Genomic DNA, 229,180 nt, shown 5'->3' with positions numbered 1-229,180 from the left:
TCTCCGCCGGCGCGCGGCCGTTCCCGCTCGGCGCGCCTTCGCCCGTGGGCGCCACCTGCAGGCAGAAGTCGCCGTCGTAGTGGCGGTTTCCGGTCAGCACCGCCTGCTCCACGATCTCCGCGCTCTTCTCCTCCCGCCGGATCATCGGGTCGCTGCGGAGGTCCTTCGCCAGCGCCACGCACAGCACCACCATCACCAGCGCGAACGGCGCCGCCGCGATGATCGTCAGGTTCTGCAGCCCGGTGAGCGCCTCGTCGCCACCGCCGCCGACCAGCAGCATCACCGCGGCCACCCCACCGGTCGCCACGCCCCAGAACACCACCAGCCACCGCTTCGGCTCGATCGCGCCGCGTTGCGACATCGACCCCATCACCAGCGACGCGGCGTCCGCGCCGGAGACGAAGAAGATCGCCACCAGCACCATCACCAGCACGCTCGCCACGGCGGCCAGCGGGAACTGGTCGAGCACCCCGAACATCTGCGACTGCGCGCTGCCCGCGCTCGCCAGATCCGCGCCACCGCGCTGGAGCGTGATCGCCGTACCGCCCATGATGCTGAACCACACCAGGCTCACCACGGACGGAACGAGGATCACGCCGATCACGAACTGCTTGATCGTGCGGCCGCGGCTGATCCGCGCGATGAACATGCCCACGAACGGCGTCCACGAGATCCACCACGCCCAGTAGAAGATCGTCCACGACGACAGCCAGCTCTCCATGTTCTCGCCGCCGGAGGCGCCCGACCGCGAGATCATCTCGCCCATCTCGCGGAAGTAGTCGCCGATCGTGGAGGGCACCAGGTTGAGGATGAAGATCGTCGGCCCGACCACGAAGACGAACACCGCGAGCACGGCGGCCAGCACCATGTTGATGTTGGACAGCCACTGGATGCCCTTCGCCACCCCGGACACCGCGGAGGCGACGAACGCCACCGTCAGCACCGCGATCACGCCGATGAGCAGGCCGGTGCCCGGGTTGTCCGACAGCCAGCCCCGCTGCACGAGCCCGCTGCCGATCTGCAGCGCGCCCAGCCCGAGCGACGCGGCGGACCCGAACAGCGTCGCGAAGATCGCCAGGATGTCGATGAGCCTGCCCAGCGGCCCCTCGCTCACCCGCTCGCCGAACAGCGGCGCGAACGCCGAACTGATCAGCTGCTTGCGGCCGCGCCGGAAAGTGCCGTAGGCGATGGCCAGCCCGACCACCGCGTACATCGACCACGGGTGGATGGCCCAGTGGAACAGCGAGGTCGCCATCGCGGTCTCCACCGCCGCGTCGGTGCTGCCCGCGACCGTGCCCGGCGGCGGCTCCACGAAGTGCGACAACGGTTCGGCGACCCCGTAGAACATGAGCCCGATGCCCATGCCCGCGCTGAACATCATCGCGATCCACGACACCGTGCGGAACTCCGGCCGCTCGCCGTCGTGGCCGAGCGGGATCTTGCCGTACCGGCTGAACGCCAGCCAGATCGCGAACAGGACGAACCCGGTCGCGGCGAGCAGGAACGCCCAGCCGGTGTTCCGGATCAGCCAGTCCAGCACCCCCGCGGACACACTGGACAGGCTGTCGGTCGCGAACACGCCCCAGGCCAGGAACGCCGCCGCGACCACCGCCGCCACGACGAACACCACGCGATCCATCCCGCCGCGCGCTCTGGGTTCCGCGGGTTTCCGGGTCGATGCTTCCGTACTGGGCACGACGCTCACCGCCTCTTGCTCGAGTTGGTTGTCCGGTTGCCCCCCTGCGCTCTGCGAGATGGTCACCGCGTCACCGCCCGCCGGCCAGTGTCCGCTCGACCCACTCGTGGAATTCGCCGATGTGGTGTTCCGAGGGCACCAGGACCCCGCCGCGGGCGTAGGCGCGCGAGGACATCGCGGGCTGGCAGCGTTCGCAGGCGTCGAAGTCCTGCTGGTTCACGCGGTGGAACAGCTCGACCGAATGTGACACGTCGCGGCCGGAGTCCACCACTTCGCGGGCGTAGAGCCAGTCGCATTCGACGATCGTGCGGTCGACCGCCATCGGGAACATCCGGTGGATGATCACGTGGTCGGGCACGAGGTTGACGAACACCTGCGGCCGCACGGTGATCGCGTAGTAGCGGCGGTCCTGGTGCTCGTCCACCCCGCCGAGCCGGTCGAACCCGGCGCTGCCGTCCACCGTGAACCCGCTGACGTCCTCGCCGAACTCCGCGCCGTGGCCCACGTAGTACTGCGCGGCGTAACCGTCGGCGAACTCCGGCAGCACCTCGGTCAGCTCGGGGTGGATCGTCGCGCAGTGGTAGCACTCCATGAAGTTCTCGATGATGAGCTTCCAGTTGGCCTTGACGTCGTAGGTGATCCGCCTGCCCAGGGCCAGCTCGTCGATGCCGTAGTTGCCGATCGCGTCCAGCTGCCCGAGCCGGCCTGCCACGTCCGCCTGCACCGTCTCCTCGAACGAGGGCGGCTCCTCGGCCAGGCACAGCCAGGCGTAGCCGAGCCACTCCCGCAGGTGCACCGGCTTGAGGCCGTACTCGGTGCGGTCGATGTCCGGCATCGAGGTCAGGTTCGGCGCCGCGACGAGCTTGCCGTCCAGGCCGTAGGTCCACGCGTGGTAGGGGCACTGGAAGTTCCGCTTGACCGTGCCGCTCTCTTCCACGCACAGGCGGGCACCGCGGTGGCGGCAGATGTTGAGGAAGGCCCGCAGGCCACCGTCCCGCGACCGGGTCACCAGCACGCTCTCACGGCCGATCTGCACCGTGCGGAAGTTGCCGGGTTGCGGCAGGTCCGCGCTGCGGACCGCGCAGAACCACATCTGCTCGAAGATCTTCTCCTGCTCCAGGGCGAAGATCGTCTCGTCGGTGTAGGTGATCCCGCCGAGGGTGGGGATCAGGCTCGACGGAAGCCCGGGCTGGTCGGTGGACGGCGCGGTGGTGGTGTTCTCGGTCAACGAACGCTCCGTGGTGGTGTGAGTGACCGGGGACTGGTTGTTGCTTCTTCCGCAACACCTGCGTGATGTGCAACTGCGACGCGGACCACAGTGCGGCCTGCACACCGGCCCTGTCAAGACCTGAACCGGGGGTGCCGCGGAGTTTTCCTCCCGGCAACACGAAGCGCGAAATCCCTGCGACACAAGGGACTCACGAGTAACAAAGGTTCGCCGGAATCGGCTCTTGACCCCGCCGGACGCCGAGCCGTAGCGTGACGGCCAGTTGATATATCAGTCGGCGAACAGAGGTATGAGACCGGGAGGCAGCATGTCGGTGGCCATCGGCCGCGCTGGCGCACTCAGCCCCCAGCGAGTGCTCGGGCGTTCCCTGCCGGAAACCGATCCGGAGGTGCACGCGGCGATCGGGCGCGAGCTCGGCCGCCAGCGGGACACCCTGGAGATGATCGCGAGCGAGAACTTCGCGCCGCTGGCGGTGATGCAGGCGCAGGGGTCGGTGCTGACCAACAAGTACGCCGAGGGCTACGCCGGCCGCCGCTACTACGGGGGCTGCGAACACGTCGACGAGATCGAGACTCTGGCCATCAACCGGCTCACGGCCCTCTTCGGCGCGGAGTACGCGAACGTGCAGCCGCATTCCGGCGCCCAGGCCAACGCCGCCGCCATGGCTGCGCTGCTGGAGCCCGGCGACACGATCCTCGGCCTGGACCTCGCGCACGGCGGGCACCTGACGCACGGGATGAAGCTCAACTTCTCCGGCCGCCTCTACGACGTGGCGGCCTACCACGTGCGCGCCGGGGACCACCGCGTCGACATGGACGAGGTCGAGCGGCTGGCCAGGGAGCGCAGGCCGAAGCTGATCGTCGCCGGCTGGTCGGCCTACCCGCGTCACCTGGACTTCGCCGCGTTCCGCCGGATCGCCGACGAGGTGGGCGCGTACCTGATGGTCGACATGGCGCACTTCGCCGGCCTGGTCGCGGCGGGCCTGCACCCCTCCCCCGTGCCGCACGCGCACGTCGTCACCTCGACCACGCACAAGACGCTCGGCGGCCCGCGCGGCGGCGTGATCCTGGCCGAGCGGTCGCTGGCGAAGAAGCTCAACAGCAGTGTCTTCCCCGGCCAGCAGGGCGGGCCGCTGGAACACGTCATCGCGGGTAAGGCGGTGGCGTTCAAGCTGGCCGCCGAGCCGGAGTTCCGCGAGCGCCAGGAACGCACGCTGCAGGGCGCGAAGATCCTCGCCGACCGGTTCCTGCGCGAGAGCGGGATCGGGGTGCTGACCGGCGGCACCGACGTGCACCTGGTGCTGGCCGACCTCCGGGAGTCCGAATTGGACGGCAAGCAGGCCGAGGACCGGCTGCACGAGGTCGGGATCACCGTCAACCGCAACGCCGTCCCGTTCGACCCGCGCCCGCCGATGATCAGCTCGGGCCTGCGGTTCGGCACGCCCGCGCTGGCCGCCCGCGGGTTCGGCCCCGACGACTTCGCCGAGGTCGCCGACATCGCCGCGCTGGCCCTGCGCCCGGACGCCTCCACCGCCGACCTGGACAAGCTCGCCGCCCGCGTCGCCGACCTCACCGCCCGCCACCCCCTCTACCCGGAGCTGACGGCATGACCACCCCCCAGCCCCCTGGCGCGCACCTGCCCGACCACCCGGACTTCCTGTGGCGCAACCCGGAACCGAGGCGCAGCTACGACGTCGTGATCGTCGGCGGCGGCGGGCACGGCCTGGCCACCGCGCACTACCTCGCGCGCAACCACGGCATCACCAACGTCGCCGTGCTGGAGCGCGGCTGGCTGGCCGGCGGGAACATGGCCCGCAACACCACGCTGATCCGCTCCAACTACCTGTGGGACGCCTCCGCGGCGATCTACGAGCACGCCCTGAAGTTGTGGGAAGGCCTCGAGGACGACCTCGGTTACCCGATCCTGTTCTCCCAGCGCGGCGTGCTGAACCTGGCCCACACCGAGCAGGACGTCCGCGACAGCGTGCGGCGGGTGGAGGCCAACAAGCTCAACGGCATCGACGCCGAATGGCTCTCCCCCGACGAGGTCGCCAAGGTCTGCCCGATCGTCAACGTCTCCGGCGACATCCGGTACCCGGTGCTGGGCGCGACCTACCAGCCGCGCGCCGGCATCGCCAAGCACGACTACGTCGCCTGGGGTTTCGCGCGCCGGGCCGACGAGGCCGGGATCGACCTGATCCAGGACTGCGAGGTCACCGGGTTCACTGTGGACGGTGACCGGGTGACCGGGTTGCGCACCAGCCGCGGCGACATCGGCTGCGGCACCGTCGCGCTGTGCGCGGCCGGGCACACCTCGGTGCTGCTGGACCAGCTGGGCGTGCGGGCGCCGCTGCAGTCGCACCCGCTGCAGGCCCTGGTGTCCGAGCTGCTGGAGCCGGTGCACCCGACGATCGTGATGTCCAACGCCGTGCACGTGTACGTGTCCCAGGCGCACAAGGGCGAACTGGTGATGGGCGCCGGGGTGGACTCCTACAACGGGTACGGCCAGCGCGGCGCGTTCCACATCATCGAGCGGCAGATGGCCGCCGCGGTGGAGCTGTTCCCGGTGTTCGCCCGGGCGCACCTGCTGCGCACCTGGGCCGGGATCGTCGACGTCACGCCGGACGCCTCGCCGATCGTCGGCCGCACGCCCTACGACAACGTCTACCTCAACTGCGGCTGGGGCACCGGCGGTTTCAAGGCCACCCCGGGCCTGGGCTGGTGCCTGGCCGACACCATCGCCAACGGCGAGCCGCACCCGTACGTGGAGCCGTTCGGCCTGGACCGCTTCGTCACCGGCGCGCTCGTCGACGAGCACGGCGCCGCCGCCGTCGCCCACTAGGAGCCACGCATGCAACTCATCACCTGCCCGTGGTGCGGGCCGCGCGAGGAAGTGGAGTTCCACTACGGCGGCCAGGCCCACCTCGCCTACCCGGACGACCCCGCCGCGTTGTCCGACGAGGAGTGGGCGCACTTCGTCTTCTTCCGCGACAACCCCAAGGGCCCGTTCGCCGAACGCTGGAGTCACGCCGCCGGCTGCCGTCGCTGGTTCAACGCGGTCCGCGACACCCGGACCTACGAGTTCCTGGACGTGTACCCGATGGGCCAGTCCGCACCGGAGGTGGCGTCATGAGCCGCATCAAGGGTTACGGCCGGATCGACCGCACCCGCACCGTCGCGTTCACCTTCGACGGGGTTGCCTACACCGGCCACCCGGGCGACACGCTGGCCTCGGCGCTGCTCGCGCAGGGCGTGCACGCGGTGGGCACGAGCGTGAAGTTCGGCCGTCCGCGCGGGATCGGCGCGGCGTGGGTCGAGGACCCGACCGGGCTGGTGCAGATCGAGGAGCCGTTCCCGGAGCCGATGCTGCTCGCCGCGACCGTGGAACTGACCGACGGGCTCGTGGCGCGCGGGCTCGCCGGGCAGGGACGGCTCGCGGAGGTGGCCGACACCGCCCGGTACGACCGCAAGCACACGCACTGCGACACGCTCGTCGTCGGGGCGGGCCCGGCCGGATTGCTGGCCGCGCGGTCCGCGGCGCGGCGCGGGGAACGGGTCGTGCTCGTCGACGACCGGGCCGACGCGGGCGGTTCGCTGACCGGCACCGAGGTGATCGACGGGCGGCCGTCGCGCGAGTTCGTCGCCGAGGTGGTGGCCGAGCTGGCCGCCGCCCCGGAGGTGCTGCACCTGCAGCGCACCACGGCGTTCGGGCAGTACGACGACGGGTTCGTGCTGGCGCTGGAACGGCGCACCGACCACCTGGGCACCGCCGCGCCGCGCAACCTCTCCCGCCAGCGGGTGCACCGGATCCGTGCGCGCCACGTCGTCGTCGCGACCGGCGCACACGAGCGGCCGGTGGTGTTCGCCGACAACGACCGGCCGGGCATCATGCTCGCCTCTGCCGCACGCGACTACCTGCACCGCTACGGCGTGCTCGCCGGGCGCGAGGTCGTCGTGTTCACCACCAACGATTCCGCCTACGCCGCCGCGCTCGACCTGGAGCACGCCGGGGCGCGGGTCACGGTCCTCGACGCCCGCCCGAGCGCGCCGGAGCACTGGGCCGCGCTGTGCCGGGAACGGTCGATCGCCGTGCGGCCGGGCAGCGCCGTCGTCGGCACCACCGGCGACCGGCGGATCACCGGCGTGGACACGGTCACCGCGGGCAAGGCGGAGTCGCTGCCGTGCGACCTGCTGCTGACCTCCGGTGGCTGGAACCCCGCCGCGCACCTGTTCAGCCACGTCCGCGGCGCATTGCGGTACGACCCCGCGCTGGGCGCCTTCCGCCCGGCCGAGCCGGTTCCCGGGGTGTCGGTGATCGGCGCCGCGAACGGCACGTTCGACCTCGCCGGCTGTCTGCGCGACGGCGCCGGGGACGACGCACCTGCCACGCTTGCGGAGCCGGAGACGGCGCCGCTGGTGCTGTGGCGCACCGAGGGCGACCCGGCCCGCCAGTTCGTGGACATCCAGCGCGACGCGACGGTCGCCGACATCGAGCGCGCGGTGGGCGCCGGGCTGCGGTCGGTGGAGCACATCAAGCGCTACACCACCATCGGCACCGCCCACGACCAGGGCAAGACGTCCGGGGTGATCGCGTCCGGCATCGTCGCCGAGCTGCTCGGGAAACCGGTCGAGGACACCGGCACCACGACGTTCCGCCCGCCCTACACCCCGGTGGCGTTCGCCGCGCTGGCCGGGCGCGAGCGCGGGAAACTGTTCGACCCCGAGCGGATCACCTCGCTGCACAGCTGGCACGTCGCGGCCGGGGCGGTGTTCGAGGACGTCGGGCAGTGGAAGCGGGCCCGCTACTACCCGGCGCCGCACGAGAACATGGACGCCGCCGTGCTGCGCGAGTGCGCCGCGGTCCGCGGCGGGGTCGGCATCCTGGACGGCTCCACCCTGGGCAAGATCGACGTGCAGGGCCCGGACGCCGCCGAGCTGCTCGACCGGCTCTACACCAACATGATGAGCACGCTCAAGGTCGGGCGCGTGCGCTACGGCGTCATGTGCGGCAACGACGGCATGGTGTTCGACGACGGCACCGTGCTGCGCCTGGCCGAGGACCGGTTCCTGGTCGTCACCACCACCGGCGGCGCGGCGCGCGTGCTGGACTGGATGGAGGAGTGGCTGCAGACCGAGTGGCCGGACCTGCGCGCGCACCTGACCTCGGTGACCGAGCAGTGGTCGGTGTTCCCGGTCGTCGGGCCGCGCTCGCGCGACGTGATCGCCGCGGCGTTCCCGCACCTGGACGTGTCCAACGAGGCGTTCCCGTTCATGTCCTGGCAGGACACCGAAGTCGACGGCGTGCCGGTGCGCATCGCCCGCATCTCGTTCTCCGGTGAGCTGGCCTTCGAGGTCAACGTGAACTCGTGGTACGCCAGGGCGATGTGGCTGCGCCTGCTCTCGGCAGGCGCGCGCTGGAACATCACCCCGTACGGCACGGAAACCATGCACGTGCTGCGCGCCGAGAAGGGCTACCCGATCGTCGGGCAGGACACCGACGGCACCGTCAGCCCGCACGATCTCGGCCTGGGCTGGGCGGTGTCGAAGAAGAAGCGGGACTTCGTCGGCAAGCGCTCGTTCTCCCGCCCGGAGAACACCAACCCGGAGCGCAAACAGCTCGTGTCGCTCCTGCCCGCCGACGCCCGGACCAGACTGCCGGAGGGCTCCCAGGTCGTGGAGTTCCGCCCGGACGGCACCCTGCCCCCGCCGCCGGTGCCGATGCTCGGCCACGTCACCTCCAGCTACCACAGCGCCGAGCTGGGCCGTCCGTTCGCGCTGGCCCTGGTCAAGGGCGGGCAGTCGCGCATCGGCGACACCGTCCACGTCCCGGTCGACGGCGCACTGGTGCCCGCCGAGATCGGCGGGATCGTGCTGGTCGACCCGGAAGGAGCACGCCGCGATGGCTGACCCCCGCCTCTACCCCACGCATCCGCTGCAGCAGTGGATCCCGTCGCTGGCCGCCGCGTCGCGCAACGCGACCGGCCTGAACCTGGAGGCCGAGCCGCCGGTGGCCGCGGTCGACCTGCGCGTCACGCCACCGGCGGACGTGCTCGGCACCCCGCTGCCCACCGAGCCCGGCACCTGGGTCTACGCCGACGACGGGCAGATCGTCTGGCTCGGCCCGGACGAATGGCTGGTCACCAGCACCGCCGTGCAAGGGCATGAGCTGGAGGCGCGGCTGGGCGCCGTGGTGCGGCCGCGCGGCGGGGCCGCCACCGACGTTTCCGCGCAGCGCACCGGAATCCGCGTCAGCGGACGGCACGCACGGGACGTCCTGGCCACCGGCTGCGCGCTCGACCTGCACCCGCTGGCGTTCCCCGCCGGGAGCGCCGCGCAGACGACGCTCGGACAGGCCCCGGTGCTGCTGCTCGCGCTCGGCGCGGGCGAGGACTTCCGCGTGTTCGTGCGGCCCTCGTTCGCCGGATACCTCGCCGACTGGCTTCTCGACGCGGCGCTGGAGTTCCAGCCCGCCGGGGCCACCTCGTAGACCACAGACAGGAGACCACGATGAGCACCACACCCCGGGTTGTCATCATCGGCGCCGGCATCGTCGGCGCGAACCTGGCCGACGAGCTGACCGAGCGCGGGTGGACCCGGATCACGGTCCTCGACCAGGGTCCGCTCCCGCTGACCGGCGGCTCGACCTCGCACGCGCCGGGCCTGGTGTACCAGACGAACCCGTCGAAGACGATGACCGAGTTCGCCACCTACACCGTCAACAAGCTGTCGAGCCTCGACGTCGACGGCGCCTGGTGCTTCAACCAGGTCGGCGGCCTGGAGGTGGCCACCACCCCGGAGCGCCTGGCCGACCTGCACCGCAAGCAGGGCTGGGCCACCTCGTGGGGCGTGCCCGGCGAGGTCGTCGGTCCCGAGGAGTGCGCGCGGCTGCACCCGCTGCTCGACCCCGAGCAGATCCTCGGCGGGTTCCACACCCCGACCGACGGGCTCGCGAAGGCCGCGCGCGCCGTGGTGGCCCTGCGGCGGCGCGCCGAATCCCGCGGCGCCGAGTTCCGCGGCAGCGTCCGGGTCACCGGCATCTCCCACGCCGGCGGACGGGTCACCGGCGTGCGCACCACCGCCGGTGATTTCCCCGCCGACATCGTGGTGTCCTGCGCCGGGTTCTGGGGTCAGGCGATCGGCGAGATGGTCGGCATGCGGGTGCCGCTGCTGCCGCTGGCGCACCAGTACGTGCGCACCGGCCAGGTCGCGGACCTGGTGGGGCGCAACGACGAGCTGGCCGAGGCCGGGCTGCCGATCCTGCGGCACCAGGACCGCGACCTGTACTACCGCGAGCACGTCGACTGCCTCGGCATCGGCTCCTACGCGCACCGCCCGATGCCGGTGCGCCTGTCCGACCTGCCCGAGGTCTCCGACGACGACCTGACCGAGGCGGCGATGCCGTCGATGCTGCCGTTCACCGAGGAGGACTTCGCGCCCTCCTGGGAGCACAGCAGGCAGCTGCTGCCGTCGCTGCGGTCGGCGAAGATCGAGACCGGGTTCAACGGGATCTTCTCCTTCACCCCGGACGGCGGCCCGCTGATCGGCGAGTCGCCCGACGTCGCCGGGTTCTGGATCGCCGAGGCGGTCTGGGTGACGCACTCCTCCGGCGTGGCGCGCTCGGTCGCGCAGCTGCTGGTCGACGGCCGCAGCGAGATCGCCCTGCACGGCTGCGACGTGCACCGGTTCGACGAGATCGAGACCACCGAGGCCTACGTCGACGAGACCGCGCAGCGCAACTTCGTGGAGATCTACGACGTGGTGCACCCGCTGCAGCCGAAGCTGTCGCCGCGGGACCTGCGGGTGAGCCCGTTCCACGCGCGGCAGAAGGAGCTCGGCGCGTTCTTCCTGGAGGCGCACGGCTGGGAGCGGCCCCACTGGTACGAGGCGAACGCGCACCTGGTCAAGGACCTGCCGCCGGAATGGCAGCCGCCGTCGCGGGACGCGTGGTCGGCGATGTTCCACTCCCCGATCGCCGCGGCCGAGGCGTGGCAGACCCGCACCGCGGTCGCCCTCTACGACATGACCCCGCTCAAGCGACTGGAGGTGTCCGGGCCGGGCGCGCTGGCGTTCCTGGACCGGCTCACCACCGGCAAGATGGACAAGTCGGTCGGCTCGGTGACCTACACGCTCGCCCTGGACGAAGCCGGCGGGATCCGCAGCGACCTGACGGTGGCCCGGCTGGGCGAGGACCGCTTCCAGGTCGGCGCGAACGGCAACCTCGACCTGGCCTACTTCCGGTCCGAGGCAGGCGGTGACGTGCAGGTCCGCGACATCACGGGTGGCACCTGCTGCATCGGCGTGTGGGGTCCGCTGGCGCGCGACCTGGTGCAGCCGCTGAGCCGGGACGACTTCTCGCACGAGGCGCTGAAGTACTTCCGCTGCATGCCCGCGCACATCGCCGGGATCCCGGTCACCGCGATGCGACTGTCCTATGTGGGCGAACTCGGCTGGGAGATCTACACCAGCGCCGAGTACGGGCAGCGGTTGTGGGACGTGCTGTTCGAGGCCGGCCGCCCGCTCGGGGTGATCCCCGCGGGCCGCGCCGCGTTCAACAGCCTGCGACTGGAGAAGGGCTACCGGTCGTGGGGCGCGGACATGACCACCGAGCACAACCCGTACGAGGCCGGGCTCGGGTTCGCGGTGCGCAAGCAGAAGGGCGACTTCGTCGGCCGGGACGCGATCGCCGAGGTCACCGACGAGACCGTGACTCGCCGGCTGTCGTGCCTGACGATCGACGACGGCCGCAGTGTGGTGCTGGGTTCGGAGCCGGTGTTCCTCGACGGCGACCCCGCCGGGTACGTCACCTCGGCCGCGTTCGCGCACACCCTGGGCGTGCCGATCGCCTACGCGTGGCTGCCCGCCGCCGCGACGCCCGGCACGGCGGTCGAGATCGGCTACTTCGGCCGCCGGGTGCGCGCGACCGTGGCCGCCGAACCCCTGGTCGACCCCGAGATGCTGCGCATCCGGCGCTGAGGACGGACACCGATGCGCACATCCACCCTCGAAGCGTTCCTCGACGCGCTCGCCGCCCGGGTGCCCGCCCCGGGCGGCGGCGCCACCGCCGCGCTGCACGCCGCCCAGGGTGCGGCGCTGGTCGCGATGGTGGCCCGGTACAGCGACGGCGAAAAGTACCGGCAGGACGCCGACGCGATCGCGCAGATCCGGGCCAACGCCGACGATCTGCGCGCCCTCGCCCTGGCACTGGCCGAAAAGGACGCGGCCGCCTTCCAGGCCGTCGCCCGCGCCTACGCGCTGCCGAAATCCACCGAGCGCGAGAAGGTGGCCCGGTCGCGGGCGATCGGCGCGGCCCTGGTGGAGGCCGGGCGGGTCCCGGCCCGCGTCATCGCGGTCGCCAAGCAGATCGTCAACCTCACCGAACGGCTCCAGCTGATCGGCAACCGCAACGTGATCAGCGACGTCGCCGCGGCGGCCGACGCGGCGCGGGCGGCGCTGTCCACGGCCAGGGTGAACGTCGAGATCAACTTGTCCGGCATCGGCGAGGGCCCGGCCCGCGACGAGCTGACCGCGGCGATCGCCACCGTGGACCAGGCGATCGCCCGCGCCGACGACGTGACCACCGCCGTGCGGAAGCGGATCACGCGATGACGGCCGTCCTCAGTGGAACCGAGCTGGGTCGGCACATCCGGGCCGAGGTCTCGGCCGAGGCCGCGGCCCTGTCCGAGCGGGGCGTGCACCCCCGCCTGGCCGTCGTGGTCGCCACCGACGACGAGTCCAGCGCCTGGTACGTGCGCTCGATCGCCAAGACCGCGGCCCGCAGCGGTGTGCAGTGCGATGTCGTGGACCTCGGCGCGGCCGCCACCCCGGCCGGGATCACCGCCGAGCTGGCGCGGCTCAGCGCCGATCCGGCGGTGCACGGGATCATCCTGCAGACCCCGCTGCCCGGCGGCGCCCGGCTGGAGGAGCTGGCCACCGCCATCGACCCGGCCAAGGACGTCGACGGCGCGAATCCGCTGTCGCTCGGCCGTCTCACCGCCGGTTTGCCGGCGCACCCGCCGGCGACGGCCGCGGCGGTGCTGGCGCTGCTCGACCACTACGCGGTGCCCCTGGCCGGGCGCCGCGCCGTGGTGGTCGGCCGCTCCACCGTGGTCGGCAAGCCCGCGGCGCAGCTGCTGCTGGCCAGGGACGCGACCGTGACGATCTGCCACCGCCACACCGCGGACCTCGCCGCCTGCACGCGGGAGGCCGACGTCCTCGTGGTGGCCGTCGGCAGGGCCGGACTGATCACCGCCGAGCACGTCGCCCCGCACGCGGTGGTCGTCGACGTGGGCACCAACCCCACCCCGGACGGCGGCCTCGCTGGGGACGCCGACGCGCGGTCGCTGTCCGGCCGCGTCGCGGCGCTGACGCCGGTGCCGGGCGGGGTCGGACCGGTGACCACCGCGCTCCTCCTCCGGCACACCATCACCGCTGCGTCCCGTTAGGACAATCATGACCGGGAACCCCCTCGCCGTCCGGACACCGGTGCCGGAGCTGCTGACCGAGCCACGCACCCTGGTCTGCGGCATCGTGAACGTGACGCCGGATTCGTTCTCCGACGGCGGCCTCTTCCACTCCCACGCGGCCGCGGTCGAGCACGGGGAACGGCTGGCGGCCGAGGGAGCCGACCTGCTCGACGTCGGTGGTGAGTCCACCCGGCCCGGCGCCCATCCGCCCACCCCGGCCGAGGAGCTGGACCGGGTGGTGCCGGTGATCGCCCGGCTGGCCCGCGTGGTGGACGTGCCGATCTCGGTCGACACGTCGCGCCCCGACGTGATGCGTGCCGCGGTGGACGCCGGGGCCGCGATGATCAACGACGTGCGCGCGCTGCGGCACCCCGGCGCTCTGCGGGCCGCGGCCGGGCTCGGCGTGCCGGTGTGCCTGACCCACATGCTCCGGCCCCCGCACCTGATGCAGCGCGATCCGCGCTACACCGACGTGGTCGCCGAGGTGCGGAACTTCCTGCGGGCCCGCATCGAGACCTGCCTGGCGGCCGGCATCCCGGCGGAGCACCTGATCGCCGATCCCGGGTTCGGCTTCGGCAAGACGCTGGAGCACAACCTGGCCCTGCTCGGCGCGCTGCCTGCCTTCCGGTCGCTGGGCGTACCGGTGATGGTGGGGCTGTCCCGCAAGGCGATGCTCGGTCAGGTCACCGGCCGTCCGGTCGGGCAGCGCACGGTCGCGTCGGTGACCGCCGCGGTGCTGGCCGCGCAGCGCGGCGCGAAGATCGTGCGGGTGCACGACGTCGCCGCCACACGCGACGGCCTCGCGGTCCTGGAGGCGCTGCCGTGAACCGGTCAGATGATCGCGCGGATCGCCTTCTCGAAGCCGGTGACGTGCACGAGGGCCAGCTCGGCCGCGGTGTCCGCGTCGCCGTCGGCGATCGCCCGCAGCAGGGCGGTGTGCTCGCCGACGTGCCGGTCGAAGTGCGGCATCCGGTCCAGGAACAGGCAGAAGATGCGGGTCGCCAGGTTGTCGTAGCGGACCAGCGTGTCCTCCAGGTGCGGGTTGCCCGCCGCGCGGTAGATCGCGCGGTGCACCCGCAGGTCGCAGCGCATCAGCTCGGTGCGTTCGAGCGCCCGCACGTCCAGGTCGGCGACCTCGTCGGCGAGTTCGGCGAGCTCGGACTTCACGCCAGGGCCGGCGGTCTCGGCGGCGCGCCGGGCGGCGAGGGGTTCGAGCTGGACGCGGATCTCCGAGATGTAGGCCAGGTCGGTGATGTCGACGCCGGTGGCGAACGTGCCGCGACGCGGGTAGGACACGACCAGCCGGTCGACCTCGAGGCGTTTGAGCGCCTCCCGCACCGGCGTGCGGCCGAGCCCGAGCGACGCGGACAGCGCGGTGTCGTCGATCGGCGCCATCGGCGGGATGTCCAGCATGATCAGCCGGTCCTGGATCGCCGTGTAGGCGCGCTCGGCCAGGGAGACCGGCGGCCCCTCGAGTTCCTGCTGTCGAACGGTCACGAACGCCATCCTATCCGCTGAAAACCACGATCCGTCATTCTGGTATATCAACCCTACATCAGGAGGGACCATGACGGTCTCCGTCTTCGACCTCTTCAAGGTCGGCATCGGTCCGTCCAGTTCGCACACGGTCGGCCCGATGCGGGCCGCATACCTGTTCGGCTCCCGCCTGGCGGAGACCGGGCTCCTGCCCCGCACGGCGGGGCTGCGCTGCGAGCTGTTCGGCTCGCTGGGCGCGACGGGACACGGGCACGGCAGCGTCAAGGCGGTCGTGCTGGGGCTGTCCGGGGAGCAGCCGCACCTGGTCGACCCGGTCGCCGCCGAGCCCGCGGTGACCGCGGCCAGGGCGGACAGCGCGATCTCGCTGCTCGGCAAGCACCGGATCGCCTTCTCCGTCGACGAGGACATCGTGCTGCACCGCCGGAAGCGGCTGGACTTCCACAGCAACGGGATGGTATTCACGGCGTTCGGTGACGGCGGCGAGGTGCTCGACCGGCGGGAGTACTACTCGGTCGGCGGCGGTTTCGTGCTCGACCAGGACGAAACCGGCCGCCGGGCGCTGGTGCCCGATCCCACCCCGGTGCGCTATCCGTTCACCACCGCCGACGGGCTGCTCGCGCACACGCGCGAAACGGGCCTGCGCATCAGCGATCTCATGCTGGCCAACGAGTTGTCCTGGCGGGGCGAGGCGGAGATCCGCGCCGGGCTGCTGCGGATCTGGTCGGTGATGCGCGAGTGCGTGCACCGCGGCACACACACCGGCGGCGTGCTGCCGGGCGGGCTGAAGGTGCGCCGCCGCGCCAGCGACCTGCGGGAGCGGCTGGAACACGACTCGGGTGAGCCGGACGCGCTGCACGCCATGGAGTGGGTCACGCTGTTCGCCCTCGCGGTGAACGAGGAGAACGCGGCGGGTGGCCGGGTGGTCACCGCGCCCACCAACGGCGCGGCCGGGATCGTGCCCGCGGTGCTGCACTACGCGGACAAGTTCCTGCCCGCCTTCGACGACGACGCGGCCGTGCGGTTCCTGCTCACCGCCGGGGCGATCGGGTCGCTGTTCAAGGAGAACGCCTCGATCTCCGGCGCCGAGGTCGGGTGCCAGGGCGAGGTCGGGTCCGCGTGCTCGATGGCCGCGGCCGGTCTCGCGGAGATCATCGGCGGGACCCCGGAGCAGGTGGAGAACGCGGCCGAGATCGGCATCGAGCACAACCTCGGCCTGACCTGCGATCCGGTGGGCGGGCTCGTGCAGATCCCGTGCATCGAGCGCAACGCGATCGCCTCGGTCAAGGCGATCACCGCCGCGCGGATGGCGGTGCGCGGCGACGGCCGCCACCACGTGTCGCTGGACAAGGCCATCAAGACGATGCGCGAGACCGGCGCCGACATGAAGGACAAGTACAAGGAGACCGCCCGCGGCGGGCTGGCTCTCAACATCGTGGAATGCTGAGGAGACAACCGATGACGCGCTCGTTCACGCTCACCCTGGACTGCCCGAACCGGACCGGGATCGTCCATGCCGTCAGCGCCTACGTCGTCGAGCATGGTGGCAACATCGAGGAGTACCAGCAGTTCGACGACCCGGTGCGCAAGCGGCTTTTCCTGCGCACCAAGGTCACCACCGACACCGAGGTGGACCTCGGCGAGCTGTCCCGCGGTTTCGAGCCGGTCGCCGCGGACTTCGCCATGTCGTACGCGTTCCACCCGGACCGCAACGCGCGCGTCCTGGTGATGGTGTCCAAGCAGGGCCACTGCCTCAACGACCTCATCTTCCGCTGGCGCGCGGGCAGTCTGGGCGCGGACATCGTCGCGGTGGTGTCCAATCACGACGATCTGCGTCCGATGGCGGAGGCGGCCGGGTTGCCGTTCCTGCACATCCCGGTGACGCCGGAGACCAAGCCCCAGGCGGAGGCGCGGCTGCTGGAGGTGGTGGAGGAGTACGAGGCGGAGCTGGTGGTGCTCGCCCGGTACATGCAGGTGCTGTCCGACCAGCTGTGCAAGGCGCTGCACGGCCGGGCGATCAACATCCACCACTCGTTCCTGCCCGGGTTCAAGGGCGCGAAGCCCTACCACCAGGCCTACGACCGGGGAGTGAAGCTCGTCGGCGCGACGGCGCACTACGTGACGCCCGACCTGGACGAGGGCCCGATCATCGAGCAGGAGGTCATCCGCATCGACCACACCTACGACCCGCGCGCACTGCAAACGGTAGGCCGCGACGCGGAGGCGCTGGCGCTGTCCCGGGCGGTCCGCTGGCACTGCGAACGCCGCGTGCTGCTCAACGGCAACAGCACCGTGGTCTTCCCCTGACCCGCGACGCCCGCGAACCGGCCGCGCCGTGCACTGTGGACAGCGGACCCACCGAGCCGCACCCGAGCGGGCCGCGATGCCGAGGCACCGCCGCGCCCGAGCATTCCGCCGGCACGCGGCCATCCGGCAACGCCCGCGAACCGGCCGCGCCGCGCACTATGGACAACGGACCCCGCCGAGCCACAACCGAGCGGGCCACAATGCCGAGGCGCCCCCGCCCCCGAGCATTCCGCCGACACGCGGCCATCCGGCAACGCCCGCAAACCGGCCGCGCCGCGCACTATGGACAACGGACCCCGCCGAGCCGCACCCGAGCGGGCCGCGATGCCGAGGCACCGCCGCGCCCGAGCATTCCGCCGGCACGCGGCCATCCGGCAACGCCCGCGAACCGGCCGCGCCGCGCACTATGGACAACGGACCCCGCCGAGCCACAACCGAGCGGGCCACAATGCCGAGGCGCCCCCGCCCCCGAGCATTCCGCCGACACGCGGCCATCCGGCAACGCCCGCAAACCGGCCGCGCCGCGCACTATGGACAACGGACCCCGCCGAGCCACAACCGAGCGGGCCACAATGCCGAGGCGCCCCCGCCCCCGAGCATTCCACCGGCACGCGGCCATCCGGCAACGCCCGCAAACCGGCCGCGCCGCGCACTATGGACAACGGACCCGCGGACCACCCGTCACCGCGGGCCGAGGTAGCCGACGCGGAAGCTGATCTCCTCGGCCCCGGCGACGATCTTCTCCGCGATGTCCGGATAGGACGACGGCTCCATCCGGTACGCCGGCCCGGAGACCGACAGCGCCGCGATCACGTCCCCGTTCGCGGCGCGGATCGGGGCGGCCACCGCGTTGAGGCCGACCTCCAGCTCCTCCACGGTGCACGCCCAGCCGCGCTCGCGGACCTGCTCGAGCTCCTCGGCGAGCTTGTCCCGGTCGGTGCGGGTGTTCGGCGTGAACGCGGGCAGCTCGGCCAGCGCGGACTCCCGGTCGTCGTCGCCTGCCCAGGCCAGCAGGACCTTGCCGCTGGAGGTGGCGTGCAGCGGGGGTGCGCTGGCCGATCCAGTTCCGCGCCGTCACCGCCGCCGAGCCGTACACCTGCATGATGTTGGTCGCCTGACCCTGGTCCACCACGGCGACGTTCACGGTCTCGTCGAGTTCCGCGGCGAGCCGCTCGCACACCGCGCGGCTCTCCCGCGACAGGTCGAGCCGGGCCGTGGTGGCGCCGGCCAGGCGCACGATGCCGAACCCGAGGCGGTACTTGCCGCGCTCGCTGACCTGTTCCACCAGCTGCCACGCCTCGAGCGCGCCGACGAGGCGGAACGCGGTGGATTTGTGCACGTCCAGTTCCTGGGCGATCTCGGTGACGCCGGCCTCGCCCCGTCTGGCCAGGATGTCCAGGATGGCGATCGCCCGGTCCACCGACTGGACCTGACTCGCGGACCCGTTCGTAGAGCGCTCGTTGTTCCGCATACCGCAACTCTACTCACATGACACAATTTCCCACTTCCAGGCCTTGACCGCTCCCCCCGCACTGCCGCACTCTGTTGCGGATAGCACGTGTAGTTGTGCATTACACAACGGAGCCGCCTCATGATTCCCGTCTGCGCTCTCCAGGACCTCCCCGTCGGCGAAGCCGTCCGCATCGAAGCCGAAGTGCCGATCGCGGTGTTCAACGTCGACGGCACGCTGTACGCGATCGACGACACCTGCACCCACCAGGACGCCTCGCTGGCCGACGGCTGGCTGGACGGCTGCGCGGTGGAGTGCCCCTTGCACGCCGCCTGCTTCGACCTGCGCACCGGAATGCCGAGCGGGCCCCCGGCCAAGAAGCCGGTGCGCACGCACGAGGTCGTCGTGGTCGACGGGCAGATCTACGTCAACGTCAACGCGCCGCAGCGGATGGGGGTCTGATGCGCGTGATCGCCATCGCCGGCGCGTCGCTGGCCGGCCTGTCCACGGCGCGCGCGCTGCGGGAGGCCGGCTTCGACGGGCGGGTGGTCGTCGTCGGCGACGAGCCGCACCGGCCCTACGACCGGCCGCCGCTGTCGAAGGAGTTCCTCGCGGGCACGATGTCCGCGGCCGAGCTGGCGCTGGAGAGCGACGACGAGGCCCTGGACGTGGACTGGCGCCTGGGCGCGCGGGCCGTGGCCCTGGACCCGGCGCTGCGGACGATCGTGCTCGACTCGGGCGAGCGGATCGTCTGCGACGGCGTGGTCCTGGCGACCGGCGCGCGGGCCCGCCGCCTGCCGGGCTCGCCGCTCGCCGGTGTGCACACCCTGCGCACCCTGGACGACGCGATCGCGCTGCGGGCGGAGCTTGTTGCGGGCGCGCGGCTGGTGGTGATCGGGGCCGGGTTCATCGGCGCCGAGGTGGCCTCGACCGCCCGCGGGCTCGGCCTGGCGGTCACGGTGGTCGAGCAGCAGGCCGTGCCGCTCGCCGGACCGCTCGGCGCCGAGCTGGGCGGCGTGTGCGCGGCGCTGCACGGCGAGCACGGGGTCGAGCTGATCACCGGCGTCGGCGTGGCCGGGCTGACCGGCGCGGACCGGGTGCGGTCGGTGCACCTGACCGACGGCCGCGAACTGGCTGCGGACGTCGTGGTCGTGGGGGTCGGCGCGGTGCCGAACACCGAGTGGCTGGCCGGGTCCGGTTTGGACGCGGAGCGGGGCGTGCGGACGGACGCCCGGTGCGCGACCGGCATCCCGTCGGTGGTGGCGGTCGGCGACTGCGCGGTGTCGCACAACCCGTTCGCCGGCGCCGAGATCCGGCTCGAACACTGGACCAACGCGCTCGAGCAACCGGCCACCGCCGCGGCGACCCTGCTCGGTCAGGAGCAGCTGCCCAGCCCGCGCGCGCCCTACTTCTGGTCCGATCAGTACGGGGCGCGCCTGCAGTTCGCGGGCCACCGCCGCGACGGCGACCGGATGGAGGTCGTCGACGGCGACCCGGCCGCGCGCCGGTTCAGCGCCGTGTTCCGGCGGGGCGACCGTCCGGTGGCCGTGTTCGCGATGAACCAGCCGAAGGTGTTCGGCCGCTGGCGCCGCGAGCTGCGCGCCGCCGCTCCGGAGCCGGTATGAACGGCCCATTCATGCCGCGATGACGGGGTCTGTGGTCGTGGATGAACGGTCCGTTCATCCCTTCGCGAGTGGGTGGACCGGTGGCGCCTCGATGAATGGTCCGTTCATCGGTTCGGCGGTGGGCCAGTCGCGCGTCGATGAATGACCGGTTCACGCCTTCGCGAGTGGATGGGCCGGTGGCGCCGCGATGAACGGTCCATTCATCCCTTGAGAGCAGGTCAGCATGTCATGGCTTGATGAATGGTCCGTTCATGCTGCCACCGCGAGGTCTGTGGTGGGTGGATGAACGGTCCGTTCATGCCTTCGAGCCGGTGGGCATCTCGCGCCCCGATGAATGGTTCGTTCATCGGTTCACCGGTGGCCCAGTCGCGCGTCGATGAACGACCCGTTCACTCCTTCGCGAACGGGTGCGCCGGTGGCGCCGCGATGAACGGTCCATTCACCCCTTGAGAGCGGGTCAGCATGTCATGGCTCGATGATTGGCCCGTTGATGCTGCCGCCACGCGGTCTGTGGTGGATGGATGAACGGCCCGTTCATGCCTTCGCGAGTGGCTGAGCATGTCGCGCCCCGATGAACGGTACGTTCATCGATTCGCCGGTGGGCCAGTCGCGCGTCGATGAACGACCCGTTCACTCCTTCGCGAACGGGTGCGCCGGCGGCGCCGCGATGAACGGTCCATTCATCCCTTGGGAGCCGGTCAGCATGTCATGGCTTGATGAATGATCCGCTCATACCGCCGCCATGGGATCTGTCGCGGCTGGATGAACGGTCCACTCATGCCTCCGAGCGAGTGGGCATGTCGCACCCCGATGAATGGTCCGTTCATAGGTCTGCGGGGCCGACCAATCGTGCCTCGATGAACGGTCCATTCATCGCCGGCCGGAAAAGGCTCAGCAGGCAGGACCGGCGATCGCGCGGCGGAACAGCGCCTCGATGTCCGAAGTAGAGGGCGTGCCGTCCGCGATCGCCAACTGCATCAGCAGACCGCAGAACAGTCCGGCGAGCAGGCGCCCGGTCAGCGGGTCCGTCCGGGAGCCGAACAGCTCGATCAGCGCGTCGTCCCACGCCGCGCTCACCGGGCGCAACCGGGGGCGGTGCATGGCCGCCACGTAGAGGTCGTACTCGACCACCGTGTGCGGCCCCTCGTCCCGCACGTACCGCATCACCAGCTCCGCCAGCGCGCCCGCGAAGTCCGCGTCCGGCGGCACGCCGCGCTCCCACTCCCGCAGGCGGCGGACGTTGTCCTCGGCCGCCTGGCTCAGCGCGACCTCGAGCAGGTCGTCCAGCGTCCGGAAGTGGTACGTCGTCGAGCCCAGCGGCACCCCCGCGGCCGCGGCGACCGCCCGGTGGGTAAGCCCGTCGATTCCCCGCTCGGCCACCACGTCGATGGCGGCGCGCGCGATCTTCGTGCGCCGTCCGGGATCGTTGGGACGCTGCCGGCGCGATCCGGCCGCCTGCCCTGACACCACCGCGCACACCCCTCACCTGCGAATACTCCCGGTTAACACGATCGTAGCCGACGAGTATGGACATCCGTACGCACTCTCATGTACAAATGTACGCACTGACGTGCCGCGCATCACATTCCCCGCGCCGGCGTTGCCCGCTACCGCATCGGAAAGGGCTCATGAAGGACCTGTACATCGACGGGAACTGGACCGAGGGGCGCGACGGGTCCCGCACCGACGTCCGCAACCCCTACGACGCCTCCGTCATCCAGACGGTCGCCGTCGCCGGCCCGGAGGACGTGGACCGGGCCGTCACCGCCGCGCGAGCGGCGTTCCGCCCCGGCTCGCGGTGGCGCCGCACCACCGCGGGCGAGCGCGCCGAACTGCTCCGCCGCATCGCCGACCTGCTGGTCCGCGACCGCGAGGACATCGCCCGCACGGAAACCCTCGACACCGGCAAGACCCTCGCCGAGGGACGCATCGACGTCGACGACGTGGTCGCCGTGTTCCGCTACTACGCCGCGGCGATCGCGCAGGAAGCCGGGCGCGTGGTGGACACCGGCAGCCCGGCCGCGATCAGCCGGGTCGTGCACGAGCCGGTGGGTGTCTGCGCGCTGATCGCCCCGTGGAACTACCCGCTGCTGCAGATCTCCTGGAAGATCGCCCCGGCGCTGGCGGCGGGGAACACGATGGTGCTCAAGCCGAGCGAGCTCACCCCGCTGACCACCATCCGGCTCGTCGCGCTCGCCGAGGAGGCCGGTGTGCCGCCGGGCGTGGTGAACCTGCTGCTCGGCCCGGGCGCGGTCGGCGCGGCGATGGTCGAGCACCCCGGGGTCGACCTGGTGTCGTTCACCGGCGGGCTGGCGACCGGCGAGAAGATCATGGCCGCCGCGGCGCGCGGCGTCCGCCGGGTGGCGCTGGAACTCGGCGGCAAGAACCCCAACGTGGTCTTCGACGACGCCGACTTCGACACCGCCGTCGACCACGCCCTCAACGCCGCGTTCGTCCACTCCGGACAGGTCTGTTCGGCGGGCGCGCGGCTGATCGTGCAGGACGGGATCCACGACCGGTTCGTCGACGAGCTCGCCCGGCGCGCCGAGCGGATCCGGCTGGGCAACGGGCTCGACCCGGACACCGAGTGCGGTCCGCTCATCTCCGAGCAGCACCGCGCGAAGGTCGAGGGTTACATCGCCGGGGCGATCGCCGACGGCGCCACCCTGCGCGCCGGCGGCACGCGACCCGAAGATCCCGCGCTGCGCAACGGTTTCTTCCTCCGGCCCACGGTGTTCAGCGACTGCACCCGCGACATGGCCGTGGTGCGCGAGGAAGTGTTCGGCCCGGTTGTCACGGTGGAACGGTTCGGCACCGAGGCGGAGGCCGTCGAGCTGGCCAACGACACCGACTACGGACTCGCCGGCGCGGTGTGGACCTCCGACGCCGGCCGCGCCCAGCGCGTGGCCGGGGCGCTGCGCCACGGCACGGTCTGGATCAACGACTACCACCCGTACCTGCCGCAGGCGGAGTGGGGCGGCTTCGGCAAGTCCGGCATCGGCCGCGAACTGGGCCCGTCCGGCCTGCACGAGTACCGCGAGACCAAGCACATCTACCACAACATCGATCCCCGGCCGCAGCACTGGTTCAAGGGCTGACCGGGACTCCCCTCTCCACGCCGCAGTACTGAAGAGGAGGCGCGCGTGAGCACCAGCAACGACCACGGACTGTCCGAGTTCGGGTACCGGCAGTCCCTCGACCGCAGCATCGGCAAGTTCGCGAGTTTCGCCGCCGGGGTCAGCTACATCTCCATCCTCACCGGCACGTTCCAGCTGTTCTACTTCGGCTTCGGCACCGGCGGGCCGGCCTACTGGTGGTCCTGGCCGATGGTCTTCGTCGGGCAGATCGCGGTGGCACTGTGCTTCGCCGAGCTGGCCGCCCGCTACCCGGTCGCCGGTTCGGTCTACAACTGGTCGAAGAGACTCGCCGGTCCCACCACGTCGTGGCTGGCCGGCTGGATGATGTTCACCGCCTCCGTGGTCACCCTGGCCAGTGTGGTGCTGGCCTACCAGGTCACGCTGCCGCAGCTGTGGTCCGGCTTCCAGCTGGTCGGCGACGGCAGCGGCGCGCACGACTTCGGGATCTCCGCGGTGATCTGGGGCGCGGTGCTGATCCTGTTCACCACGCTGGTCAACGCCTTCGGCGTGAAGCTGATGGCGCGCATCAACAGCATCGGCGTGTTCATCGAGCTGATCGCCGCGGTCCTGCTGGTCGTCATCCTCGCCGTGAACGTGGTGCGCGGCCCCGGTGTCTTCGTCGACACGCACGGGCTCGGCGAGGGGCACACCGGCGGCTACGCCGGCGTGTTCCTGGTGGCCGCGATCGCCTCCGCCTACGTCATGTACGGCTTCGACACGGCGAGCTCACTCGGCGAGGAAACGGTCAACCCGCGGCGCACCGCGCCGGTGGCGATCCTGCGCGCGGTCATCGCGTCGTTCGTGATCGGCGGGCTGATCCTGCTGTTCGCCATCATGGCCGCGCCCGACCTGGCCGATCCGCGGCTGGGCACGTCGTCGGGCGGGCTGCAGCTGATCGTGCTGCAGGTGCTCGGCGGGCCGCTGGGCAAGGTGTTCCTGTGCTGCATCGTCGTCGCCATCACGGTGTGCGCGCTGGCCGTGCACACCGCCGGCATCCGGCTGATGTTCGCGATGGCCCGCGACAACGCGCTGCCGTTCGGGGTGCGGCTGGCCCGGATCAACGCCAAGACCGGCACCCCGGTGGTCCCGGCGATCCTCATCGGCGCGGTCGCGGTGGCCATCCTCCTGGTCAACATCGGCACCCCGCAGATCTTCACCGCGGTCACCAGCGTCGCGGTGGTGATGATCTACCTGGCCTACCTGCTGGTGACGGTGCCGATGCTGGTCAAGCGGCTGCGTGGCGGGTGGTCGGGCCGGGACGCGGGCGGTCACTTCTCGCTCGGGCGGTTCGGGCTCCCGGTCAACGTCGTCGCCGTGCTGTGGGGCGCCGGGATGTCCGTGAACCTGGCGTGGCCGCGCGAGCAGATCTACGGCGGCGGGGTGCTGCGCTGGATGGCCCTGATCTTCATCGGGATCGTCGCCGCGATCGGCCTGGCGTGGTTCCGACTCCGGGGCCGCCACCGCCTCGGCACGCTCCCCGAACACCAGGCCGACCGTGGCGACCGGCTCGTCGACGAGCTTTCCTGAGGAGGACGAACGTGAGCACCGAGAACTACGACTTCATCATCGTCGGCGGCGGCTCGGCCGGGTGCGTGCTGGCCAACCGGCTGTCGGCCGATCCGAAGGTGAAGGTGCTGGTGCTGGAGGCGGGCCGGTCGGACGCCAAGTGGGACGTGTTCGTGCACATGCCCGCCGCGCTCACCTTCCCGATCGGCAGCCGCTTCTACGACTGGGGCTACCGCAGCGAGCCCGAGCCGTTCATGAACCGGCGGCGCATCTACCACGCGCGCGGCAAGATCCTCGGCGGGTCGAGCAGCATCAACGGCATGATCTTCCAGCGGGGCAACCCGATGGACTACGAACGGTGGGCCGCCGACCCGGGGATGTCCCAGTGGGACTACGCGCACTGCCTGCCCTACTTCCAGCGCATGGAGAACTGCCTCGCCGATCCGCCGGACGGGCGCTGGCGCGGGCACGACGGCCCGTTGGAGCTGGAACGCGGACCGGCGTCGAACCCGTTGTTCCAGGCGTTCTTCGACGCGGCGGAGCAGGCCGGGTACCCGCGCACGGACGACGTGAACGGCTACCGGCAGGAGGGGTTCGCGCCCTTCGACCGGAACGTGCGCCGCGGCCGCAGGCTCTCCGCCGCCCGCGCCTACCTGCACCCGGTGCGGCACCGGAAGAACCTGACCGTGCAGACGCGCGCGTTCGTGTCGCAGGTCCTGTTCCGCGGCAACCGAGCCATCGGGGTCGAGTACTCGACCGGGCGGAGCGCGCCACGCGAGGTGTACGGCAAGGAGGTCGTGCTGTGCGGCGGAGCGATCAACACGCCGCAACTGTTGCAGCTGTCAGGCGTGGGCAACGCGGCCGAGCTGCGCCGGCTCGGCATCGACGTGGTCCACGACCTGCCCGGAGTCGGTGAGAACCTGCAGGACCACCTCGAGGTGTACATCCAGTACGCCTGCAAGGAACCGGTGTCGATGCAGCCGCACCTGGCGACGTGGAAGCGCCCGCTGATCGGCGCGCAATGGCTGTTCCTGCGGTCCGGTCCGGGCGCCACGAACCACTTCGAGGGCGGCGGTTTCGTGCGCAGCAACGACACCGTGGCCTACCCGAACCTGATGTTCCACTTCCTGCCGATCGCGATCCGCTACGACGGCTCGGTGCCCGCCGGCGGGCACGGCTACCAGGTCCACGTCGGACCGATGTACGCAGACACCCGGGGCAGCGTGAAGATCACCTCGACCGACCCGCGGCGGCACCCGGCGCTGCGGTTCAACTACCTGTCCACGGAGAACGACCGGCGCGAGTGGGTGGAGGCCGTGCGGGTGGCCCGCAAGATCCTCAACCAGCCCGCGCTGGACCGCTACAACGGCGGCGAGATCTCCCCCGGCCCCGGCGTGGAGACCGACGAGCAGATCCTGGACTGGGTGGCGAAGGACGCGGAGACCGCGCTGCATCCGTCCTGCACGGCGAAGATGGGCGTCGACGACATGTCCGTCGTGGACCCCGGGTCGATGCGGGTGCACGGCACGGAGGGCCTGCGGGTCGTGGACGCCTCGGTGATGCCCTACATCACCAACGGCAACATCTACGCGCCGGTGATCATGACCGCGGAGAAGGCGGCGGACCTGATCCTCGGCAACACGCCGCTCGCGCCGATCAAGGAGCCCTTCTACCGGCACAGCGCCGGCTGAGACAGCGACAGGTGCGGCGCCAGCGCGCGCAGGAAGTCCGGCGCGTCGAACGCCGCGCCCGCGGAGAGCACGCCGGTCGCCCTGGTCCGTCCACTCAGGATCCGGGCGACGGCCTCCACCGCGAGCGGCGCGCTGATCGCGTAGATGTCCTGCCCGGCGGCGGAGATCCGGCGCTCCTCGGCACCGCGGCGGACGACGACGTCCACGACGAAGGTCTGTGCCGAGCGGCCCCGCTCGTCGACGGCGGACGGGGCCGTGGCGCCGGGCGCGGCCAGGTCCGCCGCCGCCTTGGCCGTCATGTAGGTGCGCACCTCGGGCACGTCCAGGTGGGTGGGGACGGTGACGATGTCGGCCATGCTGAACTCCCCGATGACGTCCTGTGGCCCGAGTGGCGCGGGGAACTCCCACTCCAGCGCCGGCAGGGCGTCGTCGTGGTACTCCAGCCGTCCGCCGGTGTAGCGGACGCGCCGGTCGTCCCGGCGCTGCCGCGACACCGCGCCCGCGGCGAGGGTTCCGGCGGTGGGGTGCCAGCTGCTCAGGCCGTAGGCGATGTGCACCTCGTCGGCCGCTGTCCAGTCCCCCATGGCGGCGGTGACCAGCAGGTCGCCGAGGCCGCCGAAGAACGCCATCGCCGGGACGACCACCTTGTCCCCGGCCCGCTCCGCGAAGTGCGCGAAGGTGTCGGCGTTCGCCTCGATTTCGGCGGCCACGTCGACGTACGGGATGCCCGCCCGTAGTGCCGCCTCGACCAGCGGGGCGGCGGTCGTCGCGAAGGGCCCCGCGCAGTTGATCACGGCGTCCGCCCCGGCGAGGGCGCGGTCCAGGGCAGCCGGGTCGTCGACCGCCGCCGGCCGCACCTCGAGGTCCGGCTGCGCCACCGCCAGCAGCTTCTCCCGGTCGCGGCCCAGCAGCAGCGGGACGTGCCCGCGCTCGCGCAGCTCCGCGACCACGAACCGCCCGGTGTGCCCGTACGCCCCGTACACCGCAACCCGTCCCATGCCTGCTCCCACGTGCTCGAAGTGATCCACTGCGGACAATCCTGTCCGGCCGGGCCGCCGCTGCCCAGTGTCCGGAACGACACGACCCGTACACTTTCGGACATGAACTCCGTCGCCGTCGCCACCACCGACGGCATGCTGCACTTCGAGCTGGCGCTGGCCTGCGAGGTCTTCGGCTCGCCGCCGGATGCCGTACGCGTCCCGTGGTACGACCTCAGCGTGTGCGGCCCGCGCCCGGTGCGGGCCGGCCGGTTCCGGGTCGAGCCGGACGGCGGTTTCGACCGGCTGGCCGAGGCGGACACCGTGATCGTCCCCGCGCTGGCCGACGTCGACGAGGACCCGCCCGCCGACCTGGTCGACGCGGTGCGCGCGGCTCACGAGTCGGGCGCGCGCGTGGTGTCGCTGTGCACCGGCGCGTTCGTGCTCGCGGCGGCCGGCCTGCTGGACGGGCTGCGCGCGACCACCCACTGGGCCCACACCGACGAACTCGCCGCGCGCTACCCGCGGATCGAAGTGGACCCGGACGTGCTCTACGTGGACAACGGCCGCGTGCTCACCTCCGCGGGCAAGGCGGCGGCGATGGACCTGTGCCTGCACCTGGTCCGGCTCGACCACGGTTCGGCGATCGCCAACGTGGTCGCCCGCCGCCTGGTCGTGCCGCCGCACCGGGAAGGCGGGCAGGCGCAGTTCGTCAGCACGCCGGTGCCGGAGGACGACGGCCATCCGCTGGCCGAGCTGCTGCCGTGGGTGATGCGGCGGCTGGACCAGCCGTTGACGGTGGAGGACCTGGCCCGCCAGGCGAACCTGAGCTCACGGCACCTGGCGCGGCACTTCCGCGCCGTCACCGGCACCACCCCGCTGCGGTGGCTGCTCGCGCAACGGATCCGCCGCGCGCAGGAGCTGCTGGAGAGCACGGACGACAGCATCGACGCGATCGCCGCCGCGGCGGGCATGGGCACCGCGACGACGCTGCGCCGCCACTTCCACCGCGCGGTCGGGGTGCCGCCGGACACCTACCGCCGCACGTTCCGCGCCTGACGTTCGGACCTGGCGATCAGCCACCACGCGCCGGCCGCGCCGGCGAGGTAGGCGCCGCCGAGGAGCAGGAAAGACAGGCCGGGGCCGCGGTTCCAGTCCGTGACGGTGCCGAGCACGACGCTCATCGCCGCGACGCCGACCAGCGTGCCGATCTGGCGGTTGGCGTTGAGCACGGCGCCCGCCACGTTCGCGTGTGCCACCCCGGCGAACTCGACCAGCGCGGCGGTCATCCCGGGCGAGATGATGCCCGCGCCGACGTTGGCCACCGCGACGGCGACGGCCAGCACCCAGTACGGCGTGTCGGTCGACATTCCGGCCATGGCGAGCGACGCGACGCCGGCGACCAGCAGGAAGACCGTCAGCAGCACCCCGTTCGGGATCCGGCCCGCGATGCGCGAGTAGACCAGGTTGCCCAGCGGGAACCAGATCGTCATCGGCAGCAGCTCCAGCCCGGCGAGGAACGGGCCGGCGCCGCGGGCGTGCTGGAAGTACAGGCTGAGCATGAACATGCCGCCGTAGACGGCGAAGTTGAACGCGAAGCCGACCAGGTTCGCGCCGGTGAAACCCGCGCCGCGGAACAGGTTCCACGGCATGACCACGTGCTCGGCCCGCCGTTCGCGGGTGACGAGCGCGGCAGCGGCGAAGCCGAGCACCACGTACGCGGCCAGCACCGGGCGGGCCAGCCAGCCCAGCCGCGGGCCTTCGATGAGCACGAAGCTCAGCGCGGCGAGCGCCGCGATCCACAGGACGTGCCCCGGCACGGCCAGCCGGACACGGCGCCCGCCGACCGGTGGGATGCAGCGCCGGGTCAGCAGGATGCCGGCGACGCCGATGGGCAGGTTGAGCAGGAAGATGCTGGGCCAGCTGAAAGCGCTTACCAACAGGCCGCCGAGGGTCGGCCCGAGCGCGGCCGAGGTGGCGACGATCGCCGACCAGAGCCCCAGCATCCGAGTGCGCTGGCGCTTGTCGGGGAACGAGAACACCAGCAGGGACAGGGAACTCGGCATGAACAACGCGGCGCCCGCGCCCTGGACGAGCCGCGCGGCGATGAGCACCCCGGCGGTGGGCGCGAGCGCGCAGGCGAGTGAGGCGGCGAAGAAGACCGCCATGCCGGCCAGGTAGACGGCCCGCGCACCGAAGCGGTTCGCCAGGCCGCCGGCGAGCATCAGCAGCGACGCGAACACCAGCACGTAGCCGTCGACGATCCAGGTGAGCTCGGACAGCGAAGCGTGCAGTTGCTGCTGGATCGCGCTGCCCGCGACGTTGACGACGGTCACGTCGAGCGAGGCCATGACGAAGCCCGTGGCGAGCGCGGCGAGTTTCAGACCAGAGGAGTCACGCACGGTTAGTACGATAGCCATCAAACTTCATGGTGGTCAAACTTCGACGATCATCGTAATATGGGTGCCGTGACGGACCGGATCAACGACCACCCCGCCGCGGAGGACATCACGCTGCAGGGCGTGCTCGACGCGCTGACCGACCCGGTGCGGCGCAGCATCGTGCGGCAACTAGCCGATTCCGGCGAGGACATGGCGTGCGGCACGTTCGACATCAACGTCACCCGGTCGACCAGCACGCACCACTTCAAGGTCCTCCGGCAGGCCGGGATCATCCGGCAGCACTACCAGGGCACGGTGAAGCTGAACGAACTCCGCCGGGCCGACCTGGAACGCGCCTTCCCCGGCCTGCTGGACACGATCATCGAGTCCGCCCGCCGGGAGGCAGGCCGTCAGCGCGCGTCCGCCTGACCGCCCGGTGCGGGGCGGTCCCCGCGCAGGTACCGGGTCACCATGGCCACCAGCTCGTTCTCCAGCGCCTCGATCCCGGTGGTCCGCGGGTCGGCCATCGCGCGATGCGTGTTCGTCTCCACGGTGAACACGATCAGCTCCGCCGCCGTGTCCAGGTCCCGGACACCCACGTCCGGGTGACGGGCCAGCAGGTCGCGCACCTGCCCGACGCGCATCTTCCCGTGCCGGTCGATCGTGTCGAGCAGGTCCCGCGAAACCGGCGCCTGCTCGATCATGATCCGCAGCAGCTGGGGATCGTCGCGGTGGTTGTCGATCGCGTCCCGGACGAGAGCCCGGACCAGCGCTTCCAGCGTGCCCGGCGACAGGTCGAGCTGGTCGGCGGACGTCCACCGACCGCGGTCGATGTGCCGCACCAGCAGTTCGGCGAGGATGGCGTCCTTGTTCGGGAAGTACTGGTACAGCGAGCCGATCGAGATGCCGGCGCGCTCGGCGATGCGGTTGGTGGTGCCGGCGGCGTAGCCGTGCTCGGCGAAAACGTGAGCAGCGGCGGTGAGGATGCGCTCGCGGGTCAGCTCCGCGCGCACCTGCCGGGGCTTGCGACGTGCTTGAAGACGACGGTCGTCCGACGGCATCGCGCATCCTCCTCCTGGCGCGAAAAGCGAGTAGCCAAAAAGCTGAGCTATTGCTCAGAATAGTGGCATGACCTGCGCTGATGCACCACACCAGCTCACCACGGCGGACGAGGTCGAGTCCGTCGTCGGGCGCCCGGCGCCGATGATCACGCTCAAGCAGATCTCCGCCCTCGACGAGGGGTGCCGGGCCGTCCTGGCCCGTTCGCCGATCGCGGCCGTCGGCTACCGGGACGCCGACGGCGCGAGCCGGACGACGTTCCTCGGCGGCGCGCCGGGGTTCGTGCGCGTCCACTCGGCCACCCGGATCTCGTTCACCCTGGACGGCGACGCGCGGGGCGCGATCTCGTTCTTCTTCCTCCTGCCGGGTGTCGGGGAGGTGTTGCGTGTCAACGGTTCCGTGGCCAAGCGGAAGGGCGAGCGGATCTTCGCCGACGTCACGGAGGCCTACGTCCACTGCGCGCAGGCCATCCTCCGGTCCAGGCTGTGGCAGCCCCGCGATCCGGCCGGGCCGTCCGCCGCGCCCGGAGGAGACGGTCCGCTGCGCGGGGTCGCCGAGTTCCTCGCCGCGGCGCCGTTCCTCGCGCTGTCCACTTGGGACCCGGCTGGCGGGAGCGACACGAGCCCGCGCGGGGACCGGGAGGCTGTGGCGCGGATACTGGACGGCCGCACGCTCGTCATCCCGGACCGGAAGGGCAACAAGCGCGCCGACGCGCTGCACAACCTGCTGCAGGACGACCGGCTGTCGTTCGCCGCGCTCGTCCCGGGCCGCGACGAGGTGCTGCACGTCCGCGGACGGGGCGCGATCACCGTCGATCCGGCGCATCTGGAGCCGCTTGCGCTGCGCGGAAAGCCACCGCACGCGGCGCTGCTCGTCACCGTCGAGGACGCCGAGATCGCCGTCAACAACGCGGTGGTGGACGCGCAGCCGTGGAACCCCGGCGTCGACCGGGCACCGGTGCCGGATCTCCTTGCCGTGGCGGGAAAACACGTGGCCGCGAACTCGGCGACGGCCGCGGGCGGCGCCTTCCTACTCAAGGCGGTCCCCGGTGCGACCCGGCTGCTGCGCCGGGTGATGGACCGCACCTACCGCTCTGGCCTGCGAAAAGAGGGCTACGACGAGCCGCCCCGCTGAGCCGGGTTACGCGGTGAATCCGCCGTCGATGTTGAGGCTGGAGCCGGTGATGTACGCGGCTTCCGGCCCGGCGAGGTAGGAGACGAAGGCGGCGACCTCGGCCGCGGTGCCGTACCGGTCCGTCGCCATGACGCCGAGCATGGCCGGCGCGAGAGGCCCGTCAGCTGTCGGCGTGGAGCCAGCAGGCCGGGCTCGATGCCGCGGCGACCGCGAACCCGAGCCCGTGGCACGGCGTCACATCGGCCGACACGTTCGACGAGGGCGGTCGCATGGAGCTGCCCTCCGCAGGGCTGCCTGATGGCCAACAGCGTCGCAGCACTGAGCGCGCAGGACGAAGACGTGCGAACCCGCGCGTGCCCGCTGTACGACGAAACGCTCGCCCTATTCACCCGGCGGATCACCGAAGCGCGCGACAGCGGCGAGATCGACGAGGACATCGACCCGGAGTCGACCGCACGCGCCCTGATCGCCGTCAGGCAAGGAATCGAATTCCTGCACAAGGCGGGCCTCAGCGCGGAGGAGTTGCAGCGCGCCAAGAACGCCGCGCTGGAGATGATCGAGCGCTCCGTCGGCCGCTGACAACGTCGTGGACCAGCTGTGAAAACGATCGGCATCACCCGCACCGGCGAGGCTGGCATTCCCGCACTCAGGCAGGAAGACAGAGCACCAGTTGCGCTAGAAGCAATTGCGACCCCGGCACTGTGCAGGTGTGGCAGAACGAGCGGACACTGGACAAGGTTTCTGTCCCACCCCACCTCGATCTCGGATTTCCGCAGTCCGGTCCCGAGGAAGCCCGCTCGCCTTGGCTCCAGAGCCAGCAGGCTACACCGGCGAGACTTTGACCTGCGGAACCGAGAACCATCCGCGCAGGCAAACCGAGTGGGGACGGTGATGGTCCGGGTTCAAGACTCGAACCTGCCGCGCTCCAGACTTGCTCCCGCTCGGCGGAGCCACTTGGTCAACTGCTGCAACATGCCCCATCCCCGTCGGCTGCAACCCGTCAACCTCCCCATGATCCAACCGCCGGCTGACCAGCTACTCATTCCGGACCGTCCAGACCGACAGCAGCGGGGCTCGCGTCGTCCGGGTTCGCCACGCCGGACATCTCGGTCATCGGCGCGATGCTACCGCTGCTCGTCTACAACCCCCGGCACCCATCGGTCAGTGTGGTACCCCGGGTACTGAAGCGGGCAACGAACGTTCATTCAAGCAGTACGATCGGGCTATGGGGAACTCCACAGCGCGAACCACCGCGGCCGACCGCGTCCGTGCGGCGGCGATCGACCTGTTCTTCGAGCAGGGCTACGACCGCACCAGCGTCCGGCACATCACGGCGGCGCTGCGACTCACCTCCGGCGCGCTCTACAACCACTTCCGCTCGAAGGAAGAACTGCTCTACTCCATCATTTCACGCACACACTCCGAGGCCGAGCGCGTCACGGCCGACGCGATCCTGCGCGCGGGCGAAGACCCGGCCCGCCAGCTCGCGGAAGTGGCCCAGGCGTTGACCACGTTCTCGGCCACCTACCGCAAGGAGACCTCGATCAGCCACGCGGAGTGGCGCAACCTCCCCGAGCCGCAGGCAGCCGAAATCCGGGGCAGCCGTCTGCGGCTCGGTCACCTCGTCGAGCGGCTGCTGGAACGCGGCATCCGCACCGGCGTCTTCCAGCCGACGGCCGACAACGCCCTGCTCGCGAAGGTGCTGCTGAGCACGTGGACCGAGGTGGGCCGCTGGTACCACCCCGGCGGCCACTTCAGCGTGCCGGACCTCGCGGACGAATTCGCCGTGCTCGCGCTGCGCACGGCCGGTGCGGCAGCGCCCATCAGTGTTGAGCGATTCGCTCCTGCTTGACCCGTAGCCCGGCGGCCTCCCGGTCCCACGTGTCCGCGGTGACGCCGGCCGACCGCAGCCGGTGCTTTTCGATCTTGCTCGTGGGCGTCTTGGGCAACTCGTCGAGCACCCGGATGTAGCGCGGCACCATGAAGTGCGCCATCCGGTCGGACAGGAACACCAGCAGCTCCGCCGGATCGATGACGGCCCCCTCGACCGGTGCGACGACGGCCAGCACGTCGTCCTCGCCGTGCGGGCTGGGCACGGCGACGACCGCCGCTTCGCGCACCGCCGGGTGGGCCAGGATCTCCGCCTCCACGTCGAACGACGAGATGTTCTCGCCGCGCCGCCGGATCGCGTCCTTGACGCGGTCGACGAAGAAGTACTCGCCGTCGGGGCTGCGGCGGAAGGCATCCCCGGTGTGGAACCAGCCGTTCCGCCACGCTCGCGCCGTCGCCTCGGGCATGCCCCAGTAGCCGGAGTTCATCGCCCAGGGCCGGTCGGTGCGCAGCACCAGCTCGCCTGGCGTCCCGTCGGGGACTTCCCGGTCGAACTCGTCGACGAGCCGTGCCTGCACGCCGCGGCGAACCCGGCCGCAGGTCCCGGGGGTCGTCGGATCGTCCTCGGAAATGATCGGAATCGACGTCTCGGTCATGTTGAACAGCGCCGTCACACGGACGCCGAAGCGACGGGCGAAACCGGCCACGTCGTCGTTCAACGGCACCATGAACACGTGCCGCAGGGGGTGGTCGCGGTCGCCGGGCGCGGGCGGCTGCTTGGCGAGGAAGGTCGCCATCACGCCGAGCAGGGTCACGTGGGTGGTCCCGGTCGTGCGCACCAGGTCCCAAAAGCGGGCGGTGTCGAACCGGTCGACGACCGCGATCGACGCGCCCTTCAGCAACGCCGCGTAGCAGCCGATCGTGCCGCCGGCGTGGAACAGCGGCAGGTTGATCATGTACCGGTCCTGCTCCCCGAACCGTTCGTCGAACGCCGCCGCGGCGGTTGTGGCGACGTGCGTGTAGGAGCACACCACGCCCTTCGACGGCCCGGTCGTCCCGGACGTCAGGATGATCGCGTAGGGGTCCCAGGGCTGGATCGGCGCTTCGGGAACCACCTCCGGTCCGGCGTCCGTCCACTCGCGACTGGTCAGCGGCACCACGTGGTCCAGTTGCCCGCCCTCCAGCGTGGCCAGACGCGGTACCAGGTCCGGGTGAGCGACCATCACCCTGGCGCCGGACAAGCGGATCGCGTGCTGGAGCAGACCGCCGCGGTAGGCGGGGTTGAGCGGCATGTAGATCGCGCCGAGCAGGTTGGCGCCGTACCAGACGCGCAGCGCGTCCGGACCGTTCGGCAGCCAGGACAACACGCGGTCGCCGTGCCGGACGCCGAGCGCGGCCAGTTGACGGGCAACCGCGTTCGCCGCCCGCCAGGTCTCGCCGTAGGTCCAGCGGCTGCCGTCCTGGAACACCGCGTGCACGGTGTCCCCGCGCTCGCGGGCGTGCCGCCGCAACAGCAGCCCCAGCACGCACTCCTCCGGCCCGGGCACGGCCGAACTCCACCAGTCCATGTCACTGCCTCGCTTCCGTCGGATCAGCGGGGTCGCCGGACGGGCTCCCCCCAGCGAACGCCCCCAGGTACGCCTGGCGCAAGCCGGGACCGCGCAGCAGGTCCGGACCGGGCCCTTCGGCGACGATGCGTCCGTTCTGCATCACGAAACCCCGGTCGGCGATGCTCAGCGCCCGCTCGACCACCTGCTCGACCAGCAGGAGGCTCAGCCCTTCGGCGCGCAGCACCTCGATCGTGTCGAAAACGCGGTCGACCATCACCGGCGCCAGCCCGAGGGAGGGTTCGTCGAGCAGCAGCATCCGCGGCTCGCGCATGAGGGCCTGCCCGATGACCAGCATCTGCTGTTCACCACCGCTGAGTACTTCAGCCTGCGCGGACAGCCGGGCGCGCAGGAACGGGAACAGCCCGAGCACCCGGTCCAGCCGGTCGCGTTGCTCCGGCTTGCCGAGACCGGACCGCCACAGCCCGAGGTCGAGGTTCTCCCGCACGGTGAGCCCGCGGAAGATGCGCCGTCCCTCCGCCACGTGCACGAGTCCCCGTCGCACGACGGTCTCCGGCGCCGCGTGGCTCAGGTCGGCTCCGTCGAAGGTGATCCGGCCGCGGCTGGGGTGCCGCAGACCGGAGATGGTGCCGAGGAGCGTGCTCTTGCCCGCCCCGTTCGCGCCGACGAGCGCGCAGACCTGGCCCGGCTCGACAGCCAGGGTGATGTCTTCGACCACCGGTGCCGATCCGTAGCCGGCGGTGACCTCGGACAGTTCGAGGAGAGGAGTCATCAGCGCCCCAGGTAGACGTCGAGAACACGGTCGTCGGTCAGGGCCGTCGCCGGCGGCGCCGACAGCAGCGTCACGCCCTCGTGCAGCACCGTGACCGCGTCGGCCACCTCGGCGACGAGTTCGATGTGGTGCTCGATGAGCACGACGGTGACGCCGTCGGCGCGGATCTCCCGCAACAGCCGTCCCAGCGCGTCGAGTTCGGTCATCGACAGGCCGGCGGCCGGCTCGTCGAGGAGCAGCAGGCTTGGACGGGCCATCAGCGCGCGGCCGATCTCCAGCAGCCGCTGCTTGCCGTGCGGAAGCGCACCTGCCTGCTGCCCCGCGACGTCGCCGAGCCCGACGAACCGCAGGTAGGCCATGGCTTCGGCGGTGAGCGCGGCGACCTCGCGGCGGGCAGGCGGCAGGCCCGCCGCGATCACCACCGCGGCCGACCGCTCCCGCGCGTAGGCGCCGAGGAGGACGTTGTCCAGCGCGCTCAGTTCCGGCAGCAGGCGCGGCGTCTGAAAAGTGCGGCCGACGCCGGCGCGGGCCATCCGGTCGGGCGACCGCCGGGCCATCGCCCGCCCTCCGATCCGCACGGTGCCGTCGTCGGCGCGGACGTAGCCGGTGATGGTGTTGAGCAGAGTGGTCTTGCCGGACCCGTTGGGCCCGACCACCGCGTGGATGGTGCCGGCGGGTACCGCCAGATCGGCGGACCGCAGGGCACGGACACCGCCGAAACCCTTGACCAGGCCACGGGCGGTCAGGCTCAGCGCGTCCCGCCGCGGCGGCCGGGGCGGATCCGGGAGGCACCCGGCCACCGGGGCCGGGGGCCGGCGGGAGCGCCACCAGCGCGACCAGGCGCCGGCGATCCCGTGCGGAGCGTAGACGGCGACCACGAGCAACGCCGCGCCATAGACAAGCAGGCGCCATTCGGCCAGCGCTCCCAGCAGCTCGGGCAGCACGAAGAACGCCAGCACGCCGACGACCGGACCGCCCAGCCGTCCCGCCCCGCCGACGATCACCACGAGCAGGAAGAAGACCGAGAAGTCGATGGTGAAGTCGTCCGGTGTCACCATGCCCTTGAGCCCCGCGAGCAACGCGCCCGCCGCGCCGGCGAGGACCGCGCTGAGGAAGAACGCGAACACCTTGAGCCGCACCGTGTTCGCGCCCGCCGAGCGGGCCGCCTCCTCGGCATCGCGAACGCTGATGAGCGCGCGGCCGACTCGTGAGCGCACCAGGTTCCGCAGCACCAAGTACGTGACGACGACGAAGGCGAGCACGAGCCAGAAGAAGCCCGCGTCGTCCAGCGGCAGCCCGCCTGCCTCCGGTCGCGGCACGCCGAAGATCCCGGAAAAGCCACCCGTGATCGCCCGCATCTCGACCAGCAGGCCGTTGACGACCATTCCGAACGCCAGCGTGATGAGGGCGAGGTACCAGGCGCTCAGGCGCAGTGCGGGCAACGCCATCAGGCTGCCGACCAGTCCCGCGCCGAGCATCGCGACCGGCAGGGCGGCCCAGAACGACCACTCGTGCGCCGTGGTCAGCACCGCCGCGACGTAGGCGCCGACGGCGACCAGCGCGCCGTGGCCGAGCGAGACCTGCCCGGCGTAGCCGAACAGCAGGTTCAGCCCCATCGCGACAAGGACGTAGATGCCCACCAGCGTCGCCAGGTACACGACGAACGGGTCACCGGCGACCAGGGGCAACGCCGCCGCGGCCCCCGCGGCGAGCGCGATCCCGGCTGCCCTGGCCCGCGGCCCGCCGGCCACCCAAGGCCGTCGTGCGGCCAGTGTCGCGTCAGACATGGCGCAGCACCCCGCCCGCACGCCGGAGCCCGGTGGGCCGGACCATCAGGACGACCACGACGACTCCGAAGAGGACCGCGGTCTGCATGCCCGGCGAAACGTAACGCGCCCCGGCAGCTTCGACGACGCCGAGCAGCCAGCCCGCGACCAGCGCGCCCCGGTGGTCGCCGACGCCGCCCACGATGGCCGCGAAGAACCCGCGGATGAGCAGGCCGAACCCCATGGTCACCGAGGCCAGCAGCAGCGGTGCGGCGAGCACCCCGGCGAGCCCGGCCAGCGCGCCCCCGGCCAGGAACGAGATGCGGCCGATCCGGTCCGGCCGGATCCCCTGCAGCCGCGCCGCGTCGCGGTCCGCGGCGACCGCCCGCACCGCGCACCCGAACCGCGTCCGGTCCCCGAGTTCGAGCGCGACGACGAGCACTACGACCACGCCGATCACCACGAGCTGGTAACTGCTGATCTGCAGCCCCAGCAAGTCGATCGGCCGCAGGGACAACGGCTCGGGTGGCGCCACCGATCGCGGTTCCGCGGTCCAGATCCGGCCCGCGACCTGGCTCAGGACCAGCGAGAAGGCGAGCGTGGTGATGACCCAGCCCGCGGCGTGACTGGACCGGCGCAGCACGGGCGCGACGGCCAGCCGTTCCTCGAGCAGCGCGACCAGGCCGACGACCACCACCACGCAGACGAGCGCGATCGGCCACGGCAGGCCCCCGAGGCCGGTCGCGGCCATCAGCATCGCCCCGACCATCACCAGGTCGCCCTGCGCGAAGTTGAGCACGTTCGTCGGCCGGTAGAGCACGTTGAACCCGATCGCGACGAGCGCGTACAGGCTGCCGAACGTCAGCCCGGGGACGAGGACCTCGCTGACCGGGTTCACGAGGCCAGCTCCCGGAAGATGCCGCCCGCGGACGCCTCGTCCCGGGCCGAGAGCAGCGTCGCGATGGCGATCGCGTCGTCACCGATTCCACAGTGGTCGGTCTCGGTGAACGAGATCGGTGCCCGCACGCCCGGGTAACCCCGCACCCGGTCGAAGGCGGCCCGCAGCCGCTCCGGGTCCGTCGTTCGCTCCTGCTCCACCGCCGTGGCCAGCAGTTTCAGGAAGTCGTAGTACGGGCTGTTGGCGGCGGAGAACGCCAGCTGCCCGGCCTCGGCCCGGATCTTGGCCGCGTACTCGACCGCGGGGCCCGACGGGGCACCACCCCGGGGGTAGGTCAGCGAGCGGTAGGCGGTGCCGTAGAAGTTGCGCAGCAGCTCGACCGGGATCTCGTTGTAGGCGTCGATGTAGTTGAGGTCGTGGGCCACGATCACCGGCGCGAAGCCGCCGTTGACCATCGCCCGAAGGGACAGGACGGCCGCCTGCGGTTGCCCGCTGAACATGCCGAGCCCCTCGACCCCGGCGCGGGCCAGCTGGTTGAGGTAGGGCGTCACGTCCGGGGCGTTCGGCTCGAACACCTGCACCCCGGCGAGTTCGGTGCGGTAGTCCTCACGCAGGGTGCGAGTGAAGGACTCCTGCATGGACTTGCCGAACTCGGAGTTCTCGGTGAGCAGGCCGATCCGGCGGAGGCCTCGGGACTCGAACAGGAACTTCGCGGCCGCCCTGCCCTGCCTGCTGGTGTTGAAGACCAGCTGGTAGTGCCCGGGGAACCGGGTCCCGTCGCCGAGGAGGTCGGCGCCGCCCCACGCGGACTGGATCGCATTGCCGCGGGCAAGCGCGGTGACCGAAGCGACGGCCTGGGAACTGCCGGTCGGGCCGACGACGAAGTCCGGTCGCGCACTGAGCAACCGCTGGGCGACCGTCGCTTGCGTGGCGGGTGATCCCTCGTCGTCCTCTTCGTGCACCGCGATCGCCGTGCCGAGCAGGCCGCCCGCGGCGTTGATCTCCTGCAGGGCCAGCCGGGCACCGATGAAGGTGGGGGCGTAGGCACTGGCCAGGCGACCGGTCTTCGGCTGGATCCAGCCGAGCTCGGCCTGCCCGTCCGTGGATCCCGCTCCGCGGCCGGCGCACGCCGCCAGTCCGGCGCCGAGGAGCCCTGTTCCCAGGGCCAGCGCCCCCGACAGGGCGGTCCGGCGGGACAAGCCGGGTCCGCCGCGGCTCAGGCTCGTGTCCATGTGCGCCTCCGTTGGCGTCGGATCACCCGAAACGGGTACGTGTATGAGCGTTTATATACATCGTGCTTCTGACACGTCAAGAGAGATGGTGAACAGCCCGGAAGACTTGCCAAGTACCGGGCAGGAAGCGATATTGCATGTACGTTCATTCACACACAGAGGGAGCGCCATGGCCGACACAGTCCACATCCTGGGCGGCGCCCAGACCGATTTCGCCCTCAAGTGGGCCAAACAGAGCGACAACCCGCTCTTCGACATGCTGGAGGAGGCTGTCCGGGACTGCCTCGGCGCGACGGGGCTCGAACCGTCCGACATCGACACCGCGCATGTCGGCAACTTCGGCGGGGAGCGCTTCGCCGGGCAGTCGCACCTCGGCGCGATGATCCCGATGCTGACCCCGGCCTGGGCCATGCTGCCCACCAGCAGGCACGAAGCAGCCTGCGCGTCCGGTAGTGCCGCGGCACTGGCCGCGATGGCGGAGATCGAGGCCGGGCGGTACGACGTCGTCCTCGTCGTCGGGGTCGAGCTGATGCGCAACGTCGCGGGTGAGGAAGCGGCACGCAACCTCGGCTCCGCGGCGTGGACACCCGAGGAACTGGATTCCGGCGAGCTGCCCTGGCCGCACCTCTTCGACCGCATCAGCCAGGAGGTGGACCGCCGGTACGGGCTCGACCAAACCCACCTCAACCGCATCGCCGAGCTCAACCGCAGCAACGCCCGCCGCAACCCGCTGGCACAGACCCGTGACTGGACGGCCGAACCCGGCCACTTCGACGCCGACGACATCGCCAACCCCATCGTCACCGGCCGCACCCGGAGGAGCGACTGCGGCCGGATCACCGACGGGGCGAGCGCGATCGTGCTGGCCGGCAGCCGGTTCACCGAGGCCTGGCAGGGCGGGTCGCCCGGCCGCAGGGCCAGCCGGATCAGCGGATGGGGCCACCACACCGCACCACTACCGCTGAGCGCGAAGTTCACCCACGAGGGGCGCTACCTGTTCCCGAACGTCCGGCAAGCGATCACCGACGCCTACGGCCGGGCCGGCGTGCGTGGACCGGAAGAGCTCGACGTGATCGAAACCCACGACTGCTTCACGATCACCGAGTACGTCGCGATCGACCACTTCGGACTCACCGATCCCGGGAAGGCCTGGCAGGCCATCGAGGACGGCCACATCGACTTCGACGGGCGCCTGCCGGTGAACCCGTCGGGCGGCCTGATCGGCGCCGGGCACCCGGTGGGTGCCACCGGAGTCCGGATGCTGCTGGACGCGCACCGGCAGGTGACCGGAACCGCCGGCGACTACCAGGTACCGGGGGCACGCACCGCCGCGACCCTCAACGTCGGGGGCAGCTGCAGCACGGCGGTGAGCTTCGTGGTCACCGGGTGACCGGCTTCCGATCACGCGAACGCCGCGGAGACGGGCTGCTCGCCTCCGGGGGTGAACGCGGGCAGTGATCGCAAGGTCGCCCAGCCGCCGCACACCCGCAGCTGGGCTCCGTCCACCATCGCGGATGCCGGGCTGACCAGGTAAGCCACCGCCGCGGCGATGTCTTCCGGATCGCACAGCCGGCGGGACGGGGTCCGCCGCAGTGACGCGGTCACGAACGCTGGATCGGCGGTGTCGGTCATCGGGGTGCGGACAATGCCCGGCAGCACGGAGTTGACCCGGATCCGGTGGCGCGCCAGGGTGACCGCCAGGTGCGTGCTCAGCTGCGCGACGGCGGCCTTGCCCGAGCCGTAGCTGTACAACCCCGGCACCGGCGCGGTCTGCGCGCTCGTGGACGAGACCGCGACGATGTTGCCGCGGTGACCGGAGGAAACCCACCGCTGCGCGAGCCTTTCCACGGCGTCGGCGAAGGACAGGACGTTGATCCGGTAGGCCTCTTCGCGGTGCCGCCGCGCCTCGGGCTGGTCGTCCCGCGGCAGGACGCCGGCCGCGTGCACGAAGTCGTGCACCGCGCCGGCCTGGCGCAGGGCTTCGTCGACCAGGTCGTCGGCGGCGCCGGCGCGGGACAGGTCGGCGCGGACCGTCCAGGCCCGCCGCCCCAGGTGCTCCCGGATCGCCGCCGCCACCTCGTCCAGCTCGGGGAGCCGCCGTGCCGCGAGCACGACGTCGGCGCCCCGCCTGGCCAGTTCGAGAGCGGCTTCCGCACCGATCCCGCTGCTGCCTCCGGTCACCAGCACCGTCCGCCCGTCCAGGGACCACGGTCGCGCCGGCGGTACCGTGCTTCCGTCCACTTTGGCTGTACCGGTGGCACTGACCGGCACGATCCCGGTCTCGAGGCCACCGTCGAGCGGCAGCACCTCCCCGACCATCGCGTTCAGGCCACGGCTGAGCAGCAGTGTCAGGGCCGCCTGCAGGTCAGCCTCGGTCACCGGGCGGCGGACCACCTGGTGCGCGTGGAGCACCGCCTCCGCCGGCTGGGGCAACGAGTGGCCGAGAAAGGGCGCGTAGCCGATGCGGATGGCGTTCATCCGCACGCCGTACGGCGCCACCCGGGAGGCGAGTTGCTGCCACCAGTGCAGATCCGCGCTCTGCCGCGCCGAGCGCTCGACGTGAGCCGAACCAGCCGGCCACGGTAGGGCGTCGGTGACGAGCACCATCCGGCCACCACCGGACCGGGCCATCCGGGTCGCAGCTTCCAGGACGACCGAACGACGCAGGCAACCACCGCTGCCGTGCACGCCGAACGCCGCGTTCTCCACCTGGACCGCACAGAACGCCGCCGCGCCCGTGCCGGCGGTGACGGTCCGGAACCCGGCTCGCTTCAGCATCGCGTTGACCGCGCCGAGCGCAGCGGTCTTGCGCGGCGCATCGATTTCGATCGTCGCCGAACAGGGCCGCAGCGACACCGTCCGGGACGGTGCCGTGCTGGTACTCGTCATGGGACACCTCCGCAGTAGCGCATATCGCGAAACTACGGCCGTCCCGGCCCGCGGTCATCGCCCCGCGAGTACCCCTTGAGAACCGCGGGCCGTGACGGGAAGTACCGCCGTGTCAGGCATTTCCGGCTTCCTGAACCGGCACCTGCTCGTGCCGGAGGATCCAGGACGCTTCTCCTCGCCGCCGGAAGTCGGTGCCGAACCAGCCCGGGTTGTACGCGCTGCCACCGCCGTCTACCAGCAAGGCGGCGCCGTTGACGTAACCACTGTCGTCGGACACGAGGTAGGCGACCGCACCGGCGATGTCCTCTGGCTTGCCGAGCCTGCCCAGGGGCGACTCGGCCTCGTTGTAGCTGCGCGCCCCGGTCGCCAGCAGACCACCGGTCATCGCCGTCTCCGTAACGCCCGGCATCACCGCGTTGACGCGGATGTCGAACTGCCCCAGTTCGTAAGCCATGATCTTCACCATCATGTTCAGCGCGGCTTTGGCCGAGCAGTAGGCGGTGAACAGGGCTACCGGTTCGACGGCCCCGGACGACGAGGTCACCACGATCGCTCCCCCGTTGCCCAGCTCGGCCATCCGGCGCGCCGCGGCCTGACAGATGAGGAACGTCCCGGTCACGTTGATTTCGAACGTGCGGCGCCAGGTCTTCTCCGGGATCTCCAGGAACGCGCCGAAGCGTCCCCAGCCGGCGTTGGCCACGCAGATGTCGAGCCGGTCGTGCCGCTGCAGCCGCTCGAACAACACCGCTACCTGGTCGGGGTCGGTTTGATCGCAGGGCACCGCCTCGGCCAGACCGCCGGCGTTCTGGATGTCCTTGGCTACTGCTTCGGCTCCCTCGCCGTCGATGTCGGCGATGACGACAGTAGCGCCGTCCCGGCTCAGACGCCGCGCGGTCGCCTGCCCGATGCCGGAGGCGCCACCGGTCACCAGCGCGACCCGCCCATCCAGCCGCGCAGCGTCAGTGTTTCCCATGCTCGTTGGTTCCCTTCCCGTCGCCATGACTAGTTCCGCACCCAGCCGCCGTCGACGAACAGCACCTGGCCCGTGACGTACCGCGCCTCGTCCGACGCCAGCCAAACCGCGGCGCCCGCGACCTCGTCCGGCTGCCCGGTCCGGCTCAACGGCAGGGTCGCCACTGTCTTCTCCCCGATCCGGCCGAGATCGGCCGCGTGCCCGGTGTCGGTGTCGATGAACCCCGGCGCGATCGCGTTGGCCCGGATCCCTTCCCGGCCCAGTTCGACGGCCAGCGACCGAGTCATCGTGAGCAGGCCCCCCTTGGAGGCGTCGTAGGCGATCTGGCGGAAGAACCCGATCACCGCGACCGAGCAGATGTTGACGATCGCGCCGTGCCCGGACGCGGCGAGGTGATCGACCGCGGCCTGGCTGAGCACGAACGGCGCCTTGAGGTTGACGTCCATCACCCGGTCCCAGTGCTGTTCGGTCTGCTCCCGCAGCGGCAGGCGGTGGATGGTGCCCGCGTTGTTGACCAGGACCGCCAGGCCGCCGAGCTGGTCGGCGGCAGTGGCGACCAGCTCGCGGGCGAAGGAGGTGTCGGCGATGTCGCCGGCCAGCGCCACCCCGTCACCACCCCCGGCCTGAATGCGCTCGACAGTCGCCTTGGCGGCCTCGGCGTCCAGATCGTTCACCGCGACCCGGGCGCCGCCCGCGGCGAGGCGTTCGGCGATCGCCGCGCCGATCCCACGTCCGGCCCCGGTCACGAGCGCGGCACGTCCTGCGAGGTTCATGGACCACTCCACTTCCTTGTGTATGAACGTTCATTTTTATGACCGCAGGCCTGTCCGGTCAAGACGCGGCACCCGGCTGGTCTAGCTCGGATCGAGGTCGAGCAGGCGCGCACCGTTGTCGTGCAGCCACGCGCACTTGGTGCGCTCGTCGAGCGCAAGCGCGGACACTTCAGCGGCCAGCGCACCGGTGGTCATGCCGTGCACCCATTCGATCCCCCCGAAGAGGATCTTGCTCCGGACAGTGGAAGCACCGTGCAGGAGCAACGGCTCCCACCCGGATCCGGGCCGGGTCATGTGACGCGGCCGGTGCGTGGAGAACTCCAGATAGACGTTGCGGTGCCGCTGGCACAGCGTCATCATCTCCAGGACCCAGGGCCAGCCGCCGTGCCCGGCGATCACCACCAGGTCGGGGTGCCGCCGCGCGATCTCGTCCACCTCCCGCCAGGTACACCAGTTCATCGGCACCCGGGTCGACAGGTTGTGCCCGGTGTGCACCCACAGCGGCACACCCAGCTCACTCACCGTCCGGTAGAACTCGTGCGCGCCCTCCGACAACGGCTCGGCGACGTCCAGGAAGTGGGTCACCGACACCCCGCGCATACCGAGTTCGAGCACGCAGCGCCGCACCTCCGCGATCGCCGCGCCGGGATCGGCGAGATTCACGCTCGCCCACGCCTGCAGGCGTTCGGGATGACGCGCGGCGAACTCCGCGATCCGGTCGCTCACCATCCCGCCGCCCGGCAGCGGTCGCATGCTCGAGTGGATGACCTGGTGCCGCACCCCTTCCCGCGCCAGCCGGGCGACGTAGGCGTCGAGGTCTAGATCAAACGCGGGGCTCGCCAGTAGCAGGTCGAGCGCGGCGTCTGGATCCTTGCTCGCCGCCGCGAAGTCCCGCGGGTCGAGTCCCGCGGTGACCGCGAGCCGCTGGCCGAACAAATGGAAGTAGTCCGGCGCGTACTCGGCGAACCCGCCGAGGTAGGCACGCCAGCAGTCGCGGTCGAGCACCATGCCCGACATGTCGACGATCGGGTGCGGGTGGACGGTCATGCATCACCTCTCCGGTTCGCGAAGAGGCCGGGACCGGTCTCAGCGAACCTTGCTGATCGAACGGAGGACGAGATCGGCGTAGAAGGCCGCGAACGCGGTGTCCGACACCGGGCCGTCCGGACTGAACCAGCCGGCCACCCGGAAGGACATGTCGAGCGCGGCAGTGGCGGCCATCCGCACCGGGTCGCCGTTGGGCACCTTGGGCAGTTCGAAGGCGCCTGCCGCGGCACCTTCGCGGATGACATCGGAGACCCTGGCCCGGATACCGAGCCGGAGCCGGCGCACTTCGTCACGGTGTTCCTCGTCGAGCGCGCGCCACTCGTCGCCCACCACGGCTTCCTTGCGGTAGCGCGTGTGGTGCAGCACGAAGGCCTCGATCAAGCCGTGCAGGCGCTCGGGCGCGGGCGCGTCGGCGCGGACCGCGTCGAGCATGCGGTCGAGCGCGGCGTGCCCGTCCAGGATGATCGAGTACAGCAGCTCTTCCTTGGAGCCGAAGTGGTTGTAGAGCGCGCCGGGGGTGAGGCCGCAGGCCTCCGTGATGTCCCGCACGGACGTCGCGTGAAACCCCTTGTTGTAGAACAGGCGCGTGCCCGCCTCCTGTAGCCGGACCCGCGGGTGCTGCCCGTTCCTGCTCCGCGACCTGACCGGCGTCCCCATCGCTTCCCACCGACTTCCGTGCACCTGGGCCGTACGCCCGGTGGCAGGGCCAGTTGGGCCCCGCCACCGGGATGTATGATCGTTCATACATCGACCGCGTCGCCAACCTTACCGGAACCCGCGGACACGACGACCTGTGACCTGGCACACGCGGATCAGCACCACACCTCCGCGCTGTCATCGGTGTAGCCGAGCGAGCGGTACACGGCGTCGACCAGGCTCTGCCCCCTCTCGTTGAGCAGGGTGCCAGGCCCCATGTTGTTCATCGTGTAGCCGAAGGACATGCGGTCGGCAGGCGAGGCGAAGCCGATGCTGCCGCCGAAACCGGGGTGGCCGAAGGCGTCCTGGGACAGGATGACACTGTCGCGCAAGCCGTAGGGACGGTGCCGGTTGTCGATCGACCGGAAGAAGCCTGCCGAGAACCGGCTGCCGATCAGCAACGTCTCGTCGTGCCCCGCCGACATGGTCGTCGTCATCCGCGTCAGCGCGCGCCGGTCCACCAGTTCCACCCCCGCGAGGCCGCCGCCGCACGCCAGCGGCGCGTACATGCCGGCGAGGCCACGGGCGTTGCTGATCCCGCCCGCGGCCCCGATCTCGGCAGCGTGCGCCTCGCGGGAGTCGAACCCGGTCGGCCCGGGCAGCATGTACCCGCCGGAGTTGGCGAAGATCTGACCGGGAATGGATTCCGGCTTGGTCGCTGCCATGGTCATGAAGAGCGACGGCTCGTCGCCCTCCCGCGGCTCCGGGAAGATCATCGGCGCGAGCCGGGGTTCGACCTCCTCCGGGCACCCGATCCAGAAGTCGAGGCCCAGCGGCTCGGCGACCTCCTGCTGGAAGAACTCGCCGAGCGACCTGCCGGACACGCGCCGGACCAGTTCGCCGACCAGCCAGCCGAAGGTCAGGGCGTGGTAACCGTGCCTGCTTCCGGGCTCCCACGCGGGCTTCTCCACCTCGAGAGCGGCGATCATCCGGTCCCAGTCGAAGAAGGCGCAGTCAGGCAACGGCGTGCTGATCACTGGAAGTCCACTTTGGTGGGTCAAGAGCATTCCGACCGTGATGTCCTCCTTGCCCGACTGGCCGAATTCGGGCCAGTAGCGGGCGACCGGCGCGGCCAGGTCCAGCTGCCCGCGGGACGCGAGCACGTGTGCGCACAGCGCGGTCGCCCCCTTGGTGCAGGAGAAGATCACGCTCGCGGTGTCCTGCTCCCACGGGCGGCCGGTCTCCCGATCGGCGACGCCACCCCACAGGTCCACCACCGGTTCGCCGTCGATCATCACGCAGACCGAGGCGCCCACCTCCCCGCGGTCGGCGAAGTTCCGCTCGAACTCCTCGCGAACGCGCGAGAACCCTTCCGCACAGCTACCACCGATCATCGGACTTCCTTTCCTCGGACGCACTCCGTCGTGCGCCCCGTGTTCATCCCCCAACCGACTGCTGGAGGGACGCCAGCAGCGCCGGAAGCGCCGCCGGAAGCTGCTCACCCGCGATGCGTGCCGTCTGTTGCCAGCCGTCCAGCAGGCGCGGCAACAGATCGGGCACCTGCCGCGCCAGTTGCGCGGTGCCGGCCGGAAGAGCGGTCAGCGCCGCGAAACCGGTGCGCGGAACGTCCATCAGGGACCGGATGGTGCCGGCCGCGGCCAGCTTTCCGCCGCACCCGAAGATCGTGCAGCCCTTCGGAGCGTTCGGGCCCAGCTGCGCCACCGCGAGGTTGTCGGGCACGCTGACGAACAGGCTCGGGTCGACCGCACCCGGCTTCGGCGCGACGTAGGGCGGCGGAGCCGGCTGCCGGGGAGTGACGACGGACTGCGTCAGGAGGCGGAAGAACTCGTACTCGACGCGGGTGGTCTGGCCCGGCGCGACGGCAGTGAGCGGATCGCCCGCGTCGAGCCGGCTCGGTGGCCAGTTGAGCGTCCCGCTCGAGCGGGTCACCACCATGTCCAGCCCGGGGATCACGAAGACGTGCTGGCCGAAGAACCCGTAGGAGAAGTACATGTCGGCGGGAGCACTGGCGATCATCGGCGCCGGGTTGCGTGTGGACGCGAACGCGGACGGGGTGATCCAGTACGGGCCGGCGTTGAGCCAGGTGAGGTAGCCGTAGCCGGGGTTGGTCGGGCTCGGCGTGCGCAGTTCGCGGAGGTAGCTCTCGGAGATCAGCCGCTTTCCGTGGAAGGTGCCGTTGTTGGCCAGCAGCTGACCGATCCGCCCGAAGTCGTGTCCGGGCAGGAACAGGTTGGACCAGCCGTCGGTGTTGCCTGCGCGGTCCCGCAGCCAGAACCAGTGGGCGCGGGGGATGCCGACCGGGCCGAAGAGCTCGCGCTGCGCGAAGTCCTGGAGGTCCTCACCGACCGCGCGCTGCACCACGTAGGCCACCACGGACGGCCCGGTCTGCGAGTACCGGTAGAAGGTTCCGGGCTGGTGGTCGAACGGCAGGGACAGGAACTCGCGGACGCGGTCGGGCATCGCGAGGTTCAGCTCACGCGTCCAGTTCGCCCTGATGCCGCTGGTCTGGGTCAGCAACTGGCGGACGGTGACGGCGCGGTGGGATTCGTCCCCAAGGCCCGGCGGAAGGTACTTCCCGATCGGATCGTCGACGGAGAGGAGGCCGAGGGTGGCGGCCCGGCCGGCGAGCAGGGCGGTGATCGTCTTGGTCTGGCTCCAGTTGTTGCCCGGTACGTGACCGAGCAGCGGGTCGAAGATCCCCGTCCCGACAAGGCAGTTGTGCCGGTAGACCTGCACCGTCTCGGACCCGTTGACCGAGAGGAGGTTCAGCGCGTGTCCAAGGGTGACGGGATCGAGACCGACCTGCTCGGGGCGCGCGGTCTCGTACCGGTCGCCGGCGTCCGCGCACCTGGTTCCGCTCGCGGCAGTGGCGCGCTCCGGAGCGACCGCCGCGAAGGCGGTCGCGACCAGCGCCGCGGTCAGCACACCGGCGAGCACGGCCCACCGGCGCGAGAGTGACAGCTTCATCGATGCCTCTCCGGTTCCTGACAGGGTCGGTCTGGCCGGGTACTCAACCCGACCAGACCGGCCGTTGTCAACGATCGTTCATATACGGCTGTTCAGGTGAGGGCCTGCGTACGAAGTGGGGCGCGCAAAGTACGCCCACGTGGCGCGGCTGGCCTCAGCTGTATGAACGTTCATAATGGAACCGGCGGACAGGGGCAATGCCGCCCGCTCGAACAGGTGACGGGTCTCGTCCGCCTCAGATCGGATTCACCCAGCCGGGTGACGCACGCCCCAAGCCCGCAACACGGCCTCGGTGTCCGCCGCTGGCTTTCGCGGTGCCTCTGGGAGGTCCGGTGCGCTGCGGGAGAACCTCGGCGCCGGCGCGGCCTGGCGGACCCCGCCCAGCTCGACGATCGTGCCGCGCCCGGCGAGCTGCGGTTCGTCGACCGCCTCCGCGAAGTCGAGCACCGGTGTGACACACGCGTCGACGCCGGCGAACCGCTCGGCCCACTCGTCACGGCTCCGCGTCTCGAAGGCCTGCCGGAAGGCTTGCCGCAGACGCGGCCACCCGGAGCGGTCGAGCTGGTCCGGCAGATCGGCGTCGCCCAGTCCGAGCCCGTCGACGAGCTGGGCGTAGAACTGCGGCTCGATCGCACCCACCGCGACGTACCGGCCGTCGCGGCACCGGTAGGTGTCGTAGAAGGGGGCCCCGCTGTCGACCAGGTTCGACGCCGGCTCGTCCCGCCACTGGCCGACGCCGCGCAGTGCCCACACCCCCTGCGCCAGCGACGTGACGCCGTCGACGATCGCCGCGTCGACCACCTGCCCGCTGCCCGAGCGCCCGCGTTCCCACAACGCCGACAGGACGCCCAGGACGAGGTACAGGGATCCACCACCGAAGTCCCCGACCAGGTTCAGAGGCGGCGTCGGACGCGCGCCGGCCGTGCCGATGGCGTTCAACACGCCCGTCACGGCGAGGTAGTTGATGTCGTGCCCGGCCCGGTCGGCCCGTGGCCCGTCCTGCCCCCAGCCGGTCATGCGGCCGTAGACCAGGCCAGGATTGCGGTCCAGGCACTCCTTCGGGCCGACGCCCAGCCGCTCGGCGACCCCCGGCCGGAAGCCTTCGATCAGCACATCGGCCTTCTCGGCGAGCGCGAGCACGAGGTCGCGTCCCTCCGGGTGCTTCAGGTCGGCCGAGATCGAGCGCCGACCGCGCAGCAGCCAGTCATCGGCGCCCTCGGGCACCACACGCAGACCACCCCTGGGCCGCTCGACACGGACCACCTCCGCCCCCAGATCGGCCAGGAGCATGGCCGCGTGGGGCCCCGGGCCGATCCCTCCCAGCTCCAGAACGCGCAACCCGCACAACGGTCCCGCCACGGCTGTCCTCCTCCTCGGTCCGGCCGGCGGGAGTGCACCTCAGGCGAGCCGGAGCAGCAGCGACGTCGTGTCGCCGCCACCGGAAAGGCCCACCGTCATCGCCGTCCGCCGGCCATTGTCGGCAATCCGCTCGGAACTACCAGCCAGAGCGCGCGCGGGCAAGCGGGGATAGGGGTTCACCAGGTTCGCGGTGGGGGCGACCCGGTTCTCCGTCAGCATCACCAGACTCGCGAGTACCTTGAGCAGCCCGGCCGCGCCGGGCAGGTGGCCGTAACACGCTTCCTGCGAGGTCAGCGTGAGCGGCGCGTCGTCGGCAAGAGCGGCGCGCAGGGTGACCAGGGTCTCGCACAGGAAATCCTCGAGCTGGCGGTTGCCCTCGGCGAAGTCGCAGAAGAAGGCCAGATCACCGAGGCTCACACCGCCGACGGCCAGCAGGCGCCGGATGTCGGCCGCGCACCTCTTCGGATCGCCCAGGCCCATGGGATTGCCGCCCCCGTTGCGGGACGAGAACCCGATGAACTCGACGGCGGCGTCCACCCCGCCGCCGGGGTTCCGGGTGGACGTCAGCACGGTGGCGGCCGCACCTTCCGCCGGCGCGTTGCCCGTCTGCACCGCGTCGTGCGGCCGGACGTCCGCCGGATCGTCCGAAATGGATGAAGCGCGGTGGCCGGATCGGCCGGCGTAACCCGTCGCGGACAGGTAGAGCGGCTCCAGGATCGTGTCCGCACCCACGACGACCGCGTACTCGACCTCGCCCCGCGCGACCATGCTCGCGGCGAGCTCGAACCCCCGCAACGAGGTGCTGCACCCGCCCGTCAGCGTCAGGGTGGGGATGTCCAGCCCGAGGTTGGTGCACAGCCCGGACGCGATGCTGCCCGGTGCCACCTTGGACCAGTAATCGAAGGCGACGCCCGCCGGACCGGCCTCGGCGAACCGGTCGAGCAGCACAGCCGTTTCCTGCAGGGCGAACTGGAACGACGTCACGATCAGCACCGCGTCCCGGCGGCTGATCTCGGCGGCCGTCAGCTCGGCGTGGTCGAGTGCGTTGGCCACCGCGGTGTGCGCCAGCCTGCTCGCCCGCGGCAGTCTCGAGACCAGGCGATCGGGTAGGTCCAGGGTCTCCGCCCCGGTGCCCGGCACCTGACCGGCGACCCGGATGGGTGTCCCCGCCAGCTCGAACGGCGTGATGGCGCAGGATCCGGCCATCACCGAATCGGCGAACTCCTTGTAGTCGTGGCACGGGCGGTCCGCACCGGGCAACGCGAAACCGGCTCCCCGTACCGTGACGGGTTTCCAGGCGCCTTGGGTCGGGAACATCACGGCTCCAGTTCGTGAGTGCGCTCGGGTCAGGGCAGGCCGCCGTCGATGGAGTACGACTGGCCGGTGATCGATCGGGCGTGATCGCTGAGCAGGAAGGCCGTCATCTCGGCCACCTCCTCCGCGTCGATGAGGCGCCGGAGCGCGGTTTGCTTGACCGTGCTCCGCCAGTAGCGTTCCCAGGTCAGGTCCGGCGGACCGGCGTGCCGGCGCACGCTGTCCATGAAGTCCCCGCCGAAGAGGCTTTCGTCGCGCACCATCTCGGTGTCGGTGAAGCCCGGGCAGACGGCGTTGACCCGCACGTGTGCGGGTCCCACCTCCAGCGCCAGCGACCGGACCAGGCCGTTGAGGCCCCACTTCGAGGCCGAGTACGCGGTGTTCGCGGGAACTCCGCGCTTACCGGCCGCGCTCGAGACGAGGACGATCGATCCGCGCCGGCGGTGCATCATCCCCGGCACCACGGCCCGGCAGAACCGGAAGGACCCGTTGAGGTTGGTGTCGATCGTGCGCAGCCAGGACTCCTCGTCCTGGTCGCACAGGTACTTCTGCCCCACCCCGGTGCCCGCCGCGTTGACCGCGAAGGTGATCGGCCCGTACCGCTGCTCCACCTCGGCGACCGCGGACTGCACCGAATCCAGGTCCCGCACGTCACCGGGGCAGGCCATCGCCTCACCACCGGCTGCGACGATCTTCTTCTCCGCCGTGCGCAGGCGCTCCAGGTTCCGGCCGAGCAGCCCGACAGACGCGCCGCCTGCCGCCAGGACCTCGGCGACCGCCAGCCCGATTCCGCTGCCACCACCGGTGACGAGCGCGACCTGCCCTTCGAAGCGCTCGCCTGCGCCGGGTTCTTCACGTGATGCGGCCGGGAAAGCCACCGCCATCCACCTCCAGGACGTTGCCGGTCAGGTACTCGTTGTCGATCGCGTGCACGATGGTCCGCGCGACCTCGGACTCCCTCGCGAACCGCTGCAGCGGGATGTGTTCGCGCAACCGCGCCATGTGAGCGGCGTGCGCGGGCTTCCGCGCGCACTTGTCCCGCAGCGCGGCGCCGTCGATCACGCCGGGCGCCACGCACACGACCCGGATTCCGTGGTCTGCCAGTTCGAGCGCCAGGCTCCGCGTCAGGGACACGATTCCGGCCTTCGCCGCCGCGTACGCGGGCTGTCCCCATGACCCGCGCCAGGTCGAGCTGGCTACCGTGACGATCACCCCGCTGCGCCGCCGGCTCGCGAACAGCAGCGCCGCCGCCCGCGCCACCCGGAACGTACCGGTCAGGTTGAGGTCCAGAGTGTCCTGCCAGTCCCGCTCCGAGTGGATCAGCCACTGCCCGCCGTCGTCGCCGGGCGGCCCGAGCAACCTGCGGGACAAGTTCCGCCCCGCTGTGTTCACGCACGCCGTGACCGGCTCGCCTGCCTCATCGAGAGTGGAGAAGAGCGCGTCCACGCTCCGCTCGCTCCGCACGTCGACCACCCTGGTCTCCAGGGGGAGCTTCTTGCGCTCAGCGACCTCCGCCACCTCGGCCAGGCGCTCACCGCCCCGGGCTGCCACGAGCACACGACGTCCCGCCTCGGCCAGCACGAGTGCGGTCGCGAGACCGATTCCGCTACTGCCGCCGACCACCAGCACGCTGCCGCTGGTACTGGGCGCCACCGGACCGCTCGTCATCAGTGAATCCGGTAGAGCATGGCGCCGGAGTACCAGCCTGCGCCGATCGCGGGGCTGAGCACCAGATCGCCGGGCCGGAACCGCCCCGCCGCGACCTGTTCGGCCAGCACGATCGGAATGGACGCGCTGGAGGTGTTCCCTCTCGTCTCGAAGTTCACGATGAACTTCTCCTCAGGGACCTCCAGCGCGGTCCGGACCCGCCGGTGCACGACGTCCGTTCCGGGGTGCGGAACCACCCAGTCGACCTCGTCCATGGTCACGCCGGTGCGCCGGAAGACCTCCGCGCAGGAGTCGACGATGCTTGTGACCGCGTGGTCCGGCAGGGTGGACTCGCTGCGGATCCAGCCGCGGGGCGCAGCCACCCTGATCACATCCGCCCGCGAACCGTCACTGTGCAACACCACGTCGATCAAGCCACTCTTCTCAGTGGACTTGCTCAGGACGACCGCTCCCGCGGCATCCGAGGCGACAAGTTCACCCTTGCTGCCCGGGCGGACCCGCCTGCTGAACTGCTCGCTGCACACGACAAGCGCGTGCCGCGCCTCCGGAACGCAGTGCAGGTAGGCGGCCGCGGTCTGTACACCGTGCAGGAAACCGACGCAGGCGCCCGAGATGTCGAACGCCAGTGTCCGCGGGGTACCGAGCAGTGCTGCCACTTCTGGCCCGTATTCGGGGGTGAACGGCGGTGTGGTCCAGTTCGACAGGACCAGCAGATCCAGTTCGGTCGGTTCCAGGCCCGCGTCCTTCACCGCGGCCTTGCCCGCCTCGGCTGCCATGAACTGGACCGTCTCGGTCTCGCTGCTGCGATGACGGGATCGCACGGACACCGTTCCCAGCACCGAGGTGTCGATCGAGTTCCCCGGTACCGCCGCCACGTCCGAGTTGAAGATCTGTTCTTCCGGGTAGTACAGGCCGAAGCCACGGAGCACCAGGCCGGCGCTTGCCCACCGGGGACCGTCCACACCGACCTGTTCCTTCGACATCGCTGACAGTACCTTTCCTTCTTGGCTTTCCCGATCAGGCACGCGAGAGCTCCCCGTAGCGGAAGACCATGGCTCCCCAGCTGAACCCGCGGCCCACGCTCATCGCCAGCACCCGCTGTCCTCTTCGGATGGTGCCGTCGTGCACGTGTTCGGACAGACAGCTGGGTACGCTCACGCTGGAGGTGTTGCCGCGGCGGTGGATGTTGACGAGCACCCGTTCCCGCGGGAGTTCCAGGATCTCGCCCACCTCCTCGATGATGTGGATGTTGCCCTGGTGCGGGATGATCCAGTCGATGTCGTCGAGCGTGAGCGAGGATCGGGCGAGCACGTCCCGCGCGGCCTCCGACAGGAACCGCGACGCGACATCGCTGACAACCTTCCCCTTCATGATCATCTTGTCCTGGTCGTCGATGTCGAAGGCGTCGTAGAACTCCGCGTCCGACCGGAGGACCGCACCCTCCAGCCCGCCCGGAGCGTCCGACGCCCGCCAGACGCCGGCGGCGGCCCCGCCCCCGAACAAAGCAGCGTTGCGGAAACCGAAGTTGAGGATGGGCCGCGGGTTCTCAGCGGCGACGACCAGCACCGTCTCGACTGCCGGGTTCGCCAGCAGACCCTGCGCCACAACGCTGCCATGCAGGAAACCGGCACAGGCAACACCGGTGATGTCGAACGCGAACGCGCGCTCGGCCCCGATGCGTTTCTGCAGCGGCAAAGCCAGATCCATGTACCGGTTTCCACCGGTCGTCGGGTTGGTTCGGGGCCGCGCAGTCGCGGTCGTGCCGATGACGACGTCCACGTCCGCGGCGTCGACACCCGCGTCCTTGAGAGCCATCGCCGCCGCGCGTTCGGCCATGTCGGCGTGGTACTCGCCCGGCGGAGGCCAGTGCCGCGCGCCGACTCCAGTGTGCTTGCGGATCCACGCGTCGTCGATGCCGAGGGCGGGGTGCTCCGACTCGAAGTAGTCGTTGGTGATCGGGGCGCCGGGGAAGTCGTGTCCCACCCCGGCCAGTCCGACCGGGCGGCCGCCGGGCGGTTCGTGTGCGGTCATCGGTAGAAGCCCTCCGGGTCGAGAGTGCGGAGTGTGGACAGTTCCTCGTCCGTGATCGGCTTTTCCCACTCGGGAGAACTGTCGGGAACGGGCCAGGACGTGCGGGCGCGCAGTGTGCTGACCGGATCCGCACCGGTGTCGTCGTCCGGCGCCATCCACGTGCCGAGGTGGAACGGCGCCGCGGCGGACTCCCGCACCAGGCGCCCGTACTGGGTCGCCACGGTCAGCACGTTCTTACCGGGACAGGTCACGAAATGCACCCGCGGCACCAGTTTGCGTGGGGAGGCCGGTGCGACCACGAGCGTTTCCAGGTGGGTCGCGAAGTCGTTCGCCCCGCCCGACCCCACCAGGTACCGGCCGTCCGCCGTCCGGCTGCTGTTGATGCGGCCCGCCGGATCGATCTCACCGGCCGAGAGCACCGCCAACGCCCGGCCGTAACCACCAGCGGTGAGCGCACCCAGCACGTCGAGGCTGTCGCCGTGCGCACGGGATCGGGACACGTGGGCCTGCGCGAACAGGAACGCGTCACCAGCCGCCGGGCTCATGTCGATCAGCCCCAGCTCGGCGTGCACTTGCAGGGGGTGGCCGTCCCGGGCCAGCTGGGCCGCCGCCAGCCACGATGCGATGTGCGCGGTACCGATGCCCGCCAAGAGTGTGTGGTAGCCCGCGGCCCGTACCCGATCCGCGATCGCCCGGGCCGCCACCACGACGTGCCGTTCCCGCCAGGACGGCCCGCCCTCCGCGACCGGCCGACGAAGCGGATCCAGCCGGCGGAGCGCGGCCAGCCGGTCGGAGCCGAGGCCGGCGAGGTAGTCCACGTGCCCCGCCGGGGTGAGCACCCACCGGTCGAACCAGGCGTCCGGTCCACCCGGCCTCGCGAAAGTGTCGGCGAGCTCGGCCAGGAAGGAGTAGTCGTCCCGGTAACCGGCGAAACCGCACTCGGGCCACGGGGGAAGCCCCTGCGGGTGCGCACCGAACTCGCAGCGCGCGATGCCGAGCACCCGGTCGGCGGGGATGGACACCCCACCGCTCGGCGGCCGGTCCACCACCCGCTCCACGGTCGCCAGCACGCCTCGGCGCGCGGCCATCGCGCCCCACCAGCCCTCGCCGCGCGGGCCGTTGAGGTAGAGGTTCCCCCGCCGGTCCGCGCATGGGGCGTGCAGGAACGTGACGTCCGGACGCAGCGCCGGAACGGTGAGGCAGTCCTGAGCATCCGCGAACTCGGCAGGAAATCGAGTCCCCCGGCCCTCCAGATCGGAACCGGCGAGCGACGTCGTGACCGTGACCGGGTTCCCGCACGCGCCCGCGATCAACCGCTGGAGGAGTGCGAGCAGGCTCCACTCCTCCACGGTGAACGGCTTTCCCTCCGGCAGATCCGCGTACAGCGGGTTCGGGCGCGGTGACGGGTAGGTGTCGCCGGCGAAACATGTGATCGCGTGCCGTACCACACCGGCGATCGCCAGCGCGTGCATGTTGGCGTGGAAGGCGTTGCTGCTGACGTCGAAGACCGCCCGGCCGCGGAAAGCCCGCGCCAGGGCCAGCAGCAGGGCGTTCGGCCGCGACATGGTGGACGCCACATGGATGTGCGTGCCAGGCACCAGGTGGCGCCGGCACAACGCGTCCGGATCGTCAATGATCTGCGACGTCATGCCACCTTCTCCAACGCCACGGCTGAGCTCTGGCTGCCGATGGCGAACGACAACGACAACGCTCGGTTCACGACGGCGGGTCGCGCGCCCTCCTGCACGTGGTCGTGGTCGCACTCGGGGTCGACCTCGACGCAGTTGATCGTCGGGACCAGACATTGGTTACGCACCATCAGGGCGACGGCCGCGCAGTTGAGCAGCCCCGATGCCCCGAGCAGGTGACCGAACACCGGTTTGATCGACCCCAATGGCGGCCATCCGGCGCGGTCTTCGCCGTACACCAGCCGCAGGGCCCGGCTCTCCGCCAGGTCGTTGTACCGCGTCGCGGTGCCGTGACCGCAGATGTAGTCGAGGTCGGCGGCGGGATGACCGGCGGCGGTCGCCGCCTTGCCGATGAGGTCAGCGGTGAACCGGCCGCTCAGGTCCATCCGCGTTGCGTGGCCCGCTTCGTTGAGGCTGACGGCCGACCCGATGGCGGCATAGGGTTGCCGCTGCCGGCGCTCGGCGTGCGCGCGTGTCTCCAGAACCATGGCCACCGCCCCCTCGCCGAACGCGAACCCGTCCCGGCGGCGGTCGTAGGGTTTGATCGTCTGCCGGGGGTCCCCCTGAGCGCGGGACAGCACCCCAGCGCTGGGCGAGGAGTACAGCCGGAGCATCTCCGGTACGAACGGCGTCTCGTGGCCGACGAGGATCATTACGTCGGCCTGCCCGGCCCGCAGCGCCTGGACGGCGAAGGCGATCGACTGGTGGCCGGCGACGCACGCGTTGCTCAGGGTCGTGACAGTGCCCTGCGCGCCGAGCCGGATCGCGCTGAGCGTCGCCGGGCTCCCTGGGAGCGAGGCGAAGATCGCCTGATCGACGTCGATCGGCGGGTTCTCCGGATCAAGAGCGCCACCGCGCGCGGTCTGCGACCACCATTCGACCGGTCCGCGTGAGCTCGATCCGATCACGCCCACCCGCTGTGGCTCGGTGACGGAGTCCCCGACGGTCAGGTCCGCGTCGCGCCTGGCCTGCTCGACCGCCGAGAGGACCATCAGGATCTCCCGGCTGTACCGCTTCGTGAAGGCGTCCGGCAGGTCCGGGACGTGCTTGCTGTGGTCGAAATTCCGGACCCTGGCTCCAACACGGCTCACGCTTCCGGCGGGCACGTCACGGGTGAGCTCCGCCGGGAGGACGTCGATCTGGGAAACGCCGTCGCGCAGCGTCCGCCACACGTCGTCCCGGCTCTCCGCGCCGGGAAGCACGAATCCCAGCCCAGTGATGACAACTTGCTGGTCGTCATTCTTCTGCTGCATTTCACATTTCTCCGATCACGGCGTACCGGGTTCACCGGAAAGCCGCGCGATGTGGGGACCGTTCAATGACCGGTGAAGTGCGGTTTCCTGCCGTGCAGTAGCGCGCGCAAGCCTTCGTCGCTGTCTGCGACTTCCGCGTGGCTGCGCCGGTGGAACCGGTCCTGCATCCGCAGAGCGGAGAGCACCGGCTGCTCGATCGAGCGCTCGCGCAGTTCCTTGTACAGGGCGATGGCCTTCGTCGGACCGCAGGCGAGGTCGCGGGCGAGCCGCAGAGCCTCGTCCACGACCTGCTCGTCCTCGCGAACCAACCGGTCCAGGAGACCGATCCGGTGTGCTTCGTCCGCGCCGACGAGGCGTCCGGAGAGGAAGATCTCGGTCGCCCGGGCCGGGCCCACCACGCGCCGCAACATCGCGCCGATGCCGACGTGGCCCACCCGGATCAAACCGCACCCGATGCGGCTCCCCGGACCTCCGATGCGCAGGTCAGCGGCGCACGCGATCTCCGTGCCCGGCCCGATCGCCACGCCGTTCACCGCGGCGAGCACCGGTTTCGGTGCGAGCACGATTTCTTCGCAGATCCGCACGTAGAACGCGTCGGCGGTGTCGGCGGACGCGGGTGCGGCGGCGACGTCACCGTCGGCGTACTTCCGCAGCGAGTCCAGATCGTCCCCCGAGCAGAAAATGCCGCCGCTGCCCAGCAGCACGATCACACGAACGCTCGTGTCGGCAGCACCGTCCGCGACCGCGGCGAGCAACGCCTTGCCTGTTTCGAAATCGAGTCCGTTACCGCTTTCCGGCCGGTTCAGCATGACGGTCAGCACCCCGTCCTGGCAATCCAGCTGAACTTGGGCCGGCATTTGTCATCCCTTCTCGTGTCCGCTGACGGTGGAGACAATTCCAGGAAACCGCCTCAGCGACTTCAGCGGCAGACCTTCCAGGTACCCATTTGAGAACCGTGGCGGGACCGCGGGTACCGTTTCAGGACGCGAGCGACGAAGGGCGCGTTTCCGGGAAGTCAGTCGAGCGCGTACGTGGACGCGGAACCCGATCGACCCGTGATTCCACAGACCGGAACAGTTCTCTTCGACTGCCAAAACCCAGCTTCTGCAGGACCTTGCTCACGTAGTTCTTGACCGTCTGCTGGGCGAGGCACAGTTCCTCGGCGATCTCCTCGTTGGACCGCCGCTTCAGCAGCAGTGAGAGCACCTCTTGCTCCCGGTTGGTCAGGTCGGCACCCGGCAACCGTGAGAATTCCGCAGTCCTCGGCACGGCGTCGCCGAGCACCCAAGCCCGTCGCCCCGAGCACGTGGCTGCCACCGCTTCCAGCACCTCGTCGCAGCTGGCGGACTTGAGGAGAAAGCTGTCCGCTCCCGCGTTGAGCGCTGCGGCGATGGCGGCCGGCGCCGCATCGGCGCTGAGCACGATGACCGGCACGTCGGGTCGCCGTTCCTTGACGAACCGGCACACACGCAACCCGGTTCCTCCGCTGGGCAACATGAGGTCTGTGATGATCAGGCCAGGGAGCTGCTGGCTGCAGTGTCGTAGTGCCTCCTGCTCCGACACCGCCTCGACGACCTCGCCGACACCGTTGAGTTGCCCGATCAGGCTTCGCACTCCGTATCTGAGCAGAGGCTGCGGCAGAACGACCAGAACCCTGAGTCTGGACGCCGTCATTTGTCCCCCATCGTCGAATTGCGGATACCCTCGGTACCGAAATGCCCCGCGTCCGCGATATCGACGAGAAGTCAAAAACTCGCGTTGTCATGCAGTGAAGCACCGAACCGGGACGCCGACGCCAGTGTCGGGCACCTCAGCACACACGACATTTATTCTTGCCCGCGCGTCGCACCGCGGCAATACGCTTAACGTCAGGTTCTGTCCAATCGGCGCCTCGCTGCCGTTGCCACTCGGCCTGGGGATCAGCCCCGCAAGGTCGAGGACGGGCTCTCGCCGAAGCGCTTGCGATAGAGCGCCGAAAAACGCCCGAGATGGGGGAACCCCCACCGGGATGCGATCGCACCGACCGTCGCGTGCTCCGGTCGGCGCGCTCGAAGCTCGTCGCGCACGCGCTGCAGGCGGACGTCGTTGAGGTACTCACGCGGCGTCACGCCCAACTCCTCGCGAAAGCCACGCTGAAGCGTTCGCACCGCCACGCCGGTGGCCTTCGCCAGGCTGCTGGTTGTGTGCTCCCACTCCGGGTGGTTCCGCATGATGTCGACCGCGAGGCGCACCGATCGGGAGGGCGCCGGACGGGCGTTCCGGTCGGCGAGCTGGCTTTGGAAGGCGTGCGGCTGGGCCAGCAGTAGCCCGGTCAGCAGTCCGGACTCGAACTCGGCCGCGGCGAGCGGATGCTCGATCAAGGTGTCCGACTCGTCCAACAGGGTGACCAGCATTCGCAGACCTGCCGCCCATCCCCGGCCCGGCCCCGAGTCGACAGGCATCCGGGGAGCGAAACGCAGTGGCTGGTGCAGTGCGCTTCCCAGGAGGTGGCGCAGGTGTGCTTCCAGCGCCGCGCGCTCGATCCGGAACACGAGATGGGCGCAGTCCGCGGACCAGTTCATGACGAGCGAGCGGTCGGGTGGCAGAACCGCGGCCTCACCGGGATACGTGCGGATCTGCTCGCCGGCGTACTCGATCCGGCACTCCCCCGCAAGGGGGACGAGCACAGCGAAATACGTGCGTTCCTCCGGCTCTATGAGCACGTCACCGCCGTAGGCCAGGTACGAGACACTGGTCCCGTCGCCGACGCGCTTGGTGTTGAGCCGAGCATGAAAACCCGTCGCGAGGTCAAGCGGCTCGAGCTTGTGCGCGCAGAAGGCGCGAGCCGTCATGTCACGGGTGTAGTCGACATCTCTGGACTGGAACAACTCAAACCGGTGAAGTGGTAGCAGCACCATCCCGTCAGTACCCGCTCCTCGCATCCGGGGCCGGGTTTGCGCCGCTGCACCCACTCCAGCGGATGAGCCCCTGGAACCACTGTCAGGTCAAGTTTCCCGAAATGCAATTTGCACATGGCAGCAGGTCAAGGGTATCCACTAGTCGGTGAGGCGGCAACTCGGTGGAGGTCGAAACGCGATCTGTCCCGTAGCAGGTGTGAGTGGCAGCGTCGGTGCTCGGCCGGCGCCCGCCTGCGCCGTTCCTTGTCCGGCAGTCGGCAACAGCGGCCCAGCGGACCGTCAACCAGCTGCAAATGCGTCGCGCCGATCGAGCTCTAGTCGTGCGCCGCACCGTTCGAGGTCACCGGTCAGGTCGGGCTCGAACGCACCCTCCTCGGTCCGCCCGCGGACGGCGCCGACGAACCGGTCGGCGTCCGCACCGTCGATAACTCGGTGGTCGTAAGTCAGCGGCAGGTTGCGCATCGACCGCACGGCGATCTGCCGATGTTGGTGATTGTGAACGTTCCGCCGTTCAGCTCGTCGACTTTGATCGTGGCCGAGCGGGTTCGTTCCGCCAGGTCCGCGATCTTCCGGGCGCGAGCGCCGAGGCTCAGTTCCAGTGCGTCACGGATCACCGGTGCCAGCAGGCCGCGGGCTGTCCGCCGCGATCGCCAGGTGCACTCCGCGATGTTGGATCATGGACTGCCCGTCCTCACCGACCGAGGCGTTGACGACCCGATGCCGGCGGCCGCCAACCTGGCCACTGCAGCACGTGCGGCCGGTGCACAGTTCCTCTTCCGGAGTCAGGTCACGGCGGTCCGACGGTCCGGTGACCGCGTAGCAGGTGTCGACCTTCGGCGTGGGCGGCTGAAGCGGCGCGGCGCGTGTAACCTACGCCCCGACGTGGTGCGGCCGCACGGTCGACCTCGGATCGCACTCTCACCGAGTCGCAACCTTGCGGTCTGAGCTGACGTCGCCTCCCCCGGACGTGACCGGGCGCGGGCGGCCGTGCGCGAAGGCGGCTCACTCCCCGCCGGCGGCGATGACCTTGCCGGGGTTGAGGATGCCGTGCGGATCCAGCGCGGCTTTCACCGCGCGGTGGAGATCCAGGACCTCCGCGGGCAGCTCCTCGGCAAGTCCGTCCATCTTGAGCAGGCCGACACCGTGCTCCCCCGTGACCGTGCCGCCCAGCGCGATGGCTTCCCCGATGATCTCCTGGAAGGCCCGCTGCGCACGTCCCCTCGCCTCGTCGTCGTCGCGCGGCGTGATCAGCAGGGGGTGCAGGTTGCCGTCTCCGGCGTGGGCGATGTTGGCGATCAGGGTTTCGTGCTTCTTCCCGATCGCTTCGATCCGGGCGAGCATCTCCGGAACCGCCGCCTTGGGCACGCACACGTCCTCGGTCAGCACGGGCCCCAGCCGCTCAAGGGCCGGGTAGGCCAGGCGCCGCGCTTCGAACAGAGCGTCCGCCTCCGTCTGGTCGGTCGAACCAGCCGCCCAGGTGGCACCCGCTCGCGCGAAGCAGTCGCGGATCGCGTCCGCCTCCTCGTCGCCTGCCGCGCCAGGGACGTCGCACCGCGCCAGCAGGACGACGTCGGCCTCGACGGCCAGGTCCGTCTTCTTCCACTGGTCCACGGCCTCGAGGCAGTGCCGGTCGATAAGCTCCAGCGCGGACGGGACGATGCCCGCCGCGGCCACGGCCGTGACCGCGCGCCCGGCATCCACGATCGAGGAGAAGTAGCCGGCGACGGTGCGCTCCGGCGACCGCTGCGGGCGCAGCCTGAGCGCGACCTCGGTGATGACACCCAGCGTCCCCTCGGAGCCGACGAGCAGCCTGGCGAGGTCGTACCCCGCGACGCCCTTCGCGGTACGCCGGCCGAGCCGGACCAGTTCGCCGGTTCCGGTGACGACCTGCAGGCCGAGCACGTAGTCCGCGGTGACGCCGTACTTCACGCAACAGAGGCCGCCCGCGTTCGTCGCGACGTTGCCGCCGATCGTCGACCACGGCGCCGAGGCGGGGTCCGGCGGGTACCAGAGACCCTGCTCGGCGCACACGTTCCGCAGGCGGTCGTTGACGACACCCGGCTGCACCACGGCCAGCCGCTCCACCGGGTCGATCTCCGTGATGGCCGTCATCGCCTCGGTCGACAGGACGACACACCCGTCGACGGCGTTCGCTCCGCCGGACAGGCCGGTGCCCGCCCCGCGGGGTACCACGGGAACGTGGTACTCGATGCACGCGCGCACGACCTCCTGGACCTCCTCGGCGGTGCGCGGCCGGACTAGGACGAGCGGTGTCCCGTGGGACGCCCACTCGGCCTCGTCGTGGGCGTAGCTCGCCATCACCGCGGGATCGAGCTGAATGCGATCAGCGGGGATCCGCTCCGCCAGGCGTTCGATCAGCATCCAGAGCCTCCGTCCGCTGCTCGACCGGGAACTTCCGACCTGCCGCTCATGCAGGACGCGACCAGCACGTGCGCATGAAGCTGAGGAACGACGGCTGGAGGCCGGTGACGTGGGTCTCGCCGAGCACCGCCGTCGTCAACGCGAGTCCCGACTCGCTACTGCGGAGGGACTCGACGAGGAGGGTGAACCCGCGTCCGATCACGCGGTAGATGGGCAGCTCCCCCGTCATCTCCGGCCCGTTGATCGTGAGGTGGAGTCGCTTGCCGGTGAGATCGAGCGGCTTCTCGGCGAGCTTGAGCGCCGTGCTCTCCAGCGATGCGATGCCGGGGCTCCCCGCTCCGTAGGCGGTGAACAGGGCGCACCCGGTGAGCAGGGCGTACAGGGTGAACAGGCCACCGTAGGAGTAGCCGAACAACCCGTGGCCCTCCGGGGCGACCCGGTAACGGCGGCTGATCTCCGGGTGGAGCTCGTCGGTGATGAAGGAGAGGAACGCGTCGGCTCGGGTGTTCGCGAGATCTTCGAGATAGGCGTCGGCCTCCGCCTGGGTCATCAGCCCGTTCGCCACCGCCATGTCCAATGAGGACCGCATGGCTGGCGGGACGGGCTCTCCTGGGGGTACGAGATCACGGTTGCGCACCCGGGTCCAGTCCTGGGCGTCGTCGCCGGCATAGCCCACGGTCACCTGGAGGTACGGCGCGATCGGAAGCGCCAGGTCGCCCTGCATCACCGCCAGCGGCGCGGTCTGGCCGACGCTGAAGTTGCCGTCGGTCACGTAGAGGACCGGGTACGCCACCTGCTCGTCCCGGGCGTAGGCCGGAGACGTTGTCACCCAGATCGCGAAACGGGCGCCCACCGACGCCGACGCCATCTCGAAGTACTCCGTCGCGCCGAACACCTGGTCAGCGGACATCGCGGTCTTCCCGGTTCCACCGGTCATTCGTTCCTCCTCTGGTTCAGCCGGTTCTTGACGATCTCTCCACCGCGCATGATCAGGTCCAGGTTCCGGCCGTCCGCGGCGAGGAGGCCGATGTCCTCGAGCGGGTCGCCGTCGACCACGATCAGGTCGGCATGCGCGTCCGGCTGCACACAACCCAGTTTCCCGGTCTGCATCAGGATCTCGGCGCCGACCGAGGTGGCCTGACGCAGGAGTTCGAGCGGCGTGAAGACTTCGCGCCGGAGTTCGAACTCCCGGCACTGCTGGGTGTAGAAGCCGGCAAGCAGGTCCGTGCCGAATGCGACTTTGACGCCGGCACTTCGCATCCGGTCCAGCCCAGCCATCGAATCTTCATAGACCGCACGCAGACCGTCCATGCGGTCGCGTGGCAACCCCATCTCCGGACCCTGCTCGACGAGCGAGAAGAGGACGGCCATCGTGGGCACGACGTACGCCCCGCGCTCCGCGACGAAAGCCGCCGTCTCCGCGTCGATCAGCGTCGCATGCTCGACGCAGCGCACTCCGAATTCGACGGACCTGCGCGTTGATTCGCTCGTCAAGCAGTGCGCGGCGACATAGGTGCGCCGTTCGAGACATTCCTGGACGATCGCGCGGATCTCGTCCTCTCGGAACTGGTTCATCCAGATCGGATCACTCGGGGACATCACGCCCCCGGATGCGACGATCTTGATGCAATGGGCGCCGCGCCGCAGCTCCTCGCGCGCCGCCTTGATGCATTCGTCGACACCGTCGGCGATCACGCCCGCCCAGTTCAGCGAGGCGCACGAACAGTACCCGTGCGTGTGGTGCTTCTCGTTGGGCGTGCGGTAATCGACGTGGCCGCCGGTCATCGACAGGATCTTGCCCGCGTAGAAGAAGCGCGGCGCTCTGAGCAAGCCGTCCGCGATGGCGGCAGCGAGGGGGTAGTCCCCACCGCCGATGTCGCGCACGGTGGTGAATCCGCAGTCGAGTGCGTGGCCCAGCTTCCTGATCGCATAGGCGGTCCGGTACGGCGCGTCACGATCGTTGAGAACGCGTGGATCGAGATCCGAGAAGTACGAGTGGACGTGCATGTCGATCAGGCCCGGCATCAAGGTCTTGCCGTCGACATCGATCCGCTGCGCTTCGTTCACCCGGATCGGACGATCGGAGACCTCGCGGATCCGTCCGTCTTCGACGAGCACCGCCATGCCTTCCGGGCACTCCTCGGACACGCCGTCGAAAATCCGGGCGTTCTCCAGAACGATCTGGATCATCGTCGCCCCTCTCCTTCCGCCTGGGTCGATGCCAGATCGGCCTCCGGCTCGCGGTACCACACGACTACCACGGCGAGCGCGAGGATCGCCATCGCTGCGACGAAGGCCGGGAAGGCCAGGTGGGAGCCCGTGGCTTCGGTGAGCCACACCGCGACGAACGGCATGAATCCGCCGATGATGACCGTGAGATTGAAGGCCGCGGTACCAGCTGTGACACGAACTTTGGCCGGGAAGAGCTCCACCACGTTGATGACAGCCGGAGTGAGGAACACCGACAGGGGGATGACGAAGATCAGTGCCCCCAGCAACCCGAGGGCGAACGTGCCGGTGGAGCCCAGCAGGAAGGTCGGCACGACCGCCACGGCCATGGCGCTGGCGCCGCCGATCAGGATCGGCTTGCGTCCGATTCGATCGCCAAGGCCGCCCGTGAGCACGATTCCCACGATGATCGTGAGACCGGCGACGGTGTTGATCGTCAGCGCGGCTTCTTTCGGGAATCCGTTGGCGAGCATGTACGCGAGGTAGGCGGCGACACTGACGTAGATCGCGATCGAGTAGAACGTTCCGAAGCCCAGGTACAGCAGGATGGCGCGCCTGTTCTGTCGCATGGCCAGCCAGAAGCTCTCCGAGCCGGGTGCGGCCGTCGTGGTGTCCCGCTGCGCGTGCATCTGCTGGAACTCGGGCGTCTCCGTGAGCGAACGCCTGATGTAGAGGCCGACGAACCCGAGGGGCAGGGCCGTGGCGAAGACCACGCGCCACCCCCACGACTGCATCGCCTCGGCCGGCAGTGCCACGGTGAGCACGGTCCCCAGTGTCGAACCCAGAACCGTGGCGCAGAACGTACTCATGCCGAGGAAGCTGATCATCCTTGCCCGACGGTGCGCCGGCGCGTGCTCGTAGAGGAACGCGGCGGCGCCGGCCAGCTCGCCGCCGGCCGCGATGCCCTGGGCGATGCGAGCGCAGATCAGCAGGATCGGCGCGGCGATCCCGATGGTCGCGAAGGAGGGGATCAGTGCGATCGCGAACGTCGCGATCGACATCAGCGTGATCGTGACGTAGAGGATGTGGCGTCGGCCGTAGCGGTCGCCGAGGCGCGCCAGGAGCACACCGCCGACCGGCCGCACGAGGAACGCGATCCCGTACGCCGCCCAGGTGTTCAACATGGCGGCAGTGGGGTCGCCGGAAGGGAACATCGCGTTCGAGATGAAGGCGGCGACCACGCCGTAGACGGCGAACTCGTACCACTCGACGAAGTTCCCGATCGACGCGGCGGTCACCGTGCGGCGCAGGCTCGGTTCTTCAGCTGCGGCCTGAGACCGGCTCACTTTCTCGACACTCACGCGGCTTCCCTTCGCTACGCCACAGTGGCCGTGGCCCGTCTCTTGGCCGACACATCATGTCCTGTCCTGACCGAGTGGAGCAGTAGACATCGGTCGTGACTTTGCCCGAGAGAAGCCCTACAAATGCTTGATGCCGCGTAGCCCTACGCGTTTCGACAATGGGTGTGATGGTGCGTGGTTCGCGTCGCGCACCCGGTAACGCGAGGGAGTGGGTCTATGGCCACGGATGTCGTGGTGATCGGGTCGGGTGTCGTGGGTGCGTCGATCGCGCTGGAACTCGCCCGGCGTGGCCGACGGGTGACGGTCGTCGACAAGGCCGGGTCGGCGGGGCACGGCTCTACGGCGGCGTCGAGCGCGGTGGTGCGGTTCAACTTTTCCACCCTGGCCAGCGTCTCCGCGGCTTGGGAGGCACACTTCGCCTGGCGGTCGTGGGCGGAGCACCTCGGCCGCGAGGTCGGGGACCTCGCCCGGTTCGAGCGGTGCGGGTTGGCGATGCTGGATGTCCCGGCCGCGCCGCGCTCGATGTACCTGCCACTGTTCAAGGAGGTCGGCGTCCCGTTCGAGGAATGGTCGAGTGCGGATCTGGCGGAACGGATACCCGGTATCGACGTCGGCCGGTACTGGCCACCGAAGCGCATCGACGACGATCTGTTCTGGACCGCGGCCGAGGACACGTTGGGCGCGGTGTACACGCCCGACGCGGGTTTCGTGAGCGATCCCGCGCTGGCGGCGCAGAACCTGGCCGCTGCCGCGAAAGCCTGTGGTGCCGAGTTCCGGTTCCACACGACCGTGCACGGAGTCGAGCGGGCCCACGGCCGGGTGACGGCGGTGACGTGTGCCGATGCCAGGATCCCGTGTGGTGTGGTGGTCAACGCCGCGGGCCCCTGGTCGACGCGGATCAACGGACTCGCCGGCGTCGGCGCCGATTTCACGGTGACGTGCCGGCCGTTGCGTCAGGAAGTCGCACACGTGGCCGCTCCTGCGGGATACCGCGGCACCGATGGAGTCGGGATTTCCATCGCGGACATGGACCTCGGGACGTACCTGCGTGGCGAGGTCGGTGGCGGCCTGCTGGTCGGCGGTACGGAACCGGAGTGTGATCCCCTGCAGTGGGTGGATGACCCAGACGCGGTCACCACGCATCCGACGATGCCGGTGTTCGAGGCGCAGGTCACCCGGGCCGCGCGGCGGCTGCCGGAGTTGGCGATACCCAACCGCGCCCGCGGGGTCGTCGGTGTCTACGACGTCGCCGACGACTGGACGCCCATCTACGACCGCACGGAGCTGAACGGGTTCTACGTTGCCATGGGCACCAGCGGCAACCAGTTCAAGAACGCGCCAGTCGTTGGAAAGTTCCTCGCGGCGATCATCGAGCAGACCGAAAACGGCGTCGATCACGATGAACGGCCGGCGCGGTTCGTCGGCGAGCACACCGGACTGGAGATCGACTTGTCGGCGTTCTCCCGCAAACGTCCTTACAACGCCGAGAACTCGGGCACGGTCCTGGGCTGATTCAGGGCATGGAATTTCGTCAGGACACCGAGCGAATTCTCGCCGGCTTGCCTCCGGCCGTCTCGTTGCGGTGGGCAGCGGCGAGGTTGCGCAGCTTCAATCCCAGGTGCAGGGTCAACCGGTCGTCGCCCTGGCTCAGCTCGCAGCCGGTGAGCTGTTCGATCCGCTTGAGCCGGTGGTACAGCGTCGCTCGGTGGACGTTCAGGTGTCGCGCGGTGCGGGCGACGTCGCCGGCGTTGTCGAGGAACGCCTCCAGGGTCGCGACTAGCCCGCGATTGCCGTCTTCCCGTTCCAGGGCGACGAGCGCGGGCACCTGAGCGGCGGCGAGCAGGTCCTCGGTGGGCATCTTCAGCAGGAGCTGGTATGGGCCGAGTTCGTCCCAACAAGCGCCTGGTCCGATGGAGGGCACGAGCTGTGCCGCGCGCACGGCGAGGAAGGCCTGGCGATAGGACTCGGCGATGTCCTCGATGTGGTGGGCGAGGCCGCCGATGCCCAGCACGAGCCGGTCGCCGTCCTGGGTGAGCCGGTCGAACCGCGCGGTGAGCCTGCCGCAGATCGTGTCCAGCTCCTGACGAGACGGCGGTTGGGGCTGGGCGAGCATCAACCATGCCCGGGACTTGTTGGTGGCCGTCAGGGCGCAGGCGGGGGCTGCCGAGCGCTGGGACATCCAGGTCTGGGCATCTTCGACGGCGGCTTCCATGGCCACGGTCTGCGGGGCAGCGATGCCGTCCGGCCCCTGGTGCCGCATGCCGAGGACCTGGAAGTACATGCCGGTGGCGGGGAACAGTTGCTCGGCCCGAAGGTCGTCCGCGGCCTGGGAGCGGATGGCACGATCGGTGGCGACGAGTTCCCGCAGGATCGCCTCATGCCGTGCCCTGCTGCGTTCGTGCACGATGAGCCGCCGGTACAGAACCACGCCGGCGTGACCGGCCGCTTCCCGGGCGACGTCTTGGTCCTGACCGCCGAGTGTGGCGCCGGCGTCGATGAGCCACAGGTAGCCCAGCAGCAGCCCGGTGCAGCGGATCGGGATGCACAGCCGCGGCAGGGCGCCCTCCAGTGGCACGATCACCCGGCCCGGCGTTGTCCAGTGCGCGATGCCTTGCGCGAGGATCTGCTCGCAGAGTTGCGGGTCGACGGAGCGATTCAGCACCGACGACACTCGCGTTGCGTCCTCGTCACCGAAATGACGACTCGCCGCCAGCAACCGGATGTGCGGGTCGTCGATCGCCACCGACCGTTGCAACCGTTCGGCCAGGTTGTCGACGATGTCCTGCAGGTCATCGGCCATCGCGCAAACCTCCGGTGCTCGCGGCGTGGACCAACTATGCCTCAAGAGCCCTCGAACCGCTAGCGACAGATGTCGCGTCGCCCCCCTCCCCGGTGCGACAGGTGACGCGGAGGTCCCGACTTGGACGCAGTCAGAGCTGCGGTGTCCAGGTACCGGAAGTTCGGCAAGGACTTCGAGGCATCCTGGCGTGTGCGGCGCACCGCGAACCGCCCAGCGGCTGCCACGCACACAACCTGTCGACGTCCGGCGGCCAGAGCACAGCTCAGGGGCGAACCGCACAGAACGTCCCTGTCGATTCAACCCGCCAGGGCAAACGGGAAGGAATACGACAGCCCGCCGACCCGCGCTTTCACTCAGAGCCAGCGAGCTCCCACAGACCGTCGGACTGACAGGATTTGATCCTATACCCCTATGAATCTGGCATGGTTGTGGACCAGCATGCCGGTCTGCGCGCTCACTGCGCCCTGCCCCTCGGACGACGAAGCTGACGCGATGTGCGTCGTGAAATGCTCCGGCGCGGCACCGTGCCAGTGCGCCCCCGGCGGCGTGTACACCGCGCCGCCCGGGCGCATGACGACCAGCTCGCCGCCCCGGGACCGGGCGTATCCGATCCCCCCGGCGACGTGGAGTGTCTGCCCCACCGCGTGGATGTGCCACGCGATCCGGCCCGCGTTGAGGCTTCTGGGCCGCGGGAGGGATCGGCGGTGGTCAGGCCGGGGCGAGAGAGTACCGCTCGCCGGGCTGAACCCCCGTCCAGAATTCCGAGCCGCCCGGCACAAGAGAACGGGCGGGAAAAGCGGTTCGACGCCCGCAGGTGCGACACGGAATCGCGGAACGGGCGCGGGGTACGAAATCGAGAGAAAACGCCGAGCATGGTTCGGGGCAAGCGTCCGCAAACAGCACTACGCCTGCGGCGAATGTCCAAGTCGGACGCTGCCGGACACCTTCGGATCATACCGGGCGTCCAGTGCCGGGAAAACGCCGGAAATCAGCTCGACAGGTGTAGTTCGCACCCAGGCTGCGATATCATCTCCCACTATGGCGGATGCTCGCCGCGACAGCGTCTGCTCCATCGATGATCGTCGTCATCGGGTGGTGGTGCCGCCGTGATCTGGGAAGTGCTCGTCCTCGGTTTTGTGCTCAGTCTCGACAATTTCCGGGTTTCGATCGCGCTCGGCACCGTCCCGTTCGGTCTGAAGCGCGCGGTGCAGGTGGCGCTGGTCTTCGGGCTCTGGGACACGGTCATGCCCCTGCTGGGGCTGTTGATCGGTCAGCGGATCGGGGACGCGTTCGGGGTCGTTGCCAACGTAGTGGGCGCCGCCGCCCTCGGCGGGTACGGTCTCTACCTCCTCGTCTCCGCCCTGCGCCATCCCGAGCCGGACGAACTGGACCATCCATGGGCGCTGTTCGGCATCCCGCTGACGCTGAGCCTGGACAACCTGTTCGCCGGGGGGAGCCTGGGGATCCTCGGGCTCTCACCGTGGTTCTCGGCCGCGGTGTTCGGCGTCATGACGGCGGTGCTGTCGCTGGTCGGGCTCCAGCTCGGGCGGGCCGCGGCGCGCCTCATCCGCATCCGCTCGGACCTGCTGAGCGGGCTCGCCCTGATCGTCGCCGCCGCGACGCTGCAGGTGCTGTTCGGCGGCTAGCGCTCAACCCGGCGAACCCGGTGCGGGCGCGGGATCAGCGACCGATCGCCGTCGGGCGAGTCGGCGTTGGCGGCCTCCACCGCCCGGGCGACCAGGTGATGGTCGGGCGAGAGGTGGCACACCGGGTCGGTGCGGGCGGCGTCTCCGGTGAGCAGGAAGGCCTGGCAGCGGCAGCCACCGAAATCCAGCTCCCGCCGGGCGCAGCTCCGGCACGGCTCCGGCATCCAGTCCGTCCCGCGGAACGCGGACATCACCGGCGACCCGGCCCAGATCCGCTCCAGCGACTCCTCCCGCACACTGGCCCGCGGCAACGGCAGGGACTGCGCGGCCGGGCAGGGCAGAACGTCGCCGTTCGGGGTCACGGTCAGCTGCCGGGACGCCCAGCCACCCATGCAGGGCTTCGGGTAGCGGCTGTAGTAGTCGGGCAGGACGTAGATGACGTCCATCCTGTCGCGCAACCGCTCGCGGGCCGCCCGCACGACGACCTCCGCCGCCGCGAGCTGGGCCCGGCTCGGCAGCAGCGCGTCCCGGTTCCGCCAGGCCCAGCCGTAGTACTGGGTGTTGGCCAGCTCCACCCGGTCGGCGCCCACCTCCTCGGCCAGGCCGAGCACTCCGGCAACGCGGTCGATGTTGTGCCGGTGCAGCACCACGTTCACGGTCAGCGGCCAGCCCAGCTCCTTCACCACGCCCATCGCCTCGATCTTCCGCCGGAAGGACGGGGTTCCGGCGATCCGGTCGGACACGGCCGGCTCGTCGGCCTGGACACTGATCTGCACGTGGTCCAGACCGGCGGCCCGCAGCTGCTCGGCCCTCGGCCGCGAGAGCCCGAAGGCGCTGGTCACCAGATTGGTGTAGAGGCCGAGGCCGTGGGCGTGCGCCACGAGGTCCACCAGATCGCGCCGCAGCAACGGTTCCCCGCCCGACAGATGGCACTGCAGAACACCCAGATCCCTGGCCTCGGCCAGCACCCGCCGCCACTCGTCGGTGGTCAGCTCGCCGGAGTAGCCGGCCAGGTTCACCGGGTTGGAGCAGTACGGGCAAGCCAACGGGCAGCGGTAGGTCAGCTCGGCGAGCAACCCGAAGGGACTATCCATCGCCGGCCTCCACCCAGCGCCGGGCGACGAGCCGCGTCAGGAACCGCCGCACCTCGTCGCCGGGGACGCTCCGGTAGCGTGCGCCCAGCTCGGCGACGATCTCGGCCACCGTGTGCCGACCGTCGCACAGTCCGAGGATGTCCGCGCCGCTGCCGTTGAGCACCACCACCGTCTCGGGGAGCAGCAGGATCGGACGCTGCCTGGTCCGGCAAAAGGACAACCGGACGTGGCGGGCCAGCCTCGGCCGGTCCACTGTGGACAGATCGGGTCGGGTCGACGGGTGCATGACGCTCACTCCGGATAGGCCTGGTCGATGGCGTCCATCAGGCTCCACAGGACATCGCACTTGAACGACAACGCATCGACGGCACGCGCCCGGGATTCCGGTGACCGGCAGTACGCGGTGACCACCTCGAGAGCGTGCTCGCAGTCGCGGGGGGCCTCCTCCAGACGGGCCCGGAAATAGGCGAGGCCCGCAGGCTCGATCCAGGAGTACCACCGCTCGAACGCGGCCAGCCGCTCCGCCATCAGGTCCGGTGCGAACAGCTCGGTGAGCGAGGAGGCCACCGCCTCCACCCACGGGCGGGTCCGGGCGAAATCCACGTAGGCGTCGACCGCGAACCGCACGCCGGGGACCAGGTGCCGGTGGTCCTGGACCTCTTCGCGGGTCAGTCCGGCGGCCTCGGCGAGGCGCAGCCACGCCTCGACGCCGCCCTCCCCGGGGCGCCGGCCGTCGTGGTTGACGATCCGCCGGATCCAGCGCCGCCGGACCTCGATGTCAGGGCAGTTGGCGAGGATCGCCGCGTCCTTGCGCGGGATGTTCTCCTGGTAGTAGAAGCGGTTCGCCACCCAGCCCTGGATCTGCCTGCGGCTCAGGCGGCCGGCGTTCATCCGGACGTGGAACGGGTGCCGGTCGTGGTAGCGCCGCGAATGGGCCCGCAACGCCTCGACGAAGCCGTCGGCATCGGTTCTCGTCGTCCCGCTCGTCGCCGTCACGGCCTACACCTCCACCTCGAGGCCGTCCCGGGCCACTTCCATGCCGCTGCCCTCCACGACGCGCCGCTCGGGCGAGTCCTCCAGCAGGACCGGATTGGTGTTGTTCAGGTGCACGAAGATCGTCCGCTCCACACCGAGTGCGGGGAGCAGCGCCAGGCTGCCGTCGGGCCCGTCGATCGGCAGGTGCCCCATCTCCCGGGACGTCTTGCCGGCCAGCCCGAGCCGCACCAGCTCGTCGTCACGCCAGCACGTCCCGTCGATCAGCAGGCACTGGCAGCCCTGCATTTCCGCGGCGAGCTCCGGCGTGAGCGCCTGCACTCCCGGCAGGTACACCAGCGTGCCCCCGCTGCGCTCGTCGGTCAGGCGGTAGCCCACGACGCGGCCGTGGTCCTCGCCCGGCCCGAACCGGCTCCGCTTGGTGGTGGGCACGTCGAACGCCCGGCAGGACAGCCCGCCGTCCAGGGACATGCCCACGCCGGGGACCACCGCCCGCCACTGCACCGGGCAGTAGCGCTCGAGTGCCGGCAACAGCCCCGAGCCGTCCCGCAATGTCTTGTGCACCGCGGGCGTGGCGTACAACGAAAGGCCCGCGCGGGCTTCGCGCAACATCAGCAGGCCGAGCGTGTGGTCCAGCTCGGCATCGGTGAGCAACACCGCCTCGAGCGGCGTCGTCCGGTCCTCGTGCGGGTGCAGTGCGGGGAACGCCTCGATCTGTGTTCGCACATCGGGTGAGGCGTTGATCAGGAACCAGCGCCGGCGGTCGGCGCTGACCGCGACCGACGACTGGGTCCGCGCGGGGCCGGCCCCGGAGCGCACCGCGGTGCACACCGGGCACCCGCAGTTCCACTGCGGGGAGCCGCCCCCCGCAGCCGAGCCCAGCACCCGCAGCAACACCACGCCCTCCGTCTCCTCGCCGGCCGGGCCGCCGGAGGGCGCCGGACCCGCGGTCCAGCGCCACTCCACGTCCCGTCAGTCCTCCATCTGCGCGACGTACATGGTCACTTCGGGCGCGACTCCGATCTCCTCGAACTCGGGCGTCTCCCACACAACGAGCTCGGACTCCATGGATCCACCTCCTCTCCGCCACACTCCGGCAGCTGTCCCACGGCGCTACGACGTCTCCGGGAGAGCGAACACGATCAGCGCGCTTCCGTGACCGGCGCCGAGCATGCCGGGGAGGAATCCCTCCGACCAGGCGCCCCATCCGACCGGCACGGCGACGTACTGCCTGCCATCGACCATGTAGGTCGTCGGGTTGCTGTGGTGACCGCTCCCGCACTGGAACTGCCACAGCAGCTCCCCCGTGCGGGCGTCGAGGGCGTTGAACTCCCCGGAGGGTTCACCGGCGAACACCAGATCGCCACCGGTCACCAGCACCGAGGCGCACATCGGGAGTTCGTTGCGCCAGCGCCACTTCTCCTCGCCGTTGGCGTCGAACGCGCTGATGCTGCCCGTCATGTCCTCGATGTCCACCTGAACACCGGCGCCCCAATAGGGAATGCTCTCCTTGAACTCCCGGCGCCGCCGGGTCGCGGTGGCACCGACGTCCTGCACCGGGACGTAGAACAGCTCGGTCCTGGGGCTGTAGGCCGCATGGGTCCATTCCTTGGCGCCGGCGGGCCCCGGGTAGAAGTGGACCGGCACCCCCTCCTCGTCGGGGTACACCTTGGCCGTCACCTTGCCGTCCCGCGTGATCGCCCCCCACGTGATCCGGTCCACGAAGGGAGTGACCTGGACCAGCGCGCCGTCGGTGCGATCCAGGACGAAGAAGTAGCCGTTCTTGTCGAAGTGACCGAGCAGCTTGCGTCCCTCCGACTCGAACAGGATGCATTCACCGATGCTGTCGTAGTCCCACACGTCGTGCGGGGTGCACTGGTGGTGCCAGCGGATCTGTCCGGAGTCGACGTCGACGGCGATGATGCTGTCGGTGTAGAGGTTGTCGCCCTCGCGCACGCCTCCGTCGAAGTCGGGCGCCGGGTTGCCCGTGCCCACGTACAGCAGGTTGGTCTCCGGGTCGAAGGTGCTGGTGATCCAGCAGTTCGCGCCGCCACGCGCCCACGCCTCGCCGTCCGCGGGCCAGGTGTCGGAGCCGGGCTCCCCGGGCTTCGGAACCGTGTAGCAGCGCCACTGGTGCTCGCCGGTCTCGAGGTCGAACGCGTCCAGGTGGCCGCGCACGCCGAACTCCCCGCCGGAGCTGCCGACGATGACCTTGTTCTTCACGATCAGCGGCGCGACCGTGGCGCTCTCGCCGGCCCGCACGTCACCGTAGGTCTGGTCCCAGACCCGTTTGCCTGTGGTGGCGTCGAGCGCGAGCACATGCGCGTTCGCCGTTACGAAGAACACCTTCCCGGCCGCGACGGCGACCCCGCGGTTGACGTTCCCGCAGCACAGCGACACGTCGAACGGGACCGCGTGCTTGTACCGCCAGATCTCGACACCTGTCTTCGCGTCGAGCGCCCAGACCCAGCCGTCCCAGCCGGCGAGGAACATGACCCCGTCGACGACGATCGGGGCGGCCTCGAACGAGTAGGTCGACGCGCCCGCGATGAGGCCGGTCGTACCGGCCTGGAACACCCACGCGGGACCGAGCCGCTTGACGTTCTCGGTGTTGATCTGGTCCAGCGGGCTGTACCGCTGGCCGTTGTAGGCGCCGTAGTAGGTGAGCCAGTTCTGGGGCTCGGACCGGGCGTTCAGGATGCGCTCGTACCCGACGTCGCGGACCACCGGCGGCGCGACCTCTCCGCCGGCGACCTTGCCGCTCAGCCTTCCCTGGTCGATGGCCTCGCCCGCGTCCACGTACTCGACCGTCATCGTGTCTCCTCCAATCAGAGCTTGTTTCGAAAGTGGCTTGCGTGGCGGCGCGGCTAGCGGAACCCGCGGCGGTGCCGGTTGACGGCCCGCCGCAAGCGGCTCCGCCGCTGGGGAAACAGAACCTAGGGCCGCGGCTGGTTGGGACGGTCGAGGCGAGCCTCCGGCGGAACGTCTCCCAGCACGACGATGGCGCCGGTCAGTCCCCGGCCCTCGTCGTTGCCCGTGGGCGAGCTGAACCAGTAGTAGCCAGGGCCGTCGAGGTTGAGTGTCGCTTTTCCTTTCGAATGGTTCACCAGCCAGATGAATTTCCGGTCGCCGTTGCTCGGCAGCAGCGCGCAATGCGTGTTCAGGTCGTCGTTGACGAGTTCGAGTTCGATATCACCGCCGTGCGGCATGACGAGAATGGAGGGGTCCCAGCTGATCTCGTCGGGCCGGATCCGGATCGTCGCCTCCATCCGGCCGTCCGCCCGCTCCGTCGCCTTCCCGATGCTCCCGGTCCCCAGCACCTGACCCAGTGCCGCTTTGTTCTGCGCGTCCAACCCGAGCTCGTTCAGCAGGTCGACCCGTTCCTGAGTGGTCGTCACCGGGCTTCACCTCCTCATCCAGAATCGCAAATCATTAGCACAAGAAGCACGCAGCCCGACCTGGCGATTACTATTCACGAATTGCGAATCACCAACCGGGAAAAACCCTACGCGGCGGGAATCGCACCGACAAGGGCACGCGCGAAGTCGGGCGCACCACGCCGTTCGTCCGCCACCGGCTACCGCTCGTACCCGATTCGCCGCCGCCGGCGGGTTCAGGCGAGGTCGTACCGGTCGAGGTTCATGACCTTGTCCCACGCGGACACGAAGTCGCGCACGAACCTCTCCCCGGCGTCGTCGCTCGCGTAGATCTCGGCGAGAGCCCGCAACTCGGCGTTCGAGCCGAACACGAGGTCGACGCGGCTGCCGGTCCACCTGACCCCGCCCGTGGCGCGGTCGCGGCCCACGAACGTCTCCGCGCCCGGAACGGACCCGGCCGCCGCCGTCCACTCGATGCCCGGGTCGAGCAGGTTGACGAAGAAGTCGTTCGTCAGCGTCCCCGGGGCCGAGGTGAACACGCCCAGCGGGGACTGCCCGGAGTTCGCGTCCAGCACGCGAAGGCCCCCCACCAGGGCGGTCATTTCGAGCGCGGTGAGGTTCAGCAGCTTCGCCCGGTCGACGAGCAGGTGCTCCGAGGGCAGACGGCTGCCCTTCCCGCGGTAGTTGCGGAACCCGTCGGCGGCCGGTTCGAGCGCCGCGAAGGATTCCACGTCGGTCCACTCCTGCGAGGCGTCCGTCCGCCCCGGGGTGAAGGGGACCTCGACGTCGAAGCCGGCGGACCTGGCGGCCTGCTCGACCGCGGCGCATCCGCCGAGCACGATGAGATCGGCCAGCGAGATCCACTTGCCTCCGGTTTCTTTGCTGTCGAAGGACTCCTGGATCTTCTCGTACGTGCGCAGCACCTGCGCCAGCGTGTCCGGGTCGTTGACCTGCCAGCCGCGCTGCGGCTCGAGGCGGATGCGCGCCCCGTTGGCCCCGCCACGCTTGTCGCTGACGCGGAACGTCGAGGCCGACGCCCACGCGGTGGACACCAGCCGGGCCACGGGCAGCCCGGAGCCGAGAATCGTTGCCTTGAGGGCGGCGACGTCGTCGGCGTCGACCAGTTCGTGGTCCACGGCGGGGATCGGGTCCTGCCACAGCAGCCGCTCCCGCGGCACCAGCGGGCCGAGGTAGCGCTGGATCGGGCCCATGTCCAGGTGCGTCAGCTTGAACCAGACCCGGGCGAAGGCGTCCGCCAGCTGGTCCGGGTTGTCGAGGAAGCGCCGCGAAATCCGCTCGTAGACCGGGTCGAACCGCAGCGCGAGGTCCGTCGTCAGAACCGTCGGGGCGTGCCGTTTCGACGGGTCGTGGGCATCCGGCACGGTGCCGGCCCCGCCGCCGTCCCCCGGAATCCACTGCCACAGACCGGCGGGGCTGAGCACCAGGTCCCACTCGTAGCCGAACAGCGTCTCGAAGAAGCTGTTGTCCCATCTCGTCGGCGTGGGTGTCCACGTGCCCTCGAGCCCGCTGGTGATGGTGTCGGCGCCCTTTCCGGTGCCGTAGCTGCTCTTCCACCCCAGGCCCTGCTCCTCGATCGGCGCGCCCTCGGGTTCGGGGCCGAGGTGACGTTCCGGGTCGGCGGCCCCGTGGGTCTTGCCGAACGTGTGCCCTCCCGCGATCAGCGCGACGGTCTCCTCGTCGTTCATCCCCATGCGTCGGAACGTCTCGCGGATGTCCCGCGCCGAGGTGAGCGGGTCCGGGACGGTGTTCGGGCCCTCCGGGTTGACGTAGATGAGGCCCATCTGGTCGGCCGCCAGGGGGCGTTCCAGCTCCCGGACCCCGCGGTGGCGTCCATCGCCGAGCCAGACGGGCTCGGGCCCCCAGTCGACGTCCTCGTCGGGCGCCCACACGTCCGCACGGCCGCCGGCGAAGCCGAAGGTCGTGAAGCCCATCGTCTCCAGGGCCCGGTTGCCCGCGAAGATCATCAGGTCGGCCCAGGACACCTTGCGGCCGTACTTCTGCTTCACCGGCCACAGCAGCCGGCGCGCCTTGTCGAGGTTCCGGTTGTCCGGCCAGCTGTTCACCGGCGCGAAGCGCTGCAAGCCGGCCGCCGGGCCGCCCCGCCCGTCGTCGATCCGGTACGTCCCCGCGGCGTGCCACACCATCCGGATCACGAGCGGGCCGTAATGGCCGAAATCGGCGGGCCACCACTCCTGCGAGGTCGTCAGCACCGCGTCGACGTCCCGCGCCAGGGCGTCGAGGTCGAGCGTCCGGAACTCCGCGGCGTAGTCGAAGTCCTCGGCCATGGAGTGGTTTCGCCGCAGGCCCGTCAGGTCGAGCCGCTCCGGCCACCAGTCGCGCAGGCGCGCGCCCGTGGCCCGGTTGGTGCCCGGCTCGGATGGGACGGAGAGGCCGAGGCCGCCGCCGGCAGTCGCGGGGGCGGCGAGGGCGTCCGCGCTCTCAGCCATGGGAATCCTTTCCGGGTACGGAGCTCAGATGTCCAGCGCGCGGCGCACGGCCGGCACGTTCCGCCGGGAAACCGGCACCATCGTGTTCCCCCCGTCGTCCATGACCAGGGACAGCTCACCCTTGACGCCCCGCTCGACCTCGCGGACGCGGCTGAGGTTGACCACGTACCGGCGGTGCACCCGGAGGAAACCGGCGTCGGCCAGCTCGCCGTCGAACTTGTCCAGGCCCGCGGACGCGGCACGCAACCGCCCCTGGTCGGTGGACAGCCACACGTCGTTGCCTTCCGACTCGGCGAAGGACACCTCCGGCAGCCGCAACAGCACCATCCGGTTGTCGCGCGTCGCGACCACGCGGCGCGGCCGCGGTCGAGGCTGCGCGGCGCCGTCCGCCCGGGGCACCGGCGCCCCGTCGGCATCGCCGAAGGAGACCAGGTTCCCGATCAGGTGACCGGAGGTGAAGACAGGCCGGATGGTGATCGAGGTCGGCTCGTCGGCGAGGCGGGTGAAGATCTGCGTCGAGCCGACCCAGCCGGGATTGCGGGCCGCCTGCTTGCTGGCGTACCGCACCGCCCCGATCAGTTCCGGCAGCCCGGGCCGCCACCGCAGCGTGGGGTCGACCGCCGGAGTGGCGGCCGGGACGCCCATGAGCACGCCGGCCGTCTCGTCGGCGATCACCACCTTGCCGGCGTTGTCCAGCGCCGCGAGGCCCGCGGTCGAGCGGGCCCTGGCCTGGCTGAACGCCGCGACCAGTTCCGCGCCGCTGTCCCGGGCGCGCCTGGTCAGCATGCGCTGGGTCCTGGTGACCGCGTTCGCCAGCCAGCTTCCCGCGGAGGCGGGCAGCTGGCTGCGCCAGCAGGAGATGTTCAGCACCGCGATCGGTTCCCTGGTCACCACGTCCCGCACCGCGACGCCCTCGCAGAACCAGTCGTGGAACGCCTGGCACCAGTGCTCCGCACCCCGGATCAGCACCGGACCGTGCGCCTCGAGCGCCGTGCCCATGCCGTTGGTGCCGGCCGCGCACTCGGACCAGCAGAACCAGGGCGCCAGGTTGGCGTCGGTGGCCCGGGCGAGCGTGGCCTGGTCGCCCCACTCGGCGAGGATCCGGCCGGTCGCGTCGGTGACGGTGACGACGCCACCGAGGTTGCCCACTTCATGTGCCACGGAGGCGGCGCGAAAACCCAGCTCCGCGAACACGACATCGTGCTCGGGCGCGGGGTCGGGCTTCGCGACAGCCACCGGGACCTCCCTGAGGTGGGGGTCGACCCGGTACTGGTCCCGGCAGCGATACCAGGAGATCGCCACCACGGGCCGGACACCGGGAACCTGATCCTCACCCCGCACGAACCGCTCCCACGCCGCGAGCACGGTGCCGCCGCCCGGGTTCCCGGCCACGGGCTCGTGCCGATGCGCATCCCTCATCGTGGAGAACCGCCCTTGGTCCCTCCCAACGCCCGGCGGCGTGCGCGCCGTCCCACGGCTCGTCCCGGCCGCGCACCGCGTCGTGCGTCCTCCGCTTCACCACTCGTGTCAGGGCCGGTACCGGACCGGCACTGCCCAGGGTAGGCCCAAATTCCGGCAGAGCTACCCCCGATTTCGGCGTCGGTCAGCCAGAACGTGAGCAACTCGCGAATCGTCATACCCATGCCGCCCGGCTCCTGCACACCAAGCCGGGTGCGCGGTCCGCGGACGCCGGGTGGTCCGGGCCTTCGGCGGGGGCGGCGGCATAGAGGAGCACCATCGTGGCGCTCATTCCGGCCCCGCAGACGGCGAGCGCCAACCCGGCCACGTACGGGTTCGAGGCGGAGGCGACGCCCAGGATGGCCAGTCCTTCGACCGCGGCCGTGCCGGACAGTGCGGTGCCGGTGCCGAGCCTCCGGCCTAGCCGGGAGGCGATGCCCGCGCCGGGCAGGCCGCCGGTGGCCTCCGCGGTGCGGAGCAGGCCGAAGCCGTAGCGGAACCGCCCGCCCGAGCGCGAGCAGCGCACTGCCCGCGGGCGGGCCGCGAAGCCGGATAGGGCGGTCTGGGCCCCGCGCAAGCGAGCGTTGGCGCGCTCCAGGCTTGTGGGGTCGCGACCGAGCAGCTCCGGCAGATAGGCCGTGGCGGCGGTGTCGAAGAAGAGTCCACCGAGACCGAGCAGGAAGGCGACGACCGCGAGCAGCACCGCACGCGCCGCGTCCACGACCCCCTCGTCCGCCGGCCCAGCGGTCCACCAGCGCACCGCCGAGCACGCCGAAGATGAGCCACGGCACCGTCCCGGCGCCCGTGACGACGGTGAGCGCCATCGGATCCCGCGTCAACGTCAGCGCGAGCAGGGCAGCGCCGCATGCGACACCCCGTCGCCCGGCGAGGACACCGTTTGCGCGGTCCACAGCCGCCCGAACCCGGCCGGCACCTTCCGAACGCCCGAGGTCACTGGGCACCCCGTCGGCCCGCTCGCCCGATGCCGGGTGGAACAGGGCGAAGACGAGCGAGGCGTCCGGCAGCGACGGATCGGACAGCTCCCGGTACTCGTCCGCCAGCGCGTTCAGCCGCGCGCCCAGCTCGGCGAACTGCTCGTCGGTGAGCCGCAGGTGCGCCATCCGCACGTGCCGCTCACCGTCCACCGGCGACGCCTCCAGGTCCGCCACCGCGTGCCGCATCAGCACGTCCGGCCCGCCCTCGCCCGGAGCCGACAGCACGATCGACCGCGCGGCAAGGGGTTTCTCGGCTGTCCGGTTGTGCGCTGCCGGTCGCGCTACTCCGTGCCGTCCCCCGGTAGCCGCTCCGGCAGTCCCAGCCGCGGGAACTGGTCGTCGTGGAAGGTGATGATCTCCGTGATCGCTCCGGCGGTGATACGCAGGACGTCGATCGTCAGCGGCAGGTACGCGCCCTCCTTCTCCCGCCAGTGGTAGAAGGCGACGGCGGGCTGCCGGTTCACCGACGTGCCGACGGCACGCAGGTGCTCCATGTCCGCGAAGCCGTCCTCGACCCAGCTGTTCACCACCGTGTCGCGGCCGACGTAGACGCCCGGAGTGGGGGGCATCGAGGACCGGACGTCGTCGCGCAGCAGCGCGGCGAGCTTGTCGATGTCGGTGGCCACGCTGGCCTCGGTGTAGCGGCGCACCAGCTCGCGCGTCCCGGCGTCCTGGTCGCCGCCGGTCCAGTCCTGCCGATCGGCGGGCAGGTGCTCCCGCATGCCGGCGCGGGCCCGCTGCAGCGCGCTGTTCACCGAGTTGACGGAGTCCCCGAGCAGCTCCGCGACATCCTTGGCCGACCAGCCGAGCACGTCCCGCAGGATCAGCACGGCCCGCGGCCGCGGCGCGAGGTGCTGGACCGCGATCAGATACGCCAGCTCGATCGTCTCCCGCGCGACGGCGACGGTCTCCGGCTCGTCCGCGCCGCCGGCGGGCAGCTCGTCAAGCAGCCGGTCCGGGTAGGGCTGCAGCCACGGCACCTCGCCGCCTGCCGCGGGCTCCGGGCGGCACTTGGCGAGCAGGTCCAGGCAGGCGTTGGTGGCGATCCGGTACAGCCAGGCCCGGAACGTCGACCGCCCCTCGAAGGTCTCCCGCCGCCGCCACGCGCGGAGGAACGTCTCCTGCACGGTGTCCTCGGCGGCCTCGAACGAGCCGAGCATCCGGTAGCAGTGCACGTGCAGCTCCCGGCGGTGCCGCTCCGCCAGCCCCGAGAACGCCGCGTCGTCGACCTCGCCCATCCCGCTCACGCCCAGCTCCGTCCGCGTGTCCGCACCCATGACGTCATCCTTCCGCCTCGTGGTCTCCCGTTGCAGGTGTGACGGCCGCGGGCCGGAAAACTCATCACCAGGTGCGAAAGCCTCTTCTGCGCGAGCGGCCGCGGTGGCAGCGTGGAGGGTCTTCCGCAACCGCCGGCCGTGGAGGAACCGATGACTCTGGACCCCACCTTTTACCGCAGCCCCGCGGATGCGATCGCCGCACCCGCCGAACGCCTGGCCTACATCGTCGCGTTCGACCGCAGTGCCCAGCGGCCGGACGCACTCACCGTGCTCGACACCGACCCCGGATCACCTGCCTACGGCACGATCGTGGGCTGGGCCGACCTGCCCACACGGGGCGACGAGCTGCATCACTTCGGGTGGAACGCCTGCAGCAGCGCGTACGCGCACGCCGGACACGACACCGGCGGACTTTCCCGGCGCTACCTGCTGCTGCCCGGGCTGCGTTCGTCCAACGTGCATGTCTACGACACCCAACCTGACCCGCGGCATCCGAGGCTGGTGCGCACCGTGGCGGCCGACGAGCTCGCGGCGAAGGCCGGCTACTCCCGGCCACACACCCTGCACTGCGGTCCGGACGGGGTGTACCTGTCCTGCCTGGGCGGGGCCGGGGAGGACGGCCCCGGCGGGATAGCGCTGCTCGACCATGACACGTTCGACGTCGTGCGCGCGTGGGAGACCGAGCGCGGACCCCAGTACCTGGCCTACGACGCGTGGTGGCACCTGAACCAGAACACGCTGGTCACGAGCGAGTGGGGCACCCCGTCGATGATCGAGGACGGGCTCAAGCCGGAACTGCTGCTCGGCGGCGAGTACGGCCACGCGCTGCACTTCTGGGACCTCGATCAAGGCCGCCACCTGCAGCGCGTCGAGCTCGGCGGGCAGTACCAGATGGTGCTGGAGCTGCGGCCGTCGCACGACCCCGAGGCGACCTGGGGGTTCGTCGGAGTCGTGGTGAGCACGGAGGATCTGTCGGCCTCGGTGTGGCGCTGGCACCGCGACGGCGGCACCTGGCAGGCCGACAAGGTGATCACCGTTCCCGCCGAACCGGCCGATCCCGCGACCCTTCCGCCCGCGCTGCAACCGTTCGGGGCGGTGCCGCCTCTCATCAGCGACATCGACCTGTCCGTGGACGACCGGTTCCTGTACGTGTCCTGCTGGGGAACCGGTGAGCTGAAGCAGTTCGACGTGACCGATCCGGCCCACCCGCGCGAGACCGGGTCCGTACGCCTCGGCGGGATCACCGGACGGGTCCCGCACCCCGCGGCTCCTGGCGAGCCCCTGTCCGGTGGACCGCAGATGGTGGAGGTGAGCCGGGACGGGTCGCGGATCTACGTCACGAACTCGCTGTACGGCTCCTGGGACGATCAGTTCTACCCCGACGGAGTCGGGGCGTGGCTCGCGAAGTTCGACACCGACCCGGACGCCGGGGGCGGCCTGACGATCGACACCCGGGTCTTCCCGCACGGCGACGACTTCCGGGGGCTGCGGGCGCACCAGGTGCGCCTCCAAGGCGGCGACGCGTCCTCGGACTCGTACTGCTACCGCTGAAACGTGCACGGCTCAGTAGCTGAACGTGGTGGCCGGCTCGTCGCCGATCGCCTGCCCAGGAACGCGACGGTGACCTTCTCCGGATCTTCCAGTCCGGCGCTCAGGCTGATGACCGATTTGCTGGGCGTGGCCCCTCGTCAGAATCGGATGAGGGGACCGGAGGCGCGGGAAACCGCCGTGTCGTCGGGTGTTCTCCCGACAGATCGAGCGTGCCGAGCAGCCCGTTGCGCAACGCGAACAGGGTCGCCGTGGCCCGGGAGGACGTGCCGGTCTTGGCGTGGATCCGCTCGATGTGGGTGCCCGCCGTCTTGCGGGAGATCCCCAGGCGCGCGGCCACGTCGCCGGTGCACCTCGCGCGGCGTCAGGCCCGCGGGCCCGGGCCGGCGGGCCTGACGCCCTTCCACGCCCGCCGCGGTCAGCACGGCGTGGGCGGCGTCGGTGTCGAGACGCCCGGCCCGGACCTCGCCGTGCAGCGCGCCGGCAGCCGCCTTCGCGGTCAGGGCGGGACGGTGGGAACGCGGTTCGAGCATGGCCCGGTACGCACAGGACGCGGCCCGTCATCGGCACCGCGGCACCGCCGGTTCAGCGGTGGTGCCCACTGCCGTCCTGGCGCTCGTGCGCGAGCGCCGCGACCGCACCGATCCGGCCGAGCTTCGCGGGCCGGACCAGCACCCGTTCCGTGGAGTACGCGCTGAGCCGGATGCGCTCCCGCTCGGTGACCGACAACCGCCCCGGCTTGTCGAGAACGGTGACGGGCACGCCGTGCAGACCGATGTCGTGGACGAGGCCGGCGCGGCGCAGGACCGTCCGGTCTCGGGCGGCAGCCCCATCACGCGCCCGCCCGGCCGGCCAGCCGCTGCGCCAATCGGTGAAGTCGGCCAGCCTCGAGCGCGGCGTCGAGTTCCCGCTCGGGCAGCCGACGGAACCGCGCCGGCTCGGCCGCGAGCAGGCGCGGCACGTCAACGGTGTCGCCGAGTCCGCCCAGAAGATCGCCGGCTTGCGCGCAGGACGCGGCGTCCAGGCCACAGTGCCGATAGTGCACCACGGCCACGTCGGCCAGCTGGAACATCTGCACCAACGGGGACACGTCGGCGGCACCGACACCGGCCGGGACGCCGCGACCGGCCCACCGGGTGAAGAACTGGTGCAGGGCCGTGCCGAGCTCGGGCCCCAAACCGAGCCGTTCCGCGAGCACGGCCGTCGTCAGGCAGTGGGATTGGATTCCCCGCGCCACACGCGTGCCGTTGGTGAGCACGAGCGTGGCCGCCGCCCGGACCCGGCGTGGCACGGCCTGGCCGGCCGCGGCGTGGCGGAGGAAGAACCCGGCACCGGACAGCCGGCCAGGTCTGCGTCGGCGGCACCTGCCCCGGACCGAACAGCTGTGGGCGCACCGGAGCAGGTGGTCGCGATCGCGGCGCAGGCCAGCGCGCTGGTCGGGCTGTGGGCCGGGCTGCTCATCATCACCGCGGCCTGGACCGGTGCTCGCTGGGGTGAGCTGACCGGCCTGCAACGCCGAGACGCCCACCTCGACGACGGTGAGATCGTCACCGCCCCGCAGATCGGCGTGGGACGAAGTCAACGGGCAGCTCGACTCGGACCGCCCAAGACGGCGTGTTCCGCGCGCACCATCTCCCTGCCGCCGTTCCTCATTCCGCCACTGCGGGACTACCTCGACGGTCATGACCATCCGCATGCCGAGCACCAGCTGTGAAAGCCCTCGCGAGGGATACCCTGCCTCAGTTCTGGCCCCAGGGAACAACCATCTGCCAGCTCGCCGGCCGGCCCGACGGCGCCGACGCTGTTCTACAGAGCACCGGCCGGGCCAGCGCACAGACCACCGTGGTCCTGGAACCGTTCCTCGAACGGCCGTGCACGGGGCACCCACCTAGCTAGGTGTGCTGTTCGGGGACGTTGCGTCCGGGGTAGTCGACCTCGTTGAAGGCGGGTGGTCGTCCGCCGCGGGAACCTCGGCGTTTGCGGTGTCCTGCTTGGTCGGCCGGTTCGGGGATGACCGCCTGGATTCTTCGCCTGCGTAGGTGTGTGCGGATGGCGCAGGAGGAGTAGGCCTTGTCTGCGCGCACCCGGTCGGGGCGGGTCCGTACTCGCCCGCCGGCCTGTCGGGGCACCTGCAGGTGGGCCATCAGCGGCTCGAACATCGGTGAGTCTCCGGCCTGCCCAGCGGTGAGCAGGGTGACCAGCCCACGCCCGTTCCCGTCGACGACACGGTGGATCTTGGTGGTCCAGCCGCCGCGCGAGCGGCCGATGGCGTGGTCAGGCGGCTCGATTCCGGGTTCGTGTAGTTCGATCCAGCCCCTTGTGTGGCGGGTGATGGTCGTGGCGTGCTGATGCGCCCGCGCGATGGTGGAGTCGATCGAGACAGACCAGTCGATCAGCCCCGTGGCGTCCGCGAAGGCCCGGAGCCGCTGGAACACCACATCCCAGGTGCCTTCCCGGGCCAGCCGGCGGTGCCAGGTCCAGATCGTCTGCCACGGCCCGAACACTCCCGGCACATCCCGCCACGCGACCCCACACCGGTACCGGCAGATGATCCCCTCCACCATCGCCCGCGCATCCGAAAACGGACGCCCCGGCCCACCCGTCCGCGCCGGCAACAAATCCTCGATCATCAACAGCCACTGCTCATCCCAGAGCATCTCAAACCGCGACGCGACCAGCAGCATCCCAAACACGAACAGACAAGCCCCAGCCAGAGATGCCCCGGCCAACAGTCGAGAACCGGAAGGAACCCGCGGTCAGTAGCGGTAGTGCTCCGACTTGAACGGGCCCTCGACGTCGACGTCGATGTACTCGGCCTGCTCCTTCGTCAGCTTGGTCAGCTCGCCGCCGAGGGCCTGGAGGTGGATGCGCGCCACCTTCTCGTCCAGCTTCTTCGGCAGGCGGTACACCTCCTTGTCGTACTCCTCGTGCTTGGTGAACAGCTCGATCTGCGCGATGACCTGGTTGGAGAAGGAGTTCGACATCACGAAGCTGGGGTGCCCGGTCGCGTTGCCCAGGTTCAGCAGCCGGCCCTCGGACAGCACCAGCACGCTGTGGCCGTCCGGGAAGACCCACTCGTCGACCTGCGGCTTGATGTTGATGCGGCGAATCCCGGGGTAGCGGGCGAGCCCGGCCATGTCGATCTCGTTGTCGAAGTGGCCGATGTTGCCCACGATCGTCTGGTGCTTCATCCGGGCCATGTGCTCGGCCATCACCACGTCCTTGTTGCCGGTCGTGGTGATCACGATGTCGGCCTCGGGCAGCGCCGACTCCAGCGTCTTGACCTGGTAGCCGTCCATCGCCGCCTGCAGCGCGCAGATCGGGTCGATCTCGGTCACGATCACCCGTGCGCCCTGGCCGGACAGCGACTCCGCCGCGCCCTTGCCGACGTCGCCGTAACCGCAGACCACCGCGACCTTGCCGCCGATCAGCACGTCGGTGCCGCGGTTGATGCCGTCGATCAGCGAGTGCCGGATGCCGTAGCGGTTGTCGAACTTCGACTTGGTCACCGAGTCGTTGACGTTGATCGCCGGGAACAGCAGCTCACCCGCCGCCGCCAGCTGGTACAGCCGCAGCACACCGGTGGTGGTCTCCTCGGTCACCCCACGCACGCCCTGGCCGATCCGGGTCCACTTCTGCCCGTCCGCGGCGAGCGACGCCCGCAGCAGCTCGAGCACGACCTTCCACTCGTCGGAGTCGTTGTCGTCGGGCTGCGGCACGACGCCGGCCGCCTCGTACTGGGTGCCCTTGTGCACCAGCAGCGTCGCGTCGCCACCGTCGTCGAGGATCATGTTCGGACCCTCGCCGTCCCAGGTCAGCATCCGCTCGGTGCACCACCAGTACTCCTCCAGCGACTCGCCCTTCCAGGCGAACACCGGCACCCCCTGCGGCGCCTCCGGAGTCCCGTGCGGGCCCACCACGACCGCGGCCGCCGCGTGGTCCTGCGTGGAGAAGATGTTGCAGGACGCCCAGCGCACTTCGGCGCCGAGCGAAACCAGCGTCTCGATCAGCACCGCCGTCTGCACCGTCATGTGCAGCGAACCCGACACCCGCGCACCGCGCAGGGGGTTCACCTCCGCGTACTCACGGCGCAGCGCCATCAGCCCCGGCATCTCGTGCTCGGCCAGCCGGATCTCCTTGCGGCCGAACTCGGCCAACTCCAGATCCGCGACGGCGAATTCCATCAATCCCCTCACACCCGCAACCTGGACTCGATCTCCCCGGCGGCCTCCCCGCCATAAACCCGCGCGATCCGTTCCGAGAAGTCGGCACGGTCTAGCCGGTACTCCTGAGTGCCGATACTCTCGAGTGCGATCGTCGCCAGCGTGCACCCCACCTGCGCCGAACGTTCGAGGCCCAGTCTCACGTGGACACCCCACAAGAAGCCGGCACGAAAGGCGTCGCCGACTCCCGTCGGATCGGCCGGCCGGTCCGTCGGCACCGCGCGCACGATCGTCGATCCCGCTGTGGACCGGATGTGCACTCCATCGGCGCCGTGTGTCATCACCCAGCAGCCGACCTTGTTCAGCACGGTGTCCGTTGACCAGCCCGTTGCCCGCAGCAGCAGGGACGTCTCGTATTCGTTCGTGAACAGGCAGACAGCGCCGGTGACCAGTGCGCGGATTTCCCGGCCGTCCATCCGCGCCAGCTGTTGCGACGGGTCGGCCGCGAACGGGAACCCCCACTGCCGGCACTCCTCGGTGTGCCGCATCATCGCGGCAGGATCGTTCGGAGCGATGACGACAAGACGTGGTTCGCCTACCCTTTCGACCACCGCGTCCAGCCCGATCTCGTGCGCCTCCGCCATCGCGCCGCCGTAGAACGAGGCGATCTGGTTCTGCATGGCATCCGTCGTGCAGACGAAACGCGCGGTGTGCTTTCTGTCCGACACAAGGACCGATCGCGTGTCCACACGGTGCTGTTCCAGCCAGCTCCGGTAACTCCCGAAATCCCTTCCGACGGCGCCGACCAGTACTGGCGACAACCCCATCGAGCCCATGCCGAAGGCGATGTTCGCCCCGGTTCCGCCGCGGCGGACTTCCAGATCGTCCACCAGGAACGACAGCGAGATCTTGTCCAGCTCGCCCGTGACCAGCTGCTCGGAGAACTTGCCGGGAAACACCATCAGGTGATCAGTCGCGATGGACCCCGACACCACGATCCGGCGGCCGCTCATGAGGCGAGAGCGGCCAGGACACCGGCGTGGTCGGTCTTCTCCCACGGAAGGTCCAGTTCCGGACGGCCGAAATGGCCGAAGGCCGAGGTCGGCGCATAGATCGGGCGCAGCAGGTCGAGGTTCCTGATGATGGCCGCCGGGCGCAGGTCGAAGACCTCCAAGACGGCGCTCTGGATCTTCGAGGGCGCCACGGTCTCGGTGCCAAAGGTCTCCAGGAACAAGCCCACCGGTGCGGATTTGCCGATCGCGTACGCGACCTGGACCTCGACGCGGTCGGCAAGCCCAGCCGCAGCCACGTTCTTCGCGACCCATCGCATGGCGTACGCGGCGGACCGGTCCACTTTCGACGGGTCCTTGCCAGAGAACGCTCCACCCCCGTGGCGGGCCATGCCCCCGTAGGTGTCGACGATGATCTTGCGTCCTGTGAGGCCGGCATCACCCATCGGACCACCGATCACGAACCGGCCAGTGGGGTTCACGAGCAGCCGCACATCCGCGGTCTCCAGCTCCAGCCTCCGCAGCTCTGGTTCCACGACGTGCTCGAGGATGTCCACACGGAGCATCGACTCCAGGTCGATTCCGTCCGCATGCTGCGCCGAGATGACCAGCGAGTCCAGCCGGACCGCACGATCGCCGTCGTACTCGATGGTCACCTGTGTCTTGCCGTCCGGTCGAAGATAGGGCATCGTGCCGTCCTTGCGCACGCGGGTCAGCCGCTGGGCAAGCCGGTGAGCCAGCGCGATGGGCAACGGCATCAGCTCCGGGGTCTCCCGGCACGCGTAGCCGAACATCAGGCCCTGATCACCGGCACCCTGCCGGTCGAGTTCGTCCGGCAGGGCCGCGTCGCGCGACTCGTACGAGAAATCCACTCCTCGTGCGATGTCTGGTGACTGAGCATCTATCGCGACGTTGACGCCGCACGATCGGCCGTCGAATCCTTTGGCTGAGGAGTCGTAGCCGATGTCCAGTATCTTCTCGCGGACGATCGCGGGGATTTCGGCATACGCCTCACTCGTGACCTCACCAGCCACGTGTACCTGCCCGGTGGTGATCAGCGTCTCCACTGCGACCCGGCTGCGGGGGTCTTTCGAGAGCAGGACGTCCAGGATCGAGTCACTGATAGCGTCGCACATCTTGTCCGGATGTCCCTCGGTCACCGACTCCGATGTGAACAGCCTTGGGGAGGAACCAGGCACCTTGGTGGAACCCCTCTCGCATGTGAAACGGACGCGGACGAGCGACCTCGACCGTATGCGGGTTCCGATCGTGGAAGGAGCCGGTTCACGACAGACTGGACGACTTCTGCGACATCGAACCGAATGCGGAATCGTCGCCGGTCCCACGGTTCCGTGACCGAGGGACCGGCGACGGTCCGGCGGCCGGTCAGGCGGGGATGATCTGAACCTGACTTGTCTCCTTACTCGTGCCCAGTGCGACCGGGACCGTGAGGCGGCCGGACTGATCCGCGGTCACGAGGCTGCGCGGCGGGGCGCCGAGGGAACTCTGGTAGATCACCTGATAAGCGCCACCGGGCTTGAACGACGGCGGCGTGGTGACGGTGGCCGTCCCGCTGCCCTCCAGGGTGAAGGAGCCGCCGGTGATCGACGCCTTCTCGAGTGCGAAGAATTCGGGCCGCTCACGGTCCAGGCTCACGTCGTATCCCCAGATGCTGAACCGGCTGTCCACTGTCCGGTAGGAGAACGTCGATGGGGTGCGCACCGAATTCGCGAACACCCGGTTCGCCTGAGGCACGATGACATCTGCGTACACCCGGTGATTGTTCGCACCATGGACGCCGGAAAAGCGCACCTGTGTGGCATGTACACCCGCGTCAGTCAACTGCTTCACCGACAGATCGGTGTTCCGGCGCACCATGATCTCGACCGTGGTCGCGGCCGGGTGGAGTAACGGGGGATACTTCGCGCAATCCGCCGCGCCGGCGGCGTCGGTCGGGGGCAGGCAGATGTCGCCGGCGCTGAGCATGAGCTGGGCGCCCGATCCGGCGAAATTGCCGACGAGATCACGCGGGTTGAAGTTGCGCCACATCAGCTGGTCCGTTTGCGGCGTGCCGTACCCTTGATCGCGGAAGTCACCGAGAGCGCTCAGGGTGTTGCTCATCACGGGCTCGTCAACGATGTCGTAAGCCCCACTGATCGAAGCGACGTAAGCGAAGCGGTCGGGATGACGAAATCCCTGGATCAGGGCCCCCAAGGCGCCGAGAGAGAAGCCGCTGATGCCCCGCCCGCCACGATCGCGCCGCACATTGAAGACATGCTCGACGAGAGGGATGATCTCGGTGTAAAGAACCGTCTCCGCAGGCACGGTCTCGGCGGTCATCGGATGGAGGTTCGGAACGACGTCAGGACGTCCGTCGATCCACGGACAGGTCTCGCACCAGTTCGTCTCCGGATGGGTGTCGGGAGCCACCACGACGAAGTTCGCCCTGTCGCGCTGGGTGGCGAAGCCCTGCAACAAGGTCTGCTTGTTCCCGCCCCCACCGGAGATCATGCACAGGAGCGACTCCACACAGGTGGCCGGGTCGTACAGCCTGTCGTCCAGCGCGGGGACAACTGTTCCGTGCAGAAAATACAGGACTGGAGCCGCGGGCCCACTGGCGCGGTAGCTGGTGGGCAAGTACACCGCGTTCACCGTCCGCCGTCCGAGTGCCGGGCTGTCATAGGCGAGTGACAGCGCGCCGGGTTCGTCCGGCTTCGGAGCAAGCGAAACGTTCCAGCCCGAGTACGGCGCAGCCAGATTCGGAACGGCATCGCGCGTGGCAGAGGCGGCGTCGGCGACTGCGTTGCTGTGCCGGATGGTCACGGCGGTCGCGGTTGCCGTTGCGGTGAGAGCCACCAGAGCGAGGGCGCGATTGAGCGCACGCCTCTTCATCACATAAGACCTTTCGAGAGGAATGGTTGTAAGCGAGGGTGGGGCGGTCAGGAGATCGTCCGGATCGCGGGGAGACAGTTGGCGACGTGGGCCACCAGCCAGGCGTGCAAGGCAGCGGCGTTCTGCTCTGCGTGGGCTTCCAGCATGAGGTCGTGGCCGCTGTCCAGGGCGCGGATCAATGTGGCATGGTAGAAGTCGGCGGCATCCCGGCAGTGCTGAGTGATCACGGGGCGGTCGTGTTCCGCTTCGAAAATCAGGACTGGACAACCGATGTCGGGGTTGCTGACGACTCCCCCGCGGGCGTAATCGTTGAGCGCTGCAGGAGATTCCGGAACCAGCCGACGGAAGACGTGCTCGAACGTGTCGTCGTCGACCTGGTGGAAGAACAGTTTCCGCGCCTGCTCGCGGTCGAGTACGAATGGAGTGTTGGTCGGGAGGTCGGGGCGGATGGGTGCCGCGCGCCCGGGACCGACGCTGGTCACGAGCACAAGGGCGGCGAGCTTGCGCCGTTGCGCGACCTGTTGCGCCACGCAGCCGCCCATGCTATGCGCCACGAGGACCGCCGGTGTCCCAATGAAATCGAGAACCTCCTCCACCGCGTCGGCGTAGTCAGCGATCCTCAACTTCAACAACCGCTCCTCAGGCAGAGGGGCGGAGTCGGTGTGACCCGGTAACGACATCGCGAATGTCTGCCATCCGACGCGGCCGAGATAGCTCTGCCACCGCTCCCAGGTCCACCAACCGTGCATTCCCCCGTGCAGCAATAGCACAGGGACAGTGATGCCGATCTGTGCCTCGGGACGGGTTTCACGGACGAAGAGTCCATTCACATCGTGGTCGGTCCGGGTCAGGGACCAGCTCGAGACACCAAGCTGCGTGGTCAACAAGAACTCCCGAAATAGTTGATTACCGTGGATCGCGCTCGGGTGAACGCTCAACTGGAGATGTGTTCGAGGACCCGCGCCTTCGTTTCCGGTCCGAACACCAGCACGATGATCGCGCCCAAGCCGAAACAGGCGGCGAAAGCGGTGAAGGTCCCCGCGTTCCCCCAGGCGAGCACCATCGGGGGCACTATGAGCGGCCCGGTGATCGCCGAAACGCGCCCCACGGTCGAGGCAGTGCCCATACCAGTGGCTCTCGCCCGCGTCGGGAACAGTTCAGGCGTGTACGCATACAGCGCCGTGGCGACTGCGACGAGGCTGAACTGCATGGTCGCCCCCGCGACGACGACCATCCCGAACGACGAAGCGTGGCCATACCACCAAGCGGTGACACCGACGAGACCGAGCGCGGCGACCATGACGGCCTTGCGACCAACACGTTCCAGCGTGTAGCCGGCAAGCCAGGCCCCCGGGATCGCTCCCGCCTGCATCAACAGGGTAGCCGCGATCGACTTGGAGATCGACATCCCGCGGTCGACCAGGAGCTTGCCCACCCACACGGTGATTCCGTAGTAGCCGATCAGCACGATCAGCCACAGGGCCCAGGCCAGCAACGTACGGCGCAGATACCGACGGGAAACCAGTTCGCGTAGCGAACCTCGGTGCTCTTTCACCTCGGTGACGTCCGTGACGGTTGCGGGGGGCAGTGCACGACCCTGGGCCGTCTCGACCGCCGCCTCGATCTTGCGCATCTCTATGTCAGCTTGCGCGGCATAACCTCGCGACTGGTACCAGCGAGGTGACTCCGGAAGTCCTCGGCGCACGTAGAGGGCGAACACGGCACTGACCGCGATCAGGACGAACATGCCGCGCCAGCCGGCGACCGCGAAAGAGACGGCCAACAAGGACAACGCGCCGAACGCGACCCCCGCGGCCGCTCCGCCCACCTGCATCCACCCGGTAAGGCTCGCGCGCCGGTTCGCGGGCATGAACTCGGCCAGCAGCGACAGCGCCGCCGGCAGTTCGGCGCCCAATCCGATGCCAGTGATGAAACGGAAAGTCAGGAACGACCAGAAATCCCACGCGAACGCCGCGAGCAAAGTCGCCGCGCCCCACAGCAGCATGCTGTGTACGAGTATCCGACGACGGCCGAAGCGGTCGGCCAGCACTCCCGCGATCGTCGCGCCGATGCCCATACCGGCGAATCCCGCGGCACCGACTAGTCCGGCGGCTCCCTTCGAAAGCTGGAGGTCCAGTGAAATGGGCGCGAGCAGGTACGACAGGAGCGAGATGTCCAACAGGTCGATCACAAAACAGGTGGCGAGGATAAAGCCCAGTTTGCGCTGGTAGCGAGTGAAGGGCAGCCGTTCGAATCTCGCTGCCAGCGTCGCCGCCGATATCGTGTTCGCGGCCGCCGGAGGCGATCCGCCGGAATCCAGGGCATCCACGTTGATGCTCCCTTCGAGGGAATCGAGGGGGCGATTTCACCTTGGCGCGCCGCCGACCGAGCTCTGACACGCGGTGTGGATGACGCAACCGGAAGGCAAAACCTCCAAGGTTTGGCCACCGTAGCTCCGCAGGGGACCGAGGTCCAACGAACTAGCCCGGATGGGTGATGCGGGCGCGGTGCCGCCATTGGTTCCGCTACACCCCGCACCCCTTACGATGTGCATCCATGCCAGACAACCGCAGGGGCGTGACTACAGCGGGCCGGCGACTCGAGGAGGAACTGCGGCAGCAGATCCTGACCGGGGTCCTGAGTCCCGGCGACCGGCTCCCCAGCGAGCCGGAGCTGTCGTCCCACTACCAGGTGAGCAGGAACACTGCGCGGGAAGCACTCCGCGCGCTGTCCAGCCAGGGACTACTGGTGGTCAAGCGCGGCATCGGAGGAGGCATCTTCGTCGCGGTGCCCGAGGCCGAGCACGTGAGCAGCACGCTGCTGGCCAGCCTCACCCTGCGCGCGCAGAGCGCGGATCTGTCCGTCGCCGCGTTGGTCGAGGTGCGGGAACTGCTCGAGGTTCCGGCAGCGGAATTGGCCGCGCTGCGCCGGACCGATGAGGACCTCGAGGAGGTCCGGCGCGCCCTGTTCACCTCCCGCGAGGTCGACCCGAAGACCGTCTTCGCCAGCACTCGAGCGTTCCATTTGGCGATCTTGAAAGCAGCACACAACCCGCTGCTCGAGATCCTTGCCGGACCCGTATTTCAGGTGCTCAACGATCGGTTCGTGAGAGAGAAGACGCCGGCCTCGGTCTGGCATGACATCGACCAGGAGCACCGCGAAATTCTGGGCTACCTGGAAGCGCGCGACCAGGTAGGGGCGCGGGAGGCAACACGAGCCCACCTGCGTGCCGCTCGCAGTCTCTACACCCATATGCAATCCAGGTCGACTGCACCTACTCAACAGTAAACCTCGGGGGTTACAAAGTCCGGGGGAACGCCTAGCGATTCCACCGGTATGCAACTTGCTGTTTGCACCTCGCACCTGCCTCGGCTAGCGTCGGACGAGTCGCCGGAGATGTCGATGCGGGGCCGACGTCCGTCAGCAGACGACTGGGGGTTATCGGGCATGGGCGAGCCAGCAGGGGCGCAGCCATTCGATGCAAGTCAGCGGGTCTCGTTTTCCGACCTGGATCAGATGCGCGAGGCCGTAACTCGTTCCTTGGGGCCACATCGAGTGACGCTGGTCGGGCGCACAAAAAATGTCTCAGCTCATTTCTGGACCAAACGCATGCGGGATATCGTGGTCAATGATCTCTCGTACGGAACTGAAGTCGATATCGACGCCGGCCACCTCGATTCGTTTTTCGCTGTTGTCATTCCACTTTCCGGTGTGAGCGTCATCCGAAATGGGCGCCAGCAAGTGCGCTTGCAGCCGGGTCACGCCGCTGTCGCGGCCCCCACCGAATATTCGAAACAGCGCTTGACCGAAGGATGCAGGCAGAACGTGGTTCGGATAGAACAGCCGGTGCTGGAGGCTCACCTACGAGATCTGCTCGGGCATCCCCTGCCGGTACCGCTGAGTTTCCGGCTCGGCTTCGAAGTCGCATCCGGAAGCGGCAAGGCGTTTGCCGAAGACCTCGCCCTGGTGGCCCGCAGGTTGGTGAACGATCCCGCGGCGTACGAATCCCCTTACGCAACCAGCAGCACCGAGCAGAATCTGATGACCCGCTTGCTTCTCACGGCAACCCACAACTACAGCGACCAGTTGCACGGTGAACCGCCGAAGTCGATTTCGGGCCGTCTCGTCACTGCCGTGGTCGAAATCGTCCGAGCACACCCGGAATGGAACCACACGTCACGAAGCCTTGCCCGCGCGCAGGGCGTCAGTGTGCGGACGCTCGAACGGGCATTCAGGCGCGACATGGGAATCGGGCCGATGGCCTACCTCCGCGGGGTCAGGCTGGAGCGGGCGAGGAGCGCGCTCCGGGCAGCCGCACCGACCGAGGTGTCGGTGGGCGCCATTGCCCGGGAATGGGGTTTCGTCAGCCGCAGCCGATTCGCCGCGGACTACCGCGAACGGTACGGCGAACTCCCTTCTCAAACCCTCCGGAAATGAGCCGCAAGGACTCGGCGTGCCACCGGTCCGATCCGCCCTCGGTGTCAGGGAGGCCGGTTGACCGCCTACGATGAACTTGCCGAGCACATTCGTCACCAGATCCTGACGGGCGAGCTGAAGCCGGGCGATCGCCTCCCGCCGGACTCCGAGATCTCGGAGCATTACCGCGTCAGCAGAGGGACCGCCCGCGAAGCTCAGCGCGTGCTGGCCAGCCAGGGCTGGCTCAAGATCAAACGCGGTCTCGGGGGAGGCGTCTTCGTGGTTCTCCCGGGACCGCCGCAGATCGCCGACTCGTTGCAGACCGGCCTGCTCACCCTGCTCAGAAGCGATCAGATCGCGCCGGCGGCGTTCTCTCGCGCACGGCGCCTCCTCGAAGTGCCGGCCGCCGGGTTCGCGGCTGTGCACCGGGACGCGAACGACATCGTCGAGATCAAGGCCACACTCGCCGAAAACGGGGGTCGCGGCCCGACCGCGGCCGCCCGGTTCCACGTCGCCCTGCTGCATGCCGCACACGACCCACTGATCGAGACACTCGGCGCGCCAGTGCTCAACCTGGCGCTCGAACACGACCGACAGCGCGACCTTCCGGCGCACATACAGAGCCGGATCGACGAGCAGCATCAGGAAATCCTGGGATATGTGGAAGTGCAGGACCAGGCCGGCGCACGCGAATCCACGCGGGCACACCTTGCGTACCTGGAAGCGGTTCTCGAACACGACCACCCCGTTTAGGGTTGACGCGTAAACCTTGGAGGTTTAGCCTTACGGCAGCTTTCCTCGCCTAGTACGCAGGGAGGTCGCCCGCGCACCGGAGGCGGCCGACTGCTGGACGGACGAGCCCGGACAGAACAGGAGCTGCCGTGAACAGCAAGCTCGGGTGGCAGGGTCGCCATTACGAGGATTTCGACATCGGGGACACCTACCGTCACCCGCTCGGCCGCACAGTTTCCGAGGTGGACAACACCTGGTTCACACTGCTGACGATGAACACCGCCGAGGACCACTTCAACGCCGAGGTCGGACGAACTTCGGAATTCGGTCGCTCATTGGTGAACTCCACGCTCACACTGGCCATCGTGGTGGGCCAGAGCGTCATCGACACGACGTGGAACGGCCTGGCCAACCTCGGCTGGGAGGAGGTCCGTCTGACTCATCCGGTCTTCGCCGGTGACACGCTCTGGGCGGAATCGCTGGTCGTGGACAAGCGGGAATCGGCGAGCCGGCCCCACGCGGGCATCGTCCGGATCAAGACCCGCGGCCTGAACCAGCATGGGGACGAAGTCATTTCGTTCCTCCGCTCCTTCATGGTCTACAAGCAAGGACACGCACCCAAGCGATCCACCTTCCCCACTGCCAAGATCCCATTGACGGCGCCGGCGACTGAAGGTGCGGCATGAAGCCACTGGCCGACCTGCGGATCATCGCCTTGGAACAGTACGGTGCCGGTCCGTTCGGTTCGCTGCAGCTAGCCGATCTCGGGGCCGATGTCATCAAGATCGAAGACCCCGGCACCGGCGGTGATGTCGGCCGGCAGGTTCCACCGTTCTCCGACGGCGAGAACTCCCTGTTCTTCGAGGCCAACAACCGCAACAAGCGCAGCATCACTCTCGACCTTCGAGTGGGTGAGGGGCGAGAGGTCTTCGAGGATCTCGTTCGCCACGCGGACGCTGTTTTCGCCAATCTCCGGGGTGACGTGCCGGCGAAGCTGAGGATCCGATACGAGGACTTGGCCCCGATCAACCCGAGGATCGTCTGTTGCCTGCTGTCCGGGTTCGGATCGTCGGGCCCGCACGCCCAAGAACCCGCGTACGACTACGTGCTCCAGGCGTATACGGGCTGGATGCACCTGACCGGGGAGCCGGACGGCCCACCGACCAAGACCGGGCTGTCACTCGTCGATTTCAGCGGCGGCCTCACAGCGGCATTGTCACTCCTCGCCGCCGTTCACGCGGCGCGGCGGGACGGCGTGGGAATGGAATGTGACCTGAGCCTGTATGACACCGCTCTGGCCATGCTGAACTACCTGGGTACCTGGAACCTGACCGCTGGATACCGGCCCGAGAGGACAGCGAGGTCAGCACACCCGTCCCTGGTGCCGTTCCAGCTCTTCGCCGCCCAGGACGGCTGGCTCGTCATGGGGTGCGCGAAGGAGAAGTTCTGGCACCGGCTGGTGCACGCGATCGAGCGCCCGGACCTCGCGGACGACCCGCGGTTCGCCTCGTTCGCCGACCGCAACGCTCACCGGGGCGAGCTCGTCGCCATCCTCGATGGCATCCTGGCGACCCGGCCGGTCAACGAGTGGCTTCGCGTTCTCAAGGCGGCGGCGGTCCCCTGTGCGCCGGTGAACGACGTCCAGCAGGCACTGGACTCCGAGCAGACCCGGGCCCGTGGCATGGTCGTCGACTTCTCCCACCCGGCGTTCGGGGTCGTCCGTTCGGTCAACAGCGCGGTGCGTGCCGGTCCCGTACGCACGGACCACACACGCGCGCCGCTCCGAGGCGAGCACACGGAATCGGTACTGCGCGATGTCCTCGGTTACGAAGACCACCATCTCCGACGCCTGCACGACGCGGGCGCACTTGGCAAACACGGCCATCGAGCGAACTAGGACGGCACGGACGTGAATGAGCTGTGGTCCGCCGTCGCCTCGGCGAGAACGTTGCTGTTCGTCGGGGGTGATCGACCGGACCGGTTCGCGAAAGCGGCCGTCAGCGGAGCCGATCACATCGTCATCGACCTCGAGGACGCGGTCGGTCCGGAGGCGAAGGGAGACGCGCTGAACCACGCACAGGCGTGGCTGGAGGCCGGCGGACATGCGGTCATCCGCATCAACGGCCGCGGCACTCCTTGGCACGAAGCCGAACTCGATGTCCTCTCAGCGGGGCCGGTCTGCGTCATGGTGCCGAAGGCGCAGGAGCCGGACGACATCGACCGCGTGATCTCTCGACTCGCCGCCGGCTCGTGCGTGGTTCCGCTCCTGGAAACCGCCTCGGGAGTCCTCGCTGCGCCAAGCATCGCCCGGACAAAGGGAGTGGTGCGACTCGCGTTCGGCAACGGTGATCTCGCCACTCAACTCGGCGTGAGCCACACGAACCGGGAAGGGCTGGCGTGGGCGCGGTCGGCTCTGGCGCTCGCTTCCGCGGCGGCCGGCTTGCCCGGGCCCGTCGACGGTGTGACCACCGCCCTTCGCGACGACTCCGCCCTTTTCTCGGACAGCCGGCACGCCGTCGAGCTCGGCTTCACCGGAAAACTGTGCATCCACCCTGGCCAGATCCCCACGGTCCACAGTGCCTTCGCACCGTCCACCCGTGATGTCGAGTGGGCGCGGGAGATTCTGCTGATCTCAAGCGGTCGTGCTGTCGCTGTCGTGGAAGGGCAGTTTGTCGACAAGCCGCTCCTGGATCGAGCCCGTCAGATCATCGCGCGCGCCACGACTTGTCCGCCGGCGCAGGTTGATCAGCCGGGAGCAACGGCTCTCTGACCGCTGGAAAGGAATTCGGCCGACGCGCGTCACCTTTGGAAACGAGAAACGTGCGCACGAAGGAGAGGACCTCCGCGCCGTCTTGGTTGACCGCCCTCGTTCGGACCGTGACGATGCCCGCATGCGGCCGACTGGCAGATTCCCGCCGCGACAGGACGATCGATTCGGACCACAACGTGTCCCCGGCGAACACCGGACGCGTAAGCCGAATGTGCTCCCAACCGAGGTTGGCGACAGCGTTGAACGATGTGTCGATGACGCTCTGGCCGGCCGCAATCGCCAGAGTCAGCGCGGAATTGACCAGCGACCGTCGGAATTCCGACTGTCGCCCAGCTTCCGCGTTGAAGTGGACCTCGGCCGTGTTCATCGTGAGCAGACTGAACCAGGTGTTGTCCGTCTCCGTGATCGTCCGCCCCAGCGGATGCCGGTATATGTCCCCCACCTCGAAATCTTCGTAGAAGCGCCCGCGCCAACCCGGTTTTATCGTCATCGGTCCTCCTGGGCGGTCTCGGGCACCAGGCCAGCGCGGGCCAAGACGATTCGCGCACGGTCGAGGATGGGTTTGCCCACGACCTGGCCCTCAACCGCTGCCACCGACCCGTCACCCTCGCTCCGCAGCAGGTTCCGGGCCCATTCCACGTCCCGCTCCGACGGTCGGAAGACGTCGTTGACGACCGCCACCTGCCTGGGATGGAGGCATGCCTTGCCGGTGAAGCCCAAGGCCGCGGCTCTCAGCGATTCGCGTCGCACGAGTTCGTCGTCGTAGAGAGCGGTGGTCACGCCGTCCAGGGGTGGCGCTGCGCCGGCCGAAGCCGATGCGATAACCAAGTGTGACCGGGCGTGGCGCAGCGCATCCCAGTCGGCGACGTCGACACCGAGGTCGGTGGACAGGTCGGCGTTGCCCAGGATGATCCGGACCACGCCGTCGGCGGAACAAATCGGCTGAGCCGCCAGGATACCTGTCGCCGTCTCCAGCGCCGGTATCACCACCGAGCGGGGCCGGAGGTGTCTTCGCACCCCGTTCACTTGGTCCGGATGCTCCGCTTTCGGGATCATCACCACGCAGTTCTCGTGTTCGGCAACCATCGCGAGATCGTCGCCGTGCCACGGCGTGCCCACACCGTTGATGCGGACAACCGCCGGCCGGTTGTCAGTGAGCCAATCGTCGATGTGCTTCCTCGCTTGTGGCTTCAGCTCCGGTCCGACGGCGTCCTCGATGTCGAGCATCACCAGGTCCGCCCCCGACGCGAAGGCTTTCGGGAAGCGATCCGGACGGTGTCCCGGGACGACCAGAAGCGAACAGGCGTTGCGGACAAGCGGTTCCAGCTCTTTCATGGTTTCCCTCCGAACGCTTGAATGACTGACTGTCCCCGTCAAACGCAGCGCATCCGCCGCTCGGCGCGCCGGCCCCGGTTCATCGCCGAGACGACGGCGCGGATCGATGCGATGATTATCGATGGGGCGATTCCAACCCCCCAAACTGCTTTGCCTTCCACCAGGCATCGAACGTAAGCCGCCGCCTCGGCGTCGTCGCCCGCTGTGAGTGCGTGTTCCTGGTAGTCGAGCAAGCTCAGGTTCACACCGACCTGGGCGAGCGCGTCGAAGAACGCGGCGACCGGCCCGTTTCCGGTGCCTTGGATCGTCAGGTCGGCGCCATCGTTGACCATATTCGCCTCGAGCGTGCAGGTCGATCCTTCACTTCTGGCGACATCGAGGCGAACCAGCTGCCATGGCCTCCGCTTGTCGAGGTATTCGCCGGCGAACAACTTCCACATCGCCGCGGGGTCGATCTCCCCGCCGGTCGCCTCACTTCGTCGCTGAACCAACCGCGAGAACTCGATCTGGAGTTCCCTGGGCAACTCGAGGTGGTGTTCGCTCCGCATGACGTAAGCGACGCCCCCCTTGCCGGACTGTGAGTTGACTCGGATGACAGCCTCGTAAGTCCGGCCCACATCTTTCGGGTCGATCGGCAGGTAGGGGACCTCCCACCGGGAATGCTCGACATCAACACCCTTCCTCCTCGCTCGAGTGGACAAGGCCTTGAGTCCCTTGTTGATCGCGTCCTGATGGCTTCCGGAGAACGCCGTGTACACCAGGTCCCCGCCCCACGGAGTCCGGGGATGAACTGGAAGCTGGTTGCAGTGCTCTACCGTGGCCTTGATCCGATCAATGTCGGAAAAATCGATTTGCGGGTCGACTCCCTGGCTGTACAGGTTCATCCCGAGGGTGACCAGATCGACGTTGCCGGTGCGCTCTCCGTTGCCGAAGAGACATCCTTCCACCCGGTCGGCACCGGCCATGAGCCCCAGTTCCGCTGCGGCAACAGCCGTACCACGGTCGTTGTGCGGGTGCAGCGAGAGGATGACAGACTCCCGGTGATCGAGGTTCCTGGACATCCACTCGATCGAATCCGCGTAGATGTTCGGGGTGGCCATCTCCACTGTCGCGGGGAGGTTGATGATAACCGGTCGTTCGGGAGTCGGTTGCCAGACTTCGCTCACGGCGTTGCACACCTCGGCGGCGTACGACAGTTCGGTGCCAGTAAAGGATTCCGGCGAATACTGGTAGTGGAACGTCGTGTCGGGGTCACGCCCGGCGAGGTCCGCGACGAGTGTTGCGGCCTCGACCGCGATCTTCTTGATCGCCGCCCGCGTCTCGCGGAAGACCACGCGGCGCTGCAGGATCGAAGTGGAATGGTAGATGTGGACAATGGCTTCCGGTGCGCCGCGGAGAGCTTCGAAGGTCCGTTCGATCAGTTCTTTCCGGCACTGGGTCAGGACCTGGATGCGAACGTCTCCCGGGATCGCCTCGTCCTCGATGATCTCCTGCACGAACGTGAAGTCATCCTGGCTCGCGGCCGGGAATCCGACCTCGATCTCCTTGTATCCCATCTCGACCAGGAGGTCGAACAGTTTGCGCTTTCGTGCTGGCGACATGGGGCTCACCAGCGACTGGTTGCCGTCACGCAAGTCGACCGCACACCACAGCGGTGCAGCCGTGATCCGCCGCTCCGGCCAGGTCCGGCTCGAAAGCGACACCGCTCCCACCACCCGATCGAATGGCTGGTACCGGTAGTAGGGCATGGAGCTCGTGCGTTGTCGGTTCCAGGAGGAGAACGTGTGCGGTGATGCCCGCCCGGTCCAGTCGATGTCGGGTTCATGACTCGTCTGCAGATCCGCCATGGGATGCTCCCCTGCCTTGACCGGCGACTTTCTGCCAGTGTCACGGATTTGCACTCAGAACGTGGATCGTTTCGCGACAGGCGGTGACGAATAGACGACAACAGGTGGAGAGCGGCCACGGAGACCAGCAACGATCCAGTCATGTTCGAGAACGACGGAAGAGGAAACGGGGCCCAATCCCTTGTTCGTCTGCGCGGTCATGGGCTGGAGCTTGCGGGTGACTTCACGGGGCCGGCTGACGGCCCCGTTGTCGTGCTCCTGCACGGCGGCGGGCAGACGCGCCAGTCCTGGCGATCCGCACCGGACAAGCTCGCGGGTGCGGGTTTTCTCGCCGCACGGCTGGATGCCCGCGGCCATGGGGACAGTGATTGGGCTCCCGACGCAGATTACTCCATCGATGCGTTCGCTGACGACCTCCGCGCAGTGGCGGAGCACTTGGGGCGACCGCTCGCGATTGTCGGTGCGTCACTCGGCGGGCTGACCGCGTTGATCGCCGCGGGAGAGAACCCGACGATCGCATGCTCCGCGCTCGTCCTGGTCGACGTCGCGCCGTGGCTCGACGAATCCGGCCGAGGTGACATTGTGCGGTTCATGCGGATCGCGGCGCGGGGCTTCGCCACACTCGATGAAGCCGCGGACTTCCTCTCGCGAATGGTCCCGCACCCGCGACGGGCGGAATTCCGTCACAGTGTGGGACGCGGCCTCCGGAAAGGAGCGGACGGCCGGTTCTACTGCCGATGGGATCCGGCCATGATGCACGGTGCAAACTTGGAGCTGATGAAGGGTACTCCGGAACGGTTCGCCGAAGCTGCGGCAAGACTGAAGGCTCCCACCCTGCTTATTCGTGGTGCCGACAGCAACGTACTGAGCCGCGCACATGCGCAACGGTTCCTGGGGATTCTCCCAAATGCCGAGTATGTGGAGGTGTCCGGCGTCGGACACACGGTCTCGGGGGGCGACAACGAGGCGTTCGAGGCAGCCGTGGTGCGGTTTCTCCGGCGTCACCTGTGACGAGGGGAGTGCCCGGCCCGCCTGGCTCGATCAGCCCCGAAGAACAGCGCGACTGAACAACCACTTGTGGGCGAGGTCGCGGCTCCCGTACGGGTTGTGCCGGCCGCAGTAGAGAGTCGCGTCCTTGGCCGGCCCCGTGGTGGCGACCTCCCACCCGATGGATCGCAGGTATCCGACCGGGTCCTTGGCGCTGTCGGTCACGAGGAGGGCGGCGAGATCGAAGCCGTACTGGGAGTTCGCCTGGTATGTGTCGCGCCGCAGCTCGTCCGGATCCGCAGGGTGGTCGAAGCCCAGGTAGCTGCCAGAGGTCGACACGTCGTGCAGGGATTTGAAGAGCCTCGTTTCCTCGTCCCCGGTCAGGTAGGCGGTCAGGCCTTCGATCAACCAACAGGTGGGCCGTCCGGGCTCGAAACCGGCAGCGGCCAGCGGTTCGATCCAGTCGTCGCGAAGGTCGCAGGAGACGGTCCGGCGATCGCAGAGCGGGTTTGCTCTCAAGCCGTTGAGGACCCTCTGCTTGAACTCGTGAACGCCGGGCTTGTCGACCTCGAACAGCTTGGTGCCGGGCGGAAGCTCGAGGCGGTAGGCGCGAGTGTCAAGTCCTGCGGCGAGGATGACTGCCTGCTCGCAACCAGTACGCGACGCTTCCAGGAGGTGCTGATCGAAGAAGCGCGTCCGGACGCCGACCGCCATCGAGATGATGTCCCAGCGACGGTCGAACTCGGAGGTGCGATCGACGGGATCCGCCAGCTCGGTGGGCATCGGCGTCGGGGACTTGGCCTCGACGACGAACTGCTTGGCGAAAGGATCGTTGACCAGACCGTTCGTCCGAGTGGTTTCGATCGCCCGGCCCGCCGCAGTTGCCAAGGCCGTGCGCCCCAGCCCGGAGACCGCGTCCCAGTCGTCGCTGTATTTCGCCATGTCGCCTCCGCGTTGGTCCCGTCGCTGACCCGGTGCGCCGTTCTCTGGCATCAGGCTAGGAACGCCACCCGGGTCGCCGGAGCCGTACAGCGTCATCTCGTGGCCGGAAACCGACGTGTCGGATTAATACCTGCTTGGCACCAGAGCGCGGGTAAGCGACCGCGTTGTCGACGAACATCCTGGCACCGGGAAGCAAGCAGGTGTGGCTCGACCGGTTCGAGGTCGAATGTGCACTCCGCCGAGCACTGTGCTGCGCCGTACGGCGCGAGCCAGCGGGCAAACGGCGGCGTTCTCTCACCACCGGGCACAGGAACGGATCCGCAGCCAAGCCGTCCAGACTCGCTGAGCTCGACCCCGGCCAGCACTGATAGCCAGCCTGGGCTGAGCTGGGCGTGGTGCACGTAGCGTGGAGCGACTGTGGGCTGACCGACCTGGCCCAGCACGTCGTGCGCGCTCGTTTCCTCCGAATAGCTCAGATCCGGTGGACGATGGGCGAAGTAGCTGCGGCGGAACCGACCAGTGAGAACCCGAAGAAACCGCGGCCGCGACCAGCTCGTTCTCAACCGGGGTGCGGCCAACCAAGCCGATTCGATTCGAGCGTGGTCCGGGCGCACCAGCATTCTGCTGGCGCCCGGAAAAAAAGGGGGCTGCGCGCCCGGCGTCGAGGCGCTTGCGGTCGACGGGGAAGGACTCGGCCGGTGCCGCGGGGGACTGAGCACCAAGATTCACCTCGCCGTCACGGCTGCGGGCTGCCGCTGCTCGACGGCATGGCGGTCGCCCGGATCGGACCAGGCAGGCCGCAATGCCGACCCGATCGTGTGGTCGCGGATAAGGCCTACTCACATCCCTCAACCCGCAAGCGACGGGACCGGCGCATCCGGTTCGTCAGTCCTGAGCGAGGATCAGATCGCTCGCCGCGCCGCCAGAGGTTCCCGCGGCGGGCGACCACCCGCCTTCGACGCTGAGGCCTACAAGCGGCGCAACGTGGTCGAACGGTGTTTCAACCGGCTCAAACAGTTCCGTGACCTGGCCACCCGCTACGCCAAACGCGCCGCCTACTACCAAGCCGAACTCACCATCGCCGCCATCATCCTCTGGCTCCGATGACTTACAGGACACCTAGCCACAGATGGGAACCTACGCCGCGGTCCGTCCCGAGGCGTTAGTGCAGCGATCCTGACCGGACTTCGCTTCCACGACCTCCGCCACAGCCCGGATCATCGCCGATGGCATTCCGGAGAGCGCGCAGTCGCGGCGGCTGGGCACCGGATTCCCGACGAGATCCGCGACGTCTACTCCCACGTCGCCGCCGAGGTCGGGGCCCGCCTGCTGGACAGTCTCGAACGCCGCTGGCACGACGCCGTCGCCACCTTGCATGAACACCATGGGCCGGCGATCACGCAACCACTGTTGCTCGCCGCCTGACAAACCTCGACGCGTGGCCCGCTGCCGCCCGGCAGCGGGCCACCGTCATATCCGGATCTCGTCGAGCGCCGTAGGCGCCGCCGAACGGCCGGATCGCTCCCGAACCACCGCCAACTGATCCCAGCCGTCCAGCGCGGCCGTCAGCCGTGCGCAACGGCGCCGATCCCACGGACCTGGACCGGGTTTCGGGCGGTTCGAGCAGGTTCACGTCAGTTGGCCAAGAATCAGCCGAGGAGGAGCCGTTAGGCGACCCCATTTGCCGCCGGAAGCATGATCCACTCCAGAATCGCTCCTTCACATCCCTATTGATCTTGAAATCGATGAGGCGCAGCGAACGCGAAGGAAACACCAAAAGGCCCGCTGACCTGGTCTTCCACCCAGAGCCAGTGGGCTCCAACAGACCGTCGGGCTGACAGGATTTGAACCTGCGACCCCTTGACCCCCAGTGTGGCACAAACAAGCCGCTGACCTGCGGTAATAGAGAATCCCATGCGCAGCTTGGGGCAATTGCGGCACGTTGAGACTGTTCTGAGTCGGTGCGGGAATACAGCGCGCTCCAGTTTCGCTCCTGCTCCGCTACCCACCTTCGACCTCAGCTCACCGTAGGTCAGTTCACTGGCGAACCCGTCTTCGCGGTTTGAAGACGACCGCCAGCTCCCCCGTCGGCCTTCGATGCCCCCAACCACACCAAGTGACAGCGCGTGCTCCGCCGAACGCCTCGATCTTCGTTCCGGCGCACTGGCAGGCGTCCGGCCGCGAACAGACCTCGGGCTCCTTCCCTCCGCTGGTCGCGCCACGGGCATTGAAGGGCGTTCGCGTCAGTGGAAAGCGTCATGATCGGCCATTCTTTCTCCGTTCTACACATCCGAGAAACGGGTACACGAGTGCGCTTTCAAACCTCAAAAGAAGGCGGTCAGGAAACCCGGTCGGGCCGCGCCGGTGAGGCGGACCCGGATTCCACGGCCGGTTCGGTCGTCACGGTCTCCAGCGCCTTGCCCGTGGTGTTCCTGGCGACCAGCGTGGTGACGGCGAGGAGCAGGAACAGGGCCCCGAGGAAGGCCCATACCGCGGAAAAACCGGCAGCCCGGTACAGCGCAAGAACGATGAAGGGGCCGATCGCGCCGCCCACGTGTCCCACGCCGTTGCACAGCGCCATAGCCGTGGTGCGGCCCGCCGTCGGAAAGTGTTCCGCCGTCAGGAGGTACATCAAGGGAGCGAAGATGCCGATCTGGAACGCGACCAGGAAGTAGGCGGCGAAGATGACCGGACTGGACGGCGCGATGGCCACCAGCCCAAGACTCACCGCGACGAGGCCGGAGACGACCGCAGCCGGCACCTTCCGCGGTACCCGGTCGGCGACCCACATCGCGAACAGGCCACCAAGGACGATGCCGAGACTCGAGCCGAGCGTCATCTGCAGGCTCTTGGCAAGACTGAACCCGTGCTCGGTGAGCAGCGTGGTACCGAGGCCGACGACCGCGTACACCGGCAGGTAGTTCAGCAGCCAGATTACGAAAAAGAGCAGCATCCACGGGAGGACACGACGGCTGAAGAGAACCCGGATGTCGCGTGCGGGCTCCGGCGATTGCGTCCCGGTCGGCGACGACGACACCGGAGTATCCAGCCCCTCCCGCACTTCCGCGGCTCGCAGGATCTTCTCCGCCTCTGCGGAACGCCCGTGCAGGACGAGCCATCGCGGCGACTCCGGCAGCGACCGGTAGAGGAGGATGAAAATCACGGCGCCTGCCACCGGGACAATGAGAATGGCCCGCCACCCCCACGAGAATGTGGGAATCAGCCACACCGACATGATCGGGACCAGCGCATAGCCGACGAGTGCGGGCAGCGTCGTCCGTGCCATGTAGCGCCCCCGGCTCGCCGCCGGCGCGAGCTCGCTCATGTAGGTGCTGATGACCCCGAGCGTCGCTCCGATACCGAGCCCGGAGACGAAACGCGCGATGGTGAAGACCTCGATCGAGGGAGCCAGCGCGTTGACCAGCGAACCGACGCCGTAGAGAACGGTCGCCATCAGAAGGCCCGCGCGACGGCCGTACCGGTCGGCCACCACGCTGTTGATCAGACCGCCGACGATGTAGCCCCAGAGCCCGACGCTGACGACCGTGGTCGCACTGGCCGTCGTCGCGTGCAGGGCTTTCAGGGCGGCAGGCAGAGCGCTGCCGATGTTGCCGATATCGAAGTAGGCGAAGAAGAAGCTAACGCCGGCGATGAAGAGCACGCGCGGCGAGTACGGCCAGCGCTGCAATCGGTCGATGCGTACGGCAACGTCGTCGATACGCATAGGTCCTCCGTCCTTGGGGGAATCGGCCGGGTTGACCACCTGGGCCACAAGCAAGGGGCGCCGTGCATTCCAGAGCCACAGCTAGCCTCATCGCCTGCCCGGTATCCGTATTTACGGATAGGCGTCCGTAATGCCGGTCGCAACCTTATGGCCACGGATACGGGGCGTCAAGGTCCGAGATCGGTGTGCAGGCCGTGCCGGCACGGCCTGCGAAGCTGGGTCGAACGCCGCGAACGCCCGACTCGACCAGCCGCTGTAGCCTTCTCGGTGCCCACCCGGACCGGCCGCGGGCTGACGAGCCGTTGGCACCACGTCCGCCAGCAGATGACCGGATCGGAACTGTCCGGTTGAGGTGGCCGTCAAGGTCGTGGCAGGCGGCTCAGTGGCGGGGGCCGCGGTGCGTTCTGGCGGCGTTACCTGTGCTCAGGCTCGAGCCAGGGCGCAGGCGCGGCGGCGCACAGGGACCACGTCAGGCCGATTGTCCGGGCAGCCAGGCAGCACAAGTTCCGTCTTCTCGCCAGACCGTCGACGCGGGTCTGCCGCGGCGAGGACTACGGCCGCGATGACCGACCTGGCGACCGCCAGCAACGTCGTGGCCGAGCATCGCCTAGGGTCGCACAGACTCGCCCGGATCGACCTGCCCATCACTGAGCAGTTCCTGAATTCGACGTCCGATTTCGGGCAGCGAGTCCTGGAGGTCGGCGGGACCGAGCGCGCACACGGCGCCGATCAGCTCACCGTCGGAGCGTCGCAGCGCGGTCGCCACCGAGTAGATGCCGGGCACAGTGCGACCGGGGTTGTAGGCGAGGCCGGTCGCCCTTATCTCAGGCAGCTCGGCGAGGAAGCGGTCCACCTCGGGCTGCTCGGCGGACGACGCCGACAACAACAGCGAATCCATCTCCCGCACCGGCAGGTTCGCCAGGATGATCTTTCCCGACGCGGACCCGTACAGCGACCGGCGACTGTGGTTGCGGGCAGCGAACTCCAGCGCGGGCTCATCACCGATGTGGTCGACGAACACGAGCGACATTCCCACCTGGATGCCGATCAGGACGCTGCAGCCGACTTCCTTGTGAATGCGCGGCAGAAGCTCGCGATCGATGTCCTGAGCCGCCACGCGGTTCCCGTTCAGAGTCAGGATGAACGGCGCCGAGCCGAGGCCGAACCTGTGATCGCGCTCGACCAGGTACCCGGTGGCCACGAGTCCATTCACCAGCTCGTGCACGGAACTCTTCGGGGCGCCCAGCCGTTCGGCGAGATCCGCCAGCGACAGTCCGTGACGCACCGGAGCGACCATCTCGAGGATGGCCATCACCCGATCAACAGTGCGGTGATGACGAGGTGGCACGCACTGAGTGTAGCCGGAACGCGTTGACGCACGAGCGCGACAACCTTCTCTACCCAGATATACGGGTTTCCTCCGTATATACGGACGGGCTAGGGCGTCCCCCGGCTAGCGCGGGCTGGCGTCGTCGCTCCTCGGCGCCCGCCGCGTCATCGACCAGATGATGGCCGCTTTTCGCACCGATCGCGTGTCCTGCACCGAGCCAGCGAGACCGACAGCGTATCGGCCCTGCCATCGCCCGCCGGCTCACCGAACGCGGCATTAACGTCAAGGGCTACTACTTCGTCCTCGGGTTTCCCACCGAAACCCGCGACGAGATCGACACCACCGTCCGCCTCGTCCACGACCTGTGGAACCTCACCGACAACCGGCCCGGCACCTTCCGCGCCTCCACCTTCGAATACCGCCCTCATCCCGGCAAGTCGTGGCCGCCACGGGTGAGCCGCTCGCCGAGGGCGCAGGTGAGGGTGGTTTTGCCGGTTCCTGACGGTCGGTCGATGGCAACGAAGGCAGGTTGACGGCCAAGTTGCACGTACTCCTCGTCGACAACGGCAAACTCCTGCTCAGCCGCCGCCGCAACACCAACCCCACCTTCAACGGCCGCCGGCACGGGTTCGCATGCGCATTGCCGCGTGGTTGACAGGGACCACCCCCACAGCTGACACTGTCGCATATACGTCCTCGATGTTCCGATATACGACGGAGTGATGGCCGCATGGGTGATCGTGGTGGGACAAGCGAAAGTCTCGTCGGGCTACGGGTCCTCGATCTGTCACGTGTTCTGGCCGGCCCACTGTGTTGTCAACTTCTCGGCGACCACGGAGCGGACGTGATCAAGGTCGAGCCACCTGACGGAGACGACACACGACGGTGGGGTCCTCCGTTCGTGGCAGACGACATGAGCGCTTATTTCAACGCGATCAACCGCAACAAACGCAACATCTGCTTGGACCTGCGGACCTCGCAAGGACATCAGGTGCTCGAGCGACTACTCGAGAACACCGATGTGGTGGTAGAGAACTTCAAGGCAGGAACGCTGGCTCGGTGGGGGTTCTCCGACGAGCGGATGCTGGAGCGTCACCCGCGCCTGATTGTCTGCCGCATCACCGGGTTCGGCGCTGACGGGCCGATGGGTGGTATGCCCGGTTACGATGCCATCACTCAGGCCTACGGCGGCTTGATGAGCATCAACGGCGAATCCGAAGGCCCAGCGTTGCGGGTCGGCGTCCCGGTGGTGGACATGGTCACCGGGATCTACGCGTTCAGTGGAATTTTGCTGGCGCTCAACGCTCGTCAGCGAACAGGTCGCGGGCAGGTGGTGGACTGCACGCTCGTTGATACCGCGGTGTCGCTGTTGCATCCACATTCCGCGTCCACTCTCGCTGACGGGCGGGTACCTGTGCGTACGGGCTCCGCCCACCCGACGGTGGCACCCTATGACACCTTCGAGGCGTCCGACGGGGCGGTGTTCATCGGCATCGGCAATGATCGCCAGTTCCGCATCCTGGTCGACCGACTGGGTATGCCCGGCCTAGCTGACGACCCGCGTTTCCGCACCAACGCCGACCGCCTGGGGAACCTGAAAGTCCTCAGCGAACTGCTGTCGGAGAAGATCGCCCCCTTGACGAAGAACGATCTCGCACAGGACCTCATCGCCCGCGGGGTGCCGGCGTCAGCGATCCGCGACATCCGCGAAGTCCTTGACGATCCGCACGTCCGTCACCGCGAAATGGTCGTGGAGAGGGGCGACTACCGCGGCATCGGCTTCCCGATCAAGTTGACCGACACTCCAGCGTCGGTCCGAGAAACTCCTCGAGCCAAGGGGGCAGACACTCACACGGTTCTGACAACTCTCGGCTACGACGACGTGACCATCAACCAACTGTTGTCCGCGCGAGTAGTCCTGCAGGACAGCCCGAATCCGAATGGCAAAGAGGCAGCGCATGAGTGATTACGTCTGGCGACCAAGCCCCGAGCGTATCGCTGACGCCAACGTCACACGCCTGGCGAACCGTCATGGCATCGACTCCCTCACAGAACTGCGTCGCCGCTCGGTAGCCGATGTGCAGTGGTACTGGGATGCCGCTATCGACGACCTCGCCATCCCGTTCAGAACCTCCTACCGCCAGGTCCTCGACAGCTCCCGAGGCATAGAGAATTCGGACTGGTTTGTCGACGGCGAATTCACCATCATCGATGCGTGCCTCACTCGGTGGGCGGACTCGATCCATCCCGCGATTGTTCACGAAGCAGAGGATGGCCGAGTCGAGGAGCTTTCGTTCGCCGAGCTGTCGCGTCAGGTCGCCGCGCTCGCTGCAGGGCTGAGCAGTATCGGTGTGCGGGAGGGCGACAGGGTTGCACTCTACCTTCCGATGATCCCGGAGGCGGTCATCGCCTTCTACGCGGCGGCCAGGATCGGAGCCGTCGTGGTGCCGCTGTTCTCAGGATTCGCAGCGCCGGCGATCGCCGCACGCCTCAACGACGCCGGAGTTTCGGCAGTCATCGTCGCTGACGCGACCATCCGGCGAGGGCGAAGAGTCGACATGGCCGCAGAGATGGCGGCAGCGGTCGCCGCCGCGCCCTCGGTCACCTCGGTCATCACTGTGGCCAACGTCGACACAAGGGTCACGTTCGATGCCGAGGGTCTCGCAGTCACCAGCTGGTCCGAACTCCTCGCCGGCGAGGACGTCCACGACACGGCACGAGCCTTTCCCACAATGCAGACGCTGATGCTCGGCTACACCTCGGGGACGACTGGCACGCCGAAGGGGGCAGTTCACACACACGCAGGGTTCACCGTCAAGGTCGCCACCGAGATGGCCTACTCCTTCGACGTCGTGTCGAGCGATCGGGTCTGTTGGGTCACCGACATGGGATGGGTCATGGGACCATTCACAATCGTCGGGGCACACGCCAACGGCGCGACCCTGGTGTTGTACGAGGGGTCACCTGATGCGCCCGACACTCTACGTCTGTGGGACCTCGTCGAGCGGCACTCGATTTCGACACTCGGCCTGTCGCCGACCCTCGTTCGAGCATTGCGCGACACGCCCCTTTCGACGATCAAGAGCCGCGACTTGAAGTCAGTGCGCACCCTGGGCTCCACCGGGGAGCCCTGGGACCCCGATTCCTACGACTGGCTCGCCGCAGAGGTCTTCGACGGCCGGGTGCCGGTGATCAACATCTCGGGTGGCACCGAGGTCGGCGGGTCGTTCCTCGCTCCGTATCCGGTAGAGCCGATCGCCAGCTGCTCACTGGGCGGACCGTCGTTGGGCATGGACGTCGACGTTGTCGATGGCGACGGCCAGTCGGTGCGCGGCGGCATAGGCGAACTTGTCTGCCGTACCCCATGGCCATCCATGACCCGCAGCGTGTGGCGCGACCACGACCGGTATCTGCAGTCGTATTGGTCGACCTTCGACGGGGTGTGGTGCCACGGAGATTTCGCGCTCGTCGACTCGAAGGACGGGGCGTGGTACATCCTCGGCAGGTCCGACGACGTGATGAACATCGCGGGTAAACGCCTGGCACCGGCAGAAGTGGAGTCGGTGCTGACGACACACCCGGCAGTGGCCGAAGCAGCCGCGATCGGGGTGCCTGACCCGAAAAAGGGTGAAGCTGTCTGGGTGTTCTGGGTTCCTCGCGAGGGGGCCGACGCCTCATCCGTCTCGGCCGAACTCCGTGCCGCTGTCGCCGAACAGGTCGGAAAACCGTTCGCGCCGAACGAGGTCATCGCCGTGTCGGAACTTCCCAAGACACGCTCGGCCAAGATCATGCGGCGGGCGGTCCGCGCAGTCGCGACAGGTGCCGACCCTGGGGACATGTCGAGTGCCGAGAATCCAGCGGCGCTGGACCGCATACGTGCTGCTCTCGCCGACACGCACCGGCGAGCCTGAATCTCTGCGACAAATCACTCTGCCACAACCCATGCACAGAGAACGGGTGTAATACATGGATTTCGCATTGACCGAGGACCAGGCAACAATTCGGGACGCCGTCGCCGACCTCGCCGGCAAGTTCGATGATCGATACTGGGAAGAAAAGGACGCCGCACACGAGTTTCCCCATGAGTTCTACCAGGCGTTCGCGGCAGGAGGATGGCTCGGAATCACCATTCCCGAGGAGTACGGCGGCCACGGATACGGCATCACCGAAGCCTCGATCCTGTTGGAGCAGGTCGCTGCCTCGGGCGCCGGAATGAACGGCGCGAGTTCGATGCACCTGTCGATCTTCGGAATGCATCCAGTGATCGTCCACGGCAGTGACGAGCTCAAGCAGCGCACGCTGCCCCGGATCGCCAGCGGCGATTTGCACGTGTGCTTCGGCGTGACGGAGCCCGGCGCCGGACTCGACACGACCAAGATCACCACGTTCGCGCGGCGGGAGGGTGACAAATACATCGTCAACGGCCGCAAGGTGTGGATCTCCAAGGCGATGGAGTCGGAGAAGATCCTGCTCCTGACCCGAACACAGAAGTTCGACGAGTCGTCCCGCAAGACTGACGGGATGACGCTCTTTCTCACCGATCTCGACCGCTCGAAGGTCGACATCCGACCCATCCGCAAGATGGGACGCAATGCGGTCACGTCCAACGAACTGTTCATCGACAACCTCGAGGTGCCCATCGAGGATCGAGTCGGCGAGGAGGGCGAGGGGTTCCGCTACATCCTCGACGGCCTCAACCCCGAACGAATGCTCGTCGCCGCCGAGGCACTCGGCATCGGACGAGCGGCCCTGCGGACGGCCGTGAAATATGGCAACGAACGCGAGGTTTTCGGCCGCCACATCGGTAAGAACCAAGGCATCCAGTTTCCACTCGCGGAATCATTGGCACGCCTCGATGCGGCCGAGCTGATGTTGCGTAAAGCGACGTGGCTCTATGACAACGGGATGCCCTGCGCCCGCGAGGCCAATATCGCCAAGTATCTGTGCGCCGACGCCGGATTCGAGGCCGCCGACCGTGCGCTGCAAACCCACGGCGGCATGGGGTACTCCGAGGAGTATCACGTGGCCAGGTACTTCCGGGAAGCACGCTTGACCCGGATTGCACCGATCAGCCAGGAAATGATCCTGAATTACCTCGGATCGCATGTCCTCGGCCTACCGCGAAGCTACTGAACACTCCTGTCACGCGGCCGTCATGACGGCCGATCAACCTGCGAAAGGAACAGGCCGGCATGGCTGGACTCTGGTTCGACGACCTGACCGTCGGGGACACATTCGACCACCCGATCCACCGCACGGTCACTGAGACAGACAACGTGCTGTTCACCGCGATGACCCACAATCCGGCTCAACTGCACCTCGACGAGCAGTACATGGAGTCGTCGCAGTTCGGGACGCGCATCGTCAACAGCGCTTTCACCCTCGGACTCATGGTGGGCATCTCGGTCGGAGACACAACCCTGGGTACCGCGGTCGCCAACCTTGGGTGGGACGAAGTCCGCTTTCCCGCTCCGGTGTTCCACGGCGACACGATTCGAGTGACCACCGAGGTCATCGACCTCCGGGATTCGCGGTCACGTCCCGACCAGGGCATCGTGACTTTCCTGCATCGCGCGTTCAACCAGAACGACGAACTGGTGGCGTCGTGCAAGCGCACCGGCCTGCAGCGGCGGCGGCCCCAATGACCGAGGCCATGGCACCAAGAACAGCACCCGATACACCTCTGCGATCGCTTCTCTTCGTTCCCGGCGATGACGAGAAGAAGCTGGCTAAAGCTTCGAAGTCCGACGCCGACGCGCTGATCATCGACCTGGAGGACTCGGTCAGCGCGAGCCACAAAGAAGCCGCACGCGACATCACCGCAACACACCTGCAGCGAAACGTCGGCCCTGAGGGCCCAGCACTGTGGGTGCGGGTGAATCCGTTGAGCACCTCACTCGCTCTGAACGACCTCGCCGCGGTAGTGCGCTTCGCCCCGGCCGGGATCATGCTCCCCAAAATCGACGGTCCCGAAGACCTCACCACACTCACCCACCACCTCGATGCCCTCGAAGCGGCATACGGACTTGCCCGAGGATCGGTGAAGATCATCCCGGTGGTCACGGAGACCCCCACCGCCGTGCTCCGGCTCGGCGAGCTCCGGCACGCGGAACTGGATCGGGTGTATGGATTCACCTGGGGCGCCGAGGACCTCAGTGCCTCGCTCGGGGCCGCGACCAACCGGAGGTCGGACGGCCGATGGGCAGACACGTATCGCCTGGCCAGGTCGGCCACGCTGCTCGCTGCGGCAGCAGCAGGCGTGCACGCCATCGAGACTCTATACGTCAACATGGCCGACCTCGAGGGCCTGGCGATCGACTCCCGGGATGCTCGCGCCGAAGGCTTCACTGCGCGCATCGCGATCCACCCCGCCCAAGTCGGTCCTATCAACGACGCCTTCACCCCATCGGAGTCCGAACTCGAGCAAGCCCGACGTGTGGTCGAGGCGTTCGGCACCGGCGATACCGGGGTTGTGGCGCTCGATGGCCGAATGTTGGATGCCCCCCATCTACGACAGGCACGTCATATCTTGTCGGCGGCGCGCAGCGCCGGGAATGGAAGGACGAGTGGCCGTAGGTAAGCGCACGGCCGCCAACTATCGCTACCTCGGATTCCCAATCGTCGACCACACGCCCTGGACGCTCGGTCGACTCCGAGGCCATCGAGCAGTTCCTGCTCGCCGCTGCGATCGACCCCGGTGAGGGATCATCCGCACGGTAGTCCGGGCGATCTTTGGATTTTACTTGCACTGAAAGGAACACGCGTGACAGGTGTAACCGTCCCTCCTGGGCTCCGGGTCTCCCTCCCCCGATTTGCGGAGTCTCAGCGCGACGCACTGGAGAACGTTCTCGAAGTCGTGACCGACCCTGGTGAGTACGAGATCCAATCTGACGAAGTCCTCGTCCGTGTCCGAGCCAGCAGTGTCACGTTCGCGGATCTGCTGATGCTCAGCGGCCAGTACCAGCACAAGCCCCGCACGCCCTTCACCCCCGGGATGGAGTACAGCGGCGAGGTCGTCGCCGTGGGCGGTGCCGCCGCGGCGGAGTTCGCCGTCGGCGATCGCGTGGTCAACGACTTCACGCATGCGGGTCCTCGGAGCACCGGTGCGTACCAGGTAAACGGCGGCTGGGCGTCCTATGCGGTCGCTCCTGCCAGCGCACTCCACAAGATCCCGGACACGTTCTCCTACGAGCAGGGCGCGAACCTGTTCGTCAACTACGAAACCGCCTACTACGCGCTGGTCAACCGCGCCCGGCTACAAGCCGGTGAGGTCGTCCTCATCACCGGCGCATCCGGCGCAGCCGGCATGGCGACGATCCAGACAGCGAAGATTCTGGGCGCGAAGGTCATCGTGACCGGCCGTTCCGAGGACAAGCTCCGAACGCTGCACGACTGGGGCGCCGACTCGACCATCCATACGCCCGGATCAGACCCGGGCCGCTTCCGCGACCAGGTCAAGGAGTTCACTGGCGGCGCCGGCGCAGACGTCGTCATCGACACCGTGGGCGGCCCCACCGGCCTGGAGGCGATGCGGTCGCTCACCTTCGGCGGACGGCTGGTCATCGTGGGTTGGGCTGCCAACACGACCGTCGCTCAGGGAGGCGGCCGCGGGGGCTCGGACGGAGCCAACACGCTCCCGACGAACATCATGCAGATGAAAGGTCTGTATGTAATGGGGTCACCGATGGTGATCCATACCTTCCGCGACCCCTCGATCCGCCCCCCACGCACCGCTGCCATCCTGGACTGGGTCGCACAGGGCCTGGTGACCCCCTTCGTGTCCCATCGGTATCCACTCACTCGCATTCGGGACGCTGGTCTCGCCCGGCTGGCCGGCGACGTGACCGGCGGCTGTGTGGTCGAGCCGTGAGCCACAGCGGGACCAAGCAGTGCCCCCTCCGGCCATGACTAGCTTGAGTTTTAACCTTCGGGTGGTGCTTGCCTACCCCTGTTGATCATGAACGCGGCCCTTGGTCGATCATTCCTTCTTGCGACGATTGGAAGATCGATCAAGAGCCGCGGTGATCAGTTTGCCTGATGCATCGCCTGGGCCGGCCACGACGGCACTCTGCCGATCATCGAGGGCACTGTGATTCAGCTCGAAGTTCAGCAGCTGCCCTCCGCGGCGATCCCGAAACCCGTGTGGCGTTGGCACTCCCGCATCGGCCTGGACCACACCGAGGTTGATCTGGCCTGGCAGGCGTTCCTGCGCCGGTTCGACATCGAGCACACCTTCCGGATGCTCAAGCAAACCCTCGGCTGGACCATCCCAAAACTTCGCTCACCCGAAGCGGCCGACCGCTGACCTGGCTGCTGCTCACCGCCTACACCCAACTGCGCCTCGCCCGTGACCTCACAGCCGACTTACGCCGCCTTGGGAGAAACCCCGACAAGCCAGGCGACTCACCCCGGCCAGGGTCCGCCGGGTTTCGGAACCCTCGCGGCCCGGCCCCGGACGTCCAGCCGGAACACCCAACCACCAACCCGCGTCACGCCATGACGTCCACACCGCCACCAAGCACAGCAAGAACACCAAATCGAGCAACCCACGGCCCCGCCGAACCGGTTAAAACTCGAGCCAGGTGTGCTGTTCGGAAACGTTGGTGACGCCGGTGTGGAGCCGGGTCGCGGGTGGCTGATTTCCGGCGGCAGTGGGTGGTCGATGGGAGTTGTAGGGGATGTTCCAGACCGGCCAAGGCTGCGGTGCTTTCCCGTTCGCTGGTCCAGGCGTGGGCAGAGGAACTCTTCGGGCAGGATCCGGCTGTAGCGCTCGACTTTGCCGTTGGTGGCGTGGGGTGTAGGGCGTGATCCGCTGGTGGCGGGCACCGCCCAGGACGGTGGCGAAGTTCGCGGGCGCGGTAACAGGAGCCGTTGTCGGTGACTAGGCGGTGGATGTGGGTGATGCCGTGGCGGGCGAAGAACTCCCGCGCGCGGTGGACGAACCCGATCGCCGTGCGGGCCTTCTCGTCGGGCAAGGCTTCGGTGTAGGCCAGGTCCCGTCGGTCGCGCGGTCGACTCGATCGCCCGCGGTCCCGGCACCGGTATCCCGACACTCGCCCGCAATGACGAGCTGTCAGATCGCAGCGAGAGGCAGCTACTTGATGAGGAAGCCGGCGTCGACCGGCAAGGCCACGCCGGTCACGTACCGCGCGTCGTCAGACGCGAGCCACGCGACGGCGCTACTCACGTCCGATGCCTCGATGACCGGGATCGGCATCTGGTTGGCCAGCACCCCGGCCGCGTCCGGGTCCTTCGCGAGCCACTCCTGGACGACGTCGTTGTTCACCATCGGAGTGTTCACCCCGGTCGGTGCCACCGCGTTGACCCGGATGTTCTTCGGCGCGAGCCAGAATGACCAGGTCTTCATGAGACCGAGGACGCCGTGCTTCGAGGCGGTGTACCCGTCCTGGGCACCGCTCCCGTTGCCGCCTCGCCCGCTGAGCCCTTGGGTTGAACTGGTGAGGATGATCGAGCCGCCTTCACCCTGCTCGATGATCTGATCAACGCCGGCGTGCACGGTGTTGTACACACCGGTCAGGTTGACCGCGACGGTGTCGAGGAACGTCTGATACTGATTGCTCTCACGCACGGACTGCGGAGCGATGCCAGCGTTGGCTACGATGACGTCGAGCCGACCGAGCTGAGAGATCCCTTCGGCAACCGCACGGTTGACCGCATCCGCATCCCGCACGTCGGTCTGGCTGTAGACGATCTTCCGGCCGGTCGCTTCCACTGCCGCCACGGTCTCACGGAGGTCTTCGGGCGTGGCTAGCGGATAGTGAACAGTGTCGATCTGGTCGCACAGATCGAGGGCGATGATGTCGGCGCCTTCCTCAGCTAGGCGAACCGCGTGGCTCCGCCCCTGCCCCCGTGCAGCGCCGGTCACCAGCGCCACTTTTCCCGCCAACTTCAGACTCACGTGAATTTCCTTCCGATTCTTCTTCTCATCAGCGTTCGCAGCCCGCAAGGGAGGGAAGTGGGATTGCCGGGCCGATGGCCACCTCTTCACAGCGATTCCGGCATCCATGGGCAGAGTTGTTCCGTGATTTGTCGGCCGGACTCAGCTCCCGCCACTGTCCGATCGCGGTCGCTGCTTGCGAGATCAGGACATGACGAAGCCGGGATAGTCGTTCGCCGACTCCTTGAGAAGCGCGTCGCGATAGCGCTTGACACCACCGAGGTAGAAAAGCGGAGCGTGTGCCTTTCCGGGGATGTTGTCACCCAGGAAGTAGTTGTTCCGGCCCTTCGCCACCACGGTGTCATTCAAGATTCCGGTCAGGGTGTCGCGCCACTCGTCCGACGCCTCTGCCGACGCGTTGCTCACCGTGAGCTCCCGGTCGCGCATATACCTGATGAGGTTGGCGATCCACTCGGACGCGTCCTCGATGACGACCGGTGCGTTCGCGAACGGCACGTGGGGTCCCAAGATCATGAAAAAGTTCGGAAAGTCGTTGACGGCTACCCCGAGATAGGTGGAAGGACCGTCCTTCCATTTGTCCGCGATCGACACCCCTCCGCGCCCACGGATGTCCATTCGGGTGATCGCGCCGGTCGCGGCGTCGAATCCGGTCGCGAAGATGATCACGTCGGCCTCGTGCACCTGCTCGCCGACCTTGACTCCGGTCTCGGTGATCTCCGAGATCGGCTCCTGACTCACGTCGACGAGTGAGACGTTGTCCCGATTGAAGGTCTCGTAGTAGAAGTGCCCGAGGGGCGGACGCTTCCCGCAGAACGGGTAGTCCTTGGGACACAACAATTCAGCAGTGGCCTCGTCTTTGACGATGGTACGGATCTTGTTCCTGATGAACTCGGAGACCACCTCGTTGGTGCGCTCGTCGGTGAACACATCATCGAACGTCTCGAACACAAAATGGAATCCGCCGATCTCCCATCCCCGTTCGAGGATGAGTTGCATCTCCTCCGAGGTGACATCATCGAATGTCCGCCCGGCCAGGCCGAGGTCGAACCCGAAGACCTGCTCCCGGGCCCGCTTCCAGATATCGGGATAACGTTCCCGGATACTCTCACGCTCGTTCTCGTGAAGAGTCGCATTACGTGCCGGTATGACGTAGTTGGGTGTGCGCTGGAAAACGGTCACGTGGGCAGCGGTATGAGCAATCGTCGGGATGAGCTGGACGGCGCTCGCGCCGGTTCCGATCACCGCCACCCGCTTACCCGAAAGATCGACGCCATCCTCCGGCCAGCGGGCCGTCATGTACCACTCGCCCCGGAAGTCGTCGACCCCTTTGAAATCAGGCTTGTACGCCGCCGAGAGCGGTCCGGTCGCGCTGACGACGAAGCGTGTGGTGACCTCTTCGCCACTGTCAGTGGTGACGACCCACAGCTCGCGCTCATCGTCGTAACGGGCAGAGGCCACACGGGTGCCAAGTGTCACCTGATCACGGAGACCGAACCTGTCGGCGACGTGATTGAGGTAGGCGTATATCTCGTGCTGAGGGGTGTATCGCTCGCTCCAGGTCCAATCGTTCTGGAGCTCTTCGGAGAACGAGTAGGCAAAGATCCACGATTGGCTATCGGTCCGGGCACCCGGGTACCGATTCCAGTACCACACGCCCCCGATCTCCGGCGCTTCGTCGAAGCATCGGGCCGAAAGGCCGTGCTGCCGTAGATCATAGAGGTGACGCAAGCCCGCGAAGCCGGCTCCGATCACGACCACATCCACATCCACCGCCGGGCTTCGATTTTCCGCGACTGCGGACTTGCCTTCGGCAGCGACCATTGTGACGTCCTTTCCACATGCCTGGGTGCCGCGCTCATGCAGCTGTTCGGAGAGTTCCTAGGCCGATTGGGCGCACATGCCCTGCAGCCCTGGGAGACAAGCGTCGGCGGGTCCACGCCGAGTCGCACTGTTCGTATATACGTTGCTCTATGTCTTGTATACGGACAGCAGGGAGACTACGACATGGTCTGCGTCACGTCAACCGGGTCGGTCCGACTCTGATCGGCATGAGCCAGCAAGGAAGCTCCCGACGTCAGTACGATGTGTTCCTTCCCCAGAACGACATCTGATCAGGGCCGTCGCGACGGTGCGCCGAACACCGGCAGCCCAGCCCAAGCGTCGATCGGTCGGCGAAGTTCAACGACAACACCAAAGGCCGGAGCCCTGGGTACCCTGGTGGTCGATGCTCCGGGCATCGAGGCGCCGTCCGGGTCGGCGGGTCCTGAAGCGAGGGTGATCAGGGTGGTTTCCTTGACACACCAGCGCGCAGCGAGGCCGCGTTCGACGCTCGGCGTGTACGCGGTGGCACCGGGGGGCCACGCGGTCAAGTCCATACCGCCCGCGGGGACGGAAGACACGGCGATCGTGTGATCTCCCGAGGTACTATCCTTATCGATTACCTCAGGCTCGAACAACCCGGTAATCCCGCGTTGGGGACAAGCCTTCGAAGGTATAGACGACTCCGTCGACGAACCGAGGTGCTGTCGCAGCGGCCAGCGCTTGGCGCGACGCGGTTGAACGGCCTGTCCTTACCCCACATCAACGATCGAGGTGCACTGGCCATCACGCTCCTCGCTCTGGCCCTTGTCCGTGACCGGATGCCCGCCCCCAGGTCCTACCCTCGGCCGACGCTCGCCCTGGCCGCGGTGTCGCGGGTTTCGCGGATGATCTCGTCGATCTTGTCAGAGAATCGGGAGATGGGTCCGGCGACGGTAATGACGGCGCAGACTCGTTCGTTGTCGAAGACGGGGGCAGAGACAGCCTGCAGGTCGGGAAGGGTCTCGCCGGCGTTGACGGCGTAGCCGTCAACGCGGACTTTTTCGAGTTCCTCGAGCACTTGGGAGCGTTTGGCGACGGCGGGAACGTGCCGATTGAGGTATTTTTCGCGATATTTTTCCGGCGCGTAGGCGAGGTAGCATTTCCCCGCACTGGTGGGATAGAGGGGCCGTCGCACTCCGAGGACGGGAGTGTACCGGACGACGTGCGAGGATTCGATAGCCTCGGTATAAATGATACAGTCGCCGGCCAACATCACCAATGTCACCGTCTCGTCGAATTCCAGGTGAAGTGCTTCCATCGCGGCGCGTACACGCTGATCCTGGGCGGATGGATTGATCAACAATGCCCGGACGGCGTTGCCCAAGGTGTAGCGACCGTCTTCAGTGGCTTGCAGGTACCCGGTGGAGACAAGCCCGTGCACAAGTCCGTGAACCGACGAGCGGGGCGCGTCGAGTTCGTTGACCAGGTCCGCGAGCCGGACACTGCTCTCGGATCGTGCAACGAATTCCAGAATTCCGGTTACTCGTGACACGGTCCGGTGCTCCTGCGAACCACTTGAAGTCGGCCCCGTCATTGTCTTCCCGTCCCGTGCTGTGTTCTCCGGCGCCTGACCAACTGAGCACCATGCCATCGAGTGACATCATACGGTCTCAGGCTCGGAGAACGCTTCAATGACCCCGCGCGCGTGCACCAGCCCTTCCTCCGGCTGGGTGAACACCACTGGGTGTCGATCAGTGTTCGCAAGCGATCTATCTACCACACCTGATCAGCGTTTCGAGGCCGAGGGTCAACCAGCACAAGACCCAGGTGAACGTTGCCGCGGACACTTGACCCGGCCCAAGGCAGGGGCCTATCGTCCTCACGCGTTCATATATAAGACGATCCTGTTCGCATACCAGAACCCGGGAGGGCCAGCCTCGTTGCGTCACTTTTCGTCACCCACCAGGTCCTGGCCACATGCCCAGCACAACAGGGCCGCCGCCGCGTCCGCCAACTCCGAGAGGGTTCACCATGAGCGCATCTGATCACCTGCGGGCTCAGCTGTTCATCGCCGGACAGTGGCGAGACGGCGGCGCGGGTACCGTCAACGATCTCGTCAATCCCGCCACCGATGAGGTGCTGGGAACCACACCGCGCGCCAGCATCCAGGATCTTGACGACGCCGCGAATGCTGCCGACGAGGCCTTCCGCGGATGGTCACGCACCAGCGCCGTCGAGCGGTCCGCCATCCTGAACAAAACCGCAGCACTGCTGCGTGAGCGCACCGAATCCATCGCTCGCGATCTGACAAGGGAACAGGGCAAGCCGCTGGCAGAAGCAGAGCTGGAAGTTGCCCTCAGCGCCGAAACCTTTGAATGGTTCGCCGCCGAGGCCTTGCGCTCCTACGGGCGCACCATGCCCGCACGATTTTCCGGTCAGCGCCAAATGGTGATCAATCAGCCGCTGGGGCCCGTGCTCGCACTTACACCGTGGAACTTTCCGATCCTGCTGCCCGCCCGCAAGATCGCCGCCGCCCTCGCCGCAGGGTGCACCGTTATCATCAAACCCGCAGAAGAAACCCCCAGCCCTACCGTGGCCATCGCTCAAGCTCTCCACGACGCCGGCCTTCCCGCCGGAGCCCTCAACGTCGTCCTCGGTGTGCCTTCGGAGATTTCTCGCCACCTCATTGCCGCGAAGGCGATCCGTAAGATCAGCTTCACCGGATCCACTACAGTAGGACGGCACCTCGCCGGACTCGCAGCGCAGTATGCCAAGCCCAGCACCATGGAACTGGGCGGCCACGCACCAGTCGTCATCTTTGCCGACGCCGACCTCGATAAAACCGTTGCCGCCTGCGTCGCTGGAAAGACCCGCAACGCCGGTCAGGTCTGCACCTCCCCCACCCGTTTCATCGTCCACGAATCCATCCGTGACGAGTTCGTGGTCCGCTTCGGCCAGGCCATGTCCGAACTCAAAGTCGGCGAAGGCCTGGATCCCGGCGTGCAGATGGGTCCATTGGCCAACGGTCGTCGCCTCGTCGCAGTCGGCGAACTCGTCGATGACGCCGCAGCACAGGGAGCTGAGATCGTCACCGGCGGCAGCCGCATCGGTACCACCGGGAACTTCTTCCAGCCCACCCTGATCGCCGATGCCCCTTTCACCGCCCGAGCCATGAACGAAGAGCCATTCGGCCCCGTAGCCCTGGTCAACTCCTTCACTGATGTGGAAGACGCGCTCGCCCAGGCGCATCGCCTAGACGTGGGACTGGCCGGATACGTCTTCACACAGTCTGCCGACACTGCCATGGCCATGGGCGAAGAACTGCAGGCCGGCGGCATCGGCATCAACTCCTTCTCCGTCTCCAGCATCGAAGCCCCCTTCGGTGGCCTCAAGGACAGCGGATACGGCTACGAGGGCGGATACGAAGGCCTCGATGGATACCAGCACCACAAGTACATCAACCACGTCGCGTGAGAATCCACCTGCCCGCACCCTCCGATCGATAGCTCTTCGAAGGACGAGATGACCTCCTACCGCACTCGGTCGATTCAGCTCCACGACTTCGGTACCCCGCCGACGCTGACACAGCACGAAAACGACGCCCCGAACGGATCCGAAGTCCTCGTTCAAGTCACCGGAGCGGGGGTGTGCCACAGCGATCTGCATCTGCAGGACGGCTACTACGACCTCGGGGGCGGCGAGCACCTCTCCTTCAGACAACGGGTCACCTTCCCGGTGACACCGGGCCATGAAATCTCCGGCGTCGTCGTTGCGCGTGGAGAAGACGCCACCGACGCAACGATCGGACAGGAGGTCCTTGTATGCCCGTGGGTGGGTTGCGGCGATTGTCCGCGATGCATTCGCGGGCACGAAAACCTTTGCCGCAACTCCCAATTCCTTGGAGTCAACCGTGACGGTGGATACGCCGAGCACGTGCTCGTGCCCCACTCCCGGTACCTGATCGAACTCGGAGACCTCGACCCTGCCCGGGCCGCTCCGCTGACCTGCTCTGGGCTGACCACCTACAGTGCGATCGGAAAGTTCGGCAACGAACTGAACAAGGAGCCACTGGTGATCTTCGGTGCGGGCGGGCTCGGACTGATGGCCGTGGGTCTGCTCACCATCATGGGCAAGGCCCGTCCCGTCGTCGTCGAGATCGACCCCGAACGCCGGTCCGCCGCCCTTGCGGCGGGAGCGCAGGCGGCCATCGACCCAACGGACGGGGACGCCGATGAGCAGATCCGAGCCGCCGTCGGTGGGCCAGTGCTGGCGATTCTCGACGTCGTTGGAGCCGGCGCAACGTTCGCCCAGTCTTACCGGCTGATCGAAAAGGGAGGCCGCATCGTGATCGCCGGCCTACTCGGCGGAGACACCCGATTGCAGGTACCGCTCATACCAATGCGCTCAATCAGTATCGAAGGTTCCTATATCGGGACACTCGATGAATTGCGTGAGCTCGTTACCCTCGTCCGCACCCACGGACTTCCCGACATCCCGGTACACACCCGCGCGTTGCCCGAAGCTCCCCAAGCCATGGAAGAGCTCCGCTCGGGTTCTGTGGTCGGGCGATTCGTGCTCGTGCCCTAGTGGCCTGAGTCGTTAATTCAGTGTCAGGCTAGGTTGTGGCGAGGCCGAGTTCGAAGCTGGTGCCACTGGCCCTGTCCGACGACGAACGTCGAACGCGACGCACTGGTCGACGCACCAGGTGGACACGTTCAAGATCAGCAAGGATCCGTTGTTCGTGCCGTTCGAGCATCCTCGCGCTTCTCGAACGGCTCCCGCAGACGCCGGCGTTCGTGATGTCCGCGGCGTTCGAGGTCCTCGCCTGGAACAATCTCGCGGCGGCACAGGCCGCGCCGATGCTCACGAAACCTTCCGGCACCCGGCCGTCGGAGAGATCACCCTCGACTGCGACACGCTCACGCTCACAGACCGCGACCAGCACCTCGTGCTCTACAGCGCGCCACGTGGATCCCGTGACATCAACGCAAGCAAACCGCTCTGACGATACCGGTCACGACGGCTGCCTCATCTTCCGATTCCACGCAGTGTCGATCGGTGGACGGCGTGCGGACCGAACGGCCTCGTCACGTTTGGCCGGCAGGAACGTCAGGGTCATCGGGAGCGCTGACATGGCGGTGCAGTCGCTCGACGTCCTGCGGCTTGGTCAGGGTCGCACGCCTGACAAGTCTGTGTCTTCAATTCGGCTTTCCCTCGGCCATGCTCGCGAAACGTCCGGCCGTCGGAGACGGTAGCGACAACCGTCATCGATTGCACGACGTCGGGCACCGATACGTCCTCGATCAGCGTCCAGGCTCAGCACCGCCGTCGCCAACGTCCTGGTCTCATCTGGTTAGCGGTCTCCGCCCGCTTCGATGCGGGTGATGATCGCATCGATGCGGCGCCTGGTATCGCCTTTGTCCGTCATGGCGAAGCATGGGCCGTTGTCCGAGACGCCCCAGGGCACGAGGACGTCGAAGTCGAGGTCACAGACCAGGGCCAGGCTGTCGAGGTACTGCTCGCGCAGATCCGGGTCCAGCAGGACGGCCTTCCACTGCCCGTCCTCGATCCAGATGAAGTCGCCGGTGAACAGGAAGCGGTGCGCGCCACTGTCCCACAGGTAGCTGGTGGTGCCGGCGGTGTGGCCGGGGGTGGGGATCGCTTCCAGGTCTTCGGCGAGCAGTTGCCTGCGGTCGAAGGTACCGGCGACCTGCATTTGCCGCGCCGTCGAAGCGCTGTCGCGCTCATGGACGAACGCGGGCACGGCACCGGCGGGGGCGCCGTACATGGCTTCGTGTTCGTGGTTGATCAACAGCATCAACGCTCCGCCGAGGTCGTCAATGGCCTTAGCGTCCGCGGTCAGGCCCGGGGAGTTGCACACGAGCACGTTGCCGGCAGGGCGCTCGAGCAGGAACGACCGCAGCAGCACGTTGTGCTGGTACGGCAGGCGCGCAGTGCTGGTGGCGCGCAGGCCTGCGACGGGAACGTCGAGAGCTGAGGTTGAGGTGGCCATGCGGGGTCTTCTCCCTTCGAGTGGAATGGGCGGTCATCGGCCGGCTTCGCCCCGCAGGCACCGGACGAGCGACCACGTGCGGGCGCGTGTTTCTTCTCCGAGGAGTTCGGTGTGGCTGAGCATGAGTTCTGTGGCACCGGCGTCGAGGTAGCGACTCAGCGCGGCGGCGACGGTGTCTTCGTCGCCGGCGATCAGCAGGTCGGCCGCGCTGGACAAGCCTTCGGCCGCGACGATCTTCCGGTAGGACGGGATGTTGTCGTAGAAGCCGAGCGACTCCGCCGCGCGAGCGCGAGCGGCGGCGGCGTCGTCGGTGACCACCACCGGCACCCCGGCCACGATCCGCGGCTCCGGCCGTCCGGCCGCGGCCGCAGCTTCGCGGATCACGGGCGCGATCCGCTCGGCGATCGTGCGCGGCCCCGCGAGATAGGGCGCGGTGCCGTCGGCGAGCGCACCCGCCACCGCGAGCGCCTTCGGCCCCATCGCGGCCGCCAGGATCGGGATCCGCGGCGCGGACCCGACAACTGCGACGGGTGCGGCCGGCCGCGATACGAGGGTTTCGCCCTCGAAAGGTGCGTCGTCCCCGTCGAGCAGCGGACGCAGGGCGGCAAGGTATTCGCGCAGATGCCGGATCTGCGGCGGATATGGCACGCCGAACTGCGGCTCCAGCAGCGTGCGTGCGCCGAGCCCGATGCCGAGCCGGAAACGCCCGGCGGTTGCGGCTTGCGCGGTCTTCGCAGCAGCGGCGACGAGCAAGGGGTGCCGGGGGTACATCGGCACGGTCGAGGTTCCGACGTGGATCCCGGGCTCCGCCCGGCCGGCGAGGGAGGCCAGCTGGATCGCGTCGTAGTCGACGGCCTGCCCGAACCACAACGTGTGCACCCCGTCGCGGGCTGCCTCGCGGGCGAGCTCGACGGTGCGGTCGACGAGGTTGGCCGCGCCCGTTCTCTGCGCGAACGTTCCGCCCAGGAACACACCTACCCGGGTTCCCACGGTGGCCACGAGGTTTTCCTCACTTCCTCTGATTGCAGGGACTGAAATCAGGTTAGCCTCTGATTTCAGTCCCTGCAATCACCTACGATGAGCCCATGGGACGATGGCCGGGCGGGACGCAGCAACGGCTGCAGGAAGCCGCGATCAAGTTGTTCTCCGAGAGCGGCTACGACTCGACCACGGTGGCCGACATCGCCGGGACCGCCGGAGTGACCGAGCGCACCTTCTACAACCACTTCGCCGACAAGCGCGACGTGCTCTTCCCCGATCAGCAGCAGTTCATCGCCGAAGTCGCCGAAGCGGTGACCGCAGCACCCCCCGGCCAACCCCCGCTCGACACGATCGTCGCCGCCCTCCGGCACACGGCCGACTGGTTCGACCAACACCGCGACGCGGCGCAGCGCCGCCGGAAGATCCTCGACACCCGCGCGGAACTGAGGGAACGCGAACTGGCCAAGATGGCCGCGCTCGACACGGCGATCGCGGCCGCACTGCGCGAACGGGGATGCCCGACCGGTACCGCGACCCTGACCGCGGTGGCCGCGGTGGCCGCCTATCGACTGGCCGTCGACACCTGGCTGACCGACCCGGAGCATCGCTCGCTCAGGCAGCACCTGAACTGGAGTTTCGAAGAACTGCGTGCCGCAGCGAAGAATTGGTGACCCGGGACAGAGCCGGCGCGTTCGGATTCGCTGGGCATCGGACTTCGCGCGCCCATGATCGTCACACCGCGCGGCAACTTTTCCTTCACCCGCACCCGGGCCCGATTCGCCCGCTGGTGGAACGCATCGGTTTCCGCGGCACGAGGATCCCGAAGCGATCGACCAAACGACCGATGCGGGGTGGATCGTCCATCCCTGAACGCCCTGCGACGGCCACCAAGACCGGGAATCTTTCTTCGCACGTTATCTAAACCGTCCAAGGGACTTATCGGCGGGGAAATGTCAACCCGCTGCTTGAAGCCGCTCTGGGCCCCGACTCCCGTATCTGCCTCTCCTCGACCTCGGACATCGGCGTCGTCCGGGAGTGGACGGGGACCCGCTTCCGCGCACGAGTGCGCTGGGTCGGCCCGGTGACGAGCAAACGGCCGTCGCGCTCCAAGACCTTCGGTACGGAGGATGAGGCCCTGTCGTGGATGGACCGGCTTCGCACGCTGGCGGAACAGGGACTCGCTCCGGCAGCCGCAACTCAGACGCTCGCTGTGTACATCGACGCTGTGATGCCGCTGGCTCTTCGGAGTCTGGAGAGCAAGACGTCAGCCCCTTATCTGGCGGGGTGGCGTAAGCGTGTGGGCACCCTGGATGCTCGCTGACCACGACACAGTGATCCCTGCACCCGGAGCGCGCATCGGTGGGTCTGCCCAGCCTTCGGTTGGCACCGGGGCTGACTGTTCAGGCCGCTGTTGCGGTCGTGTAGATGGTCTCACCATTGTCCGTCAGCAACCACTTCAGCGCGTGCGGTGTGCCCGTCCGGTCGGGGCAGGAAGCGGCGGCCAGATCCGCGGCCGGCGGCGAAGGGATCACTGGTGCCGGGTGCCGCCGTCGACGTGGATCGTCTCGCCTGTGACCCGTCCCGCCCCCAGGAGCCACATGGTGGTGTCGGTGACGTCGTCGAGAGTCCCGACCCTGCCGGCGAGGGATGCTGCGGCGGCGCCGTTGTACAGGGCGCGGCGGCGCTCGTCGGGGAGCCGGTCCCAGGCGCCGGAGTCCGTGATGCCGGGCGCGATCGCGTTGACGCGCAACGGCGCGAGCTCGACGGCCAGGTGGGTGACCAGTGCGGCCAAGGTGGCGTTGGCGGCACCTTTGACGACGGTGCCGGGCTTGGGCTTCCAGCCCACGATGCCGGAGAAGAACAGGAACGACCCTCCGGCTGGCATTCGGGGCGCGAAGTGCTTGGCCAGCAGCAGCGGACCGATGACCTTGGCAGCGAACGCGGCGTGGATCTTGTCGTGCTCCAAGGCAGCCACCGGCACGTCGTGGTGAGCCGACGCCGTGGAGATCACGTGGTCGAAGTCGCCGAGGGACTCCGCTGCTACAGCGATGGCGGTCTCGTCGGTGACGTCGATCCGCACCTCTGCGCCGGACCGTGCCGCGACGACGACGCGGGCGCCGGCGTGTTCGGTGCGGCGGACGATTTCGGCGCCGATGCCGCGGGCGCCGCCGACCACCAGGATTCGCTTGCCTGTCAGGTTCTCGCTCATGTCCGCGACGGTATAGATTGGATACCAGTATCTTCAACGCTACCGGGAGGACCCGCGTGGGTAAGGCGTACAACATCATGGCGGCGACCTGCCCGAGCCGCACCGTGCTACACCGCATCGGAGCGCGCTGGACTGTGTTCGTCGTCAACGCCCTGGAACACGGGCCGATGCGATTCACCGAACTCAAGGCTCACATCAGTGAGATCACGCCGAAGGCGCTGACCGAAACCCTGCGCGCCATGCAGGCCGACGGCCTGCTCTCCCGCACCGATCTGGGCGGCAACCCCCCACACGTCGAATACGCGCTGACCGACCTCGGCCGCTCCCTGCTGGTTCCGCTGCGCGCCGTGCGGCAGTGGGCCGAGGCCCACGTACCGGACATCCTCGCAGCTCGCGAACAGGCCAGCGCAGAGGATGCATACTAGCTAGAGGTCTTCTCGGTTTAGTTTTTTTCCAGGAGTAGCCGTCGATCTGGTTGGCGACGTCGCGGCGGATCTCATCGGTTACATGCATGTAGCGCGCTTTCATGGAGACCGTGGACCACCCATGGTGTCCATGACGGTCCGGCAAACTGAATCTTGCGAGCTAGCGTTATCTGATCACCGAAAGGAGGTGATCAGAAATGAGCAAGTCGGACCGCAACGCGGGGAAGCGTTGGTCGGACGACGAACGTCAGCAACTCAAGGACCTCGCGAAGAAGAACACGCCTACGCGCGTGATCGGCCTCAAGTTGGGCCGCACCGAGGACGCTGTCCGGGCCGAAGCCCAGAAGGACGGCGTGTCTCTGAAGCCGACGAACCAGTCGCCATACAACCGCACGAAGAAGTAGTTGGTCCCAACGTGGTCCCAGACCGGTCGAGCTCGATGATCAAGAGGACTGTCGGGATCACACACGGGAAGAGCCCCTGACCTGGGGTTTCACCCAGATCAGGGGCTCTCTCTCGCCGGTCGGGCTGACAGGATTTGAACCTGCGACCCCTTGACCCCCAATGCCGTCGACGCAACACGCTGACCTGCAGAAACAGAGAATACCCTGCGTAAGGCGGGACGGTGCGGCACGTTCGGGAAGGTTCAGCGAACAATGCGAACATTCGCGGCCCCACATTCGCTCCATCCCTACAGCCCATTGCACGTGTCCCGCTCCGTCGACGCGACCTGGCACCGACGGCTTGAAGAATGACCCCTTCGGCGTGAAGTGTACGGCCCACGCCGCACACTTCACGCCGAAACATGGCTTCCACAAGTCGACGCGGGTCGTCTAGCTCCATTGAGGAGCCGCTCCTGGCCGATCACCGCGCGGGGCGCTGGTCGCGACCTGCCCTCCTCATGCGCCCCGGAGTCGGGCAGCACCCACGCCTGGCCGCGCATGTTCGAGTCCTCAGCATTACTACCCATGGAGGGGAACGGGTTCGACCAATGTTTCTCATCGACTGGTGGCGAACACGCGTTTTTGGGCTGTGTGCCAACTGATGGCCAGCTCCGCCCGGACCGGTGTGTTGGTGATCGTGCCGGCGCTGCCGTCTATTCGGGCTGGCCCCATTCGCGCTGTGGTCTTCCCCTCGTCGGCATAGGCGGCGCAACTGCCGGTCACCCGGGGCCATGCGACCAACCGCGCGACGAGCAGATCTTTCGACCGCGTCGACGAGCGCGAATCGGCCTCTGTCAGCCGAAGAACGCGACGGTGCGTGCCTCCACGCTGGCCCTCGGGGCTGCGTCGGGGCGCGAGGTGGGATCGTCGATCGCGCTGTGCGCCACCGGGAACGGTACCGAGGAGTCGGTGTCCCAGAGGCGGAACAGCAGCGCCTCGTCCGGCTGCATGTCCGGGAAGTAGTACCAGCGCTGGTTCGGGTGGTGCACGAGGTTCAGGCCGATGAACGGCGTCGGCTGGTCCGGTCGTTCGTGGATCGGGACCGGCACGTACTGGTCCAGACCGGTGGTGCGGGCGTCGGCGACAGCGAGAGGAACCCGTTCGACCGGACGGATGCCGCGCCACACGTTGATCTCCGACCAGCGTCCCGCCAGCCACTCGTCGGCCTCGGCGCCCATGGCCCGGCGGATCCAGACCTCGAAGCTCGCGCCGTCGTAGTCGGCGTGCGCCGCGCGCGCCGGTGGCCGTTCGCCCCGCTTCTCGCCGTCCTCGAAGCGCGCCATCGTGTGGAAGACAACGACCTTCACCGCACCGGTCGCCGCCTTGACCAGCTCCTCGAGTTCAGCCTTGTAGACCCGCTCCACCTCCTCGACGTCGGTGAAGTCCTGCACCTTCGTCTGGTGCTCGACCAGAGCGAACCCGTGCACGTCGAGATGGAAGTCCTCGCTGATCGGGCGGGCGTTCGTGATCGTGGTGTCAACGGAGCGGAAGCGGGCCGTGGAAGCAGCGTGCTGGCCGGCGTAGAAGATCCCGGCAGGCTCGGCCGGGTCTGCGTACTGCAGCGGCACCGTCACGGACGAAAGAGCCTGTGTGGTCATAGTTCCTCCTGAAGGTTCGAAGTGTCGGTGCGCGTCCCCTCGGGGAGCGCGCGCAAGGTGGTCGAGGGTGACTCGCCGAAGCGGCGTCGGTAGGCGCCGGCGAAGCGCGGAACGTGGGTGAAGCCCCATCGCAGGGCCACCTCCGTCACCGTCACGCCGGATCCCGGACCGGCGGCGGCGAGCTCGTCGCGGACACGCGCGAGCCGAATGCGCTGAACGTACTCGCGCGGTGAGACGCCGATGTGATCTTGGAAATGGCGTTGAAGCGAGCGAGAGCTCACTCCGGCGTGGCGCGCGAGCCGCTCCAATGACAGGTCGCTGCCGGGCTGGGTCTCGATGAGCTCGACAGCCCGCCGCAGTGGTCCGGGCCGGTGGGCGTAGGCGCGGCTGCCGGCGAGCTGGGCGCTGTAGTTGTGTGGTTGGGCGAGCAGCAGGCCGCTCATCAGAAACGCCGACCAGGGGTTGTCGCCGAGTGTCCAAGCCGCCGCCAGCCCCGTGCCCGTTCCCAGGTCGCCGACCAGCAGAGTCACCGCCCGCGCCCACGTCCCGGCGGCCGGGGCGCGTAGGTCCATCGCGGGGCGGAACACCAACGGCGTCGTGATCGGGCGGTCGAGCAGTTCCTCGAGGCGAGCCTCGAGCGCAGCGCGCTCGATCCGGACGTGGAGCTGCCGGTACTCGGCGCTCAGCCGCATGCTCACCGGCATCGACGGTGAGATGATCCCGGCGGTGTTCCGGTCCACCACGATCTCGTCGGCGCCGCAGGTGATGCGGTTGTGCCCGCCCCACGAGAGGTTGACGTCGTAGTAGTCGATCTGCTCGGTCAGCGTCACCCCGAGCTCGGCCCCGCGATGCTGGCCATAAACCAGCGAGAGTGGACCCAGCGGGGCAACGGCGACATCGGCGGTCACTGCGCCGCGTCCGCGGTGCGGGGTCAGCCGGTGCGGGGTGAGGACCTGGGACACCGACGTCCGGAACGCGTCGATGTCGGAGGCGCGCAGCACCGAGTACCGTTCCAGCAAGGCCGAACTCGACATCCGCCCGGCCTCATGCCTTCGCCGGCTCGCGATCGGCGGCGGTGAGGCCCCGATGCGCGGGCACCGCGCCGATCTCGGCGGCCGATAGCTGCGGCTTGCCGAGCCGGATCGAGAACACCGTGACGACTTGGGCCACCACGATCAGCCCCGCGACCAACCACGGCGCGCCGTCCAGCTGGATGATCAGGGCCGCAGCGAGGAGCGGGGTCGGCCCCGCGACGAGCGCCTGCTGGAGCTCGCGGGACGAGGTGAAGCCCGCGGCGCGCGACTCGGTGCGGAAGAGCACCGGGCCGATCACCAGCTGCGCGACGACGCTCGGGGACCAGCAAACGGCCCAGAGGACTGCGCCCGCGATGACGACCAGGGTCATGTTTCGCGTGCCGAGGAGCGCGAAGTACGGGAACGCCAGCAGAATCCCGGCGATCGCGCCGACGAGGAGGACGGTCTTCGCACTCCATCGGTCGCACGCCTTTCCCCACAGGGGCAGAGCGATGACACCGGCCACGTACATGACGAGCAGCGCGAGGGCCGTTTGGGAGAAGGTGAGCTTGAGCTGGTTGGCCATGTAGCTGATGCCGAAGGCGTTGGCCACGTACCCGATCACGTTGCTGGCGGTCGGCATGAGGAAGGCCGCGAGGTAGTTCCGTGGGCTCGCGGCGAACGCTGCCCTGATCGCGGCGAGCGGGTTCGCCCGGCTGCGAGCGATGCGCCCTTGGGCGCGCGCCTCCTCGACACGTCGGTACTCCGCGGTCTCTTCCATCCCACGGCGAAGGATGAGCGCGAGCACTGTCAGAACCCCGGCGAACAGGAACGGGATGCGCCAGCCCCATGCCACGAACGCGGCCTGGCCGATCACGAGGTTGATCGCGGCGAAGAAGACCAATGACAGGATCGACCCGGCCATGGTGGCGTTGTAGAGGAACGACGTCTGGAAGCCCTTGGTGCGCGGCCGCGCGGACTCGTTCACATAGACCATCGCGGTGCCGAGCTCGGCACCCGTGCCGAACCCCTGGGCAACCCGGCAGAGGACCAGCAGCACCGGTGCCCAGACTCCGATGGACGCGTACGGCGGGATGAACCCGATCGCCGCGGTGGCCACACCGACCAGCACGATGGAGGCCAGCAGGATCGGGCGCCGGCCCCAACGGTCGCTCAAGGCGCCGAGCACGATACCGCCGATCGGCCGCGCGATGAAGCCCGCGGCGAACGCGCCGAAGGTCCCGATCGTCGCGGCACTGCCGGCACTCGGCGGGAAGAACAGTGGGGCGAATACGACCCCGGCGACATAGGCGTAGAGGCCGTAGTCGTACCACTCGATGAAGGTGCCCGCGCTGCCCGCGATGATCGCACGGGCCGAGCGGCGTGACGTGAGTTCACCCGCTCCACGTGGCGGGTCGGTGGGTGTGGCCATGTCTTCCTGATCTCCTTTGACCAGTCATGGGTGGACGGGATGTCGGCGGTCAGCCGACGACGAACGGATCGCGGACTTCGCCCGCGGTCTCGATCCATACCGCTTTCGTGTGGAGGAACTCGTCAACGGCGTGGCGGCCGTTTTCGCGCCCCCAGCCGCTGGCTCCGCTGCCGCCGAAGGGCACGTTCGGCGCGACCGCGCGGTAGCTGTTGACCCACACGGTGCCGGCGCGCAGCCGGGCGGCGACACGATGGGCCCGCCCGACGTCCGAGGTCCACAGGCCGGCCCCGAGGCTGAATTCGGTGCTGTTGGCGACGGCGATCGCCTCCTCCTCGCTCGCGACGTCCAACACGGCCAGCACCGGCCCGAAGACCTCCTTCTGCGCGATTTCGGCGTCGCGCACCACGTCGGTGAGGATCGTCGGCTCCACAAAGAGTCCACCCAGCTCGGGATCACGCCGGCCGCCCGTGACTACAGAGGCGCCTGCCGCGACCGCACGGTCGATGAACCCCAGGACGGTGTCCAGCTGTCGCTGGTTCGCCAGCGGCCCCATCTCCGTGTCGGGCAGGAGTGGGTCGCCCAGCCGGATGGCCTTTGCCCGATCGACTATCAGTCCGAGCAGCTGCTCGCGGACGTCGCGGTGGACCACGAGCCGGGAGCCTGCGATGCAGGTCTGCCCGCCGGCGGCGAAGATGCCGGCGATCACGCCGTTCGCCGCGGCCTCGAGATCGGCGTCCGGCAGGACGACCTGGGCGGACTTGCCGCCCAGCTCCAGCAGGACCGGCGTCAGCCGGGCCCCCGCGCTCGCGGCGATCGCCGCTCCGACCGCCGGTGATCCAGTGAAGGCGATCTTGTCGACGCCCGGGTGGTCGACCAGCGCCCTGCCCAGTTCGGCGCTTTGCCCGGTGATCACGTTCAGCACCCCGGGCGGGAAGCCGGCTTCCTCGAACAGCCGGGCGTACTCCAAAGCGGACACCGGCGTCGACTCCGACGGCTTGACGACGAGCGTGCATCCCGCCGCCAGCGCCGGCGCCAGCTTCCAGTGCAGCAGGGCCAGCGGCGAGTTCCACGGGACGATGGCCGCGATCACGCCCGCCGGCTCTGGGCGGGTGTAGACGAAGTAGTTCGGCTTGGCCGACGGGATGGTGTCGCCGTGGAGCTTGTCGGCGAGTCCCGCGAAGTAGCGTAGCCAGGCCGCCAACCCGGCCGCCTGCTGACGGGTCTCCCTGAGGAGCTTTCCGTTGTCCGTCGTTTCGACGACCGCCAGCCGGTCGGCCTCCCGCTCCACGATGTCCGCCAGCCGCCGCATGAGCGCGGCACGGTCGAATCCGGACAGCTGCCCCCACTCGCCGTCGAGCGCGGTCCGCGCCGCGCGGACGGCGGCGTCGATGTCCGCCGCGCCGGCGTCCGGCACCCGCGCCCAGGCCCGCCCCGTGTACGGGTTCACCGTCTCATACGTGGCCCCGGACACCGCCGGCCGCCAGGTCCCGCCCAGCGCGAGCTCGTACTCTCGCATGCTCAGCCGGCCAACGGGAGCACGGTCGCCACCAGCAGCGGGTCGTGGTAGACCTGCGCCAGCTGCACCAGGCCGTCGCGCACGTTGAACGCGAAGAGGTAGCTCTGCGGGTAGGGCCGGCCGAAAGCGGTGGCGGTGTCCGCCATCCGGCTGCGTGCCCACACCAGGCCCGGGTCCACCGACGGGAACAGCTCGATGTCAACGTGGGTGCAGCCCGCGAAATTCTCGGCGAACCACTCGGCGCGGGCCCTGAGTTCCTCCCGGCCGCGCCAGGCCGCCTTCGCCTGGTTCGGCGGGGCGAACGGGAACTCGAAGAGCGCATCGTCGGCCCACAGCTCGTCCCGGGACTTCGGGTCCGACAGGTCCGCCGTCAGCCAGGCCTCGACGACGCCCGCACTCTCCGCGGCGGCTGTCGCGGCGGCCTGGTCGAATTCCCGTGGGGGGTCATAGGCGACCGGGGTCCAGCCGGGCAGGCCGGGTGGCGCCTGGCGGAGCAGTGCGCGCTCAAGCACCAAGGAGCTGAAGAACTCCCGGTAGACGACCACCTTCCCGTCCCGCAGGACGAGCTGGTGGACGTACCGCTGCGGGTAGAGCGCCCCGTTGAACGTCTTCTCCTCGGAGCACCGGTTGGTCACCCAGAAGACGTTCGGATCGGCACCCTCGAAAATACGGAGGTCGAGCCGGGAGGCGTCACCCCCGGCCCGCCGGACGGCGTTCTCCACGCTGTTCCGGCGGATCTCGGCGATACCGGCCCAGCGCGTCTCCTCCAGCACGGCGAACGGCAGTTCCTTCACACCGTCGTCGGCCCACTGGTCGAGGTACTGGTCCCGCTTGTTCGTGTCGATGAACGTCTCGACGGCCTCCCGGTTCTTCCGGCGTAGTTCGGCATCGATCGTCGTCATGGCTCGGCCTCCGTCGTGTACTCGCCTGCTGACTGGAAACCTTACCAGTCGAGGCTCTGATCGGCCAAGCACTGAATCCTGTTCCACATAATCCCTGGTCAACGGCTAGATGGGCAACCACTTGGGGTCGCCGGAGCGAAGGTTGGAGGACACTTCTCCATGCTGCTATTCTGGTAACGTTCCCAGACATTAGACAGAGGAGTCCGATCAACCATGCCGCTCGATGTTTCGCCGGTCGCGGCGGAAATCCCCACGTTGACGGGACTGACCATCCGCAAGATCGAGACCGTTCCGATCCGCGTTCCGCTAGCCCGGGTCTTCCGCGGCAGCTACTACCAGATGAGCCACCGTTCGACCATCGTCACCCGCGTGTACACGGAGGAAGGGATCGTCGGCGAAGCCTACGCCGGCGACGAGGACGCGGCCCTTCTGGAGATCGACGCGATCATTCACCGCGAGATCGAGCCGCGGCTGATCGGCCAGGACGCGATGGCGGTCGAACGCTGCTGGTCGCTCGCGCGCCCCGCAACCTTCGACATCCTGCGAGACCGGCGGCTCGGCTTGGTCGCGTGCGCGTGCGTGGACAGCGCGATCTGGGACGCCGTGGCCAAACTGGTGGGCCAGCCGCTGTGGCGGCTCTGGGGTGGATACCGCAACGCCGTGCCGATGATCTCGATCGGTGGCTACTACGACAGTCCGCTCAGCATCGAGGACGAGATCGCCGTCCTGAAGGAGCGGGGCTTGGCCGGAATGAAGTTCAAGGTGGGCGGCGCGGACCCGGTCGAGGACGCCGAGCGGTTCCGGCGCGCCCGCGAGGCTGCCGGCCCCGGCTTCATCCTGGCCGCCGACGCCAATCAGGGCTGGACCGTGCAGGACGCGATCACTTTCACCCGCCGGGTCGCCGACCTCGACCTGCACTGGCTGGAGGAACCCTGCCAGTGGCACAACGACCGGCGCGCGATGCGGGACGTCCGGTACGCCACCGGGGTGCGCGTGTGCGCGGGCCAGAGCGAGTACTCGGCCGGCGGTGCCCGCGATCTGATGGTCGCCGGCGCGATCGACGTCTGCAACTTCGACGCGTCGTGGACGGGCGGGCCAACCGAGTGGCGCCGGGTCGCCGGGATGGCGGCTGCCTTCGACGTGCAGATGGCTCACCACGAAGAGCCCCAGCTCTCAAGCCACCTCCTCGCCTCGATCCCGCACGGCCTCTACGCGGAGTGCTTCGATCCGCAGCGGGACCCGATCTGGTGGAACCTGATCGCGAACCGGCCGTCGCTGGTCGACGGCGTCATCACGCTGCCCGACCGGCCCGGACTGGGCTGGGAACTCGACGAGGACTACATCCGCTTTCACCGCGTCGAGGCCGGGTAGCAGCACGCGGCGGGCGCCACCCCTCAGGCGCCGGCGGTCTCGCGGACCGGGACGACGCTCGCCCGGGGAACGAACTGCGTGGGGTGGACGGTGGTGACTGGGCCCTCTTCGGGATCCTGGATGCGACGGAGGAGCAGCCCAGCCGCCGTCCGCCCCAGCTGGTGGGTGTCACGCCGCACGACCGCGATGGGTGGATCGTGCATCTCTGTCAAATCGGTCTCGTCGCAGCTGATCAGCGACAGGTCCGCCCCGACCACCACGCGGCGCGACCGCAGTTCGCGCAAGCATCCCTTGAGCAGCTGGTTCCCGCCGACGACCAGGGCGGTCGGCCGCTCCCGCATGTCCAGCAGCCGCGAGGTCGCCGCCTGGCCGTGATCGGCATCGAGCGGGCCCTGGACGATGTTGTAGGTGGGAGGCAGGCCCCGCTCGGCGTACGCCTCCTCCACGCCTTGCCGCCGCATGCGCGCGAATCGCGCGTGCCCGCCCAGGATGCACCCGATCCGCCGGTGTCCGAGATCGAGCAGATGGGCGATGGCCGCACGCATCCCCCCGCGGTGGTCGCACAGCACCGCGCTCGGCATGAGCTGCTCGCCCGAATCGTCGAGCTCCCGGTCGATCAGCACCAACGGCGCCTGGATGGTCCGAAGAGCCGCCAGTACGCCGGCATCGTCCTCCGCGCTGAGCGACAGGAGCAGTCCGTCCACGTGCCGGTCCTGGAAAAGCAGGATGTTCTGCGCCTCGAGTTCGGGATCGTTCATCGAGTTCACGAACAGGAGGGAGTAGCCGGCACGGCGGAGCTCGCTCTCCGCGCCGAGACTGATCTCGGACAACAGTGGATTGGAGATGTCACCGATCACCAGCCCGACCGACATCGTGGGCCCACCACGAAGTCCACGCGCGAAGATGTCCGGCCGGTAGCCGATCTCGTCGACCGCCGCCATGACCCGGTCACGCATTTTCACGCTCACGTCCGGGTGACCCGAAAGAACGCGGGAAACGGAAGAGACACCGACACCTGCGCGTTCCGCGACGTCCTTGAGACCCGGCCTCGTCTGCCCCATGCGCACATCGTACGGGCCGCCTCAGGCGGCCAGACAAACCAGGAGGAAACCCATGACGCGATGGACACAACGCCCGGAAGGCTCGAACTGGGGCGAGTTCGGTGACGACGACCAGCTCGGCCGCCTGAACCTGATCACAGCCGAACGGCGCCTCGCCGCCACCCGGGAGGTTCGGGAAGGGATCGCCTTCCCGCTCAGCCTCCCGCTCGACTTCCCTCGTGGCGAGTATGCCGCTGGGCCGCGCAAGCCACCGGTGCTCAGCAGCACCCCGCTCGGCCACAACCACCGCTTCCTACCCACCGTGCCCGACGTCGTCAGCGACGACCTCGCAGTCCTCCACCTGCAGTACTCGACCCAGTGGGACTCCTTCGCCCACCACGGGGCCGTCTTCGATCTCGACGGCACCGGCGAGCCTGCGATCTGCTACTACAACGGTTACCGGGCGGACATCGACGTGGTCGGCGCCCCGGACGGCTCAGTGCCACCGCACGCCGGCGCGCTCGGCATCGAAACCATCGCCCAGACCGGGGTTCAGGGCCGAGGTGTGCTGATCGACCTGGAACAGGCGGTCGGCCATCAGCGCGTCGCCGTCGGCTACGAGATGCTCATGGAGATCATGGAAGCGCAGGACGTGACCGTCGAGGCCGGTGACATCCTGTGCCTCCACACCGGACTCACCGCGATCATGCTCGACCTCGGCGACGACCTGACACAGGAGACGCTGGACGGCAGCTGTGCCGTACTGGACAGCCAGGACCACCGCCTGCTGCAGTGGATCACCGACTGCGGGCTCTCGGCGATCGTGGCCGACAACGTCGCGGTGGAGCCCTTCAGCCTGAACCCGGCCCCTGGGGCTGAGTCCGTGCTCCCGCTGCACACCCACTGCCTCTTCAAGCAGGGAATACCGCTGGGCGAGATGTGGTATCTGGCGGACCTCGCTCGATGGCTGCGGCAGCACGAGCGGGCCCGCTTCCTGCTGACGGCGCCCCCGCTTCGGCTCCCCGGTGCCGTCGGCTCTCCGGTCAGCGGCGTCGCAACCGTCTAGCCGGGAACTCGTGTCGCGAGGTGGATCGGGCCGGCGCGAAACGGATCGGCACATCCCGGCTTCCGGCCTACCGTCCACGTCGATTCGAAGGAGCGCAACCGCTCCGGGCCGACGGGAGAACTCATCGTGAACCACGACTACGACGTTGCGGTCGTCGGATACGGCCCCTCCGGGCTCGTTCTGGCATCGGTCCTGGGCAAGGCCGGGCATTCGGTGGTGGTGTTCGAGCGCTGGCCCGCGCTGTACGGTCTGCCGCGCCTGACGCACATCGACGGCGAGACCGCGCGCATCGTCCAGGCCGTCGGTGACCTCGACCACGCCCTCCGGGACGCGCTTCCCCTGTCGAGCTACCGGTACCTCAACGGTTCGGGCGAACTGCTCCTCGAACTGGATTGGAGTGGCAGCTCATGCGGTCATCCCGCGCACCTGTCGATCTACCAGCCCGACATCGAGGACGCGATCGACTCCCACGTGCGGGCGTCGGGCCACGTCGAGGTCAACCAGGGCTGGGCGGTGGTCGCTGTCCGGCCCCACGACGACGGCGTCGAGCTGGCCGCGCGGCCGTGGACCCAGTCCCGCACCGGTCAGTGGTCGCATGGCGGCGAGGAACGGGTCGTCACCGCGAAATACCTGGTGGGCGCGGACGGCGCCAACAGCTTCGTCCGCGCCTCGCTCGGCATCGAACGCACCGACAACGGTGTCGACGACCGGTGGCTCAACCTCGACACCGAGCGGCTGCGGCCGCTGCCCGAGCGGTTCACGAGCCTCACCCAGTACTGCGACCCGGTCCGCGGCTCGATGCACATGCCGATCGGAAAGAGCCGGCAACGGTTCGAGCTGGCGGTCCTGCGTGGTGAGGACGCCGCCGAGTTCGAACGCCCCGAGTTCGCATGGGCGTGGCTGCGGGAGACCCACGGCCTCGGGCCGGAGGACGTCCGGATCCTGCGCCAGGTGGTGTACACCTTCGAGGGCAGGATCGCCGAGACCTGGCGGCAGGGCCGGGTGTTCCTGATCGGCGACGCGGCGCACACCACCCCGCCCTACATGGGGCAAGGCGCCTGCTCCGGAATGCGAGACGGGCTCACCCTGGGCTGGAAGCTGGACCTCGTCCTGCGCGGCCTCGCCGGCGATGATCTGCTGGACACCTACGAAGCCGAGCGCCGCCCTCACGCCACCGCGATCACGGAGATCTCCAGCGCGCTGGGGCGCGTGGCGAACACTCACGACCCCGCCGCCGCGGCCGCTCGCGACCAGGCGTTCCGTGACGGCACCGCACCGCCACCGCCGCCGTTCCCGACGCTCGATGCCGGAGTCGTCCACCACGGACCGGACGGGCGACCGGCCCCGCTGGCCGGGACCCTGGCTCCCCAGGGAATCGTGAGCAAGGACGGGGTGAAAGGCCGGTTCGACGACGTCATAGGACGGGGATTCAGCCTGGTCAGCGCGACCGACCCGCGGCCGGTGCTGTCCCCGGCCCACCGGGGCTTCCTCGACCGCCTCGGCGTCGTCATCGCGGTACCCGGTACGGATGTCGACGACGTGGATGGCACCTACGCCGCGTTCCTGCGGGACAACGAGGTGGAGGCGTTCATCGGACGGCCGGACTTCCACCTGTTCTGGGCTGGTGCCCTCGCCGACCTCCCGGCGGCTGTCGACGACCTCCGGACCGGCCTGCACTGGCTCGGCGACGGCCGGACCGCCACGGCCGAACTCCCTCCGGCCGAGGTGCTCTGGCGGGCGATGCCGCCGACGCGGATGCTCGACTACGGCATGGACTTCGGCGACGTGCTCGAACTTCAGCGCCTCACCTCCGCCGGAACGGCTTGGGATGCCGCAGCCGAGGGACTTGCCGACCGCCACCTTCGGCGCGCGGCCGACGCCGCCCGGGACGGCTGGACGGTGAGCGCGGACGAGGCGTACCGAGCGGCGGTCGCCTGCCTGGTGTTCGCCCAGATGGCGTTCAACTCCGACAGTGACCGCAAGCGTGCGCTCTACTCCCGGCTGACGGCTACCGTCTCCGCGAGAGCCGCGGCCTTGTCCGCCGCCGAGACGCGGAAGACCGGAACGTTGCGGCCGCCGCGCTGCCAGGAGGTGGAGATTCCCTTCGCGGACGGCCGGATGTTCGGCTGGCTGCTGCTGCCGCGCGGCCCGGTGCTCGGCACGGTCGTCGTCTTTGGCGGCCAAAGTGGATGGGGCCCGGCGTATCTCCGGCAAGCCGACGCCCTGAACCGCCGCGGTCTCGCGGCGCTTCTGGCCGAGGGGCCGGGGCAGGGCCGGACACGGCTCGAGGGAGGAGTGCTGCTGGACGCCGACGTGCGCGCCGCGTACCGGACCTTCGTCGATCACCTCGTCGAGCGCGAGGACCTCGGCCCCGTCGGCCTGTGGGGCAACAGCAACGGCGGGTTGTATGCCGCCACCACGGCCGCGTCCGACCCGCGCGTCGCGGCGGTGTGCGTCAACGGTGCTCCGGCCCGGCCACGGCTGCTCACCTTCCGCACATACCTCGAGCAGGCTGCCGCAATGCTCGGCACGAGCGACCAGGCTTCGATCCAGGACAACTTCGACCGGATCGCACTACGGTCCGAAGATCGCATCGACTGCCCCGTGCTGGTCCTGCACGGCGGGCAGGACCCCCTCGTCAGCCTCGACGAACAACAGCCGTTCCTCGATGCCGCTACTCATCACGGCGACGTCACCCTGAGGGTGTGGGACGACGGCGAGCACACGATCTACAACCACTCGAGCGAACGCAGCGCCCTCGTCGCGGACTGGTTCACGGCCAAGCTCGCCGACCGCAACCGAGGTGCTTGATGGATCTCAACGACGAAACCATCCTCGGCGCGGTCCTGACCAGCTTCGCCGACACCCCGGACCCACGGCTGAAAGCGATTCTCGAAACGATCACCCGCCACATCCATGCCGCGGTCCGGGAACTGCGGCTCACGAACCGGGAATGGGAACAGGCCATCGAGTTCCTGACCGCGGTCGGGCACAAGACCGACGAGACGCGGCAGGAGTTCGTACTGCTGTCCGACGTTCTCGGCATCTCGATGCTCGTCGAGACGATCAACGGCGGCGAACTGGGCACCGAGTCGACGGTTCTGGGCCCCTTCCACATGGTCGACTCCCCTCTCCGGAAGCTCGGTGACTCCATCGACCTGATCGGGACGGGCGCGCCCTGTGTGATCACCGGATCGGTGGCCGACCTCGACGGCAGCCCCCTGGGCGGGGCCACGATCGACGTCTGGCAATGCAACGAGAACGGCTTCTACGACGTCCAGCAGCCCGACAACCAGCCCGCCGGCAACGGTCGCGGGTTCTTCCACACCGACGAACACGGCGAGTTCTGGTTCCGCACGGTTGTGCCGAGCCACTACCCGATCCCGACCGACGGGCCCGTCGGCGCACTGCTCGCCGCAACCGCCCGGCACCCCTACCGGCCCGCGCACATCCACGTGATCGCCGATGCCGCCGGCCACGAACCGCTGACCACGCACATGTTCGTCGCGAATGGACCCTATGTGGACAGCGACGCGGTCTTCGCGGTTCGTTCGAGTTTGGTCACCGACTTCGACGAGGTGACCGACCCGGCAGAGGCCGAGCGGTTCGGAGTCACCACGCCCTTCCGCCGGGCACGGTTCGACATCAGGCTGAGGCGGGCCGTCACGTGAGCGCCGCGGTCTACGAGACTCTGCCGGCACGCGTCGTCTTCGGCGCGGGCTCAGTCGCCCGGCTGGCCGAGGAGACAAACCACGTCGGCCTGCGCCGAATTCTCGTGCTGTCCACGCCCACTCAGCACGATCTCGCCAGACGTGCGACCGCCATCCTGGGAGACCGCGCCGTCGGCGTCTACGAACGGGCACGGATGCACGTCCCACTGGCTACGGTCATCGAAGCCGTCGAGGTCGCCACCGAACTGGGGGCCGACGGCTGCGTCGCCGCCGGCGGCGGCTCGACGATCGGCTTGGCCAAGGCCCTGGCCCTACGCGCCGGCCTGCCCTACGTCGCGTTGCCGACGACCTACGCGGGATCCGAGATGACACCGGTCTGGGGAATCACCGAGGACTCCCGCAAACAGACCGGACGGGATCGTTCGGTTCTGCCCCGGGCCGTGGTCTACGACCCGGAACTGACGGCGACCGTACCCGCCACCGTCGCCGCCACCAGTGGACTCAACGCGATCGCCCACGCGGTGGAAGCGCTGTACGCACCGGACAGTTCCCCGCCAGTGGCGGCCATGGCGGAACGCGGAATCCGCGACCTCGCCGAGGCGCTACCAGTTCTCGGTACCGGCGCATCCGACGGTGCCGCACGGGCGACCGCACTGCAGGGCGCGTGGCTGTGCGGAGCGTGCCTCGGCGCGACGACGATGGGGCTCCATCACAAGCTCTGCCACGTGCTCGGCGGCATGCTCGACCTGCCCCACGCCGAGACGCACGCCGTGATGCTGCCGCACGTCGCCGCGTTCAACCTGCCCGCAGCACCACACGCGGCTGCCGCTGTGGCCCGAGCACTCGACGCACCCGTCGCCGTAGCCGCCCTGCACAAGCTGGTCACCGAACTGGGCGCCCCCACCAGGCTCGCTGAGCTCGGGGTCAGCCGGGCTCAGCTCCGCGCAATCGCTGAAGAAACACTGACCGCGCCCTACGCCAACCCCCGCCCGGCCGACCTTCGGGACCTCACCGACCTCCTCGAAGCAGCCTGGTCCGGCACCCCCGCCTGATCGAGAGTGCGGACGAACCACCGCCTGCGCCATCGACACCAACCAAATCGGGTGACATGCCTTGCCGCGTCAGGTCCACGACGAGTCCTCACGCAGCTGCAACCCTGGCTTGTGTCGCACCCTGCACGGCACGCCAGCACCGCCGCCTCGGCATGGCAGCCGCATAGACGTCGGCTGCCCGCAGATGACGTGCCAACCGCCGGTGTACTCGTTGCGGGCGAGGAACACTCGGTCCCCGCTGTCCGCAGTGGCCTGGACCGTCCGGTTGGCGTAGGTGCGCTCGACGGTGTAACGGTCAACAACATCGGACACCGTGTCATCAGCAAGCATCCAGCGCTTGACTTCCAGCACCGCGCCGAGAGCCGGCGACGTGGCCATCTCGCGCTGCCACTGTTCAGCAGCCTCCGCTTCCTCGCGTGCCTTTCGGGCCGCCGCGTCAGCCCGCTCGATCTCCCATCGCGAGCGCCCCTGAGACCGCTTGCTGTGCGTTCCGCACGGCTGCTGCTTCTTGTTCACACACTGCTCGCCGGGCGCAGCCTGGCAAACCGGGCACTCGTAATTGTCCCGGGCAGGGTCGTGCACGACGACAACACTGTCGTCATATAAACCCGTGCCTCGCGGGTCCACGAACCGGGAGACGAATTTGGTCTCACCGTAGGTGACGGACTCAAAACCGCCGTTGCGACCAACCACCAGCTCAGTGATGGGACCGTACTTGCGAACCGCCTCAGCCGGAGACAACCGGTCAGTAACGGTCACCCAGCCATGCTCGGTCCACTCCCGCCCCGTCACGGGATCGCCAACTCGCGCCCACGCAATAGGCTCGCCGCACCAACCGTCACGCAAAACCTCGCCACTCATGGCCCCCATCCTGCCCTGGCGGCCCCAGCAGGGCACCGCGCCGGCGGACCGTGGCAGCTGTGTGCATCACCGATCGAGCTTGGCCGCCTACATGTCCCTTGTCGGCCCGGTGGCCGTCCGCACCAGCGATCACGGTCCAGCCCGCACCATCGAGCTCTGGATCTCGCGGAGATCTCGGGGGCTCGTCAGGCGCTGCGCAAGTCGATCTGAGGTGTGCACACGACTGAAGTTTGTGCCGCTGGGTGTCCAGGCCACGGCCGCGCCGGGGCCGCTGACGTGAGGGCGGACAGCGGCTTGGGCTCGCTGTTGGTAGACCAGGCCCAGGTCCTGGAAGTCGTGGCGCCATTCGTAGGGCTGGCAGACGATCCGGCGTCGCTCGAGGCGGGTGCGGTCAAGCCTGGCGGCGGCGAAGTCTCCGCCGGTGTCACAGCAGTGGCAGAAGTAGGGCACGGCGGAAGGTGATCCACCGTTTGCCGCCGCCAGGAATGCAGGCGTTCCCGAACACGAGGTCAAGCGGGGTGTCCATGGGCCGCTGGCGCAGCGGCATAGCGTTGCCTCCCCCGGTCCTGTTCAGGCGGCGAGCTGATCGGTGAAGTCGAACTCGCCGTCGGCGGCCCGGCGGGGAAGGCCGACCACTCGCCGCGGTCGAAGCGAAGCTCGACCGCGGTGGCCAGCGTTGTGACCAGCGTGTCGGTGCCGATCTTGGTGATGGTGGCGCCCTGTTGTGGGGGTGAGACCGTCACGGGCATCGCACAGGAATGCCTGCTCACGCCGGGTGGGGGAAGGTGATCGTGCCTGCGGCGGGGTGCTTGCTGTGCCGGATGACCGCGGCGAGCGGCAGACCCACATGCTGGATTACACCCGATGAGCGCATGTCAGACAAACGCGAACGTGGTTGCATGGTTGCGCATTCGATTCAAATCAGTTGGCCAACAAGCAGCCGAGCAGGAGCCGTTAGGCGACCCCATTTGCCGCCGGAAGCATGATCCACTCCAGAATCGCTCCTGCACACCCCTGTTGATCTTGAAATCGACGAGGGTGAGCGAACGGGAAGCAAACACGAAAAAGCCCGCTGACCTGGGCTTCCACCCAGAGCCAGCGGGCTCATCCAGACCGTCGGGCTGACAGGATTTGAACCTGCGACCCCTTGACCCCCAGTCAAGTGCGCTACCAAACTGCGCCACAGCCCGGCCGTCGTCTCCCCGAGGGGCGGCGACGGGGGATAGCTTATTACGGACCGCACACAGCCCGGTAGCGGGGTGCCCTCAAGCCGCTGGCCTGCGGGGATCCGTGGGACCGACCCCCAGAACGGTCCCACGTCCCCTCGGCCCAGGACCGGCCCACGCGCCCCATCCGTGGACGGGCCACGCGCGCTCAGCCTCCCCCACCGGCTCGAAGGCCGCTCCCAGCCGTGGACGAACCCGCACTGGCCAACGGGCACCGTGCCCGACAGGCCTCACACTCGCGCGGCCAGCCTCTTCTGGAGCTCCGGCGCCTCGGCCAGCGCCTCCTGCACCCAGGTCGCCGCCAGGCCGGTGAACAGCTCCCTCGGCGCGGCCGCCCAGTCGAGCGGTCCGAAGGGCGGCTCGGGGTCGTACTCGACTCCGAACTGCAGCATCTTCGCGACGTCCACATTGCTGAAGCGCGCCGCCAGGTGCAGTGCCATGTCGATCCCCGCGGAGACGCCCGCCGCGGTCAGCACCTCGCCCTCGTCGACCCACCGGCGCTTCACGGGCGTCGCGCCGAACTCGCGCAGCGCCTCCAGGAACGACCAGTGCGTGGTGGCTTCCCTGCCCTTCAACAGGCCGGCCGCGCCCAGGATCAGCGCGCCCGTGCAGACCGACGCCGTCACGGTCGCCTGCGCACTCGCCGAGCGGACGTACTCCAGCAACCGCTCGTTCGTCAACGCCCGGAGCGTGCCGGCCTGCCCACCCGGCACCACCAGTGCGTACGGCGCCGGCACCTCTTCGAAGGTGCGGTCCGCCCCGAGGGACACAACGGCGTCCGTGGGCACCGGCTCCAGCGTCTCGGCCACCACCGCCGTCTCGAACGACGGGTCGGCCTGCCGCAACGACGACAGGACCTGGAGCGGGCCGATCAGGTCGAGGGGCGTGAGCCCGGGGTACAGCAGGAACGCGATCGTCTTCATGCGTCGCAGCTTGGCGCGTGCGCTAACCCGACTAACGCCGGATGTCCGAAAACCTGGGATCGTCGTCGGACAGACGGCTACGCTTGCGCCATGCGCCGGATGGTGATCGTCGGGTACGAGGAATCCGCCCTGCTGGACATCGCGTGCCCGGCGGACGTCCTCGACGCCGCCAACCGTTACGGCGCCACCCCGGCCTACGACGTCACCCTGGCCAGCCTCGACGGCCGACCGATCCGCTGCCAGAACACCCTGACGCTCGCCGCCCAGGACCGGCTCGACCGGCTCCGCGGTCCGGTCGACACCCTGATCGTCGCGGGCGGCACGGGGCACGCGAAAGCCGCCGCGGACGTCAAGCTGACCACCCACGTGCGGCGCGTCGCCGCGACCGCCAGGCGGGTCGCGTCGGTCTGCACGGGGACCTCCGTGCTCGCCGCGGCGGGGCTGCTCAACGGACGGCGCGCGACGACGCACTGGATGTGGGCCGGCATGCTCGCCCGGCGGTACCCCGACGTCACCATCGACCCGACGCCGCTGTTCGTCCAGGACGGCAACGTGCACACCGCCGCGGGCGTGACGAGCGGCCTGGACCTGACGCTGTCGTTCGTCGAGGCCGACCACGGGCCGAGCCTGGCGCGTGAGGTGGCGCGCGGGCTGGTCACCTACCTGCAGCGGCCGGGCAACCAGGCGCAGGTGAGCATGTTCCTCGCCGCGCCGCCGCCCGAGCACCGCCTGGTGGCCGACCTGGCGGCCCACATCACCGCACACCCGGACGGCGATTTGTCGACCCGGACGCTGGCGGAGCGGGCGGGGCTGAGCGAGCGGCAGCTGACGAGGCTGTTCCAGGAGCACCTCGGAACGCCGCCGGGCCGGTTCGTCAGACGGGCGCGAACCGAGGCCGCGTCCCAGCTGCTGGCCACCACGGACCTGCCGCTGACCGCCGTCGCGCGGCGGTGCGGGTTCAGCTCGGCCGAGACGCTGCGGCAGGCGTTCGTGGAGCTGTGCGGGACGCCGCCGTCGGCCTACCGCCGGGTGCACCGGCGGGCCGGCATCGCCTGAGCTGCGGCGCGCGCCCGGACGTTCTGTCGTGCGCTTGCGGACATCCTGCGCTGGACCGGTCGCGGGGCCGGGGAGCGTGGTGGTCCGGGTGCGGGCCGCCTGCCTCAACGCCGCTGATCTGCAGCAGGCACCGGACCGAGGGGCGCTTGCGGGTGCCCATCGAGGCGACCTTTCCGCTCGGCCAGTTCGACGGCGCCGACACCGGCCTCGCCCGGCCGGGCAAGTTCGGCAAGATCATCCTGCTGTCCTGACGATCTCCGCGGACCGGGAGCGGGCACCACGCCGCGAGCGGGCGTTACCGAATCTCTACAGTAGGGCCTGATGCGCAAATACCTGTGGCTGGTCCCGGTGCCCTGTGCGGTCTGGCTCTTCTTCGCGGTGCAGGGCATGATGCACTACCTGCCCACCCGCCCCCAGATCGACCTCGAGGTCTACCGCTACGGCGTGCAGGCCTGGTGGGACGGCCGCGACATGTACGGCACCCTGCCGGAGGTCGCCAACGGCGCGGAGCTGCCGTTCGTCTACCCGCCGTTCGCCGCGCTGCTGCTGTCGCCGCTGGCGATGCTGCCGTGGGACGCCTCCGTGGTGACCCTGTACATCCTCAACGGCCTCAGCATGTTCGTCACCGTCTACCTGGTCGCCCGCGCGGTCCGGCCGCAGCTCGGGCGGGACGGGGGCGTCGCCGTCGCGTCGGTCGTGCTTCCGCTGACCGTCTTCCTCGAGCCGGTGAGCCAGACGTTCGGCTTCGGGCAGGTCAGCATCATCATGATGGCCCTGGTCACGATCGACTGCCTGGCCGGGCGCACCGTCTGGCCGCGCGGGTTCGGCATCGGGCTGGCGGCGGCCCTCAAGCTCACCCCGGCCGCGTTCGTGTTGTTCTTCCTGATCCGCCGCGACTACCGGTCGGCCGTCACCTCGGCCATCACGTTCGGCGTCGCCACCGTGATCGGGTTCGTCGCGGACTTCGGCGGCTCCATCCACTACTGGTTCCAGGGCGGCCTGAGCGGCGGCGGCGTCAGCGGCACCGCGTTCGCCACCAACCAGGCCATCGAAGCGGTCATCGTGCGCACCGGGCTGACCGGCGCGGCCGAGAAGGCCGTGTGGATCGTGCTGGTGCTCGGCCTGCTGGCGCTGGTCGCGAACGCGATGCGCCGCGCCGAGCCGGCCCTCGCGCTGATGGCCAACGCCGGCCTGGCCCTGCTCGTCTCCCCCACCTCGTGGTCGCACTACTACGTGTGGGTGGTCCCGGCGCTGGTGGTGGTGCTCGGTGTCACCGTGCGCCGCGCGCTGGAACGCTCCTGGCTCGCCGTGGCCTGGTTCGCCTGGGGCGCGCTGACCGCGGTGTTCTTCGTCTGGGCGCCGTTCCACAACCTGCCGGAGACCGACTTCCCGGTCGTGCACCGCGACTGGACGTTCCCCGAGCAGCTGTCCGCCGCCACCTACGTCCTGGTCGGCGTCGCCCTGCTGCTGGCCTTCGCGATCCCCCGCCAGAAGGCCCGCGAGCTGCCGATGCCGGTCATGCCCGCAAGGCGCCCCGCCGGCGCTGCCAGTCGGTGACCGCGGAGCAGCCGGCCGCCAGTTCGGCCCGCAGCAACGCCTCCTGCTGAGCCGCGACCTCGTCACCCAGCAGCTTCGCGACCCGGTCCAGCCCGGACAGCGCCTCCCACGGCGCCCCCGGCAGCGCGCCCAGCACCTCCCCCGCGGGCGGCAGCGGCAGTGCCTCCTCGACGCCCGCCCGGCCCGCCGCGAGCAGCGCTGCGACCACCAGGTGCGGTTGCGCGTCGGCGCCGGCGAACCGGAACTCCAGCCGCAGCGAGGCGTCCCGCCCGGCCACCCGCACCGACGCCGTCCGGTCGTCGACACCCCACCGCAGCTCCCGCGGGGAGAACGGCGCAGTCCGCAGCCGCACGTAGCTGTTCCAGGTCGGCGCCCACACCGGCGCGAGCGCCGCCGCGTCCCGCAGCACCCCGGCGAGGAAGGACGCCATCACCGGCGACAACGCGGTCCCGTGCCCCGACGCCGGCTCCCCCGCGAGGGAAGACAGCGACAGGTGCACGTGGCAGGAACACCCCTGCCCGGGCTCCGGCGCCGCCAGGTAGGCTGCGGACACCCCGTGCTCCGCGGCCACCGACCGCACGATCAACTGCTGCAACAAGGCGTCGTCACACGCCGCGAGCGCGTCCCGGTGCCGCAGCACGATCTCGTACTGACCCGGATGGCACTCCGCGCGCGCGGACTCGACACCCAGGCCGGACCGCTCCAGCGCCACGCGCAGATCCCGCAACAGCGGCCGCATCCGCTCGGTCCCGCCGACCGCGTAGTCCACGCCGTGCGCGCTCAGCGGCCCGTCGGCGTCGCTGAACACGACCTCGTGCTCGAGCCCCGCCGACGGCACGTACCCGAGCGATTCCAGCGCCGTCAGCTGCTCGGTCAGGACCCGGCGCGGAGCCGCCCGCGCCGGTTCGCCGTCCGGCCACTCGACGTCGCACACGATGCCGCACACCCCGTCCGGCAACGCGGTGATCGTCGCCAGATCGGGCCGCATCCGCAGGTCGCCGTAGCCGTCGACGTAGCGGGCCAGCGGGCTGTCCGCGCCGAGTGGCAGCGCCTCGCGCTCGACGTCCCAGGCGAAGACGTACGTGCAGATCCCGTAGCCGCCGCTGAGCACCTCCTCGGTCACGAACCGCCCGGACAGCTCGACCGCGGCGAACCGGGCGTGCGGGTCGGGCACGAGCAGCAGCACCCGCGGCACGTCGCCCCGGTCCAGCGCCGCGCGCATGCCCCGCGCGGCCGTCTCCCGCTCGGCGAGCGTGCGTGGCCCGACCGGGCGCGGCGCTCTCACCACGCCCCCGCCGGGTCCGGGGCGTGCAGCGGGTTCGGCACGCGGCCCCACCGCACGTCGAACTCGTCGTCGCGGTCGACCTTGTCGAAACCCTGCCCGGCCAGGTGTTCCCGGTTCAGCGTGACGCGCTCGACGTCCGGCGCGAACAGCAGGCACCGGTCGAACCGCTCGGCCACGTCCGGGTTTTCCGCGCGGTAGCGGCCGACGACGTCGCGCACCAGCTCCCAGAACCGCGCCCGCGGGAAGGCCTGGTCGTCGAGCAGGATCTCGGCCCAGAACCGCAGCTGCCCGGAGAACACCGAGCTGAACAGCGACTGCGCGAGCAGGTGCGCCGGCCAGCGCAGCATCTCGTCGGCGGCCTCCGGCGCGAGCAGCCGGTAGCAGTCCAGGTCCTCGTCGAGGAGGTCGACGCCCTGCGCGAAGTCCTTGATCGCCACGCGCAGCGGCCGCCCGTGCTCGTCGACGATCAGGATCAGGTTCTGGCCGTGCGGGCAGAACCCGACGCCGTAGCGCAGCAGCCACTGCAGCAGCGGGGTGAGCAGCAGGTCGAACACCGTGCCGAGCCAGCGTTCCGCGCCCCAGCCGGAGCGCTCGATCAGCCCCGTGACGACCGACGCGCCGTCCGGGTCGCGGTAGGGCAGCGCGGCGAACGAGATCGCCTGCTCCCCCTCGGCCAGCCGCGACAGCAGCGGTTCGCGCCACAGCGCGCCGAGCGTTTCGTGGAACCGGTACGGCAGCTCGTCGATGGCGCCGAACAGCGGGTGCTCGACCGACACGCTCGCGACCTCGCCGAGCAGTTCGAACCGGTATTTCTCGGTGAGCAGCGGATCCGCCGCACCGACCCGCTTGAGCCAGCTCGTCACGGCGGGCCCGGCGAGCGTCGCACCGGAGGCGAGCCCGCGGTAGACGAGCGTGTTGCGCACCGAGACCGCGGTCTTGACGTCGTGCCGGTCCGGCCGGGACACGTTCGCCAGCGTCCGGACTGTCTGGTGTGGACGGTAGGCGTCGCGGGACTCGCCCAGTTCGACCACGACCCCGGTGGCGAGTTCACCGGCGTAGAGCGTGCTGAGGACCTCGTCCGCCTGCCACGGGTGCACGGGCACCCATACGTACTCCGCGGGGTCGGCGATGCGGGTGAACTCGGCGCGCTGGTCGTCGTCCAGCTCCCCGGCGAACAACCGCTCGGCCGAAAGCTCCTCGACGCAGCGGAACCGCGCGTGGTCCCGGTGCACGGCGAACCACCGCAGGCGCACGTCGGCCCCGGCCTCCGGCGCGTACCGGGCGCGGTCGTCCGCGGAGAACCCGACCCGGCCCTTGTTGAGCACCAGCCGCGGATGCCCGGTCAGGTGCCCGTCGGCGAGGTTGTAGTCCATCGTGGACAGTTCTGCGGCGCTGGGCGCGCGGCGCAGGCGGGCGGCCTCGTTGGTCACCGTGGCGGTCAGCTCGGCCAGCACGTCCGCCAGCCGCAACCCGGACAGGCCCAGCTCCTTGCGCGCGTCCACCACCAGCACCCGGGGGTCGGTCGCCGGTTCGCCGTCCCGCAACGCGGACCCGGGCTCCACCGTCCACGACTCGAACGCGCCGCGCCGGGCCCGGAACTCGTAGGTCACCTCGGGCAGCTTCAGCCGCCACAGCCTGCGCTCCTCGTCGTCGGCCGGCTCGGGGCGGAACAGGCCCTCGTAGGACAGTTCGCCGAGCATCTTGTGCACGATCAGCGTGCCGGCCGCGCGCCACGCCTGGGCAGTTTCCACGCTCACTCCTCCAACCCGAACCGCGTGAATGCCGTGCGCGACGGCAACCGGTAGACGGTGCGGCCGCAGACCGCGTTGACGATCGAGGCGGCCCGCCACGCCGCCAGCCCGAGGTCCGGCGCGCCGACCCCGTGCGTGTGCCGTTCGGCGTTCTGCACGAAGATCGCGCCGCCGATCTCCGGCGCGAGCCGCAGCCGGTAGTCGCGCTCGACGACCGCGCGGCCGCTGCCGTCGCGGGCGACCGCGTCCGCCAGCGGCCCGAGCAGCCCGTCCAGCGGCCGCTCCCGGTAGCCGGTGGCGGCGACGACCGCGTCGGTCACCCAGGTCGCGGTGCTGCCTTCCTGCCGGTGCCGCAGGCCCAGCGCGATCCGCTCGCCGTCGCGCCGCGCGGACACCACCTCCACGCCGGGCGTCAGCGTGACGCCGGGCCAGCCGCCGCCCACCGAGCGGCGGTAGAGCTCGTCGTGGATGTCGGCGATGGTGTCGGCGTCGATTCCCTTGTACAGCTGCCATTGCGCGGGCAGCAGCCGGTCGCGCTCGGCCTCCGGCAGGCGGTGGAAGAAGCGCGTGTAGTCGGGCGTGAACTGCTCCAGCCCGAGCTTGGAGTACTCCATCGGCGCGAACGACACCGTCCGCGTCACCCACCGCAGCCCGTCCGGTTGCTTGCGGTGCCGCAGCAGGTCCAGGAACACCTCCGCGCCGGACTGGCCCGAGCCGACGACGGTCACCGCGGGCAGCGCCAGCAGCCGTTCCCGCTCGGACAGGTACTCCGCGGAGTGGATCACCGGCGCGTCCGGATCGTCCGCGAGAGCGCGCAACGGCTCCGGGACGCGGGGTTCGGTGCCGATGCCGAGCACGACGTTGCGCGCGCTGATCTCCCCGGCGGCCGAGCGCAGCCGGAACAACCCGTCGCGCCACTCGATCCCGGTGATGTCCGTGCCGAACCGGCAGCTGTCCAGCCGCTGCGACACCCAGCGGCAGTAGTCGTCGTACTCCGCGCGCGGGATGTGGAAGCGTTCGGCGAAGTAGAACGGGAACAGCCGGTCCTTCGCGCGGAGGTAGTTCAGGAAGGACAGCGCGCTGGTCGGGTCGGCCAGCGACACCAGGTCGGCCAGGAACGGCACCTGCAGGGTCACGCCGTCGAGCAACAGGCCGGGGTGCCAGCGGAACTCCGGGCAGCGGTCGTACACCGCGACGGTCAGGTCGTCGACCGGCTCGGCGAGCGCGGCCAGCGACAGGTTGAACGGGCCGATTCCGACCCCGGCCAGATCGACCGGAGTCACCGCAGGACCACCTCGGCGGACTGCGCCGCGGCGGCCGCGACCACCGACTCCAGCAGCGGCCGGTAGTCCTCGGCGCTCGCGTGCGGGTGCAGCAGGGTCAGCTTGAGCCACACGCCGTCGGACATCGTTGCCCTGCCGACGATCGCGGTGCCTGCCTCCAGCAACGTGCGGCGCACCCGCGCGACCGTTTCGTCGTCGGCGTCCACCGGTTTGAACAGCACGGTGGACAACGTCGGCGCGCCCCACAACCGCAGGCCCGGGTGCCGCTCGATCATGGCCGCGACTTCGGCCGCGGTGGCGCAGCAGTGCTCGACGAGCGCGCCCATGCCGTCGATGCCGAGCGCCCGCAGGGTGACGGCCATCCGGAACGCGTCGGGGCGGCGGGACGTGCGGATGGAGCGGCCGAGCAGGTCCGGCAGCCCGGCCTCGGTGTCGTCGTCCGCGTTGAGGTACTCGGCGCGCACGGACAACGCCGAGAGGTCCGCGGCGTCGCGCACCGCGAGCAGGCCCGCGGAAATGGGCTGCCAGCCGAACTTGTGGGCGTCCAGCGCGACGGAGTCCGCTTCGTCGAGTCCGTCGAGCAGGGGCTTCAGCTTCGCGCTGCACAGGGCGAGACCGCCGTAGGAGGCGTCGACGTGCAGGCGCGCGTTGTGCCGACGGCAGACCGCCGCGAGCTCGCGCAGCGGGTCGATTTCGCCGGTGTCGGTGGTGCCCGCGGTGGCGACCACGACCGCGGGCGAGCCGAGTTCGCGCAGGGTCTCCGCCAGCGCGGCGGGCCGCATGCGTTCGCCGTCGCAGTCCACCAGGACCGGCGCGGGCAGGCCGAGCAGCCACGCGGCACGGGCCACGCTGTGGTGGGCGTTGCGCCCGCACACCGGGCGGACGGCCGGCTCCGGCTCGCGCGCGAGCAGCAGCCCGAGCAGGTTCGACTCGGTGCCGCCGGTGGTGACGACGGCGTCCGGCGCGGGGGCGTCCGGGTAGCAGAGCCGGGCGATCAGGGTGACCAGCTCGCGTTCGATCTCGCTCGCCACCGGCGCCTGGTCCCACGAGTCCATCGACGGGTTGAGCGCGCTCGCCACGACGTCGGCGGCCACGGCGACGGCGAGCGGCGGGCAGTGCAGGTGCGCCGCGCACGCCGGGTCGGCGGGGTCGACCGAGCCCGCGGCCAGCAGCCGGGACATTTCGGAAAGCGCTTGCTCGGCTCCGACACCGGTGGCCCCGGCCAGGGGTTCCGCGCCGGTCAGTGCCGCCACCCCGGCCGCGACGGCGGCAGGCCCGCCCGCCGGGCCCGGCCCGCCGCGTTCCACGGCCCCCGCGCCCATCGCGTCGAGGACCAGCGGGATCAGCTCGGCCAGTCGCCGGTGTCCCGCGCGGCCACCGGCCAGCCCGGCGCACTCCGATGTCGATTCGCCCACTCACCGCTCCTTAGGTATGCCTACGCTAAGCCACGATACGGACACCGTGCGCCGCAGGCACACCCCCGGCGGGCACGTTCCTCCCAAAGTGCCCGCCCGGGGAGCGTTAGTCATGCCGCCAAAGGGGTCACGGCGGCGTGTGCCGGGTCACCGGGGCGCGAGCGCCTCCACCTGCCGCACCGGGTCCTCGCCGGTGGGCAGCAGCGCGATCACCGGCGTGGTCAGCCCGTTGTCCACATAGGACTGCACCTTCTCCCGGCACTCCTCGGGACTGCCGTGCACGACCAGGTCGTCGACCACCTCGTCCGGAATCACCTCGTTCGCCCGTTTCCGGTCGCCCGCGCGCCACGCCTCGTGCATCGGCGCGAGCGCCTCGCCGCGGCCGAGCCAGTCGTGGAACGCCGCGTACACCGGCACGGTGAGGTAGCTGCTGATCAGCATCCGGCCGAGGCCGCGCGCGGCCTCGCGGTCGGTGGTCGGGCAGACGAAGATCCGCGCCGCCAGCTCGGTGTCCGGCCCGATCTCGGCGCGCACCTGGCGGACGTCGGCAGGCGAGAGCCAGTTCGTGATCGCGCCGTCGGCCTCCTTGGCGGCCAGCTTCAGCATGCCGGGCCGCAGCGCGGCGAGCATGATCGGCGGCGCCGGCTCCGGCGCGCGCTCGAGCCGGAACTTGCTGACCGAGAAGGTCTCGTACTCCGCGGTGACCTTCTCCCCCGCCAGCGCGGCGCGCAGGAACCGCAGTGTGTCCCTGGTGCGGGCGAACGGTTTGGCGAACTCGGCGGCGTTCCAGTTCTGCACGATCACCGGCGAGGACGCGCCGATGCCGAGCACGAACCGGCCGGGCGCGGCCTCGGCCAGGGTCGCCGCGGACATCGCGAGCAGCCCGGGACCGCGGGTGTACACCGGCACAATCGCGGTGCCCAGCCGCAGCTCCGGCGCCCACTGCGAAGCCAGCAGCAGCGGCGAGAACGCGTCCGTCCCGGCAGTTTCGGCCGACCACGCGTCGGTGTAGCCGAGCGCGGGCAGGCGCTCGATCAGCTCACGGTGCGCGGTCAGCGGCACCCCGGTCAGCGGAATCGTGATTCCCCAGCGCTTCATCGCGCAGCAGCCTCCAGCTCTCGTTTGATCCAGTCCACCTGGACCCTCATCAGGTTCTCCGCGACCTCTTCGGCCTGCGGCGTCATGTGGGTCGCGCCGACCAGCGGCAGGAACACGTGCGGGCGGCCGGCGGCCAGCAGCGCCGAGGACAGCCGCAGCGCGTGCGCGACGAACACGTTGTCGTCGGCGAGGCCGTGCACGATCAGCAACGCGCGCCGCAGCTCCGGCGCACTGGCGATCAACGAGTTGCGCTCGTAGGAGTCCGGCTCCTCGTCCGGCACGCCGAGGTAGCGCTCGGTGTAGTGGGTGTCGTAGAGGGACCAGTCGGTGACCGGCGCGCCCGCGACCGCCGCGTGGAAGACGTCCGGGCGGCGCAGCACGGCCAGCGCGGACAGGTACCCGCCGTAGGACCAGCCGCGGATCGCGACCCGGGACAGGTCGAGCTCCGGATGGTCGGCGGCGACCGCGTGCAGGGCGTCCACCTGGTCGGTGAGCGTCACCTCGGCCAGCTCGCGCACGATCTCCTTCTCCCACGCCGGCCCCCGGCCGGGGGTGCCGCGGCCGTCCGCGACCAGGACCGCGAAGCCCTGGTCGGCCAGCCACTGCGAGGTGAGGAAGGCGTTGCGGCTCTGCAGGACGCGCTGCGCGTGCGGGCCGCCGTAGGGGTCGAGCAGGACGGGCAGCTTGCCGTCCCCGGGCCGGTAGCCGGTGGGCAGCAGCAGCGCGGCGCGCAGGCCGCGCTCGCCGACGGTGAGCCATTCCGGCTCGGGCTCGAGTCCCGGGTCGACCGGGTAGGACCGGACCTCGGCGAGCGGGCGGCCGTTGCGCAGCACGCTCACTTCGGGGCCGCTGCGGCGCAGGCTCCACGACGACAGCACGGTGATCTCCGCGGTGCCCGCGCCCACGTGCACGCCGTCGGCGTCGGACAGCCGGGCCACGCCGTCCGGGCCGGTGCGGTAGACGTGGATCTGCGTCGGGTCGTCCTCGCTCGCGCTGAACAGGACCTCGGCCCCGACGTGCAGCACCGAGCGGACCTGCAGGCCCGGCCCGGTGACCGGCTCGCCGTCGACCACCAGCCGGTAGCTGCCGTCCGCGGCGCTGACGTGCACGAGCCGCCCGTCGGTGGTCCAGGCGGGCACGCCGGGGACGATCTCGACCCAGTGCGGATCTGTCTCGGTGTGCAGGAGCTTGGTGGAGCCGTCGGCGGGGTCGACCGCGTAGAACGCGAGTTCGCGCTGGTCGCGGGGCTGCACGGCGAGCAGCGGCGGGCCGCCTGCCGACCAGTGCACGGCGACGAGGTACTCCCAGTCGCCGCGCTCGACGTCCACGCGGGTGCCGTCGAGACCGAAGAACGCCAGCGAGACGTCGACGTTCGTGGTGCCCGCCGCCGGGTACGCGACGGTGTTCGCGCCGCCCTCGGGGTGGGCCGGGTCGGAGATGGTCCAGCGGGGCACGTCCGCCCGGTCGGTGCGTTCGACCAGCAGGGTCTGCCCGTCGGGCGACCACCAGTAGCCGCGGGCGCGGCCCAGCTCCTCGGCGGCGATGAACTCGGCCAGCCCCCAGGCGATGTCGTCGCCGTCCTCGCCGGCCAGCACCGTGTCCTCGCGCGTGGCGAGGTCGATGACGCGCAGCTTGCGGTCGCGGACGTAGGCGATGTGGGTGCCGGTGGGGTTCGGCCGCGGGTCCACGACCGAGGTGTCGACCAGTTCGGTCACCTCGCGGCTGCCCAGGTCGACTGTGTAGAGCTTGCCGGACAAGGAGAAGGCGGCCAGGCGGAACTCGTCGTCGACGGCGTAGCCCACCACGCCGCCCGCGCTCTCCCGCATGCGCTCGCGGCGGGCCCGCTCCTCCGGCGGCAGCTCCTCCTCACCGGGCAGCAGCTCGGCGGCGTCCACGACCTTGGTCTCGGCGCCCCGGGTGAGGTCGAGTTCCCAGAGGCTGTTGCGCCGGTCGGTGCCGGACTCCGAACGTAGGAACAGCAGGCGCGACCCGTCGGGCGCGACGCGGAACTCGCGCGGGGTGCCGAGGGTGAAGCGCTGGGTGCGGGCCTGCTGGCGGAGGAAGGAGAGCTCGTCGGTCACGCCTCGCACTCTGTCAAACGACGCCCGGTCTTGGCGAGCGGTGGTTGACTCCTTCTGTCAGTGTTCGCTAACGTTAGCGAACACTGACAGAAAGGATCGGTCATGGGACAGCAGGTCGCGTTCTTCGAAGTGATCAGCGCGAACGCCGAACGGGCCCGGAAGTTCTACGCGGAGCTGTTCGACTGGCAGGTCGACGCCGACCCGGCGATGGGCGGCTACGCGCTCGTCGACACGGGCGGAGGCATCGGCGGCGGGATCGGGCCTTCGACGGGCCCCGGCGACACCGGCATCAAGATCTACATGCGGGTCGACGACCTCGACACGTACCTGGACCGGGCGGAGCGGCTGGGCGGGAAGCGGCTGGTGCCGCCCACCGACCTCCCCGGCGACTTCGGGCGGTTCGCCATCTTCGCCGACCCGGACGGCAACCAGGTCGGACTCTGGGCGTAGGAGCGGGCATGACGGACGACGAGCGGACGGACGAGGCGCTGCGGGCGCTCGCGGAGCCAAGGCGGCGCGCGATCCTCCGGCTGGTCGCCAACGACGAGCTGGCCGCAGGCGAGATCGCGGAGTCCTTCGACGTGAGCCGCACGGCGGTCAGCCAGCACCTCACCGTCCTGAAGAACGCGGGACTGCTCGACGAGCGGCGCGACGGCACCCGACGGCTCTACCGCGCCCGCCCGGACGGCCTCGCCGGGCTACGGCAGTTCCTCGACGACATGTGGGCCTCGTCCCTCGACACGGCCCGGCGGCTGGTCGAAGCTGAGCGGGGGATCGGCGAAGACGACACGGCGAGAGGATCGGCATGACCGACATCCTGAGCCGGCCGCCGGTGCGGCAGGCGACCCTCGTGCGCAGCGACGCCGCGCACACCTTCGACACGTTCGTCCGCACGATCGGCGTCTGGTGGCCGGTCGAGCCGTTCTCCCGCGGCGGGGACCGGGTGCGGGACGTGACCTTCGAGCGCCGCACGGGCGGCCGCGTCTACGAGACGTGGGACGACGGCACCGAGCACGACTGGGGCGAGGTGCTCGCGTGGGATCCGCCGGAGCGGTTCACCATGACCTGGCTGGTCACCCCGGCGCCCACCGAGGTCGAGCTGACCTTCCGGGCGCTGGGCCCCGCGCTGACCCGGGTGGCGGTGGAGCACCGCGGCTGGGAGGCGCTCAGCGACGAGCAGGTGCGGGCGTCCTGCGCGCTCGGCGGCGGTTACGCCGGCGGCGCGTTCACCGAGGGCTGGGCGCGGATCCTGGGCCGGCTCACCGAGGCGGCGGAGCGTGCGGCATGAAGTACCTGGTGTTCTACGAGCCGGCGGACAACGTCCTGGAGCGCGGCGCCCCGCACATGGACGCCCACTCGGCGCGGATCCGCGAGTTCCACGCCCGCGGCGACCTGCTGCTCGTCGGCACTCTGGAGAACCCGCAGGTGAACGGGTCGCTCAGCGTGTTCCGCACGCGCGAGGCCGCGGAGGAGTTCGTGGCGGGCGACCCGTTCGTGCGCAACGGCGTGGTGAAGAACTGGTACGTCCGGGAGTGGAACGAGGTACTGGCGCCCTGAGCCGTGCAACGAACCGCCGGAATCGCCGAGAACTGCGCAACGATCAGCGTGCCGCAGCAACGATCTACGGATGATTCCGGGCCTGAACTGCCCTTAGCCTGAAGGCATGACGACCTCCGCGGCCGAGTTCATCGCGCTCGACGAGCGCTGGAGCACGCACAACTACCACCCGCTGCCCGTGGTGATCGCCGAAGCCGACGGCGCCTGGGTCACCGACGTCGAGGGCCGCCGGTACCTCGACTTCCTGTCCGCCTACTCGGCGCTGAACTTCGGGCACCGGCACCCCGCCCTGGTCGCCGCGGCGCAGGAGCAGCTCGGGAAGGTCACGCTGACCTCGCGCGCGTTCCACCACGACCAGCTGGGCGCGTTCTGCCGCGAGCTGGCCGAGCTGACCGGCACCGAGATGGTGCTGCCGATGAACTCCGGCGCGGAGGCGGTCGAATCCGCGCTCAAGGTCGCCCGCAAGTGGGCCTACGAGGTCAAGGGCGTGCCGGATGGGCAGGCCGAGATCGTGGTCGCCGGGTCGAACTTCCACGGCCGCACCACGACGATCATCTCGTTCTCCACCGACGAGTCCGCGCGCGCCGGGTTCGGGCCCTACACCCCGGGGTTCACGGTGGTGAAGTACGGGGACGCGGCTGCCCTGCGCGACGCGATCACCGAGCGCACCGCGGCGGTCCTGCTGGAGCCGATCCAGGGCGAGGCCGGGGTGCTGGTGCCGCCGGAGGGGTACCTCGCCGAGGCGCGCCGGCTGTGCGACGAGGCCGGGACGCTGCTGATCGCCGACGAGATCCAGTCCGGGCTGGCCCGCACCGGCACGCTGCTCGCGCTGGAGCCGAGCGGGGTGCGCGCCGACCTCTACACGCTGGGCAAGGCGCTGGGCGGCGGGATCCTGCCCTTGTCCGCGGTGGTCGGGCGCCGGGACGTGCTGGGGGTGCTGAAGCCGGGCGAGCACGGCTCGACCTTCGGCGGCAACCCGCTGGCGTGCGCGGTCGGCCGGGCGGTGATCAAGCTGCTGTCCACGGGCGAGTTCCAGGAGCGGTCGGTGCGGCTGGGCGCGCGCATGCACGCGCGGCTCGGGGAACTGGTCGGGCACGGACTGGCCGAGGTCCGCGGCCGCGGCCTGTGGGCGGGCATCGACATCACGCCGGGCGGGCTGTCCGGCCGCGAGGCGTGCGAAGCCCTGGCGGCGAAGGGGCTGCTGGCGAAGGAAACCCACGGCGCGACGCTGCGGCTGGCGCCACCGCTGGTCATCTCGGAGGCCGATCTGGACCGCGGGCTGGACATCCTGGAGGAGGTCCTGGCCGGCTGACCTCCGCCGCCGCGAGCGTGGGACTCGCGTGGTGCGGGGAAACCGTCCACCCCTCCCGTACGTTGTGCAGGCAACGGAGGGAGCAGGGGATGGAACGGGCACTGGTGCCGGGTGAGCTGAGCGATCCGGAGGAGCTGCACGCGCGGGGCCGGGAGCTGGGGGCACGCACGCCACCGACGGCGCACGATCACGCGGCCGCCGGGGAGCACCGGCCGTCGGTCGCCGAGTTCGTCGAGCACAGCAACGCCGGACGGCTCGGCGACCTGGTCCCGCTGCGGATCGGGCGCATGATCGCCGCCCCGTTCGCGTTCTTCCGCGGCGCGGCCGGGCTGATGGCCGCGGACCTGGCCGGCACCCCGCACAGTGGACTGTCCGCCCAGATCTGCGGTGACGCGCACGCCGCGAACTTCGGCCTGTACGGCACGCCGGACGGGCAGATCGTCATGGACATCAACGACTTCGACGAGACCATCCGCGGGCCGTGGGAGTGGGACCTCAAGCGCCTCGCCGCGAGCCTGGTGCTCGCCGGGCGCGAGGGTGGGGTGTCCGAAGAGGACTGCCGGGACGCGGCCGAGGACGCGGTGAAGTCCTACCGGCGCGTGGTGCGCCAGCTCGGCGAGGCGTCGTTCCTGCGCTCGTGGAACGCGCTCGCCGACGCGGACGCGCTGTCCAAGGTGAAGGCGCACGACCTCGCCGACGAGTTCAGCGAGGCCGCCGAGAAAGCGCGCCGCAACACCAGCGCCCGCGTCGTGGCCAAGTGGACCGAGCGCATCGACGACCACACCACGGGCCTGAGCCACCACCGGTTCGTCGAGGACCCGCCGGTGCTGCGGCACGTCGACGAGGCGACCGCGGACGCCGTGGCCGACGGGCTGGTGTCCTATGTGCACACCCTGCGCGAGTCGCGGCGCAACCTGATCGCCCGCTACCGCATCGCCGACGTCGCCTTCCGCGTCGTCGGCACCGGCAGCGTCGGGTTGCGCAGCTACGTCGTCTTGCTGCACGGCAACACCGACGAGGATTTGGTGCTGCAGGTCAAGGAGGCCCGGCCGTCCGCGCTCACCCCGTACCTGCCGGAGCACCGCACCGAGCACGAGGGCCAGCGCATCGTGCACGGCGCCCGCCTGGTGCAGGCCGAGACGGACATCCTGCTCGGCTGGACCACCATCGAGGGCAGGCCGTTCATCGTGCGGCAGTTCCGGAACATGAAGGGCGCGATCGAGCCGACCGAGCTGGGCGGCAAGGACCTCGACGACTACGGCCGCCTGGCCGGCGCGCTGCTCGCCCGCGCACACATCCGCTCGGTCCACCCGCGGCTGCTGGCGGGATACTTCGACGGTGACGACCAGCTCGACGAGGCCATCGGCCGCTACGCGGTGCGCTACGCCGACCAGACCGAGTCCGACCACGCCGAGCTGGTCACCGCGGTCAAGAACGGCCGCTTCCCGGCCATCACGGACTGACGCGTGAGGTGGGCCGTCGTCGCCGTGTGCGCGGCGGCCGCACTGGCGATCGGCGTCCCGTTCGCCGGCGACACCGCCGCGAGCGGCCTCGACGCGACGGTCACCGCGTGGATCGACGGCGCGTTCAGCGGGCAGCCCGCGCTGCTGCGCCTGTTCGTGCTGCCCACCGAACCGGTCGTGCTGCTGCCGCTGCTCGCGATCGTGGTGCTCGCCTGCGCGCTCGGCCGCCGCTGGGACGGCGTCGCGCTCGCGGTGCTGGGCGTCGCGGCGCCGGTCGCGCTCAACACGTGGGTGCTCAAGCCGCTGTTCGACCGGATGAAGTACGACTACCTCGCCTACCCGAGCGGGCACACGGTCAGCATGGTCGCCACGCTCACGGTGCTGGTGCTGCTCGCCCGGCCCGGGATCGCCCGAGCGGTCACCGCCGGCGTGAGTGCCGTGATCCTCGTGATCGCGGGCATCGGGCTCGTCGGGCTGGGCTACCACTACCCCACCGACGTGGCGGGCGGCGCGTGCTTCGCCGTCGCCGTGGTGCTGGCGCTCAGCTCACCGACGCGGCGTCTCGCGCCAGCGCGGTCAGCCGGCTCACCGCCCGCAGGTACTTCTTCCGGTAGCCCCCCTGCAGCATCTCCTCGGTGAACAGCTCGCCGAGCGATCCGCCGGAGACGACCACCGGGATGGCCCGGTCGTAGAGCCGGTCGGCGAACGCGACCAGCCGCAGCGCCACGTTCTGGTCCGGGGCCGGCCGCACGCCCCGGATGTGCACGACCGACACGCCGTCGACGAGACGGCCGTAGCGGGACGGGTGCAGCTTCGCCAGGTGCGCGCACAACGCGTCGAAGTCGTCGAGCGTCGCGCCTTCGCGGCCCTCCGCCGACGCGCGCAGCGTTTCCTCGTCCACCGGCGGCGGCGCGTCCGGCAGGCCACGGTGCCGGTAGTCCGGCCCGTCCACCCGCACCACGGAGAACCGCGACGACAGCGACTGGATCTCGCGCAGGAAGTCCTCGGCCGCGAACCGGCCCTCGCCGAGCTTGTCCGGCAGCGTGTTCGACGTCGCCGCGACGTACACGCCGGCGTCGGTGAGCTCCCGCAGCAGGCGGGTGACCAGCATCGTGTCGCCCGGGTCGTCCAGCTCGAACTCGTCGATGGCGAGCAGCCGGTGCTCGGACAGCCGCCGCACCGCCTCAGCGAAGCCGAGCGCGCCGACCAGGTGGGTCAGCTCGACGAACGTGCCGTAGGCCTTGGGCGAGGGCGCGTCGTGCCAGGTGGAGGCGAGCAGGTGGGTCTTGCCGACGCCGAACCCGCCGTCCAGGTAGAGGCCCTGCTTGCCCGGCGCGGGCGCGGAGCCGCCGCCGAACAGCGACCGCAGCCTGGACTTCTTCGGCGCCGCCTTCTCGATGCGCGCCGCGAACGCCGAGCACGACTCCACCGCCTGCGCCTGGCTGGGCTCGTCGGGGTTCGGCACGTAGGTGTCGAACCGCACGGCGTCGAAGCGCGGCGGCGGCACGAGGGCGGCGATCAGCTCGTCCGCTCCCAGCTCGGGCTGCCGGTCGGTGAGGTGCGCGGGCATCTTGCGAGGGTATCGGGACCCGGCCGCGCGGCCCTGGCGGCGGCCGCGTGATGTGATGGAGATCGTGCGCAGCCTGTGGCCCGAACCCCTCGACGACGTGACCGACGACGACCTGGACCGGATCTACGGCTACCCGGAGGACCTGGACCGGCCGTTCGTGCAGGCCAACTTCACCTCCTCCGCCGACGGCGCCTCGACGCTGGAAGGCCGGTCCGAGGGCCTGTCCGGGCCCGCGGACAAGCGGATCTTCTTCCACGGCCGCCTGCTCGCCGACGTCGTGCTGGCCGGCGCCGGCACCGTGCGCGCGGAGAACTACCGCGGCGCCCGCACCACCCCCGAGCGTCGCGAGCGCCGGGCCCGGCTCGGGCTCGCCGAGGTCCCGCCGATCGCCGTGGTCACCGGCAGCGCGCGCCTCGACCCTGCGGCGCCGCTGTTCACCGACACGACGGTGCCGCCGATCGTCATCACCACCGAGCACGCCCCAGCGGACCGGCGGAAGGCGCTCGCCGACGCGGGCGCGGACCTCCTCATCGCGGGCGCGGAGACCATCGACCTGCGGCTGGCGCTGGACGGGCTGGCCGACCGGGGGCTGCTCCGGGTCAACTGCGAGGGCGGCCCGCACCTGTTCGGCGAACTGGTCGCCGAGGACCTGGTCGACCAGCTGTGCCTGACCGTCGCGCCGCTGCTTGCCGGTGGCGGCGCGGACCGCATCGCGATCGGCCGCATGGCCAGCGAGGCGCGGGACATGGATCTGGCATCGATCCTGGTCGAAGACGGTTTCACGATGCTGCGGTACCGCCGTCGCCTCTAAGGCCGGCCCCTCGCCCACCACCACCCTCAATGGACACGCTCCGCGTGGCTGTCCAGACTGGGAACATGCTGCCGCTCACCCCGCCGGTCCAGCCGATGCTGGCGAAGCCGGCGAAGTCGATCCCGGACTCCGACGAGCTGCTCTTCGAACCGAAGTGGGACGGCTTCCGCTGCCTCGTCTTCCGCGACGGCGACGAGCTGACCCTGCAGTCGCGCGCCGGGAAGCCGCTGAACCGGTACTTCCCGGAAGTGCTGGCGCAGCTGCCGCCGCGGCTGCCGGAGCGGGTGGTGCTGGACGGCGAGCTGGTCGTCGGCCGCGAAGGACACCTGGACTTCGACGCGCTGACCGAGCGGATCCACCCGGCCGAATCCCGCATCCGGCTGCTCGCCGAGCAGACGCCGGCCACGTTCGTCGCGTTCGACCTGCTCGCGCTGGGCGACGAGGCGTTCCTCGGCGAGCCGACCGGCGCGCGGCGGGAGCGTCTGGCGAAGCTCGCCGGGCAGGACCTGAACATCACGCCGGCGACCACCGACCCGGCGACCGCGCGGCACTGGTTCGAGCTGTTCGAGGGCGCCGGCCTGGACGGGGTCATCGGCAAGCCGCTGGACGCCGGGTACGAACCGGGCAAGCGGATCATGATCAAGTACAAGCACTCGCGCACCGCCGACTGCGTGGTGGCCGGGCTGCGGTGGCACAAGGACTCCACCCCCGGCGAGGCGGTCGGCTCGCTGCTGCTCGGGCTGTACGACGACAACGGCGTGCTGCACCACCCCGGTGTGGTGGGGTCGTTCCCGGTGAAGCGGCGCAAGGAGCTGGCGGCCGAGTTCGCCGGCCTGATCACCGACGGCGGCGGGCACCCGTGGCTGGAGGGCACCACCGAGGGGCAGCGCCTGCCCGGCGGCATCACGCGGTGGCGATCCACCGAGCAGCCATGGGTGCCGGTGCGGCCGGAGCGGGTCGTCGAGGTCGCCTACGAGCACACCGAAGGCGGCCAGCCGTCGCGGTTCCGGCACACCGCGCAGTTCATCCGGTGGCGCCCGGACCGCGAGCCGGAGTCGTGCACGTACGCCCAGCTGGAGGAGGTCGCCCGCTACGACCTGGACGCCGTCTTCCACGGCGAGGTCAAGCGGACCCGCTGATGGCAGGCCGGGTGGAACGGCAGGCGCTGCGGAGCCGGGGACGGCTGGCCGTCCTCGCGACGGCCCACCTGTGCCGCCGCCGATCGCCCGAGGCGCTCGTGCGGGTGATGTGCCAGGCCCGGAACGACGAGGCGGCCCACCGGGCGCGCACCACGCTGGAGCGGTTGTGGCACCGCAGCCCGCTGTGGCGCGAGAAGATCTGGGACGTCATGCGGGAGGTCATGGCGGCCGAGGGCGACCGCAACGCCCGGGACGGCCGGGATCTGCCGTGGGTGGCCATCCTGGCCCTCCTGGACGCCCGGCCCGAGCTCGTGGCCCGCTACGACCGGCGCGAACTGCGCGAGATGCTGCTGAGCGCGGCGGACGAGCCCGGCGTGCCGTACGTGGTGGCCGCCGCCCGCCACGTGCTGGACCGACTGTCGGCCGAACCCGCCCCGCTCGCCTCGCCGATGTCCCCGCGGCCGTCCGCGCCCCGCCACCACACGCCGGGGGGAACCGGGACCGCGGGCTCCGGCGGGTTCAGCGCGGGCGGGTTCACCGCCCACGGCGCCTGAGCGCACCGACCCCGCTCACCACGGGTAAACGGGCGTCGTGCGAACCTCGGGGGCGAACACGCACCAAGGGAAAGAGGAACGTCGTGCCGCGCCGTGGTCTCGTGCTCGCTGTGCTGCTGCCGGCCCTCCTCGCCGGCTGCACGGCGGGACCGTCGAAACGGCCGCCGGTCGTGGAGAACGACGAGCCGGTGTCCTCCGCGCCGGCCAGCTCCGCCACGGAGGTGCCGCTGCCGCCGCTGACCGAGCCGCGTTCGCCCGCGCTCGACTGGACCGACTGCGACGCGCAGACCCGCAACCGCCTCGGCGCCGAGGCGCCGGGCTACCTGCGGTTCAGCTGCGGCACCGTGATGTCCACACTGGACAACCCGGCGCTGCCGGGCCGCGTCCAGACGCGCGTGTCCGTGCTCAAGGCGGGCAACGGCGCGATCCCGCTGGTCGTGGTCAACGACGTCGCGGGCGAGCCCGGCACCCTCTACGCCGCGCGGCTCGCCTCGACACTGCCGCCCGCGCTGCTGCAGCGGTTTTCGCTGATCGGGGTGGACCGGCGCGGCACCGGCGAGTCCGACCCGCTGTCGTGCGTGCCCGAGGACACCCGCGGCCAGCTGCTCAACCAGGACCCGGCCGACGACGACCTGGAACCGCTGCTGGACGCCGCCCGCAAGGCCGGGCAGCAGTGCGCGATCGACCTCGGCGGCGCACAGCAGTCCTTCGACAGCTGGCGCACCGCAGGCGACCTCGAAGAAATCCGCGGTGAGCTGGGCGTGCCGAAGCTGCACGCGCTCGCCCACGGCGAGGGCTCGCAGGTGCTCATCTCCTACGCCGCCCGGTTCCCGGACCGCGTCGGCCGGTTCGTGATGGACGGCATCCCCGACCCGTCCAGCGACACGGTCACGGTGCTCGGCGACCTGGCCGCCGCGCAGCAGGCCACCCTCGACGCCTACGGCCGCGCCGTCGGCCAGGACGCGGCCGCGACGGTGAACGCCGTGGTGGAGCGGCTGCGCGCGGCGCCGCAGGTCCTGCCCGGCGGCGCGGTGTTCGGCGCGGGCACGGCACTGCGGGCCGTGGTCACCGGGCTCGCCGACCGCACCCGCTGGACCGAGCTGGCCGGCGCGCTGGACGCCGGCCGCGGTGGCGACGTCCGCGGGCTCGCCGCGTTCGTCTCGCCGATGCTCAACGGCTCGGACGTCGCGCCGTCCCGCCTCGACGCCACGCTGGCCACCGAGTGCAACGACACCGTCGTGCGGATGCCCGCCGACCAGATCGCCGGGCTGACCACGCAGCTGCGCGGCCGCTACCCCGTCTTCGGCGGGCTGGTGACGCAGCGGCTCGCGTGGTGCCTGCCGTGGCCGGCGCGCACCGAGTCGCTGCCGACGCTGGGCACGTCCGGGCTGCCGCCGGTACTGGTCACCAGCACCCTGACCGACCCGGTCACGCCGGAAACCGGCACGGTGCGGGCCGCGCAGCAGATCCCGAGCGCGGTGCGCGTCGCGTGGCAGGGCGCCGGGCACGGGGCGCTCGGCTCGCCGTGCGCGGCCGAGGCGGTGCGGGCGTTCCTGGTCGACGGGAAGGTCCCCGCCGACGGCACGCTCTGCCCCGCATAGGGGACCCTGCGCGGCCCCCGTTTAGGCTTGTCCTCCATCCGCCGGACCACTGAGTACTGGGAGTGACTGTGCCGTCTTCCGCGGTCGAGACACCGGCTGTGGCGCCGGCGCCCCGGGACAGCGCGCGACGACCGATTCCCTGGATCGCCGTCTGGCCGGTCCTCGTGCTGGGCGCGGGCGCCGGTTTCTGGTACGTCAGAGAGGTCCTGGCCCAGCTCCCAGCGCTGCTGCACCTGCTCGACCTGGGCGTGTACCGGATCGCGGGCGAACGCGTGCTGGACGGCGTGTCGGTCTACGACACGCCGCTGCTCGGCAACATCCGCGGGCAGTGGGAGTTCGTCTACACCCCGTTCGCCGCGCTGCTGTTCGTGCCGCTGGCGCCACTGAAGGGTGAACTCTTCACGTGGGTGGGCGCGCTCGGTGACTACGCGATGCTGGCCGTCGGGGTGTGGGCGGCGCTGTCGCTGCTGCGGTTCCGGCGCGACGTGCGGCTCGTGTTGTTCAGCCTGCCGGTGGCGGCGCTGCTCATGTGGTGCGAGCCGGTGCGCGAGACGATGGCGTTCGGGCAGGTCAACATCCTGCTGATGACGCTGGTGCTGCTCGACTTGGCGCTGCCCGACTCGTCGAAGGTCAAGGGCGTGCTGATCGGCATCGCCGCCGGGATCAAGCTGACGCCCGCGTTCTTCGTGCTGTACCTGCTGGTGACGCGGCGGTACCGGGCGGCGATCGTCGCGATGGGCACGTTCGTGGTCACCGTGGCCGTCGGGTTCGCGTTCCTGTGGCACGACTCGGTGACGTTCTGGTCCGGCGCGTTCATGGACCCGACGCGGGTCGGCGTGCCGGAGAACCCGTCGAACGAGTCGCTGCGCGGCTTCTTCGCGCGGGCGACCGGGGTGACCGGCGGGATGCAGATCGTGTGGCTGCTCGCCGCGGCCGCGACCGCCGTGGTGTGCCTGCTGCTGGCGCGGCGGCTGGTCGCGCGCGGCGAGGAACTGGTGGCGGCGACGCTGTGCGGCCTGGCGACGACGGCCGTGTCGCCGTACAGCTGGGTGCACCACTGGGTGTGGCTGGCGATGCTGCTGATCTGCCTGGGCAACCTCGCGTTCCGCGGGTCGGTGCTGGGGTGGATCGGCCTGGTCGGCGCCGCGCTCGTCACCTCCGGCGGGGTGCTGCCGCTGATCGGCTTCGAGGCGGACACGGTGCTGGCGTTCAAACCGGCGGGGCTGGAGTGGCTGTTCCAGAACGCCTACATCTGGCTGACGTTCGCGGTGTTCCTGGCGGTCGCGCTGTACTACCGGACGCCGAAGGACCCGGCGGCGCTGCCCGCGGAGAGCACCTCCGCCAGCAGCCGGTAGGACTCCAGCATCTCCGCACGGTCGTACGTGCTCGTGGTCACCAGGACCTCGTCCGCGCCCGTGCGCTCCACCAGCCCCTCCAGTGCCGCGGCCGCTTCGGCAGGGGTGCCTGCGATCTGCCCCGACCGGGCCTCGTCGAAGTAGCGGCGTTCCCGGTCGGTCATCGGGCCGGCCAGGATCTCCGCCGCCGGGCGCAGCGGCGGGAACACGCCGTGCGTGCGCGACCACGCCGACGACCACGCCTCCGGCACCAGCAACCGCTCCGCGGCCTCCCGCGTCTCGGCCACCGCGATCGTCGCCGAGACGATCACGTACGGCGCCGGGCAGCGAACCGACGGGACGAACGACTCCCGGTAGCGCCCGATCGCCTCGATCATGCGCCCCTCACCGCGCACGGCGCCGATCACCAGCGGCAGCCCCAGCTCGGCGGCCAGGTCCGCGCCCGCCCCGGTGGCCAGCAGGAACGCCGGGGCCGGCTGCCCCTCCGCCGGGAACGCGTGCACGCCGGGGAACTCGCCCTGCGTGCCGTCGAGGTAGCCGAGCAGCAGCCGCACCTGCTCACCGAACCGGTCGGCGTCGCCCTTGCCGTGGCCGAGCGCGCGCCGCACGCCGCCGGTGAACCCGACCGACCGGCCCAGCCCCATGTCGACCCGGCCCGGGTGCAGCGCCTCCAGCACGCCGAACTGCTCGGCCACGACGAGCGGCTGGTGGTTGGGCAGCATCACGCCGCCGGTGCCGACGCGGATGGTCGACGTGGCGTCCGCGACCGCGGCGGCCAGCACCGTGGGCGCGGATCCGGCCACGCCCGGCACGCTGTGGTGCTCCGACACCCAGAACCGGTGGTAGCCCAGCGCCTCGGCCTGCCGCGCGAACGCCACGGTCTCCCGCAGCGCCTCGGCGTGGGTGCCGCCTTCGCGGGTGCGGGACCGGTCGAGCACGGACAACTTCACGCCTTGGTCAACACGCCGGCCCCGGCGCCTGTTCCGTCTCCAGCAGCGTCGCGGTGATCGCCCGGATCGTGCTGAGCACGGGCACCGCCAGCAGCGCCCCGATCACCCCGGCCTGCTGCACGCCGACGGCGATCGCCAGGATGACCGCGACCGGGTGCAGCCGCACCGCCCTGCTGGTGATCATCGGCTCCAGCACGTTGCCCTCCAGCTGCTGCACGGCGATCACGATCAGGACGACCAGCAGCGCGGTGAACGGCCCCTCGGCGACCAGTGCGACTAGCGCGGCGAGCAGGCCGGTGACGAACGCGCCGATCATCGGCACGAACCCGCCGAGGAACACCAGCGTCGCCAGGGGCACCACCAGCGGCACCCCGGTGACCCACAGCCCGATGCCGATCCCGACGGCGTCCACCGCCGACACGATGATCAGCGCGAACATGAACGCCGTGAGGTCGTGGAAGGCTCGCTTGCCCGCGGCGTCCACCCGGCGGCGGGCGGAACCGCGGAACGGCAGGGAGAGGAACCGCCAGATCCGCTCGCCGTCGTAGAGCACGAAGACCAGGACGAAGATCGCCAGTGCCAGTCCGGTGAGCACCGATCCGAGCGTGGCGAACGCGTTCCACGCGCCGGTCGCCAACGACTGCTGGTTCGCCGCCACCCACTCCCGCGCCTGGGTCGCCACCTGGTCCAGCTGCTCCGGGCGCACCCCCACCGAGCCGAGCCAGCCGCGCAGCTCCTGGTAGCTCCCGCCGAGCTGGGTGCGCAGGTCGGGCAGGCTGTCCACCACCGTCTTGACCACGAACCACAGCACGGCGCCGACCGCGGCCACCCCGCCGACCAGGACGACCGCCGTCGCCAGCGCCCTCGGCACGTGGTGCCGCGCCAGCCAGGTCACGGCCGGCGCGAGCAGCGCGGCGAGCAGCAGCGCGAGGGCGACGGGGATCACCACGACGGCGAGCGTGGCCAGCACCCTGGCGAGCACCCACAGCGCGGCGGCGACGACCAGCAGTTGCGCGCACACGACGGCGGAGCGGTGGAGCAGCCGGCCGGTGGCCGGGTTCTCGGTCATCCTGCACCGCCATCCCGCGCGGCCCGTCAGCCCTCCGGCCGCGCCCTGCTGGGCTGCACGCGCTTCGGTTCACCTGGCATTTTCGGGTAGTCCGGCGGGTACGGCATCTCGCCGAGCCCGTGGTCCCGCTCGTCGCGGGCGTACCACTCCAGCGCGGTCTCCAGGCCGAACGCCTCGTCGTCGATCGCGGCGTGCGGGTCGCCGTGCCCGGCCAGCCAGTCCGGCACGGTGAGCACGTCGAAGTCGTCCGGGTCGGCCTCGGGCAGCTGCTCCCAGGTCAGCGGCCTCGACACCGTCGCCCGCGGGGTGCCGCGCACCGACCAGGACGAGGCCACGGTCCGGTCCCGCGCCGCCTGGTTGTAGTCGAGGAACACGCGGCCGCCGCGCTCCTCCTTCCACCACGCGATCGTGGCGAGGTCGGGCACGCGCCGCTCCACCTCGCGGCCCAGCGCGATCACCGCGTGCCGCACGTCGACGAAGTCCCACTCCGGCCGGATCCGGACCAGCACGTGCACCCCGCGCCCGCCGGACGTCTTCGGGTACCCGGTCAGCCCGGCGTCCGCCAGCACCTCGCGCACCACCAGCGCGACCCGCACCGCGTCGCCGAACCCGGAGCTGTCCGACGGGTCCACGTCGATCCGAAGTTCGTCCGGGTGGTCCACGTCGGACCGCCGGACGGGCCACGGGTGGAAGTCGAGCGTGCCGAGGTTGGCCGCCCACGCGAACACCGCCGGCTCGGTGGGGCAGACCTCATCCGCGGTGCGCCCGGACGGGAACGTGATCCGCGCGGTCTGCACCCATTCGGGCGCTCCCCTGGGGACCCGTTTGGCGTAGAACGGCTCGCCGGAAACCCCGTCGGGGAACCGTTTCAGCGTCGTCGGCCGTTCCCCGACCGCCCGCAGCAACGGCTCCGCGACCGCGAGGTAGTACTCCACGACCTGCCGCTTGGTGATCCCGCGCTCCGGGAAGTACACCTTGTCCGGATTGGACACCCGCACCACGCGGTCGCCGACCTGGTACTCGACCGCCTCGCCACGTCCTGCCACCGGATCACCGTAGCCCCGCCGGGCCGGTTCCGCGCGTGCCTTACCGTGGACGTCGTGCCCCGCCGCCTGAAGATGGTCATCGCGCTCGTCCTGCTCGCCGGGGCGGTCGTGGCGGCGTTCACACTCCCCGTGCCGAGCCCCGCGGAACTACGCAACTGGGCCGCGGGCGCGGGTCCGGTGACGGCGCTGGTGTTCCTGGCCGCCTACTCGGTACTCACCGTCGCGCCCATACCCCGCACCGTGTTCAACCTCGCGGCCGGGCTCCTGCTCGGTGACGTGCTCGGCATCGTGGTGGCGATCACGGCGACCGCGGTGTCCGGCGCGCTCGGCTTCGGGCTGGCCCGCCTGGTCGGCCGCGACCTCGTGTCCCGCCACCTGGAACGGAAAGTGGTGCGCGCGGTCGACGAGCGGCTCGCCGACGGCGGTGTGCTCGCGGTGGCGTCGCTGCGGCTGATCCCGCTGGTTCCCTTCGCACCACTGGGATACTGCTGCGGGATCCTGTCCGTGCGGTTCCGCCCGTACCTGGCCGGGACCGTCCTCGGCAGCCTGCCCGGCACGGTCGCGGTCGTGGTGCTGGGCGACGCGCTCACCGGCGGCACGCCGCCCGCGCTGCTCGCCTGCTACGGTGCCTTCGCACTCGCCGGGGCCCTTGGCCTGGCCCGAATCGCCCGCGGGACTGCTTACGTCGGGCGCACCGGGCAGCCCGCTACACTCGACCCGGTGCGCGAGGAGATCGTTCGCGCTGAGCCAACCCAGCACTTGCGGAGAGTTTCCGAGGAGTAGTCCCATCGACACCGGTCAGCTGATCGCAGGGCACTATCGCCTCGTTGAGCACATCGGCAGCGGCGCCATGGGGGTCGTGTGGCGCGCGGTCGACGAGCGCCTCGAGCGTTCCGTGGCGGTCAAGCAGATCCTCGCTCAGCCGGGCATGTCCGAAGCCGAACGCAACAGCATGCGGCAGCGTGCCATGCGCGAGGCGAAGAACGCGGCGCGCTTCCAGCACCCGAACGCCATCGTGGTGTTCGACATCGCCGAGCACGGCGGTGATCCCTGCCTCGTCATGGAGTACCTGCCCTCGCGCAGCCTCTCCGCGGTGATCGCCGAGCAGGGCACCCTGCCGCTGGCCGAGGTCGCGCGCATCGGCCACCAGGTCGCCTCCGCGCTGGTCGTCGCGCACCGGGCCGGCATCGTGCACCGGGACATCAAGCCGGCGAACATCCTGATCGACGACAACGGCACCGCGAAGATCACCGACTTCGGCATCTCGCGCGCGGCGGGCGACCTCACGCTCACCCAGACCGGCCTGATCGGCGGCACCCCGGCCTACCTCGCGCCCGAGCTGGCGCGCGGCTCCGACCCGGCGCCTGCCTCCGACGTCTTCTCCCTCGGCGCGACGCTCTACCACGCGCTGGAGGGCCAGCCGCCGTACGGCAACAGCTCCAACCAGCTGGCCCTGCTCTACACGGCGGCGAACGGGCAGGTCATCCCGCCGCGCCAGTCCGGAAAGGCGACCGCGCTGCTGATGAGCCTGCTGCGGGTCGAGCCGGAGGAGCGGCCGACCATGCTGGAGGCCCGCGACCGGCTGGCCGCGCTGGCCAACGGCGAGAAGGACACCAAGGGCACGCTGGTGTCACCGCCGCTGTTCAACGGTGGCGGCCGCCAGCCCGCGGCCGCGGCAGTGGACGCGCCGCCGCCCCCTCCGCCCGGCGAGCGCCCGCCGTGGCAGCGCACCGGCGCCGCCACCGCCGCGCCGCCCGCCCCGCCGCAGCGCAGCCCGCGCAACCCCACCGCCGCGTTCATCCCGCCGCCGAAACCGCCCCAGCAGGCGAAACAGTCCCCGCTGAAGCGCAAGGGCGTGCTGGCCGGCTCGGCGGTAGCTGTGGTCGCCGTGGTCGTGGTCGTGCTGATCGTCCTGCTCAACGGCGGCGACAAGACGAACGGCGGCGCCTCGCAGGCCAACGCGGGCGGCACCACGGCCCCCACCTCCGCGCCGCCCAGCACGCCCAGCAGCGCCGCCCCGGCCGACCTCGGCCAGACGGCCAACACCGGATCGGTGGACTTCGGCTCGGCGGGCCAGGTGGTCAAGGCCTACCTCGACGGCTCGGGATCGCCCCAGGCGTGGGGTCTGCTCACGCCGGCCGCGCAGGCCGTGTTCGGCAGCCAGCAGGCGTTCCAGCAGTACTGGGACGAGCACGAGATCGAGGGCTACAACTCGATCCGCGCGGACAAGGGCGCCAACGCCGACGGTTCCGCCGACATGTCCGTTTCCATCGACGGGGTCGGCCGCGTGTCCTGGCGCGTCGTCAACACGGCGGGCGGGCTGCGGATCGACGCGAACACCAAACTCGGCTGACCTACCCTGGTCGGTATGACCGAAAGCGGCCGCAACCCGCGCTTCGACGACGACCTGGTCGGGCTCGACCCCGACGATCCGGAGGCCCAGGCGTTCGCGCGGCACCTGGACCGGATGCAGCGGTGCGAGCCGGGTTTCACGGTCGAGGGCACGCTGCACAACGTGGCGGAGTTCGCGGAGTCCAGCACGCGGGTCGGCGGGCTGCGGTGGTGGATCGCGGCCACCGTCGTGGTGCTGCTGGTCCTCGGCGTGATCGTCGCCTCGTGGGACATCGTGGTACGGGCCGTGCAGTGGCTCGCCGAGTAGCCTGAACCATATGAAACCTCGCATGGAACCTGTCGTGGGAGCCACCCCGAAGGTGGTCAAGTCGGACCAGGAGTGGCGCGAGCAGCTCTCCCCCGAGGAGTACGCCGTGCTGCGCCAGGCGGGCACCGAGCGGCCGTTCACCGGCGAGTACACCGACACCAAGACCACCGGCATCTACGAATGCCGCGCGTGTGGCGCCGAGCTGTTCCGCAGCGACACCAAGTTCGAGAGCCACTGCGGCTGGCCGTCGTTCTTCGACCCGTCCTCCTCGGACGCCGTGCTGCTGCGCGAGGACCGGTCGCTGGGCATGGTGCGCACCGAGGTGCTGTGCGCGACCTGCCACAGCCACCTCGGCCACCTCTTCGAGGGCGAGGGCTACCCCACGCCGACCGACCAGCGGTACTGCATCAACTCGATCTCCCTGCGCCTGGTGCCCGCCGAGTAAAGCCGCGCCGCGACCCACACCCGCCCGCTACCCTGCGGGCGTATGGGGGCGTACTGGGGGTTGTCCGCCCAGGAGTTCGCCGCGCTCTACGCGGCGCTGGTCCTGGTGCCGCCGGTGGTGCGGCTGCTCGGCCCGGCCCTGCTGCGGTACCGCCGGGTCCGGCCCGGCGCCGAGCGGGTCACGGCGGTCGAGCTGGCGGTGCTGGCAGGCGGACCGGACCGGGCCGTCGACCTGGTGCTCGCGGACCTCGTCCGGCGCCGGTGGATCCGCGTGGACAGCGGTGGCCGGCTGACCACCACGACGACACGGCCCCCAGGGGAGCCGCTCGCCGTCGCCGTGGTGCTGGCGGTGTCGTTCTGGCGCGGTCTGGCCACCGCGCGGACCCTGCGCCTGCACCTGGCGGACAGCCCGCAGATCGGGGAGGTCGTGCGCGGGCTCGCGGCCCGCGGGCTGGTGGTGCCGCCCAGTGACGTGTCCGGCATCCGCATCGCGTGCCGGGTCCTGCTGGTCGGGGTCGTGGTCAGCACCTTCCTGGGCGGTTACGCGGTAGCCGCGATCCCAGTGATGCTGGCCGGTGTGCTCGTCCTCGAGGCGGCCGAGCTCGTCCCGTCGCCGAGGCGCACCGTCGCCGGGAGCCGCCTGCTGCATGGCGCCACGGTCCTGGGAACCGCCACCGGGCCGCGTCCGTCGAACGGCCAAGTGCCGGGGTGGATTCGGAGGTGGCGGGGTGGCTGGTCCGGTGATCCTGGCGGTCGGTGAGGGGCCCGCGTTCTGGGGGCTGCCCACTTCGACGTTCCTCCCGCTCTTCGCCGCGCTGGTGGTGCTGCCCGTGGTGGTGCGCGCGTTCGGCTCGCGGCTGCTCACGCGGCGCGGCGGCGGGCCGCACCACCCGCCGGGGCTGATCGAGCTGGGTTTCCTGGCAGGCGGCCCGGTGCGGGCGGTCGACACCGCGCTCGCCGACCTGGTGGAGCGGCAGCGGATCCGGGTGAGCGGCGCCGGGCGGCTGGCCACGACCGGCGGCCACGCCCCGGCCGACCGGCTGAGCGCGGCGGTCTGGACCGGTGTGCGCGACGGCCGCGGCACCTGGACCGTGCACGACCTGCGTGCCGCGATGCGCGGCCGCGCCGAGTTCGTGGAGCTGCGCGACCGGCTCGCCGGGGATGGGCTGCTGGTCGCGCCCGGCGCGGTGCGCAACGTCCGGCGGCTGGCCACCCTCCTGCTCTTCGCGGTCGTGGTCCTCGCGTTCGTGGCCTTCCCGAGCGGCACGTTCGTGCTGGCGGTGGTGCCGGCCGGGCTCCTCTGGGCGCTCACCGACCGGCGACGACGCGGCCCGGCGCGGACGAAGACCGGCGACAGCGCGCTGCGCACGGCGAGCGTGACCACCGGCGGGGCCGCGCACGCAGTGGCCGTCGGCGGCCTCGGCCGCTACCCGGACCCGGCGATCGCGCAGGCGCTGCTGTCGGCGCCGGCGCCGCAGAAGCCCCGTCGTCGCGGCGGCTGGTCCGGCTCGTCGTCGGGGTACGGCTGCGGGTCGTCGGGCAGCGCCTGCGGGAGCAGTTCGTGCGGCAGCAGCTCGTGTGGCAGCAGTTCGTGTGGCAGCAGTTCGTGTGGCGGCGGGGGCTGCGGGGGTGGCGGCGGTGGTGACTGAGGGGGTCGCTTACGCGGCGCGGCGGCCCACGTCGGCCTGCGGCGGGCTCGGCTGCGACGGTGGTGGAGGTGGTTGCGGTGGCGGTTGACCGGCTGGGCGTCGGCATCGGGTGGCGGCCGGAGATCGACCTGTCCATCGCGCGGCTGCCGGGTGTGGAGTGGGTCGAGGTGATCGCGGAGAACCTGCACCCGGGTCGCCTGCCCGCGGCGCTGGTGGAGCTGCGGGAGCGGGGGCTGCCGGTGTTGCCGCACGCGGTGTCGCTGTCTCTGGGCGGGGCGGAGCCGCTGGAAACGCGGCGGGTGGAGCACCTCGCGGCGGTCGCGGACGAGCTGGACGCGCCGCTGGCCAGCGACCACGTGTGCTTCGTGCGCGCGGGCGGGCTGGACGCGGGGCACCTGGTGCCCCTGCCCCGTACGCGGGAGGCGCTGGACGTGCTGGTCGAGAACGTGCGGCTGGCGCAGTCGATCGTCGGCAGGCCGTTCGCGCTGGAGAACATCGCCGCGTTGCTGGAGTGGCCGGACGCCGAGATGAGCGAGGCGGCGTTCCTGGCCGAGCTGACGTCGCGGACCGGGTGCCTGCTGATCGTGGACGTGGCGAACCTGTATGCGAACGCGCGGAACCTGGGCGCGGACCCGGTGGAGTTCCTGGCGGAGGTGCCGTTGGAGCGGGTGGCGTACGTGCACGTCGCCGGGGGCGTCGAGGCCGACGGCATCTACCACGACACGCACACCCACCCGGTGCTGCCGGAGGTGCTCGACCTGCTGACCGAGTTGCGGCGCCGGACGGAGCCACCCGGGGCACTCCTGGAACGCGACGGCGCCTACCCACCGGACGACGAGCTGGCCGCGGAACTGGCCGCGATCCGGGAGCGCCTGTGAGCGGCCGGGAAGACCTCGCCGCCCGCCACGCCGGACTGCCGCACACCCTGCCGGCCGCGGACCGGGACCGCCTGTGAACGGCCGGGAAGACCTCGCCGCCCGCCACGCCGGACTGCCGCACACCCTGCCGGCCGCGGACCAGGACCGCCTGTGAGCAGCCGAGAAGACCTCGCGGCGCGGCAGGCCGAGCTGCTGCGCGCCCTGCTGGCAGGCGGACCTCCCCCGGCGGGCTTCGACTCCGGCCGGGTGGCCGCCGAGGTGCTCGCCCTGCGGGCGAAGCGCCGCAACATCGTCGCCGATCTGAGGCCCGACCTGTTCCGCACGCTCGGCGACCGGTTCCGCCCCCTGTTCGACGCCTACGCCGAGGCCACCCCCCGCACCGACGGCACCGGCTACCGCCAGGACGCCGCGAACTTCGCCGCCTGGCTCGCCGACCGGGGCGAACTCCCCCGGCGGCGCTGGTGGTCCCGCTTCACCCGCTGACCAGCTCCCCGCGCCAGCCCCCGGCTAGTGCGCCGTGATGCCGCCGTCGACGACGATCTCCGCGCCCGTGACGAAGGACGACTCGTCGGAGGCGAGGAACAGGATCGCCGCGGCGATCTCGTCCGGTGTGCCCGCCCGTTTCATCGGGGTGCGCTGGATGTCGGCCTGCTCGTCGCCCTCGGCGTCGAGGATGTCCTGGATCATCGGTGTCGCGATGACGCCGGGGTGCACGGAGTTGACCCGCACCCCTCTCGTCGCGTACTCGACGGCCGCCGTCTTGGTCAGCAGCCGCACCGCGCCCTTCGAGGCGTGGTAGGCCGCGGCCGACCCGCCGCCGATGATGCCGAGGATCGAGGACACGTTGACCACCGACGCGTTCCCGCTCGCGCGCAGCAACGGCATCGCGGTCTTCATGCCCAGCCAGGTGCCCTTCTGGTTCACCGCGATCACCCGGTCCCAGCCGGCCTCGGCGGTGTCCTCGATGCCCGGCCAGTCCACGATTCCCGCGACGTTGACGAGCACGTCCAGCCGGCCGAAGCGCTCCGTCGTCCTGGCCAGAGCGGTCTGCCAGTCCCGCGCCGAGGAGACGTCGAGGTGCACGCGCAGCGCGTCCTCCCGCTCCGGCCCGCTCCCGGTGACATCACCCAGCACCAGCCGCGCCCCCTCCCGGGCGAACAGGGCCGCCGTGGCCGCCCCGATCCCACCCGACGCGCCCGTGATCAACGCGACCTTGCCGTCCAGCCGTCCCGGCATCCCGCTCCCTCCTATCGCTGCCATCACCTCCCGATCCTGCGGCGACCGGAGCGGGCCAACCAGGGTGCGTTACTCCCAGGACGGCGCTACAGCCACTCCGCGGCCGACCTCCCCGGCAGCGGCGGCCCCGCAGTCCACATCGGCCGCGGCACCATCCCACCCGGACAAGTCACATGCCGCACCAAGCCGAACCCGCTCCCGGTCTCGGCAAGGAACTCCGAGAAGTCCACAGTGGATCCACCCGGCACCCGGCCCAGTCCGTCGAGCCACCGCCCGGTCCGGGCCAGCGCCAGGCGCACCCGCCGGCTCCCGCCCTCGGCCGCCCGCTTCCGCAGGGCGATCATCGTCGCCGCGGCGGCCAGCCAGCCCGTCGCATGGTCCAGCGCCTGCACGGGCAACGGCCGCGGTTCCTCGGCGTTCCAGGCGATTCCCGACGCCATCTGCACCAGGCTGTCGAACCCGCGCCGTCCCCGCCACGGGCCCTCCCAGCCCCACGCGTTCAGCTCCACCAGCACGATCCCGGGCCGCGCCGCCGCCAGCCGCTCCGCCGTGAACCCCAGCCCGGCCAGCGCCCCCGGCCGGAAGGACTGCAACACGACATCCGCCGAACCGATCAGGCGCCACAACGCGGAACGCCCGGCTTCGGTGCGCAAGTCCAGGTGCGCCGAGCGCTTGCCCATCCCGGTGTCGATCACCAGCGGGTGCACGACCGGCAGGTGCGCGGCCCCGATGTGCAGGACGTCCGCGCCGTGCGCGGCCAGCACCCGGCCGGCGACCGGGCCGGCGATCACGTGCGTCAGGTCCAGCACCCGCACTCCGCCCAGCGGCCGTGGCGACTCCGGCAACGGCCGCGCCGGGGCCGTCCCCACCAGTTCCTGCACCACGAGCGGGCCGTCCAGCGCCCGCCCCATCGGGCTGTCCAGCCACTCCTCGCGGGTGCGCATCGCGGCCGCCGCCCCGCCCGAGGCGACCACGGCCTCCTGCAGGTCCCAGGCGTCCCGGGTGGCAACCGCCGACACCACCGCCGCGCGGTCCTCCGGAACCCCGAGCGCGCGGCACACCGCCGCCGCGTGGTGGGGATAGTTGCAGTGCAGCCGGACCCAGCCGTCGGCCGCGCGGTAGTCGCCGGACAGCGGCGCCCACGCGTCCCCGGGCGGCTCGCCGTCCACCCGCACCAGCTTCTCGCTGGAGAACGCTGCCGCGGCGTGCCGCGTGTCGACCGACACCGCACCGGGGTCGATTCCGCGCAGCCGCAACAACTCCGCGGCGGCCAGGGTGGCCGCGGCGACGCTCGTCGACGCGGCCGCCGCCACCCGGTACGGCCCCGGCAACACCGATTCCGGGCCGGTGAACTCGACCGGGCCCGGCGCCTCACCGGTCAGGTCGCGCCACAGCGCGCCGAACACCTACGGCAGGTTCAGGATCAGCTCGGCCGGAACGACCTTCGTGCCGGTGTAGAACGGGATCTCCTCCCGCACGTGGCGCCGCGCCTCGGTACCGCGCAGGTGCCGCATCAGGTCGACGATGCGGTGCAGCTCGTCGGCCTCGAACGCGAGGATCCACTCGTAGTCGCCCAGCGCGAACGACGCCACCGTGTTCGCGCGCACGTCCGGGTAGTCGCGGGCCTCCTTGCCATGGTCGGCGAGCATCTTGCGGCGCTCGGCGTCCGGCAGCAGGTACCACTCGTAGGAACGGACGAACGGGTACACGCAGACGTACTTGCGCGCCTCCTCCCCGGCCAGGAAGGCGGGGATGTGGCTGCGGTTGAACTCCGCGGGGCGGTGCAGCGCGAACTGGCTCCACACCGGCGTCGACACCCGGCCCAGCGGGGTGCGGCGGAACCCGGTGTAGGCGGCCTGCACCTGCTCCGGGGTCTCGGCGTGCCACCAGATCATGTAGTCGGCGTCGGCCCGCAGCCCGGCGACGTCGTAGACGCCGCGCACCACGACCCCCTTGCCCTCCAGGGCGTCGAGGTACTCGGTGGTCTCGGTCGCGGCCTGGCCGCGATCCTCGGGGAGCCGCCCCGGCTCGACCCGGAACACCGACCAGGCGGTGTAGCGGATGGTGTCGTTGAGCTCCTGATAGTTCAGCCGCGCCATGCCCCCATCTTGGCACTGCGCGGAAACCCGCTGCTAGCGCACCAGCTGTGAGGTGATGCGGGTCGCGGCCGCGGTGGCCGTCGCGATGCACGCCGGCACCCCGACGCCGTGCAGGGCGGCCCCGGCCAGCGCCAGCCCGGGCAACTCGGCGACGGCCCGCTCGGCGCGCTCGACCAGGTCGAGGTGGCCCGGCCCGTACTGCGGCAGCCCGCCGCCCCAGCGGGTCACCACGACGTCGATCGGCTCGGCCGTGATCCCGGTCAGCTCGGCGAGGTCGTCGCGCACCAGGCGGACGAGGTCGTCGTCGTCGCGGTGCAGCGCGCCGGGCTCGCGGAAGCGGCCGACCGAGCCGCGGACCAGCACCGGACCGGTGTCCAGGTGCGGCCACTTGCGGGTGGAGAAGGTGAAGGCCTTCGCGGCGAACGGCTCGCCGTCGGCACGGCGTTCCCGCGCCCCGATCAGCACGCCGGACGCGTCCGGCAGCTCGGTGCCCGGCGGCAGGGCCATCGCCACGACCGCCATGGAGGCCAGCTCGACCTCTCCGAGCGCCGACGACGCGGCCGGCGCGACACCGTCGAGCAGCTTGCGGGCCGCCGGCGCGGGCACCGCGAGCAGGACGGCGTCGGCGTCGATCAGCTCGTCGCCGATCTCCAGCTGCCAGCCGCTCTCCCGCCGCCGCAGCGCGGTGACCGGCCGTCCGAGGCGGATGTCCGGCTTGGCCAGCTCGACGAGCCGGTCGACGAGCGTGCCGAGCCCGCCGGGCAGGGTGCCGAACACCGGCGCGCTGCTGGGCGTGGCGGGGATCAGTGAGGCCGCGGCCGCGGTCAGCGAGGGCGCGCCGCGATCGATCGCGGTGGCCAGGGCGGGGACGGTGGCGCGCAGGCCGAGACCGTCGGCGCCGCCCGCGTAGACGCCGCCGAGCAGCGGGTCGACCAGCCGGTCCACGAGTTCGTCGCCGAAGCGCTCGCGCAGCAGGGCGCCCAGCGCGGTGTCGGACTCCAGTGTCACCGGGGGCAGGTCCGGCTCGGCGGCCACGCGCGCCCGGCCCGCGTCCGAGAGCACCTCCGCGACGGCGTCCGGCGAGCCAGGGATGCCCATCAGCGTCCGGCCGGGCAGCGGGGCGACGCGGCCGCCCGCCCGCACGGTCGAGCGGGCCTTCCCCGGGTGGACCAGCTCCAGCCCCAGCTCGGCTGCCAGTCCCACGCCTTCCGGGCGGCGGGCGAGGAAGGCCTCCGCGCCCACGTCGTAGCGCACGCCCGCGACCTCGGCGGTGCGCAGCTTGCCGCCGAGGCTGTCCGTGGCCTCGACGAGGGTGATCGCCGCGCCGTCGCCGAGCGCGCCGCGCAGCCGGTACGCCGCGACCGCGCCCGACACGCCCCCGCCGACGACCACGACGTGCATCAGCCCTCCAGGCTGTGGACGAGCTCGACGACGCGGGCCAGCACGTCGGGATCGGTGCCGGGGGGCACGCCGTGGCCGAGGTTGAAGATGTGCCCGGCGGCGGCGCGGCCCTCCGCGGCGATGCGGCGCACCTCGGCCTCGATCACCGGCCAGGACGCCTGCAGCAGCGCCGGGTCCAGGTTGCCCTGCACGACCGGCGCGGGCTCGCCGTGTGCGGTCAGCCGCCGCACGGCCTCGTCCAGCGGGACGCGCCAGTCGACGCCGACCACGTCGGCCCCGGCCTCGCGCATGGCGGTCAGCAGCTCGCCGGTGCCGACGCCGAAGTGGATCCGCGGCACGTCCAGGTCCGCGACCGCGCCGAGCACGCGCGCCGAATGCGGCAGCACGAACTCGCGGTACTCGCGCAGCGTCAGCGCGCCGGCCCAGGAGTCGAACAGCTGCACCGCGTCGGCGCCGGCTTCGATCTGGCCGCGCAGGAAGGTCACCGCGATGTCGGCCAGCCGTCCGGCCAGGTCGTGCCACACCTCCGGCTCGGAGCGCATGAGGGCCTTGGTGCGCTCGAAGGTGCGGCTGGGACCGCCCTCGATGAGATAGGAGGCGAGCGTGAACGGCGCGCCGGCGAACCCGATCAGGGGGGTCTGGCCCAGCCGCTCGACCAGCAGCCGGGCGCCGTCCAGCACCGGCTCCAGCCGCGCCGGGTCCAGCGCGGGCAGGCGGCGGATCGCCGCGGCGTCGCGCACCGGCTCGGCCACCACCGGACCGGTGCCGGGCACGATGTCGACGTCGATGCCGGCGGCCACCAGCGGGACGACGATGTCGCTGTAGAAGACGGCGGCGTCCACGCCGAGGCGGCGGACCGGCTGGAGCGTGATCTCGGCGATCATCTCCGGGTCGAAGCACGCCTTGAGCATCGGCACGCCCTCGCGCAGCGCGCGGTACTCGGGCAGCGAGCGGCCTGCCTGGCGCATGAACCAGACGGGCAGCCGCGCGGGACGACGGCCGCGGGCGGCGGCCAGGAAGGGGGACCCGGCGAGGTCCCGGCGGGCCGTGTGTGGCCGCGACTGCGCAGTAGTGGACATCGTCAACCATGGTGCCACGCGGGCCCGGGGCCCCTTCCCTCGGCGCGTCTGCCGCCAGGTGCCCGTTCGCCGTCCTACAGTCGGGCTGTGACCGCGATGACGCATGCGCCCGAGATGTTCCGTGAAGCTGTCGCGGCGTTGCAAGCGATCCGGCCCCGGCCGGAGATGACCCTCGAACCCGTGCGCGCGCCGCAGCGCCTGGCCCCGTGGTCCTACGCGCTCAGCTGCGACGCGACGGGCCCGGCGGACGTGACGGCGACCGGCCGCCTGGTGCTGCTGCACGACCCGGAGGGCCCGGAGTCCTGGGACGGGGTGCTGCGGATGGTCGTCTACGTGCGCGCGGAGATCGACCGGGAACTGGCCAGCGACCCGTTCCTGCCCGCGGTCGGCTGGTCGTGGCTCACCGACGCGCTGGAGACCTCGGGCGCGTCCTTCACCGCGCTGGGGGGCACGGTCACCGAGACCTCGTCGGCGCGGTTCGGCGACATCAGCGGGCCCGCCCGCACGGACGACCTGGAGCTGCGGGCGTCGTGGACGCCGTCGGACCAGCACCTGCGCCCGCACGGCGAGGCGTTCTGCCAGCTGATGTCGAGCGTGGCCGGGCTGCCGCCGGTCGGGGTGTCGCTGTTCGGCCACCGCCAGAGCGGCTGAACGACCCCGCGACGCGCCGAGTGTGACGTAGACCTCACTCCGCGGCCCGCGGCGGCGTCGATAGAGTTCGGTCCCGCGGCCTCCGATCGCCCCGGCGATCCCGGGCGGGGGCTCTCCGCAGATCCAGACGAGCCGCCTACGCTGCGCAAAGAGTTCACATCCGTCGATCTGATGACGCGACTGGTCCAACCGGTGAACACCGTAGAACACAGTTCGTGAGCAGATGCACGGTCCGTATGCACGCGCAGCAGCCTGCCCCCAAAAAGGTCATATCGCTGGCACTCTGCGACGCGTTAGCCACGGGCAGTTTATTACTCCGAACGTGGTACAACGATGCCAGCTAGTAACTACCCGATCGAGATAGATACCCGTTCGATCCCCCCGCGGAAGGCGATCGGCGGCTAGAGTGCCTCTTCGACGACACCACTTTCGGTCTAGAGCTGGCGCGGCTGATCGGCCGAAAGTACCCGGTGCCGGTCGGGGGGCACGACCGACTCCAGGGAGGTAGTGACGTGGCTGCCGTCGGCTTGTCGCAGGCCGTCAGATCCACGCCAGCCGGTGCTTTGCCGGCGAGCATGGTCCCGCACCCGCGGGAAGAGCTGTTTTCGGTGCTGGTGGTCGACGACCACCCGCTCCTGAGGGAGGCGATTGCCGCACGACTCGCACAGATGGGTGCGGGCACCGTACACGAAGCTGCCTCGGTAGCGGAGGCGAGGGCGCGGGCGACCGCGACGGGTCCGTGCGACCTGGCCATCCTTGACCTCGGGCTGCCGGACGGGAGCGGGATCGACCTGGTCACGGAACTCCGCAGCCAGGGCTGGCCCCGCATCGTGGTGCTCGCCTCGTCCGACGACCCGTATGCCGTGCGCTCGGCTTTCCAGGCCGGCGCCCAGGCGTATCTGCTGAAGTCGGCCTCGCCCATGGTGGTGACCGACGGGGTGCGCCGGGTGCTGGACGGCGGGGTGTACGCGGACCCGAGCGTGGCCCCGGTCCTGGCGACCGGCACGCGGGTGCCGGGCACCGACAACACGCCGCGGGAGCTGTCCGCGCGCGAGGTGGAGGTGCTGCAGCTGGTCGCCGACGGCCAGTCCAACAAGGAGATCGGCGAGGAGCTCAGCCTCGTCGGCGCTCACCGTCAAGTCGCACCTGTCCCGGATCGGGCGCAAGCTCGGCACCGGGGACCGGGCGCAGATGGTGGCGCTGGCGATGCGAGCCGGCGTCATCCGCTGATCCCCAGCCGATAACACGACCCAACGGACGGGCGTACCGGTGACGGTGCGCCCGTCCCGTAGGGTTGACCGACGTGGAAACCGCAGATCAAGTGCCTGATACCAGCGAACCGGACGTCCCGGTCACGCTCAAGGAGCCGGCCGACGGAACGCCGGACGTGGTGGCGGACGAGCCGGCGCTGGCGCGCGCCTGTGAACGGCTGGCGGCGGGCACGGGCGCGATCGCGGTGGACACCGAGCGCGCGTCCGGCTACCGCTACTGGCCCAAGGCCTACCTGGTGCAGTTGCGCCGGGAGGGCTCCGGCACGGTTCTCGTGGACCCCATCGCCCTGGAGGGCAGGCTGGGGCCGTTGCAGGACGTGCTGAACGGCGAGGAGTGGGTGCTGCACGCCGCCTCGCAGGACTTGCCGTGCCTGGCGGAGCTGGACCTGGTTCCGGGCAGCCTGTTCGACACCGAGCTGGCCGGGCGGCTGGCCGGCTACGAGCGGGTGGCGCTGGGCACCCTGGTGGAGAAGCTGCTGGGCTACCACCTGGAGAAGGGGCACAGCGCGGCCGACTGGTCGAAGCGGCCGCTGCCGGTGGACTGGCTCAACTACGCGGCGCTGGACGTCGAGCTGCTGATCCCGCTGCGGGAGAAGCTCGAGGCCGAGCTGGATGCCCAGGGCAAGCTGGACTGGGCGCGCCAGGAGTTCGAGGCCGTGCGGACCGCCCCGCAGCCCCCGCCGCGGACCGAGCCGTGGCGGCGCACGTCGGGGATCCACAAGGTCCGCACCGCGCGAGGCCTGGCGGCGGTGCGCGCGCTGTGGGAGGCCCGCGACGAGCTGGCCCGCAAGCGTGATCGCGCGCCGAGCCGGGTGCTGCCCGACAGCGCGATCGTGAACGCGGTGCTGGCGGAGCCGAAGTCCGTGGCCGAGCTGCAGGCGCTGCCGGTCTTCGGCGGCCGCGTCCAGCGGCGCTACACGGGCAACTGGTTCCGCCACCTCCAGGCGGCGCGCCAACTGCCGCGCGACCAGCTGCCCAACCCGGCACAACCGAACGACGGCCCTCCCCCGGCGAACCGATGGGCGGACAAGGACCCCGACGCGGCGGCTCGCCTGGCCGCGGCCCGTGCCGGCCTGGCGAAGATCGCCGAGCACCACCAGCTGCCGGTGGAGAACCTGCTGCTGCCGGACCTGTTGCGCCGCACCTGCTGGCGCCCGCCCGAGGACAGGACCCTCGAGGCCGTCTCGGCAGCGCTGGCCGCGGGTGGGGCACGCCCATGGCAGGTGGAGCTGACGGCACCGGTGCTGGTCGAGGCGTTGCAAGCGACTGCCTGAGCAAGGCAGCTTTTTCTGTCGACAACCGACAAACCGGAAGCCGGCAACGGAACAAGACCGACCACGCACCAGACCTCCCCCGCCCCCGATCCACAGCCGATCTTTAGTCGCCGACCAGGCGTGTCAAGGCACGCTTTCCCGCCTTGACACGCCTGCTCGGCGACTGAAACACAATCAGGCATCGGGGGCGGGGGTGGTCGGAAGGTGACCTTTCGGCGCGCCGTGAGGCGCACCGCCCGAAGGGCGGAAAAGATCAAAAGATAGTCCTCGCCGGACGGGCAGGCTCCGGGATGACAGAAAAGCACTTCACCTCACCTTGGCGAGGTGGTCGCTGGGTGGTCATCCCGTCGCCTTCCGGTTTGTGCATATCACCTTGAGCCAGGGCCGCAAGGTTGGCATGTTCGGCCGCCGGAGAGAGCCCGGGTTGCGGCCCTGGCTCAAGGTGATCGTCCAGTGTCAGGCGACGGGATGACCACCCAGCTACCTTGTGTTCAAAGATCAGCTCTCGCGGCGCTCGAAAAGGTGGTCCTACCCACCACACTGGTTACCCATCGGTAACCGGGGCTAGAGTGGCGTCATTACCGCCGGGTAACCGGCGGTCCCAGAGCTGACAGAGGGAGCACATCGTGGCTGCAACCCCCCTTGCGCCGACCGCGCGGGCGGTGCGCACCGTGGCCTTCGTCGAGGGGGTCCGCACCCCGTTCGGCAAGGCGGGTGACAAGGGCATCTACGCCAACACCAGGGCCGACGACCTCGTGGTCAAGGTCATCCGCGAACTGCTGCGCCGCCATCCGGAACTGCCGCCGGAGCGGGTCGACGACGTCGCCATCGCCGCCACGACCCAGACCGGCGACCAGGGCCTGACGATCGGCCGCACGGCCGCCCTCCTGGCCGGCCTGCCGCGGTCCGTTCCGGGCTACGCGATCGACCGCATGTGCGCCGGCGCGATGACCGCGGTCACCACGGTCGCGGGCGGCATCGGCTTCGGCGCCTACGACATCGCCATCGCGGGCGGTGTCGAGCACATGGGCCGCCACCCGATGGGCGAAGGGGTCGACCCCAACCCGCGCATCGTCGCCGACAAGCTCGTCGACCCGTCCGCGCTCGTCATGGGCCAGACCGCGGAGAACCTGCACGACCGCTTCCCGGCGATCACCAAGCGCCGCGCGGACGAGTACGCCGCGCAGAGCCAGGAGCGCTACGCCGACGCGGTCAAGGCCGGCAAGATCGGCCCCGAGCTCGTCCCGGTCGCGATCCGCTCCGAGCTGGGCTGGGGCCTGGCCACCGAGGACGAGCCGCCCCGCCCGGGCACCACCGTGGAAACCCTGGCCAACCTGAAGACCCCGTTCCGCCCGCACGGCCGGGTCACCGCAGGCAACGCCGCGGGCCTCAACGACGGCGCGACCGGCGCGATCCTCGCCGACGAGGAGACCGCCCGCGAGCTGGGCCTGCCCGTCGCGATGCGGATGGTCGGCTACTCCTTCGCCGGCGTCGACCCCGAGGTCATGGGCGTCGGCCCGGTGCCGGCCACCGAGAAGCTCCTCAAGCGGACCGGGCTGTCCATCGACGACATCGGCCTGTTCGAGATCAACGAGGCGTTCGCCGTGCAGGTCCTGGCCTTCCTGGACCACTTCGGCATCGAGCAGACCGACCCGCGCGTCAACCCGTGGGGCGGCGCGATCGCCTGCGGCCACCCGCTGGCCTCCTCCGGCGTGCGGCTGATGACCCAGCTGTCCCGCCAGTTCGCCGAGCACCCCGAGGTCCGCTACGGCATCACCACGATGTGCATCGGCCTCGGCATGGGCGGCACCGTGATCTGGGAGAACCCTGCGTACGACGGGAGTGACAAGTGACGTTCACGGTTGAGCAGGCCAAGGCCGCCTTCCCGGACGAGGTGGTCACCCGCGCCACCACGCGCCTGATCCGGGTCCCCGGCCTGGACAAGCAGGTCGCGCTGATCACGTTGGACAACGGGCACGACCACACCCGCCCGTCCACGTTCGGCCCGCAGGGCCTGGTGAGCCTGAACGCCGCGCTGGACGAGGCGTTCGCGGCGGAGCCGGCCGCCATCGCGGTCACCGGCAAGCCGTTCATCTTCGCGGTCGGCGCGGACCTGTCCGGCGTCGAGGCGATCAGCGACCCGAACCTGGCGCACGAGATCGCCGAGACCGGCCACGCGGTGTTCCGCCGCCTGACCGACTCGACGATCCCGACCTTCGCGTTCGTCAACGGCGCGGTCATGGGCGGCGGGCTCGAACTGGCCCTGTCCTGCCACTACCGCACGCTGTCGGAGTCCGCCGCGGCGATCTCGTTCCCCGAGGTGTTCCTCGGCCTGTTCCCGGGCTGGGGCGGCACGCAGCTGCTGCCGAACCTGATCGGGCCGGACGCCGCGGTCACCGTGATCATCGAGAACGCGCTGAACCAGAACAAGATGCTCAAGCCGGCGCAGGCCGCGCAGCTGGGCATCGTGGACGAGCTGCTGGGCAGCGCGGACTTCCTCGAGCAGTCCCTGCTGTGGCTGGCGAAGGTCGTCAACGGCCAGGTCACCCCGCAGCGCAAGGAGATCGACCGCGGCGCAGGCTGGGACGCGGCGATCGCCCGCGCCAAGGCCATCGTGGACGGCAAGACCAAGGGCGCGTCGCCGGGCGCGACCAAGGCCGTCGAGCTGCTCGAACTCGCCCGCGCGAACGACCTCGACGCCGGGTACGCGGCCGAGACGCAGGCGCTGGCGCAGCTGCTGATGGACGACACGCTGCGCGCCGGGCTGTACTCGTTCAACCTGGTCAACAAGCGGGCCAAGCGCCCGGCAGGCGCGCCGGACAAGTCGCTGGCACGCAAGGTGACCAAGGTCGGCGTGGTCGGCGCGGGCCTGATGGCGAGCCAGCTGGCGCTGCTGTTCGTGCGGCGCCTGAAGGTCCCGGTCGTGCTGACCGACGTGGACCAGGCGCGCGTCGACAAGGGCGTGTCCTATGTGCACGGTGAGATCGACAAGCTGCTCGGCAAGAAGCGGATCTCGCCGGACGAGGCGAACCGGCTCAAGGCGCTGGTCAGCGGCTCGCTGGACAAGGCCGCCTTCGCGGACGCGGACTTCGTGATCGAGGCCGTGTTCGAGGAGATGGGTGTCAAGCAGCAGGTCTTCGGCGACCTGGAGAACTACGTCAAGCCCGAGGCGATCCTGGCGACGAACACCTCGTCGCTGTCGGTGTCGGAGATGGCGTCGAAGCTGCAGCACCCGGAGCGGGTCGTCGGGTTCCACTTCTTCAACCCGGTGGCCGTGCTGCCGCTGCTGGAGATCGTGCGCGGCGAGCAGACCGACGACGCGGCGCTGGCGACGGCGTTCGCGGTCGGCAAGCAGCTGAAGAAGTCCAGCGTGCTGGTCTCCGACGCCCCGGCGTTCGTGGTGAACCGGCTGCTGCTGCGCTTCCTCGGCGAGGTGCTGACCGCGGTCGACGAGGGCACCCCGTTCGACGTGGCCGACCGGGCGCTGGAGCCGCTGGGCCTGCCGATGTCGCCGCTGACGCTGATGCAGCTGGTCGGCCCGGCGATCGCGCTGCACGTGGGCGAGACGCTGCACGGCGCGTTCCCGGACCGGTTCCCGGTGAGCGAGAACCTGAAGAAGTTCGTCGCGTCGGGCAAGACCGCGGTGTGGCAGTGGGACGACAAGGGCAACCCGAGCGTCGACCCGGAGGTCGCGGCGCTGTGGCAGCAGGGTGACCAGCCCTCGACCGCGGAGCAGCTGCGCGAGCGGGCGCTGGCCGCGATCGCCGAGGAGATCCGGATCATGCTCGACGAGGGCGTGGTCGCGGAAGCGCAGGACATCGACCTGTGCCTGATCCTCGGCGCGGGCTGGCCGTTCTGGCTCGGCGGCATCACGCCGTACCTGGACCGGACCGGCGTTTCGCAGAAGGTGACCGGCAAGCCGTTCCTGGCGCCGGGTGTGGCCTCGGTACCCGCGTAACCGCCGAACCTGACGGCCCCCTCGCGCGTCCTACCACCGCGCGAGGGGGCCTTTCCACGTCTGCGAGGTGCGGCCTTGGGGTGGGTTGCCGCGGAAGTCCAGCGTGGACAAGCGGGTGTACTGGCCGTTGGCGGTCGGTATGCTGATCGCGCCCTACGCGGTCTGGATCGCCTGACCGGTCGTGGACGCCCGGACGAACAACTCCGGCTCCAGGCGCTCCGACTCCGGCGACTGTCCGTTGAGGACGGTGATCAGCAGTTCGAGCGCGCGCCGTCCCATCTCGTGCATCGGGGAGCGGACGCTGGTCAGCGGGACCGGCAGTTCGGCCGCCAGCGGGGTGTCGTTGAAACCCGCCACGGCGACGTCGACCCCGGGGCGCAGGCCGGCGTCCCGCACGGCGCCGAGCGCGCCGATCGCCGCGAAGTCGTTGACGGCGAAGATCGCCGTCGGGCCGGTCTCCGTCAGCAGCCGCTCGGCCGCCCGGTGGCCGCCCGCGGTGTCGAATCCCGAGTGGACAGTCGCGACGTCGAGCCCCTCCTCGCGGTACCGGTCGGCGAACCCGGCCGTCCGGTCGATGCCGGTGCTCGCGAACGGCTCCCCGGCGATCACCCCGGTCCGCCGGTGTCCCAGCTCCAGGAAGTGCTCCGCCACCAGCCTGCCGCCGAGGTAGTCGTCGCAGGTGACCGACAGGTGCTCGCCCGCATGGCGGCTGACCAGCACGAACGGCACACGTCGCTCGGCCAGCTCACCGGTGAACTCCCCGTCGTGGTGCGCATCGCCCAGGATGAGGCCGTCCACGCGGCGCGACAACGCCAGCTCGGTGCGCGCCCGCTGCTCGGCCGGCCGGTCGTGGCTGTTCATCACGAACGTCGCCAGCCCGTGCCCCGCCGCCGCGTCCTCGATGCCCTCGTAGATCGTGGCGAGGACGACGTCGGACAGCCGCGGCACCAGCACCCCGACGAGGTTGCTGCGCTGGGTGCGCAGGCTCTTCGCGTGCGGGTTGGGCCGGTAGTCGAGCCGGGCCGCCCACTCCCGGATCGCGTCGGCCGTCTCGCGTGAGGCCGCGCGCGCGGCGTCCTCCGGCGACCCGTTGAGCACGCGGGACACCGTGGAGATGTCGACCCCGGCGCTCTGCGCGACGGTCCGCAACGTGGCCGGCCGCTTGCGCTCCGCTCGACCCACTTCCCAGCCTTCCACCCGGCCACCCCTTGACGGCGGCTCCCGGGCTCCTTGATACTACCCAAACGATTTTCCCAAACGTTTGGGTTCACGCACAACACGGACCCAAACGTTTGCGCAAGGAGAGGAACGCCGTGTCGTCATCCCTCGGGACCAGGCTTGCCCCGCCGCCCGGCGCGGGGTGGTTCGCGCACCGGCCGGTGGCCGGCCTGGCCGCGGACCTGCGCGCCGGACGGCTCACGCCACGCGACCTGATCGAGACCGCGCTCGCCGAACTCGCCAGGTGGGAGCCGGTGATCAACGCGTTCGTCACCGTGGACGACGCCGGCGCCCGGGCCGCCGCCGACCAGGCGGGGCGCGAGCTGGCGGCGGGCGTGGACCGCGGGCCGCTGCACGGCGTCCCGGTCGCGGTCAAGGACGTGATCGACGTGCGCGGGCTGCCGACCACCGCCGGTTCCCGCCAGTTCGCGGGCCACGTCGCCGCCGCGGACGCCGACTGCGTGCGACGGCTCCGCGCGGCGGGCGCGATCGTCCTCGGCAAAACCGCCACCCACGAAATCGCGTTCGGGCCGACCGGTGACCGCGCCGCGAACGGCCCGGCCCGCAACCCGTACGACCCGCGCCGGATGACCGGCGGGTCGAGCAGCGGCTCGGCGGCGGCGGTCGCGGCAGGTGTCGTCCCGCTCGCCCTCGGCACCGACACCGGCGGCTCCGTCCGGATCCCCGCCGCGTGCTGCGGGATCGTCGGCCTGAAACCGACGCACGGCGCGCTGAGCACACAGGGCGTCCTGCCGTTGGCGCCGTCGCTGGACACCGTCGGCCCGCTGGCCCGCACGACCGCGGACGTGCGTCTGCTGTGGACCGTCCTGAGTGGAACCGAACACCGCCGCACCGCGCCCCGCGCCGCGTGGCTGCCACCGGACACGATCCACCCGACCGCGCCGGAAGTGACCGACACGGTCCGCGAGCGCCTGCCTGACCTCGACGAAGTCGTTGTCCTGCAGGCGGAATCCCTCCGCGCCGCGTACGCGGCGATCCAGGGCAGCGAGGCCTACGCCGTGCACGCGGAGCGGCTCGCCGACCGGCCGGACCTGTTCGGCGACGAGGTCCGCGACCGCCTCCGGGCCGGTGGCGAAGTCCGCGGCTGGGAGTGCGTCCGCGCCCGCGAGCTGCGCGACCGGGTCCGCGGCGAAGTGCTGGACCTGCTGCGCGAACACGGGATCCTCGCGCTGCCCACGACCCCGCTGCCCGCCCCGCCGATCGACGCCCGCACCTCCGACGTCGGCGACGTGCGAGCCGCACTGCTGTCGCTGACCAGCCCGTGGAGCGTTCTCGGGCTGCCCGCCCTGTCCGTCCCCGCCGGTCTCGCCGGCGAGCTGCCGGTGGGACTGCAGCTCGTCGGCCCACCCGGCTCCGAGCACGACCTCCTGACGATCGCCGAACACCTCTGAAGGGAACAGCCGAATGTCGACGAGCGCCATCACCGCCGCTGCCGTGCAGTGCGACCCCCAGGTCGGGCTGGAGAACAAGGACAAGAACCTCGAGCGGACCCTCGAACTGGTCACCGAGGCCGCCGACCAGGGCGCGAACCTGGTCGTGCTGCCCGAACTGGTCAACACCGGCTACTCCTTCGCCACGCGCGAGGAGGCCTACGCACACGCCGAGGAGCTGACCGGCCCGACGGTGCAGGCGTGGACCGAGCTGGCCCGCAGCCGCGGCATCCACCTCGTCGGCGGGATCACCGAACTCGACGGGGTGCGCCTGTTCGACACGGCTGTCCTCATCGGACCGGACGGCCTGATCGGGCACTACCGCAAAACCCACCTGTGGCACCGGGAGAAGCTCGTCTTCACCCCCGGCGACCTCGGGTTCCCGGTGTTCGAGACCCGGATCGGCCGGATCGGCCTGCTGATCTGCTGGGACATCTGGTTCCCGGAGGTCGCGCGCCTGCTCGCGGTGCAGGGCGCGGACGTCATCTGCAGCGTGAACAACTGGGTGTGGACGCCGCCGCCGCTGTTCGACGACGCCGGCCGGTGCATGGCCGCCTACCTGACCATGACCGCTTCGCACGTCAACGGTGTGCCGATCGTCGCGGCGAACCGGGTCGGCGAGGAGCGCGACGCGAAGTTCCTCGGGTGCTCGCTGATCACCGGGACCAACGGCTGGCCCGCGAGCGAGGTCGCCGCGCCCGAGGGCGACACGATCGTCTACAGCGGACTCGACCTGATGGCCACCCGGTCCGCGGCGATCTGGAACGAGCTCAACGACCTGCCGCGCGACCGCCGCACCGACCTCTACGATCCCCTGCTGGGATACCGCGGCGGCCAGGCCTACCCGCGGTGATCCCGGTGCTCACCACGACCCGCCGGGCGACGAAGCCCGCCGGCGCGTTCGGCCGATGGCTGACCGGCGCCGCGTTGTTCGGGGTCACCGCGGGCCTCGCCCTGCTGCTGGCCCGCGTCACCGGTTCGCTGCCGCACGTCCTGTCCGCGTACGACGAGTGGCAGGAGCAGGCCTACCACCGCATCCCGCAGTTCCTGCGCTGGGTCCTGGGCGACACCACCGAGGCGCAGTTCTACAAAACCGCGCTCGGCGGCCTCGGTCTGCTGGCCGGTGGCTGGATCGCGCACGTGGGGTGGCGGCGGGGCCGCCGCTGGGCCGGGTTCGCGGTCAGCGGGGGCACCGGGTTGTGGCCGTGGGTCACCGCCGCGGCTCTGCTCGGGCTGCTGCTGTCCAACCTGGCCTGCGGGTGGACGATCCCCGCGACCGGCGCGTGGCAGCCGACGTTCGTGGCGTTCGTGTCGGTGCCACCCATGGTGGTCCTGACCTACGGCGCGGGCTGGCGGGTCGCCGTCACCGGCGCGGTCCTCGGCGCGGCGCTGACCACGCCCGCCGCGTTGCTGCTGGTCAACCTCGTGTGCGTGCCGCTGGGGCAGCCCGCGGTGCTGGGCTCGGTGACCGCGATGTGGGTCAGCGCGCTGATCGCGTTCCCGCTGTGCCGTCGCCTGCCGTGGCTTCCGCGGCCGGTCCCGCCGCCCGCCGCGCAGCGCACCGTGCCGCGGCAAGGGCCGGCCTGGGTGGTGCGGCGCGTGCTCGCCGACTTCACCGAGGCTCCCTTCCACGGCAACGAGATCGCCTCGCTCGGGCTGCTCGCCGGCACGGTGCTGACCTACCTGCTCAACCCGCTGACCCCGGTCTACGGCAGCGGTCTGCTGCCCGCCCTGCTCACCGCGCAGGTGCTCACCGCCACGCTCGGCGTGCTGGTGTACCGGCGGCAGTGGGCGCGGCACGGCTGGTACCCGACGTTCGTACCGGTCGTGTCCGTCGCGCCCGCGGTGGTGCTCACCTACGGGCCGACGTGGCCCGCCGTGCTGAGCGGCGCGGTGCTCGGCGCGCTGGCCGCTCCCCCGCTGGCCGCGTTCGCGTCCCGGCACATCCCGCTCGGCGTGCATCCCTGCGCGGGCAACATGTTCGCCATGACGGTGTGCACCGGCGTCCTCGTTCCCCTGCTGGACCTCGTTCTGTGAAAGGACAACCGATGGAGATCCTGCGGTTCGACCGCGACGGCACGACGTTGACCGCCGAGCGGCGCGACGGTGACGGGCCGCCGGTGGTCGTGGTGCCCGGCGTGATGGCCGACGCCGCGTCGTGGCGGCCGGTGGTCGACGCCCTTTCGCTGCCCAACCCGGTCGTCGTGCTGAACCGGCGTGGCCGGGCGCCCAGCGGCCCGCTCGGCGACGGGTACTCGCTGCGCACCGAGATCGACGACCTGCACCGCGTGCTCGACGCCCTCGGCGGCGACGTGGAACTGTTCGGCTGGAGCTACGGCGGGCTGATCGCGCTGGAAACCGCTGTGCAGCGGCGCGATCTGCGGTCCGTCGTGGCCTACGAACCGGTGTCGAGCCCGTTCGGGGTCCACGCGCTGGAGCCGTTGCGGGCGGCCGAGGGCGATCTGGACCGCGCGGTGGAGATCGTGAACCGCGACGTGTCCGGGTTCTCCGCGGAGTACGTGGCGGCGCTGCGGGAGAGCCCGGTGTGGCCGGTGCTGCGCCCGCTGGCCCATCCGCTCGCGGCCGAACTCGCCGCGCTGAACGCGCACGAGCCGGCCTTCGACCGCTACCGCGACCTCGACGTGCCGGTCACGTTGCTGCTGGGCGAGCTGAACGCAGGCGCCGAGCCGTACGGCACGGCGTTCGAGGCGTTCGAGCGGGCGCTGCCCCAGGCCCGGCGGGTCGTCCTGCCCGGCCAGGGGCACCTCGCGCACGCCCAGGGGCCGGAGGTGCTGGCGAAGCACCTCGCGGCGGCGATCCGGCCCTAGACGAGTAATGCGGAAGTCTGGGTGGTGTCTGGAGACGGACGAAGGGTGTTCAAGATCCGTTTGTGACGACAGACCTGAACACCCTTCTCACCGCACTCTACGTCAAGATCGACGACCACCTGGCAGGCTGGCGTCGGCTGGGCCGGCCACCGAAGCTGACCGACGCCGAGTTGGTCACCCTGGCCGTGGCTCAGGCGTTGCTGGGGTTCACCTCCGAGGCGCGCTGGTTGCGGTTCCTGCCCGTGCGGATGCCCGGCGCGTTCCGGTACTTGCCCGGCCAGTCCGGCTACAACCGCCGGCTGCGTGCCGCATTGCCGCTGATCAAGCACGTGATGCGCTGGCTCGCAGCCGATACCCACCTGTGGACCGACGCCACCTGGATCGTCGACTCCACCCCGGTCGAATGCGGCCGCTCCCGGCCGACGGTCAAGCGTTCGGAGTTAGCCGGCTGGGCCAAATACGGCTTCTGCCGCTCACACTCCCGCTGGTTCTGGGGCCCGCGAACTCGACCACTACCTCACCGAGCGCGGCGTCCGGCTGATCCGGCCGTCCTACCGCAACCGCAAGCCCCATCCCGGTGAGCCGCTGCTCAAGTCCATCCGCCAGCTCATCGAGTCGGTCAACGACACCCTCAAAGGCCAACTAAACCTAGAACAGCACGGCGGACGCACCATCGAAGGCGTCGGCGTCCGCATCGCCCAACGCCTCCTGGCCCTCACCGCCGCCATCCGGCACAACCGCACCACCGGCCAACCCACCACCCGATCCCTGACCGCCTACGACCACTGACCGAGTTACGCATCACTCATCTAGGCCTGCGCCCCTTGGGAGACGAGGGGTCTCCCAGTACATGCATCACCAGGGTCTCCCGGACGTCCAGGACGCGTGTCAGTTTGGTTGAGCCGGCTCCCAGCCAGCTACATGCAGTCACGACAAAAGGGACGATGACCCATGGCGGACAACCAGTTCACCACCCACGCGGATCTCTTCGATCTGAGCGGGAAGTACGCACTTGTCACTGGTGGCACCAGGGGCATCGGGATGATGATCGCGCGGGGCCTGCTGCAGGCGGGCGCCCGCGTCGTCATCAGCTCACGCAAGGCGGACGCGTGCGCGGAGGCACAGCATCTACTCTCCGAGTTCGGCGACGTCCGAGCGTTCCCCGCCGACCTGTCCAGGTACGACGAGTGCCAGCGCCTCGCTGATCTCGTCAAAGGCGACTCGGATCGCGTGGACATCCTCGTCAACAACGCGGGAGCGATGTGGCGCGAGCCCCTCGAGACATTCCCGGCCGAGGCCTGGGACACGGTGATCGACCTCAACCTCAAGTCGCCGTTCTGGCTGGTGCAGGCGCTGCTCCCCGCACTTCGCCGGGCGGGCACCGCCGACGATCCCGCGCGGATCATCAACATCGGCAGTATCGCCGCCATCCACGTCGCCGAGTCGCCCAACTACTCGTACGCCGGCAGCAAAGCCGCGCTCCACCAACTCACCAGGGTGCTCGCCAGGGAACTGGGCCCCCAGCACGTCACGGTGAACGCGGTGGCCCCAGGACCGTTCCCGTCGCAGATGATGGCGTCCACGCTCGATGCGATCGGCGACAAGATCGCGGCGAAGGCCCCGCTGCGCCGGCTCGGCCGCGACGACGACATGGCAGGTGTCGCCGTGTTCCTCGCCAGCCGGGCCGGGTCCTACCTGACGGGCGCCATCGTCCCGGTCGACGGCGGCATCGCCACGACCGCAACGGGTACCTAGGCGTCGGCGCGAGGCGACGGGGGTACCAGCAGAACCTCCCTTCGCCCGCGGACAGGGCCTACGGTCAAGTGGTGGCCAAGATCGATCTGCGCACCGAGATCAAGGAATTCCTGAGTTCGCGTCGCGCGCGGATCACGCCGGAGCGGGCCGGCCTGCCCGCCTACGGCGGCAACCGCCGGGTCGAAGGCCTGCGTCGCGAAGAGGTGGCTCTGCTGGCGGGGGTGTCGGTCGACTACTACGTGCGCTTGGAGCGCGGCAGCCTCACGGGCGCCTCCGACGGGGTGCTCGACGCGTTGGCCGCTGCCCTGCAACTCGACGAGGCCGAGCGCGATCACCTGTTCCACCTCGCGCGGCAGCCCAGGGCGCCCGTTGGTCCACGCGCCGTGACGGTGCGTCCGGCCCTTCAGCAGGTGCTCGACGCCATCACCGATGCGCCGGCTTGGATTTGCAATGGCCGTTATGACGTGCTGGCCGTGAATCACCTTGCCCGCGCGCTGTATTCACCGGTGCTGGCCGGCCCGCGCCGGCCGGCGAACACCGCGCGGTTCGTGTATCTGGATCCCGGCGCGGCGAAAGCGTTCTTCGTCGACTACGACCGAATCGCCTGCGACGTGGCTGCGAAGCTGCGCATGGAAGCCGGCCGCGATCCGCACGACGAGGAGCTGATCGCCCTGGTCGGTGAATTGTCGGCACGCAATGAGCTCTTCCGGCAGCGGTGGGCATCCCAGGACGTTCGGCTCCACCGGTCCGGACGCAAGCGTCTGCACCACCCGGTAGTGGGCCGGCTCGACCTGGACGTCGAGTCGATGGAGATGCCCGCCGAACCCGGCCTGCTCATGAACATCTACACCGCGCCCGCCGGCACGGCGACCGCGGACGGCCTGGCACTGTTGGCGTCGTGGGCGGCCGGCCTTGGGCACCCGCGGTTGGGGCGCACGCAAGGCCAGTCGGGGTCGCCGTAGCCTAGGCCTCCTTGGCGACGATCTCGCGAACCGCCGGCACGATCTCGCGGGCCCAGCGGCCGAGGGACACGTCGTCGTGGGCGGCGTGGCCCGGTGGGAACAGGATGAAGCCGGACATCCCGTGTTCGAGCACGCCCGAGGTCAGCTCCTCGACCCACTGGTCCACGGACCCGCCGATCCAGCGGCCCTCGTCGTCCCGCGTCTTCGCCAGCGGCGCGTCGGTGATCCGGCCGGGGAAGTTCAGGATCGTGCGGACCTCGCGCGGGTCGCGGCCTGCCGCGGCCGCCGCCTCGTCGATCACCGGCCGCGACGTGCGGTACCGCTCGCTCAGCCAGTCCGCCGCGTGGCCCGGCAGCCAGCCGTCGGCCACGCGGCCGGTCGCGGCGAGCGATTTCCGCCCCACCGACCCGGTCCACACCGGCGGCGCGGCCACCGGCGCGGGCTCGATGTCGCGCACCCGGTAGTGCCGCCCCTCGTGGGTCACCGGCTCTCCGCCGCCGGCCAGGCTCTTGACCAGCAGGATCGCCTCCTCGAAGGCCTCCACCGCCTCGGCCGGGGTGAACCGCCGCCCGCCCATGTCGGCGATCCGGTCCGGCAGCCCGCCCGCGCCCATCCCGAGCACGACCCGGCCACCGGACAGCGCCGACAGGGTCGTCACCGTCCTGGCCAGCATCGCCGGGGGCCGCAGCGGCAGGTTGGTGACGTTGGCGAAGCCCGCGATGCGCTCGGTGTTGCCGAGCAGGAACCCGATGGTCGCGTAGGCGTCCAGCCGGCTCCCGAAGTAGGGGTGGTCGGACAGCGAGACCAGGTCGAGCCCGTCGGCGTCCGCGCGCCGGGCCATGCGCAGCAGCTCCGGCACCTCGTCGACGCCGGTGTGCGCGCCGAACCCGAAAACCACGTCAGGTGCAGTCATGTGAATCCCTCCAGTTCGTACTACGAACAATAACGGTTCGCAGTACGAACTGCAAGTGGTCAGTGGTCCAGGAAGACCGGGGGCACCTCGTTGTCCGTCACGACCCGGCCGAGCAGGTCCGCGAGCCGGTCGCGGTCGGCGGCGTCGAGCCCAGCGGGCAGCTGTTCGATCCGGCGGCAGGTCTCGGCGTAGAACTCCGCCGCCAGCCGCTTCCCCTCCGGCGTCAACGCGACCAGGACCGCCCTGGTGTCCCGCGGATCCGGCTCGCGGCGCACCAGGCCGTTGCGTTCGGTGCGGTCGACCAGCCCGGTGAGGCTCGACTTCGCCAGCCGCAGCACCGCGCCCAGCTCGGTCATGCCGTAGGGCCGCGCCATCAGCACGCACAACAGCTGCCCCTGCGGCATCGTGATGCCGTACTCCCTGGCCGATTCGGAATACACCGCGTTCACCAGGAACGTGGACCGCACCAGCGCGGTCACGATCCCCATCCGGCCGTCATCCTGTGCGGGCATTCCACCAGGCTAACAGTTCGTGGTGCGAATTACCTCACGCGTCCGGGTGGGGGCCGTGGCGGTCGCCGGCCTCCAGCGTCGCCATCCCGGCGATGTCGTGCGAGTCCAGCTCGAAGTCGAAGATGTCGATGTTCTCCCGGATGCGGCTCGGGGTGGCCGACTTCGGAATGACCATGTGCCCCATCTCGATGTGCCAGCGCAGCACCACCTGAGCCGGGGTCTTGCCGTGCTTGCGGGCGATCGTGGTGATCACCTCGTGGTCCAGCTGCCTGCCGCGGGCGAGCGGGCTCCACGCCTCGGTCACGATGCCGTGCTCCTCGTGGAAGCCGCGCAGCGCCGCCTGCTGCAGGCCCGGGTGCAGCTCGACCTGGTTGACCGCGGGCACGACCTCGGTCTCGGCCATCAGCCGCTCCAGGTGCGGGATCTGGAAGTTGGACACGCCGATCGCGCTCGCCCTGCCATCGGCGAGGATCTTCTCCAGCGCGCGCCACGTCTCGACGTAGCGGTCCTGCCCCGGCACCGGCCAGTGGATCAGGTACAGGTCGACGTAGTCGAGCCCGAGCAGCTCCAGGCTGCCGTCGAACGCCTTCAGCGCCCGGTCGTAGCCGTGCTCGGTGTTCCACAGCTTGGTCGTGACGAACAGCTCCTCGCGCGGCAGGCCGGACGACCGCACCGCAGCGCCGACGCCGCGCTCGTTGCCGTAAAGAGTCGCTGTGTCGAAGCTGCGGTAGCCGGCCTCCATCGCCACGTGCATCACGGACTCGACCTCGTCGTCGGGCAGCTTGTACACGCCGAACCCGAGTGCGGGCAGCTCGATCTCGTTGTTCAACCGGATGGAAGGGACCATGCCCAGCACCGTAACTCAGCGGGTCGCGGGCAGCCGGACGGTGACGGACAGCCCGCCGCCGACCACCGGTTCCGCGGCGACCAGCCCGTCGTGCGCCTCGACCGCCGCGCGCACGATCGACAACCCGAGGCCGGCGCCGTGCCGGGCGGTGCGTGCCACGCCCGCGCGGCGGAACGGCTCGAACAGCTCGTCCACCGCCTGCGGGTCGACCAGCCCGCCGGAGGATCGCACCCGCAGCGTCGCCCACTGCTCCCCGGCCTGGGTCGTGACCTCGATCCAGCCGGCGTCGACGTTGTGCCGCACCGCGTTCTCCAGCAGGTTGCCCGCGATGCGCTCCAGCAGCGCGGGATCGCCCGTGGTCCAGGCGGGCTCGACGTGGAAGGTCGTTTTGAGGCCGCGCTGGTCGGCCTCCCCGGACACCGCCCGCCACGCGCTCGCGACCAGCGCGGCGAGGTCGACCGGCTCGGTCACCACCAGCCCGGCGCCGTCGGTGCGGGCGAGCAGCAGCAGCGACCCGACGAGCTGGTTGGCCCGCTCGGTCGCGTCCCGCACCACGCCGGCCATGCGCCGCAGCTCGGCGGTGTCGGCCTGGTCGTCGGCGAGCGTGACGTCCAGTTCGGTGCGGATCACCGACAGCGGGGTGCGCAGCTCGTGGCTGGCGTTGGCGACGAAGTGCCGCTGCGCCTCGAACGCCGACTGCAGCCGGTCGAGCATCGCGTCGAAGGTCTGCGCCAGCTCGGCCAGCTCGCCGCGTGCGTCGACCTCGCCGATGCGCTCGCCCAGCGACTCGACCGACAACCGCCGCGCGGTGCCGGTGATGTCCCGCAGCGGGCGCAGCACGCGCGAGGTGAACGTCCAGGCCAGGATCGCGGTGGCCAGCACCACGCAGCAGAACGCGATGGTCCCGGCGAGCAGCATCTTGTCCCGCGCGTGGTCGCGCAGGTGCGTGGCCAGCGCGGCGGCGTCCACGTCCACGCCGTCGACGCGCACGACCGTGCCCGGCGGCATCTGCGGCACCGCCGCCACGGCGTCGCCGACCAGCGTCCAGGCCAGCCAGAGCAGCACGAGGCTCACGCCGGCCGCCAGCCCGGTCGCGAGCAGCGTGATGCGCGCCCGCAGGCTGCGCACCGGCGTGCGTGTCGAGCGCGAACTCACCCCTTCGCGGGGCCGGTGTCGCGTGCCCGGTACCCGGATCCCACCACGGTCTCGATGATTCCAGGTTCGCCCAGCTTCTTGCGCAGGGTCATCACCGTGACCCGCACGGTCGTGGTGAACGGGTCGGCGTTCTCGTCCCACACCCGCTCCAGCAGCTCCTCGCTGCTGACGACCGCGCCCTTGGCGGACATCAGGACCTCCAGGACGCCGAACTCCTTGCGGGTCAGGTCGACCGGGCCGCTGGCGCGGCGGACGGTGCGCTTGGCCGGGTCGAGCTCGACGTCGCCGACCGTGAGCAGCGGCGGCGCGGCCGGGGTGGCGCGGCGGCCGAGCGCGCGGACGCGGGCGACCAGCTCCGGGAAGGCGAACGGCTTGGCCAGGTAGTCGTCGGCGCCGAGGGACAGGCCCTCGACGCGGTCGGAGACCGTGCCGCTGGCGGTCAGCATGAGGACGCGGGTCAGCTCGTCGGAGGAGACGATCTGGCGGCACAGCTCGTCTCCCGACATCCCGGGCAGGTCGCGGTCGAGCAGCACCACGTCGTAGCGTGTGATGCTCGCCTTCTCGTGCCCCTCGTCGCCGGTGAGGGCGACGTCCACCGCCATGCCTTCCCGGCGCAGCCCGCGCGCGATCGCGTCCGCCAGCGGCGCCTCGTCCTCGACAACCAGAATTCGCACGCAGACAACCGTGCCACAGTTTCCTGAGAGTTACCTGGGCGGCGGTACCCTGGCTGTTCGCGACTGGCTGGGGGTGGCCCGGATGAGCGATCTGGAGATCTTCGTCGGCGAGTGGACGGTCGAGGTCGGGTTCCCCGGCGCGCCGCCCGCCCGGTCGGTGTTCGAGTGGATCCTGGACGGTGCCTATCTGGCGCAGCGCACCGAGGTGCCGCTGCCCGAGGTGCCGGACAGCCTGTCGCTGGTCGGCCCGGCGGACGGCGGGTACACCCAGCACTACTTCGACTCGCGCGGGGTGAGCCGCCTGTACGCCATGACCTTCGACGGCGCGCGGTGGACGCTGCGGCGGGAGACCGCGGACTTCACGCCGCTGGACTTCGCGCAGCGGTTCACCGGGGTGTTCAGCGCGGACAGCGACCGGATCGACGGCGCGTGGGAGAAGCGGATGCCGGACGGGGACTGGGAACTGGACTTCGAACTGGTCTACACGCGAGTCTCCTGAGCCCTCTCCACCCGGGACGGCGGCCACCTCAGAGCGGCAGCTCCACGAACCGCCGTCCGTCGAGGTTTTCCACCACCACCGCGGTCACCTCGGCGGGCGCCACGAGCGCGAAACCGTCCAGGGCAGTGCCGTCCCGTTCGCCTGCCGGGGACACGAGCCAGCTGCCCGCCTCGACGCGCGAACCGTCGCGGGCGACGACCACCAGGCGGCACTTCTGACCTGCCGGGATGCCGCCCACGGACGCCGTCAGCCGGACCCACCCGGCGGCGGGCCGCACCGCCACGGACATCGTCGCACCGGTCACCGCGTCCGTGCCGGACACCGTCCGCGTGCCCGGCTCCTGCGCGGTCACCGTGGGCGGCGCCGTCGTCCGGCCCAGCACCACGCCGCCCGCGCCCAGCGCGATCGCGACCGCGACCGCCGCCGCCCCGGCCACCAGCCGGTTGCGCCGCACCCGCGAGTCGCGTTCGCGGCGGACCTGGCCGAGCGTGCGCTGCAGCAGCAGGTCCCCGCCGTCGGGCGGCCCGTCCAGCATCGCCTCCGGCGGGACGACCTCCAGCGCCGCGCGCGCCATCCGCAGGGACGCCACCTCGGCCTGGCAACGACGGCAGGAGTTCAGGTGCCGCTGCATCGCTCGCATCTCCTCGTGCTCGAGCGCTTCGAGCAGGTAGGCGGCGAGCGCTCCGGGATCGTGGATCGTCATCCGGCCACCTCTCCGACCGCGGCCCCGCGGCCGCCGAACGTCTGGCGCATCGCTCTGAGCGCGTAGTACGACCGCGACTTCACCGTGCCCGGCGGGACCCCCAGGGTCTCCGCCGCTTCGGCGACGCTGCGGCCGCGGAAGTAGATCTCGGTCAGCACGTCCCGGTGCTCCGGCGACAGCCGGTCCATCGCGTCGAGCACGACCATCGAGTTCACCACGGCGTCGGAGTGGTCGGCCGCGACCGGCGGCGCCGCGGGCGCCTCCGCGACCTCCGCGGGCCGGGCGGCCTTCGCGCGGAACCGGTCGGCGACGATGTTGCGCACCACCGTCAGCAGCCAGCCGCGCACCGAACCCTTGCCGTTGACGAGCGTGTCCGGGTGCCGCCACGCCCGCACCAGGGTCTCCTGCACGGCGTCCTCGGCCGCGGCGTGGTCGCCGGTGAGCCGGTTGGCGTAGGCGAGCAGCGCCCGCCCGTGCTCCTCGTACAGCGTCCGGATCAGGGCCTCGTCGGCGACCGCCGTCCGTTTCGCGGCGCGTAGCACCGGCATCCGCACTCACTCCTCGCTGGGGGATCAGTAACTGCTCGGCGCGGCCGCGAGTGGCTTCTTCTCCGCGGCGACCTTGCAGCCGTTGGTCTCGATGGCGAACCAGGTGCCGCCGACGGTGTGGCCGTTCGCCTGGCCGGGCGCGGTGTCCTGGGCGTAGGTGTAGACCGGCCAGCCGCCGACGGTGACCTGCTCGGTCCCGTCCGGCCGGGTGACCGTGCCGACCAGCTTCGGGTCGACGCCCTCGACGCGGGTCTCCCCGCGCGCCACGACCGGCGGCCAGGTGGTGGCGCACTGGCCCTCGCACGTGGGCTTCGGCGGGTTCTTGCCGTCCTTGGTGAACAGGTAGATCGTGCGGCCGTCGCCGTCGGTGAGGACGGTGTCCAGGCCGGGGATGTTCGTGGTGCGGATCGCGGTCTCCGGGGTGGCGGCCTTCGCCCCGGTCGGCGTGATCGCCGCCCAGGTGCCGCCGACGCCCTGGCCCTTGGCGTCGCCGGCCACGGTGTCCTTGGCGTAGCGGTAGACCGGCCAGCCGTTGACCGTGACCTGCTGGGTGCCGTCGGCGCGCGCGACCGTGCCGACGAGCTTCGCGTCGACCCCGCGCACGTCCACCGCCCCGGTCGCCACCACCGGCGGCCAGGTGGTGGCGCATTCGCCCGCGCACGCGGACTTGGGCGGCCGCGCGGTGTCGCGGTCGAAGCGGTAGAGGGTCATGCCGTTGGAATCGGTGAGGACCGGGCCGAGCCCGTCGACGTCGGACGCGACCAGCCCGACGGCGGGCTGGGCGGCGGCCGCCTGCTGGATCACGACCGGGGCGGCGGCCTGGCCGCGCTCGCCCTGCCCGCACGCGGGGAGCAGGGCGAGTCCGGCGAGTGCGGCAGCGGGCAGGACGTTGCGCGCGGTCATGGTCGTCTCCTTCTCGGGGAATTCGCTTCCGGCGCAATGCACACGTCCGCCGCCGCCGCGCGGTTCAGACTTCTTTCACTCACCGCAGGTGCGGTCGCGGTTGATGCACCACACGAGGCGGTTCATGATCCGTTGCGACATCACGTTGGCGAAGTCGTCGTGGTCGGACCGCGGGTTGTGGCTCTCCTCCGGGAAGGAGTCCACTTTGTACTGTCCGGCGACCTGGACGTCGCGTGGGATGTCGTAGACCAGCGTGATGCGCAGCTGCGGCACGGCCACGAACCCGCGCCTGCACCGGCCGTTGGCCTCGGGGAAGACGATGTGGTCGCGGTGGTTGGCGCTGTCGATGTTGCGGCCGTCCCAGCAACTCGGGAAGTCGTGGATGCGCTCGACCTTGCTGCCTTCCGGGCAGATCGGGTACTTGTCGATGAGCCGGTCCTCGAACCCGGTGCACGTCCAGCTGGCGCGGGCGTTGCGCGGGCCGTTCGTGCCCTGCTTGGCGTCGCCGTAGAGCACGCGCAGGAACTTCGGCATGGCCCGCACCGGGCCGACCGGGCTGCCGCGGAAGGTGATGTTCACCGACTCGGGCAGCTGGATCTCCCCGTCATTGCCGCCGATCTCGCTGTTGTCGTCGGCAGGCGGTTGCTCCGCGTCGTCGCCGTCGCTGTTCTCGTCGCCGTTGGGGACTCCCTGGCGCTGGGCGTCCTCGACCGCGCAGGTGGCCTGCGCCGGGTCGACGGGCTGCCCGGTCGCCTGACTGATGCGGTCCAGGCTCGCGGACCGCTGCTGCCGCAAGGGTTCCAGCACCGCCGCCTCGGCCGCGGGGTCGGCCGCGATCCGCTCGTCGGCGGCCGCCTCCTGCTGGTCCAGCGCGTCCAGTTCGGTGTCCACGGTCGCCATGGCCTGCTCGGGGACCTCGGCGAGCTGGCTGGCCACGTCCGGGCACTCGACCTGCGCGACGTCCTCGGTCTGCTCGGCCTCGGCGCGCTGGGCGTCGAGCTCGGCCTCGTCCTCGGGCGGGTTCGCCTCCTCGGCGTCCTCGCGGTCGATCCGCACCACCGGCCAGAAGTAGGCGGACTTGTCCCCGTTGCGGCAGGTGGTTCCGGCGCGCAGCAGGCTTTCGTTGGTGGAGTCGGCGTTGGTGGACAGGTTCCCGACGTAGTCGTGCAGGTGCTGGGCGCCGTTGCGCACGCCCGGCTGGGCGATGAAGTTGTCGGGGTTGTAGTGGCCGTTCTCGTTGCGGCCGCAGTCGACCGTGAACGTGCCGGTGGAGGCGCGGCGGTTCGGCCGCACCTCGGTCACGTTCGGCGCGACCGTGGTGATGTCGACGAAGAACGCCGGATCGACCTCGTCGGCGCCGGCCTGACCGGTGTCGCCGGTCGTGGTGGCGACGGTGACGCCCGCGGCCGCGAGCGCCAGTCCGACCGCGAGGGTCGCGATCTTGGTCCGGCGTGCGACGCGGTGCCGGCCTTCGTTTCGAGCCATGGATGTGCTCACCTCGAATCAGCCCGGCGGCGCACGCGCGCGCCGGGTTGTGGCGTGGGATTGGGACGAAACGGCTCCCCCGAGCCCGTCACAGGGGGATACGTACGTCGCGCCCGCCGAGTTCAAAACGCGATCCGCGCGTTATCGCGCCGTTATAACTACTGGTCAGCGCTCGATGCTGGCGAGCACCGCGCCGGACTCGGTGCGGATCTGGAACTTCTCGATGTCCCCTGGACCGAACGCGGTGCCCCCGGAGATGAGCAGCGGGTCCACGGCGCCGGCGGGCACCGTCCAGCTCGCGACGGTCTCCTCGTGCCCGCTCCAGTCGACGGCGACGAGGTGGCAGCGCAGCGGGCCGGCGACCCCGGAGAGGTCGAGCCGGACCGCCGCGCCCCAACTGGTCGGCATCACCAGCACCTCGGTGCGCAGCGCCTGGCCGGTCTCGCTGCCGGTGAACCGGCTCGCGCCCGGCGAGGACGGTGCCGGCGGTGGTGGCGTGACGGCCGCGACCGGCGCCGGGGCCTGCGACGGGACGACGGCCAGTGTCACCAGCGGCCCGGCGATGATCAGCAGCATGGCCGCGACGGCCAGCACCCGGCGCACCAGGGTCCGGCGACGGCGGATCGCGGCGACCTCGTCGAGCATCGGCGCCAGCACCCGCGGCGCGGGAACCGGCGGTTCCGGCCAGTAGCGGCGGATCTCGTCGAGCAGGTCCGGCAGCTCGTGCATCTCCAGGAGGTCGAGCTGGCAGTTCGGGCAGTCCAGCAGATGCGCCTCGAACGCCGCGTTGTCGGCGTCGTCGAGCACGCCGAGGACGTACGCGGCGATGTCGGTGTGCGCCGGCTTGCCCACGCCGCTCACCCCCGCTCCCGCAACGAGCGGCGCAGCGCGCGCACCGCGTGGTAGATCCGGGACTTCACGGTCCCCGGTGGCACCCCGAGCCTCTCGGCCGCCTCGTTGACCGTGCGGCCGTGGACGTAGGTCTGCAGGACCGCCTCCCGGTGCTCCGCGGACAGGGTCTGCAGTGCTTCGTACAGCATCATCGCGGCCAGGGTCCGGTCCGATTCGTCCGGCACCCCGACGGAGTTCGCGTCGGGCTCCTCGACCTCCTGGGGCCGCGCACGGCGGCTGCGCCAGCCGTCGATGACGATGCGGCGGGCCACGGTGTGCAGCCACGCCCGCAGCATCTCCGGCTCCCGGTCGAGCTTGTCGGCGTTGCGCCAGGCCCTGATCAGGGTCTCCTGCACGACGTCCTCGGCCCACAGGCGGTCACCCCCGGTCAGGGTGATCACGAACGCGAGCAGGGGGCGGCCGAACTCCCGGTAGAGGGCGGTGGCCAGGTCGTCGTCCTGGCCCGGGTCGGGCACCGGCTCGACCACGGTGCGGAGAATTCGGCTGTGGCGTCCCACGGCGGACATCTTTGCGGTATTCCGGTCGCGGAGTCCAGTGCGAAATTCGCGGAAAAATTCTTTGAACCGCTTCCGCGCCGCCGTCGTATACCCCGCTGACAGTTCCCGGGCCGATCCCCCGCGACCCGGACCTTTTCCGTCCACTGTGGATTCCAGGAAGGCGTCCCGACGTGCCCCGATCCCCTGCGCTGACACCACTGACCACCGGTTGCGTGGTCCTCGCGGTGATCACCGCGTGCGACACCGGCTCCCCCGCGCCGCTGCCGCCCCAGTCCGTTCCCGCGGCGGAGGCCGCGCCGGCGCTCAACGCCGTGCGCGCCTTCGACCTCGGCCGCATCGTGGTCGACGGCGCGGGATTCACCTTGTACCGCTACGACAAGGACACCACCGCCCCGCCGCGGTCCGCGTGTGACAGCGCGTGCACCCGGACGTGGCAGCCCGTGCCCGCGACCGCGGCGCAGCAGCTGCGCGGCATCGACCCGGCGCTCGTCGGGTCCGTCACCCGGGCCGACGGCACGGACCAGGTGACGCTCGCCGGGCACCCGCTGTACCGCTACCGTCCCGACGAAATGCCCGGCGAAACCGGCGGGCTGGGATCCGGCGACGCGTGGTTCCCGGTCAGCCCGGACGGGAACAAAGTGCAGGCCGCGAGCGATCCGGGACGAACTGATGCGTTCGGCCTCTAGACGATTCCTGACCATGCTGATGGTCCTGTTGTTCGTCCAATTGGCCGTACCACGGAATGTGACCGCGCAGACCGAATTGAGCGCCGCCGATCGCGATTTGCTGATCCGCGTCCGGCAGGCCGGGCTGTGGGAGATGCCCGCGGGTGACTGGGCCCGCACCCGCGCCCGCGACGAGCACGTCAAGGACGTCGGCATGACGCTGATGGTCGACCACGGGCGGCTCGACGTGCAGGTGCGCGACCTGGCCCGGCGGCGCGGGGTGACCCTGCCCGACCAGCCGACGGCCGACCAGCAGCGGTGGCTGGTGGAGATGCGCGACGCGCCGACGGCCGCCGACTTCGAGCGGGTCTTCGCCAACCGCCTGCGCGCGGCGCACGGCGTGGTGTTCGGCGTGATCGCGCAGGTGCGTGCGAACACCCGCGACGACGAGATCCGCGCGTTCGCCGCCGCCGCGAACCAGGTGGTGCTCCGGCACATCACGCTGCTGGAGAGCACCGGCCTCGTCGACTACACGCAGCTGCCCCAGCCGCAGTCCGGCACGGTGTCCGCCTCCGCCGGCGCGGCCCTCGACCTGGCGGCCACCGACGTCATCACCACCGTTGTGCTGGGCGCGCTGCTGTGCGGAGCGACGGTGCTCGTGCTGTGGCTGATCCGCCACCCCGCCAGACGACTGAAAGCTGGAGACAAGACGTGACACTCGAGTCCCTGATGCCGCTCGCGCAGCAGACGGCCGACACCGGTTTGCGCGGTGTCGCGGCCTTCTCCGCGCGGCTGGCGTACGCGTTCATGTGCCTGACCCTGTGCTGGGGCGTGCTGACCGCGACCGGCTGGGTCCGCAACATCACCGGCCGGAAAGCGCTGCGCAGCGGGCACATCGCGCTGGCCACGCTGACACTGGCCTTCGGCGCGATCCACGCCCTGTCGTTCCTGTTCCTGACCAGCGGCGCGTTCACCGTGGTGCAGCTGACTGTGCCGCTGAACGGGCTGGCGCGGCACAGCTTCGGCATCATCGGCATCGAGCTGATGCTCGCCGTCGCGCTCACCGCGGGCCTGCAGCGCTACACCGCCTACCGCCGCTGGCTGTGGGTGCACCGGCTGGCCTACCCGGCGGTCGCGCTGACCGCGCTGCACTCGTTCTTCGGCGCGATCGCCAACGGGCACCTCGCGCTGCTGTGGCTCGGCGGGATCACGCTGCTGGTGCCCGCGGTGACGCTGGCCGTGCTGCGGTTCCTGCCGACGCGGGTCCTGGAGCGCATCGGGCTGGTCGAGGAGCTGGTGTGAAGCTGCGCAAGGGACCACGTCTGAGCGTGAACAACGAGCGGTGCGAGTTGTTCGGCACCTGCCAGTGGGAGGCGCCGGGACTGTTCGAACTGGAGCGCAACGGCCGGCTGCGGTACCGGAGCCGGCTGACGGAAGAGGACTGGGAGCCCGCGGTCGCCGCCGCCCGCAGCTGCCCCATGCAGGCCATCCAGATCAAGGGGATCTCCGATGAGTGACGGCGACCGGATCGTGATCGTGGGGGCGGGCGTGGCCGGGCTGCGTGCCGCGGAACGGTTGCGGGAACTGGGTTTCGACGGCGAACTGGTGATCGTCGGCGACGAGGCGCGCAAGCCCTACCACCGGCCGATGGTGTCCAAGCAGTTGATGATGGGCACGGTCCGCCCGTCCGACGCGACGTTGCAGACCTACACCGACCTCGACGCGCACTGGCGGCTCGGCACCCGCGCGACGCACCTGGACACGCTGCAGCGCGTCGTGCACCTGCCCGGCGGCGAGGAGCTGTGGTACGACGGGCTGGTCATCGCGACCGGGGTGGTGCCGCGGCACCTGCCCGGTTCGCCGCGGCACGCCCCGCGGGTGCGGGTGCTGCGCACCGTCGAGGACGCGGCCGCGGTGCGGAAGGCGCTGGCGGCCAGCAACAAACCGGCGGTGGTGATCGGCAGCGGGCTGATCGGGTGCGAGTTCGCCGCGAGCATGCGGCAGATGGGCCGCGACGTGACGCTGGTCGGGCACGCGCGGGCGCCGCTGCACCGGTTCGGCACACGCATCGCCGAGGCGGTCACCGACATCCAGCTCAAGCACCGCGCGAGCCTGGCGATGCGGTCGGAGGTGCGGCACTGGATCGAGACGAAGGACGCGTTCGGGCTGCACATGACCAACAACAAGCTGGTCGTGGCCAGTTGCGTGATCCTGGCGATCGGCAGCGTGCCCGCGGTCGACTGGCTGCGCGGGTCCGGGCTGGTGATCGACGACGGGGTGCTGTGCGAGTCGACGCTGTTCGCCGTCGACGCCGACGACGTCGTGGTCGCCGGGGACGTCGCGTGCTGGCCCAACCTGCGGTTCGACGAGGTGCCGCGGCGGGTCGAGCACTGGCTCAACGCGGTGGAATCCGGTCGCGCGGCGGCGGAGAACCTGATGGCGGGCCGGCGGGCCGCGCAGCCGTTCACGCCGATGCCGCGGGCGTGGTCGAGCCTCTACGACGCGCGGCTGCAGATGGTCGGGATGCCCGCGCTGGCGGACGACACGGTGCAGCTCGCGCAGGGCGTGACGGGTTTCGTGCGCGGCGGGAAGCTCGTCGGGGCCGCGGGCTGGGACCGCCCGCGGGCGATGCTGCACTGGACCGCGGAACTGCACCGCCGGCTGCCTGCCCCGGCGACGGTTCCGGCGCCCGAACCCGTCGAGGCCGAGCGAGTGCCGGACTCCCCGGCCGAATGGCTGTCGGTGGGCTAGCCGTGGGGATCATGGACGGCGTTGACGGTGCGGTCGGTGTGTCGGGTTGATCAAGGCGAAGACTTCCGTGTTGGGTGAAGGTGCTTGACGCCCTTCCCGCACAAACGGAAGTCTTCGTGTCTCACCGTAACGCCCGACTGACGGAGTATGGGCGGCGGTTGCTGGTTGAGCGTGTCGCGGCGGGGCGGCCAGTGGCCATGTGGCGGTGAAGATGGGCGAGTAGCGGGCGACCGGACACAAGTGGTGGCGCCGGTTTCGGAAGGAAGGTTAGTCCGAGTTGGCCGACCGCCCGAGTCGCCCGCGCACCTCCCCGACCCGAACGTCTGCGGAGGTGGAGCACAAGGTTCTACACTTGCGGCAGGATCGCCGGCTCGGCCCCGCTCGGATCGCCGGGGTCCTGGACGTGCCGGCCTCGACCGTGCACCGCATCCTGGTGCGGTATCGAATGCCGAAGTTGGCCTGGCTGGACCGTCCCACGGGCGAGCAGATTCGCCGCCCGCCGCGCACCCCGAGTGGGGTTTGAGTTCGTGCACTGCGCCCTCGACGATCACTCCCGGCTGGCCTACGCCGAGATCCACCCCGACGAAACCCCGCCACCTGCGCTGACTTCCTCCGCCGCGCCGCCGCCGTGTTCGCCGCCCACGGCATTCCCACCATCGAACGAGTCATGACCGACAACGCCCTGGCCTACCGCCGCTCGCACGCCTTCCGCGCCGCGTTCGCCGAGATCGGCGCCCACCAGCGCTTCACCCGGGCCTACCGACCCCAACCAACGGCAAAGCCGAACGCTTCAACCGCACCCCGCCGAAGAATGGACCTACGCCCAACCCTTCACCAACTCACACCAGCGCACCGCCGCACTGCCCGACTTCCTCCACCACTACAACCACCACCGCACCCACACCGCCCTCAACGGACAACCACCCAACACCCGCGTCAACAACCTCCCGAGGCACTACAGCTAGCGGGCGCGGGGGTCTCCGGCGCTCCGCCGGCTGCGCCGGAGGCCCTCCCCCTCCAGAGGCACAACACCCGCACCCGCGAGTCCCACGCTCGCGGCCGCGAGTTCCGCACTCCCCGGCGCGAGTCCCACCGAGCGCCCGCGCGACCGCGGGGTAACACAGGGAAACCTGGTCGTCACCGGGGGACAAACCGTTGGCAACAGCGGCTTCCTAGCGTCGCCCGGCATGGATGCGACGACGGCTCCACCGGTTCAGCGTCAGGCCACCAAGGAAACCCTGGAGGACTACACCCTTCGCTTCGCGCCGCGGACCTACCGCCGGTGGACGCCGGCGGTCGTCGGGGCCTCCGCGCTCGGCGGCATCGCCTACATGGCCGACTTCTCGATCGGCGCAGGCATCGGCCTGACGCACGGCACCGGCAACGCCCTGCTCGCGATCGGCGTGGCGGCGGTCGTCATCTTCGTCACCGGCTTCCCGCTGGCCTACTACGGCGCGCGCTACAACATCGACCTCGACCTCATCACCCGCGGCTCCGGCTTCGGCTACTACGGCTCGGTCATTACCAGCGTCATCTTCGCCAGCTTCACGTTCATCTTCTTCGCCACCGAGGGCTCGATCATGGCCCAGGGGCTCCGCTTCGCGCTGGGCCTGCCGCTGTGGCTGGGGTACCTGGCATCCACTTTGGTCATCATCCCGCTGGTGATCTACGGCATGAAAGCGCTTGCGAAGCTGCAGAGCTGGACCAACCCGCTGTGGCTGCTGCTGATGGTCGCGCCGCTGGTGTTCCTCATCGTCCAGGACCCGGATTCGGTGTCGCGCTGGCTGTCCCACGAAGGCACCGGCGGTTCCGGCCTGAGCACGGCGGCAGTGATGCTCGGCGCGGGCGTGTGCCTGTCGCTGATGGGGCAGATCGGCGAGCAGATCGACTACCTGCGCTTCATGCCGCCGCGCACGGCCGAGAACCGGCGCGCCTGGTGGACGTCGGTCGTGCTGGCCGGGCCCGGCTGGGTGCTGTTCGGCGCGGTCAAGCAGGCGATCGGCGTGTTCATGGCCGTCTACGTCCTCGACGCCGTCGGCGCGGCGGCCGCGGTCGAGCCGATCGAGCAGTTCACCGGCGTGTTCAAGCAGATGATGCCGCCGTGGCTGGTCGTCCCGCTGGCGCTCGTGCTGGTCGTGCTCAGCCAGGTGAAGATCAACGTCACCAACGCCTACTCCGGGTCGCTGGCGTGGACGAACTCGTTCACCCGCGTCACCAAGCACTACCCGGGGCGCCTGGTCTTCGTGCTGGTCAACCTCGCGATCGCGCTGGTCCTGATGGAGGCGAACATGTTCAGCTTCCTCAACAACGTGCTCAGCTTCTACTCCAACTGCGCGATGGCCTGGGTCGTCACGGTCGCCACCGACATCGGGGTCAACAAGTACCTGCTCAAGCTGTCGCCGAAGCAGCCGGAGTTCCGGCGCGGCATGCTCTACGCGGTCAACCCGGTCGGTGTGGTGTCCTTCCTGGCCTCGTCAGTCCTGTCCATCGGGGTCTACTTCGGACTGTTCGGGGACGCGATACAGCCGTATTCGCCGCTGGTGGCGGTGGTGATCGCGGTGGTGCTGACCCCGCTGGTGGCGATCCTGACCCGCGGCCGGTACTACCTACGCCGCACCGACGACGGCATCACCGAGCCGCTGCTGGACGCCGACGGCAACCCGAGCGGCACCCGCTACGACTGCGCGGTGTGCGGCGAGCCCTACGAGCGCCCGGACATGACGGCGAGCGCGGCCGGCGGCACGATCTGCTCGCTGTGCCTGAGCACCGACCGCACGGGCACGCACGTGCTCCCCGCCTAGCTATCCGGACAGCACGCGCGCCGCGATCGTGACGAAGTCTTCCAGGTGCGGGCGCCGGTGCCCGTCGGCGACGGCGAGACAGATCTCGAACTCCTCGGCGTCGCTGATGGTCCGGTGGATCACGTCCGGCCGCGAGTAGTAGCGCGCCACGCTGCGCGGGATCATCGTGATGCCGAGACCGGCCGCGACGAGTTCCAGCTTCTCCTCGATCGTGCTGATCCGCCTGGTCTGCGCGTCGATGACGTGCTCGCCGTCCAGGTCGGCGTGCCGCACGCGTCGCCGCGCGGCCAGTGGGTGCGCGGCGGGCAGGCACACGACCTTCGGCTCGCTGCCGACGCGGAGGGTCTTCAGACCGGCGGGGTCGAACGGCTGCCGCAGGTACCCGACGTCGGCGCGGCCGTCACGCATCGCTTCGGCCTGCTCGAACCAGTTGAGGTGCAGCAGTTCGACCTCGACGTCCGGGTGCGCCTGCGCGAACGCCCGGACCGCGGGCGAGACGGTCAGCCCCGGCGCGAACCCGAGCACCAGCCGCCGCGCGCCCCGCGCCGCGCCGTACGCCCGGCGCGTCGCGGCGACCGCCGCCGCCAGCACACTGGGCGCGTCCGCGTACAGCTGCTCACCGGCCGCCGTCAGCCGCACCGAACGCGTGGTGCGCTCCAGCAGCTCGCAGCCCAATTCCCGTTCCAGCGCGCGGATCTGCCTGCTCAGCACCGGCTGCGCGATGTGCAGCCGCTCGGCCGCGCGGCCGAAGTGCCCGTGCTCGGCGACGGCGGTGAAGTACCGCAGCTTGCGCAGGTCCAGATCCATACCGGAAGGGTATCAATGTCCGCGAAGAGGTATTGGACGATCGGCGTGCGCGGGGCGGAGGGTGGACCACATGATCGTGGTAACCGCACCCACCGGCCGGATCGGCCGGCAGCTCACCGAATCCCTGCTCGCCGCGGACGCGCCGGTCCGTGTCATCGTGCGCGACCCGTCCCGGCTCACCGCGGCGGTCCGCGAGAAGGCCGAGGTCGTCACCGGGTCGCACGGCGACCCCGAGGTCGTCGGCAAGGCGTTCGCGGACGCCGACGCGGTCTTCTGGCTCCTCCCGCCCAACCACTCCGCCGACAGCCTGGACGCGGCGTTCCTGGACTTCACCCGGCCCGCGTGCGAGGTGTTCCGCGGCCGGGACCTGCGTGTGGTCGGGGTGTCGGCCGTCGGCCGCGGCGTGGCGGTCAACGCCGGGCACGTGTCGGCGTCGCTGGCGATGGACGACCTGATCGCGAGCACCGGCGTCCGGTACCGCGCGCTGACGATGCCGACCTTCATGGACAACCTCCTCTGGCAGGTGCCGTCGATCGCGCGGGACGGGGTCTTCGCCGAGATGGCCGTCCCGGACCACCGGCGGCCGCTGTGCGCGACGAAGGACATCGCCGACGCCGCCGCCCGGCTGCTGCTCGACGATTCGTGGAGCGGGCATGGCGAGGTTCCGGTGCTCGGGCCGGAGGACCTGACCTACCTGGAGGTGGCGGAGATCATGTCGGACGTGCTGGGCAGGCCGGTGCGGTTCGAGCAGCTCTCGGCCGAGGCACTGAAGGCGAGCCTGCGGCAGCGGGGCTGGTCGGAGGCGATGGCACAGGCCATGATCGACATGGCGACGGCCAAGAACGCGGGCCTGGACAACGCGGAACCACGCACGCCGGAAGCCACCACGCCGACGACGTTCCGCCAGTGGTGCGAGGAGGTTCTGCGGCCGGCAGTAGCATCCGCCGGGTGAAGATGATCGCCGTTCCGGGCGGGAGCGTGAGGGTGTCCGACCGGCGGACGCAGCGGAGCTGGTCCGTCGAGGTCGCGCCCTTCCGGATGGCGGCGCACCACGTGACGCAGGCGCAGTACGCGGCCGTGACCGGTTCCAGTCCCAGCGCTTCCCGGGGCCCGGAACTGCCGGTGGAGAGCGTGACGTGGGCGGAAGCAGCGCGGTTCTGCAACGCGTTGTCCGTCCACGAGGGACTGTCCCCGGTGTACTCGTTCGGGGCCGCCGTGGAGTGGGACCGGGCCGCGGACGGCTACCGCCTGCCCACCGAGGCGGAGTGGGAGCACGCCTGCCGCGCCGGAACGGACGGCCCGCGTTACGGCGACCTCGACGAGATCGCTTGGCACCGCGGCAATTCCGGCGAGCGGATCCACGATGTCGGCGGGAAACGCCCGAACGCGTGGGGGTTGCACGACATGATCGGCAACGCGTGGGACTGGTGCTGGGACGTCTACGACGCCCAGGTGTACGGCCCGTACCGCGTCCTGCGTGGCGGCGGCTGGTTCGACGAGCACTGGAGCTGCCGCGCCTCCGTCCGGCGCCGCAGCCACCCGTCCTACCGCAGCGACGACGTCGGGTTCCGCGTGGTCCGCTCCCAATGAGCGGGCGCGGGCTCTCGTGCTGCTGTCGCTGGTCTAGGCGGGTGTGGTGCCGCCCGCCGCGCAGCCGGGACCGGCCAGTGCCGGGGAACGGCCGCGCTCCGCTTGGTGGCGGCGCCTGAGCACGGCCACCGGACACTGCCTTGCCTAGCCAAGTCCATGCGCGGCTGGGCGGGGCGCACGGAGCCAGCGCTGTCGCTGATCCAGGCCAGTGGGGTGCCGCCGCCGCGCAGCGGCGCAGCCGGAAGCGGCCTACCGGGCCTGCGCCCTGGAAACAGCCGTGGCCCCATTTGGCGGCCGCGCTCACGCGGGGCCACCAAGCCGCGATTACGCGGGGCCACTCACCGGCACCGGGCCGGTGCTCCTCCACCGATGAATCCACCGCTGCGGGCCGCGCCCATCCGGATCGCGGCCCGCGCGGTGTCACTCGGTCGGGGCCTCCGCCGCGGCCGGCTGCGCCTCGCCGATCAGGTTCGACGCCCACTCCGTCACGCGCCGCGCGACGTCTTGCGCCGTCAGGCCCACGCTGGCGAGCACCTCTTCGCGCGAAGCGTGCGGCAGGAACTCCTGCGGCACGGCCAGGTCGCGCAGCGGCACGTCGCACTCGGCGTCCCGCAGCACGGATGCCAGCGCGCTGCCGAAACCGCCGTGCCTGCCGCTGTCCTCGACCGTCACGACCAGCCGGTGCTCACTCGCCAGGCCGACCAGCTCGCGCGGCACCGGCAGCACCCATCGCGGGTCGACGACGGTGACGCCGATGCCCTGGTCGGCCAGCCGTTCGGCGGCGGCCAGCCCGAGCGGCGCGAACGCACCCACCGCGACCAGCAGCACGTCGGCGCCCGCGCCTTCCCGCGGCCGCCGCAGCACGTCGATCACGCCGATCCGCTCCACCGCGGGCACCGACTCGGTGACGCTGCCCTTGGAGAACCGCAGCGCGGTCGGCCCGTCGGACACCGCCACCGCCTCGCGCAGCTCCTCACGCAGCGTCTGCGCGTCGCGCGGCGCGGCGACCCGGATGCCGGGCACCATGCCCAGCAGCGACAGGTCCCACATGCCGTGGTGGCTCGGCCCGTCCGGCCCGGTGATGCCGGCCCGGTCCAGCACCAGCGTGACCGGCTGGCGGTGCAGCGCGACGTCCATCAGCAGCTGGTCGAACGCCCGGTTGAGGAACGTCGAGTACACCGCGACCACCGGGTGCATGCCGCCCATCGCGAGGCCGGCGGCCGAGGTCAGGGCGTGCTGCTCGGCGATGCCCACGTCGAACCAGCGGTCCGGGTGCCGCTCGGCGAACTCGTGCAGCCCCGTCGAGCGCAGCATCGCGGCGGTGATCGCCACGACGTCCTCGCGCTCCTCGCCGATGCGCGCCAGCTCGTCCCCGAACACCGCGGTCCAGCTCAGGCCCTTCGGCTTGGGCAGGCCGGTTTCCGGGTCGATCGGGTCGGTCTGGTGCATCTGGTCGGCCTCGTGGTTCACCGCGGGCGGGTAACCGTGGCCCTTCTCGGTGACCGCGTGCACGACGACCGGCCCGCCGAACGCCTTCGCCGCCTGGAACGCCTTCTCCAGCGCCGCGATGTCGTGGCCGTCGACCGGGCCGAGGTACTTCAGCTTGAGGTCGGAGAACATCTCCTGCGGGCTCAGCGCGTCCTTGATGCCGGCCTTCGCCGCGTGCAGCGCCGCGTAGATCGGCTTGCCCACCACCGGCGTGTTGAGCAGCAGCTCGCGCCCGCCGTCGAGCATGCGCTCGTAGCCCGGCTGCAGCCGCAGTGAGGCCAGGTGCTCGGCGAACCCGCCGATCGTCGGCGAGTAGGACCGGCCGTTGTCGTTGACCACGATCACCACGGGACGACCCGGCTCGGCGGCGATGTTGTTCAGCGCCTCCCAGCACATGCCGCCGGTCAGCGCGCCGTCCCCGACGACCGCGACCGCGTGCCGCCCGCCGCCGGCGAGCTCGAACGCCTTCGACAGGCCGTCCACATAGGACAACGCGGTGGAGGCGTGGCTGTTCTCCACCAGGTCGTGCTCGCTCTCCTCACGGGACGGATAGCCCGACGGCCCGCCCTGCTGGCGCAGCAGGTCGAACTCGGTGTGCCTGCCGGTCACGATCTTGTGCACGTAGCACTGGTGACCGACGTCCCAGACGATCGCGTCCTTCGGCGAGTCGAACACCCGGTGCAGCGCCAGGGTCAGCTCGACCACGCCGAGGTTGGGGCCGAGGTGGCCGCCGGAGCGGCGGACCTTGTCGACCAGGAAGTCGCGGATCTCCCCCGCCAGGTGCTCGAGCTGGCCGTGTCCCATGCGCTTCAGGTCGGCCGGTCCGTGCACGGACTCCAGCAGCGTCACTTTCCACCTCACCCGCATAGATACCTCGCCCTGCCCGCCAGGGCGCGTCCAGTCAGTCTACGGAGAACCGTAGTCCTCCGGCCGCCCCGCGCGTTCCGGGTCACTGATCACGCGGTGAGAAGGTGCCGGCCGCTGCCGCAACCGTGTGAACACGGTCTCACTGACATGACGCACCGGGGTGCGCACGTGGTGACATCCCGTGAGATCGGGTCCGGCCAGGCGTGGCGTTACATCAGGCCACGGGATTGGTGAACCGATCAAGACTGATGTGGGTGGCGGCGCGGGGCGCCGGGCCCATTGGACCAGCTCACGGGCCGCGCCCCGCGTGCGCACCGCCGCACCCCGCGACACCCTCCGGACGCTCTCACCGCACCAGCACCACTCCGCTCCCGGGGCACCTCCCCCGCCCGGCGCATCACCGCCCGGCCAGCTCCACCCCGGCCGGCAGCGTCCCGGCCCGGTGCAGCTCCTCGAGGTGCGTGAGCAGCGTCTCCCGGAACGCGCGCGCCGCGTTGGTCGGCGCCACGTCCGTCCGCTGGGCCAGCGCGATGGTGCGGGTGATCTCCGGCGCGGTCAGCGGCGTCCCGCGCAGCGCAGGCCGCCCGGCGAGCACCAGGCTCGGCACCACCGCGACCCCGAGCCCCACCTCGACGAACCTCAGCACGGCGTCCATCTCCCCACCCTGCGCCGCGAACACCGGCGTGAACCCGGCGGCGCGGCAGGCCTGCAGGGTGGTGTCCCGCAGGTCGTAGCCCTCCCGGAACATCACCAGCGGCCGGTCGCGCAGCTCCGTCAGCCGGACCTCCGCGCCCAGGTCCACCCCGGCGGGCGAGGCCACCACCAGCCGCTCGCGCAGCAGGGGCACCAACGTCAGCGCCGCCTCCTCCCCCGCCGCGATCAGCACCGCCAGGTCCAGCTCGCCGTGCGTCAGCGCCCGCACGAGATCCTTCGAACCGCTCTCCTCCACCACCAGCTCGATGCCCGGGTAGTCGCGGTGGAAGCGGTGCAGCACGTCGGCGAACACCGTGACGCACAGGCTCGGCGTCGCGCCCACCCGGACCCGGCCACGGCGCAGTCCGACCAGCTCGGCGACCTCCAGCCGCGCCGTGTCCACGTCGGCGACGATGCGCCGCGCGATCGGCAGCAGCGCCTCGCCGGCCGGGGTCAGCGTGACGTTGCCCCGCGCCCGGCTGAACAACGGCGCGCCGAGTTCGTCCTCCAGCGCGCGGACCTGCTTGCTCAGTGAGGGCTGCGCCACATACGTGCGCTCCGCGGCTCGCGTGAAGTGCCGCGTCTCGGCCACGGCCAGGAAGTACAGCAGCTGCTGCAGAGTCATAGCTTGAGGCTATCGTCTCGAGCGCTTCGATATATTGGACGACTCGTCGCCGCGGGCCGCACGCTGCCCACGTGGCCCTTCTCGAACGTTCCGCACCACCACGCCGGCTGTGGTCCTCGACCGTCGGGCAGAAGGCGATCATGGCCGTGACCGGCCTGCTCCTGCTGCTCTTCGTCGTCGCGCACATGCTGGGCAACCTGAAGTTCTTCGTGTCCGCGGCGAGCTTCGACCACTACGCGGCCTGGCTGCGCACGATCCTGGACAGCGTCCTCGGGCACTCCGGGTTCCTCTGGTTGCTCCGCGCCGGCCTGGTCGTCTGCGTCGTCCTGCACGCCGTCACCGCGGCTCGTCTGGCGCGCCGCGCTCGCGCCGCCCGGCCGGTCCGGTACGCCCACCGCGGGCGCGTCCAAGGCGACTACGCGGCGCGCACCATGCGCTGGGGCGGGGTGATCCTCGCGTTGTTCGTCGTCTACCACGTGCTCGACCTGACCACCGGGCACCTCAACCCGAACGGCGTGCCGGGCGCCGTGCACGACAACGTCGTCGCCGACTTCCGGCTCTGGTACGTGACGCTGGTCTACACGCTGGCCGTGGTCGCGCTCGGGTTCCACATCCGGCACGGGCTGTGGAGCGCACTGCAGAGCCTCGGCACGTCCGGCGCCGCGCGGCGCACCGCGCAGGGCGTCGCGCTCGGCGTCGCGGTCGCCGTGACCGCCGGGTACCTGTCCGTCCCGTTCGCCGTCGTCACCGGATTGGCCGGGTGAGCACTGTGTTCGTCGAAGGAACCCCGATCTCCGACACCCGCGCGCCGGACGTCCCGCTCGAACAGCGCTGGGAGCGGCGGCGGTTCACCGCCCGCCTGGTCAACCCCGCCAACCGGCGCCGGCTCTCGGTCATCGTCGTCGGCACCGGCCTGGCCGGCGCGTCCGCCGCGGCCACCCTGGCCGAACTGGGCTACCAGGTCCGCTCGTTCTGCTACCAGGACAGCCCGCGCCGCGCGCACAGCATCGCCGCGCAGGGCGGGATCAACGCGGCCAAGAACTACCGCGGCGACGGCGACAGCGTCCACCGCCTCTTCTACGACACCGTCAAGGGCGGCGACTTCCGGGCTCGGGAGTCCAATGTGCACCGTCTGGCGGAGCTGAGCGTGCGGATCATCGACCAGGCCGTCGCGCAGGGCGTGCCCTTCGCGCGGGAGTACGGCGGGTTGCTGGACACGCGGTCGTTCGGCGGCGCGCAGGTGTCCCGCACCTTCTACGCCCGGGGGCAGACCGGGCAGCAACTCCTGCTCGGCGCCTACCAGGCGATGGCGCGGCAGATCCACCTTGGACGGATCGCGATGCACCCGCGCACCGAAATGCTCGATCTCGTCGTGGTGGACGGCCGCGCACGTGGGGTCGTGGTGCGCAACCTGGTCACCGGCGAGGTCTCCACGCATGTCGCGGACGCGGTGGTGCTGGCCACCGGCGGGTACGGCAACGCGTTCCATCTGTCCACGAACGCCAAGGGCTGCAACGCGACCGCGATCTGGCGCGCGCACCGGCGGGGCGCGCTGTTCGCGAACCCGTGCTTCACGCAGATCCACCCGACGTGCATCCCGGTCAGCGGCGGGCACCAGTCGAAGCTGACGTTGATGAGCGAATCGCTGCGCAACGACGGGCGGGTGTGGGTGCCCGTCGCGGCGGGCGACACGCGGCCGCCGTCGCAGATTCCGGAGGCGGAGCGGGACTACTTCCTGGAGCGCCGGTACCCGGCGTTCGGGAACCTCGTGCCGCGCGACATCGCCTCCCGCGCGGTGAAGAGCGTGTGCGACGCGGGCCGCGGGGTCGGGCCCGGCGGGCTCGGGGTGTACCTGGACTTCGCGGACGCGCTGGAGCGGCTCGGCCGGGACGGTGTGGAGTCCCGCTACGGCAACCTGTTCGCGATGTACGAGCGGATCACCGGGGACGATCCGTACCGGGTGCCGATGCGCATCTACCCGGCCGTGCACTACACGATGGGCGGGCTGTGGGTGGACTACGACCTGCACAGCACCATCCCCGGCCTGTTCGTGATCGGCGAGGCGAACTTCTCCGACCACGGCGCCAACCGGCTCGGGGCGAGCGCGCTGATGCAGGGGCTCGCGGACGGGTACTTCGTGCTGCCCACGACGATCGGCGACTACCTGGCCGACGGCCCGTTCCCGGCGGTCGGCGACGTGTCCGGGGCGCAGGCGGAGGTCGAGGACCGGATCGCGCGGCTGCTGTCCGTGGACGGGGACCGGTCCGCGGAGGACTTCCACCGCGAGCTGGGCGCGGTGCTGTGGGAGCACTGCGGGATGAGCCGCAACGAGACCGGGCTGCGGAAGGCGCTGGAGCTGATCCCGGCGCTGCGCGAGGAGTTCTGGTCGCGGCTGCGGGTGCCCGGTTCGGGGGCTGCGCTGAACCAGTCGCTGGAGAAGGCCGGGCGGGTCGCGGACTTCCTGGAACTGGCGGAGCTGATGTGCCTGGATGCGTTGCACCGCACCGAATCCTGCGGCGGGCACTTCCGGGAGGAGAGTCAGACCGCCGACGGCGAGGCGCGGCGCGACGACGCGGCGTTCTCGTACGTGGCCGCGTGGGAGTTCACCGGGGTGGGTCAGCCGCCGGTGCTGCACCGCGAGGCGTTGTCGTTCGACCATGTCACCCCCAGTCAGCGGAGCTACTCGTGAAACTCGTGTTGAAGATCTGGCGGCAGAAGGACGCGGCGGACCGCGGCGGGCTGGTGCGGTACGAGGTGGACGGCCTGTCGCCGGACATGTCGTTCCTGGAGGTGCTCGACGTGCTGAACGAGCGCCTCACCGCCGCGGGCGACGAACCGGTGGCGTTCGACCACGACTGCCGGGAAGGCATTTGCGGGGCGTGCGGGGTCGTGATCGACGGCACGGCGCACGGCCCGCAGGCGGCGACCACCACGTGCCAGCTGCACCTGCGGCACTTCGCGGACGGGCAGACCGTGACGGTGGAGCCGTGGCGGGCGCGGGCTTTCCCGGTGGTCAAGGACTTGGTGGTCGATCGTGGGGCGCTGGACCGGATCATCGAAGCGGGCGGGTACATCACGGCGCCGACCGGCAGTGCGCCCGACGCCCACGCGACGCCGGTGCCGAAACCGGCGGCGGACGTCGCTTTCGAAGCGGCGGCCTGCATCGGCTGCGGCGCATGTGTCGCTGCGTGCCCGAACGGTTCGGCCATGCTGTTCACCGCCGCCAAGGCGACGCACCTGGGGGTCCTCCCGCAGGGCGAGCCGGAGCGCCCGGCGCGGGCGGTGTCAATGGTCGCCGCGCAGGACGCGGAGGGCTTCGGAGGCTGCACGAACAGCGGCGAGTGCACGGCGGTGTGCCCGAAGGGGATCCCACTGGACACCATCGGCCGCCTGAACAGGGACGTACTGGGCGCGGCGCTGCGATCCGGGTGATGCGGAGGCGGGCGGCGCGGTGATGTGGGGGCGCGGGCGGGCAGCGCCGGGCGCGACAGCGCCGGGCGCGACAGCACCGGGCGCGACAGCACCGGGCGCGACAGCACCGGGCGCGACAGCACCGGGCGCGACAGCACCGGG

At 70.1% G+C, this 229,180-nt stretch carries 202 protein-coding genes, 1 tRNA gene and 6 pseudogenes (1 of these 209 cut by a window edge); 99 read left to right on the top strand and 110 right to left on the bottom strand.

Features of this window, described 5'->3' with window-relative positions:
* On the bottom strand, nt 1-1,639 hold the 5' portion of the coding sequence (locus AMYTH_RS0141975; RefSeq protein WP_027935258.1) for a BCCT family transporter. Its footprint begins 11 nt before the window's first position; the window shows 1,639 of its 1,650 coding nt (coding positions 1-1,639); its start codon is at nt 1,637-1,639; the stop codon falls past the left edge of the window.
* 127 nt (nt 1,640-1,766) lie between these two features.
* Nucleotides 1,767-2,924 (bottom strand): aromatic ring-hydroxylating oxygenase subunit alpha, encoded by a 1,158-nt coding sequence (locus AMYTH_RS0141970; RefSeq protein ID WP_027935257.1) that lies wholly within the window; start codon nt 2,922-2,924, stop codon nt 1,767-1,769.
* A gap of 307 nt (nt 2,925-3,231) precedes the next feature.
* Between AMYTH_RS0141970 and glyA the strand changes: the two genes are divergently transcribed.
* Genes glyA through folP form a run of 9 tightly spaced genes read left to right on the top strand, consistent with a single transcriptional unit; the run spans nt 3,232 to nt 14,212 of the window.
* Nucleotides 3,232-4,533 (top strand): serine hydroxymethyltransferase, encoded by a 1,302-nt coding sequence (glyA, locus tag AMYTH_RS0141965; RefSeq protein ID WP_027935256.1) that lies wholly within the window; start codon nt 3,232-3,234, stop codon nt 4,531-4,533.
* Nucleotides 4,530-5,765, top strand: a complete 1,236-nt coding sequence (locus AMYTH_RS0141960; RefSeq protein ID WP_027935255.1) for a sarcosine oxidase subunit beta family protein — start codon at nt 4,530-4,532, stop codon at nt 5,763-5,765. Before glyA ends, AMYTH_RS0141960 begins: the two co-directional genes overlap by 4 nt.
* A 9-nt stretch (nt 5,766-5,774) precedes the next feature.
* The gene (locus tag AMYTH_RS0141955) at nt 5,775-6,056 is read left to right on the top strand and encodes a sarcosine oxidase subunit delta (RefSeq protein ID WP_027935254.1); all 282 of its coding nucleotides are present in this window, start codon (nt 5,775-5,777) and stop codon (nt 6,054-6,056) included.
* A complete protein-coding gene (locus AMYTH_RS0141950) occupies nt 6,053-8,830 on the top strand; it encodes a 2Fe-2S iron-sulfur cluster-binding protein (protein WP_027935253.1) in 2,778 nt (925 codons plus the stop codon). Before AMYTH_RS0141955 ends, AMYTH_RS0141950 begins: the two co-directional genes overlap by 4 nt.
* Nucleotides 8,823-9,410, top strand: coding sequence for a sarcosine oxidase subunit gamma (locus AMYTH_RS0141945; protein ID WP_027935252.1), 588 nt, complete (start codon nt 8,823-8,825; stop codon nt 9,408-9,410). Before AMYTH_RS0141950 ends, AMYTH_RS0141945 begins: the two co-directional genes overlap by 8 nt.
* A 20-nt stretch (nt 9,411-9,430) precedes the next feature.
* On the top strand, nt 9,431-11,896 hold the full coding sequence (locus AMYTH_RS0141940) for a GcvT family protein (RefSeq protein ID WP_027935251.1): 2,466 nt from the start codon (nt 9,431-9,433) through the stop codon (nt 11,894-11,896).
* A gap of 12 nt (nt 11,897-11,908) precedes the next feature.
* On the top strand, nt 11,909-12,529 hold the full coding sequence (locus AMYTH_RS0141935; protein WP_027935250.1) for a cyclodeaminase/cyclohydrolase family protein: 621 nt from the start codon (nt 11,909-11,911) through the stop codon (nt 12,527-12,529).
* Nucleotides 12,526-13,365 carry a bifunctional 5,10-methylenetetrahydrofolate dehydrogenase/5,10-methenyltetrahydrofolate cyclohydrolase gene (locus AMYTH_RS0141930; RefSeq protein WP_027935249.1) on the top strand — a complete coding sequence of 280 codons (840 nt, stop codon included), beginning with the start codon at nt 12,526-12,528 and terminating at the stop codon, nt 13,363-13,365. The genes AMYTH_RS0141935 and AMYTH_RS0141930 overlap by 4 nt, the downstream gene beginning before the upstream one ends.
* A gap of 7 nt (nt 13,366-13,372) precedes the next feature.
* On the top strand, nt 13,373-14,212 hold the full coding sequence (gene folP, locus AMYTH_RS0141925) for a dihydropteroate synthase (protein ID WP_027935248.1): 840 nt from the start codon (nt 13,373-13,375) through the stop codon (nt 14,210-14,212).
* A gap of 5 nt (nt 14,213-14,217) precedes the next feature.
* Here folP and AMYTH_RS0141920 read toward each other — a convergent pair whose 3' ends face one another.
* The gene (locus tag AMYTH_RS0141920) at nt 14,218-14,892 is read right to left on the bottom strand and encodes a GntR family transcriptional regulator (RefSeq protein ID WP_027935247.1); all 675 of its coding nucleotides are present in this window, start codon (nt 14,890-14,892) and stop codon (nt 14,218-14,220) included.
* 61 nt (nt 14,893-14,953) lie between these two features.
* Between AMYTH_RS0141920 and AMYTH_RS0141915 the strand changes: the two genes are divergently transcribed.
* Complete coding sequence (locus tag AMYTH_RS0141915) at nt 14,954-16,327, top strand: L-serine ammonia-lyase (RefSeq protein WP_027935246.1); 1,374 nt, start codon at nt 14,954-14,956, stop codon at nt 16,325-16,327.
* Between the two features lie 11 nt (nt 16,328-16,338).
* The gene (gene purU / locus AMYTH_RS0141910) at nt 16,339-17,187 is read left to right on the top strand and encodes a formyltetrahydrofolate deformylase (RefSeq protein ID WP_027935245.1); all 849 of its coding nucleotides are present in this window, start codon (nt 16,339-16,341) and stop codon (nt 17,185-17,187) included.
* 681 nt (nt 17,188-17,868) lie between these two features.
* Here the strand turns inward: purU and AMYTH_RS51290 are convergent.
* Nucleotides 17,869-18,658 (bottom strand): annotated as a pseudogene (locus AMYTH_RS51290) (IclR family transcriptional regulator).
* Between the two features lie 120 nt (nt 18,659-18,778).
* Between AMYTH_RS51290 and AMYTH_RS0141895 the strand changes: the two are divergent.
* Nucleotides 18,779-19,099, top strand: coding sequence for a bifunctional 3-phenylpropionate/cinnamic acid dioxygenase ferredoxin subunit (locus tag AMYTH_RS0141895; protein ID WP_020419952.1), 321 nt, complete (start codon nt 18,779-18,781; stop codon nt 19,097-19,099).
* On the top strand, nt 19,099-20,262 hold the full coding sequence (locus AMYTH_RS0141890) for an NAD(P)/FAD-dependent oxidoreductase (protein WP_027935242.1): 1,164 nt from the start codon (nt 19,099-19,101) through the stop codon (nt 20,260-20,262). The genes AMYTH_RS0141895 and AMYTH_RS0141890 overlap by 1 nt, the downstream gene beginning before the upstream one ends.
* A gap of 891 nt (nt 20,263-21,153) precedes the next feature.
* Here AMYTH_RS0141890 and AMYTH_RS0141885 read toward each other — a convergent pair.
* Nucleotides 21,154-21,741 (bottom strand): TetR/AcrR family transcriptional regulator, encoded by a 588-nt coding sequence (locus tag AMYTH_RS0141885; protein ID WP_157360750.1) that lies wholly within the window; start codon nt 21,739-21,741, stop codon nt 21,154-21,156.
* Between the two features lie 149 nt (nt 21,742-21,890).
* Here AMYTH_RS0141885 and AMYTH_RS0141880 point away from each other — a divergent pair, with 149 nt between their 5' ends.
* From AMYTH_RS0141880 to betA, 3 genes are read left to right on the top strand one after another with little or no spacing between them, the layout of a single operon-like run.
* Complete coding sequence (locus AMYTH_RS0141880; protein WP_027935240.1) at nt 21,891-23,360, top strand: aldehyde dehydrogenase family protein; 1,470 nt, start codon at nt 21,891-21,893, stop codon at nt 23,358-23,360.
* Nucleotides 23,361-23,405: 45 nt separating this feature from the next.
* Entirely contained in the window at nt 23,406-24,926 is a 1,521-nt protein-coding gene (locus tag AMYTH_RS0141875) for an APC family permease (RefSeq protein ID WP_027935239.1), read from the top strand.
* Nucleotides 24,927-24,937: 11 nt separating this feature from the next.
* The gene (gene betA, locus AMYTH_RS0141870; protein ID WP_027935238.1) at nt 24,938-26,596 is read left to right on the top strand and encodes a choline dehydrogenase; all 1,659 of its coding nucleotides are present in this window, start codon (nt 24,938-24,940) and stop codon (nt 26,594-26,596) included.
* Here the strand turns inward: betA and AMYTH_RS0141865 are convergent.
* A complete protein-coding gene (locus tag AMYTH_RS0141865; RefSeq protein ID WP_037323085.1) occupies nt 26,575-27,594 on the bottom strand; it encodes a saccharopine dehydrogenase family protein in 1,020 nt (339 codons plus the stop codon). The two genes, betA and AMYTH_RS0141865, sit on opposite strands and share 22 nt — an antisense overlap.
* Before the next feature lie 102 nt (nt 27,595-27,696).
* Here AMYTH_RS0141865 and AMYTH_RS0141860 point away from each other — a divergent pair, with 102 nt between their 5' ends.
* Entirely contained in the window at nt 27,697-28,632 is a 936-nt protein-coding gene (locus AMYTH_RS0141860; protein WP_027935236.1) for a helix-turn-helix domain-containing protein, read from the top strand.
* On the opposite strand, the gene AMYTH_RS46710 is transcribed toward AMYTH_RS0141860, so the two are convergent.
* On the bottom strand, nt 28,608-29,975 hold the full coding sequence (locus tag AMYTH_RS46710; protein ID WP_037323083.1) for an MFS transporter: 1,368 nt from the start codon (nt 29,973-29,975) through the stop codon (nt 28,608-28,610). The two genes, AMYTH_RS0141860 and AMYTH_RS46710, sit on opposite strands and share 25 nt — an antisense overlap.
* A gap of 57 nt (nt 29,976-30,032) precedes the next feature.
* Between AMYTH_RS46710 and AMYTH_RS0141850 the strand changes: the two genes are divergently transcribed.
* Nucleotides 30,033-30,383: an ArsR/SmtB family transcription factor gene (locus tag AMYTH_RS0141850; protein WP_020419963.1), complete on the top strand. Its 351-nt coding sequence runs from the start codon at nt 30,033-30,035 to the stop codon at nt 30,381-30,383.
* On the opposite strand, the gene AMYTH_RS0141845 is transcribed toward AMYTH_RS0141850, so the two are convergent.
* Nucleotides 30,365-31,015: a TetR/AcrR family transcriptional regulator gene (locus tag AMYTH_RS0141845; protein WP_027935235.1), complete on the bottom strand. Its 651-nt coding sequence runs from the start codon at nt 31,013-31,015 to the stop codon at nt 30,365-30,367. The two genes, AMYTH_RS0141850 and AMYTH_RS0141845, sit on opposite strands and share 19 nt — an antisense overlap.
* Before the next feature lie 67 nt (nt 31,016-31,082).
* Between AMYTH_RS0141845 and AMYTH_RS46705 the strand changes: the two genes are divergently transcribed.
* Nucleotides 31,083-32,147, top strand: a complete 1,065-nt coding sequence (locus AMYTH_RS46705; RefSeq protein WP_051362983.1) for a pyridoxamine 5'-phosphate oxidase family protein — start codon at nt 31,083-31,085, stop codon at nt 32,145-32,147.
* 6 nt (nt 32,148-32,153) lie between these two features.
* Here AMYTH_RS46705 and AMYTH_RS48475 read toward each other — a convergent pair whose 3' ends face one another.
* Complete coding sequence (locus AMYTH_RS48475; protein WP_354710020.1) at nt 32,154-32,288, bottom strand: SDR family oxidoreductase; 135 nt, start codon at nt 32,286-32,288, stop codon at nt 32,154-32,156.
* Between the two features lie 54 nt (nt 32,289-32,342).
* Between AMYTH_RS48475 and AMYTH_RS0141830 the strand changes: the two genes are divergently transcribed.
* Nucleotides 32,343-32,726: a TetR family transcriptional regulator C-terminal domain-containing protein gene (locus AMYTH_RS0141830; RefSeq protein ID WP_410468330.1), complete on the top strand. Its 384-nt coding sequence runs from the start codon at nt 32,343-32,345 to the stop codon at nt 32,724-32,726.
* Between the two features lie 646 nt (nt 32,727-33,372).
* A complete protein-coding gene (locus AMYTH_RS0141825; RefSeq protein WP_027935233.1) occupies nt 33,373-33,999 on the top strand; it encodes a TetR/AcrR family transcriptional regulator in 627 nt (208 codons plus the stop codon).
* On the opposite strand, the gene AMYTH_RS0141820 is transcribed toward AMYTH_RS0141825, so the two are convergent.
* The 5 genes from AMYTH_RS0141820 to AMYTH_RS0141800 are packed head-to-tail and all read right to left on the bottom strand — an operon-like array spanning nt 33,971 to nt 40,213.
* The gene (locus AMYTH_RS0141820; protein ID WP_027935232.1) at nt 33,971-35,545 is read right to left on the bottom strand and encodes an AMP-binding protein; all 1,575 of its coding nucleotides are present in this window, start codon (nt 35,543-35,545) and stop codon (nt 33,971-33,973) included. The genes AMYTH_RS0141825 and AMYTH_RS0141820 overlap by 29 nt on opposite strands.
* Nucleotide 35,546: 1 nt before the next feature.
* A complete protein-coding gene (locus AMYTH_RS46700) occupies nt 35,547-36,317 on the bottom strand; it encodes an ABC transporter ATP-binding protein (protein WP_051362982.1) in 771 nt (256 codons plus the stop codon).
* Nucleotides 36,317-38,104 carry a branched-chain amino acid ABC transporter ATP-binding protein/permease gene (locus AMYTH_RS0141810; RefSeq protein WP_084022796.1) on the bottom strand — a complete coding sequence of 596 codons (1,788 nt, stop codon included), beginning with the start codon at nt 38,102-38,104 and terminating at the stop codon, nt 36,317-36,319. The genes AMYTH_RS46700 and AMYTH_RS0141810 overlap by 1 nt, the downstream gene beginning before the upstream one ends.
* The gene (locus AMYTH_RS0141805) at nt 38,097-38,981 is read right to left on the bottom strand and encodes a branched-chain amino acid ABC transporter permease (protein WP_027935230.1); all 885 of its coding nucleotides are present in this window, start codon (nt 38,979-38,981) and stop codon (nt 38,097-38,099) included. Before AMYTH_RS0141805 ends, AMYTH_RS0141810 begins: the two co-directional genes overlap by 8 nt.
* The gene (locus AMYTH_RS0141800) at nt 38,978-40,213 is read right to left on the bottom strand and encodes an ABC transporter substrate-binding protein (RefSeq protein WP_027935229.1); all 1,236 of its coding nucleotides are present in this window, start codon (nt 40,211-40,213) and stop codon (nt 38,978-38,980) included. Before AMYTH_RS0141800 ends, AMYTH_RS0141805 begins: the two co-directional genes overlap by 4 nt.
* A gap of 169 nt (nt 40,214-40,382) precedes the next feature.
* On the opposite strand from AMYTH_RS0141800, the gene AMYTH_RS0141795 reads away from it, so the two are divergent.
* Nucleotides 40,383-41,603, top strand: coding sequence for an acetyl-CoA acetyltransferase (locus tag AMYTH_RS0141795; RefSeq protein WP_027935228.1), 1,221 nt, complete (start codon nt 40,383-40,385; stop codon nt 41,601-41,603).
* Nucleotides 41,604-41,614: 11 nt separating this feature from the next.
* On the opposite strand, the gene AMYTH_RS47395 is transcribed toward AMYTH_RS0141795, so the two are convergent.
* The 23 genes and pseudogenes from AMYTH_RS47395 to AMYTH_RS46660 all read right to left on the bottom strand — a co-directional run bounded on the left by AMYTH_RS47395 (nt 41,615) and on the right by AMYTH_RS46660 (nt 67,641).
* On the bottom strand, nt 41,615-43,102 hold the full coding sequence (locus AMYTH_RS47395; RefSeq protein ID WP_084022795.1) for an SDR family NAD(P)-dependent oxidoreductase: 1,488 nt from the start codon (nt 43,100-43,102) through the stop codon (nt 41,615-41,617).
* 112 nt (nt 43,103-43,214) lie between these two features.
* Nucleotides 43,215-44,075, bottom strand: a complete 861-nt coding sequence (locus AMYTH_RS46690; RefSeq protein ID WP_051362980.1) for an SDR family NAD(P)-dependent oxidoreductase — start codon at nt 44,073-44,075, stop codon at nt 43,215-43,217.
* 29 nt (nt 44,076-44,104) lie between these two features.
* Entirely contained in the window at nt 44,105-44,848 is a 744-nt protein-coding gene (locus AMYTH_RS0141780; protein ID WP_027935227.1) for an SDR family NAD(P)-dependent oxidoreductase, read from the bottom strand.
* A gap of 81 nt (nt 44,849-44,929) precedes the next feature.
* Entirely contained in the window at nt 44,930-45,895 is a 966-nt protein-coding gene (locus AMYTH_RS0141775) for an amidohydrolase family protein (RefSeq protein ID WP_027935226.1), read from the bottom strand.
* Nucleotides 45,896-45,934: 39 nt separating this feature from the next.
* Nucleotides 45,935-46,552: a TetR/AcrR family transcriptional regulator gene (locus AMYTH_RS46685; protein WP_051362979.1), complete on the bottom strand. Its 618-nt coding sequence runs from the start codon at nt 46,550-46,552 to the stop codon at nt 45,935-45,937.
* Nucleotides 46,553-46,707: 155 nt separating this feature from the next.
* Nucleotides 46,708-47,925: a serine hydrolase domain-containing protein gene (locus AMYTH_RS0141765; RefSeq protein WP_027935225.1), complete on the bottom strand. Its 1,218-nt coding sequence runs from the start codon at nt 47,923-47,925 to the stop codon at nt 46,708-46,710.
* A 43-nt stretch (nt 47,926-47,968) separates the two neighbouring features.
* Nucleotides 47,969-49,519, bottom strand: coding sequence for a serine hydrolase domain-containing protein (locus tag AMYTH_RS46680; protein WP_051362978.1), 1,551 nt, complete (start codon nt 49,517-49,519; stop codon nt 47,969-47,971).
* Between the two features lie 246 nt (nt 49,520-49,765).
* A complete protein-coding gene (locus tag AMYTH_RS0141755; protein ID WP_027935224.1) occupies nt 49,766-50,878 on the bottom strand; it encodes a CaiB/BaiF CoA transferase family protein in 1,113 nt (370 codons plus the stop codon).
* Nucleotides 50,879-50,917: 39 nt separating this feature from the next.
* Nucleotides 50,918-52,195: a beta-ketoacyl synthase N-terminal-like domain-containing protein gene (locus AMYTH_RS46675; protein ID WP_051362977.1), complete on the bottom strand. Its 1,278-nt coding sequence runs from the start codon at nt 52,193-52,195 to the stop codon at nt 50,918-50,920.
* Nucleotides 52,196-52,224: 29 nt separating this feature from the next.
* Nucleotides 52,225-53,070, bottom strand: coding sequence for an SDR family NAD(P)-dependent oxidoreductase (locus AMYTH_RS46670; protein ID WP_209440823.1), 846 nt, complete (start codon nt 53,068-53,070; stop codon nt 52,225-52,227).
* On the bottom strand, nt 53,045-53,860 hold the full coding sequence (locus tag AMYTH_RS0141740) for an SDR family NAD(P)-dependent oxidoreductase (RefSeq protein ID WP_027935223.1): 816 nt from the start codon (nt 53,858-53,860) through the stop codon (nt 53,045-53,047). Before AMYTH_RS0141740 ends, AMYTH_RS46670 begins: the two co-directional genes overlap by 26 nt.
* The gene (locus tag AMYTH_RS0141735; protein ID WP_051362975.1) at nt 53,860-54,843 is read right to left on the bottom strand and encodes a ketoacyl-ACP synthase III; all 984 of its coding nucleotides are present in this window, start codon (nt 54,841-54,843) and stop codon (nt 53,860-53,862) included. Before AMYTH_RS0141735 ends, AMYTH_RS0141740 begins: the two co-directional genes overlap by 1 nt.
* A 34-nt stretch (nt 54,844-54,877) precedes the next feature.
* Nucleotides 54,878-55,891, bottom strand: a complete 1,014-nt coding sequence (locus tag AMYTH_RS0141730; RefSeq protein ID WP_027935221.1) for a 3-oxoacyl-ACP synthase III family protein — start codon at nt 55,889-55,891, stop codon at nt 54,878-54,880.
* Nucleotides 55,888-57,540 carry a CoA-transferase gene (locus tag AMYTH_RS0141725; RefSeq protein WP_027935220.1) on the bottom strand — a complete coding sequence of 551 codons (1,653 nt, stop codon included), beginning with the start codon at nt 57,538-57,540 and terminating at the stop codon, nt 55,888-55,890. Before AMYTH_RS0141725 ends, AMYTH_RS0141730 begins: the two co-directional genes overlap by 4 nt.
* Nucleotides 57,537-58,832, bottom strand: a complete 1,296-nt coding sequence (locus tag AMYTH_RS0141720) for a beta-ketoacyl-[acyl-carrier-protein] synthase family protein (protein ID WP_027935219.1) — start codon at nt 58,830-58,832, stop codon at nt 57,537-57,539. The genes AMYTH_RS0141725 and AMYTH_RS0141720 overlap by 4 nt, the downstream gene beginning before the upstream one ends.
* 62 nt (nt 58,833-58,894) lie before the next feature.
* Entirely contained in the window at nt 58,895-59,689 is a 795-nt protein-coding gene (locus AMYTH_RS46665; RefSeq protein WP_037323081.1) for an enoyl-CoA hydratase/isomerase family protein, read from the bottom strand.
* 121 nt (nt 59,690-59,810) lie between these two features.
* Nucleotides 59,811-60,506 carry a response regulator gene (locus tag AMYTH_RS0141710; protein ID WP_051362973.1) on the bottom strand — a complete coding sequence of 232 codons (696 nt, stop codon included), beginning with the start codon at nt 60,504-60,506 and terminating at the stop codon, nt 59,811-59,813.
* A gap of 245 nt (nt 60,507-60,751) precedes the next feature.
* On the bottom strand, nt 60,752-61,729 hold the full coding sequence (locus AMYTH_RS0141705) for an AraC family transcriptional regulator (RefSeq protein WP_027935217.1): 978 nt from the start codon (nt 61,727-61,729) through the stop codon (nt 60,752-60,754).
* Nucleotides 61,730-62,008: 279 nt separating this feature from the next.
* Nucleotides 62,009-62,343: pseudogene (locus AMYTH_RS48470) on the bottom strand (2-oxo acid dehydrogenase subunit E2).
* A gap of 388 nt (nt 62,344-62,731) precedes the next feature.
* On the bottom strand, nt 62,732-64,111 hold the full coding sequence (locus tag AMYTH_RS0141695; RefSeq protein ID WP_027935215.1) for an FAD-binding oxidoreductase: 1,380 nt from the start codon (nt 64,109-64,111) through the stop codon (nt 62,732-62,734).
* Between the two features lie 46 nt (nt 64,112-64,157).
* The gene (locus AMYTH_RS0141690) at nt 64,158-65,048 is read right to left on the bottom strand and encodes an alpha/beta hydrolase (protein ID WP_051362972.1); all 891 of its coding nucleotides are present in this window, start codon (nt 65,046-65,048) and stop codon (nt 64,158-64,160) included.
* Nucleotides 65,045-66,301 carry a metal-dependent hydrolase family protein gene (locus AMYTH_RS0141685; RefSeq protein ID WP_027935213.1) on the bottom strand — a complete coding sequence of 419 codons (1,257 nt, stop codon included), beginning with the start codon at nt 66,299-66,301 and terminating at the stop codon, nt 65,045-65,047. Before AMYTH_RS0141685 ends, AMYTH_RS0141690 begins: the two co-directional genes overlap by 4 nt.
* Nucleotides 66,298-67,641 (bottom strand): MFS transporter, encoded by a 1,344-nt coding sequence (locus tag AMYTH_RS46660; RefSeq protein WP_084022789.1) that lies wholly within the window; start codon nt 67,639-67,641, stop codon nt 66,298-66,300. Before AMYTH_RS46660 ends, AMYTH_RS0141685 begins: the two co-directional genes overlap by 4 nt.
* A 174-nt stretch (nt 67,642-67,815) precedes the next feature.
* Here AMYTH_RS46660 and AMYTH_RS0141675 point away from each other — a divergent pair, with 174 nt between their 5' ends.
* Nucleotides 67,816-69,153, top strand: a complete 1,338-nt coding sequence (locus AMYTH_RS0141675; protein WP_228685189.1) for an NAD(P)/FAD-dependent oxidoreductase — start codon at nt 67,816-67,818, stop codon at nt 69,151-69,153.
* A 19-nt stretch (nt 69,154-69,172) separates the two neighbouring features.
* On the opposite strand, the gene AMYTH_RS0141670 is transcribed toward AMYTH_RS0141675, so the two are convergent.
* Complete coding sequence (locus tag AMYTH_RS0141670) at nt 69,173-70,441, bottom strand: PucR family transcriptional regulator (protein WP_027935211.1); 1,269 nt, start codon at nt 70,439-70,441, stop codon at nt 69,173-69,175.
* Between the two features lie 1,118 nt (nt 70,442-71,559).
* On the opposite strand from AMYTH_RS0141670, the gene AMYTH_RS0141660 reads away from it, so the two are divergent.
* Entirely contained in the window at nt 71,560-72,087 is a 528-nt protein-coding gene (locus AMYTH_RS0141660; RefSeq protein WP_209440822.1) for a manganese efflux pump MntP, read from the top strand.
* Here the strand turns inward: AMYTH_RS0141660 and pqqE are convergent.
* From pqqE to AMYTH_RS0141605, 11 genes are all read right to left on the bottom strand, one after another.
* The gene (pqqE, locus tag AMYTH_RS0141655; protein ID WP_027935209.1) at nt 72,084-73,181 is read right to left on the bottom strand and encodes a pyrroloquinoline quinone biosynthesis protein PqqE; all 1,098 of its coding nucleotides are present in this window, start codon (nt 73,179-73,181) and stop codon (nt 72,084-72,086) included. The two genes, AMYTH_RS0141660 and pqqE, sit on opposite strands and share 4 nt — an antisense overlap.
* On the bottom strand, nt 73,174-73,467 hold the full coding sequence (gene pqqD, locus AMYTH_RS0141650) for a pyrroloquinoline quinone biosynthesis peptide chaperone PqqD (RefSeq protein WP_037324349.1): 294 nt from the start codon (nt 73,465-73,467) through the stop codon (nt 73,174-73,176). The genes pqqE and pqqD overlap by 8 nt, the downstream gene beginning before the upstream one ends.
* Before the next feature lie 5 nt (nt 73,468-73,472).
* A complete protein-coding gene (gene pqqC / locus AMYTH_RS0141645; RefSeq protein WP_027935207.1) occupies nt 73,473-74,177 on the bottom strand; it encodes a pyrroloquinoline-quinone synthase PqqC in 705 nt (234 codons plus the stop codon).
* 3 nt (nt 74,178-74,180) lie between these two features.
* Nucleotides 74,181-75,140 (bottom strand): pyrroloquinoline quinone biosynthesis protein PqqB, encoded by a 960-nt coding sequence (gene pqqB / locus AMYTH_RS0141640; RefSeq protein WP_228685187.1) that lies wholly within the window; start codon nt 75,138-75,140, stop codon nt 74,181-74,183.
* A gap of 6 nt (nt 75,141-75,146) precedes the next feature.
* Nucleotides 75,147-75,242: a pyrroloquinoline quinone precursor peptide PqqA gene (pqqA, locus tag AMYTH_RS0141635; protein WP_027935205.1), complete on the bottom strand. Its 96-nt coding sequence runs from the start codon at nt 75,240-75,242 to the stop codon at nt 75,147-75,149.
* 45 nt (nt 75,243-75,287) lie between these two features.
* Nucleotides 75,288-76,988 carry a PQQ-dependent dehydrogenase, methanol/ethanol family gene (locus tag AMYTH_RS0141630; protein WP_027935204.1) on the bottom strand — a complete coding sequence of 567 codons (1,701 nt, stop codon included), beginning with the start codon at nt 76,986-76,988 and terminating at the stop codon, nt 75,288-75,290.
* A 122-nt stretch (nt 76,989-77,110) separates the two neighbouring features.
* On the bottom strand, nt 77,111-77,572 hold the full coding sequence (locus AMYTH_RS0141625) for an MSMEG_3727 family PQQ-associated protein (RefSeq protein ID WP_027935203.1): 462 nt from the start codon (nt 77,570-77,572) through the stop codon (nt 77,111-77,113).
* A 215-nt stretch (nt 77,573-77,787) separates the two neighbouring features.
* The gene (gene katG, locus AMYTH_RS0141620; protein WP_027935202.1) at nt 77,788-80,019 is read right to left on the bottom strand and encodes a catalase/peroxidase HPI; all 2,232 of its coding nucleotides are present in this window, start codon (nt 80,017-80,019) and stop codon (nt 77,788-77,790) included.
* A gap of 24 nt (nt 80,020-80,043) precedes the next feature.
* On the bottom strand, nt 80,044-81,438 hold the full coding sequence (locus tag AMYTH_RS0141615; protein ID WP_027935201.1) for a DNA-binding protein: 1,395 nt from the start codon (nt 81,436-81,438) through the stop codon (nt 80,044-80,046).
* Between the two features lie 214 nt (nt 81,439-81,652).
* On the bottom strand, nt 81,653-82,198 hold the full coding sequence (locus tag AMYTH_RS46650) for an MFS transporter (protein WP_051362969.1): 546 nt from the start codon (nt 82,196-82,198) through the stop codon (nt 81,653-81,655).
* 555 nt (nt 82,199-82,753) lie between these two features.
* Complete coding sequence (locus tag AMYTH_RS0141605; protein WP_027935200.1) at nt 82,754-83,749, bottom strand: RNA polymerase subunit sigma-70; 996 nt, start codon at nt 83,747-83,749, stop codon at nt 82,754-82,756.
* A 150-nt stretch (nt 83,750-83,899) separates the two neighbouring features.
* On the opposite strand from AMYTH_RS0141605, the gene AMYTH_RS0141600 reads away from it, so the two are divergent.
* Entirely contained in the window at nt 83,900-85,300 is a 1,401-nt protein-coding gene (locus tag AMYTH_RS0141600) for a selenium-binding protein SBP56-related protein (RefSeq protein WP_037324345.1), read from the top strand.
* A 582-nt stretch (nt 85,301-85,882) separates the two neighbouring features.
* Here AMYTH_RS0141600 and AMYTH_RS51110 read toward each other — a convergent pair.
* Together AMYTH_RS51110 and AMYTH_RS47390 are read right to left on the bottom strand one after the other, a co-directional pair.
* Complete coding sequence (locus tag AMYTH_RS51110; RefSeq protein WP_410468343.1) at nt 85,883-86,101, bottom strand: HD domain-containing phosphohydrolase; 219 nt, start codon at nt 86,099-86,101, stop codon at nt 85,883-85,885.
* A 28-nt stretch (nt 86,102-86,129) separates the two neighbouring features.
* Nucleotides 86,130-86,555, bottom strand: a complete 426-nt coding sequence (locus tag AMYTH_RS47390; RefSeq protein WP_157360748.1) for a hypothetical protein — start codon at nt 86,553-86,555, stop codon at nt 86,130-86,132.
* Nucleotides 86,556-86,681: 126 nt separating this feature from the next.
* Here AMYTH_RS47390 and AMYTH_RS47385 point away from each other — a divergent pair, with 126 nt between their 5' ends.
* Nucleotides 86,682-87,011, top strand: coding sequence for a site-specific integrase (locus tag AMYTH_RS47385; protein WP_027935197.1), 330 nt, complete (start codon nt 86,682-86,684; stop codon nt 87,009-87,011).
* A 178-nt stretch (nt 87,012-87,189) separates the two neighbouring features.
* Here the strand turns inward: AMYTH_RS47385 and AMYTH_RS46640 are convergent, their stop codons facing one another.
* The 7 genes from AMYTH_RS46640 to AMYTH_RS0141550 all read right to left on the bottom strand — a co-directional run bounded on the left by AMYTH_RS46640 (nt 87,190) and on the right by AMYTH_RS0141550 (nt 95,691).
* The gene (locus AMYTH_RS46640) at nt 87,190-87,981 is read right to left on the bottom strand and encodes an IS5 family transposase (protein ID WP_051362968.1); all 792 of its coding nucleotides are present in this window, start codon (nt 87,979-87,981) and stop codon (nt 87,190-87,192) included.
* A 72-nt stretch (nt 87,982-88,053) separates the two neighbouring features.
* Nucleotides 88,054-89,481, bottom strand: coding sequence for an adenosylhomocysteinase (gene ahcY, locus AMYTH_RS0141575; RefSeq protein WP_051362967.1), 1,428 nt, complete (start codon nt 89,479-89,481; stop codon nt 88,054-88,056).
* Between the two features lie 8 nt (nt 89,482-89,489).
* Nucleotides 89,490-90,473, bottom strand: coding sequence for a carbohydrate kinase family protein (locus tag AMYTH_RS0141570; RefSeq protein ID WP_037323078.1), 984 nt, complete (start codon nt 90,471-90,473; stop codon nt 89,490-89,492).
* Nucleotides 90,470-91,648, bottom strand: coding sequence for a methionine adenosyltransferase (metK, locus tag AMYTH_RS0141565; protein WP_027935194.1), 1,179 nt, complete (start codon nt 91,646-91,648; stop codon nt 90,470-90,472). Before metK ends, AMYTH_RS0141570 begins: the two co-directional genes overlap by 4 nt.
* Nucleotides 91,649-91,856: 208 nt before the next feature.
* Entirely contained in the window at nt 91,857-93,362 is a 1,506-nt protein-coding gene (locus tag AMYTH_RS0141560) for an alpha/beta hydrolase (RefSeq protein ID WP_084022788.1), read from the bottom strand.
* A 47-nt stretch (nt 93,363-93,409) separates the two neighbouring features.
* Nucleotides 93,410-94,246, bottom strand: coding sequence for an alpha/beta fold hydrolase (locus AMYTH_RS47380; protein WP_157360747.1), 837 nt, complete (start codon nt 94,244-94,246; stop codon nt 93,410-93,412).
* 50 nt (nt 94,247-94,296) lie between these two features.
* Nucleotides 94,297-95,691 (bottom strand): MFS transporter, encoded by a 1,395-nt coding sequence (locus AMYTH_RS0141550; RefSeq protein ID WP_167344632.1) that lies wholly within the window; start codon nt 95,689-95,691, stop codon nt 94,297-94,299.
* Nucleotides 95,692-95,918: 227 nt separating this feature from the next.
* On the opposite strand from AMYTH_RS0141550, the gene AMYTH_RS46630 reads away from it, so the two are divergent.
* The 6 genes from AMYTH_RS46630 (at nt 95,919) to AMYTH_RS0141520 (ending at nt 101,280) form a co-directional block, all read left to right on the top strand.
* On the top strand, nt 95,919-96,650 hold the full coding sequence (locus tag AMYTH_RS46630; protein ID WP_051362966.1) for a FadR/GntR family transcriptional regulator: 732 nt from the start codon (nt 95,919-95,921) through the stop codon (nt 96,648-96,650).
* A 159-nt stretch (nt 96,651-96,809) separates the two neighbouring features.
* Nucleotides 96,810-97,799, top strand: coding sequence for an AraC family transcriptional regulator (locus tag AMYTH_RS48455; RefSeq protein WP_167344631.1), 990 nt, complete (start codon nt 96,810-96,812; stop codon nt 97,797-97,799).
* 57 nt (nt 97,800-97,856) lie between these two features.
* Nucleotides 97,857-98,531, top strand: a complete 675-nt coding sequence (locus AMYTH_RS46620; protein WP_051362964.1) for a FadR/GntR family transcriptional regulator — start codon at nt 97,857-97,859, stop codon at nt 98,529-98,531.
* A 128-nt stretch (nt 98,532-98,659) separates the two neighbouring features.
* Complete coding sequence (locus AMYTH_RS0141530) at nt 98,660-99,196, top strand: MaoC family dehydratase (protein WP_027935190.1); 537 nt, start codon at nt 98,660-98,662, stop codon at nt 99,194-99,196.
* Entirely contained in the window at nt 99,193-100,407 is a 1,215-nt protein-coding gene (locus AMYTH_RS0141525; RefSeq protein ID WP_027935189.1) for a CaiB/BaiF CoA transferase family protein, read from the top strand. Before AMYTH_RS0141530 ends, AMYTH_RS0141525 begins: the two co-directional genes overlap by 4 nt.
* 12 nt (nt 100,408-100,419) lie before the next feature.
* On the top strand, nt 100,420-101,280 hold the full coding sequence (locus AMYTH_RS0141520; RefSeq protein ID WP_027935188.1) for an HpcH/HpaI aldolase/citrate lyase family protein: 861 nt from the start codon (nt 100,420-100,422) through the stop codon (nt 101,278-101,280).
* On the opposite strand, the gene AMYTH_RS0141515 is transcribed toward AMYTH_RS0141520, so the two are convergent.
* From AMYTH_RS0141515 to leuA, 3 genes are read right to left on the bottom strand one after another with little or no spacing between them, the layout of a single operon-like run.
* The gene (locus AMYTH_RS0141515; protein WP_027935187.1) at nt 101,216-101,770 is read right to left on the bottom strand and encodes a MaoC family dehydratase; all 555 of its coding nucleotides are present in this window, start codon (nt 101,768-101,770) and stop codon (nt 101,216-101,218) included. The genes AMYTH_RS0141520 and AMYTH_RS0141515 overlap by 65 nt on opposite strands.
* A complete protein-coding gene (locus tag AMYTH_RS0141510; protein WP_027935186.1) occupies nt 101,767-102,615 on the bottom strand; it encodes an HpcH/HpaI aldolase/citrate lyase family protein in 849 nt (282 codons plus the stop codon). Before AMYTH_RS0141510 ends, AMYTH_RS0141515 begins: the two co-directional genes overlap by 4 nt.
* A 38-nt stretch (nt 102,616-102,653) precedes the next feature.
* Complete coding sequence (leuA, locus tag AMYTH_RS46615) at nt 102,654-104,462, bottom strand: 2-isopropylmalate synthase (protein WP_051362963.1); 1,809 nt, start codon at nt 104,460-104,462, stop codon at nt 102,654-102,656.
* Between the two features lie 141 nt (nt 104,463-104,603).
* Here leuA and AMYTH_RS0141500 point away from each other — a divergent pair, with 141 nt between their 5' ends.
* Nucleotides 104,604-105,473 (top strand): alpha/beta fold hydrolase, encoded by an 870-nt coding sequence (locus AMYTH_RS0141500; protein WP_051362962.1) that lies wholly within the window; start codon nt 104,604-104,606, stop codon nt 105,471-105,473.
* Nucleotides 105,474-105,503: 30 nt separating this feature from the next.
* On the opposite strand, the gene AMYTH_RS46610 is transcribed toward AMYTH_RS0141500, so the two are convergent.
* Nucleotides 105,504-106,391: an SAM-dependent methyltransferase gene (locus tag AMYTH_RS46610; RefSeq protein ID WP_037323076.1), complete on the bottom strand. Its 888-nt coding sequence runs from the start codon at nt 106,389-106,391 to the stop codon at nt 105,504-105,506.
* Between the two features lie 519 nt (nt 106,392-106,910).
* Between AMYTH_RS46610 and AMYTH_RS51285 the strand changes: the two genes are divergently transcribed.
* A complete protein-coding gene (locus tag AMYTH_RS51285; RefSeq protein ID WP_167344630.1) occupies nt 106,911-107,498 on the top strand; it encodes a transposase in 588 nt (195 codons plus the stop codon).
* Nucleotides 107,499-108,729: 1,231 nt separating this feature from the next.
* On the opposite strand, the gene AMYTH_RS0141480 is transcribed toward AMYTH_RS51285, so the two are convergent.
* Together AMYTH_RS0141480 and AMYTH_RS46600 are read right to left on the bottom strand one after the other, a co-directional pair.
* Nucleotides 108,730-110,115 (bottom strand): MFS transporter, encoded by a 1,386-nt coding sequence (locus AMYTH_RS0141480; RefSeq protein WP_027935183.1) that lies wholly within the window; start codon nt 110,113-110,115, stop codon nt 108,730-108,732.
* A gap of 607 nt (nt 110,116-110,722) precedes the next feature.
* Entirely contained in the window at nt 110,723-111,430 is a 708-nt protein-coding gene (locus tag AMYTH_RS46600; protein ID WP_209440821.1) for an IclR family transcriptional regulator, read from the bottom strand.
* A 745-nt stretch (nt 111,431-112,175) separates the two neighbouring features.
* Here AMYTH_RS46600 and AMYTH_RS46595 point away from each other — a divergent pair.
* The 7 genes from AMYTH_RS46595 to AMYTH_RS50040 all read left to right on the top strand — a co-directional run bounded on the left by AMYTH_RS46595 (nt 112,176) and on the right by AMYTH_RS50040 (nt 119,750).
* Nucleotides 112,176-113,411 carry a CaiB/BaiF CoA transferase family protein gene (locus tag AMYTH_RS46595; RefSeq protein WP_051362960.1) on the top strand — a complete coding sequence of 412 codons (1,236 nt, stop codon included), beginning with the start codon at nt 112,176-112,178 and terminating at the stop codon, nt 113,409-113,411.
* Nucleotides 113,404-115,356, top strand: a complete 1,953-nt coding sequence (locus AMYTH_RS0141465) for an AMP-binding protein (RefSeq protein ID WP_027935182.1) — start codon at nt 113,404-113,406, stop codon at nt 115,354-115,356. Before AMYTH_RS46595 ends, AMYTH_RS0141465 begins: the two co-directional genes overlap by 8 nt.
* Nucleotides 115,357-115,411: 55 nt before the next feature.
* Nucleotides 115,412-116,578: an acyl-CoA dehydrogenase family protein gene (locus AMYTH_RS0141460; RefSeq protein WP_027935181.1), complete on the top strand. Its 1,167-nt coding sequence runs from the start codon at nt 115,412-115,414 to the stop codon at nt 116,576-116,578.
* Between the two features lie 59 nt (nt 116,579-116,637).
* Nucleotides 116,638-117,090, top strand: a complete 453-nt coding sequence (locus AMYTH_RS0141455; RefSeq protein ID WP_027935180.1) for a MaoC family dehydratase — start codon at nt 116,638-116,640, stop codon at nt 117,088-117,090.
* Nucleotides 117,087-118,025: an HpcH/HpaI aldolase/citrate lyase family protein gene (locus tag AMYTH_RS0141450; RefSeq protein ID WP_209440819.1), complete on the top strand. Its 939-nt coding sequence runs from the start codon at nt 117,087-117,089 to the stop codon at nt 118,023-118,025. Before AMYTH_RS0141455 ends, AMYTH_RS0141450 begins: the two co-directional genes overlap by 4 nt.
* Before the next feature lie 276 nt (nt 118,026-118,301).
* On the top strand, nt 118,302-119,315 hold the full coding sequence (locus AMYTH_RS46590; RefSeq protein ID WP_157360746.1) for an NADPH:quinone oxidoreductase family protein: 1,014 nt from the start codon (nt 118,302-118,304) through the stop codon (nt 119,313-119,315).
* 219 nt (nt 119,316-119,534) lie between these two features.
* On the top strand, nt 119,535-119,750 hold the full coding sequence (locus tag AMYTH_RS50040) for a hypothetical protein (RefSeq protein ID WP_027935178.1): 216 nt from the start codon (nt 119,535-119,537) through the stop codon (nt 119,748-119,750).
* Between the two features lie 261 nt (nt 119,751-120,011).
* Here the strand turns inward: AMYTH_RS50040 and AMYTH_RS48445 are convergent.
* From AMYTH_RS48445 to AMYTH_RS0141420, 4 genes and pseudogenes are all read right to left on the bottom strand, one after another.
* A pseudogene (locus AMYTH_RS48445) lies at nt 120,012-120,438 on the bottom strand (integrase core domain-containing protein); the annotation flags it as partial.
* Between the two features lie 101 nt (nt 120,439-120,539).
* Nucleotides 120,540-121,364: a mycofactocin-coupled SDR family oxidoreductase gene (locus tag AMYTH_RS0141430; RefSeq protein WP_037323074.1), complete on the bottom strand. Its 825-nt coding sequence runs from the start codon at nt 121,362-121,364 to the stop codon at nt 120,540-120,542.
* Nucleotides 121,365-121,547: 183 nt separating this feature from the next.
* Nucleotides 121,548-123,185: a flavin-containing monooxygenase gene (locus tag AMYTH_RS0141425; protein WP_027935176.1), complete on the bottom strand. Its 1,638-nt coding sequence runs from the start codon at nt 123,183-123,185 to the stop codon at nt 121,548-121,550.
* Nucleotides 123,186-124,020: 835 nt separating this feature from the next.
* Nucleotides 124,021-124,716, bottom strand: a complete 696-nt coding sequence (locus tag AMYTH_RS0141420) for an IclR family transcriptional regulator (RefSeq protein ID WP_209440818.1) — start codon at nt 124,714-124,716, stop codon at nt 124,021-124,023.
* A gap of 479 nt (nt 124,717-125,195) precedes the next feature.
* On the opposite strand from AMYTH_RS0141420, the gene AMYTH_RS0141415 reads away from it, so the two are divergent.
* The 3 genes from AMYTH_RS0141415 to AMYTH_RS51280 all read left to right on the top strand — a co-directional run bounded on the left by AMYTH_RS0141415 (nt 125,196) and on the right by AMYTH_RS51280 (nt 128,169).
* Entirely contained in the window at nt 125,196-126,638 is a 1,443-nt protein-coding gene (locus tag AMYTH_RS0141415) for an NAD-dependent succinate-semialdehyde dehydrogenase (protein WP_027935174.1), read from the top strand.
* 48 nt (nt 126,639-126,686) lie between these two features.
* On the top strand, nt 126,687-127,751 hold the full coding sequence (locus AMYTH_RS0141410) for an alcohol dehydrogenase (protein ID WP_027935173.1): 1,065 nt from the start codon (nt 126,687-126,689) through the stop codon (nt 127,749-127,751).
* A 238-nt stretch (nt 127,752-127,989) separates the two neighbouring features.
* Nucleotides 127,990-128,169, top strand: coding sequence for an MmyB family transcriptional regulator (locus AMYTH_RS51280; protein ID WP_410468342.1), 180 nt, complete (start codon nt 127,990-127,992; stop codon nt 128,167-128,169).
* Nucleotides 128,170-128,517: 348 nt separating this feature from the next.
* Here AMYTH_RS51280 and AMYTH_RS0141405 read toward each other — a convergent pair whose 3' ends face one another.
* Together AMYTH_RS0141405 and AMYTH_RS0141400 are read right to left on the bottom strand one after the other, a co-directional pair.
* Complete coding sequence (locus tag AMYTH_RS0141405; protein ID WP_027935172.1) at nt 128,518-129,177, bottom strand: MBL fold metallo-hydrolase; 660 nt, start codon at nt 129,175-129,177, stop codon at nt 128,518-128,520.
* 33 nt (nt 129,178-129,210) lie between these two features.
* Nucleotides 129,211-130,245 carry a TIGR03564 family F420-dependent LLM class oxidoreductase gene (locus tag AMYTH_RS0141400; RefSeq protein WP_323807251.1) on the bottom strand — a complete coding sequence of 345 codons (1,035 nt, stop codon included), beginning with the start codon at nt 130,243-130,245 and terminating at the stop codon, nt 129,211-129,213.
* A 17-nt stretch (nt 130,246-130,262) separates the two neighbouring features.
* On the opposite strand from AMYTH_RS0141400, the gene AMYTH_RS0141395 reads away from it, so the two are divergent.
* Entirely contained in the window at nt 130,263-130,829 is a 567-nt protein-coding gene (locus AMYTH_RS0141395) for a TetR/AcrR family transcriptional regulator (protein ID WP_027935170.1), read from the top strand.
* Nucleotides 130,830-131,686: 857 nt separating this feature from the next.
* Here AMYTH_RS0141395 and AMYTH_RS0141390 read toward each other — a convergent pair.
* Nucleotides 131,687-132,367 carry an SDR family oxidoreductase gene (locus tag AMYTH_RS0141390; RefSeq protein ID WP_027935169.1) on the bottom strand — a complete coding sequence of 227 codons (681 nt, stop codon included), beginning with the start codon at nt 132,365-132,367 and terminating at the stop codon, nt 131,687-131,689.
* A 56-nt stretch (nt 132,368-132,423) separates the two neighbouring features.
* Between AMYTH_RS0141390 and AMYTH_RS0141385 the strand changes: the two genes are divergently transcribed.
* Together AMYTH_RS0141385 and AMYTH_RS0141380 are read left to right on the top strand one after the other, a co-directional pair.
* Complete coding sequence (locus tag AMYTH_RS0141385; protein WP_027935168.1) at nt 132,424-132,792, top strand: winged helix-turn-helix transcriptional regulator; 369 nt, start codon at nt 132,424-132,426, stop codon at nt 132,790-132,792.
* 197 nt (nt 132,793-132,989) lie between these two features.
* Nucleotides 132,990-133,196, top strand: a complete 207-nt coding sequence (locus AMYTH_RS0141380) for a hypothetical protein (RefSeq protein ID WP_027935167.1) — start codon at nt 132,990-132,992, stop codon at nt 133,194-133,196.
* 833 nt (nt 133,197-134,029) lie between these two features.
* On the opposite strand, the gene AMYTH_RS46580 is transcribed toward AMYTH_RS0141380, so the two are convergent.
* From AMYTH_RS46580 to AMYTH_RS47370, 5 genes are read right to left on the bottom strand one after another with little or no spacing between them, the layout of a single operon-like run.
* On the bottom strand, nt 134,030-134,833 hold the full coding sequence (locus tag AMYTH_RS46580) for a CmcJ/NvfI family oxidoreductase (protein ID WP_157360745.1): 804 nt from the start codon (nt 134,831-134,833) through the stop codon (nt 134,030-134,032).
* Nucleotides 134,830-135,852 (bottom strand): AraC-like ligand-binding domain-containing protein, encoded by a 1,023-nt coding sequence (locus tag AMYTH_RS46575; RefSeq protein ID WP_228685185.1) that lies wholly within the window; start codon nt 135,850-135,852, stop codon nt 134,830-134,832. Before AMYTH_RS46575 ends, AMYTH_RS46580 begins: the two co-directional genes overlap by 4 nt.
* Nucleotides 135,853-135,877: 25 nt before the next feature.
* Nucleotides 135,878-137,278 (bottom strand): MFS transporter, encoded by a 1,401-nt coding sequence (locus AMYTH_RS0141365; RefSeq protein ID WP_027935166.1) that lies wholly within the window; start codon nt 137,276-137,278, stop codon nt 135,878-135,880.
* Between the two features lie 49 nt (nt 137,279-137,327).
* A complete protein-coding gene (locus AMYTH_RS0141360) occupies nt 137,328-138,794 on the bottom strand; it encodes an aldehyde dehydrogenase (RefSeq protein WP_037323068.1) in 1,467 nt (488 codons plus the stop codon).
* Nucleotides 138,795-138,796: 2 nt separating this feature from the next.
* Nucleotides 138,797-139,696 (bottom strand): nuclear transport factor 2 family protein, encoded by a 900-nt coding sequence (locus AMYTH_RS47370; protein ID WP_051362956.1) that lies wholly within the window; start codon nt 139,694-139,696, stop codon nt 138,797-138,799.
* A gap of 213 nt (nt 139,697-139,909) precedes the next feature.
* Here AMYTH_RS47370 and AMYTH_RS0141350 point away from each other — a divergent pair, with 213 nt between their 5' ends.
* The gene (locus tag AMYTH_RS0141350; protein WP_051362955.1) at nt 139,910-141,067 is read left to right on the top strand and encodes a mandelate racemase/muconate lactonizing enzyme family protein; all 1,158 of its coding nucleotides are present in this window, start codon (nt 139,910-139,912) and stop codon (nt 141,065-141,067) included.
* Between the two features lie 23 nt (nt 141,068-141,090).
* Here AMYTH_RS0141350 and AMYTH_RS0141345 read toward each other — a convergent pair whose 3' ends face one another.
* On the bottom strand, nt 141,091-142,128 hold the full coding sequence (locus AMYTH_RS0141345) for a LacI family DNA-binding transcriptional regulator (protein WP_084022780.1): 1,038 nt from the start codon (nt 142,126-142,128) through the stop codon (nt 141,091-141,093).
* Between the two features lie 52 nt (nt 142,129-142,180).
* Between AMYTH_RS0141345 and AMYTH_RS0141340 the strand changes: the two genes are divergently transcribed.
* From AMYTH_RS0141340 to AMYTH_RS0141325, 4 genes are all read left to right on the top strand, one after another.
* Nucleotides 142,181-143,173: a cyclase family protein gene (locus AMYTH_RS0141340; RefSeq protein WP_027935162.1), complete on the top strand. Its 993-nt coding sequence runs from the start codon at nt 142,181-142,183 to the stop codon at nt 143,171-143,173.
* A 126-nt stretch (nt 143,174-143,299) separates the two neighbouring features.
* Nucleotides 143,300-145,984 (top strand): bifunctional 3-(3-hydroxy-phenyl)propionate/3-hydroxycinnamic acid hydroxylase, encoded by a 2,685-nt coding sequence (locus AMYTH_RS50715; protein WP_084022779.1) that lies wholly within the window; start codon nt 143,300-143,302, stop codon nt 145,982-145,984.
* Nucleotides 145,984-146,844: a dioxygenase family protein gene (locus AMYTH_RS0141330; RefSeq protein ID WP_027935161.1), complete on the top strand. Its 861-nt coding sequence runs from the start codon at nt 145,984-145,986 to the stop codon at nt 146,842-146,844. Before AMYTH_RS50715 ends, AMYTH_RS0141330 begins: the two co-directional genes overlap by 1 nt.
* Nucleotides 146,841-147,896, top strand: coding sequence for a maleylacetate reductase (locus AMYTH_RS0141325; RefSeq protein ID WP_027935160.1), 1,056 nt, complete (start codon nt 146,841-146,843; stop codon nt 147,894-147,896). The genes AMYTH_RS0141330 and AMYTH_RS0141325 overlap by 4 nt, the downstream gene beginning before the upstream one ends.
* 69 nt (nt 147,897-147,965) lie before the next feature.
* On the opposite strand, the gene AMYTH_RS0141320 is transcribed toward AMYTH_RS0141325, so the two are convergent.
* The 3 genes from AMYTH_RS0141320 to AMYTH_RS0141305 form a co-directional block, all read right to left on the bottom strand.
* Nucleotides 147,966-148,757: a hypothetical protein gene (locus tag AMYTH_RS0141320; RefSeq protein ID WP_027935159.1), complete on the bottom strand. Its 792-nt coding sequence runs from the start codon at nt 148,755-148,757 to the stop codon at nt 147,966-147,968.
* A gap of 1,116 nt (nt 148,758-149,873) precedes the next feature.
* Nucleotides 149,874-149,947, bottom strand: a tRNA-Pro gene (locus AMYTH_RS0141310).
* A gap of 266 nt (nt 149,948-150,213) precedes the next feature.
* A complete protein-coding gene (locus AMYTH_RS0141305) occupies nt 150,214-150,906 on the bottom strand; it encodes a DJ-1/PfpI family protein (protein WP_027935157.1) in 693 nt (230 codons plus the stop codon).
* Nucleotides 150,907-150,996: 90 nt separating this feature from the next.
* On the opposite strand from AMYTH_RS0141305, the gene AMYTH_RS0141300 reads away from it, so the two are divergent.
* Together AMYTH_RS0141300 and AMYTH_RS0141290 are read left to right on the top strand one after the other, a co-directional pair.
* Complete coding sequence (locus tag AMYTH_RS0141300) at nt 150,997-151,962, top strand: GlxA family transcriptional regulator (RefSeq protein WP_027935156.1); 966 nt, start codon at nt 150,997-150,999, stop codon at nt 151,960-151,962.
* Between the two features lie 321 nt (nt 151,963-152,283).
* The gene (locus AMYTH_RS0141290; protein WP_027935155.1) at nt 152,284-153,519 is read left to right on the top strand and encodes a glycosyltransferase family 87 protein; all 1,236 of its coding nucleotides are present in this window, start codon (nt 152,284-152,286) and stop codon (nt 153,517-153,519) included.
* On the opposite strand, the gene AMYTH_RS0141285 is transcribed toward AMYTH_RS0141290, so the two are convergent.
* The 6 genes from AMYTH_RS0141285 to AMYTH_RS0141260 all read right to left on the bottom strand — a co-directional run bounded on the left by AMYTH_RS0141285 (nt 153,479) and on the right by AMYTH_RS0141260 (nt 162,432).
* Nucleotides 153,479-154,807, bottom strand: coding sequence for a type I glutamate--ammonia ligase (locus AMYTH_RS0141285; RefSeq protein ID WP_027935154.1), 1,329 nt, complete (start codon nt 154,805-154,807; stop codon nt 153,479-153,481). The two genes, AMYTH_RS0141290 and AMYTH_RS0141285, sit on opposite strands and share 41 nt — an antisense overlap.
* Nucleotides 154,801-156,504, bottom strand: coding sequence for an IucA/IucC family protein (locus tag AMYTH_RS0141280; protein ID WP_410468341.1), 1,704 nt, complete (start codon nt 156,502-156,504; stop codon nt 154,801-154,803). The genes AMYTH_RS0141285 and AMYTH_RS0141280 overlap by 7 nt, the downstream gene beginning before the upstream one ends.
* A gap of 53 nt (nt 156,505-156,557) precedes the next feature.
* Nucleotides 156,558-157,838 carry a lysine N(6)-hydroxylase/L-ornithine N(5)-oxygenase family protein gene (locus AMYTH_RS0141275; RefSeq protein WP_027935152.1) on the bottom strand — a complete coding sequence of 427 codons (1,281 nt, stop codon included), beginning with the start codon at nt 157,836-157,838 and terminating at the stop codon, nt 156,558-156,560.
* Nucleotides 157,835-159,253 carry a pyridoxal phosphate-dependent decarboxylase family protein gene (locus AMYTH_RS0141270; RefSeq protein ID WP_027935151.1) on the bottom strand — a complete coding sequence of 473 codons (1,419 nt, stop codon included), beginning with the start codon at nt 159,251-159,253 and terminating at the stop codon, nt 157,835-157,837. Before AMYTH_RS0141270 ends, AMYTH_RS0141275 begins: the two co-directional genes overlap by 4 nt.
* A gap of 147 nt (nt 159,254-159,400) precedes the next feature.
* On the bottom strand, nt 159,401-160,351 hold the full coding sequence (locus tag AMYTH_RS0141265; RefSeq protein WP_027935150.1) for an LLM class F420-dependent oxidoreductase: 951 nt from the start codon (nt 160,349-160,351) through the stop codon (nt 159,401-159,403).
* Nucleotides 160,348-162,432: a S9 family peptidase gene (locus tag AMYTH_RS0141260; protein ID WP_027935149.1), complete on the bottom strand. Its 2,085-nt coding sequence runs from the start codon at nt 162,430-162,432 to the stop codon at nt 160,348-160,350. Before AMYTH_RS0141260 ends, AMYTH_RS0141265 begins: the two co-directional genes overlap by 4 nt.
* A 102-nt stretch (nt 162,433-162,534) precedes the next feature.
* Here AMYTH_RS0141260 and AMYTH_RS0141255 point away from each other — a divergent pair, with 102 nt between their 5' ends.
* The 7 genes from AMYTH_RS0141255 (at nt 162,535) to AMYTH_RS0141225 (ending at nt 167,403) form a co-directional block, all read left to right on the top strand.
* Nucleotides 162,535-162,882, top strand: coding sequence for a VOC family protein (locus AMYTH_RS0141255; RefSeq protein WP_027935148.1), 348 nt, complete (start codon nt 162,535-162,537; stop codon nt 162,880-162,882).
* Nucleotides 162,883-162,890: 8 nt separating this feature from the next.
* On the top strand, nt 162,891-163,241 hold the full coding sequence (locus AMYTH_RS0141250) for an ArsR/SmtB family transcription factor (RefSeq protein WP_027935147.1): 351 nt from the start codon (nt 162,891-162,893) through the stop codon (nt 163,239-163,241).
* Complete coding sequence (locus tag AMYTH_RS0141245) at nt 163,238-163,720, top strand: SRPBCC domain-containing protein (RefSeq protein WP_027935146.1); 483 nt, start codon at nt 163,238-163,240, stop codon at nt 163,718-163,720. The genes AMYTH_RS0141250 and AMYTH_RS0141245 overlap by 4 nt, the downstream gene beginning before the upstream one ends.
* Entirely contained in the window at nt 163,717-163,989 is a 273-nt protein-coding gene (locus AMYTH_RS0141240) for a YciI family protein (RefSeq protein ID WP_020419982.1), read from the top strand. Before AMYTH_RS0141245 ends, AMYTH_RS0141240 begins: the two co-directional genes overlap by 4 nt.
* A 106-nt stretch (nt 163,990-164,095) precedes the next feature.
* Nucleotides 164,096-165,301, top strand: a complete 1,206-nt coding sequence (gene rocD, locus AMYTH_RS0141235; RefSeq protein WP_027935145.1) for an ornithine--oxo-acid transaminase — start codon at nt 164,096-164,098, stop codon at nt 165,299-165,301.
* 89 nt (nt 165,302-165,390) lie between these two features.
* Nucleotides 165,391-166,764, top strand: a complete 1,374-nt coding sequence (locus AMYTH_RS0141230; RefSeq protein WP_027935144.1) for a DUF2252 domain-containing protein — start codon at nt 165,391-165,393, stop codon at nt 166,762-166,764.
* A 3-nt stretch (nt 166,765-166,767) separates the two neighbouring features.
* Nucleotides 166,768-167,403 carry a phosphatase PAP2 family protein gene (locus AMYTH_RS0141225; RefSeq protein ID WP_027935143.1) on the top strand — a complete coding sequence of 212 codons (636 nt, stop codon included), beginning with the start codon at nt 166,768-166,770 and terminating at the stop codon, nt 167,401-167,403.
* Here the strand turns inward: AMYTH_RS0141225 and zapE are convergent.
* Nucleotides 167,306-168,334 (bottom strand): cell division protein ZapE, encoded by a 1,029-nt coding sequence (zapE, locus tag AMYTH_RS0141220; protein ID WP_027935142.1) that lies wholly within the window; start codon nt 168,332-168,334, stop codon nt 167,306-167,308. The genes AMYTH_RS0141225 and zapE overlap by 98 nt on opposite strands.
* Nucleotides 168,335-168,389: 55 nt before the next feature.
* Here zapE and AMYTH_RS0141215 point away from each other — a divergent pair, with 55 nt between their 5' ends.
* The 5 genes from AMYTH_RS0141215 (at nt 168,390) to AMYTH_RS0141195 (ending at nt 173,794) form a co-directional block, all read left to right on the top strand.
* Nucleotides 168,390-169,145: a pyrimidine reductase family protein gene (locus tag AMYTH_RS0141215; RefSeq protein WP_209440817.1), complete on the top strand. Its 756-nt coding sequence runs from the start codon at nt 168,390-168,392 to the stop codon at nt 169,143-169,145.
* Between the two features lie 65 nt (nt 169,146-169,210).
* Nucleotides 169,211-170,284: an ATP-dependent DNA ligase gene (locus tag AMYTH_RS0141210; protein ID WP_037323065.1), complete on the top strand. Its 1,074-nt coding sequence runs from the start codon at nt 169,211-169,213 to the stop codon at nt 170,282-170,284.
* On the top strand, nt 170,284-170,838 hold the full coding sequence (locus tag AMYTH_RS0141205; protein ID WP_027935139.1) for a hypothetical protein: 555 nt from the start codon (nt 170,284-170,286) through the stop codon (nt 170,836-170,838). The genes AMYTH_RS0141210 and AMYTH_RS0141205 overlap by 1 nt, the downstream gene beginning before the upstream one ends.
* 83 nt (nt 170,839-170,921) lie before the next feature.
* Nucleotides 170,922-172,439 (top strand): alpha/beta hydrolase, encoded by a 1,518-nt coding sequence (locus AMYTH_RS0141200; RefSeq protein WP_027935138.1) that lies wholly within the window; start codon nt 170,922-170,924, stop codon nt 172,437-172,439.
* A 68-nt stretch (nt 172,440-172,507) separates the two neighbouring features.
* The gene (locus tag AMYTH_RS0141195; RefSeq protein ID WP_228685183.1) at nt 172,508-173,794 is read left to right on the top strand and encodes a glycosyltransferase 87 family protein; all 1,287 of its coding nucleotides are present in this window, start codon (nt 172,508-172,510) and stop codon (nt 173,792-173,794) included.
* Here AMYTH_RS0141195 and AMYTH_RS0141190 read toward each other — a convergent pair.
* From AMYTH_RS0141190 to ligD, 3 genes are read right to left on the bottom strand one after another with little or no spacing between them, the layout of a single operon-like run.
* Nucleotides 173,731-174,744, bottom strand: a complete 1,014-nt coding sequence (locus AMYTH_RS0141190) for an LLM class flavin-dependent oxidoreductase (RefSeq protein ID WP_027935136.1) — start codon at nt 174,742-174,744, stop codon at nt 173,731-173,733. The genes AMYTH_RS0141195 and AMYTH_RS0141190 overlap by 64 nt on opposite strands.
* A 7-nt stretch (nt 174,745-174,751) precedes the next feature.
* Nucleotides 174,752-175,813, bottom strand: coding sequence for an AI-2E family transporter (locus AMYTH_RS0141185; protein ID WP_027935135.1), 1,062 nt, complete (start codon nt 175,811-175,813; stop codon nt 174,752-174,754).
* A 26-nt stretch (nt 175,814-175,839) separates the two neighbouring features.
* Nucleotides 175,840-176,859 carry a non-homologous end-joining DNA ligase gene (ligD, locus tag AMYTH_RS0141180; RefSeq protein ID WP_027935134.1) on the bottom strand — a complete coding sequence of 340 codons (1,020 nt, stop codon included), beginning with the start codon at nt 176,857-176,859 and terminating at the stop codon, nt 175,840-175,842.
* Between the two features lie 45 nt (nt 176,860-176,904).
* Here ligD and AMYTH_RS46560 point away from each other — a divergent pair, with 45 nt between their 5' ends.
* The 8 genes from AMYTH_RS46560 (at nt 176,905) to AMYTH_RS0141130 (ending at nt 182,972) form a co-directional block, all read left to right on the top strand.
* The gene (locus AMYTH_RS46560) at nt 176,905-177,642 is read left to right on the top strand and encodes a TVP38/TMEM64 family protein (protein ID WP_027935133.1); all 738 of its coding nucleotides are present in this window, start codon (nt 176,905-176,907) and stop codon (nt 177,640-177,642) included.
* A 67-nt stretch (nt 177,643-177,709) separates the two neighbouring features.
* Complete coding sequence (locus AMYTH_RS0141170; RefSeq protein ID WP_027935132.1) at nt 177,710-179,212, top strand: serine/threonine-protein kinase; 1,503 nt, start codon at nt 177,710-177,712, stop codon at nt 179,210-179,212.
* A 15-nt stretch (nt 179,213-179,227) separates the two neighbouring features.
* A complete protein-coding gene (locus AMYTH_RS0141165; RefSeq protein ID WP_020422370.1) occupies nt 179,228-179,518 on the top strand; it encodes a hypothetical protein in 291 nt (96 codons plus the stop codon).
* Nucleotides 179,519-179,540: 22 nt separating this feature from the next.
* Entirely contained in the window at nt 179,541-179,963 is a 423-nt protein-coding gene (msrB, locus tag AMYTH_RS0141160; RefSeq protein ID WP_020422371.1) for a peptide-methionine (R)-S-oxide reductase MsrB, read from the top strand.
* A 42-nt stretch (nt 179,964-180,005) separates the two neighbouring features.
* Complete coding sequence (locus AMYTH_RS0141155; RefSeq protein ID WP_027935131.1) at nt 180,006-180,722, top strand: TIGR04222 domain-containing membrane protein; 717 nt, start codon at nt 180,006-180,008, stop codon at nt 180,720-180,722.
* The gene (locus AMYTH_RS0141150; protein ID WP_228685179.1) at nt 180,691-181,611 is read left to right on the top strand and encodes a TIGR04222 domain-containing membrane protein; all 921 of its coding nucleotides are present in this window, start codon (nt 180,691-180,693) and stop codon (nt 181,609-181,611) included. Before AMYTH_RS0141155 ends, AMYTH_RS0141150 begins: the two co-directional genes overlap by 32 nt.
* Before the next feature lie 77 nt (nt 181,612-181,688).
* Nucleotides 181,689-182,489, top strand: a complete 801-nt coding sequence (locus AMYTH_RS0141145) for a DUF692 domain-containing protein (protein WP_228685177.1) — start codon at nt 181,689-181,691, stop codon at nt 182,487-182,489.
* A gap of 150 nt (nt 182,490-182,639) precedes the next feature.
* Nucleotides 182,640-182,972 carry a hypothetical protein gene (locus tag AMYTH_RS0141130; protein ID WP_027935128.1) on the top strand — a complete coding sequence of 111 codons (333 nt, stop codon included), beginning with the start codon at nt 182,640-182,642 and terminating at the stop codon, nt 182,970-182,972.
* A 24-nt stretch (nt 182,973-182,996) separates the two neighbouring features.
* Here AMYTH_RS0141130 and AMYTH_RS0141125 read toward each other — a convergent pair whose 3' ends face one another.
* The 5 genes from AMYTH_RS0141125 to hemE form a co-directional block, all read right to left on the bottom strand.
* Nucleotides 182,997-183,725 (bottom strand): SDR family NAD(P)-dependent oxidoreductase, encoded by a 729-nt coding sequence (locus AMYTH_RS0141125; RefSeq protein ID WP_027935127.1) that lies wholly within the window; start codon nt 183,723-183,725, stop codon nt 182,997-182,999.
* Nucleotides 183,726-183,811: 86 nt separating this feature from the next.
* The gene (locus tag AMYTH_RS0141120; protein WP_027935126.1) at nt 183,812-185,131 is read right to left on the bottom strand and encodes a CoA transferase; all 1,320 of its coding nucleotides are present in this window, start codon (nt 185,129-185,131) and stop codon (nt 183,812-183,814) included.
* On the bottom strand, nt 185,132-185,824 hold the full coding sequence (gene hemQ / locus AMYTH_RS0141115) for a hydrogen peroxide-dependent heme synthase (protein ID WP_017983668.1): 693 nt from the start codon (nt 185,822-185,824) through the stop codon (nt 185,132-185,134).
* A 33-nt stretch (nt 185,825-185,857) separates the two neighbouring features.
* Nucleotides 185,858-187,225, bottom strand: a complete 1,368-nt coding sequence (gene hemG, locus AMYTH_RS0141110; protein ID WP_027935125.1) for a protoporphyrinogen oxidase — start codon at nt 187,223-187,225, stop codon at nt 185,858-185,860.
* Nucleotides 187,225-188,304 carry a uroporphyrinogen decarboxylase gene (gene hemE / locus AMYTH_RS0141105; protein WP_027935124.1) on the bottom strand — a complete coding sequence of 360 codons (1,080 nt, stop codon included), beginning with the start codon at nt 188,302-188,304 and terminating at the stop codon, nt 187,225-187,227. Before hemE ends, hemG begins: the two co-directional genes overlap by 1 nt.
* A gap of 87 nt (nt 188,305-188,391) precedes the next feature.
* Between hemE and AMYTH_RS0141100 the strand changes: the two genes are divergently transcribed.
* The 5 genes and pseudogenes from AMYTH_RS0141100 (at nt 188,392) to AMYTH_RS0141080 (ending at nt 195,458) form a co-directional block, all read left to right on the top strand.
* A complete protein-coding gene (locus tag AMYTH_RS0141100; RefSeq protein WP_027935123.1) occupies nt 188,392-188,955 on the top strand; it encodes a DUF3000 domain-containing protein in 564 nt (187 codons plus the stop codon).
* Nucleotides 188,956-189,467: 512 nt separating this feature from the next.
* Nucleotides 189,468-190,185 (top strand): annotated as a pseudogene (locus AMYTH_RS46555) (response regulator).
* Between the two features lie 91 nt (nt 190,186-190,276).
* Complete coding sequence (locus tag AMYTH_RS0141090) at nt 190,277-191,500, top strand: ribonuclease D (protein WP_027935122.1); 1,224 nt, start codon at nt 190,277-190,279, stop codon at nt 191,498-191,500.
* Between the two features lie 662 nt (nt 191,501-192,162).
* Complete coding sequence (locus AMYTH_RS0141085; protein WP_027935121.1) at nt 192,163-193,353, top strand: thiolase family protein; 1,191 nt, start codon at nt 192,163-192,165, stop codon at nt 193,351-193,353.
* Nucleotides 193,350-195,458: a 3-hydroxyacyl-CoA dehydrogenase NAD-binding domain-containing protein gene (locus tag AMYTH_RS0141080; RefSeq protein ID WP_027935120.1), complete on the top strand. Its 2,109-nt coding sequence runs from the start codon at nt 193,350-193,352 to the stop codon at nt 195,456-195,458. Before AMYTH_RS0141085 ends, AMYTH_RS0141080 begins: the two co-directional genes overlap by 4 nt.
* A gap of 153 nt (nt 195,459-195,611) precedes the next feature.
* Here the strand turns inward: AMYTH_RS0141080 and AMYTH_RS0141070 are convergent, their stop codons facing one another.
* The gene (locus AMYTH_RS0141070; protein WP_228685175.1) at nt 195,612-196,655 is read right to left on the bottom strand and encodes a LacI family DNA-binding transcriptional regulator; all 1,044 of its coding nucleotides are present in this window, start codon (nt 196,653-196,655) and stop codon (nt 195,612-195,614) included.
* Between the two features lie 116 nt (nt 196,656-196,771).
* Between AMYTH_RS0141070 and AMYTH_RS0141065 the strand changes: the two genes are divergently transcribed.
* The 7 genes and pseudogenes from AMYTH_RS0141065 (at nt 196,772) to AMYTH_RS0141035 (ending at nt 203,672) form a co-directional block, all read left to right on the top strand.
* Entirely contained in the window at nt 196,772-198,088 is a 1,317-nt protein-coding gene (locus AMYTH_RS0141065; protein WP_027935118.1) for an amidase, read from the top strand.
* A 13-nt stretch (nt 198,089-198,101) separates the two neighbouring features.
* Nucleotides 198,102-198,980, top strand: coding sequence for a nitrilase family protein (locus AMYTH_RS0141060; protein WP_027935117.1), 879 nt, complete (start codon nt 198,102-198,104; stop codon nt 198,978-198,980).
* A gap of 5 nt (nt 198,981-198,985) precedes the next feature.
* Nucleotides 198,986-200,164, top strand: a complete 1,179-nt coding sequence (locus AMYTH_RS0141055; RefSeq protein WP_228685173.1) for a hypothetical protein — start codon at nt 198,986-198,988, stop codon at nt 200,162-200,164.
* Nucleotides 200,165-200,175: 11 nt separating this feature from the next.
* Entirely contained in the window at nt 200,176-200,955 is a 780-nt protein-coding gene (locus tag AMYTH_RS0141050) for an alpha/beta fold hydrolase (RefSeq protein ID WP_027935115.1), read from the top strand.
* 62 nt (nt 200,956-201,017) lie between these two features.
* Nucleotides 201,018-201,744 (top strand): annotated as a pseudogene (locus tag AMYTH_RS46550) (transposase family protein).
* A 162-nt stretch (nt 201,745-201,906) separates the two neighbouring features.
* Nucleotides 201,907-202,710, top strand: a complete 804-nt coding sequence (locus tag AMYTH_RS0141040; RefSeq protein ID WP_027935114.1) for an SDR family oxidoreductase — start codon at nt 201,907-201,909, stop codon at nt 202,708-202,710.
* Nucleotides 202,711-202,781: 71 nt separating this feature from the next.
* Entirely contained in the window at nt 202,782-203,672 is an 891-nt protein-coding gene (locus tag AMYTH_RS0141035) for an MmyB family transcriptional regulator (RefSeq protein WP_027935113.1), read from the top strand.
* Between the two features lies 1 nt (nt 203,673).
* Here AMYTH_RS0141035 and AMYTH_RS0141030 read toward each other — a convergent pair whose 3' ends face one another.
* From AMYTH_RS0141030 to AMYTH_RS0141010, 5 genes are read right to left on the bottom strand one after another with little or no spacing between them, the layout of a single operon-like run.
* The gene (locus AMYTH_RS0141030) at nt 203,674-204,585 is read right to left on the bottom strand and encodes an LLM class flavin-dependent oxidoreductase (protein ID WP_027935112.1); all 912 of its coding nucleotides are present in this window, start codon (nt 204,583-204,585) and stop codon (nt 203,674-203,676) included.
* A 59-nt stretch (nt 204,586-204,644) separates the two neighbouring features.
* Entirely contained in the window at nt 204,645-205,073 is a 429-nt protein-coding gene (locus AMYTH_RS0141025) for a MarR family winged helix-turn-helix transcriptional regulator (RefSeq protein ID WP_027935111.1), read from the bottom strand.
* Nucleotides 205,074-205,131: 58 nt separating this feature from the next.
* Nucleotides 205,132-205,944, bottom strand: a complete 813-nt coding sequence (locus AMYTH_RS0141020) for an aldo/keto reductase (RefSeq protein WP_027935110.1) — start codon at nt 205,942-205,944, stop codon at nt 205,132-205,134.
* 15 nt (nt 205,945-205,959) lie between these two features.
* Nucleotides 205,960-207,099: a sensor histidine kinase gene (locus AMYTH_RS0141015; RefSeq protein WP_027935109.1), complete on the bottom strand. Its 1,140-nt coding sequence runs from the start codon at nt 207,097-207,099 to the stop codon at nt 205,960-205,962.
* Complete coding sequence (locus tag AMYTH_RS0141010; RefSeq protein ID WP_017983685.1) at nt 207,096-207,773, bottom strand: response regulator transcription factor; 678 nt, start codon at nt 207,771-207,773, stop codon at nt 207,096-207,098. The genes AMYTH_RS0141015 and AMYTH_RS0141010 overlap by 4 nt, the downstream gene beginning before the upstream one ends.
* Nucleotides 207,774-207,855: 82 nt before the next feature.
* Here AMYTH_RS0141010 and AMYTH_RS0141005 point away from each other — a divergent pair, with 82 nt between their 5' ends.
* Nucleotides 207,856-208,272 (top strand): hypothetical protein, encoded by a 417-nt coding sequence (locus AMYTH_RS0141005; RefSeq protein ID WP_027935108.1) that lies wholly within the window; start codon nt 207,856-207,858, stop codon nt 208,270-208,272.
* 28 nt (nt 208,273-208,300) lie between these two features.
* Here the strand turns inward: AMYTH_RS0141005 and AMYTH_RS0141000 are convergent, their stop codons facing one another.
* The 6 genes from AMYTH_RS0141000 to AMYTH_RS0140975 all read right to left on the bottom strand — a co-directional run bounded on the left by AMYTH_RS0141000 (nt 208,301) and on the right by AMYTH_RS0140975 (nt 213,320).
* Nucleotides 208,301-208,975 carry an anti-sigma factor gene (locus AMYTH_RS0141000; RefSeq protein ID WP_027935107.1) on the bottom strand — a complete coding sequence of 225 codons (675 nt, stop codon included), beginning with the start codon at nt 208,973-208,975 and terminating at the stop codon, nt 208,301-208,303.
* Nucleotides 208,972-209,523 carry a sigma-70 family RNA polymerase sigma factor gene (locus tag AMYTH_RS0140995; RefSeq protein ID WP_027935106.1) on the bottom strand — a complete coding sequence of 184 codons (552 nt, stop codon included), beginning with the start codon at nt 209,521-209,523 and terminating at the stop codon, nt 208,972-208,974. Before AMYTH_RS0140995 ends, AMYTH_RS0141000 begins: the two co-directional genes overlap by 4 nt.
* 24 nt (nt 209,524-209,547) lie before the next feature.
* Nucleotides 209,548-210,426, bottom strand: a complete 879-nt coding sequence (locus tag AMYTH_RS0140990; protein ID WP_027935105.1) for an SCO0930 family lipoprotein — start codon at nt 210,424-210,426, stop codon at nt 209,548-209,550.
* 75 nt (nt 210,427-210,501) lie between these two features.
* Complete coding sequence (locus AMYTH_RS0140985) at nt 210,502-211,911, bottom strand: DUF1996 domain-containing protein (protein WP_027935104.1); 1,410 nt, start codon at nt 211,909-211,911, stop codon at nt 210,502-210,504.
* 165 nt (nt 211,912-212,076) lie between these two features.
* Nucleotides 212,077-212,772 (bottom strand): anti-sigma factor family protein, encoded by a 696-nt coding sequence (locus AMYTH_RS0140980; RefSeq protein WP_027935103.1) that lies wholly within the window; start codon nt 212,770-212,772, stop codon nt 212,077-212,079.
* The gene (locus AMYTH_RS0140975) at nt 212,769-213,320 is read right to left on the bottom strand and encodes a sigma-70 family RNA polymerase sigma factor (RefSeq protein WP_027935102.1); all 552 of its coding nucleotides are present in this window, start codon (nt 213,318-213,320) and stop codon (nt 212,769-212,771) included. The genes AMYTH_RS0140980 and AMYTH_RS0140975 overlap by 4 nt, the downstream gene beginning before the upstream one ends.
* 170 nt (nt 213,321-213,490) lie before the next feature.
* On the opposite strand from AMYTH_RS0140975, the gene AMYTH_RS0140970 reads away from it, so the two are divergent.
* The 7 genes and pseudogenes from AMYTH_RS0140970 (at nt 213,491) to AMYTH_RS0140945 (ending at nt 219,537) form a co-directional block, all read left to right on the top strand.
* Nucleotides 213,491-214,006 carry a hypothetical protein gene (locus AMYTH_RS0140970; protein ID WP_228685171.1) on the top strand — a complete coding sequence of 172 codons (516 nt, stop codon included), beginning with the start codon at nt 213,491-213,493 and terminating at the stop codon, nt 214,004-214,006.
* Between the two features lie 76 nt (nt 214,007-214,082).
* Nucleotides 214,083-214,700, top strand: a complete 618-nt coding sequence (locus AMYTH_RS0140965) for a DUF4142 domain-containing protein (protein WP_228685169.1) — start codon at nt 214,083-214,085, stop codon at nt 214,698-214,700.
* Nucleotides 214,701-214,714: 14 nt separating this feature from the next.
* Nucleotides 214,715-215,287: a ferric reductase-like transmembrane domain-containing protein gene (locus AMYTH_RS0140960; protein ID WP_037324313.1), complete on the top strand. Its 573-nt coding sequence runs from the start codon at nt 214,715-214,717 to the stop codon at nt 215,285-215,287.
* Nucleotides 215,284-215,502, top strand: coding sequence for a ferredoxin (locus tag AMYTH_RS0140955; protein ID WP_027935098.1), 219 nt, complete (start codon nt 215,284-215,286; stop codon nt 215,500-215,502). The genes AMYTH_RS0140960 and AMYTH_RS0140955 overlap by 4 nt, the downstream gene beginning before the upstream one ends.
* Nucleotides 215,495-216,736: an NAD(P)/FAD-dependent oxidoreductase gene (locus tag AMYTH_RS46545; protein ID WP_037323050.1), complete on the top strand. Its 1,242-nt coding sequence runs from the start codon at nt 215,495-215,497 to the stop codon at nt 216,734-216,736. The genes AMYTH_RS0140955 and AMYTH_RS46545 overlap by 8 nt, the downstream gene beginning before the upstream one ends.
* A gap of 116 nt (nt 216,737-216,852) precedes the next feature.
* Nucleotides 216,853-217,701: pseudogene (locus tag AMYTH_RS48425) on the top strand (IS481 family transposase).
* Between the two features lie 222 nt (nt 217,702-217,923).
* A complete protein-coding gene (locus AMYTH_RS0140945) occupies nt 217,924-219,537 on the top strand; it encodes a purine-cytosine permease family protein (RefSeq protein ID WP_027935097.1) in 1,614 nt (537 codons plus the stop codon).
* Here AMYTH_RS0140945 and AMYTH_RS0140940 read toward each other — a convergent pair whose 3' ends face one another.
* Nucleotides 219,538-220,344 (bottom strand): LysR family transcriptional regulator, encoded by an 807-nt coding sequence (locus AMYTH_RS0140940; RefSeq protein WP_027935096.1) that lies wholly within the window; start codon nt 220,342-220,344, stop codon nt 219,538-219,540. It abuts the gene before it with no gap.
* A gap of 70 nt (nt 220,345-220,414) precedes the next feature.
* On the opposite strand from AMYTH_RS0140940, the gene AMYTH_RS0140935 reads away from it, so the two are divergent.
* Both AMYTH_RS0140935 and AMYTH_RS0140930 read left to right on the top strand, forming a co-directional pair.
* Nucleotides 220,415-221,296, top strand: coding sequence for an NmrA family NAD(P)-binding protein (locus tag AMYTH_RS0140935; protein ID WP_027935095.1), 882 nt, complete (start codon nt 220,415-220,417; stop codon nt 221,294-221,296).
* Nucleotides 221,293-221,934: a formylglycine-generating enzyme family protein gene (locus AMYTH_RS0140930; RefSeq protein ID WP_027935094.1), complete on the top strand. Its 642-nt coding sequence runs from the start codon at nt 221,293-221,295 to the stop codon at nt 221,932-221,934. Before AMYTH_RS0140935 ends, AMYTH_RS0140930 begins: the two co-directional genes overlap by 4 nt.
* 420 nt (nt 221,935-222,354) lie before the next feature.
* Here the strand turns inward: AMYTH_RS0140930 and dxs are convergent, their stop codons facing one another.
* Complete coding sequence (gene dxs / locus AMYTH_RS0140925) at nt 222,355-224,271, bottom strand: 1-deoxy-D-xylulose-5-phosphate synthase (protein WP_027935093.1); 1,917 nt, start codon at nt 224,269-224,271, stop codon at nt 222,355-222,357.
* A 415-nt stretch (nt 224,272-224,686) separates the two neighbouring features.
* The gene (locus tag AMYTH_RS0140920) at nt 224,687-225,607 is read right to left on the bottom strand and encodes a LysR family transcriptional regulator (RefSeq protein ID WP_027935092.1); all 921 of its coding nucleotides are present in this window, start codon (nt 225,605-225,607) and stop codon (nt 224,687-224,689) included.
* 71 nt (nt 225,608-225,678) lie between these two features.
* Here AMYTH_RS0140920 and AMYTH_RS0140915 point away from each other — a divergent pair, with 71 nt between their 5' ends.
* The 3 genes from AMYTH_RS0140915 to AMYTH_RS0140905 are packed head-to-tail and all read left to right on the top strand — an operon-like array spanning nt 225,679 to nt 229,039.
* Nucleotides 225,679-226,371, top strand: a complete 693-nt coding sequence (locus tag AMYTH_RS0140915; RefSeq protein WP_027935091.1) for a succinate dehydrogenase cytochrome b subunit — start codon at nt 225,679-225,681, stop codon at nt 226,369-226,371.
* Nucleotides 226,368-228,296 (top strand): fumarate reductase/succinate dehydrogenase flavoprotein subunit, encoded by a 1,929-nt coding sequence (locus AMYTH_RS0140910; protein ID WP_027935090.1) that lies wholly within the window; start codon nt 226,368-226,370, stop codon nt 228,294-228,296. The genes AMYTH_RS0140915 and AMYTH_RS0140910 overlap by 4 nt, the downstream gene beginning before the upstream one ends.
* Entirely contained in the window at nt 228,293-229,039 is a 747-nt protein-coding gene (locus AMYTH_RS0140905; RefSeq protein ID WP_027935089.1) for a succinate dehydrogenase/fumarate reductase iron-sulfur subunit, read from the top strand. Before AMYTH_RS0140910 ends, AMYTH_RS0140905 begins: the two co-directional genes overlap by 4 nt.
* Nucleotides 229,040-229,180 lie beyond the last annotated feature (141 nt).

This window comes from Amycolatopsis thermoflava N1165 (assembly GCF_000473265.1).
Taxonomy (GTDB): Bacteria; Actinomycetota; Actinomycetes; order Mycobacteriales; family Pseudonocardiaceae; genus Amycolatopsis_E; species Amycolatopsis_E thermoflava.
The sequence above is the reverse complement of the archived record's forward strand: the minus strand, read 5'-3'. Positions and strand labels throughout refer to the sequence as shown.

Bases quoted from the DNA above. Each gene is read 5' to 3' on its own strand.
- AMYTH_RS0141345 (WP_084022780.1), bottom strand. From the start codon at position 142,128: ATGGGGCAGACGAGGCCGGGTCTCAAGGACGTCGCGGAACGCGCAGGT.
- AMYTH_RS0141125 (WP_027935127.1), bottom strand. From the start codon at position 183,725: ATGCCGGGACGGCTGGACGGCAAGGTCGCGTTGATCACGGGCGCGTCG.
- AMYTH_RS0141600 (WP_037324345.1), top strand. From the start codon at position 83,900: ATGACTCTGGACCCCACCTTTTACCGCAGCCCCGCGGATGCGATCGCC.
- AMYTH_RS46595 (WP_051362960.1), top strand. From the start codon at position 112,176: ATGGGTGATCGTGGTGGGACAAGCGAAAGTCTCGTCGGGCTACGGGTC.
- AMYTH_RS0141185 (WP_027935135.1), bottom strand. From the start codon at position 175,813: ATGACCGAGAACCCGGCCACCGGCCGGCTGCTCCACCGCTCCGCCGTC.
- AMYTH_RS46690 (WP_051362980.1), bottom strand. From the start codon at position 44,075: ATGGGAAACACTGACGCTGCGCGGCTGGATGGGCGGGTCGCGCTGGTG.
- AMYTH_RS0141465 (WP_027935182.1), top strand. From the start codon at position 113,404: ATGAGTGATTACGTCTGGCGACCAAGCCCCGAGCGTATCGCTGACGCC.
- hemE (WP_027935124.1), bottom strand. From the start codon at position 188,304: ATGTCCACTACTGCGCAGTCGCGGCCACACACGGCCCGCCGGGACCTC.
- purU (WP_027935245.1), top strand. From the start codon at position 16,339: ATGACGCGCTCGTTCACGCTCACCCTGGACTGCCCGAACCGGACCGGG.
- AMYTH_RS47395 (WP_084022795.1), bottom strand. From the start codon at position 43,102: ATGACGAGTACCAGCACGGCACCGTCCCGGACGGTGTCGCTGCGGCCC.
- AMYTH_RS0141725 (WP_027935220.1), bottom strand. From the start codon at position 57,540: ATGACGTCGCAGATCATTGACGATCCGGACGCGTTGTGCCGGCGCCAC.
- AMYTH_RS0141930 (WP_027935249.1), top strand. From the start codon at position 12,526: ATGACGGCCGTCCTCAGTGGAACCGAGCTGGGTCGGCACATCCGGGCC.
- AMYTH_RS0140960 (WP_037324313.1), top strand. From the start codon at position 214,715: ATGCCGCTCGCGCAGCAGACGGCCGACACCGGTTTGCGCGGTGTCGCG.
- AMYTH_RS0141935 (WP_027935250.1), top strand. From the start codon at position 11,909: ATGCGCACATCCACCCTCGAAGCGTTCCTCGACGCGCTCGCCGCCCGG.
- AMYTH_RS0141800 (WP_027935229.1), bottom strand. From the start codon at position 40,213: ATGGACACGAGCCTGAGCCGCGGCGGACCCGGCTTGTCCCGCCGGACC.
- AMYTH_RS46680 (WP_051362978.1), bottom strand. From the start codon at position 49,519: ATGAAGCTGTCACTCTCGCGCCGGTGGGCCGTGCTCGCCGGTGTGCTG.
- AMYTH_RS46675 (WP_051362977.1), bottom strand. From the start codon at position 52,195: ATGTTCCCGACCCAAGGCGCCTGGAAACCCGTCACGGTACGGGGAGCC.
- AMYTH_RS0141775 (WP_027935226.1), bottom strand. From the start codon at position 45,895: ATGACCGTCCACCCGCACCCGATCGTCGACATGTCGGGCATGGTGCTC.
- AMYTH_RS0141360 (WP_037323068.1), bottom strand. From the start codon at position 138,794: ATGCGAGAGTACGAGCTCGCGCTGGGCGGGACCTGGCGGCCGGCGGTG.
- AMYTH_RS0141820 (WP_027935232.1), bottom strand. From the start codon at position 35,545: ATGGACTGGTGGAGTTCGGCCGTGCCCGGGCCGGAGGAGTGCGTGCTG.
- AMYTH_RS46700 (WP_051362982.1), bottom strand. From the start codon at position 36,317: ATGACTCCTCTCCTCGAACTGTCCGAGGTCACCGCCGGCTACGGATCG.
- AMYTH_RS0141455 (WP_027935180.1), top strand. From the start codon at position 116,638: ATGGCTGGACTCTGGTTCGACGACCTGACCGTCGGGGACACATTCGAC.
- zapE (WP_027935142.1), bottom strand. From the start codon at position 168,334: ATGCCCGCGCACCTCACCGACCGGCAGCCCGAGCTGGGAGCGGACGAG.
- AMYTH_RS0141765 (WP_027935225.1), bottom strand. From the start codon at position 47,925: ATGATCGGTGGTAGCTGTGCGGAAGGGTTCTCGCGCGTTCGCGAGGAG.
- leuA (WP_051362963.1), bottom strand. From the start codon at position 104,462: ATGGCGGATCTGCAGACGAGTCATGAACCCGACATCGACTGGACCGGG.
- AMYTH_RS0141615 (WP_027935201.1), bottom strand. From the start codon at position 81,438: ATGAGGGATGCGCATCGGCACGAGCCCGTGGCCGGGAACCCGGGCGGC.
- AMYTH_RS0141865 (WP_037323085.1), bottom strand. From the start codon at position 27,594: ATGGGACGGGTTGCGGTGTACGGGGCGTACGGGCACACCGGGCGGTTC.
- AMYTH_RS0141480 (WP_027935183.1), bottom strand. From the start codon at position 110,115: ATGCGTATCGACGACGTTGCCGTACGCATCGACCGATTGCAGCGCTGG.
- pqqD (WP_037324349.1), bottom strand. From the start codon at position 73,467: ATGCACCCGTCGACCCGACCCGATCTGTCCACAGTGGACCGGCCGAGG.
- AMYTH_RS0141425 (WP_027935176.1), bottom strand. From the start codon at position 123,185: ATGGTCGCTGCCGAAGGCAAGTCCGCAGTCGCGGAAAATCGAAGCCCG.
- AMYTH_RS0141825 (WP_027935233.1), top strand. From the start codon at position 33,373: ATGGGGAACTCCACAGCGCGAACCACCGCGGCCGACCGCGTCCGTGCG.
- AMYTH_RS0141410 (WP_027935173.1), top strand. From the start codon at position 126,687: ATGACCTCCTACCGCACTCGGTCGATTCAGCTCCACGACTTCGGTACC.
- AMYTH_RS0141810 (WP_084022796.1), bottom strand. From the start codon at position 38,104: ATGTCTGACGCGACACTGGCCGCACGACGGCCTTGGGTGGCCGGCGGG.
- AMYTH_RS0141255 (WP_027935148.1), top strand. From the start codon at position 162,535: ATGGGACAGCAGGTCGCGTTCTTCGAAGTGATCAGCGCGAACGCCGAA.
- pqqA (WP_027935205.1), bottom strand. From the start codon at position 75,242: ATGGAGTCCGAGCTCGTTGTGTGGGAGACGCCCGAGTTCGAGGAGATC.
- AMYTH_RS0141050 (WP_027935115.1), top strand. From the start codon at position 200,176: ATGGAGATCCTGCGGTTCGACCGCGACGGCACGACGTTGACCGCCGAG.
- AMYTH_RS0141955 (WP_027935254.1), top strand. From the start codon at position 5,775: ATGCAACTCATCACCTGCCCGTGGTGCGGGCCGCGCGAGGAAGTGGAG.
- AMYTH_RS46580 (WP_157360745.1), bottom strand. From the start codon at position 134,833: ATGACCACACAGGCTCTTTCGTCCGTGACGGTGCCGCTGCAGTACGCA.
- AMYTH_RS0141450 (WP_209440819.1), top strand. From the start codon at position 117,087: ATGACCGAGGCCATGGCACCAAGAACAGCACCCGATACACCTCTGCGA.
- AMYTH_RS0141690 (WP_051362972.1), bottom strand. From the start codon at position 65,048: ATGACCGGTGGAACCGGGAAGACCGCGATGTCCGCTGACCAGGTGTTC.
- AMYTH_RS0141860 (WP_027935236.1), top strand. From the start codon at position 27,697: ATGAACTCCGTCGCCGTCGCCACCACCGACGGCATGCTGCACTTCGAG.
- AMYTH_RS0141460 (WP_027935181.1), top strand. From the start codon at position 115,412: ATGGATTTCGCATTGACCGAGGACCAGGCAACAATTCGGGACGCCGTC.
- AMYTH_RS0141330 (WP_027935161.1), top strand. From the start codon at position 145,984: ATGGATCTCAACGACGAAACCATCCTCGGCGCGGTCCTGACCAGCTTC.
- AMYTH_RS0141300 (WP_027935156.1), top strand. From the start codon at position 150,997: ATGCGCCGGATGGTGATCGTCGGGTACGAGGAATCCGCCCTGCTGGAC.
- AMYTH_RS0141030 (WP_027935112.1), bottom strand. From the start codon at position 204,585: ATGACTGCACCTGACGTGGTTTTCGGGTTCGGCGCGCACACCGGCGTC.
- AMYTH_RS0141705 (WP_027935217.1), bottom strand. From the start codon at position 61,729: ATGGTGCTGCTACCACTTCACCGGTTTGAGTTGTTCCAGTCCAGAGAT.
- AMYTH_RS0141000 (WP_027935107.1), bottom strand. From the start codon at position 208,975: ATGACGATCCACGATCCCGGAGCGCTCGCCGCCTACCTGCTCGAAGCG.
- AMYTH_RS0140920 (WP_027935092.1), bottom strand. From the start codon at position 225,607: ATGACTCTGCAGCAGCTGCTGTACTTCCTGGCCGTGGCCGAGACGCGG.
- AMYTH_RS0141740 (WP_027935223.1), bottom strand. From the start codon at position 53,860: ATGACGAGCGGTCCGGTGGCGCCCAGTACCAGCGGCAGCGTGCTGGTG.
- AMYTH_RS0140945 (WP_027935097.1), top strand. From the start codon at position 217,924: ATGGATGCGACGACGGCTCCACCGGTTCAGCGTCAGGCCACCAAGGAA.
- AMYTH_RS0141290 (WP_027935155.1), top strand. From the start codon at position 152,284: ATGCGCAAATACCTGTGGCTGGTCCCGGTGCCCTGTGCGGTCTGGCTC.
- AMYTH_RS0141915 (WP_027935246.1), top strand. From the start codon at position 14,954: ATGACGGTCTCCGTCTTCGACCTCTTCAAGGTCGGCATCGGTCCGTCC.
- AMYTH_RS0141850 (WP_020419963.1), top strand. From the start codon at position 30,033: ATGGGTGCCGTGACGGACCGGATCAACGACCACCCCGCCGCGGAGGAC.
- AMYTH_RS0141570 (WP_037323078.1), bottom strand. From the start codon at position 90,473: ATGAGCGGCCGCCGGATCGTGGTGTCGGGGTCCATCGCGACTGATCAC.
- AMYTH_RS0141720 (WP_027935219.1), bottom strand. From the start codon at position 58,832: ATGCAGCAGAAGAATGACGACCAGCAAGTTGTCATCACTGGGCTGGGA.
- folP (WP_027935248.1), top strand. From the start codon at position 13,373: ATGACCGGGAACCCCCTCGCCGTCCGGACACCGGTGCCGGAGCTGCTG.
- hemQ (WP_017983668.1), bottom strand. From the start codon at position 185,824: ATGGCGCGGCTGAACTATCAGGAGCTCAACGACACCATCCGCTACACC.
- AMYTH_RS0141515 (WP_027935187.1), bottom strand. From the start codon at position 101,770: ATGACGATAAAACCGGGTTGGCGCGGGCGCTTCTACGAAGATTTCGAG.
- AMYTH_RS47370 (WP_051362956.1), bottom strand. From the start codon at position 139,696: ATGACGACGATCGATGCCGAACTACGCCGGAAGAACCGGGAGGCCGTC.
- AMYTH_RS0141685 (WP_027935213.1), bottom strand. From the start codon at position 66,301: ATGATCCAGATCGTTCTGGAGAACGCCCGGATTTTCGACGGCGTGTCC.
- AMYTH_RS0141060 (WP_027935117.1), top strand. From the start codon at position 198,102: ATGTCGACGAGCGCCATCACCGCCGCTGCCGTGCAGTGCGACCCCCAG.
- AMYTH_RS0141780 (WP_027935227.1), bottom strand. From the start codon at position 44,848: ATGAACCTCGCAGGACGTGCCGCGCTCGTGACCGGGGCCGGACGTGGG.
- AMYTH_RS0140935 (WP_027935095.1), top strand. From the start codon at position 220,415: ATGATCGTGGTAACCGCACCCACCGGCCGGATCGGCCGGCAGCTCACC.
- AMYTH_RS0141305 (WP_027935157.1), bottom strand. From the start codon at position 150,906: ATGAAGACGATCGCGTTCCTGCTGTACCCCGGGCTCACGCCCCTCGAC.
- AMYTH_RS0141510 (WP_027935186.1), bottom strand. From the start codon at position 102,615: ATGAAAGAGCTGGAACCGCTTGTCCGCAACGCCTGTTCGCTTCTGGTC.
- AMYTH_RS0141020 (WP_027935110.1), bottom strand. From the start codon at position 205,944: ATGGTCCCTTCCATCCGGTTGAACAACGAGATCGAGCTGCCCGCACTC.
- AMYTH_RS0141415 (WP_027935174.1), top strand. From the start codon at position 125,196: ATGAGCGCATCTGATCACCTGCGGGCTCAGCTGTTCATCGCCGGACAG.
- AMYTH_RS0141205 (WP_027935139.1), top strand. From the start codon at position 170,284: ATGGCAGGCCGGGTGGAACGGCAGGCGCTGCGGAGCCGGGGACGGCTG.
- AMYTH_RS0141210 (WP_037323065.1), top strand. From the start codon at position 169,211: ATGCTGCCGCTCACCCCGCCGGTCCAGCCGATGCTGGCGAAGCCGGCG.
- AMYTH_RS0141845 (WP_027935235.1), bottom strand. From the start codon at position 31,015: ATGCCGTCGGACGACCGTCGTCTTCAAGCACGTCGCAAGCCCCGGCAG.
- ahcY (WP_051362967.1), bottom strand. From the start codon at position 89,481: ATGGAATTCGCCGTCGCGGATCTGGAGTTGGCCGAGTTCGGCCGCAAG.
- AMYTH_RS46685 (WP_051362979.1), bottom strand. From the start codon at position 46,552: ATGGGGACGCCGGTCAGGTCGCGGAGCAGGAACGGGCAGCACCCGCGG.
- AMYTH_RS0141215 (WP_209440817.1), top strand. From the start codon at position 168,390: ATGGAGATCGTGCGCAGCCTGTGGCCCGAACCCCTCGACGACGTGACC.
- AMYTH_RS0141040 (WP_027935114.1), top strand. From the start codon at position 201,907: ATGGCGGACAACCAGTTCACCACCCACGCGGATCTCTTCGATCTGAGC.
- AMYTH_RS0141365 (WP_027935166.1), bottom strand. From the start codon at position 137,278: ATGGCCACACCCACCGACCCGCCACGTGGAGCGGGTGAACTCACGTCA.
- AMYTH_RS0141670 (WP_027935211.1), bottom strand. From the start codon at position 70,441: ATGGCCGATGACCTGCAGGACATCGTCGACAACCTGGCCGAACGGTTG.
- AMYTH_RS0141155 (WP_027935131.1), top strand. From the start codon at position 180,006: ATGGGGGCGTACTGGGGGTTGTCCGCCCAGGAGTTCGCCGCGCTCTAC.
- hemG (WP_027935125.1), bottom strand. From the start codon at position 187,225: ATGCACGTCGTGGTCGTCGGCGGGGGCGTGTCGGGCGCGGTCGCGGCG.
- AMYTH_RS0141880 (WP_027935240.1), top strand. From the start codon at position 21,891: ATGAAGGACCTGTACATCGACGGGAACTGGACCGAGGGGCGCGACGGG.
- AMYTH_RS0141025 (WP_027935111.1), bottom strand. From the start codon at position 205,073: ATGGGGATCGTGACCGCGCTGGTGCGGTCCACGTTCCTGGTGAACGCG.
- rocD (WP_027935145.1), top strand. From the start codon at position 164,096: ATGACGACCTCCGCGGCCGAGTTCATCGCGCTCGACGAGCGCTGGAGC.
- AMYTH_RS0140990 (WP_027935105.1), bottom strand. From the start codon at position 210,426: ATGACCGCGCGCAACGTCCTGCCCGCTGCCGCACTCGCCGGACTCGCC.
- AMYTH_RS0141380 (WP_027935167.1), top strand. From the start codon at position 132,990: ATGAGCAAGTCGGACCGCAACGCGGGGAAGCGTTGGTCGGACGACGAA.
- AMYTH_RS0141795 (WP_027935228.1), top strand. From the start codon at position 40,383: ATGGCCGACACAGTCCACATCCTGGGCGGCGCCCAGACCGATTTCGCC.
- AMYTH_RS0140985 (WP_027935104.1), bottom strand. From the start codon at position 211,911: ATGGCTCGAAACGAAGGCCGGCACCGCGTCGCACGCCGGACCAAGATC.
- AMYTH_RS48475 (WP_354710020.1), bottom strand. From the start codon at position 32,288: ATGCTCGGCGTCATGGCGACGGACCGGTACGGCACCGCGGCCGAGGTC.
- AMYTH_RS0141350 (WP_051362955.1), top strand. From the start codon at position 139,910: ATGCCGCTCGATGTTTCGCCGGTCGCGGCGGAAATCCCCACGTTGACG.
- AMYTH_RS0141630 (WP_027935204.1), bottom strand. From the start codon at position 76,988: ATGACGGTCGAGTACGTGGACGCGGGCGAGGCCATCGACCAGGGAAGG.
- AMYTH_RS0141940 (WP_027935251.1), top strand. From the start codon at position 9,431: ATGAGCACCACACCCCGGGTTGTCATCATCGGCGCCGGCATCGTCGGC.
- AMYTH_RS46640 (WP_051362968.1), bottom strand. From the start codon at position 87,981: ATGCTGCTGGTCGCGTCGCGGTTTGAGATGCTCTGGGATGAGCAGTGG.
- AMYTH_RS0141395 (WP_027935170.1), top strand. From the start codon at position 130,263: ATGGGACGATGGCCGGGCGGGACGCAGCAACGGCTGCAGGAAGCCGCG.
- AMYTH_RS46630 (WP_051362966.1), top strand. From the start codon at position 95,919: ATGCCAGACAACCGCAGGGGCGTGACTACAGCGGGCCGGCGACTCGAG.
- AMYTH_RS0141710 (WP_051362973.1), bottom strand. From the start codon at position 60,506: ATGACGGCGTCCAGACTCAGGGTTCTGGTCGTTCTGCCGCAGCCTCTG.
- AMYTH_RS0141945 (WP_027935252.1), top strand. From the start codon at position 8,823: ATGGCTGACCCCCGCCTCTACCCCACGCATCCGCTGCAGCAGTGGATC.
- AMYTH_RS0141525 (WP_027935189.1), top strand. From the start codon at position 99,193: ATGAAGCCACTGGCCGACCTGCGGATCATCGCCTTGGAACAGTACGGT.
- AMYTH_RS0141960 (WP_027935255.1), top strand. From the start codon at position 4,530: ATGACCACCCCCCAGCCCCCTGGCGCGCACCTGCCCGACCACCCGGAC.
- AMYTH_RS0141730 (WP_027935221.1), bottom strand. From the start codon at position 55,891: ATGACCGCACACGAACCGCCCGGCGGCCGCCCGGTCGGACTGGCCGGG.
- AMYTH_RS0141560 (WP_084022788.1), bottom strand. From the start codon at position 93,362: ATGAAGAGGCGTGCGCTCAATCGCGCCCTCGCTCTGGTGGCTCTCACC.
- glyA (WP_027935256.1), top strand. From the start codon at position 3,232: ATGTCGGTGGCCATCGGCCGCGCTGGCGCACTCAGCCCCCAGCGAGTG.
- AMYTH_RS0141230 (WP_027935144.1), top strand. From the start codon at position 165,391: ATGGAACGGGCACTGGTGCCGGGTGAGCTGAGCGATCCGGAGGAGCTG.
- AMYTH_RS0141280 (WP_410468341.1), bottom strand. From the start codon at position 156,504: ATGCTCGGCGAACTGTCCTACGAGGGCCTGTTCCGCCCCGAGCCGGCC.
- AMYTH_RS0141165 (WP_020422370.1), top strand. From the start codon at position 179,228: ATGACCGAAAGCGGCCGCAACCCGCGCTTCGACGACGACCTGGTCGGG.
- AMYTH_RS0141735 (WP_051362975.1), bottom strand. From the start codon at position 54,843: ATGTCGAAGGAACAGGTCGGTGTGGACGGTCCCCGGTGGGCAAGCGCC.
- AMYTH_RS0141405 (WP_027935172.1), bottom strand. From the start codon at position 129,177: ATGGCCACCTCAACCTCAGCTCTCGACGTTCCCGTCGCAGGCCTGCGC.
- AMYTH_RS0141240 (WP_020419982.1), top strand. From the start codon at position 163,717: ATGAAGTACCTGGTGTTCTACGAGCCGGCGGACAACGTCCTGGAGCGC.
- AMYTH_RS0140940 (WP_027935096.1), bottom strand. From the start codon at position 220,344: ATGGATCTGGACCTGCGCAAGCTGCGGTACTTCACCGCCGTCGCCGAG.
- AMYTH_RS0141830 (WP_410468330.1), top strand. From the start codon at position 32,343: ATGCCGCGGCGACCGCGAACCCGAGCCCGTGGCACGGCGTCACATCGG.
- AMYTH_RS0141695 (WP_027935215.1), bottom strand. From the start codon at position 64,111: ATGCTGATCGAACGCCTGGCGGAGCGGATCCCCGCTGATCGCATTCAG.
- AMYTH_RS46665 (WP_037323081.1), bottom strand. From the start codon at position 59,689: ATGCCGGCCCAAGTTCAGCTGGATTGCCAGGACGGGGTGCTGACCGTC.
- AMYTH_RS0141890 (WP_027935242.1), top strand. From the start codon at position 19,099: ATGCGCGTGATCGCCATCGCCGGCGCGTCGCTGGCCGGCCTGTCCACG.
- katG (WP_027935202.1), bottom strand. From the start codon at position 80,019: ATGGCTGAGAGCGCGGACGCCCTCGCCGCCCCCGCGACTGCCGGCGGC.
- AMYTH_RS46545 (WP_037323050.1), top strand. From the start codon at position 215,495: ATGAGTGACGGCGACCGGATCGTGATCGTGGGGGCGGGCGTGGCCGGG.
- AMYTH_RS0141250 (WP_027935147.1), top strand. From the start codon at position 162,891: ATGACGGACGACGAGCGGACGGACGAGGCGCTGCGGGCGCTCGCGGAG.
- AMYTH_RS46705 (WP_051362983.1), top strand. From the start codon at position 31,083: ATGACCTGCGCTGATGCACCACACCAGCTCACCACGGCGGACGAGGTC.
- AMYTH_RS0141500 (WP_051362962.1), top strand. From the start codon at position 104,604: ATGTTCGAGAACGACGGAAGAGGAAACGGGGCCCAATCCCTTGTTCGT.
- AMYTH_RS0141265 (WP_027935150.1), bottom strand. From the start codon at position 160,351: ATGAAGCGCTGGGGAATCACGATTCCGCTGACCGGGGTGCCGCTGACC.
- AMYTH_RS0141390 (WP_027935169.1), bottom strand. From the start codon at position 132,367: ATGAGCGAGAACCTGACAGGCAAGCGAATCCTGGTGGTCGGCGGCGCC.
- pqqE (WP_027935209.1), bottom strand. From the start codon at position 73,181: ATGGATAGTCCCTTCGGGTTGCTCGCCGAGCTGACCTACCGCTGCCCG.
- AMYTH_RS0141245 (WP_027935146.1), top strand. From the start codon at position 163,238: ATGACCGACATCCTGAGCCGGCCGCCGGTGCGGCAGGCGACCCTCGTG.
- AMYTH_RS48455 (WP_167344631.1), top strand. From the start codon at position 96,810: ATGGGCGAGCCAGCAGGGGCGCAGCCATTCGATGCAAGTCAGCGGGTC.
- AMYTH_RS0141320 (WP_027935159.1), bottom strand. From the start codon at position 148,757: ATGAGTGGCGAGGTTTTGCGTGACGGTTGGTGCGGCGAGCCTATTGCG.
- AMYTH_RS46610 (WP_037323076.1), bottom strand. From the start codon at position 106,391: ATGGCGAAATACAGCGACGACTGGGACGCGGTCTCCGGGCTGGGGCGC.
- AMYTH_RS0141005 (WP_027935108.1), top strand. From the start codon at position 207,856: ATGAGCGATCTGGAGATCTTCGTCGGCGAGTGGACGGTCGAGGTCGGG.
- AMYTH_RS0141895 (WP_020419952.1), top strand. From the start codon at position 18,779: ATGATTCCCGTCTGCGCTCTCCAGGACCTCCCCGTCGGCGAAGCCGTC.
- AMYTH_RS0141170 (WP_027935132.1), top strand. From the start codon at position 177,710: ATGGGGGTCGTGTGGCGCGCGGTCGACGAGCGCCTCGAGCGTTCCGTG.
- AMYTH_RS0141950 (WP_027935253.1), top strand. From the start codon at position 6,053: ATGAGCCGCATCAAGGGTTACGGCCGGATCGACCGCACCCGCACCGTC.
- AMYTH_RS0141605 (WP_027935200.1), bottom strand. From the start codon at position 83,749: ATGGGTGCGGACACGCGGACGGAGCTGGGCGTGAGCGGGATGGGCGAG.
- AMYTH_RS0141340 (WP_027935162.1), top strand. From the start codon at position 142,181: ATGACGCGATGGACACAACGCCCGGAAGGCTCGAACTGGGGCGAGTTC.
- AMYTH_RS0141920 (WP_027935247.1), bottom strand. From the start codon at position 14,892: ATGGCGTTCGTGACCGTTCGACAGCAGGAACTCGAGGGGCCGCCGGTC.
- AMYTH_RS0140995 (WP_027935106.1), bottom strand. From the start codon at position 209,523: ATGCCGGTGCTACGCGCCGCGAAACGGACGGCGGTCGCCGACGAGGCC.
- msrB (WP_020422371.1), top strand. From the start codon at position 179,541: ATGGAACCTGTCGTGGGAGCCACCCCGAAGGTGGTCAAGTCGGACCAG.